This is a genomic window from Halalkalicoccus paucihalophilus (assembly GCF_001593955.1).
Lineage (GTDB): Archaea > Halobacteriota > Halobacteria > Halobacteriales > Halalkalicoccaceae > Halalkalicoccus > Halalkalicoccus paucihalophilus.
Genome location: NZ_LTAZ01000005.1, coordinates 269,768 through 488,790 on the forward strand (window position 1 = coordinate 269,768; position 219,023 = coordinate 488,790).

The window sequence follows — 219,023 nt, forward strand, 5'->3', positions numbered from 1 at the left end:
ACTCCAGCCGTGGTCGGCGACGATCGTTCCGATGCCGTGTCGGCCGAGCGACCGAACCGCGGCGGTGCTGCTCGGCGTGTCGATCCCCGGGACGATCACGCTCACGAGTCGATCACCCGGGCTAGCTTCTCGACCGCGTCGGTGACCTCGTCGAACACCCGCCGAAACGTCTCGGCGTCCTTCCGATGGGGGTCCTCGATCTCGTAGGCGTTCGGCTCGCCGTCGGCGCGTTCGAGGAGGGGTTTGAGGTAGTAGACTTTCCCGAGCGAGTCGCCAAAACGCGAGGCGAACGCGTGGTAGTTCCGGGCGTCCATGACGAAGACGAGGTCGTTTCGATCGACCTGCTCGCGTCCCACGGGCGTCGAACGGTGCGTCGAGAGGTCGATCCCGTACTCCGCTGCGGTCTCGACGGAGAGAGCGGGACTTTCACGCCCCGTCCTATCGAGCAACCCCGCCGACTCGGCTCGAACCCCGGTGCCGTCGATCCGTGCGCCGAGGGCGCGTTCCGCGAGCGGGCTCCGACAGACGTTGCCGGTGCAGACGAACAGCACGCGGCTGTTCGGGCCGATCGCCCGCCGGATCCGCGCGGGGTCGATCGGGCGGGTCTCGCGACCGGACCGGACCGCCAGCCGATGGCGTTCGATCCCCAGCCGAGTTCGGCCGTCCCGGAGGTACGAACTGAGCATACGATGAGTCCGATACGGTGCCTGCGATCCATAGTTATCCCCTCGTTGCGCTCCGGTCGACCGCACCATCTGGCGTTCTGAATACCCGATATGGCCCGCGATCACGCCGTAAGCCCGCGATAACGATACCTGTCGCCGAGAGAGGCATGAGTGCCCGCTGACGCGGCGCTCTCCAGCGGACGACGGCACGACCCATGACCTACGACGACTATCTCGCCGGTAAGAAAGTCATCCTGACGGTGGCAACGACCGGCGGCGTCCACGGCAAGGACGCCAACCTGAACCTCCCCGAACAGCCCGCGGAGATCGCCCGCGACGTCCGCGAGTGCGAGCGCCTCGGGGCGTCGATCGCACACGTCCACGGGCGCGACGAGTACGGCGAGAACTCCGCGGCGCACCTCCAAGCGGTAAACGACGCCATCCGCGACCACTGCGAGGACGTCATCATCCAGAACACGACCGGAGGCCAGAGCGCCTACGAGTCGCGCGTTCGGGGGATCAGGACCGATCCGCCCCCGGAGATGGCGAGCCTCGACATGGGGCCGTTCAACCGCGGGCAGCACATCATCACCGAACACACCCGCCACAACATCGAGTCGCTTGCGCGCGAGATGCGCGAGCGGGGGATCAAGCCCGAACTCGAGGCGTTCAACAACGGCCATCTGAACGAGACCCACCGGCTGATCGATCTCGGGTTGCTCGAGGAGCCCTACTACGTCAACCTGATCTTCGGGGGCGGTACGTTCTCGATGCCCAGCCCGCGAAACCTGCTGAACCTCGTGGACAACCTCCCCGAGAACGCGGAGTTCAACGTGCTCGCGACCGGACGCCACCAGCTCCCGCTGACGACGATGGCCGTCCTCCTCGGTGGTCACGTCCGGGTCGGCATGGAGGACAACCTCTACTTCGAGCGGGGCCGGCCCGCAGAGAACAACGCCCAGCTCGTCGAGCGCTCGGTCGAAGTCATTGAGCGCCTCGGCCGCGAGATCGCCACACCCGAGGAGGCCCGTTCGATCCTCGGGATGGACTGAGACGTATCCCCCACATAACAAACGTGCTCGGCCCGGTAGCGCGCCCATGGTCTGTCCGTACCTCGAATACCGAACCCACGACGAGTCCCACGAGTTCGACCACCCGCGGGCGTACTGCGGGGCCTCGGAGGCGTTCGTCTCGCCGATGCAAGCCGACGTCTGTAACGACCGCGATCGCTTCGATCACGCCAGCTACTGTAGCGTCTATCGGCGACTCGTCGCCGAGATCGAAAGCGGGGACGACTAACGGGCGTCCTGCTCGCAGAACGACAGCGACCAGTTTTCGGGTTCCAGCAGGCTCACTCCGTTGACTTTCCACTCGGAGAAGGCCTCGTCGCCGAGCTCGTGTGCGACCAGCAGGTTCGGACGTGCCAGCCACGACAGCGGCGGCCGGTCGTCGCGACGGAAGCCGGCGGCCGCGAGGATGCCCTCGGGGATCGCCCGGCCGCTGTAGGCGAGCAGGTCGGCATCGTCCGCATCCTCGACGATCCGCCCTACGAGCGCCGCGAACGCGTCCCGCCGGTCGTCGGTTCCGGCCATTGGGACGGCCTCCGCGAGCGTCGTGACGGTCGCGCCGTCGATCCGTCGGGTGCCGGTGACGATCCCGGCGACCGGCCCCTCGGCGTGGGCGACGTAGGTCCGATACTCCCACTGGGGGTTTCGGAACCGCCACGCGTAGAACTCCGGCGTTCGCTCGGCGTGGATCCCCGCCGGTGGCCCGGCCTCGTACAGCGCGGCGAGCGTTTCGGCGGGTGTCGTGGCGTGGCGCGTGACGGAGATCCCCGAGTCGGACGACAGCGAGAGGCGAGCGCGACCGTCGAGGTACGCCCGCGCCAGCGGCGTCGTCGCCGAGACGCCAACCGCGGCGGGGCCGTCGACTCGCCCGTCGGCGAGGGCGGCGGGGTTCTGGACCCGATAGGCGACCGGAAACCGCCCGATTACGCGCCCGCCCAGTGTCCGGTAGCCGGGCAGGGAGTTCTCGTTGGGGTGGTTGAACCCGAAGGCCGTATCGAGCGCGGCGTAGTACTCGACCGTCCGCTGGGTCATCCGGGTGAACAGCCCCCGGCGGCGGTGGTCCGGATGGACCATCGTGTCCCCGAAGCGGATCGCCTCGACGGTCCGGTCGCCGACACGCATTCGAAACGGTACACACGGACGCGCTCCGACCAGTTCGCCGTCGTGGGTGGCGACGACGATCGGGACGTATCCCGCCGCCGGGTTCTCCGTGTACTTCCACTCGAACCACTCCTCGCTGCCGTCGCCGAACGTCTCGTCGTAAAGCGAAATGAACGCCGCCTCGTCGAGCGGTTCGAAGAGTCGGAACGCGTAGCGATCAGCCTGCCCCCCCGTCTCGACTGATTGGGCCATACCACCGCCACACCCCGTCGGCAGATTGTTATCCGTCCCCTAGTTAGGTATTCGGTCCTTGCAGCCCCTCGCGAGGTAAATCGACGTCTCTGCGCTTGAGTTTCGGGTCCGTCCTGCCGGTAGGAACGGGGTTACAAAGTCACCCTCGTTCGATGTAAGTCGTATAATGGGAACGGTCGTCCTCTCGATCGACGCCGAGCTAGCCTGGGGGTTTCACGACCTCTCCGACCCGCCGCGCGAACGGATCGCGGCCGCAAGACCGGCGTGGTCGCGCCTGCTCTCGATCCTCGAGGAGTTCTCGGTTCCGGCGACGTGGGCGATTGTCGGCCACCTGTTTCTCGAGGAGTGTGACGGCCTGCATACCGGGCATCCCGGCTCGCCGGAGTGGTTCGTCCGCGACCCCGGCGGGACCGCGAGCGAACACGACGACTGGTTCGGGCCCGACCTCGTCCGGGCGGTGCGAGACTCGCCCGTTGGCCACGAGATCGCCTGCCACAGCTTTTCGCACGTCCAGTTCGGGGATCCCGAGACGACACGGGAACTCGCGGCCGCGGAAGTCGAAGCGAGCATCGAGGCGGCCGACGGGACTGGTATCGAGCTTCACTCGTTCGTCTTTCCCCGGAACAAGGTCGGCCACCGCGACGTGCTTGCCGCCTACGGCATCCGGAGCTATCGCGGCGTCCGTCCCCGACAGTGGTTCGATACGTCCCGCGCGCGTCGTACGGGCAAGTTCCTCGATGCGGCGCTCGTGCGCAGCCCGCCCCCGCTCGTCACACCGACCGTCGACGAGTACGGTCTCGTGAACCTCCCCGCCTCGCTCGACCTGTTCGGGTTCGAGGGGCTCGCACGGAGGGTCCTCACGTCGACCATCGGGGATCCGGTCGTCCGACAGGCGAAGGCGGGGATCGACCGTGCGGTCGAGGACGATGGCGTCTTTCACTGCTGGCTCCACCCAAACAACCTCCTGACCGAGCGCGACGTCGAGCGCCTGCGACGGGTCCTGTCGTACCTCGCGGCACGACGCGAATCGACGACGCTCACGGTCGAGACGATGCGAACGGTGAGCGAGCGTGTCGATTCCGTGGGAACGTGCCCGACGACGGGCTAGCGCAGCGCCGAGACTGTCTCACGAACGTCGAGCAGGCCACAGAGCGAGGACAGGGACAGCCAGACGAGACCGCCGAGTCCGACGATGGCGAACAGCCAGAAGACGTTCGTGATATACGGGGTGAAAAACAGGACGACCCCACACATTCCGGCGGTGACGAGACAGACGAGGCCGACGCTTCTCGCCAACCGATGGATCGACAGGCCGAGTTCGCGGTGGATGATGTAGACGTTGAACAGGACCATGATCGTGAAGCCGAAGACGGTCGAGATCGCCGCCCCGACCACGCCGATCCACGGGATCAACAGCAGGTTGAGCAGGAAGTTGAGGACGGCCGTCGAGCCCTTCGAGATCGCGCGCGCCCGCGCTCTGCCGAGGTAGTCCAGCCCGTCGTTGGTGATCTTGTCGATCGCCTGCAGGACGACGAAGCCGCTCAACACCTGCATGACCGGAACCGCGCCCAGATACTCCGCCCCGAAGACGAAGCGGATCGTCGGTTCAGCGACGATGACGAGGCCCGCGGCCGCGGGAATGTACAGGAGGACGACGTACTCGAAGGTGGTCTCGTAGATGCGCGCGGCCGACGCGGAATCGCCGCTCGCCTTGTGCTCGCCGTAGGTCGGCGCGACGGTGAAGCCGAGCGAACTCGCCGGCGCGATGACGAAATCGGCGATCTGTTTCGCGAGCGTGTAGTAGCCCACGGCGACCGGGGTGAGGAAGACGCCGATCAGGATCGTATCCGCCTGCTTATAGAGCACGTTCGCCCCGCCGGTGGCCGTCAGGGGAACGCTGTACTCGAGGATGCGCCGCGGGAGGTCGTGGCCGACCTCGCTTGCACGCTCGTAGCCGCCCACGAGCCGGAAGACGACCACGAACCCCGCCACACACGCGAGTCCGTACCCGACGATGTAGCCCAACAGCGCGCCGACGACCCCGCCGCCCAGTGCCAGAAACAGCAGGATGAAGGTGATGAGACTCACGTTGCCGACGATCCCGACGGCCGCGCTCAGCTCGATCCGGTTGAAACCCTGCAGGACGTGCGAGAGGTAGGACCGAAGCGTCTCGAAGGCGACGTAGCCCAGTCCGAACACCAGCAGGGACGCGAGCGCCGGTTCGCCGACAAGGCCGGCGATCTCCTCGTTGAACAGCGTGATCGTCCCGCCGACGAGCAGGATCGAGACGCCGAGGTACAGAAGCGAGGTGCGGACGATGTGGGGTACCTGCCCCGGGTCTTTCTCGCGGTACTCGGCGACGTAGCGGGCGGTCGATTTCGCGATCCCGAACTGGCTGAACAACAGGGCCACGCCGAACACCGAGACGGCGAGAAAGAGCAGGCCGTACTCGTCGGGGTCAAGGAACTCCCGGGCCAGCAGGACGATCACCAGCCCGTTCGCGACCACGCGGACGCCCTCGGAGACCAACTGGGCTTTCAATCCGCCGAGTATCTTCTTTGAGACTGACATGGTTGTGGGAGGGGTGCGAGGACCGTTCGGCCGGGCGATCGGGCGGTCGGGTGGGGCGGTTTCAGTCGGTCATCGCGATCTCGGCGGGCTGGTCTGCGGCCTCGCGCAGTTCCTCCATCAGCCGGATGGTCCACCGGGCCTCCGAGAGGGGGACCGGCATGTCGAGGTCGTGCTGGAGGGCATATGCGGTGCGGTCGATCTGGTACTTGTGGGGGTCGATTTTCGTTTTCGGCTCCCACTCGTCGCTGTAGCTGGCGTGAGCGACGAGTTTGGCGTTCTTCGCGAGCCCCGCCAGTTGGCCTCCGGCGTACTTCAGGTTCTGTTTGACCTTGCCGATCGACGAGTTCTTGTAGTCGCCCTCGACCCGGTGGACGACCTGCAGGATCATGTCGATGATGAGAGAAGCGTCCTCGCCGTGGACCTGTATCGTCCGGTTCTGTGCGCCCCCGGCGAGCATCGTCGCGCTGCAGAGTGCGCCCTCCGCGGTGGCGTACTGGACCTGCGCCGAGTCGTAGTCGAACCGCCCCCCGTAGTCGCCGTAGCAGCTCGTCTGCGCGCTGATGTCGTCCTCGCTGCGGGGGTAACCCCCGGCTCCGAGCGTGAGATACAGCGGGTGGGGAAGCCCCTCCTCGAACTCCCCTCCGGGGAGGTCGAACACCCAGGTTCCCCGGTTTGCCTCGTCCGGACGAGTGTGACCGGTGTAGACGAGGTCGATGCCGCGGATCGCGCCGATCTCGCCCGCCCGAATCCGGCGGCGCGCCTCGCGCATCGCGGGGTCGAAAAGGTGTTGGTGGACCGGGGAGACAGGGACGCCGTACTCCCTCGAAAGCGCCGCGAGTTCGTCGAGTTCGGCGACCGTCTCAGTCGTCGGTTTCTCGACTAACACCGGTACGCCGGCACGGATCGCCTTCTCCGCGAGTGGGAGGTGGGTCTGGACCGAGGTACAGATGTGGATCCAGTCGAGATCCGCCGAGTCAAGGAGGTCGTCCATGTCGAAATACGAGTCGGTCCCGTACTTCTCCGCGGCGGTCCTCGCCCGTTCCTTATCGATGTCACAGACCCCGACGAGGTTCGTCCGTGGGTTGCCTGCGAGCGCCGAGAGGTGGCTGTCCGAGACTTCGCCCGCACCGATCACCGCTGTGTCGACGGCCATAGTCGCTCGGACCATCGAACGTTTCGCGCATTGTTATGGGCGACTTACCCCGCACCGGGCGTCGTATCTCCGGTTTCGGTTCGACGGCGGGCTTCCTCATCGCGGAGCGAGTTCGGACGTCGAGCGGAGGGAGGTGAATCGGGAGGGCGGGATCACGACCAGCGACCCGTCGGCGCTCGCCGTGTTGTACGGGTTCAACACCACGCCGCGCTCGGGGTCGGCCGCGAGGTGGACGTATGCGCTCGAGCGGGGGAGAACACCACGAGGATTCCAGTAGTCTCCAAAATTCCGGCGACGGCGGTAGGCGGCGAGTTTGTGCCACTCCGTGAAATCCGACGCCGAGGAGGCGGCGACGACCCGCGCACGCCCCGAGGCGTCGTTTTCCGGGCTCCCCGGCGGGGCCGTCGAATCGCTCCCCGGTTCGACGCTCGTCGAGAGGACGATCCAGCGCTCGCCGTCGACGTCGAGGGCCACGCTGTAGAACACCGATCCATCCAGTGTGTGGACCGTTTCCGGCTCCGGATGTGATTTCCCTATTTCGACTCGATCGAGTCTCAGGACGTGGTTTTCGGGCGAATAGACGCTGTCCATCCCCCAGAGCACCGAGCCGGGAGCGAAGGTCAGTTCGACGGCCCGCCAGCACTGGCTGCCGCCCCCAACGACCTCAAAGGTCCCCTCGCGAAAGCGGCCGATCCGACAGGCCTCGTCGCGATCGCCGGTCGTGATCCAGAGGTCGCCGGTGTACGGGTCGGACTGAACCGAATGGAGGTGGCGCACGCCGGGAAACTCCCGTACTGTCTCCCACGTCCAGCCGTCGTCCCGCGAGCGGAGGAGCTTCGGGACCGTCCCGTGATCCAGCGGGTACTCCCCGAGGTAGACGTCGCCCGCGTGCCGACACACCCCCGACGGGAGGACGCCCTTCGGTCCCGAGGAATCGGGAAGCGTCCGGCGGACCGACCACGACTCCCCCCCATCGTGGGAGGCCAGCAGCCACCGCCCGGTCGTCGCGATCAGCGTTCGTTCGGAGAGCCGCCAGACGTTACCGGCAGAGAACGCGCCAACGGCTCGTTCGAGGAGCGGCTTCCACGGCTCACTACTTACGAGCCCGTGTCTGCGGCGCTCCGCCCCGGCCGCCGGGTTCGGGAGTCGACCGACTCGCTCGAATTTTCCACTCTCATCCCCATGCTCCCGGAGAAGCGTCCGGTTCGCGGTGGCGTCGATCCGACCCGCAGTGATCCCTTCGAGTTTGACGCGGGTCATAGCCCGCAGACGGGCGAACTCGCGGGATCCTCGCGTTTCAGGAGGTACGACGAGATCGCATACGCCATCCACGCCTGACACCACCGCATCAGGGTGATCCGTCGGGTGTAAAAGCGCTGTTTCCGGAAGTAGAACCGTCCGCCGCCTCCGTAGAGGTTCGCGAGCGCCCAGTCGACGATCCGCCCGGCGAACTCGAGGTCGTCGAGCGCGGTGAACACGAGGATCCCCTGTGAGACGGCGTGGATGTCTTTGGGGTATCTCCGCTTTTCGTCCCAGTTGGGCGAGCCGTCGTCGTTGAATAAGACCTCGCGGTAGAACGCACTCGCCCGGTCGAGGGAATCGGCGTACCGATCGGAGCCGGTTGCCGCCCCATAGCGGAGCAGACACTCGACGATGAACCCGTTGTGGTGGCCGTCCATCGAGAGGTGCGAACTCTCGGGTGGGTCGCGATACAGCCAGCCGCCGATCTCGGCCTGACAGCTCACGACGTAATCGAAGAGCCGTCGGGCCATCTCCACGAGCTCCTCGTCCCCGAAGTGATCGCCCAGATCGGTGAGCATCCGCGCGCCGAGCGCCACCGCGTTGAGCGTGTAGTAGTCGTCGCCGTGGGTCGGGACGTACTTCATGCGTGCGGTGCCGTCCTCGCGGGGGGTGTATTCGAGTTCGTTGCGGGCCCACTCGGGGGTCGTTCGCACCGCCTCGGGGTACCGATCGTCGAGATCCGCCGCCGAGAGCAGCGCCTGGACCGCGTAGCTCGTCGAGACGACGTCGGGGTCCTCGGGTCGACCGACCCGGTCGAGATGCTGGATGTAGTGGCGATGCCCGCCACAGAAGCCGCTGTAGCCCTCGATCCGGTTCTCGATCAGCCAGTCCAGCAGATCGATCGCCTCGGCCTCGTAGCGGTCCTCGTCGAACAGGCGTGCCGCGTTGCGGTTGGCCATCGCGAACAGCGCCGTCCCCTTGTAGTTGCGCCGCTGTTCGATCAGCAGGTATGGCCGAATATTCACGGGGGCGCGTTTCGCGCTCTCCTGGACCACGAGGTTGAGCCATTTGTTCTCGACGGGCAGTCCCCGAAGCAGCAGACTGCTCATCCCGTCACAGTAGTCCCAGCCCCGATAGTCCCGAACCCGAGCGTACCGGAGCGTCTCTTCGAGCACCCCCGTGCCGAGGCTGTCGGACCGACCGCGCGAACGCTCCAACGTTCCGTCCTGTAGCATGGCCGGGATATCGGGGACGAACGGGCTTGTTATGCCGTCCCTACCGCCGGTATGGCGCACCTTCACTGTGAAAGGGGGCTCTAATTACGGTGGTCCGACGCCACAGCACGATCGAACGGCATGAACTACGTCTTCTTCACCAACACGCCGGCACACGTCCACCTGTACAAACACGCCGTCGAACGCCTCGCCAGAGCGGGCCATCGGGTCCGAGTGCTGGCGCGGGACTACGGCTGTACCGTCGACCTGCTGGAGTACTACGACCTCCCCTACCGAGTCTACGGCTCCTGTGGGACGACGAAATACTCGCTGGCCCGAAACCTGCCGGGCCACTACGCGCGGATCCTCCCGTTCGTCCGGCGGTTCGACCCCGACCTGATCTTCGGGATGGGGGCGTATGCGGCCCACAGCGGGGCACTCTCGCGCACGCCGACGGTCCTCCTGCTCGATTCGGAGCCCACGTCGCTCGACCACTTCATCTCCCGGCCGTTCGCACGCGCGATCCTCACCCCGGACGCGTTTCGGAAGGAACTGGGGAAGAACCACTACCGCTTTGCGGGCTACAAGGAGTGTGCGTACCTCCACCCCGACGTGTTCAGGCCGAACCCCGCCATCAGGGAGGACCTCGGCGTCGGGCCGGACGAACCCTACGCCATCCTGCGGTTCAACGCCTTCGGATCGCACCACGACGTGAACCATTCCGGGTTCACCCCGCGGGAACGATACCGCCTCATCGATCGGCTCGCGAGGCACACGACGGTGTTCGTCTCCGACGAGGGCGGTCGGCTCGATTTGGAACGAACCGCGGGCAGGCCCTTCGACGCCCACCCGGCGCTGCTTCACGACGCGCTCGCGGAGGCGCGGTTGCTCGTCGCGGACTCCCAGACCATCGTCACCGAGGCCGGCCTGCTGGGCACGCCCGCGATCCGCTCGAACTCCTTCGTCGGCGAGAACGACATGGGCAACTTCATCGAACTCGAACGCGCCGGCCTGATCGAGAACGTCGCCGAGTTCGAGGGGGTCGTAGAGCGAGCCGAGGAACTGCTCGCCGACCCGGCCGTCCCCGAGCGGATGGCCAAACGCCGCCGGGAGTACCTCGAAACGAAGGTCAACCTCACGGACGTGATCGTCGAGGTCGCAGAAAACGAGGGGAACGTCGAGCGGGTGGGGGCGGTCTCGAAAACGGGAACGCCGTCGGGACGGACCCGGTACCTGCCGACGAACGACTGATCCCCGGTCACGCCGCTCGATCGAGCCCGTGGAGGCACGCGACCGCGAGAAACAGGACGATCCCCAGAAGCGTCAACGCGAGCACCGACGGGACGGGGACCAGCCCCACCGCGACGGCCCCGCCGACGGCGGCGTACGCGAGAAAGAGCCGCAGGTAGTACGCCCGCCACGGGACCTCCCGTTCGGGGGGCGTATCGAGATACGGCAGCAACTCCGTTGTGGCGGGGCCGGGTGCGATCCGCTGGGCCTTCTGGTCGTACTCGATCGCGCCGGCCTCGTCGAGCATCGGGAGGTGGGTCTGATACAGCGAGACGTACACCCGACGGCGCTGTTGGTTGGTCAGTCCCTCGATCGGGACGTCGTTTTCCGTCGCCGCGATGTGTTCGACGAGCTGCTCCATCGAACAGGGTCGATCGCGTCGGTGGAGGAACTGCAGCGTGGCGCGCCGACGCGGGTTATAAAGGATCTCGAAGGCCTCCTCTTCCGTCAGCCGGCTGGACGGATAGAGGAACCGGTACAGTGGTTCGAGCACCGACCGAATCCGACGGTATCCGTCGCCCCGCTCGTCGAGTCCCCCCTCCGAGGAGGTGGCTTTCCCAACCATGTCGACGTACGCAACACCCGAGAGACCCCTTGTTATGGGACGGATACGCGGGAGTACCGACGAGCTATTGCCCGCCGGAGCCGGGATCGGTCCCGACACACGCGCAAGCAGTGGATAACAACGGTCCGTCGACGGGAAGGGGACTCATGCGATGGGGGCGCTCGGCAGTGCGGACTCGACGACCGGGTCTCGGACCGAGCGTGACCCGCTCGCGTGGAGGATGAACCATGTACAAAGGAAAGAAGATCGGGGTGGTCGTCCCGGCCTACGAGGAGGAGGGGTTCGTCGGCGGCGTCATCGAGACGGTCCCGTCGTTCGTCGACCGCGTGTACGTAATCGACGACGGCTCGACCGACGGCACCTGGCGGGAGATCCGCGAGGCGGCCAGCCGGGAGAACGACGCGTCCATCCGAACGATGACCAGCGGCGGAACGGCCGTCTTCGAGCGGCCGGTCGTCGCGCTCCGAAACGGGGAGAACCGGGGCGTCGGCGGGAGCATTAAACACGGTTATTCCCGCGCGCTCCGGGACGATATCGACGTGATCGCGGTGATGAACGGCGACGGGCAGATGGACCCGGCGATCCTCGATCGGATCGTCGACCCGGTCGTCGAGGGGCGCACCGACTTCTCGAAGGGCAATCGCCTGCTCTTCCGGGAGTTCCGCGAGGGGATGTCGCGGTGGCGATTCTTCGGCAACTCGCTTTTGACCCTGCTGACGAAGGTCGCGAGCGGCTACTGGAAGACGATGGATCCTCAGAACGGCTATACGGCGATCTCCGCCGAGGCACTCGAGGCCATCGAGTACGAGCGCCTTTACGAGGACTACGGGTTCTGTAACGACCTGTTGATCGCGCTCAACGCCCACGATATGCGCGTCGCGGACGTCGCCATGCCGGCACGCTACGGCGAGGAACGCAGCACGATCGTCTACTCGCGGTTCGTCCCGCGGCTCTCGAAGCTCCTCCTCGGACGGTTCCTCTGGCGGCTCAGGGTCAAGTACCTCGTCTTCGACTTCCACCCGTTCGTCTTCCTGTACGGGTTAGGGACGCTTTCGAGCGCGCTCGGACTCGCGGCGATCGCACAGTCGGCCCGAACCGCCCGACGCGACGGGGCGTTCGACCGGCTGCTCGCGTCGCTGCTGTTGTTCGTCGCCGGCGCGGCGTTGCTCGTCGCCGCGATGGTTTTCGACATGAGCGAGAACGAACATCTCGAAGAACAGATCCACGAATAACGATCAGATACCAATGAAAGTACTCAACGTCATCGGCACGCGGCCACAGTACATCAAACTCTTTCCCGTCTGTCGGGAACTCGCCGGAAACGGCTACGAGAACGTCATCGTCGACACCGGCCAGCACTACGACGAGACGCTCTCGCAGGTGTTCCTCGAGGAACTCGACATTCCGGGCGTCGACTACGACCTCGACGTTCGCTCGGGCTCTCACGGCGAGCAGACCGGGCGCATGCTCGCCGAGATCGAGGACATCGTCGAGGCCGAGTCGCCTGAGGCCGTGATCGTCTACGGCGATACGAACTCGACGCTCGCGGCGGCGATCGCCACCGCGAAGCTCCCGCCCCGACTCACGCACGTCGAGTCGGGCACCCGGAGTTTCAACCGGTCGATGCCCGAGGAGCTCAATCGGGTGATGACCGACCACATCTCGGACGTGCTGTACGCTCCGACCGAGCGAGCTGTCGAGAACCTCGCGAACGAGGGGATCACCGACGGCGTCGTCCTGACCGGCGACGTGATGTACGACGCGATCCAGTGGGCACGCGAGTACGTCGCCGAAAGCGACGACGCGGGCGTTCTCGGCGATCTCCCGATCGAGCCCGGCGCGTTCGTCCTCGCGACGGTCCATCGGCCCCGCAACACCGACGACGGCGAGCGCCTCCGTCGAATCCTCACGGTCCTCGACGAGCACCCGCTCCCGGTCGTCTTCCCGGCCCATCCGCGGGTCAGAAAGCGGATCACGGAGCTGGGACTCGACGCCGAGTTGGGCGCGGACTTCCACCTCATCGAGCCCGTTGGCTATCTCGATTTCGTCCGCCTGCTCGACGGCGCACAGAGAGTGGCGACCGACTCGGGGGGCGCCCAGAAGGAGGCGTTCATGCTTGAGACGCCGTGTGTAACACTTCGCGAGGAGACCGAGTGGGACGAGACCGTCGAGTGTGGCTGGAACCGCCTCGTCGGTGCGGACCCCCACCTGATCCGCGAGGCCCTCTCGGAGAACGACGAGCGCCCACCTCGTCCCGATCCCTTCGGCGACGGCCGGGCCGCAAAACGCATCGTCGCCGCCCTCGACGATGACTGATTCGGGGGAGTTCGCGGTCTGTCTCACCCACGACGTGGATCGCCCGTACAAGACCTACCAGTGGCTCTCCGACGCGATCACGGAACGCGACACGCGCCACCTACACCGGGCGCTGTCGGGCGAGAACCCCTACTGGCGCTTCGAGGAGGTGATGGCCATCGAGGACCGGTTGGGCGTTCGTTCGGCGTTTTACTTCCTGAACGAGCCCTCGCTGTTCGGAAAGTCGATCCGGCAGTGGGCCGACCCGGCCCGGTGGATCGAGCACCTCGGGCGCTACGACGTCACGACTCCGGAGATTCGGGAGGTGATCCGGCGGCTCGACCGCGGCGGCTGGGAGGTCGGCCTCCACGGCTCGTACGACTCGGCGCGCGACGAGGGACGTCTGCGCCACGAGAAGAACGCGTTGGAGGGCGTGCTCGGTCACGAGGTCCGGGGGGTTCGCCAGCACCACCTCCGGCTCGATCCGCCCGAGACGTGGAAAATACATGCGGCGATGGGGCTGTCGTACGATACGAGCCTCGGGTCGAGCACCGAGTGTGGGTTTTCTCACGGGTATCGCCCTCTCCGGCCGTTCGACGACGAGTTTCTGGTCTTCCCGCTGACGATCATGGAGGTCGGCCTGCCAACAGACGCCGAGCGCGCGTGGCGCGAGTGCGAACGGCTCCTCGAGGAAGCCCGCGCGAACGACGCCGTGATGACCGTGCTGTGGCATCCACGATACTTCGACGACCGGGAGTTTCCCGGCTACCGGACACTGTACGAGCGCCTCGTCGAGCGCGCCGTGGAGATGGGCGCGTGGGTCGGCCCGCCCGGCAAGTGCTACGATCGGCTGGGTATCGAGTCGATCACGCCGTAGCCAGCGGCACTGTCACGACGACCGGTCGACGTTCCGGGCCCCGTCAATGCGGCTACAGCCGCTCCTCGCCGGTTCGGTTCACGTCTCCTGTGTCTTCGCCCGAGAAGCCGACCTCGTTGTGGGTACCGTCACAGAACGGCTTGGTGTCCGAGGCCCCGCACCGACAGAGCGCGGTTTCGGTACCGGAAACAGCCGCTCCATCCGCTCCTTCGATCTCGACGGTCCCGCCGACCAGACACGGCCCCGAGGGGATCGGCGTCAGATGGAGGGTGTCGTCCGGCGGTTCGTCGTCGGTCACTGACTCCCCGTCGTCGACGGTGGCGTCGTCCACGAAGCCGATATCGGCGTGGCTGTTGTCACAGAGCGGCTTGTTCCCGGAGGCCCCACAGCGACACAGTGCCACCCGCGTGTCGGAAAGCAGGGACTCGCCGTCGGGCGTTTCGATCTCGATCTCCCCGTGGAGGTAGAGCGGGCCGTCGGGGACAACGCTGATGCGGTTCTCCTCCGGAACGGGTTCCTCCAGATCACCGTCGGCCGACTCGAAGTGTAACGCACCCGTCGGACAGTCCATGATCACGTCCGTCACCGCCTCGGAATCGGCGTTATCGGGCTGGATCCACGGGCGCTCGTCGGGGTCGAACACCTCGGGCAGGCCCTCGACACACGCCTTGACGTGGATACAGCGGTTCACGTCGTAGGTCACGTCGACTTCCTCGCCGGTGTACCGGTGGATGTCTTCCTCCATCGGGTACGGGTTCCACGGGAAGCGACATATACTCTCGTGGGACTCGTCCCGGATCCCCGTCCCACCCCAGTCGTGTACGAACGCCGCGAGAACGGGGGTAAGGCCCGGATAACAATCCCCCGGTCGGCGGAGATACGGATAGGATGAACGTCGAACGTATCGACCTCTCCGAATGGGAGTCGATGCTCCCGAAGGAGGGAGTCGAGGTCTTTCACACGCCCGAAGCGCTGGCCGTACTCGACGAACACGCCGACGGCGAACTCCACCTGCTGGGGGCACGGAAGGGCGAGCAGCCGCTGGCGCTCGTGGCCGCCTTCGTCCGGCGGAACTCGCTCGGGACGGCGATCTTCTCGCCGCCGCCCGGTATGGGTGTCCCCCGCCTCGGTCCGATCCTCATGCCGACCAGCCCCAAGCGCCGCAAACGCGAGAAGCTCAACCGCGAGTTCACCGACGCGGTCGTCGAGCAGCTCGTGGGCGACGGTTCACGAACCCTCTTCCGCATGGAGTGTCCCGCGGGCTACGAGGATCCGCGACCGTACCTCTGGGCCGACTTCGAGGTGAGAAACGCCTTCACCTATGTCCTCGAGGTCGACGGCGACACCGACGCGCTGCTCTCGTCGTTCAGCAAGAGCCTCCGCCGGGAGGTCCGCGACGCCGGAGAGCTCCCGATCGAGGTCGGTATCGAGGGGACGACGGGCGCACGGGCGGTCTACGAGGACACCCGAGCGCGCTACGCCGAACAGGACGAGCCGTTTCCACTCGAATGGCCCTACGTCAGGGACCTCGTCGAGGCGCTCGGCGAGCGCGCGCGGGTCTACGTCGCCCGCGACCCCGACGGGGAGTTTTTGAGCGGGATCACCGTCCTGTACTCGAACGACCTCGCCTATTTCTGGCAGGGGGGTGCCCGCGCGACCTACGACGGCGTGAGCGTCAACAGTGCACTCCACTGGCGGATCGTCGAGGACCTCGCGACCGATCCCGACCTCGACGGGGTGAAGAAGTACGACCTGATGGGCGCGAACACCGAGCGGCTCTGCCGATACAAATCGAAGTTCTCCGCGGACCTCGTGCCCTACTACGTCGTCGAGTCGAACGGGGCGGCCATGACGCTCGCGAAGACGGCCTACTCGTTACTCCGGTGAGCGGCGCCACCACAGCGCCAGCCCGACGAGGACGAGCACGCCGGCCCCGACGGCGAGGTAGCCGTTCGAGGAACTCCCCTCCGAACCGGCTCCGCCGGGCGCGGGCTGCTCGCCCTCGACTTCGATCTGTTGGGTCTGGCCAGCGACCTCGACGGTGTGGGTGCCCGGCGAGTCGACGCGCTGGGTGAACGTCACCGTCGTCGACTCGCCGGATCCGAGCGTCACCTCCTGTGAGTCGGTCACCTCACCGAAGACCAGCAGTTCGACCGGCTGCGTCTCGGTGACGTCGGCGGTGTTCTCGACGGTCGCCGTGACCTCGACACGCTCTCCGGCGTCGATCCGTTCGCGATCCAGCGAGAGCTCGGTCGCCTCGATCGGCGACTCGGCGAGGACGACCGCGAACTCCCCGCCGCCGTCCGTGGTGCTCTCGAAGGAGTAGACCCGATCGGTCTCTCCGATCGGTTCGGTCGCGGTCCGCTCCCAACCGTCCCCGACGCGCTCGTAGACCGCGACGTTGCTGGCGGTGGCGTCGTGGCCCGAGAGCGCCGCCTTCTCGACGCTAAAGGAGAGCGCCAGATCGCTCACGCTCCCCTGTGAGGCGCCGTCGTCGACCGTCAGCGTCGAGAGCGTCGGTGCGGTCCCGTCGCCGTCCCCGTCGGCGATCTCGGGGCCGCCCTCGGCGGCGCTCATCGCGACCTCCACGTCCGACGGGCCAGTGATCGTGTTCCCTCCGCTCGCCGCGAGCGAGACGCGGTCGTACCGGACGCCGTTTCCGCCCTCAGCGGGCGGGCGCAGGCTGGTAGTCTCGCCGCCGGTGTCCTCGACGGTCGCGAGGATCCCTCCGTCGGTCAGGGCGTAGCTGACCGTCGGGTCCCCGCAGGTACCCGAGCGAATCACGAGCGGGTCCTCGGTGTTCCCCATCGCCACCCGGTCGGGCCGATCCATACTCCCCGAGAGGACGTCGATCCCGGTGACGGTACCCTCCGGTTGGAAGGTCGATTGCTGGGCGTTGAATGCGGGATCGATCGTCACCTCGAAGTCCCCGCCGAGGCCGGTGTAGGCCCCGCCGTCGGTTCTGTCGGGCCCCCAGAGCCAGGCGATCTCGCTCCAGACCTCGCCGTGGGTCCAGACGTCGTCGATGTTCTCGCTGTAGTTGTCGTCCTCGACGGTCCACTCGCCGTCCGCCGGCAGGCCGACGATCTCGAACTCGGCCGCGCCGCCGTCGGTACCACCGCCGAGTCGGTCGTGGACGATCACGAGGCTCAGCCCGTCGGGCCCCTCATAGAGGAACAGCGAACTCACGTCGTTTCGCTGGAGGTCGGTCGTACCGTGGGAGCTGTAGGCGTAGTCGGTCTCGTGGGTGTTGTGACTCCGGTAGTCGTACAGTTCGGCGGCCGTCGCCTCGCCCGACAGCGGGGTGATGGCCGTACACTGGGTCCCCTGCTCGACGACGTACGACCCCTGCTGGGCGGCGGCGGGCTGACTCGCGGGAACGAGACCCGCGACCGAGAGGCTCACCACGAGCGTCGCCACGAGCAAGAGCACACCGACCGGTTTCGACGGAGCAGTCATCGGAACGGCCTCCGATCGGGCTGCTCGCAGCGGTTCGTCGGGTCGGACCTCGGAGCTGGCTCGGGCGTCATCGGCGGGTGTTTCGCCGATCCGGGCATTGTTATCCGGCACCTACCGCCCGAGCGGGGGCGAAAAAGGACCGCCTACTCGACGGTGACGCTCTTGGCGAGGTTTCTGGGTTTATCGATCGGGCGACCCAGCAGCGCCGCCGCGTGGTACGAGATCAGTTGCAACTGGACGTTCGCGAGCAGACCCGCGACGGCCGGCTCGGATTCGGGGACGAAGAGGACGTCGTCGGCCTGCCGGAGGACCTCCTCGTTGGTGCCGTCGGTGATCGCGACGACGGTCGCGCCGCGGGTCTGGGCCTCCCGGACGTTCCCCAGCAGTTTCTCGTCGTCGCGGCCGGTGAAGACCGCGAAGACGACGCTCGCCGGGGTAACCAGCGCGAGGGGGCCGTGTTTGAGTTCGCCCGCCGCAAAGCCCTCGGCGTGCTCGTAGGAGATCTCCTTGAACTTCAGCGCCCCTTCGAGCGCGACGGGGTAGCCCACGCCGCGCCCGATGAAGAAGAAGGCGTCCCGGCCCCGGTAGCGCTCGGCGACGTCGCGGCTCCGGGAGGTGTCGAGGATCCGCTGGATACCCCAGGGAAGCGAGTCGAAGGCGACGGGGCCGCCGGGTGAGTCCTCGCCCGCGAGGCGGTCTGCGAACAACGAGAGTGCGACGACCTGCGAGGAGAACGTCTTCGTGGCGGCGACGCCGATTTCGGGGCCCGCGCGGATGTACAGCGCGTCGTCACAGACCCGCGATGCCGACGAGCCCACGACGTTCGTCACCGCGAGGGTGCGCGCGCCCGCCCGCTGGGCGGTCTCGATAGCCGCGAGGGTGTCGGCGGTCTCGCCGCTCTGGGTGACCGCGACCACCAGCATCCCCTCGCCGACCGGCCGCTCGTGGGTGGCGTACTCGCTCGCAAGGTGCGTCGAGGCGGGAATGCCGCGCTCGGCGAAGACGTAACTGCCGTACAGCGCAGCGTGATAGGAGGTACCACAGGCGACGAACTGGACCTCCTCGACCCCCTCCAAGGTTCCGGGATCGAGGTCGGTCAGTTCGCCTGAGCCGTGACACTCCAGGATCTGGCGGATCGCGGTGGGCTGTTCGTGGATCTCCTTTATCATGTAGTGGTCGTAGCCGCCCTTCTCGGCGGCTTCCGCGGTCCAGTCGACGGTTCGGACGGGCCGGTGGACGACCTCGTCGCCCTCGGTGATCGTATAACCGTCGGGCGTGGCCCGCACGGCGTGGCCGTCCTCCAGATAGACGACCCGGTCGGTGAACTCGAGGAAGGCGGGTACGTCGCTCGCGACGAACAGCGCGCCGTCGGCGATCCCGAGCACCATCGGGGAGCCGTTTCTGGCGGCGTAGATGGCCGTCTCACCCTCGTGGATCATCGCGATGGCGTAGCTCCCCGAGAGCTCGGCGAGCGCCGCGTGAAACGCCTCCGTGGTCGAACGGCCGGTCGAGAGGTGTTCCTCGATCAGATGGGGGACGACCTCGGTGTCGGTGTCGCTCCTGAACTCGTGGCCCGCCGCCTCCAGGCGCGAGCGCAGCGCGTCGTGGTTCTCGATGATGCCGTTGTGGACGACCGCGAGCGAACCCGTACAGTCTGTGTGTGGGTGGGCGTTGACGTCGGTCGGCGGGCCATGGGTGCTCCAGCGGGTGTGCCCGATCCCGACGTCGGTACTCGGCTCCAGCTGGGTGACGTGATCGACGAGTCGGTCGATCCCGCCCTCGCGTTTGAACACCTCGATCCCGTGGCCGTTCGACAGCGCGATCCCGGCCGAGTCGTAGCCCCGGTACTCGAGGTTCGAGAGCCCCTTCAGGAGGCTCGGGACGGCGTTTTCGGTGCCCACGCGGGCGATGATGCCACACATCAGCGCCCACCCCTCGATCCGGTCTGTCGGAGCGCGGTTCGCGGGCGGGAGGCGTCGATCGTGTGCGGGGAAGTAGCGTCTCTCATCGGTCGATACGAAGGCGGTTCCGGTCGCGGGACCATTGGTATCGCGTGATTATACGCCCGTAAGGGGTACCGAACGAATAGGTCCGCCGTACCCGACCCCGTGCCGGGAGAAAGGGGTGAATTACTTGGACACAGGGACGCTTGTGAGTGTGTATGATTCACGAGAGCGAGCTGTCACCACCCGCCGTGACAGCCCTCGACATCGCGACCCGGACCGGCGCATCGGCCTGGCTCGAAACCGACGGCTACCGGCGGGGCATCGAACTCGCGGCCACGCATCCCGACGTGGACCCCGTCTCGATCGTGTCGATGGTCACGCTACCCGAGACGGACGGGCGGGACGAACCGGACGGGATCACCCCGGCCGCGATGCTCGCGGAGATCCAGCGGGCCGCACGCAGGGGGTGGATGGACCTCCCGTACGAGTCGCCGGCGTTCCAGGGGCTCAACAAGCTGGTCGCGTGGGCGCTCTCGGCGGGTGGCGTCGACGCCGACTACACGCCTGTCTTCGAGGTCGGACACGGAACCGACTACGAGCGGCTGGATCGTGCCTTCGAGCGCCTCGGGTGTGACTACGAGGTGATCGAGGGGACCGCGTCGACCTGTCGCGTCCGACCCCGCGAGGCGGCGACGACGCTCGGCCGGGTACTCGTCACCCTCGGCGTGCCCGCCGGGGAACCGAACCCGCTGACGACGCTGCCGGCGTACCTCGCCGAGTGTCCCGAGTCCCTCCGCCGGGCGTTCGCGTACACGTACCTGAACAACCGCCGTTCGTCGGCCGATCCGCCGGCCCCCGAGCGAAACTCGCCGGCGTTTCGTCGCGCGCTGGCGGCGTTTCTGACCCGGACGATTGACGCGCCCGCGACGGTCGTCGACGGCCGGGTCGTTCTCTTCGAGGAGGCGGAGGGACGGCGCTCCTGATCGACCCTCATTCCAGATAGCCGAGCTGTGAGAGGCGGTCCTCGACCGCTTGTGAGTCCGTCCGGCGGCGATCACCCCCGATATCGGCGTAGCGCTCGGTCCCGACTGCCTCGACCATCGGCAGGACCCGCCCGTCCATCCGGTCGTCGCGCGGAACCCCGAGCGAGGCCAGAACGGTCGGCGCGACGTCGAACAGGTGCGCACCCGAGAGATCCGCGTCGGGGTCGATCCCCGCGCCCGCGGCGACGACGATCCCGTCGCGCTTGTGGTTCCAGGGTTCCTCGGGCTCGCCGAACGGCTCGCCGAGCAGGCGCGCGGAGACGAACTGCTCGTAATCGTGTGGAACGGTCACGACGTCGACAGCGTCCTCGATATACGGCCCCGAGAAGACCTCCTCGCGGGGGGCGACCATCTCGAAGACGGGGTCGCCCGATGGCGTTCGCACCGCCGAGAGCGCCTCGATCAGCTCCGTCCGAACCGACTCGTACTCCTCGGGGGCGACGACGCCGTCGGGTTCGCGCCCGTCGAGGTTGATCCGAATCCCGAGTTCGGTCCGCGAGCGCATGTACGCCCGCGAGGCGGGGAAGTCGACCTGCTCGGTCGCCGTCCGAATGAGGTCGGCGGGGACGACCCGCGCGACCGACTCGGCGAGCCCCACCCGGTCGAGCAGTCGGTGGGCCCGCTGGCTGGTCAGTCCGATGCGCGCGCCGGCCAGGACGGCCCGCGAGAGGGCGGCGTCGAGCACCCCCGTCCCCGAGGACTCCGTTCGCGCCCGCTCGTGGATCGTCCCCCAGGAGGGCATCCCGCCTTCGCGCCCCGACACCGCAGTAAGGTAGCCTTCACGGCGGAGGAACTCGTTGACGCGGAACTCGTAGTCGTCGTAGGGCCCCATCCCGTGATCGCTCACGAGCAAGACGGTCTCGGGGTCGGTGGCCCCGAGGACCGACCCGATCTCCCGGTCGACCGCGCGGTAGACCGCCTCGACGCCCGTGGGATCGCCCGCGAGCTCGTGAAAGACCGTGTCGGTCGACTGGAACTCGAGGAAGCCGAAGTCGGGGTCGAACCGGCCGGCGAGATACCGGAACGCCGCCCCGCGAGAGGCGATCAGATCCCGGTAGTTCGCGATCGCCGTCTCGGGATCGACGCCGCTTTCGTGGGGCGGATAGATCCGGTACTCCCCGATCTCCGCGCGGATCTCCTCGAGGACCCCCGCGGGGTGGCAGTCGGGGTCCTCCGGGGCGGTGTAGCCCGGAACCACCGCCCCGTCGATCTCGCCCGGCGGGTGGGTGACCGGCACGTTCAGGACGACGCTGCTCATCCCGCGCTCGGAGAGTACCTCCCAGATGGCGGGAAACCGGACGTGCGTGGCGTTGATCACGTCCCAGTCGTAGCCCTCGAACGCGAGGAAGTCGAAAACGCCGTGTTTGCCGGGGTTCACGCCGGTGTACAGCGAGGGCCACGCGCTTGGCGTCCACGGCGGGATCTGCGATTCGAGGGGGGCGCTCGTCCCCGCCTCTCGCAGGTCGGCGAGATGGGGGAGTGCGCCCGTCTCGATCAGCGGGTCGAGCACCCGTGAGCAGGCGGCGTCCAGTCCGATGAGAAGCGTCTTCATGCGTTGTCTCAACTCTCCTCGCACGCTCGGGCACCGACACCAATTGTTATGGCCGGTGTACGCGGGGTAGTTCGCCCATACTACGGATGAGCCGCCACCCAACGCCGTCGGTTCCGATGGTGGGAAAGAGTTAATTAACTAACTAGTGATGGAGGGATGTGGACGGCGCAGTGACGGCCCGGACAGAAGACCGAAGCGACGGTCCCGACCGTGACTGACGTCTCACGGCGACCACGACCCGGTACCGACCGGAGGTCGACGCCGAAAGGGATGGCCGAACCCACAGTGACCACACCGCCGACCGACACCACCATGACCGAAAACGACATCAGCCACCGATCGACAGCACCGACGACCGACACGGCGATACCGACCGGCTGTTCGGACCTCCTCGACGCGCTGGGGGATGCGTCCGCACGGGCGATACTCAGGGAAGGATCCGAGCGGCCCGTCACCATCGAGGACCTCCTCTCGGTCTGTGACGTCTCCCGGACGACGATCTATCGGCGGGTCAACGAACTCGTCGACCTCGGCCTGCTCGAGGAGTCGATCACGTTCACCGAGGACAACAAGCGCCAGCGGCGGTTCCGGACGGCGTGCAACCGGATCACGCTCTGTGTCGGCGAGAACGGGCTCGAAGCACGTCTCGATTCGGACGGGACGGTCACACCGTTCGAGGAACTCCTGCTCGACGACTCCACGCTCCGGATCTCTCTGAGCGGCACGGACGTCCGCTTCGGCATCGAGACGAACGGCGGAGCCGACGCGGTCGACGAGTGACGGGACGGCGAGTTCGACGGGACGGGTCGGCGAGCGCCTGATACGAATCGGGTTGGTCCCGCATCGACTCGTCGTGCTCGTCGGCCTCGAAACGGCTGCTGGTCGACTCCTCTCCGGAATCGACCCCCTCCTCCTCTCTCGGCCGTCTTTACTATATGGGAAGGTGGTAATCTATAGCAATATGATGAATCTATAGATCTCCTAGAAGCGGTTATGTCCTCGACCGGTGTAGAGCCGATCAAGGAGATGAGATACCGAGCAGCGAAACTCCTCGTCGTGGTCGGGATCGGGGCGACCGTACTGGCGGCCAGTACGGGATCGACCGGCCGATCCGAGAGGGGATACGACCTCCGGTACGTATCGACCGATCACGACCGTGGTGGCGCGCTCGTCACCGCGGGAGGGCCGTACTGATGTACTCCGCCTTCGAGATCCGCCGGGCGCTCGCGAACCCGGTCCGGATCGGCCTCGAATGCAATCGCCTGTACCACCGGCGGGGCTATCGACGGGCGTACAACCCCTCGGGCGTGGACGTCTTCGCCGAGGACTGGGACTCGCTGATCCTCCTCGATGCGTGTCGCTACGACCTCTTCGAACGCCACTCGAGGCTGCCCGGCGATCTCCAGTCGCGCACTTCGCGCGGGTCGGGCACCGCCGAGTTCCTCCGGGGGAACGTCGCCGGTCGGGACCTGCGGGATACGGTGTACGTCACCGCGAACCCGCAGCTGTATCGGTACCGCGAGGAGCTCAACGCCACCTTTCACGACGTGATCCACGTCTGGATGGCCGAGGGGTGGGACGAGGAGTACGGGACCGTCCTGCCCGAAACGACGACGCGATACGCACGGGAGGCCGCAGAGCGCTACCCCGAGAAGCGCTTGTTCGTCCACTACCTCCAGCCCCACTACCCCTTCGTCGGCTCCGAGACGACCTTCGATAAGGGCCACGTCGAGGACCCCGATGGGGGCGAAGACGTCTTCTGGCTCCGACTCACGGACGGGCGACTCGACGTCGACCGCGAGACCGTGTGGGACGCCTACGCCAAGAACCTCGACCTCGTCCTCCCGTACGTCGAGTCGCTCCTCGAGGAGTTCGAAGGACGGACGGTCGTCACCTCCGATCACGGCAACCTCTTCGACGAGCGCGTCTTCCCGCTGCCCATGCGGGTCTGGGGGCACCCGAAGGGGATCCACGTCGAGAACCTGGTGAAGGTGCCGTGGCTCGTCCACGAGACCGGGACCCGAAAGGAGGTCGCCGCGGCGGCCCCCGTCTCGGAGGGGCGCACCGTCGGCGAGGACGTGGTGGCGGACCGTCTCGAGGCCCTCGGCTACGTCTGATCGCGGTATTCACGAGCCCCGACGGCTCGGGTCGATCGGGAGATGCGGCGGGCGTACGGTCCCGTTTATGCCCGCTTCTCGCGCGGCGTGATGTCGATCTCTTCGAGCGCTTCGAGGGTCCCTTCCTCTTCTGCTCGTTCGATCTTCGAGATCTCCCTCGCGTAGTGGAGGAACGTGTCCACGGAGGCGATCACGACGCGGGCCTCGATCGTGAGGATCTCGATACCGACGAGCGAGACGCGGATCCAGATGTCGATGACGACGCCCTTGTCCAGGATCCGGTCGAGCACTTCCGCGAGGCTCGATGTGTGTGGTCTGGCTTGGCTCATGGGTTCTCCCCGTCCGGTAGGCTGCCGACCCACCTTACTGTTTGCCCATCTCTAGCAAGGACGTTGCCGTCGGCTCGCGACCGAAGCCGGCCCCGCGAGCAGCCGGAGTAGGAGATGCATACCATCGATAGGGGATCAATAACGAACCACGTCGGTCGCCTGCTGCCTGCCATGTACCGACCCGCCAGAGCGCCGAGCGAAACGAGCGACGGATGACGCGTACGGGGCGCTCATCGCGTTCGGATCGGCGCGTTCCCGCCGACGTACTGATCGTCGCGGCGTTTCTCGTCGTCGCGAACGGGATCATCGCGTTCGCGCCGTGGCAGCCCCTGCGCGTCGTGCCGGGACTGATACTCCTGTTGTTCGTTCCGGGATACGCCCTCTTGACGCTCCTCTTTCCGGCGCGTACCGACCCCGGCGACTCGGCGGCCGACGGGATCGACGGGGCGGAGCGGGCCGCCCTCTCGTTCGGGCTGAGCGTCGCGCTGGTGCCGCTGTTGTACCTGCTTGGCTACCTGTTCAGCCTGCTGAACCCCCCCTCGACGCTCATGTCGTTCGGCGTATTGAACGGTTTTATCGTCGTCACCATGCTTCTTGGACTCGTTCGCCGACAGGAGTTGGCCCCGTCCGACCGGTTCGACCTACCGGCCCGTCGGGCGGTCGTCCCCGACCTATCAGACCGGCGAACCGACCGGCGCGGCTTTCTGGCGGACCTCGCGCTGGGAGGGGCGATCCTGGCCGCGCTCGGAAGCTTCGTCTATGCGATCAGCGATCCCGGCGACGGCGAGCGTTTCACCGAGTTCCAACTGCTCTCGCGGACGCAGGGCGGCGAGTACGTCGCCGGCGACTACCGGACGGTCCTCACGGCCGGCGAACCCCAGTCACAGATCGTCGGGATCGAGAACCACGAACACGCCCGTACCACCTACACGGTCGTCGCCGAACTCCAGCGGGTCGATACCGAGGGCGACGCGGCACAACTGCTCGAACGCGGCGACCGCACCGAACGGACCGTCTCGGTCGCCCCCGGCGAGTCGGCCTACCTCGAACAGGGTGTGACCCCCGACATCGTCGACGAGAACCTCCGACTGGCGTACCTGCTCTATACGAGCGACTCGCCCATCGGCGACCCCTATCGCGAACTGCACCTCTGGGTCGACGTCTACGAGCCGGGAACCGAACCGACCGACGCGTAAGCGCTCGATAACTAACCCGATCCTCGCCGAGGGAGTGCGTATGTGGCCATGGGAACACGCCCTTTTCGCCTACCTGCTGTACTCGCTCGCCAGCCGGCTCTGGCTGCGCCGCGCACCCTCGGCGCTGCCCGTGCTGGTGTTGGTCGTCGCCTCGAGCGGCCCCGACCTGATCGATAAGCCACTGGCGTGGCAGTTCGGAGTCTTCTCGAGCGGGTACGCGATCGGCCACTCGGTCTTCTTCGCCGTCCCGCTGGTGGCCGTCGTCGGCCTGCTGGCGTGGAGCGCGGACTGGTCCGGCGTCGGCCTTGCCTTCGGGATCGGGTATCTCTCGCACCTCGTCGGAGACCTGCTCCCGATCTACGCCGAGGAGGGTGAGTTGGCGCTGTACCCGGTCATCTGGCCACTGGGTGAGCGTTCGAGTACCGACCACAGCCAGGGGTTTCTCGACCGCTTTTTCGAACTGTTCGTCCCGTACTCCCGGGAGTTCGGGACACAACTCCTCTCGATGGAGTTCTCCGCGTACACCGTCTTCCAACTCGGGATCGCCGCCCTGGCGGTTTCCCTCTGGCTGCTCGACGGCGCACCCGTCCTCCGGGAGGGGTACCTAAAACTCCGGGCCCGCCTCGCACCTGACCCCACACGAACCGCAGATTAGGTACACCGCGCGATGGCCTCGCGCAGGGTCATGACGGTGATACCGCGCTCGTCGACCCACGAGAGCGTCTCGCGGATGCGGTCCTCGGTGACCTCCCCTTTGAACGTGTGCGCGCCGAGGACGCCCAGCGCCCCGCGTTCGGCGATTTCGTTCAAATCTCGTTTGACCGATTCGCGGTCCGTGTACTCGATGAAGTAGTCCCGGCGTGTCGCGTAGGGATCGAAACCCTCGGGATCGTTCACCCGTTTGCCGTGGCGGGCGTTGGCCACCCCCGAGTAGTACTCGCTGGCGAACTTCCGCGAGTAGTCGTCGAAGTTGTCGTAGGGCGCCAGCAGCGTCTCGACCTCGAAACCCATCCCTTCGAGGGCGTGTTTCGAGTCGGCGAGCGAGGCGCGCATCTGTTCTTCCGTGTAGCGCACCACCGTCTCGCCGGCGAGACACCGGCGGTCGATGGGCTTGTCGACCTCGACGTATCGACCCATCCCGTCGCTTCCATAATCGGCGACCGCCCGGGTGAACGTGTGCTCGTCGGAGGTGAATTCGATGGTCTTGCCGCGGTGGTAGCCGTGGCGGATCTCCTCGGGGTAGATCCGCTCGGCACCCGGGGCGGCATCCTCAACGAGTTCGAACGTCCCGAGGGTGGTGTGCTCGCTGGTGTGGGAAGCGATCTCCCAGCCTGCATCCACTAGCTCCTCGAGGTGTCCGATATCCATACAGCCGCTCGATTGGTAGTCCTCGCGGCCGATCCATTCGCTGACGATCCCGACGGTCGCGGGCGCGTCGAACGCCCGATGAGCGGGCAACGCCTGGGTGTAGTCCTCCATCGGGCCGTCGTCGTAAACGAACACCACTGCTCCCCCTTCAGACAATCCGGGAGGTTCCGTGGATTCCTCGTCTGTCTCGTCTCGTTGCTCGGCCTCCTCGGGAGGCGATCCGTCGTCCGGTGGCGTCCACTCTCGTTCCTCGGCGAGACAACCGGCGAACGTGAGCGCACCCACGAGACCGCCGTACCGAAGCACTCGCCGTCGGCTGATAGGAGAATCGTTTGACACGTCGATAGAGAGCGTCTCAGAGACGGTCAGTATGGTCCGCTTGACACTACATTCCGTTCGATCGAAGGTTCTGGGCGCCAAGGAGGTCGGTGGAACTCCCGTGGATCGAACGTCTACACGAGGCTCGGAACCAGCGGTCCCGGCCGCACCCGGTCGCGGAGCCACACTCGCCGGCGTCCGTGATCGATTCTCGTGGAGTGTTCACGTATCGAACCCGGAAGACGTCCCGTCGGTTCGGGTCCCTTGATCAGCCCGTTCGACCGGCGTGCAGGCTGACAGGGTGATGTCCCACAGTATCCGTCGTTCTCGGGAGCGGCGAAACCAGCCGGATCGGCCACACGGATCGACCAGCTACCCGAACATATCACCCGATTCGAGTAGTCGATCGACCAGTAGCGGGTGGACGAATACGGATCGAAAGCGAACCGGTGATCGAGGCGTTCGCCGGTCTCCTGTCGAGGCTGTCCGGTCTCGACCGGCGATCGGAATCCGATCGAGGGATCCAGCGGCAATCGGTTTCCTCGATTCGGGTATCGCGACCGAAAAAAGGTGTAGCGGACGGTTTCGTGTGGGCTTCAGTCGTCGTTGTGTTTGTTGTCGTCGTCCTCGACCTCGCCGTTGTGGAGATCGTCGTCGGGACGCGAGATGTGGAAGTCGTCCTCGTTCTCCTCGAGCGGGACGACCGCCGCGATGTCCGTGGGGCGCTCGGGACCTGGCGGGGCGAACGAGCCGTCGTTCGGCGCGCCGACCTCGTCCGAATACGCCGGATCCTCGTCCTCTTCGTCGAAGAAGTCCCACTCCTCGTTCTCGTTGCTGTCGATGTGTTGCAGCGAGACCAACACGGCGGGCTCGGGCAGCCGATCCACGTCGTCCGGGACCGCATTGAGCTCCTTGACTTGGAAGATCGGGACCTTGACGTTCTGATGGAGGCCCTGCTCGAGGAACTCCGAGTAGCCGATGATCGTATCCGCGGCGTTCTGCGGCGTCCCGTCCTCCTCGTTGATGAAGCCCACGTCCGCGATCCCCTCCTCGGGGCGCGCGAGGTGGACCGAGACGAAGCCACCCTCCTCGGTGGTGATGTTCGCCTCGTCGACGATGACGTAGGTACCGTCCGTGACTTGGCTGCTAAAACGGCTGTACGCGAGGCCTTTGCCCTCGCCGAGCGGGCCCTCGGGGCGCTGATGCTCACTGGGCGTGTACTCGACGTCGTCGTCGTCCATTGCGCTCACACTGCCCGCGAACCCGAGGGCCGCGGCCGTCCCGCCGAGGGCCTGCAGTACGCGTCGCCGCGAGGAACCGGCGGTTCGTGGTTGTTCTGGGTGCGATGCGGAGTCGTCGGTCGTGATTTTCTCTGAGTCGTCTGACATCGTGTCCTCCGATACTGGTACCGCTTCCAGCACTCCTGTCCACTCGCGACAGCCCGATTGTAATTGGTCGCCTAGCAGGACACCCCCGTCGGAGGGTGCGTAGCGCGCGCTTACCGGGACGTACTCGGAACCGACCCCCGCCGACACGCCATCAGGTCGTCCCTACTGGCTGTCCGACGACCGTGACGGAATCACCTGTCTCGACGGACGAACGCCGCGTGTTCGGGAGCGTCGTGCCGGCCCGGTCGAGCCCGAGACGGACAGGCAAGGGGGTTGTCATGTCCCCTCCAGTCTTTTCAGTCGAATATCACATACGGTCGTTCAATCGGAAACTTCCGTCTCACGACGGCCGTGAGTCACACTCACCCACCACCTCGAACAGTGCAGAGATCGGGTATCCTGTCCCTTCGACCGTCGACGAGGGGTAAGACGGGGGTCGTCGTCATCGGCGGGTGCTGTGAGTCGGTGGGTGTTGCTGTAGGTCACGGGAGCCGTGGACGGATGGAAGAACAGAAAAGAAAGTCGATAGTTCACTCTCAATAACCACTACGAGAACGCCGTTCTCTTCTCGAACCGTCAGGTTATTCGTAGGACATGCAATTATGTTTTCGAGCGAGTTCCGCTCCCGTCGGTCGATTACGATAGAACAGGTTTCCTCTACTAGATGGTGTGGACCCGAATAATCCAGCCCCGGGGTTTATATCCGTCCACCGACCGATTTTGACTCGACCATGAGCGCAGATGTGAAGAGCGACCGACCGACGGACGCCGAGATTCCGTTCGTTGTGTCCATTCAAGATAGACTCCGGAGAACGGATCGAGCACTGGAGTCGTGGCTCGCAGCCCACGGTGTCACGTTCCTCAGATACGCACTCGCGATGGTGTTCTTCTGGTTCGGCATCGTCAAGCCCTTCGGTGTGAGCCCCGCCAACCCGGTCGTCGAGACGGGGATTTTCTTCCTCCCGTTCGATATCTTCTTCCCGGTTCTCGGCTGGTGGGAGGCCGCCGTCGGCGTCGGCCTCCTCTTCAAACGAACGATCAGGTTCGCCGTCTACCTGATGGTGTTCCAGATGCTCGGAACGATGATCCCGCTGTTCAGCGCCCCGTCAATGACGTTCTCGCAGTTCCCGTTCGTCCCAACGGCGATCGGGGCGTACATCATCAAAAACTGGGTGCTGTTGAGTAGCGGTCTCGTCGTGTTAGCCAAAGTCGATCTGGAGGACGACCAATGAGCCTGAAATCCGACGATACGCTGAACCGAACCACACGACAGAGCATGGCTGAGTTCGGCGCGGAGATCGAACGGACGTTCCTCGCGTTCGTCGAGGACCACAGCCTCACGATGCTGCGGTACGCGCTGGTGGCCGTCTACGTCTGGTTCGGCCTGCTGACGATGACGGGTACGAGCCCGACCGCGGGACTCGTCGCCGAGATGTTCCCGTTCGTGCCAACCGAGGTCTTCCGGCTGGTGCTGGGCGGCTGGGAGGTCACAGTCGGCCTCGCGCTGTTGTCCCGGCGGACGCTCCGGCTCGCAGTGATCCTGCTGGCGTCCCACGCGGCGGTCGTCATGCTGCCGCTTGCGGTGTTCCCGGCCCAGACGTTCTCGTACTTCCCGTACGGGCCGTCGTTCGAGGGCGTCTACATCATCAAGGATTGGGTGCTGTTGGGCGCCGTGATGACCGTCGGCGGGTTCGTCGGGAGGAACGACTGAGCGTGCCCGGCGAGTAGACGGGGTGGGCCGGTATCCCGATTACAGCCGGGAGGAAAGCGGTTCGCCCTGTTTTGCGGCGACCTCGGACGACGATCGGAGCGATTCGAGCGCCTCGACGCCGTCGTGGATCGTCGCGACCTCCTCGCCGTCGCGGTGGGGATAGACCGCTTCGAGGCTCCCGTCCCCGTCGTAGACGGCGAGACACAACAACGGCAGGACGACGACGCTACCCCGCCCGCGTTCCTCCTCGAGGAACGACTCGGCCTCGCGCCACTCGAAGGCGGGCGTGAGTGAGCAGTCGTTTCGACGCGCCCAGTCGGTGAACTCCTCGACGGTCTCTCGGACGTCCGGCCCGTCGGTTCCATCGACGGTCCCGACGGACCTCCCCCACGCGTCGACGTCGAGGTCGGTGAGCGGCCCGTGTTCGACGAGCGTTCGGAGCCGCCCGATGATCTCCTCTTGTGTCCCGTTGATCCCGTACGGGGCGAGCGTTCGGAGCCGTAACACTGCTCGGCACGAATCGTGGCTCTCCATGGCGTCTTCCACGATGAGAGCGACGTAGTTAACTATAACTCAATTGATCAGATATGTTGAAACGACGGTGGGTCGATCCCGACTAGTAGGCGAACCGACAGGCGGTACGTTTACGTGACAGCGGGTCAACTAGTCCGACGATGGACCCTCAGACAGATCGATCACGACCAGTCGCCCCGCTTCCCGCCGAGCTCGGTTCGTCCGGCGCGAAACTCGTCTATCTCTATCTGAAAGTCGAGAACGAGGCGACGATCGACGAACTACAGGCCTCTCTCGGGATGCGGAAGGTCACGCTGTATCCGCTCCTCCGGACGCTTACGCACACCGGCCTCGTCGAGAAGGTCGAAACCCGGTACGTCTGTCGACGCGAACACAACACCTGACTCCGATCCGAGGCCCCGCTTTCGGATCGATTATCCCCAGTTGCTCGGGTCGATTTATAACGAAAATCTATGGTATTATCGACTCGTCCCGGAATTCTTAAGCGATTTCGACACCTATTAGATAGTAGATGAAACGGACGTCTTCCCACGAGACCGACCAGGGACTCTCGACGGACCGAATCGAGTACTACATGCCTGCGACGCCACGACTATCGACTGAAGCGGGGCCCATTGAACGGTTCATTGGATCACTCTTCCGGAGACGGGGCGGGGTTCGACCCGCCCCGAGACGGGATCGATAGCCCCTGGAAAGCCGAGAAGCCGGTACGAGGACGATTCATCGACGACGTCCTGACCGGCGGCGGATCGACGGATCGGAAGGACACTTTTGCTGGCGACGACACGGTGATAAAGGAATCGAAACTCGAACTGGGTGAGACGGGACGCTCCCGTGTGAACGTGTGCCAGAACATTGCCATGTGTCGAGTTCTATCGTGACACATGAAATCGAATCGCCATTTCGAGAAGCGCGGTGCCGTCCATTGATGCGTGCACACAATCGATCGTTCGGTGAGCCGAAGACGCGGACATCCGATTCACGGTTCCGGGCCGGTTCCATCGGTGACACATTCTCTCGCGGCCGCGGTCACCGTGGCGATCGTCGTAATCGCTGTTCGATTCGACCGAACTGGCCCGCTCGCGAATCCTCCACGATACCGTGGTTGATACGCCTGTCGACCGTTACACCGTTCGTTCCCTACTAACAGCCGTATATCCGTAAACAATACTGGTGTAGCGAGCATGTATGTCAAACGTGCAGTAACGGCGTTCGACATCTCGAAACCGTCCCATTGAAACGATCCGTAACCGACCGCAGTGGCACAGGTAGAGCGAGGGACTCGCAGCAGGGTTCCGCACAATCGAACGAACCCGTCGTTTCCTACGACGACTTGACTCCCTCCATCCGGAGAGACGTGACCGGAACGTTCGAGGACCGGACGACACGCTCGGTGACGGTTCCCAACAATCCGCCGAACTTCCCCCGATAGCCGGCAGTCATGACGATCAGGTCGATGTCCGCTTCGTTGGCGTAGTTGATGATCTCCTCGTGTATCGCACCCTTCTCGATCGCGGTGACGCACTCGACGCCGGCGTCGGCGGCCCTCGCGCATAGTTCCGTGGTGACCTCCTCGCCGTACCGCCTGTACTCCTCCTTCATCTCCTCTTCGTCGCCGTAGATGTACGGCGTCCGAGGGGCACCCGGCAGGTCCATGACGTACAGCGCGTGAACCGTCGCGTCGATCATGGCCGCGAGTTCGATCGCGTGCTCGGCCGCCTTCTCCGATTTTCGCCCGCCGTCGGTCGGGATCAGGATGCGGTCATACATACGTTAACACACCAATAGGTGCTCTACCTCCGCGATCAGTAATAGTGTTTCGGAAGCCACGACCGGACGGGATCACACCCCCACACAGCGGCTCCAACCCACCGGATACGTGTGTTTCGGCCGCTTCGTCGTCTCCCTATCTCGTCTCGTGGACAACACTTATTATGACTAATGAGAATAAGTGGACAGGGGTCCGATCATGATAGTCGATAGCAATCACGGCGAGTTGGATCCAATCGACCGATCGTCCGCGGGAGTCGAATACGTGAACGTCGGAACGAACCGAGGATCGAAGCGGCCGACGGGGACGGAGCGAGCGGCGTGACGAACGAACGGGTGCGATCTCACCACGAGAAACAATGATACCACATACCAGTCTACGGAAACGGGTGCGAGAGTCCAGCGGGGGAACAGTCCATGCCTGACGAAGACGCGACAGAGCTTCGACAGGACGTCTTCTACGCCGACACCGACAGGGAACCGGGGGACGGGAACGTTACCAAGTGGGGGTTCGACGTTCAGCCCGTCGTGTTCGGTATCTCCGCCGGAGTGATCCTCCTGTTCGTCGTGTTGACCCTGTTGTTCCAGGAGCAGGCGGCGGCGGTGTTCACATGGACGCAGGCCGGTATCGCCGAATACCTCGGCTGGTTCTACATCCTCTGTGCGAACGTCTTCATCGTCGTCGTACTGTACTTCGGTCTCGGGAAGTACGGCAAGATCCGGATCGGCGGCCCGACCCAGGAGCCGGAGTTCAGCGACTTCTCGTGGCTGGCGATGCTCTTCAGCGCGGGCATGGGGATCGGCCTCATGTTCTGGAGCGTCGGCGAGCCGATCTGGCACTACAGCGCACCGCCTTTCGGCGAGGCCGAAACGGCCGCCGCCGCGGAGACGGCGATGGTCGTGACGTACTTCCACTGGGGGATCCACCCGTGGGCGATCTACGGGCTGGTCGCGCTCGGGCTGGCGTTTTACGCCTACAACCGGGGGCTACCGCTGACCTTCCGCTCGCTCTTTTGGCCGCTGCTGGGCGAGCGGATCTACGGCTGGCCCGGACACCTCGTCGACACCCTGGCGGTGTTCGCGACCCTGTTCGGCCTCGCGACGTCGTTGGGACTCGGTGCGGGCCAGGTCAACGCCGGCCTCAACGTCGTTTCGGGCGAGTTCCTCGGCACAGCTGTTCCCGTCGGGACGGGCGTTCAAGTGGTACTGATCGCGATCATCACCGCCTTCGCAACCGTGTCGGTCTGGGCGGGGCTGGACAAGGGGGTCCGTCGCCTGAGCCAACTGAACGTGTATCTCATGTTCACCCTACTCGGGGCGATCGTGATCATCGGTCCGACGCTCTTCATCTTCGATACGTTCGTCCAGAGCCTGGGGGCCTACGTCGCCAGGGTCCCCGGACTGGCGTTCTGGACCGCGGGCTACGAGGGTGGCAGCGACGGCTGGCAGGCCGCGTGGACCATCTTCTACTGGGGCTGGTGGATCGCGTGGTCGCCGTTCGTCGGGATGTTCATCGCCCGGATCTCGAAGGGGCGAACCGTCCGCGAGTTCGTTCTAGCCGTGTTGATCCTGCCGGCGATGTTCTCCTTCATCTGGATGTCGGCGTTCGGCGGCACGGCGCTGCACTTCGAACTGTTCACCGAGTCGTCCATCATCCAGGCGGTGCAGGCCGACGAAGCGGTCGCGATGTTCGAACTGTTCGCGCTCCTGCCGCTGGCGATCGTGCTGTCGGTGCTCGCCATCGTCCTCGTCGTCTCCTTTTTCGTGACCTCCTCGGATTCCGGTTCGCTGGTGCTCGGCAGCATCACCGCCGGCGGGAAGGACGACGCCACCCGGAACCTGCGGGTCTCCTGGGCGATCTTCGAGGGAATCGTCGCGGCCGTGTTACTGATCGGGGGCGGTCTGGGCGCGCTCCAGACCGCGGCGATCGCGACCGGCCTCCCGTTCGCCGTCATCCTGCTTTTCATCTGTTATACGCTTTGGGTGGGCCTCGCCCAAGAACACCGATACCTCCAATCCAGGGAGGTCAAGAACTGGCTCGACCGACTGGAGGAGGACGACGACGGGTTCGGGATCGGACTACAGCCCGCGGACAGCGACGACGACTGACCGCCTCTCGCCAGTCGGATCCGGCGCGGTGGCGGGCACGGATCACTCACCGGCTAATTCTGCCGTTCGGCCGCGAGAACGACGTTTTCGAGCAGCGACGCGATCGTGACCGGGCCGACGCCGCCCGGAACGGGGGTGATCGCGCCTGCCCTCTCCTTCGCGCTCTCGAACTCGACGTCGCCGACGACCTCGACCCCGTCGTCGATGACCCGCCGGTTCGCGCTCACGTCGACGACCGTGACACCCGACGAGAGCATCGAGCCGTCGACGAGTTCCGGCACGCCACAGGCGGTCACGACGACGTCCGCCCGCCGCGTCTTCGCCGCGAGGTCCTCGGTACGGGAGTGACAGACGGTCACCGTGGCGTTACCCCCTGTTGTGTTCCGAAGTAAGAGGTTCGCAAGCGGCTTGCCGATCACGGTCGATCGGCCGACGATCACGACGTCCGCCCCTTCGACTCGGATTTCGGAGGCCGCGAGCAGGCGCCGGACGGCGGCGGGCGTCGCCGGGACGAACCGCGGGTCGCCGAGGACGAGCCGACCGAGAGTCTCGGGGTGGAAACAGTCGATGTCCTTGTGTGGGTGGAGTCGTCGTCGGAGGTCGGCCGTCGCCACGTGAACCGGGAGCGGGGCCTGGACGAACACCGCGTCGACCTCGGAATCGGCCGACAGACGGTCGAGTGCCCGCCGGAGCCGTGCCGAGGGCTCGTCGGGATCGAGGCGGACGTCCCGGGTCTCGATCCCGATCTCGTTGCAGGCGGCGTGCTTCAGCTCCACGAACCGCTCGTCGTCCGGATCGTCGCTCATCAGCACGGTGGCGAGGGTCGGTACGACGCCGCGGTCGGCGAGGTCGTGGACCCGCTCGGTCACCCCCGCTCGGAGCTCCGCCGCGACCGGCTCGCCGCGCATCAGTTCCGTCGGCACGTCCGGAGTTCGGGTGCGACTGACTTGTAGCTTCCCTGTAGCGGCCTCGATACCCCCCGAGCCATTTTCCCATCACGCCGGGGACTGCCGGGAGCGTTGGAGCGCTCCGCTACAGCCGCTCGTCGAGAAGGCGCTCGCGCCAGTTTTCGGTGTCGGGCACCTGATTGAACGTGTAGATGTGAACGCCGCGGATGTCGTAGGCTGGGTCATTGACGTAGGGCGCGAGCCCCTCGATCAGCTCGTCGGGCGTGTAGACTCCGCGCGAGCCGATCAGCTGGCGGACGAACCCGACGACGCTCGTCGTCTTTCGGAGGAACTCGATCGAGTCGCCGACGCCGACCTTCTTCGAGATGCCGATGAGGCGCTGGTAGCTCAGCACGCCGGGGATGCCGACCTCGACCGGGAGTTCGATCCCTCGATCCCGGATCTCGCCGACCCATTCCACTACTGCCTCCGGGTCGTAACAGAGCTGCGTGACGATATACGTCGCATACGGCTCCTTTTGTGCCATCGCCCCGGTGAGCGTCTCCTCGGAGAGAAAGGCGTGGCCCTCGGGATACCCGGTGATGCCGATCTCCTCGAACGGGTGGTTCAGTTCGTCGAGCGCGACGAGCAGGTCGTGGGCCGACTCGAACTCGCCGACCGGCTCCTCGCGGTCTCCGCCCGGAACGAACAGGTCGGTGACGCCGGCGTCGGCGAGGAGGTCGACGACCTCCGCGAGGTGCTCGCGATCCCTGACGTAGCGTGCGGCGATGTGGGGGACGATCTCGTAGCCGGCGGCGGCACCCTTTTCCGTCCATTCGAGGGTCGCCTCGAGCCCGAGTGTCGGCGAGGTGGTGATCGCGATCGTCGCCCCGTCGGGCAGATGGTCCATCTGTTCGCCGAAGCTGTCGAACGGCATCAGCTCGTAGCGCGGCTCAGAGAGCAGTTTCGGCACGCCCTCGACGGCCCCGCTGGAATCCGGGATCAGCGACATGGTATCCGGTGGTTCCTATGGACCCATCGGTCCTGAACCCCTTGATCCGAACCCGTCTGCGGTCGGTCCGGATCGCTCTCGGAACGGCTCACTCCGCCGCGTCCTCCTTCGCGTGCAGTTTGGCCTGCTCGCGGGCACTCGGGTTCACGGAGGGCTTGAACGGCACCTCCGAAACCGTCGCGTAGACCGGCTCGCCGGGTTCCTCAGCATACTCGTCGGGCAGGTGGACCTCGAACTCGATGTCGGCGTCGGCGTCGTAGACGCTGTCGTCGAGCGGGACGCCGAGGTCCTCTAACTTCTCGGCCGGGACGTGCGCGAGCGCGAGGTTGGTCTCCAGTTCGGGGTTGTACCACGGCGAGGTGACGTAGCCACACTCCTCGCCCGTCTCGGGGTCCGAGACGATCCAGAAGTCCGGCGCGTAGTCCCTGATGGGTTCGCCGGCCATCTTCAACCCGACCATCTTGAGGGAAAAGGGGTACTCGCCGTCCTCGATCAGTCCTTTCTGGCGTTCGAGTTCCTCCTTGCCGATGTACTCGCCCTCTTTGTCGTCGGGGATCTGATAGCCGAGGTTGACCTGGAACGGCGAGGTCTCGTGGTCCATGTCCTGACCCCACGAGAGGATGCCCGCGGCGATGCGCCGGTGGTGGGCGGGCGCGACCTGCATCCCGCCGTGGTCTTTCACTGCTTCGTGGACGGGATCCCACACCGCCTCCGCGTTCTTGGAGGCCTCCCGGACGTAGATCTCGAAGCCCTTCTCGCCGGAGAAACCGGTCTGGCTCACCAGCACCGAACACCCGTTCACTTCGGCCTCCATCAGGCCGTAGTACGGGATCTCTGTTACTTCTTCGCCCACCACGTCGACCATCACGTCGACCGAGCGCGGCCCCTGGATCTGCATCGGCGCGACGTCGATCTCGTCGATCTCGACGTCGAAGTCCATCCCGACGTTCACGCCCTGAAGCCACTGCATCAGGGTCGAATCCGAGATCGAGAACCAGAACTCGTCCTCGCCGGGACGCAACAGGACGGGGTCGTTCAGGATGCCGCCGTCCTCGTTACAGAGGATGGCGTACTTCCCCTTCATCACTGCTATCTCGGTCGCATCGCGCGTGATGACGTAGTCAACGAGGTCCTCGGCCTCGGGGCCTTTCACCCGGATCTGGCGCTCGACGGCGACGTCCCACAGCGTCACCCGGTCGACCAGCGCCTCGTACTCCGTCATCATCCCGCCGTCCTCGGGTTCGACCATCCCCCGCGGGTGGTAGAGCCGGTTGTACACCGTCGCCCGCCAAGCGCCGTTCTCGTTGAACGACTTGTGGAAAAAGGGCGATTTCCGTACCCGCGTCGAGACCAGCATCTCGATGCCCGGATCGCCCGACTGGCGCAGGTTCCTCGGCAGCGTCCGATCCGACTGATCGACGCTCGGGTGGTTGGGGTGTGCCTGCTCCTCTCGCTGTGGCGGTTCGTTTTCCGACATGACAACAGATGACGTACCCCACGAACATAAAACAGAGGGGTCCGGACGGTCCGTCCGCGCACAAGGACGGCGTTCGACTCGAATCGGGATCCGAGACGGTCGTCAAACCTCGCGATCCGTGTGGATCAACCCGACCTAGAACAGCCCGGAGATGGTGCCGTCCGGGTCGATGTCCATGTCGGCGGCGGCTGGGTCGGCGGGCAAACCGGGAAGCGTCAGCACGTCGGCGGTCAGCACGACGAGGAAGCCCGCGCCGGCGGAGGGATAGATCTCCTTCACCTCGAGGGTCCAACCCTCGGGTGCGCCCTTCAGACTCGCGTCGTCGCTGAGCGAGTGAAACGTCTTGGACATGCAGATCGGAACGTCGTCGAAGCCGAGATCCGCGAGCCGTCGGATGTCGTCCTCCGCGTCGCCGTGGTACTCGACGCCGTCGGCGCCGTAGATCTCGGTCGCCACGGTCTCGATCTTCTCCTTGACGGGGGCGTCGAGGTCGTAGAGCGGCTCGAACGTCGAATCCGCTTCAGCGGCCTCGACGAGCTCCTCGGCGAGATCGATCCCGCCCTCGCCGCCGTCGCCGAAGACGGTGGATTCGGCCACGCGAACCCCGAGGTCGTCCTCGCAGTGCTCGAGGACGGCCTCGACCTCCCGGTCGGTGTCACCGGGAAAGCGGTTGAGGGCGACGACGACCGGCACGCCGAACTTCCGGAGGTTCCCGACGTGGGCATCGAGGTTCTCGAACCCCTTGCGGACGCTCTCGACGTCCTCCGCGTCGAGGTCTGCGAGGTCCGGCGGCCACATCTCTTGGCCGTGGTACTTGAGCGCGCGTACCGAGGCGACGAGCGTGACGGCGTCGGGCTCCATTTCTCCGAACCGACAGACGATGTTCATGAATTTCTCGGCGCCCAGATCCGATCCGAATCCGGCCTCGGTGATCAGGTACTCCGAGAGGTGTGCGGCGACCTCGTCGGCGATCAGCGAGTTCGTGCCGTGGGCGATGTTGGCGAAGGGGCCCCCGTGAACGAACGCGGGCGTCCCCTCGACGGTCTGGACGACGTTCGGCTTGAGCGCGTCCTTCAACAGGATGGTGACGGCACCCGTCGCGTCGATGTCGTCGGCGGTGATCGGCTCGCCGTCCTCGTCGTAGGCGACGATGATGCGGGCGACGCGCTCCTTGAGGTCTTTGACGCTGTCGGCGAGACAGAGGACGGCCATCAGTTCGGAGGCGGCCGTCAGGACGAACCCGTCCTCGCGCGGCACGCCGGTGACGTCGCCGCCCAACCCGATCACGGTCTCGCGCAGGACGCGGTCGTTCATGTCGATCGCGCGCGGCCAAGTGACCCAGTTTACCGCGACGTCGAGTTCGTTGCCCTGTTTGATGTGGTTGTCGAGCATCGTCGAGATCAGGTTGTGCGCCGAGGTGAGCGCGTGGAGGTCGCCGGTGAAGTGGAGGTTGATGTCCTCCATCGGGAGCACCTGCGAGTAGCCTCCACCCGCGGCACCGCCCTTCACGCCGAAGACCGGTCCGAGCGACGGCTCGCGGATCGCGATCAGCGCCTCCTTCCCGATCCGGTTGAACGCCTGTCCGAGCCCCACCGTCGTCACCGTCTTTCCCTCACCCAACGGCGTCGGCGTCATCCCGGTGACGAGGACGAATTTCCCGTCGGCCTCGCCCTCCGCGCGGAGCCGCTCGATCGCCTCGAGTTTCACCTTCGCCGTATGCTCGCCGAACAGTTCGAGGTCCTCACGATCGAGCCCGAAGGGCTCGACCACGTCGGCGACGTGTCGCTTCTCGGCGGACTGTGCGATCTCGTAGTCGGTCGGTATCGACGGGGCGCTCCCTTCTGAGTCGGTCATCTAGGCGGGACCGTTTCCGCGGTATCGTGATAAGTGTTGCCGTGATTGGATTTCACACGGTGACGCCGTGCTTGTCGAGGTGTCCTCAACCCGCAGGCCTCACGTCACGCGGAGGTGGTCGTCCCGGGGCTCGTACAGTTCGCCGCCCATCCGGAGTCCCTGGATCGCGTTTACCGTCTGGCCGATCGTGGCTCCCCGTCGGCTCGCGGCCGCGGTGACGATCCCGATCGGGACGCCCTCGGGGAACCGCCCTTCGAGCGTCCGGATTACCGTCCGGAGGTCGTCGTCCGTGACCGCCCCGAGGCCGTCGACGTCCGCACGCTCCCAGTCGACGTCGTGGCCGGTGATGGCGGCGTGACGGCGATAGAACGCCACCGCCTCGTTGGGCGTCTCGATCGCCTTTCGCAGTTCGCAGTCGGGACAGACGACGACCGAACCGCCCCGTTCCCGTCGCTCCGGACTGTCGGCGCTCACGGGCGAGTCACGCCTCGTAGGCCTCCTGGGCGAGCCGATGGAGTCGGTGGACGGTGTGTTCGTTCGGCCCGAGTTGGCCCTGAGCGAGCGCACCGGACGTCATCCCCTCGTACTGTCGCTCGACGAGTTCGAAGTCCTCCTCTTGGAGCTGGCGGCTCAGCTGAACGAACTCCTCTTCCTCCGCCGAGAGGTCGGGGCTCTCGAAGTAGTAGTCGGCGATCAGCTGGAAGCGGCCCTCGTCGATCGGGTCGATGATGTAGGTGCCGTAGCCGTCGGCGTTCCCGTACATCTGGACCGTGAAGTTCGGCCAGAAGTAGTAGAACCGGGCCTCGCCCTCGACCAGCGCGTCGTCGGCCTCGACGCCCTCGTCGTGGGTGTAATGGAGGACCCAGTAGTGGTCGTCGACGACGAGTTCCGACTCAGTCAGCGAGATCCCCTTGATCCAGTCCTGGTGGTTGGCCTGACAGTGATCGCACTCGGAGTAATTCCCGCTGAAGGTCTTCCAGTTGCACTCGACCTCCGAGACGTACCGGCGGGCGTGCTCGTACTCACCGAGCGGGAACGATTCGAGTTCGTCCTTCAACGTACCGGCCTGCTCTTCGAGCGCCATCGGATCGTCGTCGAAGTTGACGAACAATAGCGGGCCGATCGAATCGAGATGGACCTCCAGCAACCCGTTTTCCTCCGGATCGAGCCGTGGGACATCGTCGTCCTCGAGATCGGGGTTCATCCCCGCGGTCTCGAAGCTCTGGGGCGTACTCCGGAGGTTTCCGTCGAGTTCGTACGTCCAGAGGTGATAGGGACAGCGGATCCCGTTGGCGTTGCCCGGATCGGTCATCGGGGTGTCCTCGACCATCTTCGAGCCGCGATGGGCACAGACGTTGTAGAAGGCCCGCACCTCGCGGTCCTTGTCACGGGTGACGATGATCCGTCTGTCCCCGATCGTTCGGGTGAAGTAATCGCCGGGCTCCTCGATGGTGGTCGCGTGGCCCGCGTACACCCAGTATCGTGAGAACACCTTCTCCTTTTCCATCTCGTGGACCGCCGGGTCCGTGAAGTACTTTGCCGGTAGCGCGTTCATCTCGTCGGTTATGTCGGGACTGACCGTTGCAGTCTGCTCTGTCCCGTCGTTCCACCGCGTCATACGTTACCTCGTATTTCACCCAGTCATAAAAAAGTTGGCGCTCTTCAACCGCGCCACCGGGAGGACACCACGGAGCGGCGCAATCCATCTAGTTCGGAATATTCGAACTCATGGTGTATCGGAAGGTACAGGCCGGACGAGGGCACCCATCTATTACAGTAGTACGAACGTAATCAACGGAGGGCGAGTCGGATCGTTTCCTCGATGGGGCGCCCGTTTGCGCCTGGTTTTCCCTCTCGAACCGGCGAGTGGAAGCAGATCGGTTCCGAACGGTCGACGTGTTTGACGATGTTCGACCGGAGCGACTCGGTTCGATATACCCGAACTATTTTGTATCCAGTCCGTGCGAACAGTACTATGACAACGGATCGCACTCGGGATGGGGTGAAGACGACCGAGCGGTCGTTCGAACTCGTCGAACACATTCAGCGCCGAGACGGGGCGACGCTCGCCGAACTCGTCTCGGAGTTCGGCCTCGCGAAGAGCACCGTCTACAAACACCTCTCAACCCTCGAATCCCATGGCTACCTCGAAAAGGAGGGCGAGCAGTATCACGTCGGCCTGAAGTTCCACCACCACGGCGAGTACGCCCGCCTCCGCAAGCGAGGCTACCGGTTGGCCGGACGGACGGTCCGGGATCTGGCCGAGCGGACGGACGAGGAGGCGGATTTCGTCGTCGAGAACGACGGGCGGACGATCACGGTCTACGAGTCCTACCACCCCAAAAACAGCTATCGGGAGGACCTGTTCGCCACCACCAGTGACCTCTCGCACTCGGGGACGTACTACCACATGCACTGTACGGCCGCCGGGAAGGCCCTGCTCGCGGAACTCCCCGACGACCGGGTCGAGGTCGTCATCGAGCGCTGGGGACTGCCCGCGCACACGGAGAACACGATCACCGACCGAACGGCTTTGGAGGACGATCTCTCGCTCACCCGCGAGCGGGGGTACGCCGTCGCCGAGGAGGAGTACGTCGACGGGCTGTGTGCGGTCGGCGTCGCCGTCTCGAACCCGGATGGATCGCCATTGGGGGCGCTCGGAATGTCGGTCCCGACCTACCGCCGCGAGAGCGAGGGCCTCGAGACGGAGGCGGCGGCGGTCGTCATCGAGGCCGCGCGCGACCTCGAGACCGCGATCGAAGCGGACGGCGGAACCGGACCCCGATCGTGATGCGTGTGACCGTGACACTTAATGTGCTGGTCCGACGACCCCAGTACGAACGATATGAGCGCCGAGTCACTCCCACCGGAAGCGGAGACCGTCATCGTCGGGGCCGGTTGCGTCGGCTGTAGCGCCGCCTACCACCTCGCCGAGCAGGGCCGTGAGGACATCGTCGTCGTCGATCAGGGCCCGCTCTTCGAGACGGGTGGATCGACCTCCCACGCCCCGGGACTGGTCTTCCAGACGGCCGAGAACGAACTGATGAGCCGACTCGCCCAGTACACCGTCGACCTCTACGGCGAATTAGACGGTTTTGCGGACTGCGGCGGCATCGAGGTCGCCTACACCGAGGAGCGCTTGGAGTACCTGAAACGAAAGCGCGAGTACGGCCGCTCGTGGGGGATCGAGGGCGGCGAACTGCTCTCGCCCGCAGAGGTCGCCGAGCGGATCCCGCAGATCGATTCCTCAGTAATCTACGGCGGCTACCACGTCCCCAGTGACGGCAAGGCCCACGCGGTCGACGCCTCGGCGGCGATGGCCCACGCGGCCGAGGATCGAGGGGCCGCGGAGTTCTACGGCCATACCACCGTCACCGATATCGAGACCGAGAGTGGAGAATTCGAAGCGGTCGTCACCGACCGGGGGCGGATCGAAGCGGAGGAAGTGCTCGTGGCGACGAACATCTGGGGGCCGCTGTTCGGCGAGATGGTCGACGTCGACGTTCCCCTCGTCCCCTGCGCCCACCAGTACCTCGTGAGCGAACCCCTTGACGAACTCGCGGGCGCGAGCGAGGAACTCGAACAGCCGATCCTCCGCCACCAGGACTACTCGCTGTATTTCCGCCAGCACGGCGAATCCTACGGGATCGGCTCGTACGACCACGAACCCCTGCTCGTGGACCCCGAGGACATCCGCGCACCCGAGGAGGCCGAGGAGATGCCCTCGATCCGGGAGTTCACCGAGGAGCACTTCTACGAGCCGACTCACCCCGATATCGACAAGTCGGCTTACGACGCCGCCCGCGAACTCGTCCCCGCCTTCGAGGACTGCGGGTTCGAGCGCGCCTTCAACGGGATATTCTCCTTTACCCCGGACGGCATGCCAATCCTCGGCGAGACCGAGGGGATCGACGGGCTGTGGTGGGCACTCGCGGTCTGGGTCACCCAGTCGGGCGGCGTCGGCAGCGTCGTCGCCTCGTGGATGGACGAGGGCGTTCCCCGGCTCGGGAACGAAAAGATCGACGTCAGCGGGGCGCACCTCGAACGGTTCCAACCCCATTCGGGCAGCCGGGCCTTCTCGTACGCCCGCGGCGGCCAGCAGTACCAGGAAGTGTACCAACTGATCCACCCGAACGAACAGCCCGTCGAGCAACGCGGGCTCCGTCGCAGTCCGTTCTACGAGCGCCAGAAGGAGTTAGGTGCCGAGTTCTACGAATCGGGCGGCTGGGAGGTCCCCCAGTGGTACGAGGCAAACGAGTCGTTACTGGAGAAATACGACGTGCCCGAGCGCTCGGGTTGGCTGGCGGAGGGGTGGTCGCCGATCCAGGGGGCCGAGCATCAGGCGGTGCGGGAGAACGTCGGGATCTACGACCTCTCGCGGTACACCGGTATCGAGATCGAAGGAGAAGGGGCGCTGGAGTTCGTCCAGCGGCTGTTCGCGAACGACCTCGATAGTTCGATCGGACAGGTGCGCTACACCCCGATGCTCGATCACGACGGCGGGGTACTGGCGGACATGGCGGTCACTCGACTTGGGGAGAACCGATTCGTCGCGACCACCGGCGGCGGGGCCTCCGCGACCGAGCACACCCGCTGGATCCGCGAGCACGCGCCCGAAGAGGGAGTTGATATCGACGCCCACGTCTCCGATCAGTGCGGGCTGGGCGTCTGGGGACCGAAGGCGAGGGAAGTGCTCCAGCCGCTCACCGACGAGGACCTCTCGAACGATTCCTTCGGGTACTTCCGCGCAAAGGAGTTCTACCTCGACTCCATCCCGGTGCTCGCGCTGCGGGTCTCCTATGTCGGCGAACTCGGCTGGGAGCTGTATGCACCCACGGAATACGGCGGGCGGCTCTGGGACCTGATCTGGGAGCAGGGCGAAGATCACGGTATGGTCGCACTCGGCAACGGTGCCTTCCTCGGCTCCCTTCGATTGGAAAAGGGCTACCGGCTGTGGGGCACCGACCTCACGCCCGAGCACGACCCCTACGAGGCGGGGATCGGTTTCGCGGTCGATACCGACACCGAGTTCATTGGTCGAGAGGCACTGCTGGAGGCGAAGGAATCGGATCTCGACCGGGAGATCGTCCCGCTGACGCTCGACGCAGGCGAGGTGATCGACGGCGGCAAGCCGATCCTCGACGGCGAGGACGTCGTGGGCCACGTCAAAGCCGCCGACTACGGCTACAGCATCGACGCGGGCATCGCCTACGGCTACCTCCCCCCCGAATTCGCCGAGACCGGCGTCTCGCTCGAAATCGAGTTCGAGGGCGAACGCTACCCCGCCACGGTCGCCGAGGAGCCGCTGTTCGACCCCGACCGGGAGAAGATCATCCGCTGACCATGTCCGTGACCTTCACGGACATCGAGGCCGCCGGGGAACGCCTCGACGACGAGAGCGTGGTCAAGCGCACGCCGGTCGAGCGCAGCACCTCCCTGGGTGCGATGGTCGACGCCGAGGTCCACCTGAAGATGGAGCACCTCCAGTGGACGGGCTCGTTCAAGACCCGCGGTGCGTACAACAAGCTCTCACAGGCGGTCGCCGGAGGCGGGGTCGAACACGCGGTCGCCGCCAGCGCGGGCAACCACGCCCAGGGGGTCGCGCTCGCGGCCACCACGCTAGGGATTGACTCGACGATCGTGATGCCGAAAACGGCTCCGCAGACGAAGATCGACGCCACTCGGGGCTACGGCGCGACGGTCGAACTCCACGGTAAGGACTTCCGAGAAGCGATGGCCCACGCGAAAGAACTCGCGTCGGGTGGCGATTCGACGTTCGTTCACGCCTACGACGACCCCGACATCGTCGCTGGGCAGGGCACCCTCGGCGTCGAGATGGTCGGGGACTGTCCCGACGTCGACACCGTGATCGTTCCCATCGGCGGCGGCGGGCTGATCAGCGGCATCTCGCTGGCCGTCTCGGAACTCGCGCCCGACGTCCGGATTGTCGGCGTGCAGGCTGAAGCGGCCGCGACCGTCCCCGAGAGCCTCGATAAGGGGATCCCCCAGACGCTCGATTCGGTCGATACCATTGCCGACGGCATCGCCACCGGCGGCGTCTCGGAGCTCACCCTCGGAATCATCGAGGAGCACGTCGATGAGGTCCTCACCGTCTCGGACGACGAGATCGCACAGGCAATCTTGCTGTTGCTCGAGCGGGCCAAACAGCTCGTCGAGGGGGCAGGCGCGGCCGGGGTCGCCGCGCTGTTGAGCGACGACCTCGACGTGGCCGGGGAGACCGTCATGCCGCTGCTGTGTGGCGGAAACCTCGACATGCCCATGCTCCAGACCGTCCTCATTCACGCGATGACGGACCGCCAGCAGTTGTTGAACCTTCGGGTACGGATCGACGACCAGCCCGGTCGGATGGCCGAGATCTCTCGAGTGATCGCCGACCACGACGCGAACATCCGGAACGTACGCCACGAGCGGGCCGTCGAGGACCTCAACGTCGGCGACGCCTACCTCGTCTTCCGGCTCGTCACCAGCGGGTCGAGCCACTCGCGGGCCATCACGGCGGCGATCGAGGGCAGCGGGTACACCGTCGAGATCGTCAACGCGCGTTGATTTCCTCCACTCGATTCCCTCGGAACAAAGCGTTTATGTATCCACTTTGTCTATTTGTCAACAGATATCATGATACGAAGTATCAGTGAGGCGGGACGCGATCGGGGCGGTAGAGGGGGGCGACACGTCGGACCCGATAGGAGAGGGCGGTCCGAGACGCGGGAGGGGAACGGACGATGAGCGGCCGCTCGGCTTTCGGGCGGTTTCTCGACGAACTCGACGTACTCGTGTTCGTCGTGGGTGCGGGCGTCGCCGCTTTCGCCGTGGTCGCGTTCGCGCTGTTCGAGGGGGCGGCCACCGAGGCGATGACCGGCGTCAACACGTTCCTCTGGACGAATCTCGGGTGGGCGTACCTGCTCGTGATGTTCGTTCTGGTCGCGTTCGTTCTCTTTCTGGTCTTCGGTCCGTGGGGCAACATCAAACTCGGCGCCGACGACGAGGAACCGGAGTTCACGTTCCTCGCGTACTTCGCGATGCTGTACTCGGCGGGGATCGCCGCCGGTATCGTCTTCTGGGGACCCGCGGAGGCCATCTTCCACTACGACGCGGTTTCGCCGTTTTTCGGCGCGGAGTCGCAGTCGCCCGGGGCCGCAGTCGGCGCCGTTCAGTACACCTTCTTTCACTGGGGGCTCTCGGCGTGGACCGCCTACGTCGTGATGGGCCTGCCGATCGCTTACTACGCCTACCGCCACGACGCGCCGCTTCGCATCTCGACGGTGCTCGCGCCGTGGGTCGGCCTCGACAACCTCGACGGGGCAGTGGCGAAGGTCATCGACATCCTCGCCGTCTTCGCGACCATCGGCGGCGTCGCGACCACGCTCGGACTCGTCGGCAAGCAGTTCCTCGTCGGGGTGGAGTGGATGACCGGCGCCTCGGTCGGCGACCTCGGAACGATCCTCGTGATCACCGGGTTGACCGTCGCGTTCACCCTCTCGGTGGCGCTCGGCGTCGAGAAGGGGATCCGCCGGATCTCGTACTTCAACATGGTACTGTTCGCGGTCGTCACCGTCGCGACGTTCGTCCTCGGGCCAACGGGCTACATCATGGCGGTCGGCACCCAGGCGCTCGGCGGGTACATCAACCAGTTCATCACCATGAGCTTCTACACCGGCGCGGCCGCCAGCGGCGGTGCGGGCGTCGCTGAATGGGTCGGCAGTTGGACCATCTTCTACTGGGCGTGGTGGTTCTCGTGGACGCCCTTCGTCGGCCTGTTCATCGCTCGTATCTCCCGCGGTCGGACCGTCAGACAGGTCGCCGTCACCGGTGTGCTCGCCTCGACGGGCATCACGATTCCGTGGTTCGCCACGATGGGCGGGACCGCCATCTTCCTCCAGGAGAACGGCCGGGCGGACATCCTCACGGTCGTCAGCAACCTCGGCGAGGCCGCCTCGGGCTACCCGCTGTTCGAGGCGCTTCCCCTCGGCGGGGTGTTGACCGTGCTGTTTCTCGTCCTCGTGACGACGTTCCTCGTCACTTCCGCGGACTCCTCGACGCTGGCGCTGGGGATGCTCACCACCGGCGGCGCGGAACGTCCCTCGACGATCAACCGCGTCATCTGGGGCTTCCTCATCGGCGCGCTGGCCTCGCTGCTGATGGTCATCGGCGGGGTCGACGCGCTGCAGGCCGCGGCCATCATCACGGGCGGACCGTTCGCGGTCGTGACACTGCTGGCAGTGGCGTCGATGATCCTCACGTTCGGCAAGCAGCGCGCGCTGTTCCTCCGCGAGGAAGACGAGGTCGACGTCCCGGCGTCGACCGAGGTCATCGACGGGGTGCAGGACGACGACTGACCCCGACCTATTCGAGTTTTCCGCGCCGGACGGTGAGGACCGGGACGTTCGCGCTCCGGACGATCCGCTCTGTCACGCTACCGAGAATCACGTCCTGCACCCCGTCACGGCCGTGGGTCCCCATGACGATGCAGTCGATCCCGTTCTTATCCGCGTACCGAGAAATTGACGTGGTGCCCGTGCGAGAGGTGTCCGCCGTGGGCGGGATCCAGTGAGAGGATCCGATCGCCTGGATCCAGGGCCGCATAGTATACCGCCTGATTGGCTTGGGTGCCCGAGTGGGGCTGGACGTTGACGTGGTCGGCGCCCCAGAGTTCCTTCGCGCGCTCGATCGCGAGTTCCTCGACGGTATCTGCGTGCTCACAGCCGGCGTAGTAGCGCTTGCCGGGGTACCCCTCGGCGTACTTATTGGTGAGACAGCTCCCCTGTGCGGCGAGAACCGCTTCCGAGACGTGGTTCTCCGAGGCGATCATCCCGAGGGTCGATTCCTGTCTGTCGCGTTCGGCGTCGATCGCGTCGGCGACCGTTGGCGCTCGCTCTTCGAGCGGATCTGCTTTCGACATGCGGGCGTAGTTCGTCGAAGGGCCGCATGAATATTGAGATACGTTCACACTAAACACGATACTGGGCGAGAAATGCCGGTACCACACGTGTTATAATACTCTCCCGAATCGGTACGCGTATGCCCCGCACGATTAGCACGGGCGATGCGCCGGCGGCCGTCGGCGCGTACAGTCAGGCGACGACGAACGACGACCTCGTCTTCACGGCGGGCCAGTTGCCGCTGACGCCGGACGGGGAGTTGCTCGACGACCACTCGGTTGCCGAACAGACCGAGCAGTGCCTCGAGAACGTCGAGGCGATCCTCGCAAGCGAGGGGATCTCGCTCGACGACGTGCTGAAGGTGAGTATCTTCCTCGACGACATCGACGACTTCGAGGAGATGAACGAAACCTACGCCGAGTACTTCGACGAGGAGCCGCCGGCTAGAACCGCCCTCGAGGTCGGATGCATCCCCAAGGGGGCCGCCCTAGAGATCGAGGCCGTCGCCGCCAGCGGGTGATCCTCGGATGTCCCGCACGCGTTCGTACGACCGGAGGGAGAGATGACACACCACTACGACGACATCGTCATCGGCGTCGGCGGCATGGGAAGTGCGACTACCTACCAGCTCGCGAAACGGGGCCGGGACGTCCTCGGGATCGAACGCTACGACGTCCCGCACGCGATGGGGTCTTCACACGGCGTCTCGCGGATCATCCGGCTCGCGTACTACGAGGACCCCGTGTACGTCCCGCTGGTTCGCCGAGCGTACGATCTCTGGGACGAGATCCAGACCCAGTACGGAGAACAGTTGCTGTTCGAGACGGGGTCGATCGACGCCGCACCCGCCGACGACCCGCTCTTTCGGGGCTCACGGCGCTCGTGTGAGGAGTACGACATCGACCACGAGGTGCTGACGGGAGCGGAGGTCAACGAGCGCTATCCCGGCTACGACATCCCCGAGGATCACATGGCGGTCTGTCAGCCGAACGGCGGGTACGTCCTCTCCGAGCGGGCCATCGTCGCCCATACGGTGGAGGCCCAACGCGAGGGCGCACGCGTTCAGGCCCGCGAGCGTGTCACCGATTGGGAACCTGAGGGGGACGGGGTTCGCGTCACGACCGACCGCGGCGAGTACACCGCCGACAACCTCGTAATCACCTCGGGTGCGTGGGCCGCCCGCCACGTCGAGGCCCTCGACGGGATCGCAGTTCCCCAACGTCAGGTCCTCGCGTGGCTCCAGCCCCAGGAACCCGAGCGGTTCGCTCCCGAGAACTTCCCGGTCTGGAACCTCCAAGTCGAGGAGGGGCGCTTTTACGGTCTGCCGATCGTGAAGGTGCCGGGGTTCAAGTTCGGCCGGTACATGCACCGCCAGCAGGACGTCGACCCCGACGCGATGAATCGCGAACCCGAACCCGAGGACGAACGCCTGCTCCGGGAGTTCGCCGAAACCCACTTCCCGCGGGGCAGCGGTCCGACGATGGGGCTCGCGACCTGCATGTTCACGAACACCCCGGACGAACATTTCGTCATTGACACGCTTCCCGACCACCCGCAGGTCGCCGTCGCGGCCGGCTTCTCGGGCCACGGCTACAAGTTCGCGAGCGTTATCGGAGAGGTGCTTGCCGATCTGACGGTCGACGGTCGCACGGATCACCCGATCGAGCTGTTCGCCCTCGATCGGTTCGAGTAGGGTCGGACCGTATCGGGCCGACCATCGGCGGCGATCCCTCGATTGTCGACGGGTTATGGAGCGGTTAAAACCCGTTTTCGGTCGAGGGACGAACGGGGATCGCTCCGTGATCCGACGAACGATCCCACCGGTCGGGGCGGACTCCCCGTCGGACCGGATATCTCGTGTCTCGGTTCGGAAACGTCGAAATCGTCGCTTTGTGAGTGGGGTAAAGCAACGACTTATCGTTTTCAAACGGGCGCCTTGTATATATACTCGGCGGTGGCCGGCGGTGTGAACCGAGGCACACTGGGACGGGGAGGCGCTCACACCGGATCTTCATCGGGTCACTGTTCGTCGCTTCCCCATCGTCCGTGGACGGGGCCGGCCCAGGAGGCACGGACGTGTCGGTCCGGATTCTCCGGGCACATCGATCGGTGGCCATGTTCCGCTCGGGCGGTGAGAAACCGTTTACCGCAGCGATCGCATTCGTACATTGATTGGAACGCCGGTTTAACACAACCAGCAACTGAGTAATCGACTAGACAGGACATTGTTATGCGGACGAATAGGAATCCTCACTGATCGGTCAATTCGAGAAGCCGATCTATAACGAACCGATTAGTCGTATCAAGTGGTCGTTATCGATTCGACGAGGACCGTACGATACGGATCGAGCATCCCCGCTTGCACGCGGTAACGGCCCATGAACGGGTTAACCACTGCATGAGGCCCGGTTGGATCGCCGCCTCTGCTCGTTGCTCGACGACGTGCCGGCGGACGAGCGCGATCGCGCGCGATCACGATCCTTCGAGTCCGTAGCGTCCGTCGCTCACCCACGCGGATTTGTCCCACCCACACTCCGGACACGAGTCGCTCGTCCACTCGAACTCGGCACCACAGCGCTGACACAGCGCCGTGTCGGGTTCGGTTCCGTGGGCCAGTTTCGGTTCGTCCTCGGCCGATGTGCTGTCGTCGTCCGTCATCAACGATCGATTGGGACGGATCGGTAGTAAATGGTGGGGATCGGTATCAGTACTCGGTAGCGATCTCCTACACGTAACCGAACAGCGCCATCCCAAGCCCGACGGCCCATCCGAGGAGGCCGAGCGCGAGCAGGCCACGACCCCGAGCGTCGCTGCGGGCGGCTCCGGCAGCGATCAGACCGAGGGCGAAGGTCAACCCGATCCGGTGGAGCAACAGCTCTATCGGGACGGCCGCGACCTCGAGACCGGCGAAATCCATCACGAACGCCGTCCCGAGGCCGACGACGGCAAAGCCGAACGCGGGCAGGGGTTCGAGCGGTCGTCCCAGCAGGTGGACGACCCACTGGAGGCGCAAGAATCGGGTGGCCGCATCAAGTGGCTGTGCGAGGACGACCGCCACGATCGGGAGTCCGACGACCAGGACGGGATACAGCACGGCGACGAACGCCTTCGGCGGGATCCAGGGGATCGCCGTCTCGAAGAGGAGGCCCGCGCTTCTGACCCCGAGGTACAGCCCCCCGAGCGCCGCCGCGAGGACGAACCCCCGCGTGTTCGCGAGGGTCCAGCCGATCAGTCGACGGGTCTCGCGCCACATCGCCCGACGGGTCTCCCGGGTGAAGACCCCGATCAGACCGAGAACCGCCACGCCAGTGCCGGGAGGGACGCTCTCGAGTTCGACCATCGAGAGCCAGCCGTCGTTTCCGCCCTTGTCGACCCCGTGATACTCCCTGCGGACCTCCTCTACGTACGGCTGGCCGAGGAACTCCGCCTCCAGTTCGTTGCGCGACTCCTGGGTGTCGGTCACGGTGTGGCGGAGTCGAAACCAGTCCCAGTACTCTTGGTGAGCTTGGATCGCCGTCCAGTCGTCCGCCGGCGTCGTGTACGCCCGGATGTGGTGTCGGCTGCCGAGATAACTCCCCGCGTGGAGCTGGTAGCTCTCGTCGATCCACCGCCCGCCGCCACCGTGGGGCCCCGTATCGACGTAGGTGTAGCGCGTTGAGCCGTGGGCGTCGTCCCACTCGACCGTCCCGTTCTCGACGGCGACCTCGGTGTCGGTTTCGACGGCCTCCTCCTCGGGATCGGTCTCCTCCCATTCGAGTTCGGTCCGGTCGGTGAGCGCCTGCTGGACCTGCTCGTCGGTGCCGTGAACGATCAGGTTGATCGCCAGTGTCCGTCCGTCGGCGGAGCGCTCGCGACTGGTGTACGGCCAGAGGTAGCTCCCTTCCTCCTCGGGCTGGACGAGCCGATCCCGGTCGAGCGTGTTCCTATCGGCCGTGAGGTCGCCGAGTCCGCCGGCCACCAGATAGCTCGCGGCGAGAACGACGAGTCCGAGCAGGAGGAGTCGGCGACGATCCATCGACGATCGATTCGATGGCCCACGTCTTCCATAGCGCTTGTGGTTTCCTACGTTCCTCGACGCTTCCCTCCCGGACTCCACGCTCCTCGATCGGGAGCGGCGTAGAAGGGTTGACCAAGACTGGAGGGCCGTGGAGCGGTCAGCGACCGAACCCCACTGCCTGCCAGCATCCGTCGGTTCACCCGGGACGGTGGTGGGTATTCCGATAGCTTATTTCGGTTAACGAAATAAATGAAAAAGCAGGTCGACGACCGTTCCTGTCGATCGGCCCTGTCCGGCGGCGATACGGCTATGCGACGGGGGATCGTACGATCGCGCATGTCACTGGAATCGCGCATCGAGGCGGGCAGTCGGCGCGTCCTCCGCTCGCCGCTGTGGGTCGGCCTCCTCATCACCGCGTTTCTCGTCGTCCCGACGTTCCTCGTCCCGTCGGTGCCGCTGTGGGTCGCGCTCGTCTCCCTGCTCACGCTCACGCCGCTGGTCCTGCTCGGGACGTACGCGATCTATCACGCCTACTGGCGGCTGGCCGGTTCCACCGGCGGGACCGCCGAATCGAGGGTCAGCGACTCGACCGTCGAGTCGCCGATCGCGTGGCTCCGCCACCGGTACGCGACGGGCGAGATCGACGAGGCGACCTTCGAGCGAAAACTCGACCGGCTCCTCGAAACCGAGCCCGTCGAACGACGAGACTCCGCCGGCGAGGAGTTCGACCTCCTCAAGGAGTGATCGACACCGCTGCGCTGCCGGCTGAGGCGTGAGTTCGCCGAAACCGGGCCGAGAAATCACCCGAGGAACCGTTTCAGACGCGCGAACAGCCCCTTCGAGGGATCGCCGCCGAGTTGTTCATCGGCGGGCTGTTGGTCGCCGCCCGTCCCGGCCGCGGTGTCCTCTTCGTCCGAGACGTCGGTCTCGGCCTCGACGGCCGCGGTCGAGCCGCTCTCGGCCAGTTCGACGGCCTGCCCGATCAGTCCCTCGGCGTCGTTGACGCCGTCTTTCACCGTGCCGTTCACGACGGGTTTGTCCTCGAACCGATCCCGATTAACCGAGGTGTCGGCGGCGATGATCACCGCATCGGCGGCCTCGATCGCCTCGGCCGTGAGTTCGTCCTGGGTTCCCATCGCCCCCTGGACCTCGACGGAAACGTCGTGGCCGAGTTCCTCGGCGGTGGTTCGGAGGTTCTCGGCGGCCATCTGGCTGTGTGCGATACCCGTCGGACACGAGGTGATTGCGACGATCTTCATGAGTCGGACAATAGGTTCGTGACGTCGACCCTTGTAGTTGTGGTCAGTGCGTGTGTCGCGAGGTCGCGTGCGCGCTCGTCCTCGACCCCGCTGACGTTTCCTTTGACCGCGGGGATCGTGACCGCGCTCATGCTGAGTTCGTCGAGCCCCAGTCCGACCAGCAGTTCGGTCAGATCGGGGTCACCGGCCATCTCGCCGCACATCCCGATCCACGCGTCGTTGTCGTGTGCGGCCTCGACGCTCCGGGCGATCGCCCGCAACATGGGCGGGTGAAGCGGGTCGTGGAGGTCGGCAACCCGCTCGTTTTCGCGCGCGGCGGCCATGACGTACTGGGCGAGGTCGTTCGTCCCGATGCTGAGGAAGTCGACGCGGGAGGCGAGTTCATCCGCCATGAAGACCGCCCCCGGCGTCTCGATCATGACCCCGAGTTCCGGCATCGCGTACTCCAGTCCCTCCGATGCCAGCGAGTCGGCGACGGCCTCGACCCGTGAGAGGGCAGCCTCGAGTTCCTCGACGGTCGAGACAAGCGGGAACATCACGGCCAGATCGCCACCCTCTGCCGCGCCGGCCCGGAGCAGTGCCCGGAGTTGGGTCTCGAAGAGCCCTTCGTCCGAACTCAGCGAGCGGCGGATCCCCCGCTCGCCGAGGAAGGGGTTCTCCTCGTCGGGCAGGTCGAGATACGGGATCCGCTTGTCGCCGCCGATGTCAAGCGTGCGGACCACGACCCGCCCCTCCGGGAAGGCTTCGAGCGCCTCGACGTACCGCTCGTACTGTTCTGCCTCCGCGGGCGGTTCCTCACGGTCGAGAAAGAGGAACTCCGTCCGGTAGAGCCCGATCCCGTCAGCGCCCTGCGAGACGGCCCCCTCCAGATCGGCGGCTCGGCCGACGTTCGCGGCGACCTCGACCTCCCGGCCGTCGACCGTCGCGACCCGCCCGTCGAGCACCTCGTCGGCGGTGGCGGTACGGGCCGCGGCGACCCGCTCGTCGGTCGGGTCGGCGACGACGATACCCTCGTCGCCGTCGACGACGATTCGCTCGTCTTCCTCGATCGATTCGAGGTCCGATCCGACCCCGAGGACCGCCGGGATGGCGAGCGAACGCGCGAAGATGGCGGCGTGGGAGGTCCGACCTCCCGTACTGGTCGCGAAGCCGGCCACGCGCTCGGGGTCGAGCTGGGCGGTGTCGCTGGGCGTGAGCCGTTCGGCCAGCAGGATCGATCCCTCGGGGAGCTCGGCGAGATCGACCCGCTCGCCGCCGACGAGCAGGCGGACGAGCCGGTCGCGCACGTCCCGCAGGTCGTCGGCGCGCTCGGCCATCTGTCCGTCCATCCCCTCGAACTGCGTGATGGGGTCCGCGAAGGCCTCCCGAACGGCACTCGCTGCCGGAGTCCCCCCCTCGATGGCCTCAGTGACTCCCTCCTCGATCTGGGGATCGTCGAGGAACTGGCGGTGGGCGTCGAAGACCGCCGCCTCCTCCTCGCCGACGCGCTCTGCAGTGCGCTCTCGCTCGGCCTCGAGCTCCTCGCGGGCCCGCTCGCGGGCGGTCTCGAAGCGCTCGCGCTCGGCCTCGCGGTCCGATTCCGGAACCGGTTCCTCGGAGTCGTCCTCGCTCGTCGCGCCCGGCCGGTACCAGACGACGCTTCCGGCGCCGGTGCGGGGGGTCGCACCGATTCCCTCGATAACGCGCTCGCTCATGACTTGCCTTCGGGCGTCGAGAGCACCCTCTCGAGGGCGTCGAGCGCCTCCTCGGCGTCCTCGCCCTCGGCAACGATCCGGAGGTGCTCGCCCTGTTTGACCCCGAGGCTCGTCACCGCGATCATGCTGCCCGCGTCGATGAGGTCCTCGTCCCCGTCCTCGGCGCTCCCGATCTTCACCGTCGCGTCGTGGTCGTTGGCCGTCTCGACGAACTTCGCGGCGGGGCGGGCGTGCAGTCCTGCTTCGGGAACGATCTCGACGGTCCGCTCGTGGGGTTCGCTCATGCGACCACCCCCAGAGCGATGCTCTGGTGTACTCGCATTCGCTCACTTCGTTCGCTCACGGGCGATACCCGTTCGCGTTTTCGAGGCTCAAAGCGCCTCGCTTCGCTCATGCGACCGCCTCCTGAAGGACCGACTGGACGTCCGCGGGCGTTTCGGCGGCGTAGAGACCGTCACGGACCTCCTCGTGCATCAGCGCCCGCGAGAGCGCGCTCAGGATCTCGAGGTGGTCCTCGCCGCCGGAGGCGGGAACGAGGATCAGGAAGAGCAACTTCGCGGGTTCGTCGTCCATCGAACCGAAGTCGACGCCGGCCGACGAACGCGTAAAGGCCAGCGACGGCCGCTCGACGGCGTCGGTCTGGGCGTGGGGGATCCCGATCCCCATCCCGACGCCGGTCGTCGTCTGTTCCTCGCGGGCCAACAGCGCCTCGAGGGCCCGCTCGCGATCGATCACGCGTCCTGTCGTGACGATCAGATCGAGCAGGTGTTCGATGCAGGCGTCCTTTGTCGTGGGTGGTTCTTCGAGCGAGATCTGCTCCTCTGGGAGCAACTCGTCAATGTCCTCTTTGGTGATGGTCGAACTCATGGTCGTGTTAGTCGCTCGTCTGTGTTACCGTTTGTGTCTCGGTCGACCCGACGGTCTTCTCAAAGTCGTCCTTCAACAGCGTGGCGATCGTGGCGGTAACGATCGTTCCGAGGAGGATACAGCCCAGGAACAACAACACGCTACTGGAGAGGAAGACGACGAAGATCCCGCCGTGAGGGGCGGGCATCGTCACGCCCAGCGAGAGCGCGGCGGCCCCGGCGACGGCGCTGCCCGCGACCGCGCTCGGGATCACGCGAAGCGGATCGGCCGCGGCGTAGGGGATCGCCCCCTCGGTGATGAAGGCCAGTCCGAGCGGGACGGCGGCCTTCGCGTTCTCGTACATCTCGGCGGGGTACTTCTGCGGGGCGATGAAATTCGAGAGCGCCAGCCCCAGCGGCGGGGTCATGCCCGCGATCATCACCGCCGCCATCGGCCCGTAGATCTGATCGGCGACCAGCACCGTCCCGAAGACGTACGCGACCTTGTTGATCGGCCCGCCCATGTCGGTGGCCATCATCGCCCCGAGGATCGCACCGAGTAACAGCGCGTTCGCACCCTCCAGTCCCGAGAGGAACGCCGTCAGCGCGCTGTCGACGAGCGCGATCGGAACCCCGAGGCCGACGATGACGACCGGCGCGAGCACCAGCGTCGTCACGACGGGGATGATCAACACCGGCATCATCGGCTCGATGAAGCCGGGCACGTCCAGTCCCTTCAGCCAGCGCGCGACGAAGCCCGCGAGCAACCCGGCGACGATCGCGCCCAGAAAGCCCGCGACCGCACCCTGTGCATCGAAGCCGACGAGCTGGCCGGCGGCGGCGATGATCGGCTCCTGCTGGACGGCGTACGAGAGGACGAACCCCGGCGCGAGACCGGGCCGATCCGCCATCGCGTAGGCGATATACCCCCCCAGTACAGGGATCATGAGCGTCAGCCCGAGCGATCCGATCTGTGCGAAGAACCAGCCGATCGTCCCCGTCTGTTCGAACACCTGTTCGGTGTCCCCGAGTGCGAACCCGATCGCGAGGAAGATCCCGCCGATCGTCACGAACGGGATCATGAACGACACCCCCGTCATGAGGTGCTCCTTGACGGAGGTGAGGTGCGTTCGAGCGCCCTCCTCCAGCGTCGCGTTATCGATTCCCATATTCATCACCATCGTTCATCGTAGTGTTCAAAAGCGTTTTCGAATACGATTGTTTCTGAGTTTCAATATAGGATTTAACTGCGGACGCGCAGACAGTCGCGACGGAAGCGACACCGGGGGCGGTCAGTAGGTCGTGACGGATCGGTCGTCGATCTCCGAGGGGATCCCCTCGAACGACGGGACGCCGGTTCCCGAGACGCCGACCACCCGCGCGGCGACCGCGACGCCGGTACGGAGGGACGCCTCTTCGGAGCCGCCGCGGGCGCGCTCGGAGAGGAGGCCCGCCAAGAGCGCGTCCCCGGCACCGACGGTGTCGGCCACCTCGACGTCGCGCGCCGGGAGGTGGAGACTGCGTTCCTCGGTCACCAGGATCGCGCCGTCCGCACCGAGGGAGGCGACGACGCGGTCGAACCCCCGCTCCAGGAGGGTGCGGGCGGCTGAGACGCACTCCTCGACGGTCGTCGTCGCTTCGCCCGTCGCCGCCGCGAGTTCCGTTCGGTTGGGCTTACAGAGGGCGTACTCGGCGTCGAGGGCCGACAGGAGCGAACCGTCGACGTCCACGACGGTCTCCCACGGACCCGCCCGCGCGACGGCGTCGATCGCTTCCGCATCGAGGCCCAGCGGGAGGCTCCCCGCGACGACGACCGTCTCCGGGCGGTACGAGCGGATCGTTTCGACGACGGTCTCGACGGCGTCCTCGCCGACGGTCGGGCCGTTCTGGTTGATCTTGTACTCGGCCTCGGGTGTGAGGATCGTCGTGTTGAGTCGGGTCTCGCCGTCGATCTCGACGAAGTCGTTCGGGATCTCTCGTTCTCCGAGTTCGGTCGTCAGAAACTTGCCGAGGAACCCGCCGACGTAGCCCGTCGCGACCGTCTCGGTGTCGAGTCCGACGAGGTACTTCGAGACGTTGATCCCCTTCCCGCCGGGATCGAACGTCGCCGTGTCCGTTCGGGCCACGGCGGCGGGGGCGAGCGCCTCGTCGAGTTCGAGGGTGTGATCGACGGCCGGGTTGAGTGTGACTGTCAGAATCATGGCTGGTTTCGTCGGGAACGCTGCCCACCGGCGACTTCGGTTGGAGCGCTCCGTGGCAGCATCGATCGTATCTGTGCACGAGTATCAACTAAACGGTTGTTGATATGATTATTTCTTAGTTCTATTATAGAAATCATTCGAAAACAGTTATCACCTCTGCTCGTCGAGATACCGATATGCTGCCCGCAGCCCGTCAGCGCCGAATAGTGGACGTCGTCTCCGAGCGGGGGGAGTGCTCGGTCGAGGAGCTCGCAGAGGAGATGGGCTGTTCGAAGGCGACCATCCGTCGGGACCTCCGAACGCTGGCGGACAAACGGATGATCGAGCGCTCCCACGGCGGGGCCGTCCCCGCGAGTGCGATCGGCCGGGAGGCGACGTACGGGCAAAAGGAGGTACAGCACCTCGACGCCAAGGAGGCGATCGCGGAGGCCGCCGTTGAGGAGATACGGGAGAACCAGGTGGTCTTCTTCGATTCGGGATCGACGACGATGGAAGTCATCAAGCGGGCCCCGACCGACGAGCCGTTCGTCGCGGTCACGAACTCCCCGCTTCTGGCCCTCGAGATCGGAAAAGAGGACGTCGAGGTGAAGCTCACCGGTGGCTCGTTGCGACGCCCGACGCGCGCGCTCGTCGGGCCGAGCGCCGAGCGGTTCATGGACCGGACGACGTTCGACCTCCTGTTTCTGGGGACGAACGCCATCGACGTCTCGGGCGGACTGATGACGCCCAACGAGGACGAGGCGCGACTCAAGGAGCTGATGATCGAGAACTCACAGCGGACCGTACTGGTCGCGGACGGCTCGAAGCTCGACGAGCGGAGTTTCATCCGGTTCGCCCGACTCGAGGACGTCGACGCGTTCTACACCGACGTGAGGGTTCCAAACGACGCCCGCGAGGCGTTCGAGTCGGCGGGCGTCGAACTGACCGACGGGCTGGACGGGTACTAGGTCACGGTCGGGCCGCCGATACGGGCATCGCCGAGGTTCTCGCAGATGTGGCCCTGACTGCCCATGTTCGTCGTGGCGAGTCGGCCCCGCTTGTGGACCGTCTCGAACGCCTCGGGCGGGATCGTCTCGCCTTCCGGCGTGAGGAACAGCCGGTCGGTCGAATCGCAGACGAGACCGGTGGCCTTCTCGAGGTAGCGTTCGATCGGCGCGGCGTCGACGCAGACCCGGAGGGTATCGTCGACCCGGATCGTCGCCCGGTCGTCGCCCGTCTCGACGTCGCCACGAACCAGTTCGACGATCTGGTCAGGGGTCAGCCCGCCCTCGAGAAGGGCTGAGACGGCCCGGTATTGGCGGGCAACACGCGCCTTCTCGTCGAGTTCCCGGCGGACGGACTCGATGTCGCCGTCGGCGTCCTCGAAGGCGCTCCCGAACGGCTCGCGGGCGTTCACTCCCTCGTTGATCTCGCGTGCGTGCATGTGGTCCCGGAGCCTGACGGTCGCCGTCGAGATCGCGGGATGGGCGGCCAGGGCGTCGCGGGCGTCGACCATCATCATCCACGCGAACGCGGGTGAGCACCACGCCGTCGGCAGCGTGAACGCGACCTCGACCGACCCGCCGTCGATCTCGATCCCTTCGATGTACTCGAGTTCGACGACCGAGCGGTCGAGTTCGGGGTCGGTGACGCTCTCCAGACGCTTTCTAATCGACTCGGGGCTGATTCGGTGGGTTTCGCTCATGGATCAGTCGTCCGCCGGGGTGCTCTCGCCGTACTGCTCCGCGAGTCCGAACTCCTCGCTGACGCCGTCGTCACGGAGGATCTCCTTCTGGCGCTCGATGTCGATGTCGTAGAGCTCGGCGGCGTTCTCGCCCATGATCTTCTTCTTGACCTCGAGATCGAGTTCGACGCCGTACTCCTCGCGCTGTTCGGGCGTCATCTCGGCTTCCATCACCGCCTCGATGAGCCACTCGGGCTCCCAGAGGGCGTAGTCGCTCCCGAAGAGGATCCGGTCCTCCCCGAGCCAGTAGAGCAGTTCGCCCATGACCTCGCCGAACTTTCTGGGTCTGCTTTCGGCCAGCGGTGCGGCGACCGCGAGTCCCCCGTAGACGTTCGGTTCCTGTGCGGCGATCCAGCAGAAGTCGTCGAGGCGGGGCAGACCGACGTGTTCGACGACGAAGTTGAGTTCGGGGAAGGAGGTGGCCGCGTCGTCGATATCGGCCACGTCGAAGGCGTCGCGGTTCAGCGGTCTGATGGTCGGGCCCTTATGGGCGTGAACGTTCTTGATCCCCAGTTCGACACACTTCTCGAGATACTCGAAGCTTTCATCCGAATCGAGTCGCCACCCCTTCGAGTCGCCGCGCCACTCGGCGGTGTAGACCTTCACGCCCCGGACGTCGAACTTCTCGGCCTGACGTTCGAGTTCCATTAGACCGGCCTCGCCCTCACGCGGGTCGAACCGCCCGTTGACGATGAACCGGCTCGGGTGTTCGTCGGCCAGCTCCGCACACCGGTCGATCGTGTTGAACCCCTCCGTGTAGAACTCGTTGAGATACGTGGGTTGGAGGATCCCCATGTCGGCGTGTCCGTCGCCGAACATATCGTTGATCATCCGCTCTTCGTCGTACTTGCGGTACTCCTCCAAGCTCCACTGGCGTTCCTCGGGGGTGAAGCCGGTGTGGTAGTCGTAGAAACAGCGGATGAACTGCTCGCCGCCCTCGTGTTTGATGTTGTCCTTGCTCGCGTCCCACCAGTGAACGTGCCCGTCGATGACGAACACGTCCTCTCCCTCGTACTGATACATTTCGTGAGGAACTAGGGATCCATTATAATTATAATTTCGCACACCGGCGGTCCGTTCGGACTGCCTTGTACACAATCTTTTTAGCGGTATCACTCGAGTATCGAGCCGTATTATGGACGCCGCGAGACTCCACGAGTACACCGAGGAGATGGACGAGGCGCTCTCGATCGACGAAGTAGAGCGGCCCGAGCCGAGTCGGTCGGACCACGTCGTCGTCGAGGTCGAGGGGGCCGGGTGGTGCCAGACGGACAACCACATCATCGAGGGGATGTGGACCGACTACGTCGAACAAGACCTCCCGATGACGCTGGGCCACGAGAACGCGGGCGAGGTGGTCGAGATCGGCGAGGAGGTCTCGACCGTGGAGGTCGGCGACAAGGTGCTCTGTCATCCGCTGATAACCTGCGGGGAGTGTCGGGCCTGTAGGCTCGGCGAGGACATGCACTGTGAGAACGGCCAGTTCCCCGGCCTGAACACCGACGGCGGGTTCGCCGAGTACCTGTTGACCTCCGAGCGCGCGACGATCAAACTCGATTCCGTGGACCCGGTCGAGATCGCGCCACACGCAGACGCGGGTATCACGGCGTATCACGCGGTTAAGAAGGCGACCCCGCACCTCTTTCCGGGCAGCCACACGGTCGTGATCGGGATCGGCGGGCTCGGCCACATCGGCCTCCAAGCGGTGGACGCGATGAGCGCGACCACCACCATCGCCGTCGACCTCAAGGAGGAGGCGCTGTCGCTCGCGGATCGGCTGGGTGCGGACCACACGATCAACTCCGCGGAGGAGGACGTCGCCGAAGCCATCGAGGGGATCACCGACGGCGCAGGCGTAGAGCAGGTGCTCGACTTCGTCGGCGCAGACCAAACCACGGCCCTCGCGCCCGACATCGTCGCGCCGGGGGGCGACCACCACATCATCGGCTACGGCGGGCACATCCACGAGCCATCGCAGGCGCTGGTCAACGGCGAGTTCTCCTACGTCGGGAACATCGTCGGGAAGTACACCGAGCTCCAGGAACTCGTCGCATTGGTCGAACAGGGCGAGATGCACCTCGAGACGTCCGAGTACTCGCTGGAGGAGATCAACGACGTGGCCGAGGCGCTCGAACACAACGAGATCGAGGGGCGGGCCGTCATCGTACCCTGAACCGGTGTCGTCGAAACGGTGATACGAACCGCGGCCCACGATCCGGCGTGAGCCAGCGCGCCAGACGGACAGCGACCCGACGACGGTTCCTGCGGAGTGGCGCCGCGATCGGCGCGCTCTCGGTCGCGGGATGTGTCGGTCCGTCCGACGACGAGCCGGGGTCCGATACCGGCGACGGGAACGGAACCGCCGGCGACGAAAGTGATGGGGAGTCCGGCGGATACGAGATCGAGACGGTCGCCGAGGGGTTCGCGAACCCCTGGGCTCTTGAGTTTCTCCCCGATGACGGGATGCTCGTCACCGAACGCGAGGGACGACTGTCGATCGTCGACCGTGAGGACGGCACCGCCGAGACCGTCGGGGGCGTCCCCGACGTGTACGCCGCCGGGCAGGGCGGTCTGCTCGATGTGGCGCTTCACCCTACCTACCCCGACGAGCCGTGGGTCTACCTGACGTATTCGGGTGCCAACGACGCCGGCGAGTCGGCGACCCACCTCGGCCGGGGACGGCTCGACCTCGACGGCGGGCGGTTAGAGGGGTTCGAGGTGCTCCACGTCGCCGGACCGTTCGTTGACTCGGACGGGCACTTCGGCTCCCGACTGCTCGTCGAGGACGACGCGCTGTACATGACCGCCGGCGACCGCCAGCTCAGGGGGTTCGGCCCCGACCACGTCGCACAGGACACCACGAACGAACTCGGAAGCACGCTCAGGCTGGGACTCGACGGCTCGGTTCCCGTGAACAACCCGTTCGTCGACACGGAGGGCGCTGTCGATACGATCTACAGCTACGGCCACCGCAACCCACAGGCCATGACGACTCACCCGGAGACGGGCGCGATCTGGCAGGCCGAACACGGCGAGGAGGACGGCGACGAGATCAACGTGATCGAGGCCGGGGGCAACTACGGCTGGCCGGTCGCGACCTACGCCTGCGAGTACGGCACCGACGACCCGGTCGGCGAGCGCCCCGAAGAGCGCGAGGACACCGTCGCGCCGGTACACTACTGGGAATGCGGATCGGGGGGCTTCCCGCCCAGCGGCATGGCGTTTTACGACGGCGAGGCGTTCCCCGACTGGCAGGGCAACCTGTTCGTCGGCACCCTCGCGGGCGAGTACCTCGGGCGCTTTGCCGTCGACGGGCGGTCCGTCGCGGAGCGCGGTCTCCTTCTGGAGGGAGAGGGGTGGCGGGTCAGAGACGTCGCGGTCGCACCCGAGACGGGCCACATCTACGTGGCCGTCGACGCCGAGGACGCCCCGGTCGTCCGTCTGCGGCCCGCCTGATCGACTCGTCGAAGCCAACCGGAACAACACAACGGTCATTGTCCCACGCTCTGCAGACTGGGTATGAACGTCGACGGGGACCGGCTTCGCGAGGACATCGAGCGAACCGCCGAGTTCGGAGCCATCGAGAGCGACGAGGGCCGTGGTCGAACCGTCCGAGCCGCGAGCGATGAAAACGGCGAGGCTCGCGAGTACTTCGTCTCCCGGCTGGAGGATGCCGGACTAGAGGTCCGGGTCGACGCCGTGGGCAACGTCGTCGGCCGGTGGGTCCCCGAGGGAGCCGACCCCGACCTCCCTCCCGTCGCCGCGGGCAGCCACCTCGATTCGGTGCCCGAGGGCGGCATCTTCGACGGGCCGCTTGGAACCTACGCCGCTCTCGAAGCCGTCCGCACCATGCAGGAAGCGGGAGCCGAACCCGAGCGCCCGATCGCCGTCGTCTCCTTTACCGAGGAGGAAGGGGGCCGGTTCGCCTCGGGAATGCTCGGTTCGTCCGTGGCGACGGGCGAGCGAAGCGTCGAGGAGGCACTCGCACTGGAGGACGAGGAGGGGACGACGCTGGAGGAGGCCCTCGAAGCCATCGGATTCAGGGGGGAGGGTCGGGTCAACGCCGCGGGCTGGGAGGCGTGGCTCGAACTGCATATCGAACAGTCAGAACGACTCGAGACGGTCGGCGTTCCCGTCGGGATCGTCACCGACATCACGGGGATCACCCACTGCGACGTGACCATCGTCGGGGAGGCCAACCACGCGGGGGCCACACCAATGAAGGATCGGACCGACGCGCTCGCGGCCGCAAGCGAGTTCGTCCTCGACGTCGAGCGCGCGGCAAACGAGGTGGTCGCAAGCGAGAGCGACACCGCGGTCGGCACCGTGGGAAGCCTCTCCGTGGAGCCGAACGCGACGAACGTCGTTCCCGGCCGGATCGAGTGCGGCGTCGACATCCGGGACATCGAGTACGACTCGATGAACGAAATCGTCTCCCGTGCACGATTGAGCCTCGCGCGCCTCGAGCGCGAGCGTGGCGTCGGGACCTCGCTCGAACGGGAATTCGACGTCGAGCCGGTGGCGATGGCCGAGCGCTGTCGAACGGCCGCCCGCGAGGCCGGCGAAGCGGCCGGAATCAAGACGATGGCGATGCACTCTGGGGCGGCCCACGACACGATGCAGGTCGCACGGGTCACCGACGCCGGCCTGCTCTTTGCACCCTCACGTGGTGGCTACTCCCACACGCCCAAGGAGTGGACCGACTGGGCCGACTGTGCGAACGCGACGCGGGTGCTCGCGGGCGGGATGGCGCGGCTCGCGGGGACGACGCTTTCGGAGCGAGTCTAGCGTCGATCGAGCACCGCGGCGGGATCGAGCGGCCACCGGTCGCGGTCCCGGATCGCGACGTGGACCTGTACGATGACGCCCAGCAGCGGGAGTTCCAACAGCGGTCCGATGACCAGCGCCAGTGGGATGAGCGGCTCGTTCGGGAACGCGACGACCGCGATCGCGAGCGCCGTCGGGGAGTTGCGCGAGAGGACCGTGTTGTTGAAACAGACCATCTCCCGGTAGGAAAACGACAGCACGCTGCCGACGCCGAAGCCGACGCCGAGATTGATCGCGTAGAAGGCGATAACCGGGACCGCGAGCAGGGCGAGCAGTTCGGGGTTCTCGAGGATCACCCCGCCCTGCGAGGCGAACATCGCCCCGATGGCGAGGCTCAGAAAGACGATCTGGAGCGGGCTCAGCTTCGGGAGAAACCCGTGAGAGAACCACTGCTCCCCCTTCGTTCGGATCAGTCCCCATCGAGCGAGACCGCCGAAAACGAGCGGAACCACGAGCACGAGTACCACGCTTTCGAGCAGGACGCCCAGCGGGAGGTCCACCAGCGCCCCCGCGAAGACGTACAGATACACCGGGAGCAGGACCAACTGGAGGACGAGGTTATAGGGGAGAATGGAGGTCGCAAGCGGCACGTCTCCGTCGGCGATGTCGGTGAAGATCAGGTACCAGTCGGTACACGGCGTGACCAGCAGCATGACCAGCCCGACCCAGAGTGCGGGGTGGTTCCGGAGGAAGACCGCCCCGAGGCCGACGGCCAGAAGCGGGCTCCAGACGAAGTTGACCAGGAGGCTCGATCCCACGACACGGCGGTTCCCGAACGCCTCGCGGAGCCGGGAAAAGGAGATCCCGGCGAACGCGGCGAAGAGCATGACCATCAGAAAGGGGAGAATGAGTCGGTCCGCAACGGCGGGCACACCCGAGAGCTGTCCCAGCGCAAGCCCGCCGACGATGGCGAGGAGGACGAAGACCGTCTGGTACTTCTCGACGGGATCCATTCGACCGGGGCGTACTCCCCGAACGAGGGTAAGGCTGCGGTTCCCGGGGAGAACCGTCCGGACGGGCGCACGTCGGCGGAGCGCCGAGCGCAGCAGAGGGTCTTTTTGATCGCGACCTCTGTAGGGCGGGTATGACACACCTCGCAGACGACGTTCTTCGGTTCGTCCGGGCGACCGGACCACAGCCCGACGAGATACTGGAGGAGATGGACGCCTACGCCGAGGCGAACGGGTTTCCCCACGTCGGTCCCGAGGTTGGGGGCTTCCTTCGACTGGTCGCCCGAATCGTGGGCGCGGAATCGGTCTTCGAGTTCGGCTCGGGGTACGGCTATTCGGCCTACTGGTTCGCCGAGGCGTTACCTGAAAACGGCGAGATCGTGCTTACGGAGGTCGACGAAGGTGAGCTCGAAATGGCCCGCGAGTACCTCGAACGCGGCGGCTACGGCGGGCTGGCGAGCTACGAACTCGGCGACGCCCTCGAGACGATCGAGCGCTACAACGGCCCCTTCGACGTCGTGTTGATCGACCACCAGAAACATCGGTACGTCGAGGCGCTCGACGCCGTTCGAGAGAAACTCGCGCCCGGTGCGGTCGTGATCGCGGACAACGCGATGAGCGCCGAGGAGGTCGTGGTGTTCGAGGACCTGCTCGCTCACGTCGAGGGCCGGTCCGCCGAGATGAACGAGGGAACTCGCGGGATCGCCGACTACCTCGATTCCGTCCGGGCGGAGCCGGCCTTCGAGACGCAGGTGCTCCCGCTGGGCGAGGGGATTGCGGTCAGTCGCTTCGAGGGGGAGCCCGATAACACTGAAGCCCACACGTCCCGTCGGTAGTCGGTATGCCACTGAGCGAGGCGGACTGGGGGACTGCACGGCCCGAAACCGACCTCATCACGGTGATCGAGGGGACGCTCAGAGAGAGCGCACCCGAGGCGCTGCGCGTGGACGACTTCCTCCGGGACGCCGGCGACACCGACCCCACGGAGGAGGGGTTGCTGAAGGCGGTCACCGGTGCCGTGCGGTGGCAGTTCTCCCGCGAACGCTCGAAGGCGGTCGTCGAGGCCTCGCTCGAACGACTGGTCCACGAGGGGCGGGCCGAGAAACGCGCGTTCGAATCGGACGGCGAGATCACCATCTACTATCGGATCGCCCCTTCCGGCGACCTCCCGAGATAACCGCCGCCATCGGACCCGATCGCCGAACGCCGCAGCGCGCTCCGGAAAACAAACGATAAACTATTTTTCGGTTATCACAGTTCCACGAGGTATTTGACCCTCCGATCCGATGACGAACTATGGAACTGCTTACCGAGGATATCATTCCCGAGTACGCCCGCGAGGTCAAAGCGGAGGCCCGCGAGTTCGCCGACGAATACATCGCCCCCAACGCCGAGGAGTGCTTCCGGAAGGGCGAGTACCCGTGGGAGATCCTCGAAGCCGGCCAGGACGCTGGATTGGTCGCACAGGACATTCCCGAGGAACTGGGCGGACGCGGGCTCGACATCGTCGAGATGCTCGCGATCGCAGAGGAGTTCTACAAGGCCGACGCCGGCATCGCGCTGACCCTCCAACTCGCGAGTTTCGGTGCGGAGATGATCTACGAATACGGCAGCGAAGAGCAGAAAGAGGAGTACCTCAAACCCGTCGCCGCGGGCGATCAAATCACCGGTCTCGCCGTTTCGGAACCTGATACGGGAAGCGATCTCGCAGGGATGACGACGACCGCGGAAAAGGACGGCGACGAGTACGTCATCAACGGCGAGAAGTACTGGATCGGCAACGGCGTCGAGGCCGACTGGGTCACCGTCTTCGTCCGGACCAGCGAGGAGAACGACCGCTACTCGAACCACTCGATGATCATCGTCCCGACCGATGCTGATGGGTACGAGGCCGAACACATCCCTGAGAAGATGGGGATGCGCGCCTCGAAACAGGCTCACATCACTTTCAAGGACGTCCGTGTCCCCGAAGAGAACCTCGTGGGCTACGAGAACGGCGGCTTCCTGATGCTCGCGGAGTTCTTCAACCACGGTCGGATCGTCGTCGGCGGACACGGACTGGGGATGGCCGCCGCGGCCATCGAGGAGGCCTGGGAGTTCGTCCACGAGCGGGAGGCGTTCGGACGGAACGTAAACGAGTTTCAGGCCGTCCAACACGGGCTCGCGGACATGCGCCTGGAGTTCGAGGCCGCCCGCGCGCTCAACTACCGGGCGGCAAAGAAAGTCAGAGACGGCGAGAACGCGGGGTTGTGGGCGGCGATGGCCAAGACAAAATCCACCGAGACGGCGACGATGTGTGCAGAACAGGGGATGCAGTTCCACGGCGGCCGGTCGATCTTCACCGATCGCCGGATCGCTCGGGTGTATCGCGACGTGCGCATCCCGGTCATTTACGAGGGCGCAAACGAGGTTCAGCGCAACCTGATTTACCGGCAGAGCTAACAGTCGATATCGCGGAAGGCCGCGGCGAACTCCTCGTGGGTCTGCAGTCCCTCGGCCGTGCCGTCGACGGACTTCCGCAGGTCGGTCAGTCGTCGTTCGAGTTCCCGGAACTCCTCGTTTCCTTCGAGTTCCTCGCAGGACTTCTCGGTCTTGAGGACCGCCCGTTTCGAGGCGAGGCTGTAGTATTCGCGCATGATCTCGTCGTACTCGCTGCGGCGGTGTACCCCTTCGACGGTCGCCAGGAGTTCGTCGTTCGCGACGGGCTTTACCAGGTAATCGTCGAATCCCATCTCGATGATGTCGAAGTCGGGATCGACCGCCGTGACCATGATCACGCGACAGTTATAGCCCGCCTCGTGGATCGCGTCGAGGACGTCGTCGCCGGACATACCGGGCATTCGCCGATCGAGCAACACGACGGCGACCTCCTCATCCATCCTCGAGAGGGCCTCCTCGCCGTCGTGAGCGACCCGGACGGTCCACTCCTCGTCGAGCCAGATCGCGAACAGCTCCGCGAGCTGGGGCTCGTCGTCGACGACGAGCACGACCGGAGCGTCGTCCATGACATCGGTTGACATTTCTTAATTGTGGTATGAACGTCTGTAGATATAAATTCGGTGGATACTTCCGTTTTCTACCCCGGTCCGTTCGAGCCGCGTGATCGGGTTCGGACGAAACGCGCGATCACTCCGACGACGGGCTGTCGGGTTTCGACGCGAGTTCAGTCGATCAACGGGAGATCCCCTCGATCGACCGGGAGGTCCTCCCCGTTGAGCCCGTCTTCCCCACCGAGGAGGTCACTCCACTCGGGGAGATCGACATCCGGAACGCTACCGGGGTCGGGGAGGTCCAGGAGCGCCTCTATCGGTGGAATCCCGACCGTGATGGCGATCCCCAGGACGAACAGCACGATCCCCACCATCAAGAGGAACCGCTGTATCCTCGTGGTTCGGCCGTAACGAGCCATGCGATACACTTCTGCTAGCGGTGAATGGACAAAAACGTGTGTAAATAGCAGCGTTCTGTTAAGTTCAGTCGTCGGCGTCCGCACCGGTATCCTCGGCAGTGCGCGGTGAGTCGAACCGATCGAGGACGGCGAGCAATCCGGCCGAGAGCGCCGCGCCGGTCAGTGCGAACGCCGCGAGCACCGCGAAGAAGACCGAGAGCGAGAAGGTATCGAGCAGAAAGCCCCCGATCGCGATCGAGGCCGACCCGAGGCCGAACTCCCCGAGGTAGGTGTAGCCGTAGGAGAGCCCGCGGGTATCGGCGGGCGTGTGGACCGCGACGGCGTCCTGATAGAACGGCTGGATAGCGAAGAGGAAAAACCCGAGAAGACCACACAGCACGAGCAGCGGGGCGAGTCCCATCCTGGTCACGGGAATGAACGCCAGCGCGAGGACCGCGAGGACGGCGAACATTCCGAGCAAGCCGCGCCCGGGGGTCATGCGATCGGTCAGCTTCCCGCCGGCGTACTGGCCGACGATCCCGACGACGAGAAAGCCGACGTAGATGTACCGCGAGGGTTCGATCCCCTCGAGATCCGGGCCGACGACAACACCCTCCAGTGCGGGCAGTCCCTGGAGGATTTCGGGCAGGTAGGTGAGCATTCCCCGGTAGAACAGCCCCTCGAAGGTGACGATCACGAAGACGAGGGCGAAGGCGCTCGCAAACAGCGTCCGGGAGTTCGTGAGCAAGTCCGCGACCGAGAGGGCTTTGTCATTAGCTTCGGAGGCGTCCATCTCCTCGACCGCGCCCGTGGGGTCGAAATCCGCGGAGAGACCGTAGGCGACGGCGAGCAGGCCGGGGATCGCCAGCAGGGCGGCCACCAGTTGCCACGGGAAGACGATCAACAGGGTCGCGGCGACGAACGGGCCGAGCGCGATCCCGACGTTGCCGGCGATGCCGTGATAGGCGAAGACGGTGCCGCGTTCTTCGACGCCCGTGCTGATCAACGAGAGGCCCGCGGGGTGATAGACGCTCGCGGCGGCCCCCCAGCAGACGAGGCCGACAGCGATAGCGTAAATCCCGTTCGCGAGCGCGAGGACCAGAAACGAGAGACTCATACCGCCGAGACAGGCCAGAACCAACCGTTTAGGACCGTACTTGTCGGCAAGGACCCCGCCGGGAAGCGCCCCGATCCCGAAGGGGGCGTAGCCCAGCGCGACGATCACTCCCAACAGCGTCACCGAGACGTCGAACTCCGAGAGCCACACCACCAGAAAGATTGGGATCGAGGTCTCGAACCAGTGGACCAGCGAGTGGCCCGCCATCGTAAAGCCAGCGATCGATCTGTCGTTCGGATCCAGAGCCATTCGGTAGTTACAATCGGCCGGTCGAGCTATTTAGCCCCACGGATTCGAGCAATCCACCGAATCGAACCATTTACCCTCGTCGGTTGGTTCTCCCCGGTATGAACACCGCGGAGCGAAAACGCCTCGTCACCCGTCATACCGAGGAGGTCGTCACCGAGGAGGAACTCGACGACCTCCTCGAGGAACCGGATCCGAGCATCTACATCGGCTACGCGCCGACCGGCGAGATGCACATCGGCCACTTCACCACCATCAGGAAACTCGCGGACTTCCTCGAAGCGGACATCGACGTGACCGTCCTGATCGCCGATCTGCACGCCCACCTCGACGACGAGAAGAGCCCGTTCGACCTCCTGGAGGCGCGCTCTGCGTACTACGAGGCTGGAATCGAGGCGATGGTCGAGGCCGCCGGAGCGAACCCCGACGACATCGAGTTCGTCCGCGGCACCGACTTCGAACTCGAGGAGCCCTACACGCTCGAACTCTACCGTCTGCTCGCCGATACGACCATCTCGCGGGCCCAGCGTGCCGGAAGCGAGGTCGTCCGACAGAGCGACAATCCGAAACTGGGTGCGTTGGTGTACACGCTTATGCAGAGTCTGGACGTCGCGGCGCTGGACGCCGACATCGCCTACGGCGGGATCGACCAGCGCGGGATCTACATGCTCGCCCGGGAAATCCTCCCCGAACACGGCCACGACAAACCCCTCTGTCTGTTCGCACCGCTTCTCTCGGGCCTGTCGGGCGGGAAGATGAGTGCGAGCGAGGTCGGCTCGAAGGTGAACCTCACCGACGACCCCGAAACGGTAGGCGAGAAGATCGACGGGGCGTACTGTCCACAGGGGGAACTCGAGGAGAACGGCGTCCTCGAGTACCTCGATCACCTCGTCTTTCCGATCCTCGAAGAGGAGGGGGAACCGTTCGTCATCGAACGCCCCGAACAATACGGCGGAAACGTCGTCTACGAGGAATACGGCGATCTGGAGGCGGACTTCCTGGAAGGCGAACTCCACCCACAGGACCTGAAGGGGGCGACCGGCGAGGCGATCGCGGAGATCATCGCGCCGATCCGCGAGCGTTTCGAGACAGAACCCGAACTCTTGGCGAGTGCGTATCCCGACCGGTACGACTGACTCGACCGGCAATTTTTGCGCCTCGTCGCATCGCTTATTACGCGATGCGTCGTGGCCCCGTACGAGGTTGATTAATCATGATAGATACGCCAGTCACCGAACTCATGACGTCACCGATTCGGACGATCGATCCCGAGGCGACGGGGGTCGCTGCGGCCCGGGAACTCACCGAGCAGAAGATCGGGTCGCTGGTCGTCGGCGAAGGGCGGATCGAGGGGATCGTCACCGAGACCGACATCGTCGCCGGGGTCGCCGACGGAATCGACCTCTCGGAGACGCCCGTCTCGGCGCTGATGAGCGATCCCGTCGTGACGATCTCGCCCACCGACTCGGTTCGGGCCGCCGGCGAGCGCATGGGTCGGAACAACGTCAAGAAGCTCCCGATCGCACGAAACGGCGAGGCGGTCGGGATCGTCACGACCACCGATCTGGCGCGGTTCGTGCCGAAGAACGCGGTCAGGATGTCGCGCCAGCCCGAACCCGACATCGAGAAGGGGGAGTTCGAGTAGCGTCCGAATACCGTCTTCCAACCACGGCCACGGGCGATCCGATCGCCATCGCCTGACAGCATCAACTGGCCGTTCCATCCGGGAAGGGATATACCGGCGCGTCCTGTAGGAGCGGTCACCCATGGTTTCAGACCTGGTCGCACCCGTGAGAATCGTCTCTACGACCGTCCTTCAGAACGCCCCGCTGGCCGCCGAACTGTTTCTCCTCGGCCGGATCCTCTTCGGCAGCGTCCTCGCCTTCAACGGGCTGAATCACTTCCTCGATGTCGAAGCGATGACCGAGTACGCCGATTCGAAGGGGGTCCCGAAGCCGAGGGGTGCCGTCGTCCTCACGGGCGGAATGTTACTGGTCGGCGGTCTCGGGACCGTTCTGGGCGTGTTCCCGTTGTTCTCGCTCGGTGCGATCGCGACCTTCCTGCTCGTGGCGACGCCGATCATGCACGACTTCTGGGCGGTTCCGAACACGCGCACGGAACAGGAGATGATACATTTCATGAAGAACGTCACCATGCTCGGTGCCACACTCGTACTGCTCGCACTGAGCGCGACCGCATGGCCCTACGCGCTGTAAAATCGACGCCTGCCGGGATCGCTCAGAGCCACTCCTCGGCCCAGCACTCGATCTCGTCGAAGACGGGACAGAGCGATCGGCCCTTCTCCGTGAGGCTGTAGTAGGTCGCGACGGGGGCGTCCTCCTCCAATCGGCGCTTGACGAACTCCAGTTCCCGCAGATCGTCGAGCACCCGCGAGAGCGTCCGGGAGTTGGCGTCCGTCGAGCGCTTGAGTTCGTTGAAGCGTTTCTCGCCGTCCTGCAGGTCGTGAAGCACGACGAGTCGCCACTGTGAGCCGATCTGTCCGATCGAGTCGACGACCGCACAGGGCCCCTCCTCCGAGGTCTCGGTGACTGATGACATCAGTGTTACCTGGTGTTTCCTACGTCCGCGAAGCGATTTATAGGTTCGGTTCGTATAGCTGGTTACGAAACGTTACTAGTCTCGCCAGCGTGAAACCGACATACAAAACCATACGGAAACCGATACACACACCATGCCCGACGAACCCACATCCGTCAGCGCCGAGTTGCCCGACAGCCCCATCAGACTCTCGGGAACCGACCACATCACGCTCATCGGAAGCAACGAAGCCGATACCGTGGCGTTCTACCGCGATCTGCTCGGAATGCCGCTGGTGCTTCGCCAGCCGAACCTCGACCAGCCCGAAGTGACGCACCTGTTTTTCGACACCGGCGACGGGCGGATCCTCACCTTCTTCGTGAGCGACGACCGCGAGTCGGACCCGCGCCCGCAGCGAACGGGACTGGGAGCGGTCCATCACCTCGCCTTCAGCGTCGAGCCCGAGCGCTTCGTCGAGACAAAGGAGGCCTTCGACGAGGTCGACCACCACTACAACGAGTTCGACCGCGGGGCATTCCACTCGATCTACACCCGGGATCACAACGGGCTGGTCCTCGAGTTCGCGACTGACAAGTTCCACATCCCCGACGACCGCCGCGCGGAGGTGCTCGCGACCGCCCAGCGCGTTCGAGAGGAGGCGGGTGCGGACTACGTCAAGGACGAGCACATGGAAGCAGCACTCGAAGAACTCGGCCTCGAGGTCGACCCCTACGAGTTGCCCGACGCCCCGACCGGTGCTGGCTACGACCGATGACCGATCCAGTCGATTCCACCACATGACGGACACACCACCCACCACCGGACTGCACCACGTGACGAACATCTGCACCGACATGGAAGCGACGCGGGAGTTCTACGAGGAGGCGCTGGGCTGGCACACCGTAAAACGCACCCAGAACTACGACGATCCCGGGACGCTCCATTACTACTTCTCCTCGACCCCCGAGGGCGAGCCGGGAACGAACGTCACCTACTTCGAGTACCCGAACTCCCGTGGCCAGCCCGGTCCCGGTGCGAGCCATCACTTCGCGTTCGGCGTCGAGGACCGCGAGACGCTGGAGGAGTGGCGCGAACACCTCATGGACCACGGCGTGCGGGTTTCGACAGTGAAGGACCGCACCTACTTCCGGAGCATCTACTTCAGCGATCCGGATGGGCTGGTCTTCGAGTTCGCGACACAGGGGCCGGGCTTCGGCGTCGACGAAGACCGACCTGGAAGCGAAGAGATCGATCCCTTTGAGAACCGCTGATGGAGGTCGACATCTCGGAACTCGACTCCGCGTATCGCCTGCTGGCCGGCTCGGTGATCCCCCGCCCCATCGCGTGGGTCAGCACGCGCGGCGAAAGCGGCGAGAACCTCGCACCCTACAGCTTCTTCAACGTCGTCTCGGTCGATCCTCCCGTGGTGATGTTCGCGCCGGTCGGCACCGGCGAGGACCTGAAGGACACGCCACGGAACATACTGGATACCGAGCAGTTCGTCGTCAACGTGGTGACGATGGACCTCGTGGAGGCAATGAACGCAACCAGTGCTACTGTCGAGAAAAGCGAGTTCGAGCACGCCGACCTCGAACGCGCCGAAAGCGTCCGGGTCGACGCCCCGCGAGTGGCGGGGGCGAAGGTCGCCTTCGAGTGTGAACTGTACGACTTCGTCGAGATCGGTCGCTCGTCGATGGTACTAGGCGAGGTCGTCTACGCGCACGTCGCCGAGGACGCGACCACGGAGGGCAAGGTCGACGTGACGAAACTCGACGCCGTCGGGCGGCTCTCGGGGAGTTACTATGCGAGCACGCGCGACCGATTTTCGCTGGAGCGCCCTCCCTGACCGGGGATTAAGCCCTCGGCGTCCCTATAGGGGGTATGGCACTCTACGACGCCGTCTCGGACCTGCCCGTCGAGATCGAGGCCGTCTCGCTCTCACGGCGCGAACGCGACACCTCCAGTGGCTTCACGCGTGTGAGCACGGTCATTTCGCTGTCGGGTGAGAGCGAGGAGGGCAGGGGCGAGGACGTGACCTACGAAACCCAGGATCACGATGCCCTACTGAAGGCGGGTGCGCCCGACCTCTCGGGTACCTACACCCTCGACGAGTTCTCCGAGCGTGTCGGCGATCTGGACCTCTTCCCTTCGGGGCCGAGCCGACCCGATTTCGAGAACTACCGGCGGTGGGGCTTCGAGAGCGCCGCGCTGGACCTCGCGCTCCGGCAGGCCGACACCGATCTCGCGAGCGCGCTCGGCCGGGAGTACGAGCCCGTGAGCTTCATCGCCAGCACGCGGTTGGGCGAGCCCCCGAGCACCGACCGTGTCGAGCGCTTCCTCGAAAACAATCCGGAACTAGAGTTCAAGCTCGATCCAACGAGCGAGTGGGACGACGCGCTGGTCGAGCGCCTCGCGGAAACGGGGGCGGTGCGGGTGGTCGACCTAAAGGGCCAGTATGAGGGGACCGAGGTCGATCAGGCCCCCGATCCCGAGCTCTACGAACGAGTCGTCGAGGGCCTTCCCGAGGCCGTCATCGAGGACCCCGCGATCACCGAGGGGACCCGGTCCGTACTGACGGGCCACGAGGAGCGGGTCTCGTGGGACGCGACCATCCACGGGCTCGAAAGCCTCGAGGAACTCCCGTGGGAGCCCGAGTGGCTCAACGTCAAGCCCTCGCGCTTCGGCTCGGTCGAATCGCTGTTCGAGACGGTCGACCACTGCACCGAGCACGGGATCACGACCTACGGCGGTGGTCAGTTCGAACTCGACGTCGGACGGGGCCAGATCCAGGCGCTCGCCTCGCTGTTCTACCCCGACTCGGCGAACGACGTCGCACCCGGTGTGTACAACGATCCCGAGATCCCCGAGGGGCTCCCGACGAGCCCGCTTTCGCCGCCCGAAGAGAGTACGGGCTTTCGCTGGTAAGCGATCATTCCGCGAGGTCGGCGATCCGCGAGAGCGCGAGCCGACAGACTGGCGCGTAGCCCGCCGCGAGCACGGGCACCTCGAAGACCGCCAGACAGCTCCCGTTGTAGGGTTCGACCCGGTGGCCCGTCGCCGGGATTCCCGCGACCTCCCACGTCCAGCGGTACGCGTCACGGTAGGTAACCTCGAAGGGGATCCAGATCCCACCGACGAGTCGGACCCGCCCGGTCGTCCCCGACTCGATCCGTCGGTCCGCGCACTCGACGTCGGTGATCGAGGGGCCCCACTCGGGCCAGCGTCGCGTGTCCACGAGCAGGTTCCAGACGACTTCGGCGGGCGCGTCGACGGGTCGAACGACGTCGACGGTCCGCCCGGTGATCCCACGAAACCGGTTCACGAGGTGTGTTGGCGGGCGGGGTTCAAATACGATCGGTGGGCAGTGGATCGATTACTCGAACGCCGCGGCCGACTCCCCGTCCTCGAGGATCCGGTAGTCCGTCTCCCCACAGCAGCCCTCGTCGGAGCCAATGGGATGGAGCGATTCGTCGGGCCAGACTCGCACCGGAACCAGTTCTCCACAACCGTCACAGACCGCGACCGCCTTCTTCTTGTCTCCGTCCGTCATCGGTACGGCGATCCTACGACGCGCGATACTATGAGGATATCCATCCGAATCGCCAGGGTCGTGCGAATGCGAGCCATCCTGAAACCGGCCGCGACTGCCGCGTGACTAAGGGCTTTTAGACCGAATCGGCTAGTACGGAGGAGTTCTGTGAGTCGTGTCCCGAACCCGGTCAGACTGCTCGTCCTCTGGGTCGGGCTGGCGCTTTCGCGAGCCGGCCTGATCGACCGCCATCGCGCGCGTCGGATCACCGATCTGGCGTGGCCGCGCGTAGTCACGGGTATCGCCCGGATGTCGAAGAACGCCGTCGACGTGGCGATGGTCGGGATCGCCGCCGGCTCGGGCGCGATCGCCGGCGTCGGGTTCGCGGGCTCGTACTGGGGGCTCGCCTTCGCGGTCGGGGGCGGGATCGCCGGCGGGACGATCGCGCTGGTCTCCCAGTCGTTCGGGGCCGACGCCGACCGGGAACTCGGGCGGGCGGTCCGTTCGAGCGTCCTGTTGGTCGTCGTCCTCACGCTGCCGATCACCGCGGGGCTGTGGGCCTTTTCGACCGGGCTGCTCGACCTGATCAGCAACGACCCCGAGGCGATCGAACTCGGGGGTCGATACCTGCGGGTCGTCTCGGTGGGAGTGCCCTTCGCGGCGCTGAACCTGATCGGTAGTCGCGTGCTGGTCGGCGCGGACGACGCCTACACCGCGATGCTCGCGCGGGCGGGCGGCGCGGTCGTGAATGTCGGGATCAACGCCGTGTTGATCTTCGGCCTCGATATGGGCGTCGTCGGCGCGGCAATCGGCACCGTGCTCTCGAACGTCGTCGTCACCGCGACGTTCGCGACGGGGCTGGTGGCCGGCCGGGTCCCCGGGCTGGGGTCGTTTCCGGTCACCGTCTCCCCGACCGGCGTGTACGTCGACGTCGGGATGGCCCGCCAGCTCGTCTCGATCGGGCTCCCCGTGATGGGCCGGAACCTCGCCTGGCGGCTCGCGGACTTCCCGCTGCTGGCGATCGTCGACGTCTTCGGGCAGAACACCGCCGCGGCCTACGTCATCGCCCGGCGGATCTGGGGGGTCATGAACACGCCCGGCTGGGGCTTTGGCCTTGCGTCTTCGAGCCTCGTCGGTCAGGAACTGGGCGACGGAGACGAGCGCACGGCGGAAGCCTACGGTCACGAGATCGTCCGCTTCGCAGTGGCGGTCTACGCCGTCTCGGCACTGTTGGTCTTCCTGTTCGCAGAACCGATCGTGCTCGCGTTCGTCGACGACCCCACCACCGCCACGGTCCCGATCGCGGTCTCGCTGGTCTATGCCGCCTGCGCCGCGACCGTCCTGCAGGGCGTTTCGAAGGGGGCGGCCGGCCCGCTCGACGCCAGTGGCGACACCCGCTGGCCCTTCTACAGCCAGGCGATCGGGATGTTCGGCGTCTCGATCCCGCTTGCGTATCTCGGAGCGACCACGTCGCTCGGCCTGTGGGGGCTCTACCTCGCGTTCGTCGCCGAGACCGCCGTCCCCGCCGCCATCAACTACCACCGCTTTTCGACCGGGAAATGGAAGGTCATCAGTCGCTCCTACGGGCCACGAGGGGTCACGGGCGACGATTAGAGGACTGCGATCAACACGAGAAGCGCGAGGAGGACGGCAAGCGCGATCAGCCCGTAGCGCATCCGCGGGTCGTCGAGCAACCCGCCCTCGTCGCCGTGATACGGACTGAGAACCGTGTTGCCACACGAGCGACACTTGCTCGGGTTGCTCCGATGAACCGTCCCGCAGTTGTCGCATTTCCACTTCGTCATCGGGATCCCCTACGCTCCCGTCGTACATATGGCCGCCGACCGTCAGTGATATAAGAACATAGATATATTCTATACTATGATTTTGGTGTGGAAGAGAAGTAGCGGGTCCACCGATCGGGGCCAGTCGGAGGTCATCGGCGTGGTACTACTGCTCGCGGTAACGGTGATCGGGGTCACCATCATGGGCGCGACCGGCGCTGCGATGCTCGGCGACGCACAGAGCGACTCGCGTGTCGCACAGACACAGAACTCGATGGCCCAGTTGAGTTCGAAGGCGGGGCTCGTTGCGCTCGGCGAGTCCGAAAGCCAGTCGTTCAACCTCGGAACGGTCAATGACGGTACGGTCGAGGTCCGTGAGAACGTGGGTCACGTAACGGTGTACAAGGAAAACGAAACGGACTCGGAGGTGCTGTATAACGAGTCGTACGGCGCGGTCGTCGCGACCGTGGGGGACACGGAAATCGCGTATCAGGGCGGCGGCGTGTGGAAAAGGGACGGTGACAGGAGCGTGATGGCTTCGCCGCCGGAGTTCTACTACCGATCCAACACGCTGACGTTTCCGATCGTTCGCGTAACGGGGGAGGGACGGGCGAGCGGCGCCGTAACCGGTCAGTTCACTAACGTCAGCGAGAGTGGGTCGATCTACCCCAATGCATCGAACGAGTACACGAATCCCCTCGAAGAGGGGACGGTGATCGTCGAGATTCGAAGCGACTACTACGACGCGTGGGCCCGCTTCTTCGAGGATCGAACCACTGGTGACGTCGAAATGGACCACGAGAACCGAACGGCGAGGATCGAACTCACCGTACCGGCCGAGAAGGAAATCGAGAACGTGGTCGCGGTGTCCACGCCGAACGGGATCACAACCAATGGCGGCGACAAGCCGAACCCCTACCGTGAGGGAATCCAGTACCCCTCCGCGAGCCCGATGATCGAGAACCGGGTCACGGAGTGTACCGAATCCGGAACCGACTGTACGGAGGTGACGAACGAAACGACGATACGGGGCGATGCGAGCAAAGAGGAGACGCGGTATTACGCGACAGGCGAGGGGATTCCCGATGACCTGACGGTGCAGACGGACGGCGGGAACGTCACTCTGGTCGTAGACGGGGGCTTCGATCCGGAGAACGTCGAGATCGAGGGAGATGGGGACGTTTCCCTCGTCGTTGACGGCGTCTTCGAACCGGGTAGTCTCTCGATCAGGGGGGATGGAAACGTCTCAGTATACGTCACGGAAGGATTTTCACTCAGTGGAGACACTAACATCAACCCGACTGGCGAATCATCACAACTAATCGTCTACGTTCACTCGGATGGTTCAAATACGGATAGTAGTCAGCAAGGGAACCCGTCGTTTACTGGCGTGCTCTACGCGCCGAACACGGACGTAGAACTGAGCGGGAACACCGACTTCGGGGCGCGCTGATGGCACGGATTCTCCACATCAACGGCAACGCAGGCGAGTTCTTGTACGACGAGAGTCGTTCGGGATCGGGACGCCGATGATGGGTGGGGAGACCAGCCCCGTGGCGAACAGCGCGTAGCCTAGTAGGGTACCGACGATCCACAGCAACCCCCCGGAGAGGACGCCGTAAGCTAACGCCCGCGAGAGGTAGTGTTCGACGGTATCGCCCATCCGAGCCCGCTTGAGCGTCGTCTGAAACTCGGCGGCGAACTGACTGTCCTCACCGAACAACAGCCGATAGAGCGGGTAGAAGACGTCCCCGAGCCGATCGGTACCGTTTCCCTCTAGTACGAGGCTCACGGGATCTCCCCGCTACCGTCCACGGAGAGCGCGGCCTCGAGCGACCCCGACGAACCGCGATGGGCCGCGAAGAGCCGTTCGTCCGCGCGGTCGAGGATCTCACGTGATAGCTGGGCGGTCTCCTCGTCGGGACCCGGATGCGGGACGAGCGCCTCCTTTTCAGGTTCGACGTCGATCAACACGCTCTCCATCGAGCGAAGATCCTCCAAACTCCCGGCGAGTTCGTCGTTCGCGATCAGTCCAGCAGGTCGAACTCGTCGACGTCGCCGCCGTCGCCGTCGGAGAAGGAGGGGCGAGTCACCGAGGCGATCCAGTTTCGCTGCGGGAGTTCGACCTCGCGGGTGTCCTCGATCGAGACGATCTTCGCGTTCGAGGGGATAAAAAGCGAGACGGCGTTCAGGCTCGTGGTCTTTCCACTGGCGGTGCCACCCGCAAAGATCAGCGACTTGTGGTTCTCGATGCAGAGCTACAGGTAGGCCATCTCCTCGAGCGAGAAGGTGTGCCAGTTGATCAGGTCGATCGGCGTGAACGGGACGTCCTTGAATTGCCGGATGGTGTAGTTGGTGCCGTGATCCGAGACCTCCCGGCCGAGGGTGAGTTGGGCGCGCGAGCCGTCGGGCAGGGTGGCGTCGACCTGCGGGCGGCGTTTGTGATTCCCTTGCCCGAGCGCTGGGCGAGTTTGATGACGAAGTCGTCGAGGCGCTCGCGGCCGTGATGGACGTTCGAGATGATCTGCTCGTAGTCGGTGTGATAGACGAAGACGGGCGAGTCGTAGCCATCGCACGAGATGTCCTCGACGTTGATGTCGTGTTTGATCGGATCGATGCGTTCGTAGCCGATGAAATCGCGCTTGAGGTAGTACAGTAGTTTCGTGATCTGCGCTTCGGTCACCGTCTCGGGGTCCTCCGCGAGGATCGCCGGTTCGGGACGGACGGGGTCGACCAGTGGGGGGTCTACCGTCTCCCCGCGCCCGAGAAGCGATCGGACCCGACCGATCAGTCCCGCGGTTCGTCCCTCGGCCGAGCGACCGGCCGACTGACGCTCGACGAGCCCATACCGATCGAGCAGTCGGCGCGTCTCGCGCTCGATGACCGCCCGTCGCTCCCCCTCGTCGCCCTCGACCCGTACCTCATCATCGGTGTACTTGATCGCGATGCGGAGTTTGCCGGTGAGGAACTCCGTGAGGTCGCGCTCGATGGGGTTGCAGTACGGCTCGATGACGTAGTACTTCGTCTCGTTTTCCTTCCGGGAGCGAAAGAGGATCACGAACGAGTAGGGTTCGTTCACCCAGTAGCGTTCGACCTCCTCGAAGTGACGTTTCTTCCCCATCGGAACCGCCTTTTCGAGGTCGTAGCGCGTCGTGATCGTCGGCTTCCCCCGCGAAGAGAAGAAGGCGTCCTCGTCGAGGTCGGGATTCACGTCGACGGTTCGTTTCTCAACGAGAGTCGAAAGCGCGCTCGCGGCCGCCTCGCCCGAGCGAAGGGTCTCCTCCGTTCGCACGGGGAAAACCCCAGCAGTTCGGAGGGATCGAACGGGACCGGGTCCCCCGTGGAATCGAGCGGGACCGACCCGTCCGCCTCGTAGTAGTACTTCCGTTTGACGTGTTCCCACGTATAGCAGTCCTTGACGACGAGTCCGTCGGGGTCGAGGTAGGCGTTCAGTAGCCGTGCGTTCGTAGCGGCGATGGAAACCCCTTTCAGGGCATCCTCGGGACGATCCACGACGCTCGCGTCGGTGACCCTCGCCGGTGGGACGGGCCCCTGTACACTCCCGTCGGCATCGTCCGTCGACATTGAATGTAGTGATAACACATATATAAAAAGTATTTCGGTCAGATACAAAATAAAAGGGAAGCATACCGATAGCCACCTCCTCATGACGGACTGAGCCGTCCTTGATGATTGTTCCTCTCGAAAACGGTTATGTGACTGAGATACTTACTATGAACTGAGTAAAGATGAGTCGAACACAGCACATGAAGAACGCGAGCGCAGCGATGGACGGCTACAGCGGCAGACCAACGGCGGATCACCCGCTCCGGTTCCGGGAGCTCCTGAGCCAACTCGTCGGGGAGTGATCGGAGGGTCGGATAGTTCGTCGGACCGCACAATAACTCGATTTTTCAGGCGACTCGATTGGAGGGGCACTAGCGTCACGGAGGGCGTGACGGGACTGCCGTAAGTGAACACGAACGGCAGTCAGAAACGTTGCTCGCATTCGCTCACAACAGAATCAGCGGGCGTGACGGGATTCGAACCCGTGGTCTGAAGGTTAGGAACCTTCCGCCCTATCCGCTAGGCCACACGCCCTGTCGGTAGGTCGCGTGGGGAGGGAAAAACGGTTATCGGTTCTCGTCGGTCTCGGTTTCGAGTTCCGCTTCGGTGGAGGTCTCGGCGGTAGTGGTATCGGTAGCCGTCTCGCGCTCGTCGTCGGTACCGATCTCGGGTTCGGGTTCGTTCTCGGTCCGGGTCGCTCCCTCTCGCATCTCCTGGAGTTCTTGGTCGATCTCTTCGCGGCCTTTCTGGAACTCACCCATCGCCTGTCCGGTCGAACGGGCGAGTTTTGGGATCTTGTTCGCACCGAAGAGCAGGATCGCTATCAGGACGATCACTGCTAGTTCGATCCCGCCGGGGATCGGCCCGAACAGCGGGGCAAATTGTACTGTCATCCTAGTCGTTGATACCCACGTCTAAGTTATAGGCTTTTTGCTCGCTGCGCTCCGGATAAATGCTTATTTACGCCACCCCGGCCCAGGGTAGGTATGAGCGTCACCGTAACCCTCCCCGACGGAGCCGAACTGTCCGTCGAGGCCGGTTCGACGGTCGAGGACGTCGCCTACGAGATCGGGCCCGGTCTCGGTCGCGACACCGTCGCCGGCGTCGTCGACGGCGAGTTCGTCGCCAAGGAACACCCCATCGAGGAGGACGTCGAAATCGAGATCGTCACCGAAAGCAGCGATGAGTACCTCGATGCGCTGAGACATTCGGCGGCCCACGTCTTCGCACAGGCACTGCAGCGACTCCACCCCGAGGCGACGCTTACCATCGGCCCGTGGACCGACGACGGGTTTTACTACGACGTCACCGGCGTCGAACTCGACGAGGCCGATCTGGAGGAGATCAGCGCCGAAGCAGAGGAAATCATCGAGGCGGACCTTCCCATCGAGCGCGTCGAGATGAGTCGTGAAGAGGCCTTCGAGTACTACGAGGACAACCCGTTCAAACGGGAGATCCTGGAGGAGGAAGCGGCCGGCGAGGACCCCGTCAGTTTCTACGAACAGGCGGAGTTCCGCGACCTCTGTCGGGGCCCGCACGTCGCCTCGACCGGCGAGATCGGCGGGTTCACGCTGCTCGAGATCTCGGGGGCCTACTGGCGCGGGACCGAGGAAAACGAGATGTTGACTCGTGTGTACGGGACGGCGTTCCCTAACGAGTCCGAGCTAGAGGAATTCCTCGAGCGGCGCGAGCAGGCAAAAGAGCGCGACCACCGGAAGATCGGCCGCGAGATGGACCTCTTTTCGGTGCCCGACCACTCGCCGGGCTGTCCCCACTACCACCCCAACGGGATGACGATCCGTCGGGAGCTCGAGGAGTACATCCGCACGCAGAACGACGAGTTGGGTTACGAGGAGGTCCGGACGCCCGAACTCAACAAGGCCGAACTCTGGAAGCCGACGGGCCACTACGAGACGTTCACCGCCGAGGGCGAGATGTTCGCCTGGGAGCAGGACGACACCGAGTACGGCCTGAAGCCGATGAACTGCGCGAACCACGCGTACATCTACGACCAGCAGGTCCGGTCCTACCGTGATCTGCCCGTTCGGTTCTCGGAGTTCGGCAACGTCTATCGCAACGAGCAGTCGGGCGAGCTTTCGGGACTGCTCAGAGTTCGAGGCATGACCCAAGACGACGGTCACGCGTTCATCCGAAAAGACCAGATACAAGGCGAGATTGTCGACGTGCTGGAAGCGATCGACGAAATCCTCGGGCACTTCAACTTCGAGATGGAGTACGTACTGGAGACCCAAGGTGACAACGCGGTCGGGTCCGACCAGATCTGGCGTGAGGCGACCGACGCGCTCGGCGACGCGCTCGAATCGGAGGGGCTGACCTACGCTGTCGACGAGGGAGAGGCGGCCTTCTACGGCCCGAAGGTCGGTATCAACGCCGTCGACGCGCTCGGGCGGGAGTGGACCATCGGCACCGTCCAACTCGACTTCAACATCCCCGAGCGCCTCGATCTGACCTACACCGGCGAGGACAACGCCGAGCACCGCCCCGTGATGGTCCACCGCGCCCTGTTGGGAAGCTTCGAGCGGTTCATGGGCGTGATGATCGAGCACTTCGACGGGAACTTCCCGACGTGGCTCGCACCCGAACAGGTGCGGATCTTACCAATCAGCGACGACAACGTCGTCTACGCCGAGGAGATCCGGCGCGAACTCTCTGATTTCCGCGTCGGGATCGAGGACCGCTCGTGGACCATCGGCAAGAAGATCCAAGCCGCCCACGACGACCGCGTCCCCTACATGCTGATCGTCGGGGGCAACGAGGAGGAGGCCGGAACGGTCTCGGTGCGCGATCGCTTCGAGCGCGAGCGCGGGGACGTCTCGCCGAGCGAGCTCCGCGAGCACCTCGAAGGTGAGGTCGCCGAAAAACGGATCGAACCCGACTTCCTCGAGTGATCGACCTGCGGTCCGCGCTGCTCGGAACCATCATAGTTATTAGCGGGTGATGAGCCCATAGGGACATGGTTCGAGACCAGACCGACCGGGTAGATCGTCGAACGTTCCTGAGTACGGCCGGTGCGGCCGGACTCGTCGGCCTCGCCGGCTGTGGCGGTGGTGGAGGCGGAGGCGGCGGGGGAGGCGGCGACGGGCCGCAGTTCGTGACCATCGGCACCGGCGGTACCGGCGGGGTCTACTACCCGCTCGGTGGCGGGATGGCCGACATCCTCAACCAGAACCTCGACGTCGAGGCGTCGGCGGAATCGACGGGTGCGAGCGTCGAGAACTGCCGGCTCGTCGCGAGCGAGGAGATGACGATGGCGCTCGCGCTCGGCAACTCCGTGTTGCTCGCGGTCAACGGCGAGGGCGACTTCGACGAGGCCCTCCCGTTGTCGGCGGCGTTCGGGGCCTACCAGAACGCGACCCAGGTCGTCGTCCCCGCGGACTCGCCGGTCCAGACGCTCGCGGACATGGAAGGGCTGACCGTCAGCGTTGGCGCGCCCGGGAGCGGTACCGAGGTCATCGCCGAGGAACTGCTCGGCGTCTACGGGCTCACCTACGACGACATCGACGTACAGCGCCTCTCGTTTTCCGAGACCGCAAGCGCACTACAGGACGGCCAGATCGACGCCGGCTTCTGGAGCGTCGCCTACCCGGCCTCCTCGATTCAGGACCTGGCGAGCCAGCGAGCGATTCGGCTGATAGACTTCCCCGACGAGGAGATGAGCCAGATCACGAGCGAGTTCGACTACTACAACGCGGCGACCGTCCCCGCCGGCACCTATCAGGGCGTCGAGGAGGACGTGCAGGTCCCCGGCGTGACCAACACGATGATCGTCCGCGAGGACATGAACGAGGACTCGGTCTACGACATCGTCGAGGCGATCTACACCAACCTCGACCAGCTCGCGGAGGTCCACCCCGCGGCCGAGCAGTTCGAGTCGACGGCCCGCGAGGCACCGATCGACCTGCATCCGGGTGCGGCACAGTACTTCGACGACGCCGGGCTCTGAGATGCGCCGCCGTCGAGTGCTCTCCGCGCTGGTGGGTGGTGCCCTCGTCTCCCCGCTGGTCGCGACGGACGTGACGGTGTTGCGACTGGCGGACCCACGGACCGGCGAGACGCTCGGCGTCGAACGTGTCGAGGAGGGCGATCGATTCGCCATCCACTACGTCCACTCGTTCGACAAGACCCCGATTCGCGAGGTCTACGAGGTTCACGAGGAGGGAATCGTCCAGATACGCGAGGAGTTCGAGTACCACGCTATCGGGCTCGAGTACACCGAACGCAACCAGACGCGCGAGGACGGCTTTACGGTCCTGCACATGGACCGACGCCTCGACACCTTTACCGTCCGGGTGGCCAAGTACACCGATCAGACCCTGATCATCAACGGAGAGGAACGCCCGCTGTCGGCCTACACCGACGAGTGGGAGTCGATCCGATTCGCCGTCGAGCGGGTAAATTCCCTCCGATATCTCCACTACAGGCTACAGACGCTATGAGCACGACCACTGAAACGAAAGCGACCGACGGACTGACAGACGCCGAGGAGAAACGGGGCCGGAACCTCCGAGGCAAGACGCGGATACTGGCGCTCTCAGTGGCAGTACTTGCGGGGCTGTACCACATCGCCATCGCGGGCTTCGGCACACCCGGAGCGTTCATCAACCGCTCGATCCACCTGACGGCGGTGGTGATCCTCGCCCTCCTCTATTTCCCCGCGCGGGCCGCCGACACGGACCGCGTGCCGTGGTACGACTGGCTGCTCCTAGCCGTTGGCGTTCCGAGCACGCTCTACATCGCGTATGCGGTTCGCTTCGGGACGCTCGCCCAGCGTTCGGGCTCGCCCCTGCCGCGGGACCTCGTCTTCGGCGCGATCGCTATTCTCCTCGTTCTGGAGATCACCCGCCGGGCGACCGGACGGGCGCTACCAATCATCGGCTTTGCTTTCCTCGCGTACGCCTACTACGGCCGGCTGATGCCCGGCCCGCTCATCCACCGGGGCTACGACATCGACCGCATCATCGCCCACTCGTATCTCACCACGGAGGGGATCTTCGGCATCCCGCTAGGGGTGAGCGCGACGTTCGTCGTCGTCTTCATCATCCTCGGGGCCTTTCTGGAGGTGACCGGCGTCGGCGACTGGTTCATCGATCTGGCCTACGGGGCGACCGGCTGGACTACCGGCGGGCCCGCGAAGACATCGGTGCTCGCGAGCGGCTTCATGGCCAGCCTCAACGGGAGTGCGGTCGCTAACGCGGCGACGACCGGCGCGTTTACCATCCCGCTGATGAAACGCAGCGGCTTCGAGGACCGGTATGCCGCCGCCGTCGAGTCCGCTGCCTCCTCCGGCGGGCAGATCATGCCGCCGGTGATGGGTGCCGGCGCCTTCATCATGTCCGCGTGGACAGGAATCAGCTACGTCACCATCATCGCGGCGGCGGCCATCCCTGCACTACTGTACTTCCTCGGCGTCGGTGCCGCGGTCCACTTCCGCGCGAAACAACAGGGTCTCGAGGGCGTCGATCGGAGCGAACTACCCGATCCCTGGCACCTGCTGCGAACCGGCGCGCACTTCACGATCCCGCTGATCGCGCTCGTCTGGATGCTGGTCGCGGGCTACTCGGCGATGCTCGCGGCGTTCGTCGCCATCCTCCTGACGACCGTCGTCGCGATCCCGCTGTCTTCGGCCCGCGAGTTCGCGGGGGCGCTCCCGCGGGGCGACGTCGACACCCTCACCCGACTCTCCGGCGCTGCGGGCGTCGCCGCCGTCAACGCGCTGGATCGCGGGATGCGCATGACCATCGTCGTCGCGGCGGCGTGTGCGACCGCCGGCCTCGTCGTCGGGGTCGTCACGCTCACGGGGCTGGGACTGAAGTTCAGTTCGCTGATCACGACCGCCTCGGGCGGGATCGTCATCGTCGCGCTGGTGTTGACGATGATCACCTCGATCATCCTCGGGATGGGGCTGCCGACGACCGCCGCCTACGTCGTGCTGGCGGCGCTGGGCGCGCCCGCGCTCACCGCGCTGGGCGTCGAACTGCTCGCCGCCCACCTCTTCATCTTCTACTTCGGGATCATCAGCGCGATTACTCCGCCGATCATGCTCGCGGTGTTCACCACGAGCAGCATCGCCGAGTCCGATCCCTGGAAGACCGGCTTCACCGCGGTCAACCTCGCGGCAGCGGGCTTTCTCGTTCCCTACCTGTTCGTGCTGGGCCCGGAACTCCTGTTGATCGGCGAGACGACCGCTATCGTCACGGGCGTCGTCACCGCGGTCATCGGTGTCGTGGCCCTCTCGGCGGGCACGCAGGGCTACTTCTACGCGCCGACCCACCTGCTCGAACGGGTGGCGCTGGTCGCGGGCGCGGTGGCGCTCATCTATCCGGGGACGACGGCCGATCTCGTGGGACTGGCCGTCATCGCCGCCGTGTTCCTCCGCCAGTACGTCACGGTGCGCCGGGGCGCGACGCCCGCCACGAGCGCGAACTGAACACCCTCGTTCGATCCGTTTTCACACATCCGACCCAGCGAATCACGACCACCAGTCCGGAACCGCTAAACGACTGCCTTTCGACCACTCACACAACGAATGCGATTGGCACCGACACAGGCGGCGGTCCTCGAGGCGGCCAGTGCCACCGAGGATCGCACGATAGAACGGCTCGCCGAGGAACTCGGCGAAAAACCCGAGACCGTCACCGGGGCGGTCTTCGCCCTCGAAGAGGAGGGACTGCTCGACGTTTCGGAGGAGGAGATCGAGGGTGTCTCGCTCACCGAGGAGGGCGAGACGTACGTCGAGATGGGGCTACCCGAGCGCCGGCTCTACGAGACCGCCCTCGAACTCGACGCCGACGAGGAGCCCGTCTCGATGGGCGAGGTCATCGGACGCTCCGGTTTGGAGGGCTCGGAAGTCGACATCGCGCTGTCGAACTACGCCCGGAAGGGGTATGGTGAGATCGACTCGGGCGAACTCTCGGCGACCGCGGGTCGAGAGGAGGACGAGGAAGCCGACGCGCTGGCGCTGATCGCGGCCGAAGAGCCCGTAACCGACGAGTCGGTCCTCGACGACCTCACTCGACGTGATCTCGTCGCCCGGCGCGAGTCGACGGTTCGCTCGGTGACGGTGACAGAGGAGGGCGTCACCGCGCTGATGGAGGGGATCGAGGAGAGCGAGACCGTCGGCCAGATCACCCCCGAGCTGCTCACGACCGGCGAGTGGGAGGCGGTAGAATTCGCCGAGTACAACGTCGAGGCCGACGCCGCCGAGGTAGTGGGAGGAAAGAAACACGTCCTGCGCCAGACTGCCGACCGCGTGAAGGACGTTCTGGTGGGAATGGGTTTCGAGGAGATGGACGGCCCGCACGTCGATTCGGAGTTCTGGATCAACGACGCGCTGTTCATGCCCCAGGACCACCCCGCCCGAACCCACTGGGACCAGTTCGCGCTCGAAAAACCGGAAGAGATGGACAACCTGCCCGAGGACCTCCTCGACCGCGTGCGCTCGGCCCATTTGGAAGGGGTCGGCGAGGACGGCGAGGGCTATCACTCGCCGTGGACCGAGGAGGTCGCCCGCGGGATGGATCTGCGCGGCCACACCACCTCGCTGTCGATGCGATACCTCTCGGGCGAGGCGGTGGGTGACCTCGAACCGCCTCAGCGATATTTCTCGGTCGAGAAAGTGTACCGGAACGACACGCTGGATCCGACCCACCTGCTGGAGTTCTTCCAGATCGAGGGGTGGGTGATGGCTGAGGACCTCTCGGTACGCGACCTGAAGGGCACGTTCACCGAGTTCTACGAGCGCTTCGGCATCACCGACCTCCAGTTCAAACCCCACTACAACCCCTATACCGAACCGAGCTTCGAACTGTTCGGCCATCACCCCGAGACGGGCGAACTGATCGAGATCGGCAACTCGGGGATGTTTCGTCCCGAGGTGCTCGAACCGCTCGGCGTGGAGTGTGACGTGATGGCGTGGGGACTCGCGCTCGAACGCCTCGCGATGCTGATCACGGGCGCGGAGGACATCCGCGACCTGCACGGAACCCTCGCTGACATCGAGTTCCTCCGGAACGCGGAGGTGATCTACTGATGCCCGTCGTCGACATCGACCCCGACGAACTGCGGCAGCTGACCGGCACCGAGAGGGACGACGACCGGCTCAAGGATGACCTCTTCGGGCTGGGTCTGGAGTACGAGGGCGAGACGGAAGACGGCGACCTCCAGTTCGAGTTCGCGCCCGACCGGCTGGATCGCCTCTCGGTCGAGGGCGTCGCCCGCTCGCTCAGGTACCACTACGGCGAGGATCGAGGAACCTACGTCCCGCCGACGAACGACGCCGACTGGACGATCGAGGTCGAAGACAGCGTGCCCGACGAGCGCCCGTACGTCACCGGTGCGGTAGTTCGAGGAATCGACCTCGACGAGAAGGGACTCGACTCGCTGATCCAGCTCCAGGAGAAGCTCCACGCGACGATGGGCCGCAAGCGCGCGAAGGGTGCGATCGGGATCCACGATCTGACGATGCTGAAAGGCGAGTCGGTATCGGAGGAGGGCGGCCCGTCGATCCGGTATACGGGAGTCGACCCCGACGGACCGCGGTTCGTCCCCCTCGACTCGGACGCGGAGCTCACGCCCGCGGAGGTGCTCGAAGAACACCCGACGGGCCGGGAGTACGCGGATCTCGTGAGCGAGTACGAACGGTATCCGGCGATCTACGACGAACTCGGGCTGTTCTCGTTCCCGCCGGTGATCAACGGGCGGCGCACGGAGGTCTCGACCGATTCCCGCGAGCTGTTCGTCGAGCTCACGGGCACCGACCAGTGGACGATCGACAAGATGTGTGCGATCGTCTGCTACGCGCTGTCGGCCCGCGGCGCGACCATCGAGGAGGTCGAGGTCGAGTACCCCGACCGGACGCTCCTCAGACCGGATTTCGAGATCCGCGAAAAGCGCGTCTCACACGAGCGCATCGAGGGGATGCTCGGCATGGAGTTCGACCCCGAGACGGTCATCGACTGCTTCGAGCGTGCGGGACTATCTGCGACGCAGGTTCTCGGCGAGGAGACGGCCTACGACGTGGAGGTCCCGCCGTATCGCGTCGACGTCCTCCATCCGGTGGACCTGATCGACGACGTGGGCCGGGCCTACGGCTTCGATGGGCTGATCCCGAAGTATCCTGAGGTGAGCACCGTCGGCGCTCGCCACGAACGGACTCGACTGGAGGACGCCGCCCGGAACGTCCTCGTGGGACTCGGCTTCGAGGACACGCTGAACTTCCACCTGATCAACGAGGCGGAGAACTACGAGCGCCTCCGAGTAACGCCAGGTGAGGGGGTCCTCGGCGCGGGCGACCCCGCGACGATCCGCGAACCCTACAGCGAGGACTACACGATGGTGCGGACGTGGGCGCTACCCTCGTTGGTGATGGTTCTGGAGAACAACACGCACCGCTCGTATCCCCAGAACCTCGCGGAGGTCGGCTTCGCCGCCGAGTTGGACGACTCGACGGAAACCGGCGTCAGAGAGCGCCGGACGGTGGCGGGCGTGCTCGCTCGGACCGACGCCTCCTACGAGGACGCCAAGGGAGTCCTGCAGGCGCTCGCCCGGAACTTCGAAGTCGACCTCGAAACCCCGCCGACCGAGCATCCGACCTTCATCGACGGACGGGCCGCGTCGGTCGTGATCGACGGACAACCGGCGGGAGTCGTCGGCGAGATCCACCCCGAAGTGCTGGTCGAACACGACCTCGAACTCCCGGTCGCGGCCTTCGAGTTCCGGTTGGACACCTTGGAGTGAACGAGCGCGACGGCTGGCTACCACTTATCACGGTGGCGGGCGAACGCCCGCCATGGACCTGATCGGCCGAACCCTCCCACCCTCGCTCGTCTGTCACGACTGCGACGACGAAATCGATCCGCGCGGCGGTATCTACGTCGAGGTGACTGGCGACGAGGTACGACCGATCTGTCCCGAACACGCCGAGGGCGCATACGGCGTCGAAGTGGAGCGCCGTTCGCGACCCGAAAACGCCGAGAAGTGGGACGAGTGGTACGTCATCACCTCCGTACCCGACGCGGGCTGAGCGGTTTTACGTCTCCGACCCCTAGAGTCCGTGTGAACCACCTGGTCGACGGGGAGTGGCGCACCGACGCCTACGAAACCACGAACGAGGAGGGGGCCTTCGAGCGCCAGGAGACGACGTTTCGCGATTGGATCGGCGAGGAGTTCCCCGCCGAGGCGGGCCGATACCACCTCTACGTTTCGTACGCCTGTCCGTGGGCTCACCGAACCCTTCTCGCACGATCGCTAAAGGGCTTGGAGGACGCCATCTCGGTGTCGGTCGTCGACCCCTTCCGGGACGCCGATGGCTGGCAGTTCACCCCCGAGAAGGAGGGCTGTACCGAGGACCCCCTCTACGGGGCCGAGTACCTCCGCGAACTCTACGTCCGCGCGGACCCCGATGTGACCTGCCGTGTGACCGTGCCCGTGCTGTGGGACACGAAAGAGGAGACCATCGTCAACAACGAATCGAAGGAGATCCTGCGGATGTTCGATACCGAGTCCGAAGAACAGGCGACCCGCGACGTGGACCTCTTCCTGGAGGGCTATCGCGAGGAGGTAGAGGGGATCATCGACGCGATCTACGAGCCGATCAACAACGGTGTCTACCGGGCGGGCTTTGCGGGCTCACAGGAGGCCTACGACGAGGCGATAGAGGACCTCTTCAGCACGTTGGATCGCTGGGATTCGACTCTCGCCGACCGGCGCTACCTCGCCGGGGATCGCCTCACCGAGGCCGACATCTGCATGTTCACCACCCTGGTGCGCTTCGATCAGGTCTATCACACCCACTTCATGTGTAACGTGATGCAGATCCGGGACTACGAGCACCTCTGGCCCTACCTGCGCGATCTGTACCAGACCCCCGGCGTCGCCGAGACGGTGAACATGGACCACATCACGGAACACTACTACACCACCCACCCGGACGTCAACCCCTCACGGATCGTCGCCCGTGGGCCGGATCTCGACTTCGAGGAACCCCACGACCGCGACGAGTTGGCGGGCGAGCCGCCTGGCGCGCTGATTCGATAGCGGCGGGTTCATCGTCTCGGGGCGTGTTATCTACCGACATGGATTCGGAGGCAGAAACGACGGTCGTGATCGTCGGGGCCGGACCGGGAGGCTGTCTGTTGAGCTATCTGCTCGCTCGAAGCGGCATCGAGACGACCCTGGTCGAGCGCCACGCCGCGCTGGATCGGGAGTTCCGGGGCTACCTGTTCCAGCCGCTCGCGCTCGACGTCTTCGAGCAACTGGGACTCCTCGAAAGCGTTCTCGAACTGCCCCACGAACGGGTCTCGCGCCCGGAGGTGGTGGTCTACGGGCGACCCTACCCGACCATCGACTTCGAGGCGCTCGGGGGACGCCACGACTACGCGCTGTTGATGGAACAGCCGCCGCTGCTCGAACGGCTCATCGAGCGTGCCGCCGAGTTCCCGACCTTCGAGTACCACGATCGGCTGCCCGCACGTGACCTACTCACCGAGGGCGGGCGGGTCGTCGGCGTGCTCGCGACGGATCGCCGGACCGGCGACGCAGTGAGGCTCCGCTCGCGGGTCGTCGTCGGCGCCGACGGTCGCTACTCGACGATCAGAGACAGCGCCGGAATCGATCCCGGCAGACTCGAATCGAAACTCGACCTGCTGTGGTTCAAGCTGCCGGCAGCGGCCGTCGGCGAGGCCGCACAGGCCCGCTATGACGACGCCGGCCTGCTACTCTACTTCGGACTGGGCGGCGGCGTGGCACAGGCCGGCTGGTTCATCCCGCGAGGGAGCTATGCCGACCTTCGCGAGCGGGGGATCGAGGCGTTCCGCGAGCGGGTCGCGAGCGTCGATCCCGGCCTCGACGGGGTGCTCCCCGACGCGCTCGAAAGCTTCGAGGACTGCAGCCTGCTCCGGATCGAACCCGGACTGAGCGAGCGGTGGGTCGACGGCGGCCTCCTGCTGCTGGGCGATGCGGCCCACATCGCCTCGCCGGTCGGTGGGCAGGGGAACGTACTGGCCATCGCGGACGCCGTCGCCGCCCACGAGACGATCGCCCGTGCGCTCTCGCTCGATCCCGGCGACGGGCCGCTTCCCGCCTGTGCGCTCGCGCGCTACGAGACGCGGCGTCGCCCCCCTGTCAAACGGGTGATCGAGGCCCAGCGCCGGGCCGAACGGGCGTTGACGGCGCTCGTCCTCCACGGCGATCGGCTTCCGCGATCGATCCGTCGGCCCGCATTGCGGGCGTTGTTCTCGGTCGCCCCGCGTACTCCCGCCGCGAGACGAACGGCCGAACTGTTCGCGTTCGGCCCCAATCCCGTTCGCGTGGACGACTCGTGGTTCGAGCGGGAGGTCCCGACGCAGTTCTGACGGCTGGCCTCACTCCGACCACGACCGAGGGATCGCCCACGCGTAGAGCAGCGACGGCCGCGGTGTCGAACCGGACTCCGCCGAACTCGTCGAGACCCCGAGCGACGCCGCCTAAAGGGGGGTTTTTCTACCTCGCGGACGGACCGGGGTGTATGGCCGAGACGACCGGTAATCGCCACTACGATCCCGATGCCGAGCACGCCTTCCCGGACGAGCGGCTCAACGAGGTCCTCTCCTTTATCGAGACCGACGAGGAGATCCAGACCTACCTCGAAGCCCAGAACGTCAACCCCGTGACCCGGATGCGCTACAACGACCACGGCGAGAAACACATCGAGATCGTTCTGAACCGCGCGCTCTGTCTTTACGACCTGCTCAAGCGCGGCGGCGTCGAGTTCAACGGGGCACGCGATCAGGGGTTAGAGGAGGCCGACGAGGCGGTGATCCTCGCGCTGGCCGCGAAGCTCCACGACATCGGCCACGTCGTCCACCGCTCGGACCACACCTACTACTCGATCCCGCTGGCGGCGGATATCCTCAACCGGATCCTCCCGGAGTTCTACGGGATCGACGGGCAGGTCCGGATCAAGGGCGAGGTGCTCCACGCGATCCTCTGTCACCACACCGAGGAAGTCCCGCTGACCCGCGAGGCGGGCGTCATCCGGATCTGTGACGGCCTCGACATGGAGCGCGGGCGCTCTCGCAACCCCTACGAGCGCGGTGGCCGGGGGATCAACACCGTCTCGAGCCAGGCGATCCAGCGCGTCTCGCTCCACGAGGGCGAGGACATCCCGGTCCACGTCGAGATCGAGATGACCGACGCGGCGGGCGTCTATCAGGTCGACAGCCTGCTGAAGGCGAAACTCGACGACTCGGGGCTCGAAGATTTCGTCCGGATCGTCGCGATCAACACCCGCAGCGAGAACGAACTCGTCGAGCGGATCGAACTCTGATCGACGAGGACGGATGACACGGCTTAACCGAGTCCCCGCCGTCGAGACACCATGAGCGACGCCCTTCTTCTCGTCGGTGTGCTGGTCGCGGCGTTCGTCGGTTACAACGTCGGCGGGGCGACGACCGGTCCCGCGTTCGGCCCCGCGGTCGGATCGAACGCGATCTCGAAGGTCGGCGCGGCAGCACTGATGACCGTGTTCTTCTTCGTCGGCGGGTGGACCCTCGGCCGGGAGGTCGTCAACACGCTGGGCGGCGATATCGTCCCGAACTCGCTGTTCAGCCTCGAAGTGAGTATCACCGTTCTTTTCTTCATCGGCGGGGCGCTGTTCGTCGGGAACGTCTTCGGCGTTCCGGCCTCGACCTCGATGAGCGCCGTCGGGTCGATCGCGGGGCTGGGAATCGCGACCGGCGAGATCAACTGGGCGACGATGGGCGTAATCGTCACGTGGTGGCTCGTCGCACCCGTGATCGCCTTCTGGATCAGCGGGGTCATCGGCCGGTACTTCTACGCGTATCTCAACCGGCTGGTTTCCATTCCGCGAACCGACGAGTCGACGTTCGTCCTCGACCGCTCCGGGCCCGTGCCGCGAATCACGACCGGGGAGAGCGCAAACCGCCGGGAGGTCGTCGGAACGCTCGTCCTGATCGGGATCGGCTGTTACATGGCGTTCAGTTCGGGCGCGAGCAACGTCGCCAACGCGGTCGCCCCGCTCGTCGGAAGCGGCGAGCTGGCGATGAACCCCGCGATCATACTTGCGGCCGCGGCGACCGGACTGGGAGCGTTTACGATCGCCAGACGTACCCTCGAAACGCTCGGCAACGACATCACCGACCTCCCGCTGACCGCCGCGATCGTCGTCGCGGTCGTCAGCGCGACCATCATCTCCCTGCTCTCTGCGGCCGGCATCCCCGCGAGCTTCGTCGTCGTCGCCACGATGAGCATCATCGGCCTCGGCTGGGGGCGTGCGACTCGGACGACGACGATATCGGCGGGCGTTCGCGGGCGCGAGCGAACCAACGTCTCGGTCGGCGCGCTGGCCGCCGACCGCGAGGGCGAGCCCCTCCCGAAGATCGGTGACGAACGCCCCGAGGAGATCCCGAAAACCACGGACCTGTTCGACCCCGGGACGACCGCCCGCGTGATCCTCCTACAGAACGTCGTCCCCGCACTCGCAACCGTCGGGGCGTATCTCACCTTCCGGTTCGTGCCGGTTTTCGGCCTGTAGTCAGTCCCGCCAGCGCCTGACTCGCTCGCTGTCGTCGACTCGGATGGTGGTCTTGTCGGTCCTGCTGATCCAGTTTACGAACGATTGCAAGCGCTCGGCCTCGCGCAGGGCCTCGATCGTGTCGTACTCCTGTCTGAGTTCGTGGTGGGTAAACGTCGCGTGGACCTGCTTGTGACAGGGCTGGCAGAGCTGGACCGTCGGGCTCTCTTTTCTGTTCTTCGGGATCAGGTGGTGGGTCGTGGTCTCGATCTCGCGCCCACAGAGTTCACAGCCCATATCGGAGGGACGGACCGCGGAACCGAAAGCGTGTCCACTTTTCACCCGGCGGGTGTTGCTGTGTGGTATGCAGCTCCTCATCCCGATCGACGGCTCGGACAGCAGCTTCGACGCGCTCCGTTTCGGCATCGAGTTCGCCCGCGGGTTCGATTCCGATCTGGCCGTGGTCCACTTCGCCGCCGAGCGAACCGAGACGACCGACGAACTGTTCGAGCGCGCTCGCGCGGCACTCGCGGAAGGGGGTCTCGATACCGAGCCCGAACTCGTCGAAACCGACATCGTCCGCGAATCGGGGGCCGCCCGAAAGGTCGGCCAGCGGATCGTCGAACTCGCCGAAGGGGGGGACTACGATCACGTCGTGATGGGTCGGGCCACGAGCGGGCGGCTCGAACGGTTCGTCGTCGGCAGCGCCTCGGAGGCAGTAATCGAGGAGAGCGACCTGCCCGTGACGCTCATCCCGTAGGTTGCGTGCTCCGGGCGTACGCTTTTGGAACCGAGCGCCGAACTCCGTCCATGAGCGACACCGGTGGGCACCGACGGGCACTCCTGTTGTGGGGCGGGGTCTTCGGGTTCGGACTGGGCGCGGTGCTTGACGTGGTGGTCTTTCATCAGATCCTCCAGACCCATCACCTGCTTTCGAGCGTCTACGATCCGCGGACCTACGACGGCCTACGGACGAACGTCATGTTCGACGGGCTGTTCTCGCTTACGATGCTCCTGATCGCGGGACTGGGAGCGGTGATGCTCTGGCGGACGGTCAATCGTGCCCGAGAGCCCCTGTCCGGGCTCGTCGTCGTGGGGGCGAGCCTCGTCGGGGCCGGCGTGTTCAACGTCTTCGACGGGACCGTGGATCACTACCTGCTGGGGATCCACGACGTGGTCCACGGCACCGAAGCGTGGAATCCACCGTGGGTACTCGTCAGCCTGCTCATGCTCGGGGCCGGCCTGCTCGCACTGTGGGTCGCCGACCGGCGACGCGGTCCCCGGGGAACTACGGAGGAAGTCGCAGACTGAACTCCCCCCGGTCGAGAAACGCCGTCTCGTAGCCCTCGTGGCGCGCCAGTTGCGGCGGCGTCTCGATCGCTATCGTCACCCGCTCGCCCCCGTCGAGGTCGACGGGCGCGCCGTAGTGGTAGCCGAGCTCGGGATCGAACGACTCCGAGAGGGCGAGGGTGTCGCTCGACCCGGCGCGGTCGATCCGCGCCGACAGCGACGCGAACGCCAGTGGGAACCCGTTGTACGGCGTCCGCATCGAGGCGATCAGGTAGTTCCCGTCGAGCGCCACGACGACTCGACAGTCGCCGACGGTCCCGGTCTTTAGATGGGTAGAAAACGCCTCGACGGACGGTGCGGTCGGAACCGCCGAGTGACCCTCGACGTGACTACCGCCTTCGGCATGCTCACCTCGGCCGTGGCCCATCGGTTCGACGGCCCCGGGTTCGCCCCGTCGGTCCTCGTCGAGGACGGTCCGGTCGAGCGCCTCGATCGCCGCCGGGTCGTACTCGAACTCCACCTCGTGGACGCCGGGATCGAACCGGGTCGTCCGGTCGCGGTGGCGGATCCCCGCCGAGAGGACCTGGACGGTCGCCGGGTAAGTCCCGGGACCGGGCAGGGTGACGTTGTCGCCGTAGTGTGGCCCCATCCGCTGGGAGAGCATTGGCCAGAGCGTCCGGTCAGTCGACTCGCCCTCGTAGGGGATCGAGACGCGCACCTCCGCTGGGAGGTATCGCCCCGAGGCCGGCTCGCGGACGGCGGCCATCAGGTGGACCGAATGGGCCTCGCGCATCGCGACCTGGTTTGTCTCGGTGCCGGTTACCGTCCAGAACCCGTGCGGCCGGCTCGCGAAGAGTGTGAGGTCGTACCCGTCGGCGTTCACGCTCGCCCACGTCGCCATCCCGTGGATCTCCGGGGGGACGTAGACCGCCTCGGGACGGTCGACGACGAGGTCGCGCCAGGCCGACTCGGAGCCGAGGGTGTCGAGACAGCCCGCAAGCGACGCTCCGCCGAGGAGTGCCACTCCGGAGCGAAGGGCGTCACGACGCTGCATGATACCGATTCAGCCGAAGTTGAGCGAGTTGAGATCGAAGCGGTCCTTCGCCCGGTCCAACAGCGCATCGATCCGGTCCTGGAACTCCTCGACCGATCGCTCGACGTAGTAGACCTTTTCTTTGGGAATCCGCCGGACGACGTCGTTGCCCTCGTCGTCCTCACCGGCTTTGACCTGCCAGTGGTCCTGGAAGTAAACGATGTACTCGTTTTCGACCGTGATCTGTTCGACCTCGCCCTCCGGCGTCTCGAAGACGATCGTTGCGGTGCCGAGTTCCGGGTCGGGAACGTCCATCTCGTCCATACCCGATGGAGGCCGGGCAGTCGGAAAACTCTGGGGCATGATACTCCCACACCGGAACGGCGGACGCACCGCTGGCTGTACGGGCGCGTCGTCCTCGAAAGGGGAGTCAGTCGATGTGGCCTTCGCGTCGGAGCTGGTCCGCGTCCTGGCCCTTGTAGCGCCACTCGATGTCGGCCTTCTCGTCCTGCCAGTCCCACGGTTCGATCAGGACGACGTCGCCCTCGTTGATCCAGGTTCGAAAGCGCATTCGGCCGGGGATCCGGCCCATGCGCTCTTTGCCGTCGTTACACTGGAGTCTGACGCGCCCGCCACCGAGCATGTCGGTGACGACGGCGAACATCTCGTCGTCGTTGGGCATTCGGAGGTTCCGACGCCCGCTTTCTTCGCTCACAGTCGGCATACGTGTGGGAGACGGTTAAATCGTGTGTTCCGGTGCGTCTCGGCGTGGCACGGACCAGCGGTTCGGTGACTCGGCTCGACGGGCTCCGGTCCGCCCGCGAACGCCGCGTCCCATTATATCACACGGGAGAACTATACACTAGAACAGAGAGATGACAACATTCAAGCCGAAAGCCTGTCTGAGAGAACTATGGTTGGGATATGGGGAGCGACAGGTACTGAGCCACTGCAAAGCGAGCAGACCGAACGGCTGACGACGGATCTCCGGTGGAGCGATCGGGAGTCGACGGACGAGTACACAGCGGGGGACGTGACGGTGGGGATCGCCACGCACCCCTCGAGACCACCACCGGTAGGGGAGGAAGGCGATACGACGGTCTGGCTGTGGGGGTCGGTCTGGGGGTTCGACGGCCCCGACGGGTATACGGTTCCCGACGAGCCGCCCGCGGCCTACTGTGCGTCGCTGTACGAGGAGTACGGTCCCGGGTTCGTCGCCGGCCTCAACGGCACCTTCGCCGGCGTCGTCCACGACCGATCCGAGGAGCGGGTCTCGCTGTTCACCGACCGACTCGGGAGTCGGGCGATCCACTACTATCGACCCACCGATGGAGGCCTCGTCTTCTCGACGAACGTCCAGTCCCTACCGCTTCACCCGGCCGTCGAGACGGGTTTCGACGTCGAGTACCTCGCGGAGTACTTCTCCCTCCAGCGGGCGTTCGGGGTCAAAACGCCGCTTCGGGCGTCGAACGCCTCCAGCCCGGACCCGTCACGACCGTCTCGCTCGACGAAACGACGGTCGAAACCGAGCGGTACTGGACGCCCGACTACGACCCGGTAGACGAACCCCGTGGGTACTTCGTCCGGCAGCTCGCTGAGACGCTCACGCAGGCGGTCGAGGAGCGAACCGACCCCGACACGGAGTACGGACTGCTGCTCAGCGGGGGGAGCGACTCGCGACTCACGCTGGCGGCGTTGCGGGCGGCCGATCGGGACGTCCACTGTTATCACCTCGCCGACTGGGTCAACCCGGAGGCTCGGATCGCCCGCCGGGTCGCCACGGCGGCGGGCGTTCCGATCACGCTGCTCCGGCGCGGCCGGGAGTACCAGGCCAATACCCTGCGAAAGACGCCGCGAGCCGGGAACTTCGTCGGCTACTTCAACCAGATGCACGCCGCCGGGTTCGAGGAGACCCTCCGCGAGGAGGTCGAGTACCTCTTTACCGGCCACTACGGCGACATGCTGTTCAAGGGCAACCACATCCCGACGCCGACGATCGAACTCGGCGGGCTCGGATCGTTCCCCGTCCCGGTCGAGGAGGAGGTCGAAAGCGTCGAGGAGTACGTCGCCGGTCGCGTCTCGGCGGCACCGGCCTACATCCGCGACGCGCTCTCGCGGGACATGGACGACGTGTACGCCGCGAACGTCTCCCGCGAGGGCGAGGGAATCGTCGATCACGGCGTCGCCTACGGCTCCCTGCGGGAAGCGACGATCTGTAGTCGGTGTCCGCTGACCAACGGGACCTCGCAGTTCTTCTACTACGGCACCCTCCAGATGATGCCGTCGGGGACGCTCTTTTTAGACAACCGCCTCATCGATCTGTTCCTCTCAACGCCCGCATCGTCCCTCCTCCGGGGTAACCTCATCGGAAAAACCATCGAATACCTCGATCCCGACCTCGCGAAGATCCCCCACGGGAGCACGAACGTCCCGCTGTCGTCCCCCGCCGCGCTCCAACCGATCGGGCGGATCGCGACGGCGTTCAAACGCCGCCACCTCTCGAAGCCGCTCGAGGAACCCCACTGGACGGCCGGCCCGTGGACGGACCACGCCGAACTTATCCGGTCACAGGGGTTCGTCCGCGAGACGATCGACGAACACGAGGAGCTCATCCGGTCGCTGCCGTTCCTGAGTTGGGAGGGCGTCAACGAGTGTTACCGGAACCACCTCGACGGCGCGGACAACCTCGCGGCGCTGTACACGCTCGTGACCTTCCTGCGGATGCCGCTCACACGGCGGCTCGCACACGCGGAGCGGTCGGTCGCCACGACACCGCACTCCGGTATCGAGAGCGTCCCTCGATCGTAGATCCGGTTCGGGAGGATCGTGAAACGTGACCCACGAGCCCACTGATTACTCGTGTTCAGGCCGCTCATCGGTTCAAATCGACGTGGGGCGCAGTTCGCCACGCTACAGAAACGCGGGTCCGATGGCTCCTCGTTTGTCGTGTCGGAAAATGCGCCGGCCGGGATTTGAACCCGGGCCATGAGCTTGGAAGGCTCAGGTCCTGCCACTAGACCACCGGCGCGAACTCGCTTCGCTCGTTCGCGCCGAGGATCGCAGTTCCTTCGGAACTGCTCACCACCGGCGCGTCGTCCACACCGTATCCGGCGCGAACGGACGAACGCAGCGTACCTCCCACTACCTGCGCCCCGGTTAAGGGCCTTACTGTTCTCTTCGCACCGTCGCATAGCAGTTCCCGCTGGAGACTTCGAAGGCCTCGAGCGCGAGTGCGCTGTCCGCGACTTCCGCGCGGAACTCCTCGGGGGCGTAGATGTGGTAAAACCGGGGGAGCGTCTCGCCGCCCGGTAGCGTCCACTCGATGGTGGTGTCGAAGCCCTCCTCGGAGTCGAACCGATCGTGGGCCGTGCTCCACGCGCTGACCAGCGCCCGGCCGTCCGGCCCGAGTACGCGCGCGAGTTCGTCGAGACTTCGTACCCGCGTCTCTCGGTCGCGCAGGTGGTGGATCGTCGCGACGTAGACCGCTATATCGACCCGCCCAGGGCGGATCGGCAGGGTCGCGGCGTCTCCCTGAACGAGATCGACGGCGAACCGCCGCGAGTTCGCCCGATCGCGGGCCTCTCGGAGGAGGCCGCGGCTCACGTCCACCCCGAGGACGCGGTCGGTGCAGGCGGCGAGCAGTTGTGCGTGTCGCCCGTTCGCACAGCCGATATCGAGTCCCAGCGATCCCTCCCGACCCTCGAGAAACGTTTCGACCTCGGGCCAGGGGTGCTCGCGGGTGCTCGCGAAGTGGGCTGCGATCCGGTCGTAGGTCTCGCGGACGGTCCGCGACTCGTCCATACCGTGGGTCGACAACGGGCGGGTAAACCCCCTCCGGTCGACGTGCCGAGGACGAAAACCGGTTGGACGGGACCGGGCTACAAACTGCCATCTCCCGGTGCGACGGGCGTTACGTTGATGGCCTCGCGGTTCATACGATTCTACGAACTGATGAGGCGCGATTACTTTACGCTCGATGTCCGCGGGATCGACTGGGTCGAGGAGGGTGGCTCGCCGGCGACACCGACGGTCGTCATCGATTTCGAGGGCCCAGCCGACGAGCTCGAGGCGCGCCTGACCGGGGCCGACGGCGAGCTCCTCGCGGCGGGACAGACCGACGTCGCACTCCGGCTGCAGGGGGACGTCAACGACGAGGAGACGATCGGCGTGGTGAGCGTTACCAACCGAGTGACCGGCGACTTCGTCCTCGAACTCAACGAGGAGGCGGGCGACGTCCTGCGGTTCATCCGTGCGGCACGGACCTACGGGAAGCGTTCCGATTCCGACGAGCGCTACCGGGTGATCATCCGAATCGACGGCGAGGAGCTCACCACCTACGGGAAATCGACGTTTCTCGTCTACGACCGGGAGGGGAGCCTGCTTCGCCAACACAGCCTGATTCCCAGCGGCGTCGAACTCTGATGGGAGGGACCTATATGCTCGGCAGCGAAATCGCCCCTATATGATTCGTTTTGGAACCGCGGGTATCCGCGGCTCGGTCAGCGACCGCGTGACCCCGGCGACCTGTCTCGCCGTCGGACAGGCGGTCGGCGAGGCGGACACGACGGTCGTCCTCGGGAGGGACGGGCGCGAAACCGGCCCGGCGCTCGCCGACGCGATGGCCGCCGGACTCGAAAGCGCCGGCGCGGACGTGATCCGACTCGTCGTCGTCCCCACGCCGACGGTCGCCTTCGCCTCGCAGGGCCGTCGTGGGGTGATGCTCACCGCCTCGCACAACCCGCCCGCGGACAACGGGATCAAACTCTTCCGTAACGGGGTCGAGTACGACCGCGACGCCGAGATGGGGATCGAGACCGCCCTCGACGCCGGGACGGGCACAGCAAAGTGGGACGAGTGGGGCGAGTCAACGACTCGAAACGTCCTCGATCGCTACCGGCGCGCGGTCGTCGAGTACGCACGTGGGTTCGCCGGAAGCGCCGAGAGCCTCCGGGTCGCCGTCGACTGCGGGAACGGGATGGCGAGCCTCGCGACCCCGCAGGTCCTTTCGAGCCTCGACGCCTCGGTCACGACGCTCAACGCCAACGTCGACGGTCACTTCCCGGGGCGGGGGAGCAAACCGACCCCCGAGACGCTGTCGGACCTCCGGGCGTTCGTCGCCGACGGCCCCCACGAGATGGGGATCGGTCACGACGGCGACGCCGACCGGATCGTGGTCCTCGACGGGGACGGCGAGGTCGTCCACGAGGACACCATCCTGGCGATCCTCGCCGAACGCTACACACGAGAGAGCGACGCGCCCGATCCCGTCGTCGTGACGACGCCGAACGCCTCCGCCCGGATCGACGAGCGCGTCGAGGCCGCAGGCGGACGAATCGAGCGCGTCCGGCTTGGCGCGCTTCACGAGGGGATCGCCCGCGTCCGAAACGAGGGCGGGACGGTCGTCTTCGCGGCCGAGCCGTGGAAACACATCCATCCCGACTTCGGCGGGTGGATCGACGGCGTCGCGAGCGCGGCGGTCCTCGTTCGGTTGATCGCAGCGGCCGGGGGGCTCGATCCGTTGCGCGAACCCGTCACTGAACGCCCCTACCGGAAGGTGGCCGTCGAGTGTCCCGACGAACGCAAGGAACCCGCGATGGACCGGCTCGAAACCACACTGCCCAAGGCCTTTCCCGAGGCCACGGTCGATACGGCCTACGGGGTCCGGCTTGAGTGGCCCGACGGCTCGTGGATCCTCGTCCGGCCGAGCGGGACGGAACCCTACGTCAGGCTGTACGCCGAGAGCGACGGGGTCGAGGCGTTGATCGGCGAGGCCACTGCGGTCATCGAGTCGGCCGTCGACGAGTAGGCCTTTATCACCCAGCCGTTCGTACTCGAACCATGAAAACGGAGGACCTCATTCAAGCGGCACGCGAGGCCCACGCCGAGGCGCACGTCCCGTACTCGGAGTACCGGGTCGGGGCGGCCCTCGAAACCGTCGACGGCACCGTCTTCACCGGCTGTAACATCGAGAACGCGAACTACTCCAACAGCCTCCACGCCGAGGAGGTCGCCATCGCTCAAGCCATCGCGACGGGCCACCGCGAGTTCTCCCGGATCGCCGTGAGCTCCGACCGACGCGACGGCGTCACGCCCTGCGGGATGTGCAGACAGACCCTCGCGGAGTTCTGTGACGAGGCGTTCCCAGTCGTCTGCGACCGGGACGAGGAGTACGACGAGTATCCGCTCGGGGAACTGCTCCCGAACACGATCACCCAGGAGCACCTGGAGTAGCGGGCCGAGGTCCCGCACCCCCCGGCCCGGGTCGTCCGCACGGATCGCGGGATCCCCGGGAGCGAATGGCGCGGTTATTTGCGCGGTGGGCGGAAATCCCGATCCATGCCAGCCGACGACAGCGAGGACCCCAACGCCGAGAGACAGTACCACATCGAGGTCGGTCCCGAGGACGTCGCGTCCTCGGTGTTGCTCCCCGGCAACCCCGAGCGCGTCGGGAAGATAACTGGGTTCTGGGACGAGTCCGAAGAAAAGGGCCACCACCGCGAGTACCGGACCCTGACGGGACGATACGACGAGGTGCCGATTTCAGTGACCTCGACGGGTATCGGAGGGCCTTCCGCAGCGATCGCCGTCGAGGAACTCGCCCGGGTCGGTGCCGATACCTTCATCCGGGTGGGGTCGTGTGGCGCGATCCAGGAGGGGATGGCCGTCGGCGATCTGGTGATCACCACGGGCGCGGTCCGACAGGAGGGCACGAGCGACGAGTACGTCCGCGAGGATTATCCCGCGAGCGCCGACTACGAAGTGGTCTGTGCGCTGGTCGCGGCCGCCGAACGGCTGGGCTACGACTACCACACCGGAATCACGATGAGCGCCGACTCGTTTTACGCCGGGCAGGGCCGCCCCGGATTCGAGGGGTTCGAGGCCGCCGGTTCCGACGATCTCGTCGAGGACCTCAGGGAGGCGAACGTCAAAAACATCGAGATGGAGGCGGGCGCGATTCTGACCATTGCGAACGTCTACGGGCTTCGCGCGGGCGCGATCTGTTCGGTCTACGCCAACCGGATCACCGGCGAGTTCCGCACGGAGGGCGAACACCGCGCGAGCGAGACGGCCTCGCTCGCGGTGAAGCTACTGGCGCGGATGGACGAGGTGAAGGCGGAGGCGGGCGCCGAGCGGTGGCACGCGGGCTTGAGTCTGGACTGAGAGACACGATGTCGTGCGTGTGGACGCGGCGAACGGCATGAGCCGTGCTTTTTGTCGCCAGAAACCTCCGGTTTCTGGCTGCTAACCAGAACGCTTCGTGTTCTGGTGATGTCGCTGGAAATCATAGATTCCCAGCTGCTAACCGGATTCCAACGGGATCCGGTGATGTGGTCAGAGCTTCGCTCTGACTGCCTGCCGGACTGAGTCCGGCAATGTGGCTGGAAGCCACTGGCTTCCAGCTACCAATCGGACAGCTTGCTGTCCGATGATGAAGGAGATTTTTGCGCCCAGCGCGGGACCAGCGGTCCCGCGGGCCGTGCGAACGGGCGCAAAGCGCCCGTGAGCAGAGAGTAGTCGGATAGCGACCTCGGGGAGTAAAACGGTCCGTCTCTAGAGGTACTTCCAGGCACGCTTCGCGCGCTTCGCGGAGGAGACGTCGGCGATCCAGCGGGCGGCGACGGCTTTTTTCAGGGTTTCGGCACCGACCCAGCCGAAGGTGTTGATTGGGATCGGTTTGATCCCGTGGGCGACGGCCTCGTCCCCGACGGAAATGAGTGTCCCCTTGTCCTCGTAGGTCCACGTTTTGAGGGGACGACCCTCGCTCGCGCGGGCGATGTTCTCGCCGACGAGTTCGGCGGCCTGCCAGGCGGCCTGTGCGGTCGGCGGCGCGGGGGTCTCGCCCTGGTCGATGATCGCCGAATCGCCGATTGCGAAGACGCGCTCGTCGTCGGTCTGGAAGGTCGACTCGGCGACGATCCGGTTGTGCTCCTTCTCGACGTTCGCACCTTCGAGACACTCCCGGCCCGTAATGCCGCCGGTCCAGACGAAGACGTCGTACGCGAGGGGCTCGCCCTCGTCGAACTGGATGGTCTCGGCGTCGGCTTCGGTGATGGGGTCGTCGGTGAGGATCTCGACGTCCTTACCGAGCAGGCGCTTTTTGACCGCGCCCTGGAGTTCGGGGTCCTGACCGGGCATGATCTCCGGCAGCGCCTCGATCAGCGAGATCTCGATGGGCGCGTTGTGCTTATCGCGGAACTCGGCAACCTCGCCGGCGGCCTGAATTCCCGAGAGGCCCGCCCCACCGATGGCGATCTGTGCGGGCTCCTCGCGGGTGGCGTCGCGGGCGGCGGTTTTTACGGCATCGTGGATCTCGAGGGCGTCCTCTAAACTCTTGAGGGTGAGCGAGTGCTCGTCGAGTCCGGGGATGCCGTAGTACGCAGTATCGGAACCGAGCGCGACCAACACGTAGTCGTAGTCGACCTCGGTGCCGTCCGCAAGCGAGACGACGCGCTCATCGGTGTCGAGATCGGTGACCTCGCCCTCGATAAAGCGCGTGGCGGGCGATTTGATCTCCTCGACCGGGATGGTGATGTGGTCTTTCACCGACGGATCGCGGATCACGCGGTGGGACTCGTGGAGGACGAGGTGGTGGTCGGTATCGGAGATCCACGTGACCTGTGCGTCGCTCAGCTCGTTTTCGAGTTCGGAGACGGCACCCGCACCGGCGTAGCCCGCCCCGAGTACGACGACTTGCTCTGTCATATCTGCCCCTCTGCGAGCCACTGATACAAAGGTGTTGAAAGCCGAAGCGTACTGAGAGACGTTGACAGGCTAGTGGCTGGCGTCGTCCGCGGGCGCTCGCATATCGTCGATCTGCAGGATCAGGATGTTGTTCGTGTCGTCTTTCCCGTCGACGGTGCCTTCGATGAGTAGGCGCGAGAGCGGCGTCGGACCGACGGTCACGGAGTCGCCCTCGTGGAAGTCCCGCACCGAGCCCTGAATGTGGATCTCCGCCCGGCAGAGTTCGGGGTGATGGACGCTCGAGAGGTCGATCTCGTCGACGTTGACGCCCTCGACGGGCTCGCCCTCGTGTTCGAGCGGTACCGCGGCGGGCTCGTCCATCTGCTGGACGTCGAGCGCCTCGTAGGCGGTCGCGGTCGGCTTGTAGCCGCCCTTCGGACCGGGGACACCCTCGACCAGTTGGAGCGCCTTCAGGCTCTGCATCTGGTTTCTGATCGTGCCGGGGTTGCGATCTACCTCCTCGGCGATGTCCTCACCCTTGACCGCGTCCTCGCCCCCTCGGTGGAGGTTGATCAACGCGGTGAGGATCGTTTTCTGACTCGGCGTGAGTTCGATCGATGACATACCGCCTCTTCGGTATAGATTCGCTTAAATGCGACGAATACGCTGGCACACCTGTTCGAATCGCAACCGGTCGGTCGTATCACTCCATAATTGCTCCGATATAGTTAGACGAAATCCGCAGGTTTAATCGAGAGATACTCGACTGCGTAGGTATGACCGAACGGATCAGAGTCATCGGCGCACCGCTGGACTACGGCGCGGACCGCCGCGGCGTGGACATGGGGCCGTCGGCGATCCGCTATGCGGGACTCGCCGCCGAACTCGCTTCGAGCGGTCGGACCTCGATCGACCGGGGTGACCTCAGCGTGCCGCGCGCTGAGGAACGCGATCCGGACGCCGAGACGCCCCCGAACGGATCGGCGAAGTTCGTAAAGGAGGTCCGGGACGTCTGTGAACGGCTTTCCGACGAGGTCGCCGACACCCTCGCGTCAGGGGAGTTCCCGCTCGTACTCGGCGGCGATCACTCGATCGCGATCGGGTCAATGCAGGGGTCCAGCCGGGACGCCGAGGTCGGCGTGCTCTGGTTCGACGCCCACGGTGATTTCAACACGCCCGAGACTTCCCCGAGCGGCAACGTCCACGGGATGCCGATGGCCGCCGCGCTCGGCCACGGTTCCTTTGCCGACACCGACTGGGCCAACGCGTCGATCGACCCCGAGAACGTCGCACTCGTCGGACTGCGCGCCCTCGACGAGAAAGAACGCCTCGCGATCCGCGAGAGCCCCGTGACCGCCTACTCCATGTCCGATATCGATGAGCGGGGGATCACGGCCGTCACCGAGGAGGCTGTCGAGGTCGCGAGTACCGGAACTGAAGGAGTACACACCAGCCTCGATCTGGACTGGCTCGACCCCAAGGAAGCGCCCGGCGTCGGCACGCCCGTCCGCGGCGGCGTCACCTACCGGGAGGCCCACGCCGCCCTCGAAATCGTCGCTAACAGCGGGGCGTTGCGCTCGCTCGAGGTCGTCGAGGTGAACCCGATCCTCGACTCGGAAAACGAGACGGCGAGCCTCGCCGTCGAACTCGCCGCGAGCGCGCTCGGGAAGCGCATCCTGTAAACGGACCTTTTTACGGCTCGGGAGTCGCGCGAAGCGCGACCCGCTCGCCGCAAAAATCTCCTCCAAAAACACCGTCACGCCGGAGCGGTGACGAGCCTTCGTTCGCTTCACTTCACGAAGAAACCGAGCGCGCTCTGCGCGCTCGGCCCGACCAACGGTTCGAGGGCTTCGAAAAACCGGCCTACGAGGCTATCGAATAGCGCGCAGCCTCGCGGGCACAGTCCCCATCGCGAACACGTATACCCCGAGGCCGAGTAACGCCACGGGAACCACAGTGAGCGCTGCGGCGAGGGTACCGGTGAGCATAGAACCGACCGCGAGAAACACGACGAAAGGTGTTACGAACAGTACCGCCGCGACGCCCAGTCCGCGGGCAACCGGCGACGGACCGCCGTCTCGCTTTGTATGCACCGCTACCCAGCAGCCGACCAAGAGACAGAACACCGTCAGTCCGATGACAAACATATCGTTTGAACGATATTGGCGCAAATATCGCTACTGGCCGCAATCGGCTTGAAACCAGCGTTTCGTTTCGAAACACTTAGGCCCCGGTCTAAGTCACGATAACGTATGACAGAGTGGATCGGTGAGACGTTCACTAGCGACGCAGGATGGAACCTGTTGGAAGCGCTCGTGGACCTCGAAGACCGGATGGCGGGCACCGAGGGCGAACGCCGCGGCGCGGAACTGACGCGCGACGCACTGGCCGAGGCCGGCGCGCGAAACGCCCGCTTGGAGGAGTTCCCGATTCAGGGATGGGTTCGGGGCGACAGCGAGATCCACGCGGAGGGAACCACACAAAACTGCATCGCGCTGCCTCGAAGTCCCGCAGAGAGCGCACGCGGCGAACTGGTCGATCTCGGTTACGGTCTGCCCGAGGACTTCGAGGAGGCGGACATCGAGGACAAAGTAGTGATGGTCCGAAGCGACGTCCCCGAGTACTTCGACCGCTACATCCACCGCCGCGAGAAGTACTACTACGCCGTCGCGGGCGGGGCGGCGGCGTTCGTCTACCGCAACCACGTCGAGGGCTGTCTCCCGCCGACGGGAAGCGTCGGCACGCCCGAGGAGCCTATCGGCGATATCCCCGCGGTCGGCGTGAGCAGCGAGGTCGGCGCGCGTCTGGCCCGACGGTTCGACGGCCGGGAACTCTCGATCGCAGTCGAGGCCGAGATCGACGACGCGACGAGCCGAAACGTCCACGCCGAGATGGGGCCCGATACCGACGAGGTGGTGCTGGTGACGGGCCACGTCGACGCTCACGACATCGCCGAGGGCGCAAGCGACAACGGCGCGGGCACGGCGATGGTGATCGAGATCGCCGAGGCGCTTGCCGCGCGCGAAACCGAACTCGACACCCGCGTGGAGTTCGTCGTCTACGGTGCCGAGGAGGTGGGGCTGGTGGGCTCGGATCACCACGCCGCGAACGCCGACCACGAGTCGATCAGAACGATCGTCAACAGCGACGGCGTCGCCCGCGGGCGCACGCTGGAGTTCTACACCCACGGCTTTCCCGAACTCGAAGCGGCCGCAGAGCGCGTCGCAGACCGGTTCGACCACCCCGTGAAGACGGTTCCCCGAATGGGACCGCACAGCGACCACTGGCCGTTCGTCCAGTGGGGCGTCCCGGGCTATCACGTCATGAGCGACACCGGCGAACAGGGTCGCGGCTGGGGACACACCTTCGCCGATACCCTCGAGAAGGTCGACATCCGTGACTTGCGCGAACAAGCGATCGTACTGACCGAACTCGTCTGTGAGCTAGCGGGCGAGGAGACGACCGTCGAGCATCGAGCGCCCGAGGAGATCGCGGCGGCGCTCGAAGACGAGGAGCAGGCGGCGGGCATGAAGGTCATCGGCGACTGGCCCTACGACGAGTGATCCCGCAGGCTTTTGGCCCCCGGAGCGTAGCCCGTAGTATGTGCGAGCGATCCCGGGTGGGTCGGCGGTGACGATCCGTGTCGTCGGGACCGCCGGATCGGTACTCGAGACGATCGAGACGGCGGGCCACACCGTCGAGACGACGGTCCCGGCGGCGGTCGAAGATGGAAATCCCTCAATCGTCGTTACCGTCGGCGAGGCCGCCCTGCTCGCGGTCGCGCGCGAACGACCCGACGCGCCGATCCTCCCGGTCGACACCGCGATCGGCCCGCCTGCCGACGACCGGGGAGCGATCCTCGCCGCCATCGACGGCGGAACCGAGCGAACGCGGTCGTTGATCGACGTCTCGATCGACGGGGAACGGGTCGCGACCGCGCTGCTGGACGTGATGCTCGTGACGAGCGAACCGGCCCGGATCTCCGAGTACGCCATCGACCGCGAGGACGGGCGCGTCGCGGCGTTTCGCGCGGACGGCGTCGTCGTCGCAACGCCCGCCGGAAGCCGGGGGTACGCCGCGGCCGCGGGCGGGCCGACGCTCTCGGCGGGCACGGACACGCTCTGTGCCGTTCCGATCGCCCCGTTTCATACCCAGTCCGGCCAGTGGGTGCTCGATACGGGTCCGCTGGCGCTCTCGGTGCTGCGCGACGAGGGGGACGTCTCGTTGCTGGTCGACGATTCGGAGTACGGCGGCGTCGGCCCGGATCAGCGGATCCGTCTGACGGTAGAGCGATCCGTGCGGACGCTTCATCCCTGAGGAGGCGAGAATTGGAAACACTCTAATGGACGACCGACCGTTATCCGGGTATGCAACCCCTGCAGTTCGGGGCGATCGGCGGGACGCTCGAGGCTGTGATCCCGTTCGTCGTCTTCGCCCTCGCGATCGTCAACGTGATCACCCGGATCCTCTCGCACCGTTCGCACGTCTCGCAGGCCGACGAGTACGGCGCAGACGGCATCGAGCGCTCCTCGCTTCACACCGTCTCGACGCTCGCGCTCGTGTTGGCGACGTTCGCCTACGTCATGGTTGACCTCCACTTCGGGGTCGCGCTCGCGGCGTTCGCGCTGACGGCGTTCATCGCTGACTTCTTCGAGTTCGAGGCACGGCTGGTCGAGGCCCGAACCGACCGACCGCTCGAAGCGCCCAAGGCTGCCATCGGCGCGTCGCTGTTCATCGTCGTCTACGCGGGCTACATCGTCCTCGTCGAACTGTTCGGGGCGTTCTGGAGCCCCGTCATCTGACCGTCCGACTCCCGCTTTTCGACGCCGGCGAGATCCGGGTCGGTGACGAACTGACCGTCTTCCGCTAGGGTCGGGCGTGACGTATCCGCAAAGACACGCCGTTATCGAGATCCCGACGTCGTCGCTTGGATTCGAATCAACGGAAAAACGCATGGGCGCTGCAGGATTTGAACCCGCGGCAACTTGGTCCGAAGCCAAGCACTCTGTCCAGACTGAGCTAAGCGCCCTCTACGCATCCGTTCGCGGGTCCACGGTTTAAGCCCCGCGATTTCCCTTTCGACTCCGGCGCATCCCGATCCGTCAGTAGCGACCTCGGGTTCCAACGGTCGTCCCACTCGGACGCGCTCGAAACGAGACCGATGAAGGGCGTCCGCGTGGCCCGTCTCTCGTCGCTCGCGCACGACACTAGTCGATCGTAATGCAAGCGTCGGCCGTCACCGGGAGCCCCTCGATCGTGTACGGGCCGTCCTCGTCCCCCGCAGTGGTCGCAAAGTCGAACGTCCGGGTCTCGTTCGTGTCGCGATACAGCGTCGCCCACACCCGCTGGGTCTCCGCGAGCGGTTCGTCGAGGGGGACCCCGATCCGTCCGTGGGTGCCCGCTTCGAGAAGCGGCGAGACGCCACGGAGGCTCCCGGACGGGTCGTCCGCCGTGAGTTGGCTGTCGTGGATCGCCACGAACCCGCCCTCGGGGAGCGTCGCCCCGTCGACGACGATACACGTTCCGTCGGATGACTGATCGGTGAGGGTCACGCTCGCCCGGCCAGTGGGCGTAGGATTCCCGCTCACGGTGACCGTCAGCCGGTAGGTCTCCTTCGCGACGAAGTCCCGCGCGGTGGTGTCGCCGTCGGGCGTGACGAGGAGGGCGTACGTCCCCGAGACGGGCGCGACCACCGGTTCGAAGACGTCGGTTACGACCTCGCCGGTCGGCCCATGGAGTTCGCGTTCGGTGCCCAACAGCCCGTCGGTGGTGTCGACGAACTCGTAGTCGATGACGATCTCCTCGCCCTCTTCGGCGTCGAACGCGTACCAGTCGCGGTCGTAGCCGGCGATGATTCCGTCGATCGTCTCATCGGGTTCGAGTTGGGTCGCGGTCTCCCGGCGTTCGTTCGGGTCGAACCGATCGAGGGCGACCGTCTCGACCGCGAGAGTGTAGGCGCTGAAGCCGCGTATCTCTCCGTTGAGGGTGTCGGATCCGACCTCGCTCACTCGGACGTAGTGTGTCCCCGTTTCCTCGGCGACGTCCGCGCCGACGACCGACGGATCAGTCGACGGCGGGAGACCGACCGTCGCGAGGAACTCGTAGTCGGTCCGATACGCGCCACGGTTCGGGTTGTCGGTCGGGAGCGCGCCGATCTCGGTGCCATCGGGATCGAACACCGCCATCCGGAGGTCACGGTTGAGTGCCAGATCGCGGGCGGTGAGTTCGAGTTCGATCCCCTCTCCGGCCGTAACCTCGAAGGCGAACCAGTCCTTCTCGCTGCCGACGACCACGCCATCGACGGACTCGTCGGGAGCGATCTCGACCGCGCTCTCGCGGGTGTCGTTCGGTTCGTTCGGATCCTCGTCTGCGACGTCGATCGTCACCGAATACGGTATCGATCCGGCCAGAGACGCGACCCGGACGGCGTACGTGCCCGTCTCCGAAACGGTCGTACCGATGGCCGTTCGGATCGGTTGGTCAGTACTCACCATCGTCGAGTCCAGCACGGTGCCGTCGGGATCGTACACGCCGATCTCGGCGCGTTGATCGGTCCAGTCGGCGAATGTCGAATCGAAGACGACGCCCAGCGTCTCTCCGCCCGCGAGTTCGATCGAGTACCGGAGTTCCTCCCCGTCGGCGAGGGTCCCCTCGACTGTGGACCCGGGATCGATGGGCTCCGCCGTCGAACCCTCAGGCGCGTGCTCCGATGCTCGCGCGCCGCCGATAGTGCCGTATGCCCAGCCGAGCGTGCCGGCTCCCAGTACGAACAACCCCCCGAGTACGCCGCGTCGTTGCATGATGTATCTTCCTAGTCGTAGAGGACCGCAGAGGAGATCACAATTCCGATCGTTCTATAACAAATAGTGTTCATTTATTGAAAATAACTCGGTAGAGACGAGATGCGATGAGCGGACGCGTGGTCATCGCTCGGTGAACTCGACGCCGGTGATCTCGAAGCGCGCGCCGCCTTCGGTTCCCTCGGTGATGGTGATCTCCCAGCCGTGTGCGTCGACCACTCGCTCGACGATGCTCAGTCCGAAGCCGGTTCCCGCCGAGGTCGAGTAGCCGGTGTCGAACGCCGCCTCGCGCTCGTTCTCGGGAATGCCGGGACCGGTGTCCTCCACGTAGAAGCTGTCTGCCGACCCGCCGACGGTGACCGTGACGTCCTCGCCGCCGTGTTCGATGGCGTTTCGAAACAGGTTCTCGAGGAGTTGCCGCAGCCGGTCGTCGTCGGCCTCGACGGTTCCCATGCCCTCGTCCGCGACGACCATCTCGATTCCGGCCCTGTCGTCGGCCACGATCCTCCACGCGGCCTCGATCGCCCCGCGGAGGTCCACCGGTTCGGTCGGACCGATGTCCCGTCCGTCCCGGGCGAGGCGTAACACGTCCCCGATGATGCGTTCGATCCGGTCGTGGGCGTTCTCGATCCGGTCGAGATGCTCGTTGTCACACTCGGTGCGGGCGAGTTCCAGCCGAGCAGTCGCGACGTTCAACGGGTTGCGCAGGTCGTGAGAGACCACGCTGGCGAACTCGTCGAGGCGCTCGTTCTGTCGTCGGAGTCGCCGTTCGTGCTCCTTGCGCGTGGTGATGTCCCGGGAGACCACCATGAACCGGTCCTCACCGTCGATGGGGAGGCGAACGACGTGGACCTCGACTGGGAGCGACGAGCCGTCGCCGCGCAGGAACTCCGTCTCGAGTTTGACCCGCTCGCCCGCGTCCATTCCGGCCCAGATCTCGCGGAGTTCCTCGGGGTCGATGCGCCGGTCGATCTCCCAGACCTTCCTCCCGACGAGTTCGTCCTCGGGCTGGCCGAACACCTCACAGAACCGCCGGCTGACGTCGAGGACCGTCCCCTCTGCGTCGTGGATGTTGATCATATCGGGGGAGTTCTCGAAGAGCACGTCGAGCGGGGTCGTCGCCCGTTCGAGCCCCCGCCGGCGACCGTGGCGTCAATATCGGGTTCGGGCGTGTGTCACCGCCTCGTCGATGCTGCTTGCCAGTCGTTCGTACCCTTTCCCGTCGCTTTCTTTCGGGAGGTAGTCGCTCACGCCGGCGGCGATCGCGTCGCTCGCGATCGCCTCCGATCCGGTCGCAGTGTGAAGAACGAACGGGAGGTCGGGATGCTCCGCGCGGACCGATTCGAGGAACTCGATCCCGTCCGCATCGGGCAGGCCGTACTCGGAGACGACACAGTCGAACTCCCCGGTAGCGAGTCGGGCCAGACCCCGAGTACCGTCGGCCGCCGTCTCGGTGGTGAATCGCTCGTCCTCGCGTTCGAGGAGGGTCGCGGCCCGATCCGTTCGAGTCGGGGCGACGAACAGGATCCGGATCGGCTCGTTCATGTCGGTTCGACGAACGCTACGGAGCGATCGACACTCATATTATTATACTAAATAGGTATGAATCAATATAACTCCTGTCGTTACCGTCCCGGTCACGGGGACACCGTTCGAGGACCGTCGGGAACACACGCTGTCAGAACGGGGCCACGTGCCCAGAATCGATGCGGGGAGGCGTCGTCGCCCTGTCGCTTCTTATAGATACGCCAGTCCGCCCGCGAGCATCAACACGACCCCGATCCCCATTCCGCTGTAGTTCACCACCCCTGTCGGGGTCGTGAGCTCGCTGTAGACGATGAGTGGGATCGCAAGCAGGACGAGTCCCCGGATCGCCCACCGCCGTCTGCTCGATCCCGTCGGTTCGGTGCCGGACTCGAACGTCCGTCTGCTCGCCGCGAGATTGCCCGCGAGTTGCGTACAGTCGTGATCGGCCGCAACGCGTCGCTCGACCAGCGTCCGCCACGCCCGTTCGTCGGCGTCCGCGCCGCGTCCGACGGAACCGTCGGTCATCACCGGCGACTTCTTCGCCAGCGCGCTTAACCCTTCGTCAGACACGTCTCATACGATTGATCAGCTCTCCCGACCGATCAGCTCGCGTTCGTATCGCTACCCTTGAACTATCCGGCACGAGGTATATAGTGGTGTCGCGCCTATATTCGACCATGGTACTCGGATCGATTGTCGCGTTCGTCGTTGCACTGCTCGTCGGCGGGTTGGCGATCTACCTCAGCGCCAACGTCGTCATGGACGTCCAGGACTACAGCCACGCCGTCGTTACGGCGTTTATCGGTGCAATCGCATGGGGACTGACAGCCTGGATTCCTCTGTTCGGCCCGATCCTCGCGCTGATCGTCTGGGTCGGCGTGATCAACTGGCGATATCCCGGCGGCTGGGTCGACGCCGCGATCATCGGCGTCGTCGCGTGGCTGGCCGCGCTCGTGTTGCTGTTCGTCCTCAACCTCGTCCTCGGTCCGATCCTCGGCTTCAGCGTCGGTGCCTTCGGCGTTCCGGGCGCCTAATCGACCCCGAGTTCTTCGTTTACGAGGTCGACCGCATTTCTCACCGCCCCGATCGAGGAGAGGTATCCGGCCCCGACGCTCGCCTTGAGCGCGAGCGCCGCCTTCCCCCGCAGTACGGTCGGGCCGACTTGTGCGACCGCGCCGTCGCCGACGCTGACGAGCCATCCCGGCGAGTCGAACGAGAAGCGCTCGGGGCGGGGGGCGAATCCGTCTCGATCGTCCTTGACCATCGCCACGAGGCTCCTCGCGACGACGCGAGCCTCGCGGATCGCCGCCTGTGCGCTCGCGGGAACCGCCTCGCCGTCGTCGTCGACGACGCGGGCGGCGTCGCCGACCACGAAGGTTCGGGAGTCGAGCCGGAGGTCGCTGCGGACGGCGGGGCGTTCCTCGTTCAAACTAGCGGACCCGCGGATGCCGCCGGTCCAGACGAACGTGTCGTACTCGATCGACTCGCCGTCGACGGTTTCGACCGCCTCAGCGGTGGCGCACTCGACGGGCGTCCCCGTTCGCACGTCGATCCCTCTAGTTTCGAGTTCCTCCGTGACCGCCGCCCGGAAGTTCGCCGGGAAGTTCGGGGCGACCGAGTCGAACTGTTCGAGGATCGTTATCGAGGGAGCCGAATCGAGCGCGGCGAGTTCGCCCGCGACCTGCACCCCCGAGAGGCCAGCCCCGCCGACGACGACCCGTGAGTCGTCCGCGACGCGCTCGCGGATCGCCTCGGCGTGTTCGAGGCGTTTGAGGGGTATCGCGTGGTCCTCGACGCCGGGCAGGTCGTAGTAGTTCGTTTCGGCACCCAGACAGACCGCCGCGTAGTCGTAGGCGATCTCGCGGTCCGCACAGCGGATCACGCGCTCGTCGCGGTCAACCGCCTCGATCTCCGCCCGGAGGACCTCCACCCGGTCGAACAGCGATTCGAGCGGGAGGGTGATCACGTCGGCGAGGTCGGGCCGACGGATCACCCGATGGAGTTCGTGTTGGATCAGGTGGTAGGGATCCCGATCCACGAGGACGATCTCGATGGTCGAAAGTGCCTTCTCCAGTCGCTTCGCCAGCGTCACACCGGCGTAGCCCGCCCCGCAGACGACGATTCGCATACCGGCGATAGGACCGGGGGCCTAAAAGAGGTGGTCGTCGACCGTTCGGGCGGGCCCGCCGACCTCCCAGACGCGGGTCTCGATGCCCACCTTCGCGACCTCGTTCTCGACGCGCTCGACGTGCTCGGCGGTGGTATTGACGTAGACGCTCGCGCCCGTGTCCGTTGAGTAGTAGACCGGGACGCCCTCATCGCGGAGCTCCCGTACGCGGTTGAACACCTCGATCGTCTCGGGCTGCCAGTAGACCCAGCCGGCGGGACCGGTCATCGTCGTCGCCGCGAGCGACAGCGAGTCGTGTTCCGCGAGTTCGAACGTTCGGTCGAAATCCCCCTCGTGCAGCGCGTCACGGAGCTCGGCGATCTGGCCGTGCATGTGGGCCATCCGCGCCTGGAACATGTGGCTGTCGGCGGCTTCTTCATGAGCTTGCTCGGTCTCCTTATACGAGGGGACGAGCCCGGCAACGATCCGCAACTCGTCTTCGAGGTCGGTCTCGATCCGCTCGGATCGGCAGTCCTCGTCGTTGAGCCCCGTGTGTAGGTGGCTGAACGCGCCCGTGACCGCGCGTGCGGCAGACGAGGAACCCCGCCGGGCGACCGTCGAGATATCGGGCCGCGAGAGGTCGAGGTCGGCCGCCTCACACAGTGCCATCGCCGCCGCCGCAAAGCCCGACGACGAGGAGCCGAAACCGACGTTCGACCGAAAGGAGTTCTCGCTTTCGAGGCGGACTCCGTGATCGATCCCGGCGAGCTCGCGGACGTGGTCGGCGACCATCGCGACCCGCTCGTGGCCGCGCCCCGACAGTTCCTCGCCGTCGACGACGTAGACGTCCTCCGCTCGCTCCTCGAAACGGGCGGTCGTCTTCGTGTGGCTCGGCGCGGTACAGACGCTGATGGAGTCGTGATACGGCAGTCTGAGTTCCGGATCGCGCATCCCGTGGTACTTCGCGAGCCCCTGGATGGGATGGGCAACCGCCGTCGCTTTCTTCATACCACGACCGGCGGGTGTCGCTCGCATAAATACTGCGTTGTGGCGATGGACACGCCCGCCGCGAACGGCGCCGAGCGTCCGGACTGCTCCATCGGTTCCGCAACGACGGCGGTGGCGATCGTCGTTTCATCGAGTGGGACTGACCAGTAGGGTATTGCCTTCGTAACCCCTCCCATTCTCTAGAACCGTATTGCCGATGACAGGACCGCTGACACGCCTCCGAGGGTTCGACCCTCGCTCGCGGGCCGTCCCCGCGATGGCGACCGTTGCCGAGTACCTCCTCCCGCGCCCGTACGAACGGTGGGCGGTGTTAGCCGGCGACGAGTTGACCGAACCCGCACCGCCGGTCCCGGCCGCGAAACGACGCTGGCTCTATCGCCACGGCTTTCGTGCCCGTGCCGCCCACCTCTACGACTTCGAAACCTACGGACCCGAGGAGTACCTCTCTGACGCCCAGCGTTACGTCGGTGCCTACTACCTCAACGGCGCGTGGCGCGACGCCATCGACAACAAACTGCTTTGTCACCTCCTGCTTGCCGAGTTCGATGAACACCGCCCCAGCGTCTACGGCCTGCTCAGAGGGAGCCGGCTCCACCCGATCGACGAGGAGACGGTTCCGACGCCCGACGGCGGTCCTGGCGGTCGGCTGCTGGGTCGAACCGCCGGTCCCGCCTCGTCGATTCCCGACGGGGCAGACTGGGTCCTCGAACGTCTCGACCGCGAGCGGCTGGTCTGTAAGCGGTTCAGGGGCGGGTCCGGAAAGCAGGTGCTGATCCTCGCATCCGAGGGCGGAGGATACACGATCAACGGCGAGCCCTGCACTGAAGACGAACTCCGTGGGCGACTCGACGGGCTGGACGAGTACCTCGTGACCGAGTACGTCAGGCAAGCGAGCTACGCAGCAGCGGTCTATCCGGGGTCGGTAAACACCATGCGCGTGCTGACGATGTACGACGAGGAGGCGGGCGAGGCGTTCGTCCCGATCGCGACCCACCGCTTTGGTACCCGGCGCTCGGGCGCGCTCGACAACTTCTCGCAGGGCGGGCTGTCGGTGGGCGTCGACCGCGAGACCGGCCGTTTGAGTCGCGGGATCCAGTACCTCCCGCCAGAGCGCCCCGAGGAGTTCGAGCGCCATCCCGATACGGGCGAGGCGATCACCGGCCGCACGGTTCCGGGGTGGGCCGCGATCAAAGCGGACCTCCTCGCCATCGCGGATCGCCTCTCGTACATCCCCTACATCGGGTGGGACGTCGTCGTTACCGCCGAGGGCGATTTCTCGATCATCGAGGCCAACAACAACACCTCCGCGCTGATCCAGGTTCACGAGCCCCTGCTTCGCGAGAAGCGAACGCGCCGGTTCTACGAGCGCCACGGCGTCCTCTGATCCGAATCGAACCGCTCAACACCCCCCGACGGCGAGTCCCAGTATGGGAACCCGACTGGAGTCGCCCGCCGAACAGGCCGCAGAGGTCATCGATCGCCTGTTCAAGGAGTACCCCGATACGACGATCTCGCTCGATTTCTCGAACCGACTCGAACTCCTGATCGCGGTGATCCTCTCGGCCCAATGTACCGACGAGCGGGTCAACAAGGAGACCGAGCACCTCTTCGCGAAGTACGACGGCCCCGAGGACTACGCGAACGCGGATCAGGAAGAACTCGCGGCGGACCTCGATTCGATCACCTACTACAACAACAAGGCGGGCTACATCCGCGAGGCCTGTGCGATCATCGCGGCGGAGCACGACGGCGAGGTGCCCGACACGATGAGCGAACTCACGGACCTCCCCGGTGTGGGCCGTAAAACCGCGAACGTCGTGCTCCAGCACGGCCACCAACTCATCGAGGGGGTCGTCGTCGACACGCACGTCCAGCGGCTCACGCGCAGACTGGGGATCACCGAGGAACGCTCGCCCGAGAGGATCGAACGCGAACTGATGGAACTCGTCCCCAGAGAACACTGGCAGGAGTTTACCCATCTGTGTATCAGCCACGGGCGGGCGACCTGTACGGCCCGAAACCCCGACTGCGGGGAGTGTGCCCTCGAGGACGTCTGTCCGTCCTCGAAACTCGACAGCGAGATGGATCTGGCCAGCGGCGAGGCGTGGTAAGCCGGCGAATGCGGGGCCAACGGTTTTTATCGTGGATCGAGAACTCGTGGGTGTCATGACCGAATCCGACGAACACGGCCGGGACGTCACGCTCGACAAGGAGAAAGACGAGGAGAGTGGGGCGGACGTCGACGAGGAACTCGAAGACAAGGACGAGGAGGAACTCCAGCGCCAGCAGGAGGAGGAAGCCGAAGAGAAACTCGACGCCGAGGACGAACAGCGCGAGGCCGCCGCCGAGGAGACGGCAAACCCCGACGCCCACCGCGACGAACGGCCGTACAACAGCTAGAGGAGGTACCGCAGGACGTACTGGGCCATTCCCAGCAGGTAGGCGATCAGCCAGCAGGCTATGTAGCCGATGACGCCGATCCGCAGGCGGAACCGCCACGCACCCATGTGTTCGTGGAGGTCGTTGATGTCGACTTCCTGGTCGGGGTCGCCATACAGGTTGTGCTGGCGTTTCGCCTGGAAGATGCGGACGATCCCGGTGAGCGCAAAGAGCAGAAAGGCGTACGCCTGCACGCCGAAAATCGCATGCATCGCCTGGAACCCGGAGAGTCGCTCGAAGAGCCGGGGTGCCATCCAGCCCAGTACCGGGCCGGTCGTGAGAACGAGTCCGGTGACGATGTACTTGAGATGGCGGATCAACACCGCCCACGTCACGGGATCGTTCTCGATGATGATCCACGCCCCATAGAGGTAGAACGGAAAACTCACCGTGACCAGCAGGACTGCCAGCGTCGCCCAGACGACGGCGTCGGTCATCGTCCATCCTTCGGCTGGGCGGGCGTTAAACGGCCCGGATTCGCTCCTCCGAATCCCGGAACACGTATGCCCGCCCCGACCCAACGTTCGGACAATGGCTGACGGTCGTCCGTCCGAGCGCGAGGACCTCGATCGGGACGCAGACGGGCCCACGGCCCTCGACGAAGGGGTCGATTTCGAGGAGTTCGGTCCCGAGGACATGGATCGAATGAGCGCCGACGACTGGGACGCGGCGTTCGACGCCGACTCGTGGATCACCGGCGAGGAACTGATCGACCGCGTCGAGGACGACCTCAAATCCCGCATCGCGAACCGCGACGTCTTCGCGGTGCTCGAGCGCTTCGAAGACCCCCCGCGGATCCTCGCCTACTCCGACGAGGGCTACGCGATCGTCTACCCCGACGGGAGCGTCGAGGGCGAGGGGACGGTCGTGCGCGACGTCAAGCCGACGGTCGCACTCTGTTCGATGGACGACTACGAGGTTCCCGAACCGCCAGCCGAGTGGTCGTTGCCGGACCCCGAGGAGGTGCCCGAGGGAAGCGGTGATCTGGGCAATCAGATGTTACAGGTGATCGCCTTCGGCCTCCTCATTGCGGGGATCGGCGCGTTTGCCGGGCTGTTCGTCGGTGACGTGGGCGGGTCGGCGGTGGTCCTCGTGGTCGTCGCGCTGATCTTCGTCGTCGCGAGCGTCTTCCTCTTTCTCGTGGTCGCGAACGCCCGGCTCTCGGATCGGTTCCGCGCGGCCGAGTACAAGAACCGCCTCCGGGCGGCCGGCGTGACCTCCGGCGAACGCCCGGCGTTCGTTCCGGTCGAAGACGGCGAAATCGAACCGTTGTCCGAGGGCGAAGAAGCGGGGAGATAAGCCGTTCTCGGGGGCTCTCGTCGGGGGTCGATTTCAGCGTCATCGGTGGGTTTAAGCGAACACGGTCCTGAATCCCGCTTGTATGAAGAGGCGGGAGTTTATCACGGCGGCGGGTGTCGGGAGCGCCGCGACGGCGGCAGGTGTGACCGGTACCGTCGGTACCGCGGCCGCCCAGGAAGAGGGACCACAAGAGGTGCCCGTATGGCCCGAATTCGTCACGGAAGCAAACGAGTACTCGAGCGGCGAAACCGAGGACCTTCGGGGCCAGGGCGAAGCCACCGTCCAGGTCGGAGCCGGGGACGGGCTCGCGTTCTCCCCGCCCGCGATCTGGGTCGACGCGGGGACCACCGTGATCTGGGAGTGGACCGGTGAGGGTGGTGGCCACAACGTCGCTAGCGAGGAGGGCGAGGAGTATTCGAGCGAGATCACCGAGGAGGCCGGATTCACGTTCGAACACACCTTCGAGACGGACGGCCAGATCAACACTTACAAGTGCGAGCCCCACTCCGGACAGGGGATGCACGGCGGGGTCGCCGTCGGCGGGGTCGAAACCGAGGAGGTCCAGACGGGCGTTATCACTGACCCGGAAGAACTGGGCATCAAAGTCCAGGAGCACTACGTCGGGATCGGCGCGATCCTGATGATCTGTGTCTCGCTGGTGTTCACCTTCTTCGTGTTGAAATACGGCGAATCACCGCACGCGAAGGGAGGGAATTGAGATGTCGTCTTCAGGAAGCTCCTACGGCGATATCCACCGCTACGAGCCCGCACGCGAGAGCACGGTCGCGGCGATCGCGATCGTGCTGTTGACCCTCCTCGAAGTCGTCCTCGTCGGTCTGTTCACCTACGGGTTAGTGATGGCGTGGGGGACGACACAGCTCGGCAACATCTACCTCGGCCTGCTGCTCGCGTTGGTCTTCATCGATCTGGCGTTCGTCCTCGTCCTCTACAGGCGGGAATTCCTCCCCGACGTGATGATCGTCAAGAAACGACGGCGGAAATGGGAGGACCTCTACGTTCGCGAGGAACAGGCCGAAGGCGAGGAATTCGCCGACGGCGCACTGGAGCACTTCAAACGCGCGGTCTACCCATACTACAAAAAGAACTAACAATGTCATCAAACGAAGACAAATATCCGATCGAATCCGACAGGCGACGGTTCGTCAAAGGCGTCGTCGGTGCGGGGGCGATCGCCGGCCTCGGTTCGACGGGCGCGGTGGCGGTCAACACCGCGACCGCCCCGGCAGGATCGGGCGGTGGAATCACCCCGTTCATGGGGATCGAGCAGGTCGGCGGCCCCGCTCCGCGCGGGATGCCGATCATCCCCGTCGAGATCGCCGAGGACGGAACCATCAGCGGCCGATGGCCGGAACTGGTCGAAGAACAGGTCCAAGGACAGACGATCCAACTCGCCCAAGAGGAAATCGGAGGAATCACTTACTCCTCGCAATGGTTCCAGTACTGCGGGAAACAGACCTCTCCGGCGTTGCTCCCGGCGGCGGATCTGGACAACCGGTTCCTCTCGTCGGGACAGTCCCAGTACGAGTGGCAGTCGGAACTCGAAGAGGGGGCACCGCTCAACATCTCGGATTTCGAGGACTACGAGGAGTGGAGCAACGACATTGGCGACGCGGGCGTCGGCAAGCCGGCCGCCGCGACCTGGCGCTCGGAGGGACTCGAGTCCGGGGAGACCCTCGGGGTAGTCGTCATGCGGAGCCCACTGATCGAGGAGGCGGCTCAGGACGACGAGTTCCTCCAGGCGGCTACTCAGGACGGGGTATTCGCGTATCTCAACGTCTGTACGCACTTCTGCTGTGTGCCGGGCTACAAGGTCTCGGAGACCGCAGAGCGAGTCTCCGACGGGAACACCATCTACTGTCAGTGTCACGCATCGGTCTACGATCCATTTACCATCCTTGAACAGTCGTTCCTCTCGTTCCCCCAGCCCGACGACGTCCAACTCCCCGAAGGCGTGGGCGGTGGAGGGAGCGGTGGCAGTAGCAGTGGTGGAAACGAAAGCGGCGGCGGTGGAAACGAAACTGCCGGCGGTAACGAGAGCGCCGGCGGCGGTGGCGAAAACGAGAGTGCAGGTAGCGGCGGCGGTAACGAGAGCGCCACCGGAAACGAAACCGACGGGGGCGGTCAATGAGCCTCGAACGGAAGGACGAGTACGACCACCGGGGCTGGATGGAGGAGCGCGACCTCTCGCTCATCGAACAGGGCTATCTGATGACCCTGATGTGGCTCGATAAGCGTTTTCGCATCGTCGACTACCTCGAACTGCTGGAGACGATGTACTACCGGGTCAACCTCCAGATGCCGAAGAGCCACACCGAACAGTACAACCTCGACAACAAGTTCTGGTACTGGTACCCGCTGTACTCGCTGGGTGCGTTCTCGACGCTTGCGTACATCGTCGCCGCCGTAACAGGCGCGTTACTCGGCTTCTATTACGCGCCGTCGACCGCCACCGCCACCGGCGCGGAAACGACCGTCGCCTACGATACGGTCGTGACGATCATGATGGACATGAACTTCGGGTTCTTCCTCCGAAGCCTCCATCGGTGGTCCGCACAGATCATGACCGCGGCGGTGTTCCTTCACATGCTTCGGGTCTACTTTACGGGCGCGTACAAGGAACCCAGAGAGGTCAACTGGCTGATCGGGATCGTGCTGATCAGCCTGACGATGGCCTTCGGCTATACGGGCTATCTCCTGCCGTGGACCCAGCTGTCGTACTGGGCCGGCCAGATCGGCGTCGAGATGGCGCTGTCGGTCCCCTTCATCGGCGAGTGGATCGCCCAGTTGGTCTTCGGCGGGTTCAGCCTCGGCGCACCGACGCTCCAGCGGATGTACATCCTCCACGTGTTCATCCTGCCGTTCGTGGTAACGTCGCTGATCGCGCTGCACATCGGTATCGTCTGGATGCAGGGAATCGCGGAGCCACACTGATCGACCAATGAGCAACGAAAACGACCCCCAAACCGACGGCGGCGAAGAACCGCGCGCGGACGGTGGTGGCGGCGTGCCCGCCGTCCCGCCGGACGACGAGACGCCCACGTGGCGCGAGCGAAAGGAGCGCACGCAGGGACTCTCCAGATTGACCTACGAGTACTTCGAGCGCTCCCGGCGCGAGGATCAGGACCTCCGTCAGGAGTCGACCTACGTCGAGCGCGACGTGCTCGCGTTCCCGACGTGGCCACACGAGACCATTCGGAACCTCGCGCTGGCCTCGTTTTTCACGGGGATGATGTTCCTCATCGCCGCGGCAGCGCCGCCACACATGCCGGCGCCGGCGGATCCGAGTTCGACACCGCCCGTGATCCTCCCCGACTGGTATCTCTACTGGTCGTACGGGCTGCTCCATCTCGCCCCGGTCAACCCCGAACTCGCGATCCTCGGCGGGCAGAAACTGGTCAGCGACCGTGTCTACGGCGTGATGGCGAACGTCGTCGTCGTCAGCATCATCGCTATCGTACCCTTCTTGAACAAGGGTAGTGCCCGCAGACCGGTCGAGGAGCCGTTCTGGGCGGCGCTAGGCGTCGGCGGGGTCATCTTCGCGATCACCATCGCGGCCCTGCCACTGGAGAGCCAGATCACGTTCATTCCCGGCGAACTCGTATTCAACTTGACCTTCTTCCTGCCGGTGATCGGCGCGATCCTCACGTATGCCGTCCTGAAGACGATGCGCGAGGGATACATGTACTCGCTCAACCGGCGGTACTACCGGCTTCGACCGCCGAGGTAATACGCTCGCCCGTCCAACGTCTTTTCATGTCGGAATCGTCCCCCGAGAGCCCCGACGACGGGAGCGTCGTCGTCCCGATGCGCGTCTACAAGACCGTTACCGTCTTCTCGACGCTCTTTGCGGTCGTCGGCGTCGTCGTCGGGTTCGTCCTGCTCGACATCGCGACCGACCGCGCACAGGCTGACCTCGCGGAGGTCGAACCGCTCGTCGCGCTGGCCGGTGTGGCGCTGATCGTCGTTTCGGCGGCGACGTACGCCTTTTCGACCCGGTTTCAGGCCGCGGGAATGAGAAACGCTAAAGACGGCGAGGACGAACGGTCGAACCATGAGTGATGAGTTCATCAAGGGCTTCGGTATCCTGACGACCGCCGGCCTGTTCTGGTTCATCGTCTCGGCGTGGTTCAACACGGAGAGTTTCGGGGGCACACAGTTGATCGCCCCGAACCCGGACGACGTCGGCCTGTATGCCGACGTCCTGATCGGAATCAAGGACGTGGCGTTCTGGTTCGCGATCCTCGGTGCACTGACCTTCTGGTTCGTCATCCCCGCCGTCCGTGAGGGGCGACGCGCCTACGAGGATCGCCAACGGAACGCCGAGTAAACGCTTTTCCTGTCGAGACCCCGACGACCGATCTCAGGCCTGCTTTAGCTTGCTTCGGAACCGCTCTCGCACCTTCTCTACCTTCGGTCGGGCGTGCATCCGGCAGTAGGCGTCGTTCGGGTTCTTCTCGAAGTAGTCCTGATGATACTCCTCGGCCTCGAAGAACCGCTCTAGGGGTTCGAGTTCGGTCTCCACGTCGTCGTTGGACTCCTCGTCGAGCGCCTCGATGTACGCCGCCGCCCGCTCGCGCTGTGTCTCGTCGTGATACAGGACGATCGAGCGATACTGCGTCCCTACGTCGGGGCCCTGTCGGTCGAGCTGGGTCGGATCGTGGGTCGCAAAGAAGACCTCGAGTAGCTCGTCGTAGGAGATGGCGTCGGGTTCGTATTCGACCTGCACGACCTCCGCGTGGCCCGTCTCACCCGAGCAGACCGCCTCGTAGGTCGGGTCCTCGACGTGGCCGCCGGCGTAGCCCGAGGTGACGGATACGATTCCGTCGAGTTCCTTCATCGCGGCTTCCGTACACCAGAAACAGCCGCCGCCGAACGTCGCGATCTCGGTCGACATGACCCCGAGTAGGGGTTCGACGCGTATGTATGTGGCGTGCAGTCCCGTATCACTACGCTTGCACCGCGTACGGCACGATAGCGGCCACGAAAAGGAGCTATTCGCCGTCGGTGACGACCGCTTTCGACTGGTCGTGCTGGTGACATGATATGAACGGGAGCGAGACCGTGATCATGCAGCGAGTCCCGTTCGCACAGCGCCGACTGCAGACGTACTCGCCGGCGTCGTTGGTCGGCGGTTGGTCGGTTTCGGCGGTCAGTTGTGGTCGCAGTTCGCCGTCCGGTTCGGACTGTCGTCGTGATTGGCCCATTGTGTTACGAGTTAAGAGCGGTATAGCGGGAGTTTGAGACGGGAGCCGTGAAACGACCGGTGCCGTCCAGCCGATACGATCGTGTACTCGAACGGACCCCTCGGATATATCTAACAATTCGGCTTGCACCTGCGTGGTGGCGCCGCCAATGAACGAAATATCTATGTGTGAGATCCCCAAACGGGGTGGTGTGTCCGGTTATTATATCCTCACCGGAGAGACGGTGGTCGAAGGGCCGTTCGAAACCCACCGGGAGGCCAGCAGACGGAAGGCGGACCTCTCGACGAGCGACGTGGGCGTCACCTATCGCATCGAGCGACGCTAGCTCGTCGAGGTCGGGGCCGAGAGGCGGACGAGCACGTCGTCCTCCTCGCGGGGAAACCGGCCGTACGCACGGCCGTCCCGGTTGGAGGTGATCGCGTAGAGCCCATCGGGCCCCTCCGTGACGTGTCTGATCCTGCCGATCTCGCCCTCCAGTGCGGCGGTGATCGTCGCCGTGTAGGCGTCGTCGAGCCACTCCTCGTCGTAGGCCGTTCCTTCGGGAGGCAAGTCGGCGGAGTCGGTCAGCGAGAGCGTTAGCAACTGTTGGGAGCGAAGCCCGGCGATCAGAAGCCTGTCCTGCCAGCTTTCGACCTCGTCGCCGGTGTAGTGGACCATTCCCGAGGGGGCCCACGTTACGTCGGGCCCGGTGTTGACGAGCGGGCGGGCGAACTCCGTTCCGGGGTACTCCTCGCCGTCGCGGGCGGCGGGCCAGCCGTAGTTCTCGCCCCCGACGAGTCTGTTGACCTCGTCGCGTGCGCTCGGGCCGTGTTCGGCGATCACGGGCGTGCCATCGGCGAGCCACGCGATCCCCTGTGGGTTGCGATGTCCGTAGGTGTAGACCCGCGGATCCGGGAGATTGGTTCCGGCGGCGGCGTCACCCTCGGGGGTGAGCCTGAGGACCGACCCCGCGAGCGAGCGCGGATCCTGTGCGCTGTCCGGGTCGTCGGCGTCGCCGGTCAGTACCCAGAGATCGCCCTCGGGGCCGAAGTCGATCCGCCCGCCGTTGTGGATCTCCGCGGCGGGGATTCCCTCCAGAATCGGTTCTGGTTCATCGAGCGTTTCGAGGTCGTAGCGGACGACGCGGTTCTCCGACTCCCGCGTGTAGTAGGCGTAGAGGAACCCCTCGTCGGGACCGAGTGTGATCCCGAGCATCCCGCCCTCGCCGTCCTCAGTCGCGTCGGGTTCAAGGAGGGTTTCTCGCTCCCCGTCGACGATCCGGCTGATCCGACCGGGGCGCTCCGAGAGGTAGATCGCCCCGTCGTCGAACGCGAGGTCCCACGGGGTATCGAGACCGGTGAGGACCGTCTCCGTCTCGACGGTCGTGGGGTCGGCTTCGGTCTCGCCGTCGCCGGAGAGACAGCCCGCGAGGCTCGCCGCACCGAGCGCCGTGAGTACGCGCCGGCGTGTGGGGGACATACCCGAACTACCGGCGGCACGGCCAAAAGCCCGCCGCCGAAGACGGGTCCTTTATTTTCCCCCCTCGTCCAACCCGAGTATGGCAGGGAGGGAGACGGGACGCGGACTGGTCGAACTCGTTCGACCAGTGAACGCCCTCGCCGCGGGCGTGTTGACCCTGATCGGGGCGTTCGTCGCGGGTGGCCTGTTCGATAGTCCCCTTCCGGCGGGAGCGGCCGCGGGCGCGACCGTCTTCGCCACCGGGGCCGGCAACGCGATCAACGACTACTTCGACCGCGAGATAGATCGAATAAACCAGCCCGGACGCCCGATTCCTCGGGGTTCGGTCTCCCCACGTGGCGCGCTCGGCTTCAGCCTCGCGCTCTTTTCGGGAGCCGTCGTCCTCGCGCTGACCCTCCCGGCGCTCGCACTCGCTATCGCCGTCGTCAACCTCCTGTTGCTCGTCGCTTACACCCAGCTGTTCAAGGGGCTTCCCGGGGTGGGCAACGCCGTCGTCGCCGCGCTGGGTGGGAGCACCTTTCTCTTCGGGGGTACGGCGGTCGGGAACATCACCGCACCCGGCGTGCTGTTCGTGCTCGCGGCGCTCGCGACGTTCACACGGGAGGTGATCAAGGACGTCGAGGACCTGGCGGGGGACCGCGAGGAGGGGCTGAACACGCTGCCGATCGCTATCGGGGAGCGACCCGCCCTCTGGGTGGGCGTCGCGTGTCTCCTCGTCGCCGTGCTCGCGAGCCCGCTTCCCTTCCTGTTGGGTGCGCTCGGGGTGGTCTACCTGCTCGCCGTCCTGCCGGCCAACGCCGTGATGCTCTGGGCGGCGGCGACGAGCTTTCGGGACCCGACGGCAGGTCAGGAACGGCTGAAGTACGGGATGTTCCTCGCGGCCGCGGCGTTCGTCCTCGGGCGGGTCGCGCTGGTCCCGTCGGCCTGAGTCGCGTGGCGGTATCGGCCGCGGTCAGAAACGTTATTCGGTGGGCTGTCGTCTGTTAGGGTATGCCCGTCGAGAGCGATGCCGAGTTGCGCGAGTTGCTCGGCCTTCGCACCGTCGCGGTCGTCGGCTGTTCGTCCACCCCGGGCAAGGACGCCCACGAGATCCCGAAATACCTCACCGAACACGACTACGAGGTGATTCCGGTTAATCCCAACGCCGAGGAGGTCTTCGGCGAGCACGCCTACGACTCGCTCTCGGAAGTCGAAGAGGAGATCGACACCGTCGACGTCTTTCGCCCGAGCGACGAGGTCGCGGGGCTCGTCGAGGAGGTCACGGAGCGCGAGGACGTGAAAGTGCTCTGGCTCCAACTGGGCATCTCCGATCCCGAAGCGGAGGCCCGCGCCGAGGAGGCTGGGATCCACGTCGTCGTGGATCGCTGTATGAAGGTCGAACACAAGCGCCTCCACGCGCCGTAGCCCGTCCACACCGAATCGGACAGCAAACGCGGCCGACACGTAATTATTCAGCCAGATCTATCGAGAATCGGACCGATTGAATAAGTATCACGAACGCGTACTAGAGCTATGGACGAACGAATCCTCGTTCCGGTCGACGAATCCGATCAATCGCGAGCCGCGCTCGGGTACGCGATCGATGCGTTTCCCGACTCGTCGATAGCCGTCGTCCACGCCATCGATCCGCGTGATTTCCGAACGTACGGCGGGGTCGAAGGGTGGATCGACATGGAGCAACTCGCCGAACAGCAGCGAGCACACGCCGAACGGTTGGTCGAGGACGCACGAGAGCAGGCCGCAGAACGTGACATCACCGTCGAAACGAATGTCGTGACCGGCAAACCGGCGCGGGTAATCGTCGACTACGCCGAGGACAACGACATCGACCACGTGATCATGGGGAGTCACGGCCGATCCGGGGTCAGCCGCGTGCTGCTGGGGAGCGTCGCCGAACGGGTCGTGCGCCGCTCGCCCGTACCGGTCACGATCGTCCGGTGAGCCCTGGCATCCGACGGGTGCCTACCCGTCCCACTCCTCGAAGCTCCGATAGATCCCCTTCGAGAGGTAGCGCTCGCTCGAATCCGGGAACACGGTAACGACGCTGTCGTGGGGCACATCGAGCTCGCCGGACGCGATCCGCTCTGCGGTCCGCAGGGCGGCGACGCTCGCGGCGCCGGCACTCGAGGCGACCAAGTGCCCTTCCTCGCGGGCCAGTCGCTTGAGTTCGGCGTGAGAATCGCGGTCGCTCACCTGAAGCACCTCGTCGACCAGTTCGGGCTCGAACAGTTCGTTCGTGGCCGGGTCGTGGGTTCCGATCCCTTCCGTCTTGTACTCCCCCTCCTCGCCGTCTTCCCCCTTGGTGGTCGCGTAGAGCGAACCCTCGGGTTCGACCGCACCGATGTAGGTCTCGGGGTGCCGCTCGCGGGCATACCTCGCGAGCCCCATCAGCGTCCCTGCCGTGCCACAGCCGGCGACGACCGCCCCCACCTCGCCGTCGAGGGCCCCGTAGACCTCGGGGGCAGTCGTCTCGTAATGGGCCTCCGTGTTCAGCGGGTTCGCGAACTGTTGGGGCACGACGGCGTTGTCCAATTCGTCGGCGAGTTCGTGGGCCCGTTCGATCGCGCCGCCCATGCCCTCGCTGGTGGGCGTGTTGATCACCTCCGCACCGAGCGCGGCCATCAGCTGCTGTTTCTCGACGGAAAAGCGCTCGGGGACGACGAAGACCGCCTCCAGATCGAGTTGTCCCGCAGCGACCGCGATCCCGATCCCCGTATTTCCGGCGGTGGGTTCTATCACCGTTCCGCCCGGCGAGAGGGCGCCGCGTTCGAGCATCCGTTCGAGCATATACCTCCCGATGCGGTCCTTGACGCTCGCGCCGGGGTTGAACGACTCGAGTTTCGCGTAGACGGGAACCGGATCGGGGGCCGCGTGCACGGAGACCAGCGGCGTCCGGCCGACGGTCTCCAGCACGCTATCGACGGGAGGGGCGGTCATCGACTGGCAATCCTTGCCGGAGCTACTTAACTGGTCTCGGTTCCGGCGGCGTCGTCACCGGTAGTCCCGGCGTGTTCGTCGGGCTCTCCGGGGGCGTCCCCGCTTTCGGCGGCCTCGTTGGGGATCGGGTCGGGTTCTTCGGACCCCTCGGCGTCCTCGATCGAGGCCTCGGTGATCACCTTCTCGACGTCGATCCCCCGTTCTTCGGCGAGGGCCTCGAGGATCGCGCGGTTCTGTTCGTGTTTGACTTCGAGGTCGGAGACGGTGTCGTGGGTGGTGTCGACCTTGACCCGGAGGTCTTCGAGCTGTTTTTTGACCTCGTTGAGCTGAGCGTAGAGCTGTTCGGCTTTGTCGGCCATCATCTGGATCTTCTTCGTCGTGCTTCCGAGTCCCATGTCCACACGTTTTTTCCGGTCGTATGTGGGTGTTACGTTCGCCCGCGAACGCCGACTTTAGGTTCCGGTCGTCCCAAGATCGGCTATGAACCTCACGCGACGCGCCCCCCAGTTGGGGATCGCCGCCTGTCTCGCCGTTCTCGTCGTCATTATCGCGCCCTACGTCCTCCTCCCCCAGAGCGCGGGAACTGGCCTCGCGCTCTACTATGACGCCGGATTCTTCGGTCCGCAGCTCGTCGGCGTCTTCGCCGCGGTCGGAATCGTCGTCCTCGGGGCCGGTCTCGGCGAGCGCTCGGACCCGGTGACGGTCGCGGGCGCAGCGCTGGTGATCGGCCTGTTCATGACCCTGATGTCAGTCGAGTGGGTCGTCGCCGTCTCGCCCGAGGACATCACCGGGATCACGACCCAGGACTGGCTCGCCTATCACCGCTGGCTCGTGCTGGCCTGTTCGGCGCTGTCGGCGGTCGCCGCCGGCCTCTACGCGCGGGCGCTGGGCGTGCTGTAGCTCGCTGTCCCGGCGAGACGAAACCCTCTTATGGCCGACGCGGGTAGAAGGAACTGGACTAGGTCGGGCAGTTAGGCCCTGCTCGTCACCCGCACTACGGTCTTCAGCGGGGACCGAACCCCGGGCGCGTCCGGTCCGACCGGCGCGGGCCCCGGGAGCCAACTGAGAAACCTCGTCCGTCGGGGACAGCGGTCCGCGGCGAGCGTCCGCAGGGACGTGTCGTCGCGGTTGGTCGATGGAAATCCGTCAGGCACGGAAGTGAGCAGCGGGCCATCGGATACCTGTCGCTCGACGGATCGCGGGGTGGAGGAGGCAACCGGGACTCCCCGCGCCGGAACGCCGGGCAACCCCGGGTGTCCACCCATTCATACGCGCGCTTTTTACTTCGCGAGCCGACGGCTCCGTGGTCCGATTCGCCCTCGAACGCCTCGGTAAACGGGGACGCGTTTTTTTGTGACCCGGCGTCCAAGCGCGAGACGGTGGTTCACGAATGGCCGAGTTCACGCTGACGAGTCCGGAGTTCCGGGACGATGACCCGATCCCCCGGAAGTACGGCTACGAGGAACGCAACGTCAACCCGCCCCTGCGCGTCGAAAACGTCCCCGAGGAAGCCGAGTCGCTGGCCCTGATCGTGGACGACCCGGACGCCGAAGAACCGGCGGGCAAGGTCTGGGACCACTGGCTGGTCTGGAACGTCGACCCCGGTATCGGGAGGATTCCGGAAGCGTGGGAGCCCGACGCCCTCGAAGGACGAAACGACTTCGGAGAGGCCGGGTACGGCGGTCCCAATCCGCCGGACGGGGAACACACCTACGAGTTCACGATCTACGCGCTCGACGCCGAGCTGGAACTACCGTCGTCGGCGACGAAAGAGGACCTCATCGAGACGATGGCGGGACACGTCCTCGCCCAATCACAACTCACCGGAACGTACGCTCCCTGAGAACACCGACCGCTCCGTTCTGTCGGAGGGACCCATCGACGGCCGGGGATCGCTCGACCAATAGGAACGGCTGGCGAGTGCAACCGATAGTCGTATCAAGTTCCCGTGAGCGTTCACCGATATGCCCTCCCCGCAGCGTCAGCCCTCCCTCAGAGAGCGGCTCCGCCAGTCGCTCATCACCGGCACCGCGATCACGATCCCCTTCATCCTCACCGTCATCGTCCTCGGTTTCGTCCTGAGTTTCGTCGCTCAGACGCTCAACCCCGTCGTCTGGCTCGCAGGCTACCTCGACGTGGAGGTCGCCGCGCCGGTCGTGCAGGTAACGACGGTCCTTACGCTGCTCGTACTCATCGTCGCGGTGGGGATCGTCGCCGAACACACCGACGGGACGCGGATCGCTGGCGGCTTTCACGCCGCCATGGAGTCGATCCCCGGCGTGAGTTCGATCTACAACAGCTTCCGACGGATGAGCGACATCCTCCTCGAGAGCGACGTCGAGAGCTTTCAGGACGTGAAACTCGTCGAGTTTCCCCGCGACGGCAGCTACGCGCTCGCCTATCTGACCGGCCGGCCGCCGGCGGAACTGGTCGCGGCGGCGGGCCACGAGGAGATGCTCACGCTGTTCGTCCCGTTCGCTCCCAACCCGGTGATGGGCGGCTTTCTGATCTACGTCCCGGAGAACCGGGTGATCGACATCGAGATGACCGTCGAAGAGAGCGTTCAGGCGATCATCACTAGCGGCGTCGCTCATAGCCAAGAGGACACGAGGGATCGCGCGAAATAAAAGCCGAGGCGTCGACCGCCCGCGGGCTACGTCCCGACCGAGCTATCGACCATCTGCTCGTCCGGCGGGCGGCGGTCGGTCGCCAATTCGACCGGGTGTCCGAAGCGGACGTGGTGTTCGACGGCCAGTGAGCCGAGATCGTCGGTGAGCGAGCCGTTCGAATCGACGTCCCACTCGCATTCGGTACAGACGTAGCGCATCGTACACCCACGCTGTGATGGACCGCCGACTCGCATCAGTCCGACTACTTGCAAACGCCGGGTCTCACTCGGCTGGCTCGCCGCTCGGGCGGATCGAATCGAGGCTCTCGACCGACAGTCCACCTTCGAGCGTGCGATACGGGTAGGGAATGTCGATCCCCTCGCGATCGAAGCGTTCTTTCACCCGCTGGATATACTCGCCGCGGATCCGCACGAAGTCGGCGCGGGCGGGATCCGCGATCCAGAAGCGCGACTGGAGGCCCACATCGGAGTCGTTGAGTTCCGTGAGTCTGACCGTCGGCGCGGGGTCGTCGAGGATCCCGTCGTGGTTGTTGGCCTCCTCGACGATGATGTCGGTCGCCATCCCGATGTCGTCGTCGTAGCCGATACCGAAGACGAATTTCTGGCGGAGTTTGTCCTTCGCGACGGGGTTTTTCACCGCGTTGTCGGTGAGATCCGAGTTCGGAACCGTGACCAGTTCGTTGTCGAACGTGCGCACGCGGGTTACCCGCAGGCTGATGTCCTCGACGATCCCCGAGTAGTCGCCCTCCTGCCACTCGATCCAGTCGCCGATCTTGAACGGTTTCTCGGTGAAGATGAACACGCCCGCGACGAAGTTCGAGATGACCGACTGCATGGCGATACCGATCGCGAGTGCCGCGGCGGCGGCGATCGTCGCGAGCGACGTGAGGAAGTTACCAAAGCCCCCGAAACCGAACGCGACCGCGACCGCCACGAAGAGCACGCCGAACCACGCGACCTTCATCAGCGGCCGTTGGGCGTGCGGTTCGAGGTTGCGCCTGTCGAAGGCACGCTCGATCAGCGGTAACACCACGGCACGGCCGACGAATACGAGCGCGACGAAGGCAACGAGAAAGCGGATCGCCCCGTCGATTGCCGCTGCGGGTCCCTGAGCGAGCCCGAGGTCGACGAGGATCCCTTCCAGCACCATCAGTGATACACCGCCGTGTTGCCCCGCGTCTCGACGAGCGTCGCGTCGACCGCGTCGGCCAGTTCCGCAGCGACCTCTTCGGTGGTCGTCCCGCCGCGGGCCGCCCGGTGGAACTTCGCCTTCACCAGCTCACGGTCTTTGAGCTGGTCGGCGAGTTCCTCGGCGACGGCGTCGATACCGCCCTTTCCGACCCAGACCGTCACGTCGAGGTCGTGGGCCTCCTTCCTGAGTGCCTGTCGATCCGCTCGGTCGCTCATAGCCCTGCTAGAGGGCCGGTACACTTTGAACGTTCGATTCACGGTCGGACGGGAGTCGACCCCGATCGCTACGGACGATAGGGATAGCGGTGGTGAGCACCACACTCGCAGGTGAGGACGACGTGGCCGTCCTGCAGGCGGACGCGGGCGTTGCGGCCGGGCCTGAGATAGCGATCACACCGGTCGCACGTGAAACGCTCGAACGAGCGGGGCAGTCGCAAGCGGTTTCGCTCGGCGATCCGCCGGGCGAGCGCGACGTACTCGCGGGCGCGTTCGTCCTCGTTCGCCGTCGCGGCCTCCTTTGCGAGCGCCTCCAGCCGGTCGATGCGCTCGCGGGCGATGGACATCTACCTCGAAAAGGACGACACGTCGGTTTAGCTCTTTTGCGATCCGTTCAGTCCTCTAAGGCGTCGGCGATGCGCTCGAGGTGGCGGTTGACGTCCCGGACCTCATCGCGGAGCTGACGGACCTCGCGGACGAGCTGTTCGTCCCCGCCCTCGCCGCCCGTACCGGGACCGCCGGCCGGTCCGCCGCCCATCGCACCGCCGGGACCGCCGCCGCCCATCATACCGCCCATCATCTGGGCGAAGGGGTTGCCGCCCATCCCACCGGGGCCGCCACCGCCGCCCATCATCTCCTCGAGTCGCTCCTCACGCGAACCCTCGCCCTCGCCGTCGGGGCCGCCCTCGGCCTCGCGCTGCTCGCGGATCTCCTCGACGCGCTCGCGGAACGATTTTTCCTCCTCTCCCTCGCCGGTCTCGCCACTCTCGTCGTTGTCCTCGACCATACCCTCGGATTCTGCGGCCGAACCGAAAAGGGTTGGGTTGTCGCTCGCCGGCTTCGCCCCCAGGATCCAGCGGCAGGACCGTGCCGATTGTCAACGTATTTGGATCTGGAGCGTGAGGAACCGCTGAGATGCCAGATACGACTGTCGGATTCGTCGGACTCGGGATCATGGGACTGCCGATGGCGGAGAACCTCCTCGACGCCGGATACGAGGTCGTCGGACACAATCGCTCGAACGAACCAGTAGAAGAACTCGTTGCGGCCGGCGGGAAGGACGGGGGCTCGCCCACCGGCGTCGCAGAAGAAAGCGACGTCGTCTTGCTGTGTCTCCCGGACTCGCCGGACGTCGAGCGAGTCGTGCTGGGGGACGAAAACGAGGACGCGCCCCTGATCGATGGACTGAGCGAGGGGATGACCGTGATCGACCACTCGACGATCTCGCCGGTCGTTGCTGAAGAGATCGCCGCCGAACTCACAGAACGGGGTATCGAACTGCTCGACGCGCCGATCTCCGGCGGCGAGGGGGGCGCGATCGAGGGCACGCTCTCGATCATGGTCGGAGGCAGCGAGGAGGTCCTCGATGAGCAGCGCGACCTACTGGACGTAATGGGCGAGACGGTGACTCACTGTGGGCCCAGCGGCGCGGGCCAGACGACGAAAGCGGCGAACCAGATCGTCGTCGCCGCCCAGATGGTCGGCGTCAGCGAGGCGCTGGTGTTCGCGAGCCAGGCGGGCGCCGATCTGGAGAGCGTCGTCGAGGCCATCAGCGGCGGGGCGGCGGGCTGCTGGACGCTCGACAACCGTGCGCCGGACATGATTCAAGGAGAGTTCGACCCCGGGTTCTTCGCCGAGTACCAGTACAAGGACCTGCGAATCGCCACCGACGCGGGCGAGGCCTTCGGCGCGCCGATGCCTCAGACCGAGCTCGCCCACGAGCTCTACAAGTCGATGGTCGCAAACGACATGGGCCAAGACGACAACTCGGGCGTGATGCAAGTCATCGAGATGCTGGCGGGCGAGGAGGCGCGCACCGAGGAGTAGATCAGGCGAACGCGCCGAGACTCGACTGGAGCGCCCGGTCGCTCGGGCCCTCGCGGACCTCGTAACCTACCAGATCGCGCATGTCGACCGCGTAGGTCGTCCCGCCGCGTTCGAGTACGAGGATCCTCCCTTTCGTTCCGACGACAGTGCCGCTCGCGATGGTCTCTCTTACGGGGTGCTCGGTGAGCGGGAGGTCGTACTCGAAGGCGAACGTCTCGATGGGGTCGTACCCTTCCAAGAGAGCCTCCCATGCCACGAGGTCGACCGTGTCGGCGAGCCCGCGAATCTTCGTCGGCACCCGGACTCGGTCCCCGATCTCGCGGGCGATGCCGCTCTCGATCTCGCGGGCGATCCGGCCGTTCGACACCGTGTGGAGGTGTGCGGCGCGGTCTGCACCCTGCTCTCGGAGCCGGGTGTCGAGTCGCCACGCACGGGTGACGCCGACTTTAAACCGGGCAGGGGCGAAGGCCGCGAGATAGACGGCGTGAGCCTCGAAACAGTCCATCTCGTCCTTGAGGCAGGTCCCGGTACAGCGTGCACAGACCCACGTATACGAGTGATCGTCGCAGTAGGGAGCCGCGGGGTTCGAACAGCCGATGTGGGTTCCCTTCGAGAGCGTCCCGGCACAGCGCCGGTCGCCGAGCGTGTATTCGAGGCGCTCGCCGGGATCGAGCGGTTGGCGCGTGAGACCGTCCCCGTCCGTGAGCGTCAGTGCCGGCCCGTCGTCGCTCGCTCCCGTCTCGTAGCCCACGATCTGCACGCCTTCGAGTAGCCGCGCGCGACGGATATGGCTATCGCCGACCGGGCGAAAACTTATTCTCCCGTCCCTCGTGACCATTCCACACGATGGCCCCGTCCTCGGACGAACGGTACGAGCCGCCGGAATCGTTCGTCGAACAGGCGAACGTCTCCGATCCGGGAATCTACGACGAGTTCGAGGAGAACTGGCCCGATTGCTGGGAACGGACCGCCGACCTGCTCGATTGGGACGAGCAGTACGACCAAGTGCTCGACGAGAGCGACGCCCCCTTCTACGAGTGGTTTCCCGGCGGGAGGCTCAACGCCTCGTACAACTGCATCGACCGGCACATCGAGGCCGGACAGAAAAGCCACGCCGCGCTCAAGTGGGAGGGGAAACGCCGCGAGACGCGGACCTACACCTACCAGGACCTCTACGGCGAAGTGAACGAACTCGCCGCGGCGCTTCGCGATCTGGGCGTCGAGGAGGACGACGTCGTGACGATCTATCTGCCGATGATTCCGGAACTGCCGATCGCGATGCTGGCGTGTGCACGCATCGGCGCACCCCACTCGGTGGTGTTCGCGGGTTTCTCCGCGGACGCGCTCGCGACCCGGATGAAATCCGCCGATTCGGAGTACCTCGTCACCTGTGACGGGTACTACCGGCGGGGAAACGCCTTCAACCAGAAGAGCAAGGCCGACAACGCGCTCATGGGACTCGACCGGCAGGTCACCACCGTCGTGGTCGACCGCCTCGGGCGGGACCTCGATCACAGCCTCGACGACGACCAGTACGACTACGAAGAACTCCTGCTCACCCACGCCGGAACGACGGTGTCCCCGGTGGCTCGCGACGCTGAGGACATGCTGTTCCTGATGTATACTTCCGGGACCACCGGTCAGCCCAAGGGCGTCATCCACTCGACCGGCGGCTATCTCGCCTACGCCGCGTGGACCTCGCGGGCCGTCCTCGACCTCAAGCCCGAGGACACCTACTGGTGTTCGGCCGACATCGGCTGGATCACCGGCCATTCGTACACCGTCTACGGCCCCCTCGCGCTCGGCACGACGACGCTGCTCTACGAGGGAACCCCCGACTATCCCGACCGCTCGCGGCTCTGGGAGATCGTCGAACGGAACGCGGTCGACGTCTTCTACACCGCGCCGACGGCCATTCGAGCGTTCATGAAGTGGGGCCAAGAATACCCCGCCGACTATGACCTCTCCTCGCTACGTCTTCTGGGGACGGTCGGCGAACCCATCAACCCCCGGGCGTGGAAGTGGTACTACAAACACATCGGCGGCGAGGACTGCCCGATCGTGGATACGTGGTGGCAGACCGAGACCGGCGGTATGATGGTGTCGACCCTGCCGGGAATCGGGACGATGAAACCCGGGTCGGCGGGGCCACCTCTCCCGGGGATCGGTGCCCGCGTCGTGAGCGAGGACGGAGCACCGATCGACCCCGGCGAACGGGGGTATCTCGTGGCCGACCGACCCTGGCCGGGGATGTTCCGGACCCTGTACGGAAACGACGGACGCTACCGCGAGGAGTACTGGGAGCCGTTCTCCGAGGGCGATGACTGGGTCTACTTCTCGGGCGACGGTGCGACGATCGATTACGAGGGGTATATCACCGTGCTCGGCCGGGTCGACGACGTGATCAACGTCTCGGGTCACCGGCTGGGGACGATGGAGATCGAAAGCGCCATCGTCGGTGTTCCGGGCGTCGCGGAAGCCGCCGTCGTTGGCGGACAACACGAAACCAACGGCACCGCGATTTACGCCTACGTCAGCACCGATCACAGCCGCGACCCCGACGAAACCCTCCGAGAACGGATCGTCGAGAGCGTCGAGGACGCGATCGGACCGTTCGCCCGGCCCGAAGCGGTGGTCTTCACGCCCGAGTTGCCGAAGACCCGGTCGGGCAAGATCATGCGCCGCCTGCTCGAGAACATCGCGAACCGCGAGCCGCTTGGCGACACGTCGACGCTTCGCAACCCCGAGGTCGTCGGGGAGATCGAAGCCGCCGGCCGCGACGATTAGTTCGTATTCTCAGAAGGATGCGAAACGAGAGACACGCCCGGTTTCGGGGATCATCGAACCGATAGCACTAACATGGTTTCATACTATACGAGAAGTACGAAATATGTCCGAGGCAAGTGTGCAGGAGCGTCGTCGGGAGGACGAATGGCTCTCGCGGTCGGACTACGAACGGCTGTTGGAGGCGGCGGATACCTATCGGGAGCGGCTTCTGATCCGTCTCGGGGGCGAGGTCGGGCTCAGGGCGGTCGAGACGACCGGGATCCGTCCGGAAGGAATCTCACACGTGCGAACCGATCCCGATCGGTTTCTCCTCTCGGTTCCCGAAAGCGGTGGGGGGACTCGCGAGGCATACCTCCCGGCAGGCGTCGAGCGAGAGCTCTCACGATATACCAACAGCAACGGGATCGGCGAACGAGAGCGGATCATCGATGTGACGCCCCGGCGCGTCCAGATGCTCGTTCGGGAGGTCGCCGATCGGGCCGCCGACCGGACGGGCGAGTCGAGGTTCGTCGACGTGAGCGCCCACGATCTACGGCGATACTTCGCCCGGACCCTGCTGTGTGAGCGTGACGTTTCGCCACGGGTGGTCCAATCGATCGGGGGCTGGCGGAGCCTCGAGGCGCTCGATCCCTACCTCGACGCGCCGAACACCGACGAGATCCTCGATTCGCTCGAAGCCGATCGAACCGACACGACGGCGCTCGATTCGGCGTTGCTCGACGCGTCGACACGCGAGCAACTCGAAGCGGAGGTCTGTGCGGTGCTCGCCGATCGCTACGGGTTCGCGTGGATCGATGCGCCGGAACTCGACGGCGAGAGCGCACCGAGCGCCGTCTCCGGGATCGATCCGACGACGATCCCGTCGATCCGTGCCGGTCTCGACGGCGGAGCGGCGGGGCGGACGGGGACCCAACGCGGGATCGTCGAGATCGGGATCCAGTACGGTGAAACCCGCTATGGAACCCTCTACGTCGGCGCTCACGGCACGATACACGAACGCGAGCGCCTCGCGCTGCTCGGCCGGCGGGTCGGTCACGCGATCACGGCCATCCGCCGACAGAAGCTGCTGCTGGCGGATACGATCCTCCAACTCGAGTTTCACAGTACCGACACGCGGTCGGCGCTGGTCGCCGCGTCCGAACGCTTCGGCTGTCGGTTCGACCTCGAGTCGATCGTCTCGGCCTCGGAGTCGGCGCTGGTCTACTACCTGACGCTCTCGGGGGCGAGCGCACCCGCCGTCATCGAGTACGTCTCCGAGCGCCGGGGGATCGAGGAGGGACGGCTCGTCGAGGGGCGTGACTCGGGCGCGCTGGTGGAGTTCGTCGTCTCGGGGGACTGTCCCCTGCTCTCGCTCACCGACGACGGCGCGACCGTCGAGGAGGCGACGATCAAGAACGGCGAGGCCCGGGTCCTCGCCGAGTGTGCGTACGACACCGACCTCCGGGCGCTCGTCGAGCGCCTAACGGAGGCGTTCCCCGACACCCGGCTGGTCGGCAAACAGGCCACGGAACGCGGCGCGAGCACCGTCGACGGCTTCAAGCAAGGGGCGACCGAGCGGTTGACCGACCGCCAGCGGGCGGCGTTGCGGGCGGCGTACTTCGGGGGGTATTTCGACTGGCCACGGGGCAGCACGGCCGAGGAGGTCGCCGACGCCATGGGTGTCTCCTCACCGACGCTGCACAACCACCTGCGCAAGGGCCAGCGCGAACTCCTCGAACTGCTCTTCGAGGACGAGGAGTGACCGTTATTATCCCTATCTGTCATCGAAACACGGCCCGTTTTGCACACCTAGATCCCATGTTTACTATGCCGGTTCCGTATTGACTGCCCGTACCATGGAGGGTGACAACGAGGACGAAGACGTTCAACTCGAGGCACGGCTCGAAGAGCAGGACACGTTCGAGCCGCCGGAGTCGTTCGTCGAACAGGCGAACGTCTCCGATCCGGGAATCTACGACGAGTTCGAGGAGAACTGGCCCGACTGCTGGGAACGGGCCGCCAACCTCCTCGACTGGGACGAGCAGTACGACCAAGTGCTCGACGAGAGCGACGCCCCCTTCTACGAGTGGTTCGTCGACGGCAAACTCAACGCCTCGTACAACTGCATCGACCGGCACATCGAGGAGGGACGCGGCGACGAGGTCGCCATCGAGTGGGTCGGCGAACCCGTAGACGAGACGTGGACCTACACCTACCAGGACCTCTACGAGGAGGTCAACGAACTCGCCGCGGCGTTCCGCGAGATGGGCGTCGGCGAGGACGACGTCGTGACGATGTACCTCCCGATGATTCCGGAACTGCCGATCGCGATGCTGGCGTGTGCACGCATCGGCGCACCCCACTCGGTGGTGTTCGCGGGTTTCTCCGCGGACGCGCTCGCGACCCGGATGAAATCCGCCGATTCGGAGTACCTCGTCACCTGCGACGGGTACTACCGGCGGGGCGACCCCCTCGACCATCTCGACAAGGCAAACGAGGGACTCGCGGACGTAGATCACGACACCACGACGGTCGTCGTCGACCGCCTGGGCGAGGAGGGCTTCGGCCACGACCTGAACGACGACCAGCGCGAGTACGCCGACCTCGTCGCAGACCAGGAGGGCGCGGAGGTCGAGCCCGTGGTACGGGACGCGGAGGACATGCTGTTCCTGATGTACACCTCCGGGACCACCGGCCAGCCCAAGGGCGTCAAACACACGACCGGCGGCTACCTCTCGTATGCCGCCTGGACGACGCAAGCGGTGCTCGACGTCGAGCCCGAGGACACCTACTGGTGTTCGGCGGACATCGGCTGGATCACCGGCCATTCGTACATCGTCTACGGTCCCCTCGCGCTCGGAACCACGAGCCTGATGTACGAGGGGACACCGGACTACCCCGAGAAGGACCGGATGTGGGAGATCGTCGAGGACTACGACGTCAACCAGCTGTATACCGCACCCACGGCCATTCGAGCGTTCATGAAGTGGGGCAAGGAGTATCCCGCCGACCACGACCTTTCGAGCCTTCGCTTGCTGGGGACGGTCGGCGAACCCATCAACCCCCGGGCGTGGAAGTGGTACTACAAACACATCGGCGGCGAGGACTGCCCGATCGTGGATACGTGGTGGCAGACCGAGACCGGCGGTATGTTGATCACCACCCTACCGGGGATCGGGACGATGAAACCCGGCTCCGCCGGTCCGCCGCTTCCGGGGATCGACGCCCGAATCGTCGACACCAACGGCGAGCGGATCCAGGCGGGACAGGCGGGCTATCTCACCGTCGACAAGCCGTGGCCCGGCATGCTCCGGACGCTCTATAAGAACGACGACCGGTTCATCGACGAGTACTGGCGCGAGTACTCGGATCCGGACAGCGACAAATGGGTCTACTTCCCCGAGGACGGCGCGAAGATCGACGACGACGACTACATCACGGTGCTGGGGCGGGTCGATGACGTGATCAACGTCTCGGGTCACCGGCTGGGAACGATGGAGATCGAAAGCGCCATCGTCGGCGTTTCGGGCGTCGCGGAAGCCGCCGTCGTCGGCGGCGACCACGAGATGAAGGGCGAGGCGGTCTACGCCTACGTCATCACCGAGGACGGCTACGAGGGCGACGAGGACCTGCGCGAGCAGATCGTCGCGGGCGTCGAGGACGCGATCGGGCCGATCGCCCGGCCCGAACAGGTGGTCTTCACCGACGAACTGCCGAAGACTCGTTCGGGCAAGATCATGCGCCGCCTGCTCGAGGACATCGCAAACGAGGAGGAACTCGGCGACACGTCGACGCTTCGTAACCCCGGCGTGGTCAGCGAGATCCAGCAGAAAGTAAAGGGCGACTGAACGATTCCGCGGCGTTTTCTTGGCCCGATCCGCTCAGCCAGGAATTCGCGCGCGTATGAATGACACAATTAACAGTTCACAACACAGATGACGAACGAATCACAACTATCCGACGAATCGACCCCCACGAGGACCGACGGAGGGCTGTCCGACGTGGAGAGAGAACGACGGACCGACTACCTCGACGTGGAGATCAACCTACTGAACCCCGCGACCCCGTTCATGCGGGATCACCTGCGGATCATCTGGACGGGATTCATCATCTGGTCGATCACCACGTTCGGGCCGATCACGCTGACCCGGATCGCGCCCGACCTGATGACACAGCCGATACCGGGAATCGGCTTTCCGCTGCACTACTTCCTGATCGCGATCGTCGGGCCGTCGGCGGCGCTGATCCTCTCGGTGTGGTACGCACGCAAGCGCGACCAGCTCGACGAGAAGTACGGCATCGAACAGACCGTCGCCCGACAGGAACAGTCCGAGGAGACCGCGACCGAGGAGCCGACGGCCGCTGATGGAGGTGTCGCGGAATGAACTGGCTTCCGTTGGTGGCGGAGCTCCTGTTGCTCCCGCTCCAGTCCGACGAGGCGCTGCTCCCCGAGGGACTCGACATCTCGTTCAAGCTCCTTCCGGCGATCATCGTCCTCGGGATGATGGTGCTGTTCCTCGTGGTCGGGTTCCTCTTTACGGTCGCCGACACCGAGGACATGTGGGTCGCCGGCCGGTCGATCGGGAACCTCGAAAACGGGATGGCGATCGGTGCCAACTGGATGAGTGCGGCGAGCTATCTCGGGATGGCGGCGCTGATCGCGCTGTCGGGCGTCTACGGGCTGGCGTACGTCGTCGGCTGGACGACGGGCTACTTCATCCTGCTGATCTTCCTGGCCGCACAGATGCGCCGGTTCGGGAAGTACACCGCGCCCGACTTCGTCGGGGATCGGTTCAACTCGGACGCCGCGCGTGCGCTGGCGGCGATCACGACGTTCCTCATCGGGTTCGTCTACTCGCTCGGCCAGGCCCGCGGGATGGGGCTGGTCGGCATGTACGTCCTCGGCGACATCAACAACTTCGTGCCGCTCCCGGGGATCAGCGCGTATCAGGCCGCGATGATCCTCTTCATGGTCATCACCATCGGCTATCTGGCGCTCTCGGGGATGCTCGGTGCGACCAAGAACATGGTCCTGCAGTACGTCATCCTCATCGGCGCGTTCCTGATCGGCCTGTTCGTGACTGGCTGGACGACGGGCTTCTCGACCGTACTGCCACAGATCGAGTACGGACTGCTGATCAGCGACCTCGGATCGGAGTTCTCGGCGCCGTTCGCGGGCGGGAGCTACTACCTGTGGATCGCGACGTGTTTCAGCCTCGTCTTCGGGACCTGTGGCCTTCCCCACGTGCTGGTTCGGTTCTACACCGTCCAGAACGAGCGGGTCGCCCGCTGGTCGTGCACCTGGGGGCTCTTCTTCATCTGTCTGCTCTACCTGAGCGCGCCCGCGTTCGCGGCGTTCGGGACGGCGCTGTACGGCGATCAGATCGGCGCGGTCTACGGCGACCCCGGCATGAGTAGTGCCGCTGCCGACGTGATCGTCGTGCTGGCGACACAGCTCGCGGGACTGCCGACGTGGTTCGTCGGCTTCGTCGCAGCGGGCGGCGTCGCCGCGGCGGTCGCGACGGTCGCCGGGCTGTTCATCGCCGCCTCGTCGGCGATCTCCCACGACATCTATGCGACCATCATCAACGAGGACGCGACCCAGCGCCAGCAGGTGCTCGTCGGTCGCCTGAGCATCATCGCCATCGGCCTGCTCACGATCATCTTCGCGATGGACCCCCAGCAGCCGATCGCGGCGCTGGTCTCGTTTGCGTTCTCGCTGGCCGCCATCGTGCTGTTCCCGATGTTCTTCGTCGGTCTCTGGTGGGAGAACGCCAACCGTCAGGGCGCGCTCGTCGGCATGGTCGCCGGGTTGGTCCTCTGGTTCATCCCCATGTTCAACGAGGGCAACTTCGGCCTCGTCAACGGCGGCGCGGGCTGGGGCATCGAGTTCGTCTCGACGTGGATGCCCGCGGCCGGCTCCGCGCTGATCTTCACGCCGACGGTGATCGTCCTCATGGTCGTCGTCTCGCTGGTCACTGACGAGCCCCCGATGCGGACCAAACAGATGGTCCGCCAGTGTCACAGCCCCGATCCGATGCCAAAGGACATGACCGCGGCGGACGTCGTCGCCGAGAAGAACGGTAACCGGCCCGAAACGCCGGCAGATGACTGATCCATGTACGAACGCATACTCGTTCCGACGGACGGAAGCAACGTCGCGGAAGTAGCGGTCGACCACGCGGTGGACATCGCCGAGAAGTACGGCGCGGAGGTCCACGCCTTGTTCGTCGCCGACGTCGACGCGGTCGCCTACGGCCTCGGCACCGAACAGGTCGACCGGATCCAACAGGGGAATTTCAGCGGGATGACCGACCTCCGCGAGGACGCCGAAGAGGCGACCGGCTACGTGAAAGAGCAGGCGGAAGCCCGCGGGCTGACCGTCGTCGAGCGTCACGCGGGCGGTCGACCCCACGACATGATCGCCGACTACGCCGAGGACCACGACATCGACCTCGTCGTCATGGGGAGCCACGGGCGCTCGGGAGTCCGCCGTGCGCTGCTCGGGAGCGTCACCGAGCGGACGCTTCGCTCGACGCACGTTCCCGTGCTCGTGGTCGATTACGTAGCGGGCGACGACTAACCCGTCCGAACCCCGTCGACAGGCGTTTCGGGAGGTATTTCGGAGCCAGCGTACTACCGACAACTCGATGGACCTGACAGACCGCCTCCGCGAACACGTTCGCGAGAACAGAACCGGGATGCTCCACGATCTGATGTTTGCCGTCGTCTGGGTTGGGGTCGTCTCGTTTCTGTTCGAGTTCGTCTTCACGAGCGCACCCGGCTGGGCGTTCTACATGTTCATGCTCGCGGGGATCCCGGCGTACTTCGGTTTCTTTCTCTCGCTGGAAGTTGCGAGAACGGGATAACGGACCTTGCGTCAGTCAGTCGATTCCTCGCGGGCGGCGACGTACCGTCGTCTGAGGCGGAAACACACGATGCTCGCGCCGCCGAAGATGATCGGGAACGCCAGATCGGTCGGCGATCCCGACAGCGCTGGCAGGACGCTCATCCCGGCCATCAGCGCGAACACGAGCGCCAGAAGACCGGTGATCGGGACGGCAAACCCGTCCGGAAACGCGCCGCCCTCTCGACCCCGTTCGCTGCTCATACGATCCCTTCGGGTGGGCGCCGATTAAAGCCCCCGTCTCCGAACCGAAACCCCCTACCCGACGCCGCGCCGAGCGGAGTCATGAACGACGGACCCGAACTCGCCGTCTTACGCCTCGGCCACCGACCGGGACGCGACGAACGCATGACGACCCACGTCGGCCTCACGGCCCGCGCGCTCGGGGCCGACCGGGTGATCCTCCCCGACAACGCCGGCCAGTCGAAGGAGACAGTCAAGGACATCACCGCTCGTTTCGGTGGCCCCTTTGCGGTCGAACTCTCTGATTCACAGAAGGCGCTCGTCCGGGAGTGGGACGGGCGCGTGGTGCATCTGACGATGTACGGCGAGCGGATCCAGGACGTCGAAAGCGAGATCCGCGAGGCCCACCGTGAAGACCCGTTTCTCGTGGTCGTCGGCGGAGAGAAGGTCCCCTTCGGGATCTACGAACACGCCGACTGGAACGTCGGCGTCACCAACCAGCCCCACTCGGAAGTGGCAGGCTTGGCCGTGTTTCTCGACAGGTTGTTCGAGGGCCGGGAGCTAGAGCGCGAGTGGGAGGACGCCGACCAGCGGGTGATCCCACGGGAGACAGGCAAAGAAGTCGAGCCTACCGACTCGGAGTGAAAAGCGAAAAGGGGCGAACGATTCGACTGACGATCGAACGGAGCAGTCCGGGCTGTTCGACCAGTTCGTAGCGCTCACACTCCTCGTTGATGGCCTCTGCGTTTTCGAGGAACAACAGTGCCTCGCGAACCTCCGCTTCGGAGAGGCCGGTGCGGGTAACGAGCTCCGAGGCCGACAGCGAGGCCGGCGAGTTGTCGAGTGCCTGCTGGACCTTCCGGGCGCGATACGTCATACGGCCGGCCTCGCTTGCGCTCATTTCATCGAATTCGCTCGGGTCCGGTTCGGTGGGTTCGATTCCGTGGACGGCCTTGTGAAACGTATCAAGGGCGAGCCACGCGAGGAGAAAGGTCATCGCACCCATGAAATACGATGATTCGGTGACCGTAAGCCACAGCCCGACGAGCGCTCCGAGCGCGAAGACGGTTGCACTCACCACGAGACTGGGGCCACCGGAGACGGCGTCAAGTGTGTTGATGACGGCAGTTAGACCGAACGCGATACCGGCGGCGACGAGAATCGACCGCGAAACGTCGGTAAATACGACGAGTGCCCCTAGGACGGCGACGGTCGCGAGAGTGTCCTTCAGGTTCACCTCCTCATGGAGTGCAGTGAGGAATTCGCTCATAGGCCGTTGTTCTTCGACAACTGACATAGTGGTTTCGGCCCTCAGGATGGCTCAAAAGACTTAACCGGGGAACGGCGCAAGGGAGGGTAATGGCTTTTGAGGATCTACTCGAGGACCCCGTCATACAGAAGTATTTACACGAGCTGGTGGGGCCGAAGGGAATGCCGGTCGCCGCGGCGCCGCCGGACGGGGAGGTCACCGACGAGGAACTCGCCGAGACGCTCGATCTGGAACTCAACGACGTCCGTCGGGCGCTGTTCATCCTCTACGAGAACGACCTGGCGAGCTATCGTCGGCTTCGCGACGAGGACTCGGGCTGGCTCACCTACCTGTGGACGTTCGAGTACGAGAACATCCCCGAGAACCTCGCCGAGGAGATGGAACGCCTGCTCGACGCCCTGGAGAACCGCGAGGAGTACGAACGGAACCACGAGTTCTACCTCTGTGAGGTGTGTTCGATCCGTTTCGAGTTCGGCGAGGCGATGGACTTCGGCTTCGAGTGTCCCGAGTGTGGCTCACCGCTGGAATCGATGGACAACGACCGGCTCGTCGTCGCGATGGAACGCCGAATCGACGAGCTTCGAACCGAACTCAACATCGACATCGAGGCCTGATGGTCGTCCTTGCAACCAAGGTGACGGTCCACGGTCAGGCCCGCGAGCAGGCGCTCGACGGGCTTCGATCGCTCGTCGCGAATACGGTCGGCGACCTCGATGTCGAGTACGACGTTGGGGTGCGTCACGACGACTTTCCCACGGTGAGTATCGAGGGTCAGGACGCCGTGATCGCCCGAAACGCGCTCCGCGAGGAGTTCGGCGAGATCACCGACGAGTTCCGCGAGGGAGAGACCTACGTCGGGACCCTGCAGTCGTGGGACGACGAGGGGTTCGTACTGGACGCCGGCCGAGAGGTTCGGATCCCGACCGACGAGTTGGGGCTCGGACAAGGTCGGCCCGCCCAACTCGTCGAGCGCTTCGGACTAGTCCAGCACCTTCCGATGAGATTCGTCTACGGCGGCGAGCGTGACTCGCGGCTGGCCGACGAAGAGCGCGACCGCCTCTACGAGTGGACCCGCGGGACCGGCCGGGTGAACGTCAACAACGCCACCCGCGGGGAGGTCCGAGCGACGGTCAACCGCGCGGGCCACGCGAAGGACATCGTCACCGTCGAGCGGCTGGGCCTGCTCGAACAGAGCGTCGTCTGCCGGGAGGGGACCGACCCGCCCGGACTGCTGGCGGCGATCGGTCCGCATCTCACCTCGGAACTACGCTGTGTCATCACGACATGAACCGTCGCCTGCTCGCGCTCGTCTCGCTCGTCTCGCTCGTGGCGCTAGCAGGCTGTGCGGGGTTCGGGTCGACCACGAGCGAGGAGGGACTCAACGAGGACGCGAACTACGACTGGGACACCGACGCCGACGCCACCATCGAGATCACCGGTGGTGAGTACGAGGCGGTCTACACGGTCGAGAACCGCTCGACCGTGAGACTCTACGAATCGACCCGTTACGGCGACGACAACCCGATCGCCGTGCGGGCGGTGCAGTTCCGGTACCCGAACGGCACGGTCGTGGGAATGGACGAGATCGAGGTCGAGGAGACCCGATCGGAAGTCACCGTCCACCTGCCGGCCGAGGACGGCCAACTCGCCTTTACCTCCGACACCCAGTCGCGGAACTTCGCGACCGACACCTTCGTCGACGGCTCCTACGAGGTGATCCTCCCGCCGGGCTATCGGGTCGACAACTTCGTGCTCGCGAACGTTCGTCCGGGCGGCTACGAGACCGAGATCGTCGACGATCAGGTCCACATCCGCTGGGACGAGATGAACGCGAGCGCCATCTCGGTGCGCTACTACCTCGAGCGCGACGTCTATCTCTTCGGCGGGCTGATTCTGATCGCCTCGATCGGGGCGACGATCGCCGGAGCGTACGTTTATCGGCAGATACAGGACCTCAAGCGCACACGTGAGGAGGCGGGACTCGCCGTCGACATCGAGGACGATGACCGGAAACCGCCGCCGGGAATGCGGTGAGTTTTAGCCCGGCACCCCCAACGAGCGGTATGCACGTCGCGCTCGTCACCGTCGGCGACGAGATCCTCGCGGGCGATACGGTCAACACGAACGCCGCGTGGCTCGGAAAGCGCCTCGCCGATCGCGGCGTCGATGTCGAGCGCGTGACCGTCGTCCCCGACCGCGTCGAGGAGATCGCCTGCGTCGTCTCGGAGTACCGAACCGAGTACGACGCCGTGATCGTCACCGGCGGTCTGGGTCCGACCCACGACGACCTGACCCTCGCGGGGGTCGCCGCGGCGCTGGATCGCGAGATCGAACGCAACGAGGAGGCCCTCTCGTGGCTGACGGCGGAGGGCGGCTACACCCGGGAGGACCTCACGAGCGGGACCGCCAACCTCCCGCGGGGCGCGCGCCCGTTACACAACGAGGTCGGCGTCGCCCCCGGCGCGGTCGTCGAGGGGATCTACGTTCTGCCGGGAGTGCCGAGCGAGATGAAGGCGATGTTCGAGTCGGTCGAAGAGGAGTTCGCGGGCGAACCCCGGTACACCGACTTCGTCTACACCACCGAACCCGAAAGCGCACTCGTCCCTCGACTCGCGGAGGTGCGGAAACGATTCGACGTCTCGGTGGGAAGCTATCCCGGCGACGGGGTACGGCTAAAACTCACCGGAACGGACGAGGAAACGGTCGAGGCGGCGGCCGAGTGGCTCCGCGAACACGTCGAACTGGACGAGTAAAGCGATACCCGGCGGTCGGAGCACTGTCAGAGGCACCCGTCCTGCGGCGATCCGCCGGATATCAGCGGCCGCAGTAGATCCGCAAGACCGTGTGATTATCGATATTTGGGCTACCGGTAGAGGTACACCAGCCACGCGAGCGTCAATACGACGCTGATGAGAAGCACCGAGCCCCCGAGGATCTCGATCGGATACGTGCCGTGCTGGTTCAGCAAAGCCGGGTTCATACTCCACCGTGTGTGGTGCTGTTTTATAAGTATTGACGACTCGCTCGGCCGACCGCGAGGCCTTTTGCGGTTCGGCGGGAACTGACGGTATGCGACGTATCGGTTTCGTCCTCAACCCCATCGCGGGCATGGGTGGACGGGTCGGTCTGAAGGGAACGGACGGGAAACTCAAGGAGGCCCGTGAGCGGGGTGCCGAACCGCGAGCACCCGAGAGGGCTGTCACTGCCCTCGAAGCGCTGCGAGAGCGCCTGTCCGACGCCGAGATCCTGACCTGCGGCGATCCGATGGGCGCGTCCGAGGTTCGGGAGGCCGGCTTCTCGCCGGAAGTCGTCTACGAACCCGAGGGGGAGACGACCGCTGAGGACACCCGCGAGGCGGTCCGGCGGTTCGTAGAGCGGGGCGTGGACCTGATCCTGTTCGTCGGCGGTGATGGAACCGCAACGGACGTCGCCGAGACGGTGGCCGAAGCGAGTAGCGAGACGCCGATTTTGGGTGTGCCGGCGGGCGTGAAGGTCTACTCCTCGGTGTTCGGCGTCACGCCACAAGATGCGGGGCGGATCGCCGCCGCCTTTGACGTGACCGAATCCCGAGAGGTCAGCGACATCGATGAGGGGGCCTACCGTGCGGGCGAGGTCCGGACAAGCCTCAGAGCGGTAGTGAACGTACCGGTCGCGGAGGAACTGCAGTCCTCGAAACAGCTCGGCGGCGGCACCGTCGAGGGACTCACGGCAGGATTCGTCGCGGGGGTCGAGCCCGGCACCACGTACGTCTTCGCGCCGGGCAGCACGGTCGGCGCGATCGAAGACGCGCTGGGAATCGAGGGGAGCCCGCTCGGAGTCGACGTCTGGCGAGCCGTTCCCGAATCCGAGCGAGAGCCGAGAGCGGACCCGGACGGCGAGCGTGCCGAGCGCGGCGAGGTACTCGTTCGGGACGGCAGCGAGGCCGAGATCCTCGCGGCACTCGGCGACCGAAACGTCATCGTCGTCTCGCCGATCGGCGGGCAGGGGTTCGTCTTCGGGCGGGGCAACCAGCAACTCTCGCCCGCCGTAATCGACCGGTGTGAGATCGAGGTCGTGGCCTCCCGCTCGAAGCTCGACGACATCGGCGTCCTTCGGGTGGACACCGGCGATCCCGACCTCGACGAGGAACTCAGGGGCTGGACGCGGGTTCGCGTCGGGCGGGTCGAACGCCGAATGCTACAGATCGTCTGACCCGGGCCATCTATAATGAGACATATAATGAAGAAGTAGTGAATATTAATACCTCTCAGGGAATACCGCCCTCATGGATACACGCAAGGTCCAGCGGCTGGGCCCCTCCACGCTGGCAATGACCTTACCCGCTGACTGGGCAAAGGAACACGGCGTCGAGAAGGGCGACGAGGTGACATTACGCCGGGGGAGCAAGGGTGCGCTGACGGTGATGCCCGAGTCCGCCGATCGCGAGGAGAGCGAGGCAATCATCCACGCGGACGAACTCGACGCCCGATCGGTCGAACGGGCGATCATCGCCCAGTACGTGTTGGGCCGGCGGATCATCCACGTCGATCAGGAGGAGGGCGCGCTCTCCTCGGATCACATCAACGCGATCTACCAAGCCGAAACCCAACTGATGGGACTGGGCGTCATCGAGGAGACCCCCGAGAGCATCGCGATCCGGTGTTCGGTCGATCCCGAGGACTTCACGCTCGACAACCTGCTACAGCGCCTCGAGAACACCGGGAGTACGATGCGCGGCGAAGCGGTCAAGGCACTGGCAATGGGCAACCCCGACCTGGCCCAGCGCGCGCTCAACCGCGAGCGCCAGGCCAACAAGATCTTCGTCCTCCTGCTCAGGCTGATATTCACCGCCTACCAGAACCCGACGCTCGCGCGGGCGGTCGGGCTGGACGACGGCTTCGCGCTGATCGGCTATCGTTCGATCGCGAAGAACCTCGAACTCACCGCCGACAACGCCGAGGACATCGCCGAGATCGTCCTCGAATCCGAGGACCACTCGCTTGCCGTCGACAGCGCGACGATGCGCCGGATCCGCGAATTCACCGATCAGGTCGACGAGATCACCGCACTCGCCGTCGCGGCCGCCGTCGAGCGCGATTACGACCTGACCATCGAGGTCCGAAAGCTGTTCAAGGAAATTTCGGACCGCGAGGAGGAGATCCTGAACGATCTCCCCGAGATGGACAATGAGGACCTCCTGCAGGTCCGGGAAGTGCTCGTGAGCCTCCAGCAGACCGCCCAGTTCGCCATGCGCAACGCCGAGATCGCAGCGAACCTCGCGCTCAACGAGGAGTCAGAGCACGTGACCATCCACTGAAAACGAAAGCCCTCGGCCCGACTTGGCAGTCGGACCTCGCCCTTTTCATTTCCGACCAGGTACCGCCGAATCGCGGTGCGCGATTGCGCAGCGCTTCCGGGTGAACCAGCCCTTCCCCATCCCGCTCATGCGGTCGCCGGAAAGGCGACCGCCCTCGCGCCGGCCACCGCGCCGGTCGTCCTCAGACGCCCGGCATGGACTTTGAGTACCCCTGGAGGTTCACCGGCCGGCGCTCGGCGGTGATGGCCCCGAACGGCATGGTCGCGACGAGCCATCCACTCGCCGCGCGGACGGGAGTGAAGGTCCTCGAGGAGGGTGGAACCGCGGCAGACGCCGCGGTCGCGACCGCAGCCGTGTTGAACGTCGTCGAGCCACACATGACCGGGATCGGCGGCGACGCCTTCGCGTTGACCCAGTTCGACGGCGAGTACCGCGCACTAAACGCGAGCGGCCGGGCACCCGCCGAGGCCGATCTCGGGGAGTATCGCGAGCGAACCGACGCCGAGGACGACGGCGAGCCGGTCATGCCCGCCGACGGCGGCCTCCCCGTGACGGTACCGGGCGCGCTCGACGGCTGGGCGACGCTCCTCGATGCGTACGGCACGCTGGATCTCGCCGAAGTCCTCCGACCCGCGATCGACTACGCCGAGGGCGGTGTGCCGGTCTCCGAGTACGTCGCGCGCCAGTGGACGAACGCGACGGCCCGAGTCGCCCAGTTCGATTCGAGCGCCGAAACATTCCTCCCCGACGGCCGAGCACCCGAACCTGGCGAGCGCTTTTCGAACCCGGAATTCGCCGAGTCGCTCGAAACGATCGGCCGCGAGGGTCCCGAGGTGCTCTACGGCGGTGAACTCGGGAAAGAGTCGTCGAAGTAGTGCAGGAACACGGCGGGACCCTCTCGCTTTCCGATTTGGAGACCCACGAGAGCACCTGGGAGGAGCCGATCAGCACGGAGTTCGGAGGTGTCGAAGTACTCGAACACCCGCCGAACGGACAGGGAATCATCGCACTCGAAGCGCTCAACATCGCCGAGGAGCTCGGAATCGAGGGCGAACCGGGAGACGAAGACCGCCTGCACCGACTCATCGAGGCGACCAAGCTCGCCTTCGCCGACGGCTACACCCACGTGAGCGATCCCGAGCACGTCGAGGTGCCCACGAAAACGATGCTTTCGAAGGTGTACGCGAAAGAGCGCGCGAGCGAGATCGGCCCCGAGGCCGCCACGCACGGCGCGGGTGCCGGAGAGCACGCGAACACGGTCTACCTCTCGGTCGTCGACCCGCAGGGCAACGCGGTTTCCTTTATTAATAGCATCTACATGAGCTTCGGCAGCGGGCTCACGGCCGGTGGATTCGCGCTACAGAACCGCGGGCATTCCTTTAGCCTCGATCCCGAACACGCTAACCGGCTGGCGCCGGGAAAGCGCCCGTTCCACACGATCATCCCGGCCATGCTCCGCGAGGACGGCGAGTTTCGCGCCTCGTGGGGCGTCATGGGCGGGTCGATGCAGCCACAGGGCCACCTGCAGGTCGCCACCAACATGGTCGACGGGCTGAACCCACAGGCCGCCCTCGACGCGCCGCGATTCCGCTGGCTCGATGGAAAGCGTATGGCACTCGAAACCTCGCGACTCCCCGACGAAGCGGTCGGGAGTCTGCGCGAGCGCGGGCACGAGATCATCGAAGAATCGGAGTTCTTCGCCGAAGGGGGTCACTGGGGTGGCGGTCAGATCGTCTATCGAGACGAGGATGGGGTCCTGATCGGCGGGTCGGACCCCCGTAAGGGCAGGCCATCGGCTTCTAACGAAAGCCCTCACTCCGGCCTGACGGCCTTCGCTCACGGGACGCGAAGCGACCTCGCGCTGTTCGCCCTCCACCTATCCAAGAAACGACTGCTTCGCGGTCGTTTCGGGGACCGTCAGACCGTATTGTGAACGGTTCGGATCCGAACCACCCGATCAGGACGCCAGCCTTTCCCCGCCCCCCTCGGGTGACTGCCGGAAGCCAGCCACGCTCGTGGTGGCCACCGCACCGCCTATCGGTGGATCAATCCTTGCAACTAACCCGAACCCGTTTCGACCTCGCCGGCCTGCACGCCCCAGAGAGTCGCGTAGGTTCCACCGGCGTCGAGCAATCCCTCGTGGGTGCCCCGCTCGGTGATCCGCCCGTCCTCGATCACGAGGATCGTATCCGCGTCCTTGACCGTCGAAAGCCGGTGGGCGATGGCGAACGTCGTGCGCTCTTTCGTCAGGCGGTCGAGACTCTCCTGGATCAGGCGCTCGGTCTCGGTATCGACATCGCTGGTCGCCTCATCGAGTATCAGGATCTCGGGGTCCTGCAGGACCGTCCGGGCGATCGAGAGGCGCTGTTGTTGACCCCCGGAGAGTTTGACGCCCCGTTCCCCGATCCGGGTGTCGTATCCCTCGGGTAGATCGCGGATGAACTCGTGGGCCTCGGCGGCGCGGGCGGCTTCCTCGATTCGCTCGTCGCCCGCATCGAAATCCCCGTAGCGGATGTTCTCGGAAACGGTGCCGTCGAAGAGATAGGCGTCCTGTCCGACGTAGCCGATCGCTCCCCGCAGACTCGACAGCGTCAACTCCCGAACGTCGTGGCCGTCGACGCGAACCTCGCCCCGGTCGACTTCGTACAGGCGCAACAAGAGCTTCAGCAGGGTCGATTTTCCGGCCCCAGTCGGTCCGACGAGCGCAACGGTATCACCGGGTTCGGCGACGAAGTCGATGTCGTGGAGCACGCGCTCGCCCGAGATCTCCTGTTGTGCGGCTTTCAGCGCGTTTTCGGGATAGGCGAAGTCGACGTGGTCGTACTCGACGCGTCCCTCCGGATCCGTCAACTCGACCGCCCCGGGGGCGTCGCTGATCCGGACGGGGATGTCCATCAGCCCGAAGACGCGCTCGCTGGAGGCTTTCGCGTTCTCGTACTGGTCGATGATGTTCGAGACCTCCGCGAGCGGCGTGACGAAACGCTGGGTCATCAACAGGAACGTGACGAACGTACCGACCGTGAGTTCGCCCGTAAAGGGCCCCGGTGCGTCCGAAAAGAGCCAGACCCCGCCGACGACGTAGGTCGCAGCGAAGGAAACCCCGGCCAGCAGTTCCATACCCGGCCGGTAGACGTAGTTGAGCTTGATGACCTGCATCGTCTGCTCGAAGTACTCGTAGGAGGCACGTCGAACGCGCTCGGTTTCGTAGTCCTCGGTCGTGGCCGTCTTGACGAGTTGGATCCCTCCCAGGCTGTTTTCCAGCCGGGTGTTCAGATCGCCGACGCTGGCGCGCTGGGCGACGTAGATCGGCTCGACGACCCGCATGAACCACAGCGTAAACAGCACCATCGCCGGCACCGCGATCAGGGTGACGACGGCGAGTTGGGCGTTGAGATAGAAGAGGAGGGCGGCGATCCCAAGCACCATCACGCCCAGCCGTGCGGAGTTCTGCAGGGCGTCGTCGAGAAAGACCTCCAGATTCGAGGCGTCGTTGTTGAGCACGCTCATCACCTCGCCGGTCTGCTTGTCGTCGAAAAACGGCATGTCGAGCCGTTGCATCCGCTCGAAGCTGTCGGTACGGACCGCATGCATCACCCGGTGGGCGAAGACGTTGGCGGCGATCCCGTAGATCCATGTAAACACCGCCGTCGTCAGGAAGGCGCCGAAGATCAGCGCCGCCGAAAGCTGAAACTGGCTCGACTGCGTGGTCGGAAGCCACGCGTCGGGGACCACGGGAAGCGTAAAGGGGTCGGACGCGACGAAGACCGCGTCGATAGCGACCCCCAGCACCAGCGGGGGCAGCAGGCTCGCGACCCGGGCGACGACGTTCGCGGCCATCCCGAGCCCGAACCACGCGATTTCGGGACGTCCGTAGCTTCGAAACAGCCGAACCAGTGGCCTGTCGACCCGGTCGCGATAGACGTCGAAAACGCTCTCGTTTGCCTCGTTCGCCCCCATCTGCCGACACCGACGGAGTCGGACTGTATGTATCCGCCGAAACCCTACGCTACCGCCCGGTTCTCGACGGCCGGCAGTCGCACGCCGGTGGCTATTGCCGTGGGATGTACAACCGGCGTTCACCATGACCGACTGTCCCGTCTGTGACGGCGAGATCGAACAGGAGACTCCCGGTTCGGAGGAGGGCTACGGCGGCGAGAGCTACGCGCCCGCCCAGACGGAGTACGAGGGCGAGGTCTACTACTTCTGCTGTTCGGATCACAAGGCGTCGTTCGAGGCCGATCCAGAGGAGTACGCAGAAAACTGAGCGCTACAGCCCGATCTCCCGACCGATCACGAGGTGCTGAATTTCACTGGTGCCCTCGCCGATCTCCATCAGTTTGGCGTCCCGATAGAAGCGTTGTGGCGCGAAGTCCTCGGTGTAGCCGTATCCTCCGAGGACCTGCACGGCGTCCTCTGCGACCTCCCGACACGCCTCGCTCGCGTCGAGTTTCGCGAGCGCGCTCTTTCTGGTGACCTCCTCGCCCCGGTCGTAGGTGGTCGCGGCGTCGTGAGTCAGTAGGCGGGCACGCTCGGTCTTTCGGTGCATCGCGACGACGGTGTTCCGCACCGCGTCGAACTCGCAGATCGGCTGGCCGAACTGCTCGCGTTCGGTGCTGTACTGGCGGGCTGCTTCGTACGCGCCCTGTGCCAGTCCAACGGAGAGGGCCGCAATGGAGATCCGCCCGCCATCGAGGGTCTTCTTGGTCTGGTCCCAGCCGTCTCCTTCCTCGCCGAGCAGGCGGTCCTCGGGAACGCGCACGTCGTCAAGCGCGATCTCGCAGGTCGGCGAGGCGTTGAGTCCCATCTTGTCCCAGATCGTCGTCACCTCGAAACCGTCGTCCTCGCGGGGGTCGACAATGAAGGTAGAAATGCCGTCGTAGCCCGCCTCGGGGTCGGTGACGGCCTTCACTAGTATGGAGCCGGCTTCGCTCGCGTTCGTGATGAACTGCTTGGTACCGTTGAGGACGTACTCCTCGCCCTCTTTTTCGGCGCGGGTGTCCATGTCGCTTGCGTCCGAGCCGCTTCCGGGTTCCGTAAGCGCCCAGCCGCCGACGTACTCGCCCTCCGCGAGCGGGCGGAGCCACTCCTCTTTTTGCTCCGCAGTACCGAAGAGTTCGATCGGTTTCGAGGCGAGGCTGACGTGGGCGGCATACGAGAGGCCGATGCTTCCCGAAACTCGACCGAGCTCCTCGGTGACAAGCGCGTACATGAGCTGATCGCCGCCGAGCCCGCCGTACTCCTCGCTGATGGGCACGCCCATGATGTCGAGGTCCGCGAGCTGATCGAAGATCTCCTCGGGATAGCGGTGCTCGCTTTCGATCTCTTGGGCGATCGGCTCGATCTCCTCCTCGCAGAAGTCCCGAACCGTATCGCGGATCATGCGGTGTTCGTCGGGGAGCCTGAAATCCATGTCCCACCTTGCGCGAGCGCCGGCATAAAAACAGCGAACGACCGTGATAGACCGCTCGCGAAGCGCCTATACGACTCGGGGTCCTCCATCCGACGAATGGAGTTCCGTCGGCTAATCCGTGGGCGAGTCGACGAGCCACAGCTCGAGCGGATCGGCCGCGAGATCGCCGACCGCTACGACCGCGAGAGCGTTCACATTACGGTGCTGGAGGCCGACAACTGGCTTTCTACCCCCTGCGTCGTCGACGAGGAGTGGTTCGTGAAGGTCATCAGCCCACAGAACGCGCTGGTACAGGCGCTCTTTACGGGTGCGCGCAATCTCGGCGTCTTCTCGCGGGGCGAGGAGGGCTTTTTCGAGCGATTCGAGGATCCATTAGCGATGAGCCAGCACGAACTGGAGGCCACCCGACGGGTCCGTGAGATCGGGCTGAACGCCCCCGAGCCGATCGAGGCGTTCGGCGTCGACGAGTTCGGCGTCCTCATGCTCGAGTACCTCCCGGAGTTCCGAACCCTCGACGAACTCCCACCCGCGGAGGTCGAGACGCTGGCTCTCGAGCTGTTCTCGGCGCTCGCGCTCATGCACGACCACAGCCTCGCCCACGGCGACCTCCGCGGGGAGAACGTCCTCGTCCACGGCGGGGAACTCTACTTCATCGACGCGACCAACGTCCGGAGGGACGGCCTTTCGACCGCGCGGGCGTACGACATCGCCTGCGCGCTCGCGACGCTCGAACCCGCCCTCGGAGCGAGACGCACCGTCGAGATCGCCGCAGACCGCTACGACGCCGCGGTACTGTTAGCCGCACGGGACTTCCTTGATCTCGTCCGCCTGCGCCCGGACCACGAGTTCGAGGCCGCAGGACTGAAGGGCGAGATCGAACGCCGAGCGGATTGACGGGCAGCTTTTTATCCTCGTCTCGCAAATCTCCCGAACGATTATGAGCCAACAGACGATGGACGTTTCACAGCACTACATCGCCGGAGAGTGGACCGACGGCGATGGCGAGGAGACGTTCGAGAGCGAGAACCCCGCGACCGGCGAGAGCCTCGGAACGTTCCGACAGGGGACCGAGGCGGACATCGACCGGGCGCTCGCAGCGGCCGACGGGGCCTTCGAGGAGTGGCGCGACCTCTCGTATATCGACCGCGCGGAGTACCTCTGGGACATCTACCACGAACTGAAAGAGCGCCACGACGAGTTGGGCCGGGTTGTCACCGAGGAGTGTGGCAAGGAGATCTCGGAAGGCAAGGCCGACGTCGCAGAGGCGTGGCACATGGTCGAGTGGGCCGCCGGCAACGCCCGCCACCCCCACGGGGACGTGGTTCCAAGCGAGATCCCCGCGAAGGACGCCTACATGCGCCGCAAGCCCCGCGGCGTCGTCGGCTGTATCACGCCGTGGAACTTCCCGGTGGCGATCCCCTTCTGGCACATGGCGGTCACGCTCGTCGAGGGCAACACGGTGGTCTGGAAACCCGCCGAACAGACCCCCCGCTGTGGCCAGATCATCGCCGAGATGTTCGAGGATGCGGGCATTCCCGACGGCGTCTTCAACATGGTCCAGGGCTTCGGCGACGCCGGCAACGCCATCGTCGAGGACGAGCGGGTCTCGACGGTGCTCTTTACCGGGAGCGCGGAAGTCGGCCACGAGATCGCGGGCAAGGTCGGCGCCGAACCCGGTAAACTGGCCGCCTGCGAGATGGGCGGAAAGAACGGCATCATCGTCACCGAGCAGGCCGACATGGACACGGCGGTCCACTCCGCGATCATGTCGAGCTTCAAGACCACCGGCCAGCGTTGCGTCTCCTCCGAGCGTCTGATCGTCCACTCTGACCTGTATGACGAGTTCAAGGAGCGCTACGTCGAACTCGCGAAGAACGTGAAGATCGGCGACCCGATGGAGGAGGACACCTTCATGGGGCCGGTGGTCGACGAGAGCCAGGTCGAGAAGTTCCACAAGTACAACGATCTCGCACGGAAGGAGGGCGGGCGCGTGCTAGTCGACCGCGCTGAGCCCGATCCCGCGGAGCTGCCCGAGGGCTCGGAGGGCGGCCACTGGGTCGGGCCCTTCGTCTACGAGGTCGACTACGATCCCGAGCTGCGCTGTCTACAGGAGGAAGTGTTCGGCCCCCACGTCGCACTCGTAGAGTACAGCGGCGACGTCGAGAGGGCCATCGAGATCCACAACGACACGCCCTACGGGCTCGCGGGCGCGATCATAAGCGAGGACTACCGCCAGATCAACGCCTTCCGCGACTACGGCGAGGTCGGACTCGGCTACGCGAACCTGCCCTGTATCGGCGCGGAGGTCCACCTGCCCTTCGGCGGCGTCAAGAAAAGCGGTAACGGGTATCCGAGCGCCCGCGAAGTGATCGAAGCGGTCACCGAGCGCACCGCCTTTACCCTGAACAACTCACGGGATATCGAGATGGCTCAAGGGCTCTCGGCGGACATCAAGACGGGCGACGACTGAAAGGACAGAAAACGGGGCCGGGCCAGACCCCGTTCGATAGGCACTGCGCTGGCTTTCACCAGCGACCCGTTCTACCACGCCACCGAGTATCAGTATACAGGTACTAACGGCGGTTAGGCAGGTACTACGGACGAAATGGAACGAGGCGGGAGTCGGACCGTCCGGGAGCGGTCCGGTGGAGCGCGACGCGGGTTGTGTTTGCCGTCAAGCGAGAAAAGCGCTTTCGGGCAGTTCCCTCTCGGGGGTCGAACCTAATAAGCGTGTCCCGATGGATCCGTCGTCTATCAGGACGGATCGACAGCTAGCTGACGACTGTGAAAGAGTCACGAACGGCGTCGGTCGCGCAGCGCCGGAAACTCCGCGCGGACCCGCTCGACCCTGTCGGGATCGATCTCGCTCGTGATAAGCGTCGGTTCGTCGCCAGAACTGGCGAGCGTCGTGCCCCACGGGTCGAACACCGTCGAACGACCCAGCAACTTCGCGCCCTCGTATTCGGCGCTCCCGTTTATCGTCGCGACGTAGCACTGGTTCTCGATGGCGCGGGCCCGCGAGAGGGTCGTCCAGTGTTCGACGCGCGGATAGGGCCACGCGCTCGGTACGAGCAGGAGGTTCACGCTCTGCTCGACGAGTTCGCGATAGAGTTCGGGGAATCGAAGGTCATAACAGGTCGTGATCCCGACGGTAAAGCCCTCGACCTCACAGATCCCCGAGCGAGGCTCCTCGCCCGGCACCAGCAGATCGGCCTCCGCGGACTCGTAGCCGAAGAGGTGGTGTTTGCGGTAGACGGCCCGACGCTCGCCCGCCCGGTCGAACAGAACGGCGGTGTTCGAAAGGCCCTCACCGGCCGGTGTTTCGACCTCGGTCGTCTCCGCGAGGTCCTCGACGATCGTCCCGGCGAGCACGTTGATCCCGTGTTCGACAGCGGCTTCCGAGAGCCGCGAGAGCGTTGGGCCCGAGAGACCCTCAGCGGCGGATTCGTAATCATCGAACGCGAAGTACCCGACATTGAAAATTTCGGGGAGACAGAGGAGGTCAGCGTCGCGGCGGGCGGCCTCGGTGATCGCCTCGACCGCTCGCTCGACGTTCCCCTCGACGTCGCCATGGTCGATGTCGAGTTGCGCGAGTGCGAGTTTCATCGGCGGTCGTTCCGGTCGTTTTCGGCGAGGTACTCGCGAATGGCGGTTTCGAGGTTCTCCAGTTCCGTATCGAGGTTGTGTTTGAAAAAGCGTTCGACGCCGGGAAGCTTGCCGTCGACCACGAACTCGTTGGTGAGCCGGCATCCCTCCTCTACCTCTTCGAGGCGGTGGGTGCCGGTGACGCGCATGACCTTCGAGCGGCCGACGAACTCGACGTAGTTGGGCGGGTCGCGCTCGGTGTCTTCGGTCTCGACGCGGGCGGCCCGGCGGATCACGGGGATGGGAATATCGATGTACCACGTCGCCTTTCGGCCCGATTCGTCCTCGAGTTCGTACTCCGAGACGACGCTGATCGCCCGTGCTCGCTGCTCGGGATCGGCGATGAACTCCCAGACCTCCTCGCACGGTGCCGGCAGGGTGAATCGGCGTTCGACCCGGACAGTCATACTACGAATCGAGGACCCTGCAACCAAAAAGACGCCGGATCAACTCAGCGTGACCCTCCAAGTCGTCGAGCGCGACCGGCCCCACTTCTCGATTTCGACCTCGTCGGTCTTCTCGTCGAGGTAGGGAAGTCGCGCGCCGACCTGTTTCGAGGAGAGACCGAGCGCCTTCGCGATGTGTTTCGACCGGAAGTAGCTCTCGCCGGTCGAAACGCTGTCACGGAGATAGGCGAGAATACGTTGGTCCTCGTCCGTGATGTCGCTCATTGGATGGTGATAGGGCGTAGACGGACTTTAAGATTTCCCGCCTATGCGTAGCTGTGAATGGCCACGATCAGGATCACTCCCACGATCATTGCTGCCGCAAACCCCCACGCCGCGGTGAGGCCGCCCGGTGCGGCGACCATACCGAGTGCACCGCCGGCCGCAAGCAGTCCAAAGAGCAACCCCAGACCGAGTCCCTTGTCCGACGTGGCCTGTTTCGTGCGTGCCATGGGGTATCTACGCGGAGGGTGTGTGTAGTGCGTTGTGGTTCGTTTCCGGCGGGTGATCTCGCCCCGAAGCGGCGACGTTCAGGGGAACGTCCCGCCTTCCTCGAACGCGCGCACGACCCGGTCTATGGCGACGACGTAGGCCGCGGTCCGGAAGTTCGGCACGTCGTGTTCCTCGTAGGCATCAGTGAGGTCCTCGAAGGCGGTGACGATCACCTCCTCCAGTTCGTCGTTGACCCTCTGTTCGTCCCAGTAGAAGCGCTGGCGGTTCTGGACCCACTCAAAGTAGCTCACCGTAACGCCCCCGGCGTTCGCGAGGATGTCCGGAAAGACGTCGACCTCGCGTTCGGTGAGGACGTCGTCGGCATCGGGCGTCAGCGGCCCGTTTGCAGCCTCGACGATCACATCGGCCTCGACCTCGCGGGCGAGTTCCTCGTCGATGGCGTTCTCGAGGGCCGCGGGCACGAGCAGGTCCACGTCGAGGGTCAACAGCTCCTCGCCGGAGAACTCCTCGGCGGCACCCTCGTAGCCGGCCACGCTACCGGTCTCGTCCTTGTGGTTGCGCACCGCCTGCGTGTCGAGCCCCGACTCGCTGTGGATCGCTCCCGAGGAGTCCGAAACGGCGGTGATCGTCGCGCCCTGCTCTTCGAGGAGGTTCGCGGCGATCCAACCGGCGTTGCCATAGCCCTGGACCGCGACGGTCGCCTCGCTCACGTCGCGCCCGAGATACGAGAACGCCTCGCGGGCGGTGAGCATGGTCGAACGGCCCGTCGCCTCGACCCGACCCGCGCTTCCGCCGCTCTCGATGGCCTTGCCGGTAACGACGCCGGGTGCGGTCGTGTTCTCCAAGGTCTCGTAGGTGTCCTTGAGCCAGTTCATCTCGCGCTGACCGGTGTTGACGTCCGGTGCGGGGATGTCCCGGTCCTCGCCGATGAGGGGGCGCAGTTCGGTCGCAAACGCACGGGTGATCCGTTCGAGTTCGGCCTCGGAGTACTCCCTCGGGTCGATGACGATCCCGCCCTTCCCGCCGCCGTAGGGGATCCCGACGATCGCGGACTTATACACCATCCACCCCGAGAGCGCCTTCACCTCGTCACGCGAGACGTTCGGGTGATACCGGATCCCTCCCTTGTAGGGCCCCCGGTCGCCGTTGAACTGCGAGCGAAAGGCGCGAAACCGCCCCAGGGATCCGTCGTCGAGTTCGACCGAGAGGTTCGTCTCGAGGACGCGCTGGGGGTGTTTCAGCCGATCGATTACGTCCTCACTGACGTCGAGGTACGCGGCCGCGTCGTCGACCTGTTCCTGTAGACTTTCGAATGGGTTCGCTTCCTCGGCCATTGTCCGGTTTCACACGTAGCACGGTGTTAAGCGTGCCGAAATATATACCATAGAAGCAATACAATGGCCCTAAATCACGTCGAGCGGTCGGCGACGCGAGCGCGCTCGCGGATCCGTTCTGCCCGTGCGATCAGCGGCGCGTCGATCATCTCGTCGTCGACGCGGAAGACGCCCCGTCCGTCCTCGTCGGCCCGGTCCCGTGCATCGAGGACGCGCTCGGCCCACTCGACCTCCTCGGAATCGGGCGTGAACGCCCCGTTGATCGGCCCCACCTGGCCGGGATGGATCGCCATCTTGCCGTCGTAGCCGAGGCCGATCGCGAATCGGGTCTCCTCGACGAGGCCCTCGCGGTCCTCGATGTCGGTGTAGACGGTGTCGATCGCCTCGCAGTGGGCGGCGCTCGCGGCGATCACGACGCGCTCGCGGGCGTAGAGCACCTCCGTTCCCTCGGGAGTGCGGGTCGCGCCGACGTCCGCCGCGAGGTCCTCCGCACCGAAGACGAGCGCGTCGACGGCCTCGTGGGCGGCGATCTCGGGGGCGGCAAGCACGCCCGCCGCGTTCTCGATCAGCGCGAGTACCGAAAGCGCGTCGCCGAACTCGTCGACTCGCGCCACGAGCGCTTCGACTGACGCCTCGCCGGTGACCTTCGGCAACATGAGGCTGTCGGGTCGTGCGCGATCGAGGATCGCGAGGTCCTCGCCGAACTCGGGGTTGACCCGGACGCAGACCTCACTCTCGGGGTCGAACTCGGGATCCCCGAGGAGATCGGCGACCGCCTCGCGTGCCGCCGGCTTGCGGTCGGGGGCGACGGCGTCCTCCAGATCGAAGACGATCACGTCCGCGCCCGCCGCGGGCGCTTTGCGGAGCATCTCGGGACGATCGCCGGGGGTGAACATGACGCTACGGCGAGTCATGGGGAGGCGTTCGGACGCGATCCATATCGGTGTACCCATCGCTGGGACAAGAGAACAGGTTTATCTCGCCGTTGCCCGAACGGTCCCACCGTGAACGGCTCGACGAGCGGGGTGGCGCTCCTCCTGAGCGGGGGACTGGCCGTCGGGGGGATCGAGAGTGCGCAAGCGATCGTCGAGACGGCGACGGGATGGCCCGGCGTCGGGATCGTCTTCGCGTACTCGTTTCTCATCGCCTTTGCCCTCCCGGGGCCGAGCGAGATCGTGCTGGTCGCGCCGCTGGACATCGCCCCCTCGCGCGCTGTGACGCTCGGCGTCATCGTACTGACGAGTGCGGTCGGCAAAGCGATCGGGAGTCTGGTCGCGTTCCACATCGGGCAGGAAGCGAAACAGTCCGGCCCGCTCATTCGGTGGCTCGAACGCTCCCGGTTCGACGTCGTCTCGTGGTCCCAGAAGCGAGCAGTCGAGATCGCCCAGAGATACGGCTACGCGGGACTCGCACTCGCACTCTGTGTTCCCTTCTTTCCGGACACCATCTCCCTGTACGCCTTCGCCGTCCTCGAGGAGAACTACTGGAAGTTCGCCGTGGCGACGTTCGCCGGGAGTCTCGGGCGTCTCCTCGTGACGCTCGGCGTCTTCGGCGGGGCGATCAGCCTCGTCTGAGCCGTGAACCGGTCGTCCCGACGCGTGAAACGAGGAGACGAGGACTGATTGCCTCGCCGGACGAACACCCCCATATGCAGGAACGACTCGACGACATCGACAAGCGCATCCTCTACTACCTCCGGGTGGACGCGCGAAACACGAGCGCACCCATGATCGCAGAGGAGGTCGACGTCTCGGCGGCGACGATCCGCAACCGCATCGACCAGCTCGAAGACCGGGGGATCATCCAGGGCTATCACGCCGAGATCGACTACGAGATCGCCGAGGGAAGGCTGATGAACATCTTCCTCTGTAACGCCTCGACGGACGCCGACGACGTCGTCGCCCGCGTCCTGCAGGTTCCGGGCGTGGTTCACGTCCGCTCGACGATGACCGGCCGCGAGAACCTCCACGTACAGGCGATCGGGACCGATACGGGGGACTTGACTCGGATCAAGCGCGAACTCGCGGATCTCGGTCTCGAGATCGAGGACGAAGGGCTGGTCAACGGCGAGTACTACCGCCCCTACGACCAGTACGGGCCGGCCGCGACCCACGAGCGAAGCCCACTGACGGATTTCATGACCCTCTCGGGCGGCGCGGAGGTGGTCGAGATCCCCATCAAGGACGGCGCGCCTGTCGCCGGGCGAACCATCGAGGAGAGCGTCGAGGAGGGAATCCTCGACGAGGACGTGCTGGTGATCGCCGTCGAGCGCGATGACGAGGTCATCACGCCGCGGGGCGAGACCGACCTCCGGGTCGGGGACGTCCTGACGGTCTTCTCGCGGCGGGGCGTCCAGGACCACTTGCTGGAGGCGGTCACCGGTATCACGGTGACGCGCTGAGGTGATTTCGCTATCGAAAATATCTATCTCTTCAATTTGCGATAGTTGATAGTGACTGTAGTGGACTTTTGAATGCGGATTTACTTCTACGATCGTGGTAGAGAAAACACGCACCCTCGATTTCAAGATCGCGTTCGCGCTGGGGCTGGGGACTATGATCGCCGCCGGTATCTTCTCGCTGTCGGGGCGGGCGGTCTACGAGATCGGCTCCAGTGCCGTCATCGCGTTCGTCATCGCCGCTCTCATCGCCAGTATCACCGCTGCCAGTTACTCCGAATTCGCCTCGATCTACTCCGAGAACGGCGGCGGGTATCTCTTTTCGTCACGTACCTTCGAAAACGAGTACCTCCTGTTCGGGATCGGCGCCTCGCTGTTTATGGGCTACTGTGCGACGACCGCCTTCTATCTCGGGACGATGGACCACTGGGTCGAGCAGTTCGTCTTCGCACCAGCCCTCGGACTACTAGGATTGGGGGAAATCCACCTCCCCGGCGGAGTGTGGGGGATCCTGACCGCGCTCGCCCTCGGCGGGCTGAACGCGCAGGGAACCGAAGAGAGCGGTACCTTCCAGTTGATGGTCACCGGTGCGAAAGTGGTGGTTCTCTTCGCCTTCATCGGCGGCGCGGTCGCCTACGCCGGCCCCACGCAGGCGACAACCACGTTTGCGACGGGGTTCGAGTTCGGCGATCCCGCCGGCATCGTCTCGATCGCCGCGCTGGCCTTTATCACCTTCTTCGGCTTTTCGGCGATCGCCGCAAGCGCCGGCGAGATCATCGAACCCCGAAAGACGGTCCCGACGGCGATCGCCGCCTCGATCGTTACAGTCACGATTCTCTACACGTTCGTCATCGTCGCGATGGTCAACGCCCCGGTCGATGACTCGGTGCTGCGGGCCGGCGAAACGGCGATGGGGACCGTCGCCGCTTCCTTTATGGGTCCGGCCGGGCAGGCGCTCATCGTCGCGGGCGCGATCTTCTCGATGGTCTCGGCCTCGAACGCGTCGATCCTCGCCGCCGCGAGCATCGGGGACCTGATGGGCCGACAGGGTCAGGGCCCGCGGTCGTTCTCGCGCATTCATCAGGAGTACAACACGCCCTTCTGGAGCATCGTCGCCGTCACCGGGGTGATCGTCCTGCTGATCACGGTGTTCGTCGGGCTGTTCCCCGCCGAGGGCGGGCTCTCGGGTGCGGTCCCGTTCGCGCTCGGACTCGAGGGGCTGACCGGCTTTGCGAACATGAACCTGCTCGCGCCGCTGGCGGTCGTCAACGTCTCGCTGATCGTCAGCCGGCGGCGCTTTCCCGACATCGACCGGCCCTTCTCGGTTCCGGCGGTGCCGTGGTTGCCGATCGTCGGCGTCCTCGCGAACCTCGCGCTGATCACGAACCTCCCGCCGGTCGGCATCGTCGTCGCCGTGCTCGTCGAGGCGGTCTTCGTCGTCGCCTACATCGTCTGGGGCGGGGCACCCGACCGCGAGGAGTTGATCGAGAAGACCGTCGCCGCCCGGCGGGTCACCGCAAACGGTGGTCGGGGAGTCGAAACATCTGGAGTACCGGCAGCCGACGGTGAGACGGTCCCCTCGATCGAGGACGACACCGAACCGTTGGTCACCGACGCCAAATCCGTCGCCGAGGACCGCTATCAGGTGCTCGTCCCGATCGAACGCCCCGACCGGGCGGCACACTACGCCCGTCTGGCGGCCGATATCGGCCGACTGTACGGTGACGACCCGGTCGTACGCCTGCTCAACGTCACGGAGATCCCCGATCAGACGGGGAGCGACGCCGTCATCGACACCGCGATCAAGCGTGCCGACCGCATCGAGGAGGAACTCGGCACCGTTCGCGAGGACCTCGAGGCGACGGTTCTCGTCGAGGGCCACATCAGCCGGAACGTCGTCTTCGACATCCTCACGACCGCCCGCGAGGAGTCCGCCGACCGGATCGTCATGGGTTATCCCGAGGGGCGGCCCGACATCACCGAAGCGGTCGAGTACAAGGCGCCCTGTGACGTTCTCTTCGTCAGCGGGATGGACGAGGCGCTCGACTTCTCGACGATCACCATCGGGGTCGGGGGCGGTCCCCACCACGACCGCCTGCTCGACGTGGCGAGCCAACTCGCCCATCGCGGGACGACCGTTCACGTCGTCAACGTCGAACCGACCGGGACGAGCGGCACCGCGGAGGACGTCGAGCGGACGCTCGAGCGCTTCGACGAACAGGACCGGATCGAGGTCCACACGATCGAGGCCGAGGACGTCGTCGAGGCGCTTCTCGACGTCGCGACCGACGTCGGCGGTCCGCTGCTGGTCGGGGCCTCGCGCAACCGCGTGTTCCGGCGCTCCATATTCGGGAGCAACGCCGACCGGGTGGTTCGACGCTCCTCGCTCGACGTTCCGGTACTGGTCTACGCCAGCGAGACCGGCCTCCGCGGTCGAGTGCAGCCGGCGCTGTTCTTGCCCTATCGGTATCTCCTGAAACTCAGGTCGTAACTCGCGATCCGGGTCGATCGGGCGAGCCGGTCCCGGAGAACCCCACAGCGTTTTTCCCCGCGCGCGTCGATCCGGAGATATGTCCGGTCTGTACTACGAGGAGTTCGAGGTGGGCGAGACGATCGAACACGAGAAACGTCGGACGATAAGCGAGGCCGACAATCAACGCTTCTGTGACATGACGATGAACCAACAGCCCCTTCACCTCGACGGCGAGTTCGCTTCCGAGACGGAGTTCGGCGAACGCCTCGTCAACGGCCTCTACACGATGAGCCTCGCCGTCGGACTGACGATCCCCGAGACCACCGACGGTACCATCGTGGCGAACCTCTCGTACGACGACGTCTCACACCCCGCACCGGTGTTTCACGGCGATACGATCCGCGCTCGGTCGACGGTCACCGAGAAACGCGAGACCTCCGACGGCGGGCGCGGCGTCGTCACGATGCACGTCGAAGTCCTGAACCAGGACGACGAGGTGGTCTGTGCGTTCGATCGGACGGTCCTCTCGTTGAAGGCTAGCTCACAGTGACGATCAACGCGGCGTTGACCAGCGAGGCGATCGTCCACGGGATCGCGAGCCCCAGCGGAACGATCGCGGTATAGCCGACGGGGAGCACGGCCCGTCCGGCAAGTCCGACCCCGAGCGCGAGGAGTTTGAGCGCGCCGAGCGCAGCGTACCCGAACCGCTCGAGCGCGACGCGGGCGACCGGGTTTCCCTCGATCAGTCCTCGTTCGATCCCGTAGTAGGTGAGGGCGGTATCGGCGACCATCGCGAGGACGACGATTCCCCAGAGGGCCGCCTCGTGTCGGGAGAGCGCCTCCCAGACGCCCGCCTCGTGTGTCACCATCCCCCGGACGTTCGGAGGCCGACGCTATCGTTATTACCCCTCTAGAAACCGATAAGAGAGATGCTAAAGCACCGTCCCGTGCTTCTTATCGGGGAGGTCCTTCTCGAGGCCCTCGTAGAAGGCAAAGCGGTTGACGAGTTCCTCGCGCAGGTCGCTCGGCGGGACGATCTCGTCGATCACGACCTCGCTCGCCATCCGGTGGACGTCGATGTCTTCCCGATACTCCTCGCGCAGCTCGGCCTCGCGTGCGGCCCGTTCCTCGGCATCGTTGATATCGTCGAGTTTGTTGCGGTAGACGGCGTTGACCGCCGCCTCGGGACCCATGATTCCGATCTCTCCCGACGGGAGCGCGATCGTGCTCTCGGGGTCGTAGGCGGGCCCGCTCATCGCGTAGATCCCCGCACCGTAGGCTTTTCGTACGACGACGCACTGTTTCGGGACCGTCGCCGAGGAGGTCGCGTAGATCATCTTCTTTCCCTTCTCGAGGATGGCGTCCTTCTCGACGCCGGAGCCGGCCATGAAGCCGGGGGTGTCACAGAGATAGAGCAGGGGGACCTCGTAGGCGTCTGATTTCCAGATGAACTCGGCGGCCTTCTCGGCGGCGTCGGGGAAGATCGCCCCCGCGCGGTGGTTCGGCTGGTTGGCGATAATTCCCACAGGACGGCCGTCGATCCGCGCGTAGGCGGTGATGATCTCGCTTCCGTAGTCGGGTTTGAGTTCGAAATAGCTGTCCCGGTCGACCACCCGCTCGATCACGTCGGCCATATCGTAGCCCCGGTTGGGCTCGCTCGGAACCACCGAGTCGATCCCCTCGGGCGAGCGTTTCGGGGGTTTGGGCTCCCCTTGTGGAGGTTTCTCGCCCGCCTTGTCGGGCAGGTAGGTGATCAACTGCGAGACGAGTTTTCGGGCGTGTTCCTCGTCGCGGGCCACGAGGTCCGCGGAGCCGGAGTGTTCGGCGTGAATCCGCGGGCCGCCCAACTCCTGCATATCGATCTCCTCGCCGGTGACCATCCGCACCATTCTGGGGGAAGCGATCGCCATCGCGCTCATCCCCTCGACCATGACGGTGAAATCCGCGAAGACGGGGGTGTACGCGGCCCCGGCGATACACGGCCCATAAAGCACACAGATCTGGGGTGCTCTCCCCGAAAGCATCGAGTGGTTGTAGTAGTACTTCCCGATCCCCTCGCGGTTCGCGAAAAAGCCCCGTTGCTGGTCGATTCTTCCTCCAGAAGAGTCCATCAGATAGAGCACCGGTTTGCCGCTCTTGAGCGCGCGCTGTTGCATCCGGAGGAACTTCTCGACGCCTTTGCCGGCCATGCTGCCGGCCTTGACGGTGAAGTCGTTGGCCATGAAGTGGACCTCTCGGTCCTCGAACTCCGCGGCCCCGGTGAGCAGGCCGTCGGCGGGCAGGCGGTCCTCGGAATCGAACTCGGCGAACTTCCCGTCCTCGAACAGGGGTCCGTCGGGGAACCACAGGTCGAGGCGGTCCCGGACGAACAGTTTGCCCTGCTCGGGGAGGCGCTCTTTGTACTTCTCGGGACCGCCACGTTCGATCTCCTCGATCTCCTCACGAAGGAGTTGCTCGCGCTCGGTCGGTCCGAGATCGTCCTCGTACTCGACGCTCGCCTCCTGTACGACGGTCGGTTCCTCGTCGTCACCGACGTAGACCTCGACCTCGCTCTCGACGTGTTCTGCGAGCGCGGCGGCGATCGCGGAGGCCTCCTCCTCGCTCGCACCCGCGCTGATCCGGACGTCCATACCCCGTTTGTGCGGGGCGATTTGAAACCGTTTTCCATTGAGGATTCGGACACCGACTCGGTCGTGCCGGGGATCGCCACCAGTTTTTAGTGAACGCCTGTAATTACATCTAATTACGATGGTCGACGAGCACGCAGCGGAAACCGACGGGCGAGTCTCGCGGTACGACCTGCTCCTCGGGCTGATCCCCGGCGTGTACGCCCTCGGTATCGCCGCACAGACGCTGGTCTCGATCTCGTTGCCGGTGGTACTCGTTCTCGCCTCGGTCGTCGCGGCGACCGGCGTGTTCGACGCGCTCGTCGTCCACCCGCCGGCGTAGGGTTCGTCACCGGTTCGCAGACAGCAGGTGCAAGCCCAACGTTTGGGCGGTATCGCCGTTCACGGTCGAGCACACGATGAGCACTGCGAGACACGACGTTCGCGAACGGATCGAAGCAGTAGAGAACGCGTCAGCCGATCGGACGGCCCTCGTCACGGTCGCGGTCCCGCCGGAGGAGGACTTGGAGGCGGTTCGAAACCGGATCGAACGCGACCACGCCCAGTCCGAGTACGGCGATTCGGGGCCGACCAACAGCGACGTCGAGGAGAGCCTCGAGGAGCTCCGGGGGATCCTGCGCGAGTACGAGACGGTCCCCGAGAACGGGCTGGTCGCCTACGTCGGCGTCGTCGACGAGGAGCTCGTCGAATACGTCTTCGACGACCTGCCAGTCCCGATCGAGGAGTTCGTCTACGAACAGGCCAACGAGTTCGACACCGACCCCCTCGAGAGCATGACCGAGCCGTCTGCGACCTACGGGCTGCTGGTCGTCGAGCGCGGCGAAGCGGCCCTCGGGCGCCTCGAGGGCGAGGAGGTCGTCCCGATCGACACGATGGAAAACGAGGTCGCGGAGGAGACGCCCTCCCTGGATAATGCGCCCGAGGAGGCAGACGGCGGGGATCTCGAGGGGCGACAGACCGAGTGGAAGGAGGGATTCTTCGACGACGTGGCCGACGCCGCAGAACGCGCGTTTCTCGGCGAGAACCCCGTCGACGAACTCCTCGTCGGCGGGACCGAGATCACGGTCGAGGAGTTCACCGGCGACGACCGGCTCGATCACCGGCTTCGTGATCGGCTCGCCGGCACCTACACCGTCGAGTACGCCCCCGAGCAGGGGCTCAGACAGCTCGCCGAGCGAGCAGAAGACCAGCTCACCGACGCCGAGGACCTCCCCGCCCGCGAGGCGCTCGAGGAGTTCTTCGACGCGGTGGATGACGGCGAAGAGGTCGTCTACGGGCGCGAAAACGTGGACGAAGCGCTGACCTACGACGCCGTCGAGACGCTGCTGCTCTCTGAGTCGGTCCCCGCCGAGGAGGCGAGCGAACTGGCCGAGCGCGCGGAGGAGATCGAGGCCGATCACGTGCTCGTCCCGACGGAAATCGAGCGCGGCGAGCAGTTCGAGGAGGCGTTCGACGGCTACGGCGCGCTGTTGCGCTTCGAGATCGAGTAGTCCGCAGCTATAGTTCGGGGAACTCCTCCTGATAGCCCGTCCCGTCGAGTCGGTCCTCCCGAAGCGGCCAGACAGCCAGGAGCGTCGCGCGCTCGCCCTCGAGCGCTCGCGAGGTGTGGGGAACTTCGGGCGGGATCGTCAACGCGTCGTAGGGTTCGAGCGAGACGCGCTCGCCGTCGACGAGGAAGTCGAGTCGACCCTCGACGAGCATGTTCATCTGTTCGTAGGGATGCGTGTGGGGCTCCCCGTCGGGCTTTTCGGGACCGATCCGGGAGAGACCGATCATCTGGTCGATCCCGCGAAAGACGACCTGCTCGAAGCCCGGTTCCTCGCGATACGGTGCGACCTCCCGCAGGTTGTGGACGGCCGGTATCGCGGACGAATCGTAGTCGAGTGGCATGCGGGTACATTCCGCGTGTGCAGGATAAACGTACCCGTTCGTCTCCGGCGAGAATCAGGCCAGCGACTCTTCGAGCCGGTCGATCAGCTCCGTCGAGCCGACGTAGACGGGCACCCGCTCGTGGAGGTCCTCGGGGTCGACCTCGAGGATCGAGCGCTCGCCGTCCGAAGAGCGCCCGCCGGCGGTCTCGACGATATATCCCACTGGATTGCCCTCGAACTGGAGGCGGAGTTTGCCCTCGGGGGCCGACTCCAGAGCGGGGTACGCGAAGATCCCGCCGTAGGTCAGCACTTGATTGACGTCGCCGATCATCGACCCGCCGTAGCGGAGTCGCAGACTCTCGTCGCTCTCGACCTCCTCGACGAACGCCGCAAAGTCGTCTGTCCAGTCCGGTACTCGACCGCCGAAGCCGTAGACGGCGGGTTCGTCGGGTAGCGTGAGGTCCTCCCGAACCGCCTCCCGTTCGCCGTCGGTCACGACGTACTCGGTGACCTCGCCGTCGGCGGCGGTCGCCATCGTGGTGATCGGGCCGTAGAGCACGTACGTCGCCCCGACCAGTTCGTGCCCGGCGGCGGGCAGCGGCGCGTCGTAGATCCCGACGATGGTCCCCATCGTGTTGTTGGGCTTGAGGTTCGAGGATCCGTCAAGCGGATCGACCGCGATCGAGAGGCCCTCACCCGTATCGACGCTCTCTTTCGTTTCCTCGCTCGCGTACTGGCCGACGCCCTCTATCGCGCCCAGTCGCTCCTCTAAGAGGTCGTCGGCGTAGTCGTCGGCCGCGAGTCGGAGCTCGCCGCTGGGGTTCTTGCCGGCGGTCTCGGCTCGCCGGCCGGGTAGGGCGGAGCGGATCTCGGGGGCAGTGCGTGCGACCGTCTCGAAGACCTCTTCGACGGTGTCGGAGTGGTCCGACATCAGTCGTCGGCGGCGGCCGTCTCGGTCGATGCGAGCGCCTCGTCGGCGCTCGCGCCCTCGAAGATGACTTCTTCGAGGGCGTCGAGCAGCGCCGTGGGGTTCTCGCGCTGGAAGACGTTCCGTCCGACCGCGAGCCCCGAGGCGCCGGCGCTGATCGCGCTCTCGACGGTCTCGAGGAACTCCCTGTCGCTGGCTTTCGACCCGCCGGACATCACGACCTTGCTCTTTCCGGCCATCGCACAGGCGTGTTCCATCGCCTCGGGCGATCCGGGATACTTCACCTTCGTGATGTCCGCACCGAGTTCCAGTCCCAGACGGGTCGCATAGGAGATTACGTCGGGCTTGGTGTCGTTTTTGAGTCCCTGGCCGCGCGGGTAGGACCACATGACAACCGCCATGTCCTCCTCGCGGGCCGCCTCTTGGACCTCGCGGAACTCCTCTGCCATCTCGACTTCGTGGTTCGAGCCCCCATACAGGGTGAAGCCGACGGCATCCGCACCCAGATCGGCGGCGTACTCGGGCGAGCAGTTGACCGCAGAATCGTGCTCGCCCATCCAGAGGTTCGACGTGCCGTTGGTCTTGAGCAGGAGGTTCACGTCGTCCTCATAAGAGGGGTAGTACGCCTCCGCAATCCCCTTCTGGACGGCGACCGCGGTCACCGCGTCGTGGGTGGCGACCTCGAAGACCCGCTCGGGATCCATCGTCTCGGGGACGGGTTCGAAGTCCACGGGTCCGTGTTCGAGGCCGTGGTCGTAGGCGAGAATCAGTACCTTCCCATCGCGGACGATCGGAGAGTCGGAAAGCGGGAGCATTCGTGTGAGAATCCGGCGACCTACTATAAGAAACTACTGCCCGTCGTCCGTCAGCGATACGGAGGATAGGGATCCGCTACCGAACGATTCCGGCGGATATGGGGCGGAAGACTAACTCCGAAGATAGTAAACCCCGTCCGGCACGCTTAGGACCTCCCCGGGTGAAGCGATCCCATGACCATCGAATCTGTCGAGCGGATCGGCGTGATCGGTGCAGGGACCATGGGCAACGGCATCGCACAGGTCTGTGCACTCAACGGCTACGAGGTCGTCATGCGCGACATCGAAGACGAGTTCGTCGAGAACGGTATCGAGGCGATCGACGACAGTCTGGGACGGTTCGTCTCGAAGGGCCGGATCGACGAGAGCGAGGTGGAGGCGACCAAGGGACGGATCACCGGGACGACGGACCTCGACGACCTCGCCGACTGTGAACTCGTGATCGAGGCCGCCGTCGAGAAGATGGAGGTCAAGCAGGAGATCTTCGCCGACCTCGAAACCGTTACCGACGAGGACGTGATCCTCGCGACCAATACGAGCACCCTCTCGATCACGACCATCGCGAGCGCGACCGACCGCGAGGAACGGGTGGTCGGGCTTCACTTCATGAACCCCGTCCCGATCATGGAGGGAGTCGAGGTCGTCGTCGGCGAGAAGACGGGCGCCGAAACCATCGATCTCGTCCACGCGCTGGCGACGGATCTCGGGAAGACCACCTGGGAGTCCGACGACAAGCCCGGGTTCGTCACCAACCGGATCCTAATGCCGTGGATCAACGAGGGCATCCGAGCATACGACGAGGGCGTCGCCTCGAAGGAGGACATCGATACGGGGATGGAACTCGGAACGAACGTACCGATGGGACCGCTGACGCTCGCGGACCACATCGGACTCGACATCTGTCTCGACGCCAGCGAGACGCTGTCCGAGGAACTCGGCGACCGGTACAAACCCGCCTACTTGCTCAAACGGAAGGTCGACGCGGGCGATCTCGGCAAGAAGAGCGGGGCGGGATTTTACGAGTACGACTGACCGTTCGGGTTCAGGCTAGATGGAACGGCCGCTCTGCGATCGTCGTCCGGAGGTCGCCGACGGCGTTCGCGTCGGTCTCGCCGAGCATTCGGGTGACGATTGCGCTGACCTCCTCGTGCGAGACCTTCACGCCCACCTCCGAGAGGGCGTCCTCGGGCCTGGCCGAGAGTTCGCGCAGGGTGCCGACCGCGAGCAGATAGGGGATCGCCCACGCGGCCAGCCGGTTGCCGTCGACCTCGGGGAGGGTCTCGAGGTAGCGCTGGGCGTCGTCGAGGAACGTCCGGGCGTGGTTCGCGGTCCGTCTGACGACCGCCTTCGATCCGTCCGCGTGTTCCTCGGCGAGTACGCCCTCCTGTGGGATGTTCTCCGCGTCGAGCCACGCCGCAGGCAGGTAGACGTTGTCCTCCTCGCGGTAGTCGTCGTAGACGTCCTTCGAGATGTTCACCAGTTGGAGCAGGAGGCCGAACGATTCGGCGGTGTCGTAGAGGGTTCGCTCGACCGACCGGTCGATCCGTCCAGCGTCGTCGGTCCCGTCCGTGGGTGGGCCCGTGTTTCGACAGATGAGGTTGGTGATGAGGACCCCCACGGTGCCCGCGGCGTAGTAACAGTACTCCTCGAGTTCCTCGCGCGTCTCGATCCTGAGTCCGCCGCGATCGGCGTAGCGCTCGACGAACACCGCCATCCCCGAGACGAGTTCGAGGACGGGCGGCCGGATCGCCTCCGTCACGGAGTCGTGCTGGCGCTCGAAGGTTCGCACGACACGGGGGGTTCGGGCGACCACCGTCCAGTCGGCGGTACGCTCGCCGTCGTCGGGGAGCCACTCGGCGACGGCCTCGGTGAACGCCTCGACTCCCGTGGGGTCGTCGGGATCGAGGACGGCGTGATAGGTCCGAAGCAGCGTCGCCTGCGTCTCCGGTGGAATGTGACTGGCGTCCTCGACGGTATCGGCGATGCGACAGAGCAGATAGCCCACGCAGATGTACGACGACATGGGCTCCTCTAGGACATCGATCGTCAGCGCGAACGTCCGTGAGACGCCCTCGACCGCCTCGTGACACCACTCGAGGTCGGCGGCGGCCTCGGACAACGAACTCGGGGAGGATCCAGACATGGGCGTTGGCGGTCCTATGGGACGGAGACAAAAAAACCCACAGGACCCGGCGTGAGCCGTCCGAGCGGTGGAACCGTCCTTCGACGGAGGACAGGACCATCCCCGAACCGGCTGCTCGCTCTCGGCCCGAAGCGCCTCGGATGCTCGCAACCACGTCCCGACTGGCATGACCGTGGAGCCCCTCGAGTGCGATCCGAGGGGAGGCCGCGATGGAACGACGCGAGATCCCGGTCGAACCCGAAACCTAAAGCATCGACCGGGAGGATTTGGTGTATGGACTTCAGTCTCTCCGCCGAACAGAAACAGATCCGCGAGATGGTCGCGGAGTTCGTCGACGAGGAAATCAAACCGCGCGCGAGCGAGATCGACGAGACCGACGAGTTCCCCCGCGATCTGGTCCGCGAGATGGGCGAGTTGGGGCTGATGGGGATGCCGTTTCCCGAGGAGTACGGTGGGGCCGGACTCGACTATCACTCCTATGCGATCGGCCTCGCGGAGATCGCCCGAGGGTCGGGCGGGCTCGGAACGGTTGTCGCCGCCCACGTCTCGCTCGCGGGCAACATGCTCTACGAGTTCGGGAACGAAGACCAGAAAGGGACGTACCTGACGCCGCTCGCCGAGGGACGGGAGGTGGGCGCGTTCGCGCTCTCGGAGGCCGGCGCGGGCAGCGACGTGCCCGCGATGGAAACGCGCGCAGAGAAGGACGGCGACGAGTACGTGATCGACGGCGGGAAACTCTGGATCTCCAATGGGTCGGTCGCCGACACCGTCACCCTCTTCGCGAAGACCGATCCCGACGCGGGCAACAAGGGGATCTCCTCCTTTATCGTCCGACCCGAGGAGGACGACGGGTTCCACGTGGAGGGCACGGAGCACAAACTCGGCGACAAGGGCTGTCCGACCGCCGAACTCCGATTCGACGGGATGCGGATCCCCGAATCCCGGCGGCTGGGCGAGGAGGGCGAGGGGTTCGTACAGGCGCTGAAAACCTTGAACGGAGGGCGTATCACCATCGCCGCCCGTGGGTTCGGGCTGGCACAGGCCGCACTCGACGACGCCCGCGAGTACGCGAACGAGCGCGAGCAGTTCGGCCAAAAAATCGGAGAATTTCAGACGATCAAACACAAGCTCGCGGACATGGACACCAAACTCAGCGCCGCGCGCCTGCTCATGCATCAGGCAGCAGATAAGAAAATGCGCGGCGAGGAGTTCATCAAGGAGGCCGCACAGGCGAAGCTCTATTCGAGCGAGATAAGTAGGGAAGTCGCGAACGAGGCGGTCCAGATCCACGGCGGGTACGGCTACACCACGGATTTCGACGTCGAGCGCTACTACCGGGACGCCAAACTCAACGAGATCTACGAGGGCACGAGCGAAATCCTCCGGAACACGATCGGCGAGAAGGTCCTAGACTGATTCGACAGTTTGATTCCGTTCGACGAATCCCGTTTCACGCCGTTCCGACCCCCCGTCGGATTCGACCGCGTAGTCGACGAATTCGACCGGTAGTCCCGCGCCGAGGAAGAACTCGGGTCGATCCTGGACGTGGAAATGGAGGTGAGGCTCCGTCGAGTTGCCCGAGTTCCCACACCGGCCAACCGACTGGCCGCGTTCGACGCGCTCGCCCTCGCGTACCGCGACACTCCCCTTCTTCAGGTGGGCGAGGACGCTGTACTCCTCGTCGGTGTGGCGGATCGTCACGTAGTTGCCCCGGAGGTCGCGCTGGAACGGGTCGACCCATCCCCCGAGATACGGGCTGTCGCGATGGCCGTCCGAGGCCGCGATCACCTCGCCGTCGGCGGGCGCGAGGATCGGTTCGTCGAAACAGTAGTACTCCTCCAGTCGGGTGCCCATGCCGGCGTGGCTCGTCCCGTCCTCGATGACGACGAAATCGTAGGCATACCGTTGGGTAAGGACCCCCCACGAGTGGGACGTCTCCTCCGTGGGACCGCCGTTGATCGCGGTCCACCGACCCGAAAACGGCAGCGAGAAACGGGTTTCCGATTCGTAGTTTTCAGGAGAGGGGAGTCCATCACGGTGGCGGGCGTAGATCGCGAGGTGACCGGTCAGCTGGTTGATCGAGGCGACGAGGACGAACGGATTGAGTAGTGTCAGGAGGGTGCTCGCCCAGAAGTGGAGTTTCGTCCCTCGATCGAACGTGAGCGACGAGTCTTCCGTGTCGTGAGACAGGCCTCGGACGACCGGCCAGAACCAAAACAGGAAAAACAGCGCGAACAACCGGAGGACGGAGAGCGGTTCGTAGAGGTAGCCGGGGACGGAGAGTGTTCCCAGATAGCCGAGAGTAGAAAGATCGAACCCACGCAGACGACGATACATCGGTTGACCTGTCGCAGCCCACCCGATAGTGCTTTCGGCCGATACTCGGTCGGCACTCGTCGGCGTCTCGACCCCTCTGATTTCGATCCCGAACCCCGATCAGGAACTGTGAGCCGACGCACAACAGGTAGGATTCGAACAGCGAGCCGACTACGGGTGAGTCCGAGTCGGATCAGCGGTTCTTCGGTTCGGGATCGACAGCTTCGCCTTCCCGACCCGCGAACGGGAGGTATGGCCGAAACGGACGGGACGACCGCGGAGTACCACGAAACGGACACCGAGCGCGTCCTTCAGTTCGACCGCGAGGGACGAGTCGTCGAGATCGCGCAGAACCGCGAGGGCTATGCCATGCTGATGGTTCGGGAGGGTGGCGACGAACTCGAACGCTACTACGGTTTCGACATGGCGCTGGATCACGCCGCCGAACTGCTCAGAGACGACCCCGGAGCCCTCCCGGTTCCCGAGGCTGCCGCGGACATGGGAATGTGATCTGTCCGCATTCGGCAGCCCTTTATCCGCCTATCGTCTACGGGGGACCATGACAGGTGTTCGAATCGCTGGCACGGGACATACCCATTTCGGGCAGTTCCCCGAACGCACGGGGAGGGACCTCTTTGCGGAAGCCAGCGCCGGAGCTATCGAGGGTGCGGGCGTCGAGCGCGAGGACATCGAGGCGCTGTTCTACGGGAACTTCATGGGCGAACTCGCCGAGGACCAGGGCCATCAAGGGCCACTGATGGCCGAGATGGCGGGAGTTCGTGCGCCAGCGACGCGATTCGAGAGCGCATGTGCATCGAGCGGCGTTGCGGTGCGCGAGGCCGTAAAGAACATCAGAAACGGCGAGGCGGACGCCATCCTCGTCGGCGGGGCAGAACGCATGACCAACCTCGGGACCGCGGGCGCGACCAAGGCGCTCTCGATCGCCGCCGACGAACTGTTCGAGATCCGCGCGGGGATGAACTTCCCCGGGGCGTACGCGCTGATGGCACAGGCCTATTTCAGCGAATACGGCGGCGACCGGGAGGATCTGGCCCACATCGCGGTGAAGAACCACGAGAACGCCCTCGAAAACGAGTCCGCCCAGTACCAGCGCGCGATCACCGTCGAGGATGTCCTCGAAGCCCCGCCCGTCGCCGAACCGCTCGGGCTCTACGACGCCTGTCCGATCACCGACGGCGCGAGCGCGATGGTGCTCGTGAGCGACGACTTCGCGGAACGCGAGGGGATCGACGCGCCCGTTTCGATTACGGGCACCGGACAGGGAAGCGACCGGATGGCGCTGGCGGACCGCGAGTATCTCGCACGGACGCCTGCCGCCACCGCGGCCGCCGAAGAAGCGTATGCCGACGCGGGGATCGGCTCCGACGATATCGAGGTCGCGGAGGTACACGACTGCTTTACCATCGCCGAGGTGCTCGCGATCGAGTCGCTCGGCTTCTTCGAGCCCGGCGAGGGGATCGGGGCGGCCCGCGCGGGCGAGACGACGCGCGACGGATCGATTCCGATCAACCTCTCGGGGGGACTGAAGGCGAAAGGTCACCCGGTGGGTGCGACCGGGACGAGCCAGATCGTCGAACTCGCGAGCGTCCTTTCGGGCGAGCACGTCAACAGCGACGCGGTTCCGGACGCGCGGATCGGCCTCACGCACAACGCCGGCGGCACCGTCGCCAGTACGACGGTGCATATCCTGGAGGTCCGATCATGAGCGAGCAACACGACGAGGGCTACGACGAGTGGATCGACGCGATCGACCGGGGCGAGGGCTACGCACTGGAGTGTTCGAACGGACACGGCTCGCTCCCGCCACGCCGACTCTGTCCGGAGTGTGGTGACGCCGACCTCGAAAAGCGAGCGCTTCCCGACAGCGGGACGCTCGACACCTATACGACGATCCACGTCGCGACCCCCGCGTTCACGGAGGACGCCCCCTACACCGTCGCGATCGCGGACTTCGGCCTCGCGCGGCTGACCGGCCAACTACGTGGCGTCGAGGATCCCGAAGTCGGGATGCGACTCGCAGTCGGGGTCGAAGAACGGAAAACAGAGGACGAACCGCTACTCGTCTTCCGGCCCGCGTAGTTCCTCCCTGACCACGCCGGCGAACTCGCGGGGATGTTCGACATGGGGCAGCAGGCGGGCGCGGTCGATCACGACCAGCCGGGTGTCGGCGGTCTCGGCGAGCGTTCGGCCCTGCCTGAGCGGCGTGATGTCGGCCTCCCGGCCCCAGACGAGCGTCGTCAGGACGTCGAGTTCCGCTAGCTCCTTGCCGAGATCGACCGGGCGGTCGAGGAACCCACTGATAAAGGAGGCGGGCGCATAGCGCGCACCGGGCTGGTGGGCGCTCTCCCACTCGTATTCGAGGGTCTCGTCGGTGAACTTCTCCATGTCGTAGTAGCCGTGATCCGCGCTGAAATACCGGATCGAAGGCCTGCTTGCGATCAGGTTATACAAACCAGTACCGATGACGGGCGCCCGGAGCAGCGAGCGCAGGCGCGGGCGCTTTGTCGGCATCGTTTGTGCGGTCGGACAGACGAGGACGAGCCGCGAGAACCCGGCCGAGTCGGCGGCCTCGACCGCGTAGGCCCCCGACAGCGAGGACGCCACACACGTCGCATCCTCGACCGTATCGCGCGCGAAGTCGGCGAGGAAATCGACGTAGAGCGCGCCCGAATAGAGCAGCGGCGGCCGGTCGGAGTTACCGAAGCCCGGTAGGTCCGGGGCGATCACGTGGAACTCATCTGCGAGGTCCTCGAACACCTCGGCGAACTCGTGGCTGGAGGCGGCGGCGTTGATCCCGTGAACGAGAAGCAGGTCCGGATTCGACAGATCGCCGGCCTCGGTGTACGAGACGTCCATGCCACGCCAGCGATAGGTGTGTTGGCGACCGGGAAGGGCAGGTGAGAGCGATCCGGTACGGCCGGTCAGCACGCGGTTACCGGCGGCAGCGAGGCCGACGGCGGCCGCGGTACCACTAACCAAGCGTCGAAGCTTCATACCGGATCCATCGCACGGAGGGGTCTTAACCCTGATCGACTCGATCAGTTCCGGACCGATGGTTCCGCCTCCTCGCGTGTGAGACACTCCTCCAGCGGCGCAACGATCTCGTCGGCGACCGTGTAGGGGTCGGTCTCGCGGGCGACGATCCGGTCGACCAGTTCCTCGATCCCGCCGCGGCGCTCGATCTCTCCCTCCAGCAGCCGGCCGGCGTCCTCACGAAGCAGGGTGCGCACCTCTTCTGCATACCGAGTTCGGGCCTTCTCCTCCAAAGCCCCGGAGGACTCGAGGAACTCGCGGTGCGAGGCAAACGCCTCAAGGAGGTCGTCGAGCCCCTCGCCGCTCGTGGCGACGGTCTCGACGATCGCGGGGTCCCACTCGCCCCGGTCGTGGCCTTCGAGCATCTCCGAGAGCTGTTTGACCGTCCGATCGGCGCCGGGCATGTCGGCCTTGTTGACGACGAACACGTCGCCGATCTCCAGGATACCTGCCTTGAGCATCTGGATATCGTCGCCGCTTTCGGGTTGGACGAGCACGGCGACCGTATCCGCCGTGCGCACGATGTCGACCTCGTTCTGACCCGCGCCGACGGTCTCGACAATGATTCGGTCGATCCCGAAGGCGTCGAAGGCGGTGATCGCGTCGCCGGTCGCCGTCGATAATCCCCCTAATTGTCCGCGTGCGCTCATCGAGCGCACGAAGGTGTCCATATCACCGGTGGTCGAGGCCATGCGGATCCGGTCGCCCAACACCGCGCCGCCCGTATAGGGCGAGGAGGGGTCGACAGCGATCACGCCGACTGTCAGACCGTCCTCGCGGTAGGATTTGGCGAGTTTATCGACGAGGGTGGACTTTCCCGCGCCCGGACTGCCAGTGATCCCGATGACTTCCGCGTCACCGGTGTGTTCGTGGAGGGCGGCGACCAAGTCGCGGTAGCCCGGCGATCGGTTCTCGATCCGCGTGATCGTGCGGGCCAGCGCGCGGTACTGCCCGTCGAGGAGGTCCTCGACGAGGGCGTCTTCTCCCCGGCTCATCGCTCGGGGGCGTTCTCGCGGACGAACTCGATGGTCTCCTCCATCGGCGTGCCCGGCCCGAAGATCGCGTCGACGCCCGCCTCTTCGAGTCCGGCTTTGTCCTTGTCGGGGATCACGCCACCGAGGATGATCAGCGTGTCCTCGAACGCGCCGTACTCCTCGAGTCCGGCGACGATCTTCGGGACCAGCGTGTTGTGGGCACCCGAGAGGATCGAGATCCCGAGTACGTCGACGTCCTCTTGGACCGCTGCCTGAACGATCTCGTCGGGCGCGTTGTGCAGCCCCGAGTAGATGACCTCGAAACCGGCGTCACGGAACGCCCGCGAGATGACGTGAGCCCCCCGGTCATGCCCATCGAGACCGACCTTCGCGACCAGACACCGGATCGCCCGCTGGTCCTCCTCGACGCTCATTTCGACCGCCTCCGACAGGTGTTCATGGCCCTACTTTCCCGTCGAGGGGTTTCACTGTAACGGACGTCCATGAGGGAGATGGACGGATCGTCGAGTAACTGGATTCAGTTTCGTTTCGTCCGATAGATTACCTCGTTCGGTTTCTGGGAAACGTGATACGGGACCGGTGTATAGTGCCGTTAGTGGCTGTCTCAGTCCGAATCGGCGAATCGCGCCGGATCGAATTCTCCGCGAGCGAACTGACCGGTGCGGTCGGGGATTCGATTACGGTACTGCCGATCGTCGTCGCGCTGGCACTGCTGACCGAGATCTCGCTTCCGCACGTCCTGATCGCCTTCGGCGTCTTTCAGGTCGTCTGGGGTGTGTGGTATGGACTGCCGGTCTCGGTCGAACCGATGAAGGCGCTCGCGGCGCTCGCGGTCGCCGGTGCCCTCTCGTATGCTGAACTCGCACTCGCCGGCCTCGTTCTCGGAGTCGTGTTGCTCGGAATCGGCTATACGGGTGCACTCTCAGTCGTCAAGCGCTGGATCGGCGAGCCGGTAATCAGGGGAATCCAGTTCGCCGTCGGCCTGATCCTGCTCGAAACCGCCCTCTCGCTCGCGGCCGAGGACTTCATGCTCGCTGGTGTCGGACTGGCGATCGCACTCGGCGTCGTCACACTCGGGTACAAGAACGCGAGCGCGCTCGTCGTGCTCGGAGCCGGCGCAGCGATCGCGGTCTGGACGAGCGGCGTTCCGGCAGTTCAGTCACCCGGTCTCCCACCGGTCCCGGCCTTGGAGAGTGCCCTGACGTGGGGCGTAGCCGACGGGATCGTCGCCCAGTTCGCCATGACGATCGGCAACGCGGCGCTCGCGACCTCGCTTCTGTTCTCGGACCTGTTCGACCGGGAGGTCTCTGCGGACGAACTCTCGGGGAGCATGGGCGTGACGAACCTGCTTGCCGTCCCGCTCGGCGGGATCCCGATGTGTCACGGCTGTGACGGCGTCGCGGGCAAGTACGAATTCGGGGCACGCACCGGCGGGGCGAACGTGCTCCTCGGGATCGGCTATCTCACGCTCGCACTGGTCGCGACGGGGACGCTCGTCGCCGCCTTCCCGCTCGCGATGCTCGGGGTGTTGCTCGCGCTCGTCGCGCTGTCGCTCGGCAGTAGTGTGAAAGAATCGTCGGACCTCCCCCTCTCGATGGGGATCGGGTTGCTCGCGCTGGTCTGGAACATCGGGGCGGCGTTCGCGCTGGGGATCTGCGCGCACCTTTTGTTCGAGCGCTATCGCCGCGGGGCGTGAGTCAGGGGTCGGTCGGAACGACGGTGGTTGACTGGATCCATGCCCGGTCGTTCTCGGAGTCCTGGATCACCGCAATCGTCCGCGATTCCTGGCGGTACTCGCTGTATCGGTATCTGTCCCCCTCCCACGGGCGTTCGGTCTGTTCGTCGGCCACAGTGGCCCCTCGGCAGCGAGGTGTGATAAGCCTTAACAAATTAATCCGTCTCGGGCAGCGCGTAAGCTCCCGTGAGGAAGAACGCCAGTGCGAGTCCCGAGAGGATCGCGAGGTCGGTCGTCCAAGGCCCGCCCGCCACCGTCACCTCGCGGACGCCCCGCGAGAAGTACGTGAGCGGAAGTAGGTCGATCACGGGCCCCATCCACCCCGGCAGGAGGTCCGGCGGAACGAACGTCTCGGCGAGAAAGAGCATCGGGAGGGCGATGGTGTTGGCGGCGGCGATCACGCCGTCCTGTGAGTCCGCGACCCGCCCCAGAATCGCGCCGATCCCACAGAACACCGCCGAGCCGATCAGGACGAACGGGACCAGTAGCGGCGAAAGCGTGAACGTGGCGTCGGTGAGCGCCCACAGCACCGCGATGAGGATCGCGCTCGCGATCCCGACGAGCACGGCGTTGACCAGCGTGTGCGCGAGCAGCCATTCCGTCCTGCGTAGCGGCGTCGTCGCGAGTTTCTCGAAGCGATTGCCCTCGCGGTGGCGGGCAACGGTGCTCCCGACCCGCGAGATGGGGGTAAACAGCACGACGACCGCGAGGTAGCCCGCCAGATAGTACTCGGACGGCTCGGTGAAGAGGCCGCCCCCCGTGGGATCGGTGGTGACGAGCGCGCCGAAGATGACGATCAGGATCACGGGGAAGAAGAAGGTGAAAAAGACCGCCGTCCGTCGGCGGATAAAGGAGTGCCACGCCGCTTCGAACTCCGCGCGGGTTCGAGAGAGCGAACTCATCGGGCACCTCCGGCCAGTACGGGTTCCTCGGCGCCCCGCTCCCCGGCGAGTTCGAGATAGACGTCTTCGAGGGAAGGCTGGGTCCACGACAGCGACTCGTACTCGATTCCCGCCCGTTCGAGCGCGGCGACCGCCTCACCGATCTTTTCGGGACGTATCCCGTGGATCGTCAGCGTTCGGCTGGTGGCAGAGACTCGATACCCACTGTCAGCGAACGCGTCGGTTCCGGCGTCGGTCTCGACGACGAGTCGGCTCTCGCCGCCGTGGTCGGCGACGAGCGCCTCGGGCGAGCCGACCTCGACGAGACGGCCGTCGGCGAGCAGTCCCACCCTGTCGGCGAGCGCCTCGGCCTCGGCCATGTCGTGGGTGGTGAGAAATACCGTAGTGCCGCCGTCGGCGAGGTCGGCGATCAGGTCCCGGAGGTCCCGGCGACCCGCGGGGTCGATTCCGGTGGTGGGTTCGTCGAGAAAGAGCAGGTCGGGGTCGTTTACGAGTGCGGACCCGACACAGATGCGACGCTGTTGGCCCCCCGAGAGCGTCTCGTACCAGCCCTCGGCGTCGGCGGCCATCCCGATCTCCGACAGGACGTCCTCGACCGGTCGGGAGTGGTCGTATAAGCCCGCGTAGTACTCGAGGAGTTCGCGACCGGTGAGGCGTTCGGGCGGCGAGAACGCTTGGGGAAGGAGGGCGATCCGGTTCTCGTCGACCGCGTCGGGCGGGGAGCCGAACACCGAAACCGTCCCGGAATCGGGTGTCGTGGTGCCGGTCAGCGCGCGCACGAGCGTCGTCTTGCCCGCGCCGTTCGGCCCGATGAGCGCGAACACCTCGCCGCGCACGACGGCGAGCGAGACGCCGTCGAGGGCGGTAGTGTCGCCGTAGCTCCGAGAGAGATCCTCGGCGACGAGCGCGTTGTCCATGTCGGGAGAAGTGGCGAGGCCGCCCTAAGGGGTTCGATCCGCTACTGGCGCTGGTAGCGGTTCCGGATCAGGATCGCCGCGGCGTTCATGGAGAGCATTACCGCAAGTAGGGTGACGACGCCCGCGGCGAGCACGCCGTACTGGAACTCGTCGCTCGGCTGGCCCGCCCACGCAAAGATCTGTCGGGGCATGGCGCTAAAGCGGTCGAACGGACCGCTCGGAGCGCTGAAGATCGTCGCGGCCGCACCGATCATCAACAGGGGTGCGGTCTCGCCGATCGCCCGACCCAGCGCGAGGATCGTTCCGGTCATGATGCCGGGCAATGATGCGGGCAAGACGACGTTTCGGACCGTCTGCCAGCGGGTCGCGCCCATTGCGTAGGACGCCCGTCGCTGGGAGTCGGGAACGCCCGCGACCGCCTCCTGTGCGGAGATGATGACAATCGGCAGAATCAACAGCCCGACGGTAAAGCCGCCGACGATAACGCTCCCGCTTGGCATTCTAAGGGTGCGAATGAACAGTGCGAGACCGAGCAGTCCATAGACCACGGACGGAACACCCGCGAGGTTACCGATGTTGATTTCAATCAGGTCGATCAGACGGTTGTCCGGAGCGTATTCCTCCAAGTAGATTGCAGCTCCGACGCCGACGGGGAACGCCGACAGCGCAATGACGATCACCATCATGATCGATCCGATCAGCGCCGGATAGATCCCGGCCTCTTCGGGGAACCGCGAGTGGGCACTTGTCAGGAACCCCCAGTCGAGCCACGGGGCGGTACCCGGTTGGGTGATCGCGAAGGCGTCGAGGGTAACATAGACCAGCAACACCAGCACCATCAGGATGCCAAAGAGGGTCGATCCGAGACAGATCCCCTCAAAGGCCCGACCACGCCAGTCGATCTGCGACCCGGCCCCCTTCGTCCACTCGCGTTGCGTTTCGCTTTCGCCCATTAGTTGTTCCACCTCATTAGTACTCCTCTTGGTATCTTGCAGCTACCCAGTTGGCAACGAGGTTCATCACGAACGTGAGAACGAACAGTGTCAGTCCGATCGCAAAGAGGCTGCTATAGGCGGCCGTTCCGCCCGAAACGTCGCTCGTCCCGAGTTGGACCATCGCCGCCGTCATGGTCTGACCCGAGCTAAAGAGGATCTCGGGAAAGCTCGAGAGGTCGAGCATCCGCGGACGCTGACCCATGGCGACCGTCACGATCATCGTCTCGCCGATCGCTCGCGACAGCGCAAGGATGAACGAGGAGAAGATCCCCGAGATCGCCGCGGGAACGACGATCCCCGTCGAGACTTCGAACTTCGTTGCGCCGAGCCCGTAGCCCGCGTTACGCAACTCGTCAGGCACCGCGCTCATGGCGTCCTCCGAGAGCGATGAGACCATCGGGATGATCATCACGCCGACCATGATCGAGGCGGAAAGCACGTTGAACGTCGAAACCGGCAGGCCGAGCATACCGATCGCGGGCGTGATGTACACCAGAGCGAAGTAGCCGTAGACGACCGTCGGAATCCCCGCGAGCACTTCGAGAGCGGGCTTGATGACCGACCGCACCCGCGGACTCGCGTACTCGGAGAGGTAAATCGCCGCCCCGACGCCCGTCGGGAGGGCAATGAACGCAGACAGCACCGTCACGAGCAGCGTCCCGCTGACCAGCGGCAGAACGCCGAACGAAAGCGGTTCGATCGCGGGCGTCCACTCGTCGCCGAGGAAGAACGCCGCCGGCGAAATCTGCGTGAAGAACCCGATCGCGTCGACCGTGAGCGTAAAGACGATCGCCCCGGTCACGAACACCGACAGCGCTGCACAGAGGAACAACACGCCCTCGATGGTGCGTTCCTTGGGGGACCGGGTGATTCCGCCGGCCAGATCGAGCGAATCCGTCTCGCCGCTCATTGGTAGATTCCCACACCCATTCGGTGGTTAGTCCCCCCCGGAGGCGTTCCCTTCGGAGGTGTTTTCCCCGGAAGCGTTCTCCTCGGAGGATCCCCCACCGGTGGCCTCCTCGAGTTTCGTGAGGTTCTCCTCGACGAGGTCCTCATTGGCGGGAACGTAGCCGATCTCGCTGACCAGTTCGCTCGAGGAGTTCTCGATGTAGTAGCGCATGAAGTCCGCGACCGCCTCGTTCTGGAGTGATTCCTCGGCGGCGTAGACGAACAGCGGGCGGGCCATCGGATACGAGCCGTCCGAGGCGTTTTCGAGGCTCGGCGCTATACAGCCGTCACCATTGTCGATCGCGAGGGCCTTGACCGCGTCCTCGTTCTCCAAGTAGTAGGAGTAGCCGAAATACCCCATCGCGTACTGTGAGCCCTCGATTCCCTGAATGATGATGTTGTCGTCCTCGGTCCCTTCGTAATCCGAGCGATGCGCGCCCGCCTCGCCGATGACGTTCTCGGTGACCCAATCGAAGGTACCCGAGGTGGAAGCCGGTCCGTAGAGTTCGAAGGGCTCGTCGGGCCAGTTGGAACGAACATCGGACCAGTTCTCGGCCCCCTCGGGGCCCCAAATTTGGGCGACCTCCTCGAAGGTCAGACAGTCGACCCAATCGGCCTCGGGGTTGACCGCGAACGTCAGCGCGTCGCTTGCGATCTGGAACTCGATCGGGTTGACGTCGTTTTCCTCCGCGGCCTGCTGTTCCTCCTCGGAGATCGGTCGCGAAGCGCCGTTGATATCCGAGTTGCCGGGGATGAAGTGGTTCTCGAAGCCGCCCCCGCTGCCCGTCGAGTCCACCGAGATACTTACGTCGTTTTCCTGCTCGTACTCCTCCGCCATTGCGACTGTCACAGGGTAAACCGTGCTGCTGCCGGTGATGACGATGTCACCCGAACCGCTGCCGCCGCCACCGTTGCCGGATCCCTCGTTCGGATTCTCGTCACTCATACATCCTGCGATAGTGATCGCGAGTGCGGCCCCACCGGCCGCGAGAACGTTCCGTCGCGATACCGCTCCGGTTCGTCCGTCGATTGGATCGTCTGCCATCACTTGGAATATTCGATGTGCACGGCAAATACTATGCTATGAGTACTATATATTTGCATATAGCTATATATCCAGATACGAATCTCAACCAAGAGGCAAGTGAACGACTATTTCTCGACTCCCTCCCGCCCTTGTACGAGTCTGGTCGTCTATCCTATATCATGGTTCGGTATCGAAAAGTGATCTTCGATCGGTGTAGGAGCGAGATACGGTATTTTCTATCGAACTATATAATACATGAGGCCACTGGAGAGGACGGAACGAAACGTCGAGCAGCCATAGCCCGACAGTTTGGCCGGGACGGTGAGTGTTTAGGTGATCGAGCCTGCAGGGGGCGTATGGAGTATCACAGCCTCGGCTCGACCGGGACGAAGGTCTCGGAACTCTGTTTCGGGACGTGGCGATTCGGCAAGGAGAGCGACGGCACCGTCGAGACCAGTCGGGACGAAGCCCACGAACTGCTCGATGCGGCCCGGGAGCACGGCATCAACTTCATCGACACCGCGAACGTCTACGGCACGCCCAACGGAACGAGTGAGGAGTATATCGGCGAGTGGCTCGAGGACCACGACCGCGAGGAGTTCGTGCTCGCCTCGAAGGTCTACTTCCCCTTCGACGGCTGGGGGGAACCGGGCCCGAACGACTCCGGGCTGGGGCGAAAACACATCCGCGCACAGATCGAGGGCACGCTCGACAGGTTGGGAACGGACTACCTCGATCTCTACTACATCCACCGTTTCGACGAGGAGACGCCGATCGAGGAGACCCTCGATACGCTCGATACGCTCGTCGAGAAGGGGAAGGTCAACCACCTCGGTGCGAGCACGATGGCCGCCTGGCAGCTGACGAAGGCGCTGTGGAAATCGGACGTGGAGGGGTTCGAGCGCTTCGAGGTCACCCAGCCGCTGTTTCACGCCGCCTATCGCGACGACGTCGCGGACTACCTCGACGTCTGTGCCGATCAGGATCTGGCTGTCTGTCCGTACTCGCCCCTCGCGGGCGGGTTCCTCACCGGCAAGTACGAAAAGGAGGGAGACGAAATCGTCGGCCCCGAAGGAGCGCGGGCGGACCTCGACGACCGCTTCGAGGACTACTACGTCTCCGAGCGCGGCTGGCAGGTTCTCGAGGAGATCCGTGCAGTGGCCGACGAGGTCGAGGCCACTCCCGCACAGGTCTCGCTTCGCTGGCTGATGGACCAGGAGGCCTTCTCGTGTACGCCGATCGTCGGTGCGCGCACCACCGACCAACTGGCCGAGAACGTCGGCGCGGTCGAGATCGATCTCTCACGCGAACAGCGCGAGCGGATCGACGACGCGCGCTACGAGGAGGGCGACCGGCGCTTCGGTCACTGAGTTACCGACCCTGACGTTCGCTGCGTTTTCGCCGCCACCGTTGTTCTCGATCCTCGCCGTCGTGTTCTCCGTCCCCGCCGTTTCGCTCGCGTTTGAACGGCCGCCAGTAGAGCAGGCAGACGGTCCCCAGATAGATCGCGGTACCGGCGACGTACGACTGGAGGCTCGTGGCGACTGCGGTCCCGGCGCTGCCGAACGCGCCGACGAAGATCGGGGCGATCAGCGGCCAGACACACGAGAAACACGAAAAGAGCCCGATGACGCCGCCGAGCGCGGAGCCCGCGGCGTCGATGAGGGTGGCGTAGACGAGATACGAGAGCGCGAGGTAGCCAACGACGAGAAACGGGACGAACGTCATACGGACGAACGGGCCGTTGTACGAGACGACAGGTCCGATTCCCGGGGAGAGCATCGAGACGTCGACCCCGGTGGGAAGCTGTGGCATGCCCGTCCAGAGGAGTCCCCCCAACACGAACAACGAGAGGAGGTACCCCCCGGCGACGGCGCCCGCGAGATACCGGTGGCGCGCCGTTCGGGGATCGGGGTTCGTCCTGACGATGGCCCACAGCCCGACGTTGATCCAGATGAAGGGGTAGACGACCGCGAAGACGCTGTCGACGCGGACGTCCGCGACGAGGTGATACAACAACAGGACGACGAGTTCGGTGTTGACGAGCAGGCCGCCGTAGACCAGCGTCGTGGTTCGCGGCCGGAAGCGGGCGGGAAGCGGGTCGAACAGGTCGAGCGTTTCGGCGCCGCTCATAGGACGAGTGCGTCGACGATGATCGCAAAGAGCAGGGCTCCGAGGTAGGCGTTCGAGGCGTGGAACGACCGCATCGCCGCCCCGCGGGTCTGCTCGCGGTGGAGCGTCATCACCTCACGCAGGAAGATCGCCCCGAAGAGGACGCTCGTCGCGGCGAAGAGCCACCCGAGCGTGTCGACCGCGGCGAGCATGGCCGCCCCGATCAGGGTCGCCCCGAGATAGAAGACGATGTGTTTTCGCGTGATGCGCTCGCCTCGCACCACGGGCATCATCGGGAACCCCCCACGGGCGTAGTCGTCCTTGTACGCGAGCGCGAGGTTGTAGAAGTGCGCCGGTGTCCAACAGAATATGACGCCGGCGAGAACCAGGGCGGGCAGGCCGATCTCGCCGGTGGCGGCGGCCCAACCGATCAGCGCGGGCAGGGCACCCGCCGCCCCGCCGATGACGGTGTTCTGGACGGTATTTGGCTTGAGGACGAGCGTGTAGATCACGCTGTAAAAGACGATCGCGGTCAGGCCCAACAGCGCGGCGAGCGCGTTGACGAAGACGTAGAAAGTGCCGAGCGAGGCGATCCCGAGAAGCGTGCCGAACGCGAGTGCCTCGGGGACCGAGACGATCTCGGTCGCGAGCGGGCGATCCGCGGTGCGTTTCATCCGTTGATCGACGTCGCGTTCGAGCACGTGGTTGAAGGTGCCGCTCGCACCGATGGCGAGCACGCCGCCCAGCAGGGTGGCGACGATGGTGGTGATCGAGAGGTCGGGACCGGCGGCGAGGGTCATCGCCGCCGCCGCGACGAGACAGAGCAGCCACATCAGCCGTGGCTTCATCAGGCTGTAGTAGGCCCCGAAGGTGGCGCGCGGTCCGGTCGTCGGCTGCGGGGTTCCGGACTCCGAGTCCGATTCGATAGCGGGCGATTTCGTGAGCGGTTCGTCGCGCTCGCGGGTCGGGAACTGCCGTTCGAGCGACCACGCGAGTCCCAACAGGAGGCCGCCGAAGATCGCCGTTCCGACGAACAGGTGAACCGCCGAGATCATCGGCGGCGTGCCGGTCGTGGCGACGACCGCGCCGATCGCCACCTGAACGGGGTACAGCACGGCCGGGACGGCGAGCGCCGCGCGGATCCGCGTCGAACCTGTCCGCCAGCCGACGACGGTGCTCGCGATGACGCCGATCCCGACGAGGGCCGCGAGGATACGGTGCGTCCAGGCGATGGTCACGTCGGCACCCGCAAAGGGGTAGCCGCCGTTGCAGGCCGGCCACGTCGAACACGCCGCGGCTGCGTCGGTGAGCGCGGTCGTCGCGCCCGCGATGACAAGCAGATACGCACCCATCGAGGTCGCAGCGAGCACGGCGAGGGAGCGCGACCGATCACTGAGCGGTTCCGGAGACACGTCTATTTCGATCTTGGTGTGGGCGTACTTAGCCTCCGCGGTGTAGGTGTCCCCGCCGGGAAAACGCACACATTTATGCCCGTTCTCGCAAAGTAACGCGATATGAAACGGAGCCGGAGTGCCCTCGCAGGACTCCTCTGTATGGGACTGTTTTTGCTCGTCGCAGAGCCCGTCGCGGCACAAAACTCGATCAACGATCAGCTCATCGGTAACCTGAACGACGCGCTTCTGTACGCCGCGCTCCCGATCACCGTTCTGGTGCAGGCGATCCTGATCTACGCGGTGTTCAAGTTCCGAAACAACGACGACCCCAAACCGACCCAGGAGAACCGCCGTCTCGAGATCACGTGGACGGTCGCGACCGCGATCGTGTTGCTGTTCGTCGGCGTGGCGTCCTATCAGGTGATGGCCAATCCGTTCATCACCGCCCAGAACAACGACGTGCCCGACGAAGCCGACGTCGAGATCGAGGTCGTCGCGTTCAACTACGGCTGGAACTTCAACTACCAGGACGCGGGCATCCAGACGACCGGTGAGGCGACGATCCCGACCGACACCCAGGTGTACTTCAATATCACGGCCGACGCGGAGCAGAACTCGTACATACACGGATTTCACGTCCCCGACCTCGGGTTGAAACAGGACGCCAACCCCGGCCAACACAACATGGTGAAGACCGAGGTCTACGAGGAGGGTGAGTACCAAGGCTACTGTTCGAAGTACTGCGGCGTGGGCCACTCGAACATGTACTTCACCATCAACGCGGTGAGCGAGGACGAGTACCAGCAGTGGGTCCAGGAACAGCAGGCCAGCGCTGAGGGCGACGGCGGCGAAGGGGGCAACCAGAGTGCGGAGGGCGAAGGAGGCAACCAGAGTGCGGAGGGCGAAGGAGGCAACCAGACGGCCGCCGAGGGTGGCCAGGGTAACCAGAGCGCCGAGGGCGGCGCGAACGGCACCGAAACCAACGCGAGCGCCGAAGGCGGTCAAGCGGGCGGCGAGGGTGATGCAGGCGGGGACGGCACCCAAGAAGGCGCCGGCGGCGGTGCCTGATCGGTTCCGATCGGTTCGTTTTTACTCCGGCGGTTGGTGATCGGTTCGACCGACTCGATAGACGGGGAGCAGTCGTGCCGCCGTTCGCATGGCTCCGCGGCGACGGCCCCGGGAGTACGGAAGCCACGAACGGGAGTCGAGATGGTCCCGTCATCACCAGTCGTCGCTCGAAGCGTCCCCACTCAAGCGACAAGTCGAGCGATCCTTGGAGGACAACCGCCGGGACGCGGGCCCGTTACGGGGATCGCTGAGAGAGCTACGACACGAGCAGTGAGCGCGTACGACGGATAGAACGGAGGAAGTCCTCCCCGAAAACGAGAGGTCTCGAACCCGCGGGGAGATTACACAGAACCTCAGGACGGTCGCGGACGGGCTCGACGGCGTCGGCACCCCTCGCTCAGTGCGGGCGAGGAGTCGGTCGATCTCGCGGTCCCGGAATCCGACGTTCGGGGTGAGAGCCGAACACGGGACGGGAATCGACGGAACGGAACCCAGCGTGGAGTTCGAACTTGAATGGGACGAGGGCCGAGGGGAGAGGACGGACAGTAGTGGAGAACTGACGACCGAGTAACTGCTGTCAGTCCATCGGTGGGCGGCGGTCGTGGCCGTCACGGACTCGACGTACACCCGAGCGGTCGCTTGTCTCGGGGCGGAAGTGTCCAAGTGCCGTGTCCCGCCTTCGAGGCGGGATTCTGTCGTGAACGGCTCGAAAATCAGAGGGAAACGGTCCGGCTTCAGACGACCGCACCGAGGTACAGCACGACGACGAGGAAGATCCAGACGACGTCGACGAAGTGCCAGTACATCGAAACCGTCGAGACGGAGGTGTGGCGTTCGGCGGAGTACTGCCCGTAGAGCGCGCGCACGAAGAGGATCGCGATGAGTACCGCGCCCATCGTGACGTGCAGTCCGTGGAGACCGGTCAGCCCGTAGAAGGCGCTCGCGTACAGCGCCTCCTGAGCCGCCGCCAGCGTGAACCCTTCGTGAACGATGAACTCGTAGTACTCGTAGCTCTGGCCGGCGAGGAAGATCATACCGAGCAGGAGCGTCGCTCCGAGCCCGAGGATGAAGTTACGCCGGTTGTCCTTCAGGAGCTGGGTATGTGCCCAGTGGATCGTTCCACTGGAGATGATCAGGATCAACGTGTTGACGAGGACGATCTCGCTGATGATGGGGATCTCGATCGACCCCAGCGTCACGGTGCCGGCGACGAGCGGCCCGGAGATCACCGCGAAGTCGGCTGGTGGCCATCCGTGAATCCGGATCGAGAAGTAGTAGACGAACAGCGCCCCGAAGGTCGCGATTTCGGTACACAGAAAGAGGATCATCCCCCATCGGAGGCCGCTATTGCCGTGTCCATCACCCGCCCAGAACGCCTTGACGAAGGCGTGATAGGTCCAGCCGTACAACCCGACGAGAAAGACGACGACGCTCGCGAGGAGGACGCCGCCGCCGACGATCGGCTGCAGCGGGAGGTCGCCCATCGCGAGGATGAACAGTGCGGCCCCGATGTAGATCCCGGAGGCGCCCATCGCGGCAATGAACGGCCACCAGCTGGCCTCGCCAAAGCCCTTCGGCCAGTCTTCGACGGCCGGGAGGTGATGGCCGTGATCGTCGCCAGAGTCTTCGGAAACGGTCATGACTCTGGGTTCTGCGTCGATTACCAAAAAGCCTCCCAACCGCGTCGGCGGTCCGGAAGCTACAACCGCTCGCGGGGGGTACTGCGGATATGTCCGTTCCGGCCTTCGAACGGTCTGACGGGGAGGCACACCCCTGTCCGCAGTGTGGCCGACCGTTCGCACGCGCGGAGTACGTGACGCTTCACCTCGGTCTCGAACACCCCGAGACGCTCTCGGAGTCCGACCGCGAGCGGTTCGTCGAGGTCTACCGGGGCGAGACCGACGAGATCAAGCGCTTTCGACTGAAGGCGCTCGCGACCCTGATCGGGATGTACTTCGCGTTTCTCTACCTCTATCTCGTCCTCGCCTAGTTCGATGGGTTTTCGGTGAACTGTCCCCTACGGCGTGTATGGAAGAGCAATCGGGGTTGAGCGACCGACACCGGAAGGCCAGCCCGTGGCCGCTGTTCATCGCGGTGGGGCTCGCCCTCGCGGAGCTGGGAGTCTTCCTCGATCTCGTCTCGATCGCGATCGGGGGACTGTTGTTGTTCGTCGGCTGCCTCGGGGGGATCGTGAGCGAAGCGGGGTACGCGAGGACGCCGTGGCCCTTCATCGGCGGGCTGGGGTTGGTGCTCGCAGTCGTGGGAATCGCGCTGACGGCGCTCTACCCACTGGGTGGCGGTGGCGCGCTCGATTTGGGCTTTCGCGCGGTCTCGATCGCGGTCGCGGGCCTGCTCTGTATGGGCGGGTCGCTCCTCGGGCGCGTGGTGCTCGAGCGGCAGTCGACGGTGTAGCCGACGAACCACTAGGTATTTGATCGCCCCGTTGCTACATCGGGTATGAGCCGACTGCTCGACGATCGCGTCTTCAACAAGGAGACGCTGCTCGATTCGACGGTGAACCTCGTGCCGTTTTTCATCCTGCTGTTCTTCCTCGTGCTGTTCGTGGTCGCAACCCCCGAGGGCTGGCAGGACGGATCGTACTACAGCATCTACATGATAACCATGATCATCAGCATGATCTGGGGGCTGTTGCACCTGACCTACGCGACCGCAAAGCGCGTCTAACGCCGCCCGGCCGCCGACCGATTTTCGCGCACGGGCGGAACCTCACCTTTCATTACGCTCCGTTACTGAGAGTCGAGCATGCAGATAGACGGGCAGATAGCCTTGACCGTCCTGATGGGGCTCCTCCTGCTGATCGTCGCAGGCTGGATCGCCCGCATCGAGGACTGGCGCTCATACACGCCGCTCGCCAGTGGGGGTGGGCGTGCGGTCGACGATACCGCATACGAAACACAGGAGAAACCCGGCGGGCTCGTCCGCTGGCTCACCACGGTCGATCACAAGGACATCGGCATCCTCTACGGGATCTTCGGGACGTTCGCGCTCATGTGGGGTGGGGCGACGGTCGCGCTCATGCGGACCGAGCTGTTCACCCCCGAGCAGGTCCTCATGGAACCGACGACCTACAACGCGCTGATGACGAGCCACGGGATCACGATGCTGTTCCTGTTCGGGACGCCGATGATCGCGGCGTTCGGGAACTACGTCATTCCACTTTTAATCGGCGCGGACGACATGGCGTTTCCCCGGATCAACGCCATCGCGTTCTGGCTGCTTCCGGTCGCCGGAACGCTGATCTGGAGCCCGTTCGTCCTGATGTCACTCGGTATCGAACCCGCCCAGACGGGCTGGACGATGTACCCGCCGCTATCGGTCAATCAGAGCGCGCTCGGGATCGACTTCATGTTGCTCGGACTGCACCTCTCGGGGATCAGCGCCACGCTGGGTGCGATCAACTTCATCGCGACCATATTCACCGAGCGCGCGCCCGATGTCGGCTGGGAGCGACTCGACATCTTCTCGTGGACGATGCTCACCCAGTCGGGGCTGATCCTGTTTGCCTTCCCGCTGCTCGGAAGCGTCCTCCTCATGCTGTTGCTCGACCGTAATCTGGGGACGACGTTCTTCACGACGGATGGCGGGGGGTACATCCTCTATCAGCACCTCTTTTGGTTCTTCGGCCACCCCGAGGTGTACATCCTCGTATTGCCGCCGATGGGGCTGGTCAGTCTGATCCTGCCCCGGTTTGCCGGCCGGAAACTGTTCGGGTTCAAGTTCGTCGTCTACTCCACGCTGGCGATCGGCGTGCTCTCCTTTGGGGTGTGGGCCCACCACATGTTCACCACCGGTATCGACCCGCGGATCCGTTCGGCGTTCATGGCCGTCTCGCTCGCGATCGCGATCCCGAGCGCGGTGAAGGTCTTCAACTGGACCACCACGCTGTGGTCCGGCCGTCTCAGATTGACGGTGCCGATGCTGTTCTGTATCGGCTTCGTCTCGAACTTCATCATCGGCGGTGTCACCGGCGTGTTCCTCGCGTCGATCCCCGTCGATGCGGTGTTACACGCCACCTACTACGTGGTCGGGCACTTCCACTACATCGTGATGGGCGCGATCGGCTTTGCGCTCTTCGCGGGCGTTTACTACTGGTTCCCGCTCGTCACGGGCCGGATGTACCAGCGTTCGCTCGGACTGATTCACTTCTGGCTCTCGTTTATCGGGACGAACGTGACGTTCTTCGCGATGATCCTGCTGGGTTACGGCGGCATGCCCCGGCGCTACGCCGAGTACCTGCCTCAGTACGCGACCCTCCATCAGGTCACGACCATCGGCGCGTTCCTCATCTTCATCGGCGGCGTCGTCTTCCTCTGGAACATCGGCCAGTCGTGGCTCGAAGGTCCCCGCGTCGAGGACGGCGACCCGTGGAACCTGAAAGAGGACGGTCTGGTCACACAGGAGTGGACGTGGTTCGAGCAGAAACTCGAAACGCGGCTGGCCGACGGTGGCGAGCCTTCGGACGACGAGACGGCGATGGCCGACGGCGGCGAACGCGAGTGAATTCGAGCGGCGATTCGGATCGGCATGGTCGCTGACGGGAACGGAACCGCGACTGCGACTACGTCGTTGCTATCCCGTTATAACGATGAAGAACGCAGTGGTCGCCATCAAAACGGCGATACCGCCGAGAACGAGCGCCAGTAGCTCCTTTTCGGTGAGCTCCCTATCGAGCATAGTTCTAGTCGGATCGGCGGAGGGAAAGCCTCATCGTTTCGCCCGCCGAACCCTCGCCGTGAGCGAATCTGCTACCGCCGGATCACGGGTGTCCGGTCGACGGGTCGTCATCACGATCTACGTCAGTCTCGTCGCGTTCGCCGGTGTCATGGGATACATCCTCGGAAGTATCATCGAGGACCTTCAATCGATCATGCTCCTAGGCGTGATCGCGATCCCACCGACGCCGCTCGGCTTTGCGGTCTACGGTTCGGTGACGATCGCGCTTCTGCTCGGCGTGTTCCTGCTCGCGATACGCTACGTCGCCCGCGTGGAGTGAAGTCGCGGGCCGTAGAAACGGGGCCGAACGCGTCTCGATTATCCCTCGCCCACCATTCGGTCCTCCTCGTTCCACTCCTTCTGGCGGAGTTCGAACTTCTGGATCTTGCCGGTAGCAGTAGTAGGGAGTTCCTCGACGAACTCGATCTCGTGGACGACCTTGTAGCCAGCCAGGTGCTCGCGGGTGAATTCGGTGATCTCCTCGGCGCTCGTCCCGGGCTCATCGGGATCGCCGTTCGCGGGGACGAGAAAGGCCTTCGGCGTCTCGCCCCACTTTTCACTCGGTGCGGGAATCACCGCGGCGTCGGCCACGGCGGGGTGCTCGAAGAGGGTGTCCTCGAGTTCGATGCTCGAGATGTTCTCGCCGCCCGAGATGATGATGTCCTTTTTTCGGTCTTGGATCGAGATCATGCCGTGCTCGTCGATCACGGCCAGATCTCCGGTGTGGTAGTACCCCTCGATTCGATCGGAAAAGGCCTCTTCGGTCTCCTCGGGCTTCTCCCAGTAGCCGTCCATCACCTGATTGCCCCGGACGACGATCTCGCCGATCGTCCCGTTGTCCCGTGGGACGTCCTCGCCGTCCTCGTCGACGACGCGGATCTCGGTGCCCAGATAGCCGATCCCCTGGCGCTTCTTGATCGAGAAGCGTTCGGCACCCTCAGGTAAGAGCCGTCTGGCATCGGAGGTCGTGATCAGCGGGCCGGTCTCGGTCGCGCCGTAGACGTGTTTCAGGTACCAGCCGAAGTCGTCCTCGATGGCGCGAATGGTCGCTTCCGGCGGTGCCGCGCCCGCGGTGGCCGCTCGGACGGGGTTCGAACCAGTGGTGTCCTCGCCCGTTTCCTCGTAGCGCTCGATCAGCATATTGAGAACGGTCGGGGCGGCACAGAGATACGAGACGCCTTCGTCTCGAACGGTCTTGAGGATCCACTCGGCGTCGATTCCACGGGTGCAGACGTGCTTTGCGCCCATCCCCGTGATCGCGTAGATGTGGCCCCAGCCGTTGACGTGGAACATCGGCAGGGTCCAGAGATAGACATCGTCGTCACGGATCTCCTGATGGATGCTGATGAGATAGGCGTGAAGCGTCTCCGCCCGATGGGTCCGACAGACACCCTTCGGGTCACCCGTGGTTCCCGAGGTGTAGTTGATGGTGATGACCTCGTCCTCGGTCATCTCGGGGCGGTCGTAGTCGCCGTCCGAGGAGTCGAGGAGTTCCTCGAAGTCCTCCCAGTCGCCCTCGGTGGCGCTCGCGTCGTTCGAGATGTAGAGTTCGGTGGGTACTGACTTGCGGACGGGGTCGATCTTCTCGGCGTGTTCGTGGTCCGCGATGATCGCTTTCACGCCCGCGTCGTTCAGAATGTACTCGAAGTCGTCGGGGACCAGCCGGTAGTTGAGCGGCGTGTGGATCGCGCCCAACTGCATGATCGCGTAGGCGGCTTCGAGGTGGTAGTGGGTGTTCGGATCCAGCACCGCCACCCGATCACCCTTTTCGATCCCCCGTTCTTCGAGCGCCGCCGAGAGCAGATCCACGCGCTCGCCCAGTTCCCCATAGGTAAATCGCTCGCCCGTGGTGGCCACGACGGCCTCCTGATCGCCGTAGTGGGTGCGTGCCCGGTCGAGAAAGTCGGTCGTCAGCAGTGGCTTGTGCATGCCTCTCCGGACGTTTATCACAAATCGTGATATACGTTTTCGTCCGGAGCGAACCGATTCCGACAGTGGCAGTGGGACCCAAACGATTTCGGTCGGCCACACTAAAAATGGGTATGACAGCCGAAAAGGGATTAATACCGTCGGTCGGTGAGTTCATCGAGTACTGCCGGACCCAGTCAAGGCTCCTCCGGGGATCCGTCGAGACGATGGGATCTGAGGCCGACGAACTACTCGAGGGAATCACCGAGAGAACGGCGGAAGTCCGCACGCGTCTCGACGGGGCCAAGAGTGCGACACCACAGTCGGCCGCCGGTCCGAACGACGACTCGATCGATGTCGCGGCGGTCGAAGAGATGGAGGAGGAAATCGAGCGGGAACAGGCAGTTCTCGAGGCCAAACAGGCCCGAATAGATGCGTTTCGGGACCTCGCAGGTGGCTACGACGACCTCGCGGAAGAACTGCGTTCCGACGTAGACGACGGACGGGAAGCGATGGAACGAATCGTCGAGTTCGAGGCCCAGCGGGGCGCGCCGGCTTACTTCGAGGAGAGAACGGTCCTCGAAGCCGCGACGTCGAACGGTTTCGAGGACGACAGAGCGTAACCATCAAAAGAAAAGCGGACGAAACCGGCCGTCAGGCCCTATCGTGCCAACCCGACGGTCTCCTGATACCGACCGTGTTCGGTCTCGAAGACGTCCATGATCTCACCCATCGTCGCGTAGGCTTTGACGGCGTCGACGATGTGGGGCATGACGTTCTCACCGTCCTGAATCGCTCGCTGGAGCGAATCGAGGTGCGCCTCGACGGCCTCGTCGTCGCGCTCCGATTTGACCGCCTTTAATCGTTCCGTCTGGTGGTCGTAGGCGGCTTGCTCGTCGACGTGCAGCACGTCGGGGCTGGTGTCCTCCTCAAGGGTGTATCTGTTAACGCCGACGACGACCTCCTCGCCCGCTTCGACGCGCTCTTGGTACTCGTAGGAGGCATCCTGGATCTCGCGGTGGAAGTACCCCTCGGAAATCCCTCGGAGGACACCATCACGTACCGATCCGTCGCCCATCTCGCGGATCTCCTCCAGATACTCCATCGTCCGGCGTTCGGTCTCGTCGGTGAGCGCCTCGACGGCGAAACTCCCGCCGAGGGGGTCGACGATGTCGGCCGCACCGGACTCCTCGGCGATGATTTGCTGGGTCCTGAGCGCGACCCGGACTGCCTCCTCCGAGGGGAGCGCAAGCGCCTCGTCGAAGGAGTTGGTGTGGAGCGACTGGGTCCCGCCGAAGACGCCCGCAAGCGCCTGAATCGTCACGCGGACGACGTTGTTCAGGGGTTGTTGGGCCGTCAGGCTCTGGCCGGCCGTCTGCGTGTGGAACTTCATCTGTTTCGAACGGGGGTCTTGCGCGCCGTACCACTCGTCCATGACGGTGGCGTAGATCCGCCGGCCCGCGCGGTATTTCGCGACCTCCTCGAAGATCGAGTTGTGCGAGTTGAAGAAAAAGGACAGTTGAGGGGCGAAGTCGTCGATATCGAGTCCGCGCTCGAGACAGTCTTCGACGTAGGCAAAGCCGTCCGCGAGGGTGAACGCGAGCTCCTGGACCGCCGTCGAACCCGCCTCGCGGATGTGGTAGCCCGAGATCGAGACGGGTTTGAAGTTCGGGGTCTCCTCGACCGCGAACTCGATGGTGTCGGTCACGATTCTGAGGGACGGCTCCGGGGGGACGACCCACTCCTTCTGGGCGATGAACTCCTTCAGCATGTCGTTCTGTAGCGTTCCTCTCACCTCCTCTCGGGGGACTCCCTGTTGGTCCGCGAGAGCGACGTACATCGCGTAGATCACGGCGGCGCTGGGATTGATCGTAAACGAGGTCGAGACCTCCCCGATGTCGATCCCGTCGAACAGGACCTCCATGTCCCGCAGGGTGTCGACGGCGACGCCCTCCTTGCCGACTTCGCCCTCCGAGAGGGGATCGTCCGAGTCCTTGCCCATTAGGCTGGGCATATCGAAGGCGACCGATAATCCTGTTTGGCCCTCGTCGGTCAGGTAGTGAAAACGTTCGTTGGTCTCCTCCGCGGTGCCAAAGCCTGCAAACTGGCGCATCGTCCACGTCCGACCGCGATACATGGTCGGATACACCCCCCGAGTGTACGGCTCCTTGCCCGGAAACCCGAGGTCCTCGCCGTAGTTCAGATCGGAGATATCTGTAGGCGTGTAGAGCCGGTCGACCTCGAGGTTCGAGACGGTCGCAAACCTCTCCTTTCGCTCGCCATGACGGTCGAGTACTGGTTCGAGAGTGCCGTCCTCCCAGCGTCGCTTCTGTTCGCGGATGTCCGAAAGCTCCTCGTCGTTGTACATACCGCGTGTTTTTGCCGGGACGTCCATTAAGAATTCCGGGCGACGCAATCGGAGTTATTACCATCGAGTAAATTACTAGAAATATATATATATATATATATATATATATATAATTATACAGTACATATCAAATTTGATGTAATAACTAATGGTCCGCTATCCCGACTGGTGCTGTCAACACTGTGGTGAACCGCTCGTACCGTGCCCTGTCTGAACTGCATTCAGCTCGATCGGATGGAGAAAGAAGAGGACGACTCGCGGGGCTCGTCGACCGAAGGCGAGCGCGTCGTCGCCACCACGAAGTAGCTCAGTACGACCGCTCCATCCCGAGGACGTTCTCCCCGAGGAAGTTGAGTGCGAGCTGTTGGGTGATCGGCACGAGCCGCGTGAGTCGTGCCTCCCGGAAGTACCGTTCGACGTCGTACTCGCGGGCGATTCCGAACCCACCGTGGGTCTGGACGGCCGCGTCGGCCGCCTCGAAGGCCGCCTCGCTCGCGAGGTACTTCGCGACGTTTGCGCGCGCGCCGAGGTCCACCCCGGATTCGGAAGCCGCGGCGTCGGCGCCGTTGTAGACCACGGCCTTTGCGGCCTGCACCCGGGCATAGGCCGCTGCCAGCGGGTGTTGGATCGCCTGATTCGTCCCGATCGACCGGCCGAATACCTCGCGCTGATTCGCGTAAGCGACGCCCGCGTCGAGTGCCGCCTCGCCCAGCCCCACACACTCGGCGGCGATCACGAGCCGCTCCTCGTTGAGCCCGTCGAGCATCTGGTAGAACCCGCGGCCCTCCTCGCCGATGAGGCGGTCCTCGGGGACGCGAAGTCCCTCGAACCAGCATTCATACGAGTGGACGGCGTTGCTCGCGGTCTTCTCGATCGGCTCGATCTCGAGTGCTCCGTTCGAGAGCGCCTCGTCGATGTCGACGAGGAACATCGAGATCCCCCGCGTGCGCTTTTCGACGTCCTCTCTCGGCGTGGTCCGGGCCATTAACACGAGGTAGTCGCTCGCGTCCACCCGCGAGGTCCAGATCTTCTGGCCGTCGATCACGTACTCCTCTCCCTCCTTTCGCGCGCGGGTCTCGATGGCCGTCGAGTCGGAACCCGCGTTCGGTTCGGTAAGACCGAACGCCTGTATCGAAACCTCGCCGCTTGCGACCTTCGGCAGGAGGTCGTTCTTCAGGTCCTCGCTCCCGTACTCGACGAGCGAGACGGAGTTGTAGATCCCGCCGTGGACCGACTGGGCGGCACTGAACCCCCCGCCGCTCGCGGCGATCTCCTCCATCATCACGACCGTCTCCGGCGTGCCCATCCCCGCCCCGCCGTACTCCTCTGGGATCAACGCGCCGAACCAGCCGTGCTCGGCGAGCGCGTCGGCGAACTCGTATGGATACTCGCCGTTTCTATCGCGCTCGCGCCAGTAGGCCTCGTTGAAGTCCGCACAGATCTCGCGGATCGAGTCCCGAACGAGGCGCTGTTGGTCCGACAGCTCTACCGTGTCACGCTGGATCATAGCTCGAATAGCCGCTACATAACTATACGCCTACGGGATGGCGTCGATCGTGCCGATTTTCGACGCCGGGCGTTCAGAGCGCCTCGGAGACGTCGAGCAACGTGGCTATCGAGCCCGCTTCGGCGAACCCGCCGAGGTCGTCGTAGAGCCGTTCGGCACGCTCGCGTTCGAGCGTCCGGGTCGCACAGTCGAGGAACTTCGCCCGCCGGCGGGACTCCGAGAGCGGATCCTCGTGCGTGCCCGGCGGGTTCTCCTGTCGGCGTTCGACCGATCCCGCGGAGCTCTCGATGCGGACGGTCGCAGTGTGATCGTCGTATGCGAGGTCTGGTTCGACCCGGAACGTGACGCGCTCGCGAAGGCGCTGGACGGCCGGATCCGACAGCGCCGGCTCCTCGAAGGTCGCCAGATCCACCCGATCGCGCGCGAGCGCGCTCGCAACGGCGTACTCCATCGAGAACTTCGCCTCCAGTCCCGTCTCCGGATCCGAATGGGCGAGCGCGTCGGCCGCCCCCCGTGAGGCTTCGACGGTGATCGCCTCGACTTCCGTCGGGCTGATCCCGTGTTGGGCCGCGAGCGACTGGGTCGCGGCGATCGCCGTATGAGTGAAGTAGCAACACGGGTAGGCCTTGGTGTGGATACCACGCTCGTCGATGTACCACCCTTCGGACGGTTCGACTTCGTGTGGCCGGCCATACAGGTCGAGAAAGCCCCCCTCGCCACCGATCGCCTCGGCGTCGGCAGTTACCCCGTCGCTCGCGAGCAGTGCGGCGGTGAGCCCCGAACGGGCGGCGAAACCGGCATGCATCGGCTTGGTCATCGAGCCGAAGTTGCGTTTCAGCCCCGCGGGCGTCGAGGCGGCGATACAGAGTGCGTTTCTCGTCTCCTCGGGAGCGAGATCGAGAAGCCACGCCGCGACCGCGGCCGCGCCGAACGCCCCGAAGGTGGCCGTCGCGTGCCACCCCGTTTCGTAGTGGTCGGGACTGATCGGCGCGGCCACCGTGCTCATAACCTCGAACCCTGCGACGTAGGCGGCGATGGCCTCCCGGCCGCTCGCGTCCGTCTCGCCCACGAGCGCGAGGATCGGCGGGACGAGCACCACGCTCGGGTGGCCGTCGATCGCCCACGAGAGGTCGTCGTAATCGAGCGCGTGGCCCGCCGCCCCCAGCGCGAGGGCGTGTTCCGGGTCCGCTCGTCCGGCGAGCGCCACCAATCCGCCGTCGGGGAGCCACCGTGAGACGGATCTGCCTACCTCGGTCGAGAAACTCGCGAGTGTCACGCCGACCGTGTCGACGAACGCCCGCTCGACGGCTTTCGTCGTCGGTTCGCCGATGGCTTCCGAATCGAGATCCGTGACGATCGCCGTCAGACGCGATTCGACTGCGGGGGGTGTCGTAGCCATACCGGTCTCTCGGGCGGTTCGGTCATAAAACGGGGTTACTGGAGGCGTTTCGTCGTCTCGACGAGCGGGTGGCGCGCGTAATCGACCACCGTGATGTCCGAGATCGACGAGAGTCCCTCCTTGCAGGCGGTCCGTTCCATCCCGAGTTCGATCTCCTCGTCGATGACGATCACGTAGGCGTCCATCTCCTCGATGTCGAGTGTATCGGCGGCCATAGCGCGATGGTGTCCATCGGCCAGCAGGAGACGGCCGTCGACGTCGATCACGACGAGCGGTTCTGCGAGTCCGTGTTCGAGTTCGTATCGCCGCCCTTCGAGTTCGTCGGCATACACCTTTCCCTGTGTGGGAACGAGGTTCGAAAGCGAGATCGTTCGGCGTTCCTCGCCGACGGAGATGTCGTGGATGCTTTCGAGGGTGCGGATCAGTTTCCCGACCTTCTCGGGGGTGGCGCGTTCGATCTGACTGCGGATCACGTCGGCGTTCGAGATGATTCCTACCAAGTTGCCCGCGTCGTCGACGACCGGGAGTTTCTGGATCCCCGACCGGAGGATGACCCGGGCGGCGTCGGTGACCTTCATCTGAGGATGGGCGACGACGAGATCCGTACTCATCACCTTGAACAGCGGTTCCTCGTCGTCCGCCAACAGCAGATCGCGTGCACTGATGAACCCCTCGACGCGCCGGCCATCACAAACGGGAAAGCCGCTGTGTTCGTCGCTTTCGGCGATGCGGGCGGCCACCTCGCCGACGGTCGTATCCGGCGAAACCGTCGCCACGTCGCGGGTCATATACTCGTTGACACGTGGTTTTCCGTCCGTGACGCCTGCGTTCATAACTGCCAGACGGTAGCGGGTCGCAAAAACCTCACGCTACCCGTTAGTTCGCCTCCGGCTGCCAGTCGTTCGAACCGATCGGAGGCCGTGGCTCCGGCTCGTCGCGGACCGAAATCGCCTCGAAAAAGCGCTCGTCGATCACCTCACGGATGATCTCGGTCAACAGTTCCTCGTCGTCCTCGATCTCCTCGCCGAGAAAGCCGAGCGGGATCTGCGCGCCGGCCATCCCCGCGTGACCGCCCGCGCTCCCGATCTGGTCGAACGCGTCGCGCAACATCCCGCCGATGTCGAGGTCCGTTCCGCGCGCTCTGGCGGAGATATAAATAGTTCCGTCGACGAAGCCGTAGATGAGCGTCGCGACGACTCCCTCCATGTTCAGGAGGTGATCAGCCGCCTGTGCGAGGGCGTCGCGATCACGAAGGGTGCCGATACAGGTCGTACAGATACCGTCTCGAACGCGGCTGTTGCTGATCGCACGCGCGAGGGTATCGAAGGTCTCCGGACTGATCGTGGGCCGTTCGATCTGCTCGAGGACGTCGATATCGACGTGGGGCTGCAGCGTCGTTGCCGCCTCGAAATCCAGCCGAGAGACGCCCCGCGAGAAATCGTTGGTATCGGTACGGATCCCGAAGAGGAGTGCAGTCGCCAGTTCCTCGTCCATCTCGACCTCCAGTGCGTCGAAGTATTCGACGAGCATCGTGCTCGTCGAGCCGATGTCGTATCTGACGTCGAGATGGTGGGCTTCGACCGGTCCCGGCGAGGGATGATGGTCGATCACGACGTCTATCGGGGTGTCCTCGGGAAGCTGATCGTTGACGCCGGGCAAGGAGTGATCGACCAGCGCGATCGCATCGAGTGGCTCGGTTTCGGCCGGGTCGTCGAGTTCGATGAGGTCGCTATCGAGCCCAAGGACGTTGACCAGCGCACGGTTCTCCTGGTGGGTGATGTCCCCGAAGTAGTACGCGTTGGCCTCGATACCGACGGATCGTGCGAGCGTCGCGAGGGCGATCCCGCTCGCGATCGCGTCGGGATCGGGGTTGTCGTGAAGCATCACCCCGAGTTCGCCCTCGACCCGCACGAGGAGCGATCGCAGGTGACGCGCACGCTCCGGGGCCTCGGCGACGATGGACTCGGCGGTGTACTCGTGGAAGGCGGTCGTCGGATCGAGGACCGTCTCGACCAGCCCTGCGAGCGTCTCCCTGTCGGCCTCGGTCGGCTCGTCACCGGTGTAGGCGACGATAGGAACCGAGTCGAAGACCTCGTGTGCCGCCCGTGCGATGGCGATGTTCCGTTGGGGCGAGTCCGTCCCGATGAAGACGCTCGTGACGGGTCCTCCGATTCCCGCGAGGACCGCGCGATCGGCCGGATCGGCGGCCGTCATCGTCACGTCGCGCTGCGGGAACTCGCGCTGTTCGGGATCCAGCGTGACGACGTGGACCGTCCCACCCTGCTCCCGGGCGCGTTCGACCAGTGCGTGGCCGACGGTCCCGGCACCGCACCCGAGGAGCAGTCGAGAGACCATAACAGTACGCCGTAGCCCATCGACGCGCTAAAACCTACCGTCTCGGTGAATAGAAATCCCTCGAACGGGCCGAAGTGGTCGGCTACGATACACCCGCTCGTGGGCAGCCGAAACGAGCCGATTACGCGAGCAGGGTGCTCGCGGCTGCCTGTGCGAGGTCGACGACCGGAAACGCCGGCAACAGCGCGATCGTCATGATCGCCGCGGCGACGATCGCCACGTACAGCCCGACGGGCTGGCGCGAGACGTCGAATTCCCGAACCGGGTCCTCGATCAGGATCGCCTTGACCAGCCGTGAGTAGTAAAACAGCGACAGCGCGCTCGCGAGCGCGCCGACCGCCGCGAGCCACCAGTAGCCCGCACCGATCGCCGCCGTGAACAGGGCGTACTTCGAGAGGAATCCGCCGCCGATCGGGAGTCCGGCGAGGCTGAAGAGGAAGACCGTCATCGCCGCGCAGGCGATCGGGGCTCGGTGCCACAGGCCGTTGTAGTCCTCGAAGGTCCGCCCGACGCCGCGGTACTCGGCGAGCGCGACGAAGAGGAACGCGCCGGTGTTCATGAAGCCGTAGACCAGCAGGTGCATCATCGCCGCGCCCATCACCGCGACGTCGTTACCGCCGCCCAGCGCCGCCAGCCCGATCAGCACGTAGCCGGCGTGGCCGACCGAGGAGTACGCGAGCATGCGTTTGACGTTCTCCTGCATCGCGGCGGCGAAGTTGCCCACGATCATCGTCACGACCGCGAGCACCTGGAAGATCAGTACCCAGTCGATCCCCAGTCCGACGACCGTCTCGAGGGGGAACCCCTCGATGAACACGCGAAAGGCAATGACGAAGCCGGCGGCCTTCGACGCCGAGGAGAGGAAGGCACTGACGGGCGCGGGCGCGCCTTCGTAGGCCTCCGGCGCCCAGAAGTGAAACGGCACGGAGGCGGTCTTGTAGGCGACTCCGCCGACCAGCATCAGCACGCCGATCCCGAGGATTCCGATATTGTCGGTCTCTGCGACGCCCGCGGCGACCGCGTCGAGCTGGAGCGATCCGGTGACCGCGTAGACGAGGCTGATCCCGTAGACGAGGATCGCCGACGAGAGCGCGCCGATCAGGAAGTACTTCAGTCCCGCTTCGATGCTGCCGCGGTTGTGCTTCAGGGACGCGACCAGCGCGAAGGAAGAGAGGCTCGAGAGTTCGATGGCGACGAACGCGACGACGAGGCTGTTCGCGTTGGCCATCAGCGCCATTCCTGTGGTCGCGAGCACGATCAACGAGTAGAACTCGCCCTTGTGCGGGTGGTCGTGGAGATAGTCGTAACTGCCGAGGACGACGAGCGCGGCCACGCTCGCGACGACGAACGTGAAAAAGAGGCTCATACCGTCGACAACCACCTGATCGGCGAGCAGGCTCAGCCCCTCAGGTCGGCCGACTCCTGTAAAGAAGTACCAGACCGAAACGGCGAGCGCACCGAGGATACCCGCGAGCGAGAGGCCCGCGAGCAATGCGTTGTTCGTCTCGCCCGGCTTGATGCTGTCCGCGAGGAACAGCACGAACGACGTCACCGCCAGTACGACGACCGGTGCGAGCGCGATCCACGTGGAGGCGTCGGTCACCATCAGAGACCACCTCCGAGTTCGACGAGCGGATCAACCGCGTCCTGTATCATGGTGAAAAAGATGTCGGGATCAACGCCCAGCAGGATGATCAGTGCGATCAGCACGAACAGCGGCACGACGTCGTGCAGCGGTGCGCGCGTGATCTCGTAGTCGGTTTCGAGGCGATACGCCCCGAACAGCGTGCGCTGCATCGCAAACAGCAGGTAGCCCGCGACGATCACGATACCGAACATCGCGATCGCCGTAAACAGCGGTGCGCCCGGGAGGACCGTCGACTGGAACGCCCCGAGGAAGATCAGGAACTCCCCGGCGAAGCCGGCCATCAGCGGCAGACCCATGTAGCCGAAGGCCGCCGCGACGAAGATCCCGGCGGTGATCGGCATTCTATCGGCGATCCCCGAAATGTCCCCGACCATCCGGGTGTGGGTGGCGTTGTAGATCACGCCGACGACCATGAACATCAGCCCCGAGATCAGCCCGTGGGCGACCATCTGGAAGGTCGCGCCGCCGATCCCGTAGACGGTAAACGCGACCAACCCGAGGATGACGTAGCCCATCGAGGAGATCGAGGAGTACGCGACGATCCGCTTGAGGTCCTGTTGGGCCAGCGCGAGCATCGCACCGTAGATGACACTGAAGACGCCAAGCACCGCGATCGGCACGGCGAGCGTCGCCGCGACGTCGTACAGCATCGTGAAGTTGAACCGAAGCAGGGCGTAGGTCCCCATCTTCAGGAGGACGCCCGCAAGCAGCACCGAAACGGGCGTGGGGGCCTCGACGTGGGCGTCCGGAAGCCACGTGTGGACCGGGAAGATCGGCACCTTGACCGCGAATCCGAAGAAGATCGCGATGAAAGAGACCAGCGCCAGCATGTCGGGACCGAGACCCGCGAATCCGGAGAGCTGACCGTCGTGAAGCGCCTGCGTGATCGCGGGCATGTCGAAGGAGTTCACCGAGTCGCCGAGCCCGAACACCAGCGCGATGAAGCCGATGAACATCACCAGCGAGGCGACGTTCGTGTAGACGAAGAACTTGATCGCGGCGTACTTCCTCCTCGGCCCGCCCCAGACGCCGATCAACAGGTACATCGGGATCAGAACGGCCTCCCAGAAGACGAACCAGACGAAGAAATCGAGCGTCGAGAAGACGCCGATGAGGCTCGCCTCCATGAAGAGGATCAGCCCGTAGAACTGCGAGATACGCTCCTGAATCGGCGTCCACGCGCTCATGATCGCGAGCGGAACGAGGACGGTCGTGAGCACCAACAGCGGGAAGCTCACGCCGTCGAGGCCGACGTGCCAGTTGATCGCGTAGGGATCGAGGGCGATCCACTGGGCTTGGGTTTCGAACGCGACGGTGCTCCCTTCGAGCAGGGCGTTCCCGCTCGCGTCGAAGCGCGTCCACAGGAAGAGACTGCCCACGAACGGGAGCAGGCTCAGTGCGAAGGCGACCTGTGGGGCGTAGGCTTCCGGCGTGAGGAAGACGACGAGCGCCGCGACGAACGTTACCGCGATGAGTGTCTCGATCAACATTCAGAACCAACCTCCGTAGATGCCAAAGGCCACGAGCAGGACGACAAGCGCCGTCGTGATCAACGCGGCGTAGTTGGTGACGACGCCGCTCTGGAGCCTACGGACCCGACCGCTGCCGAGCAGGCTCACGCTGCTGATGCCGTTGACGACGCCGTCGACGACGCCCTGATCGAACGTGTCCGCGCCACGGGCGACGCGCTGTGTCAGGCCTTCGGCGAGCCAGACCTGGTACTCGTCCTGGTAGTAGTTCGCGACCAGCACGTCCTTCGCGCCGCCGAGCTTGTCGGTGTGAGCCACCGGATGGGGACCACGGTAGAGCGCGACCGCGGTGCCGGCCCCCGCGAGCGCGAGGACCAGTGCGATCGCACCGGGAATCAGCGGCGTCAACTCGGCGTGGTGGATGTGTGCGAACTCCTCTGCGGTGGCCGTATACGTCGAGTAGGCGAGTTGCTCGGGACCGCTGTCGAGCCAGTGTGAGAGGTACGTGATGTCCGCACCCGTGAGTTCGGCGACCGGCACCATGTTGACGAACCCGGCGACCGTCGCGAGGATCCCGAGTACCGCGAGCGGGATCTTCGTGTTCCAACCCAGCGGAACCGGGTGTTCGGCGTGGTCGCTTCTGGGTTCGCCGTGGAAGGTGAGGATCACCATTCGGAACGTATAGAAGCCGGTGAAGAACACCGCGAGCAGCCCCATCGCGTAGGCCGCGAGCAACACCGGGTTCTCGAGGCCGGCGATCAGCGCCTCGTAGAGGATCTCGTCCTTGCTCCAGAAGCCCGAGAAGGGCAGGATGCCCGCGAGCGCGAGCGAGCCCGCGAGGAACGAGTAGTACGTCACGGGCATCTCGTCCTTGAGCCCGCCCATGTTCCACATGTTCTGTTCGTGGTGCATCGCGATGATGACCGCACCCGCCCCCAAGAAGAGCAGCGCCTTGAAGAAGGCGTGGGTCATCAGGTGGAAGGTCGCCGCGACGTAGCCCGCGACGCCCAGCCCGAGCATCATATAACCGTACTGGGAGATCGTCGAGTAGGCGAGCACCTGCTTGATGTCGTCCTTGACGACGCCCATCGACGCCGCAAACAGCGCCGTGAAGCCACCAATAAAGGCGATGATGGCCATCGCGGTCGGGCTGAGTGCGTAGAAGCCGTACATTCGGGCGACCAGATAGACGCCGGCCGCAACCATCGTCGCCGCGTGGATCAGCGCCGAGACGGGCGTCGGGCCCTCCATCGCGTCGGGCAGCCAGGTGTGAAGCGGGAACTGGGCGGATTTACCGATCACGCCGCCAAGCACCAGCAGCCCGAGGATCGTGACCCATGTCCCCGCGGGGAAGCCGAAGAGCGTCTCCCCGCCGACGATGGCCTCCTCGGCCAGTTGGGGGAATGCCCCCTCGCCGGCGAACTGCGCGGTGCCGAACGTCGCGAGGATCCCGACGACGCCGATCAGGAAGAAGTAATCACCGAAGCGGGTGACCAGAAACGCCTTTTTGGCAGCGCTCGGCGGGGCGTCCTCGCGGAACCAGAAGCCGATCAGCAGGAACGAACAGAGACCGACGAGCTCGAAGAACATGAAGGCCATCAGCAGGTTGTCCGCGAAGACGAACGAAAGCATGCTGAAGGTAAACAGCCCGAGCCCGGCGTAATAGCGGGGCAGGCCGGTCTCGCCCTCGTCGTTCATGTAGCCGAGGCTGAACATGTGGACGAGGAATGCGATCAACGAGACGATAACGAGCATCATCGTCGAGAGGGGGTCCAAAAGCAGGCCGAACGAGAGCGAGAGCGTTCCCTCGCCGACGCCGGCGACCCACGTATAGAGCGTCTCGTCGTAGAACCCGCCGCTCGCGACCCGGAGCATCGCCCAGATCGAGAGCAGTAACGAACCGCCCGTGGCAGCCATACCGACGAGGCCGCCCTTTTTGGGGAGGTACTCGCCCGCGACGAGCGCGATAACGAACGACGCGAGCGGGAGCAGTGCGATCAACGGTGCGTATTCGAATGCCATCTCGTTACCACCTCATCGTCGTCGCCTCGGTCACGTCGATGCCACGGAAGTTGCGATAGAGGACGAGGATGATCCCGATCCCGATCGCGACCTCCGCGGCGGCAAGCGCCATCACGAACAGCGCGAAGGTCTGTCCGGTCAGGTTGCCCCACTGCAGCGAGAAGGCGACGAAGTTGATGTTCGCTGCGTTGAGCATGAGTTCGACGCTAATGAGGAACATTAGCGCGTTGCGGCGCGTCAGCACGCCGAACAGGCCGATACAGAACACGCCCGCCGAGAGGACGAGGTACCACTCGACCGGCACGAGTAGCTGTGTGGGCGCGAGCATCTACTCCTCACCTCCCTCGAAGCCGCCGCGTTCGGGGACGAGCGTCCCGTCCCCCTCCCTCTCATCGCGCTTTGCGAGCATCACCGCGCCGTCGAGGGCGGCGTCGAGCACGATCGCGATCGCGAAGAAGGCGACGATGAATCCCTCGGCGGGTACGTCACCGGCGCCAATGTTGAACATCGCATAGCCGATGCTGGCGGTGATGTTCGCCCCGTCGGGAAAGCCCTGCGGGGCGGAAAACGACGAGGTCACGAAGACGAACGCGAGAACACAGAAGAGCGCGACCGCTGCCAGTCCGGGAGCCAAGTGACTGCCGAGCCTGAGTTCGGGCTTAGTCGGCATTGCTGGCCTCCGTGTCAGTCGGTCCCATCCCCTGTGCGCCGGGGTCGGCCTCTGCGGTCTCGTCGTGGGTCAGCATCACGGCGAACGTGATCAGGATGAGCACCCCGCCGACGTAGACGAGGACCTGCACCGCCGCGAGGAACTCGGCCTGCAGCGTCACGTAGTGGATCGCGACGCTGAGGAGTGCCACCCCGAGCAGGAGCGCGGCATGCCACACGTCCCTGACGAGGACGACGCCGAGACTGCTCGCGAGTGTCACCCCCGCAAACAGCACAAACGCCGCTGTCTCTAGTACCATTAGTTCAACACTCAGTCGCACGCCCTTTGAAGATTTCGAGATTGACGTGACGCGTACGGATTTTCGCGTCGATGCCGGTCGCTGATTGCCGCTCTGACGGGGCAAAAATCAGTCGAGCTACTGGTAGTCGACTTCGCCCTCGCCCTCGCCGATCCACGCGCCGCGATCGGGCTCGCGGGATTCGAGCGGGTCGATGTCCTTGTACCACGGAACGTTTCCGAGCTGTTCTTTGTTGTACACGAGGTCGTCCTTCGTATCGCCCGTGAACTCGAAGTTCTGGGTCAGCAGGATGGCGTCGACGGGGCAGACCTCCTCACACAGCCGGCAGTAGATACACTGCCCGATGTGGAGGTTGTACTGCTCGCCGTTTCGCTGGTCGTCCATCACGATCTGGATCGTGTCGTTCGGACAGACGTTCTCGCACTGGCGACACCAGATACAGCGCTCCTGGCTGAACTTGTGGACGCCCCGGAACCGCGGGGAGACTTCGGGTGCGGTTTCGGGATACTCGACAGTGAACGTGTTGCCGTCGAGCGCGTGTTTCATTGTCGTTGCCATCGATTTCATTAGTCCGATCATGCGATAAACACCCCCACGATGATGGCCGTGAGAACCAGGTTTGCGAAGGAGAGCACGAGCATCCCCTTCCAACCGATCTCGATCAGTTGGTCGATCCGCACCCGCGGAAGCGCAGAGCGCGCCCACTGAGTGAACAGGAAGATCGCCCAGATCTTGATGATGAACCAGACAATGCCCGGCAGAACGGGGCCTGCGGGACCGCCCAGAAAGAGCGTCGTGACGATCGCACCACCGAGGAAGATGTGGAGGAACTCCCCGAGATAGATCAATACGAAGTACACCGAGGAGTACTCGGTCTGATACCCCGCAACGATCTCCGTGGGAGCCTCGGGTACGTCGAAGGGGTTTCGCCCCACTTCGGCCAGGTTCGCGGCCATGAACAACACGAACGCGAAGGGGTTGACGAAGGCGTACCACGACGGAATCGAGACGCCGGCGACCGAGAACAGTGGTTCTGCCTGCACGGCGACGATCTCGCTCATCTGGAGCGTGCCCGCGAAGATGACCACCGAC

The 219,023-nt window shown here is 65.2% G+C and carries 236 protein-coding genes, 3 tRNA genes, 1 other RNA gene and 4 pseudogenes (2 of these 244 running past the window's edge); 124 read left to right on the forward strand and 120 right to left on the reverse strand.

The window, feature by feature from the left end; translation table 11 throughout:
• Together HAPAU_RS10850 and HAPAU_RS10855 are read right to left on the reverse strand one after the other, a co-directional pair.
• Window positions 1-105, reverse strand: partial view of a carboxylate--amine ligase gene (locus tag HAPAU_RS10850; protein WP_066382508.1) — the start only. The gene continues 1,062 nt to the left of window position 1, outside the view; only the first 105 of its 1,167 coding nucleotides appear in the window; it begins with the start codon at window positions 103-105; its stop codon lies beyond the left edge, outside the window.
• The gene (locus HAPAU_RS10855) at window positions 102-686 is read right to left on the reverse strand and encodes an arsenate reductase/protein-tyrosine-phosphatase family protein (RefSeq protein WP_066382509.1); all 585 of its coding nucleotides are present in this window, start codon (window positions 684-686) and stop codon (window positions 102-104) included. Before HAPAU_RS10855 ends, HAPAU_RS10850 begins: the two co-directional genes overlap by 4 nt.
• A gap of 194 nt (window positions 687-880) precedes the next feature.
• On the opposite strand from HAPAU_RS10855, the gene HAPAU_RS10860 reads away from it, so the two are divergent.
• On the forward strand, window positions 881-1,717 hold the full coding sequence (locus HAPAU_RS10860; protein WP_066382511.1) for a BKACE family enzyme: 837 nt from the start codon (window positions 881-883) through the stop codon (window positions 1,715-1,717).
• A 46-nt stretch (window positions 1,718-1,763) separates the two neighbouring features.
• A complete protein-coding gene (locus HAPAU_RS10865) occupies window positions 1,764-1,964 on the forward strand; it encodes a hypothetical protein (protein WP_066382513.1) in 201 nt (66 codons plus the stop codon).
• Here HAPAU_RS10865 and HAPAU_RS10870 read toward each other — a convergent pair.
• Window positions 1,961-3,085, reverse strand: a complete 1,125-nt coding sequence (locus tag HAPAU_RS10870) for a GNAT family N-acetyltransferase (protein ID WP_066382515.1) — start codon at window positions 3,083-3,085, stop codon at window positions 1,961-1,963. The genes HAPAU_RS10865 and HAPAU_RS10870 overlap by 4 nt on opposite strands.
• A 166-nt stretch (window positions 3,086-3,251) precedes the next feature.
• On the opposite strand from HAPAU_RS10870, the gene HAPAU_RS10875 reads away from it, so the two are divergent.
• Window positions 3,252-4,193: a polysaccharide deacetylase family protein gene (locus HAPAU_RS10875; RefSeq protein WP_066382517.1), complete on the forward strand. Its 942-nt coding sequence runs from the start codon at window positions 3,252-3,254 to the stop codon at window positions 4,191-4,193.
• On the opposite strand, the gene HAPAU_RS10880 is transcribed toward HAPAU_RS10875, so the two are convergent.
• The 4 genes from HAPAU_RS10880 to HAPAU_RS10895 form a co-directional block, all read right to left on the reverse strand.
• Window positions 4,190-5,656 (reverse strand): flippase, encoded by a 1,467-nt coding sequence (locus HAPAU_RS10880; protein ID WP_066382519.1) that lies wholly within the window; start codon window positions 5,654-5,656, stop codon window positions 4,190-4,192. The genes HAPAU_RS10875 and HAPAU_RS10880 overlap by 4 nt on opposite strands.
• 61 nt (window positions 5,657-5,717) lie before the next feature.
• A complete protein-coding gene (locus HAPAU_RS10885) occupies window positions 5,718-6,809 on the reverse strand; it encodes a Gfo/Idh/MocA family protein (protein WP_066382521.1) in 1,092 nt (363 codons plus the stop codon).
• A 96-nt stretch (window positions 6,810-6,905) separates the two neighbouring features.
• On the reverse strand, window positions 6,906-8,069 hold the full coding sequence (locus tag HAPAU_RS10890) for a glycosyl hydrolase (protein WP_066382523.1): 1,164 nt from the start codon (window positions 8,067-8,069) through the stop codon (window positions 6,906-6,908).
• Window positions 8,066-9,286: an antibiotic ABC transporter permease gene (locus HAPAU_RS10895; protein WP_066382525.1), complete on the reverse strand. Its 1,221-nt coding sequence runs from the start codon at window positions 9,284-9,286 to the stop codon at window positions 8,066-8,068. The genes HAPAU_RS10890 and HAPAU_RS10895 overlap by 4 nt, the downstream gene beginning before the upstream one ends.
• Before the next feature lie 120 nt (window positions 9,287-9,406).
• On the opposite strand from HAPAU_RS10895, the gene HAPAU_RS10900 reads away from it, so the two are divergent.
• Window positions 9,407-10,516, forward strand: coding sequence for a hypothetical protein (locus HAPAU_RS10900; RefSeq protein ID WP_066382527.1), 1,110 nt, complete (start codon window positions 9,407-9,409; stop codon window positions 10,514-10,516).
• Between the two features lie 7 nt (window positions 10,517-10,523).
• Here HAPAU_RS10900 and HAPAU_RS10905 read toward each other — a convergent pair whose 3' ends face one another.
• Entirely contained in the window at window positions 10,524-11,120 is a 597-nt protein-coding gene (locus HAPAU_RS10905; RefSeq protein ID WP_066382528.1) for a DUF7344 domain-containing protein, read from the reverse strand.
• A 227-nt stretch (window positions 11,121-11,347) separates the two neighbouring features.
• Between HAPAU_RS10905 and HAPAU_RS10910 the strand changes: the two genes are divergently transcribed.
• From HAPAU_RS10910 to HAPAU_RS10920, 3 genes are read left to right on the forward strand one after another with little or no spacing between them, the layout of a single operon-like run.
• Window positions 11,348-12,352: a glycosyltransferase family 2 protein gene (locus HAPAU_RS10910; protein ID WP_066382529.1), complete on the forward strand. Its 1,005-nt coding sequence runs from the start codon at window positions 11,348-11,350 to the stop codon at window positions 12,350-12,352.
• Window positions 12,353-12,365: 13 nt separating this feature from the next.
• Window positions 12,366-13,436: a non-hydrolyzing UDP-N-acetylglucosamine 2-epimerase gene (gene wecB / locus HAPAU_RS10915; protein WP_066382530.1), complete on the forward strand. Its 1,071-nt coding sequence runs from the start codon at window positions 12,366-12,368 to the stop codon at window positions 13,434-13,436.
• Window positions 13,429-14,292 (forward strand): polysaccharide deacetylase family protein, encoded by an 864-nt coding sequence (locus HAPAU_RS10920; protein WP_066382531.1) that lies wholly within the window; start codon window positions 13,429-13,431, stop codon window positions 14,290-14,292. Before wecB ends, HAPAU_RS10920 begins: the two co-directional genes overlap by 8 nt.
• A 52-nt stretch (window positions 14,293-14,344) precedes the next feature.
• Here HAPAU_RS10920 and HAPAU_RS10925 read toward each other — a convergent pair whose 3' ends face one another.
• A complete protein-coding gene (locus HAPAU_RS10925; protein WP_066382532.1) occupies window positions 14,345-15,037 on the reverse strand; it encodes a CDGSH iron-sulfur domain-containing protein in 693 nt (230 codons plus the stop codon).
• Window positions 15,038-15,180: 143 nt separating this feature from the next.
• On the opposite strand from HAPAU_RS10925, the gene HAPAU_RS10930 reads away from it, so the two are divergent.
• A complete protein-coding gene (locus HAPAU_RS10930; protein ID WP_066382537.1) occupies window positions 15,181-16,179 on the forward strand; it encodes a GNAT family N-acetyltransferase in 999 nt (332 codons plus the stop codon).
• On the opposite strand, the gene HAPAU_RS10935 is transcribed toward HAPAU_RS10930, so the two are convergent.
• Together HAPAU_RS10935 and glmS are read right to left on the reverse strand one after the other, a co-directional pair.
• A complete protein-coding gene (locus HAPAU_RS10935) occupies window positions 16,168-17,862 on the reverse strand; it encodes a hypothetical protein (protein WP_245634079.1) in 1,695 nt (564 codons plus the stop codon). The two genes, HAPAU_RS10930 and HAPAU_RS10935, sit on opposite strands and share 12 nt — an antisense overlap.
• Window positions 17,863-17,894: 32 nt before the next feature.
• Complete coding sequence (gene glmS, locus HAPAU_RS10940; protein ID WP_066382538.1) at window positions 17,895-19,673, reverse strand: glutamine--fructose-6-phosphate transaminase (isomerizing); 1,779 nt, start codon at window positions 19,671-19,673, stop codon at window positions 17,895-17,897.
• A 239-nt stretch (window positions 19,674-19,912) separates the two neighbouring features.
• On the opposite strand from glmS, the gene HAPAU_RS10945 reads away from it, so the two are divergent.
• Window positions 19,913-20,680 (forward strand): hypothetical protein, encoded by a 768-nt coding sequence (locus tag HAPAU_RS10945; RefSeq protein WP_245634080.1) that lies wholly within the window; start codon window positions 19,913-19,915, stop codon window positions 20,678-20,680.
• 7 nt (window positions 20,681-20,687) lie between these two features.
• Here HAPAU_RS10945 and HAPAU_RS10950 read toward each other — a convergent pair whose 3' ends face one another.
• Complete coding sequence (locus HAPAU_RS10950; protein ID WP_066382539.1) at window positions 20,688-22,292, reverse strand: alkaline phosphatase family protein; 1,605 nt, start codon at window positions 22,290-22,292, stop codon at window positions 20,688-20,690.
• A 270-nt stretch (window positions 22,293-22,562) separates the two neighbouring features.
• Here HAPAU_RS10950 and HAPAU_RS10955 point away from each other — a divergent pair, with 270 nt between their 5' ends.
• From HAPAU_RS10955 to HAPAU_RS10965, 3 genes are all read left to right on the forward strand, one after another.
• On the forward strand, window positions 22,563-23,072 hold the full coding sequence (locus HAPAU_RS10955; RefSeq protein WP_245634081.1) for an ArsR/SmtB family transcription factor: 510 nt from the start codon (window positions 22,563-22,565) through the stop codon (window positions 23,070-23,072).
• Window positions 23,073-23,318: 246 nt separating this feature from the next.
• Window positions 23,319-23,486, forward strand: coding sequence for a hypothetical protein (locus tag HAPAU_RS10960; protein ID WP_157078454.1), 168 nt, complete (start codon window positions 23,319-23,321; stop codon window positions 23,484-23,486).
• The gene (locus HAPAU_RS10965) at window positions 23,486-24,409 is read left to right on the forward strand and encodes a hypothetical protein (RefSeq protein WP_066382542.1); all 924 of its coding nucleotides are present in this window, start codon (window positions 23,486-23,488) and stop codon (window positions 24,407-24,409) included. The genes HAPAU_RS10960 and HAPAU_RS10965 overlap by 1 nt, the downstream gene beginning before the upstream one ends.
• Before the next feature lie 65 nt (window positions 24,410-24,474).
• On the opposite strand, the gene gvpA is transcribed toward HAPAU_RS10965, so the two are convergent.
• Window positions 24,475-24,738 (reverse strand): gas vesicle protein GvpA, encoded by a 264-nt coding sequence (gene gvpA / locus HAPAU_RS10970; protein WP_066382543.1) that lies wholly within the window; start codon window positions 24,736-24,738, stop codon window positions 24,475-24,477.
• A 212-nt stretch (window positions 24,739-24,950) separates the two neighbouring features.
• On the opposite strand from gvpA, the gene HAPAU_RS10975 reads away from it, so the two are divergent.
• Both HAPAU_RS10975 and HAPAU_RS10980 read left to right on the forward strand, forming a co-directional pair.
• Window positions 24,951-25,934 carry a DUF1616 domain-containing protein gene (locus HAPAU_RS10975; protein WP_066382544.1) on the forward strand — a complete coding sequence of 328 codons (984 nt, stop codon included), beginning with the start codon at window positions 24,951-24,953 and terminating at the stop codon, window positions 25,932-25,934.
• A 40-nt stretch (window positions 25,935-25,974) separates the two neighbouring features.
• On the forward strand, window positions 25,975-26,589 hold the full coding sequence (locus tag HAPAU_RS10980; RefSeq protein ID WP_066382545.1) for a metal-dependent hydrolase: 615 nt from the start codon (window positions 25,975-25,977) through the stop codon (window positions 26,587-26,589).
• Here the strand turns inward: HAPAU_RS10980 and HAPAU_RS10985 are convergent.
• The 3 genes from HAPAU_RS10985 to HAPAU_RS22795 all read right to left on the reverse strand — a co-directional run bounded on the left by HAPAU_RS10985 (window position 26,586) and on the right by HAPAU_RS22795 (window position 29,288).
• Complete coding sequence (locus HAPAU_RS10985) at window positions 26,586-27,608, reverse strand: polysaccharide deacetylase family protein (protein ID WP_245634082.1); 1,023 nt, start codon at window positions 27,606-27,608, stop codon at window positions 26,586-26,588. The genes HAPAU_RS10980 and HAPAU_RS10985 overlap by 4 nt on opposite strands.
• A gap of 608 nt (window positions 27,609-28,216) precedes the next feature.
• On the reverse strand, window positions 28,217-29,008 hold the full coding sequence (locus HAPAU_RS10995) for a DUF7282 domain-containing protein (RefSeq protein ID WP_245634083.1): 792 nt from the start codon (window positions 29,006-29,008) through the stop codon (window positions 28,217-28,219).
• 151 nt (window positions 29,009-29,159) lie between these two features.
• A complete protein-coding gene (locus tag HAPAU_RS22795) occupies window positions 29,160-29,288 on the reverse strand; it encodes a hypothetical protein (RefSeq protein ID WP_281177883.1) in 129 nt (42 codons plus the stop codon).
• Between the two features lie 451 nt (window positions 29,289-29,739).
• Between HAPAU_RS22795 and HAPAU_RS11000 the strand changes: the two genes are divergently transcribed.
• Both HAPAU_RS11000 and HAPAU_RS11005 read left to right on the forward strand, forming a co-directional pair.
• Window positions 29,740-30,240, forward strand: a complete 501-nt coding sequence (locus HAPAU_RS11000) for a hypothetical protein (RefSeq protein ID WP_066382549.1) — start codon at window positions 29,740-29,742, stop codon at window positions 30,238-30,240.
• Complete coding sequence (locus tag HAPAU_RS11005) at window positions 30,237-30,719, forward strand: hypothetical protein (protein ID WP_066382552.1); 483 nt, start codon at window positions 30,237-30,239, stop codon at window positions 30,717-30,719. The genes HAPAU_RS11000 and HAPAU_RS11005 overlap by 4 nt, the downstream gene beginning before the upstream one ends.
• Before the next feature lie 39 nt (window positions 30,720-30,758).
• Here the strand turns inward: HAPAU_RS11005 and HAPAU_RS11010 are convergent, their stop codons facing one another.
• On the reverse strand, window positions 30,759-31,253 hold the full coding sequence (locus HAPAU_RS11010) for an HTH domain-containing protein (RefSeq protein ID WP_066382554.1): 495 nt from the start codon (window positions 31,251-31,253) through the stop codon (window positions 30,759-30,761).
• A gap of 140 nt (window positions 31,254-31,393) precedes the next feature.
• Between HAPAU_RS11010 and HAPAU_RS11015 the strand changes: the two genes are divergently transcribed.
• Entirely contained in the window at window positions 31,394-31,636 is a 243-nt protein-coding gene (locus HAPAU_RS11015) for a helix-turn-helix domain-containing protein (RefSeq protein WP_066382556.1), read from the forward strand.
• Window positions 31,637-32,576: 940 nt separating this feature from the next.
• On the opposite strand, the gene HAPAU_RS11025 is transcribed toward HAPAU_RS11015, so the two are convergent.
• Window positions 32,577-33,023, reverse strand: coding sequence for a universal stress protein (locus tag HAPAU_RS11025; protein WP_066382560.1), 447 nt, complete (start codon window positions 33,021-33,023; stop codon window positions 32,577-32,579).
• A 417-nt stretch (window positions 33,024-33,440) separates the two neighbouring features.
• On the opposite strand from HAPAU_RS11025, the gene HAPAU_RS11030 reads away from it, so the two are divergent.
• The gene (locus HAPAU_RS11030) at window positions 33,441-35,132 is read left to right on the forward strand and encodes a BCCT family transporter (RefSeq protein WP_245634084.1); all 1,692 of its coding nucleotides are present in this window, start codon (window positions 33,441-33,443) and stop codon (window positions 35,130-35,132) included.
• Between the two features lie 53 nt (window positions 35,133-35,185).
• Here HAPAU_RS11030 and HAPAU_RS11035 read toward each other — a convergent pair whose 3' ends face one another.
• The 6 genes from HAPAU_RS11035 to HAPAU_RS11060 all read right to left on the reverse strand — a co-directional run bounded on the left by HAPAU_RS11035 (window position 35,186) and on the right by HAPAU_RS11060 (window position 41,980).
• Window positions 35,186-36,040, reverse strand: coding sequence for a bifunctional 5,10-methylenetetrahydrofolate dehydrogenase/5,10-methenyltetrahydrofolate cyclohydrolase (locus HAPAU_RS11035; RefSeq protein ID WP_066383238.1), 855 nt, complete (start codon window positions 36,038-36,040; stop codon window positions 35,186-35,188).
• A 124-nt stretch (window positions 36,041-36,164) separates the two neighbouring features.
• Entirely contained in the window at window positions 36,165-37,031 is an 867-nt protein-coding gene (locus tag HAPAU_RS11040; protein ID WP_066382562.1) for a methylenetetrahydrofolate reductase, read from the reverse strand.
• 88 nt (window positions 37,032-37,119) lie between these two features.
• A complete protein-coding gene (locus tag HAPAU_RS11045; protein ID WP_066382566.1) occupies window positions 37,120-38,508 on the reverse strand; it encodes a glycine cleavage system protein T in 1,389 nt (462 codons plus the stop codon).
• Between the two features lie 135 nt (window positions 38,509-38,643).
• Window positions 38,644-40,362, reverse strand: coding sequence for a formate--tetrahydrofolate ligase (locus HAPAU_RS11050; protein ID WP_066382568.1), 1,719 nt, complete (start codon window positions 40,360-40,362; stop codon window positions 38,644-38,646).
• 99 nt (window positions 40,363-40,461) lie between these two features.
• Complete coding sequence (locus tag HAPAU_RS11055) at window positions 40,462-40,836, reverse strand: hypothetical protein (protein WP_066382570.1); 375 nt, start codon at window positions 40,834-40,836, stop codon at window positions 40,462-40,464.
• Window positions 40,837-40,843: 7 nt separating this feature from the next.
• Window positions 40,844-41,980, reverse strand: coding sequence for an aromatic ring-hydroxylating oxygenase subunit alpha (locus HAPAU_RS11060; RefSeq protein ID WP_066382572.1), 1,137 nt, complete (start codon window positions 41,978-41,980; stop codon window positions 40,844-40,846).
• A gap of 357 nt (window positions 41,981-42,337) precedes the next feature.
• Here HAPAU_RS11060 and HAPAU_RS11065 point away from each other — a divergent pair, with 357 nt between their 5' ends.
• From HAPAU_RS11065 to HAPAU_RS11080, 4 genes are all read left to right on the forward strand, one after another.
• Window positions 42,338-43,153 carry an IclR family transcriptional regulator gene (locus tag HAPAU_RS11065; protein WP_066382574.1) on the forward strand — a complete coding sequence of 272 codons (816 nt, stop codon included), beginning with the start codon at window positions 42,338-42,340 and terminating at the stop codon, window positions 43,151-43,153.
• Between the two features lie 54 nt (window positions 43,154-43,207).
• Window positions 43,208-45,703, forward strand: coding sequence for a GcvT family protein (locus tag HAPAU_RS11070; RefSeq protein ID WP_066382576.1), 2,496 nt, complete (start codon window positions 43,208-43,210; stop codon window positions 45,701-45,703).
• Between the two features lie 2 nt (window positions 45,704-45,705).
• A complete protein-coding gene (ilvA, locus tag HAPAU_RS11075; protein WP_084383701.1) occupies window positions 45,706-46,929 on the forward strand; it encodes a threonine ammonia-lyase in 1,224 nt (407 codons plus the stop codon).
• A gap of 176 nt (window positions 46,930-47,105) precedes the next feature.
• Window positions 47,106-48,719 (forward strand): BCCT family transporter, encoded by a 1,614-nt coding sequence (locus tag HAPAU_RS11080; protein ID WP_066382578.1) that lies wholly within the window; start codon window positions 47,106-47,108, stop codon window positions 48,717-48,719.
• 7 nt (window positions 48,720-48,726) lie between these two features.
• Here HAPAU_RS11080 and HAPAU_RS22270 read toward each other — a convergent pair whose 3' ends face one another.
• Both HAPAU_RS22270 and HAPAU_RS11085 read right to left on the reverse strand, forming a co-directional pair.
• Window positions 48,727-48,843, reverse strand: coding sequence for a universal stress protein (locus HAPAU_RS22270; RefSeq protein WP_368085885.1), 117 nt, complete (start codon window positions 48,841-48,843; stop codon window positions 48,727-48,729).
• Window positions 48,844-48,877: 34 nt separating this feature from the next.
• Window positions 48,878-49,282, reverse strand: a pseudogene (locus HAPAU_RS11085) (serine hydroxymethyltransferase); the annotation flags it as partial.
• A 119-nt stretch (window positions 49,283-49,401) separates the two neighbouring features.
• On the opposite strand from HAPAU_RS11085, the gene HAPAU_RS11090 reads away from it, so the two are divergent.
• A complete protein-coding gene (locus HAPAU_RS11090) occupies window positions 49,402-49,782 on the forward strand; it encodes a Rid family detoxifying hydrolase (RefSeq protein WP_066382582.1) in 381 nt (126 codons plus the stop codon).
• A 42-nt stretch (window positions 49,783-49,824) separates the two neighbouring features.
• Window positions 49,825-50,955: an N-methyl-L-tryptophan oxidase gene (gene solA, locus HAPAU_RS11095; protein ID WP_066382584.1), complete on the forward strand. Its 1,131-nt coding sequence runs from the start codon at window positions 49,825-49,827 to the stop codon at window positions 50,953-50,955.
• A 779-nt stretch (window positions 50,956-51,734) separates the two neighbouring features.
• Here the strand turns inward: solA and HAPAU_RS11100 are convergent.
• Both HAPAU_RS11100 and HAPAU_RS11105 read right to left on the reverse strand, forming a co-directional pair.
• Entirely contained in the window at window positions 51,735-51,920 is a 186-nt protein-coding gene (locus tag HAPAU_RS11100) for a hypothetical protein (RefSeq protein ID WP_066382586.1), read from the reverse strand.
• Between the two features lie 67 nt (window positions 51,921-51,987).
• The gene (locus tag HAPAU_RS11105) at window positions 51,988-53,277 is read right to left on the reverse strand and encodes a hypothetical protein (protein ID WP_066382588.1); all 1,290 of its coding nucleotides are present in this window, start codon (window positions 53,275-53,277) and stop codon (window positions 51,988-51,990) included.
• A gap of 318 nt (window positions 53,278-53,595) precedes the next feature.
• Here HAPAU_RS11105 and HAPAU_RS11110 point away from each other — a divergent pair, with 318 nt between their 5' ends.
• On the forward strand, window positions 53,596-54,003 hold the full coding sequence (locus tag HAPAU_RS11110; RefSeq protein ID WP_157078455.1) for an SHOCT domain-containing protein: 408 nt from the start codon (window positions 53,596-53,598) through the stop codon (window positions 54,001-54,003).
• Window positions 54,004-54,059: 56 nt separating this feature from the next.
• On the opposite strand, the gene HAPAU_RS11115 is transcribed toward HAPAU_RS11110, so the two are convergent.
• The 6 genes from HAPAU_RS11115 to pfkB all read right to left on the reverse strand — a co-directional run bounded on the left by HAPAU_RS11115 (window position 54,060) and on the right by pfkB (window position 59,258).
• Entirely contained in the window at window positions 54,060-54,518 is a 459-nt protein-coding gene (locus tag HAPAU_RS11115) for a PTS fructose transporter subunit IIB (protein ID WP_066382592.1), read from the reverse strand.
• Complete coding sequence (gene ptsP, locus HAPAU_RS11120; protein WP_066382594.1) at window positions 54,515-56,212, reverse strand: phosphoenolpyruvate--protein phosphotransferase; 1,698 nt, start codon at window positions 56,210-56,212, stop codon at window positions 54,515-54,517. The genes HAPAU_RS11115 and ptsP overlap by 4 nt, the downstream gene beginning before the upstream one ends.
• Window positions 56,209-56,496, reverse strand: coding sequence for a phosphocarrier protein HPr (ptsH1, locus tag HAPAU_RS11125; protein WP_066382596.1), 288 nt, complete (start codon window positions 56,494-56,496; stop codon window positions 56,209-56,211). The genes ptsP and ptsH1 overlap by 4 nt, the downstream gene beginning before the upstream one ends.
• A 106-nt stretch (window positions 56,497-56,602) precedes the next feature.
• The gene (locus tag HAPAU_RS11130) at window positions 56,603-57,079 is read right to left on the reverse strand and encodes a PTS sugar transporter subunit IIA (protein WP_066382598.1); all 477 of its coding nucleotides are present in this window, start codon (window positions 57,077-57,079) and stop codon (window positions 56,603-56,605) included.
• 7 nt (window positions 57,080-57,086) lie between these two features.
• On the reverse strand, window positions 57,087-58,226 hold the full coding sequence (locus tag HAPAU_RS11135; RefSeq protein WP_066382600.1) for a PTS fructose transporter subunit IIC: 1,140 nt from the start codon (window positions 58,224-58,226) through the stop codon (window positions 57,087-57,089).
• A gap of 123 nt (window positions 58,227-58,349) precedes the next feature.
• The gene (pfkB, locus tag HAPAU_RS11140; protein WP_066382602.1) at window positions 58,350-59,258 is read right to left on the reverse strand and encodes a 1-phosphofructokinase; all 909 of its coding nucleotides are present in this window, start codon (window positions 59,256-59,258) and stop codon (window positions 58,350-58,352) included.
• A 176-nt stretch (window positions 59,259-59,434) separates the two neighbouring features.
• On the opposite strand from pfkB, the gene glpR reads away from it, so the two are divergent.
• Complete coding sequence (gene glpR / locus HAPAU_RS11145; RefSeq protein ID WP_066382604.1) at window positions 59,435-60,205, forward strand: HTH-type transcriptional regulator GlpR; 771 nt, start codon at window positions 59,435-59,437, stop codon at window positions 60,203-60,205.
• Here the strand turns inward: glpR and HAPAU_RS11150 are convergent.
• Entirely contained in the window at window positions 60,202-60,942 is a 741-nt protein-coding gene (locus HAPAU_RS11150) for an iron-sulfur cluster assembly protein (protein WP_066382606.1), read from the reverse strand. The genes glpR and HAPAU_RS11150 overlap by 4 nt on opposite strands.
• 3 nt (window positions 60,943-60,945) lie before the next feature.
• Complete coding sequence (locus tag HAPAU_RS11155) at window positions 60,946-62,004, reverse strand: amidohydrolase family protein (protein ID WP_066382608.1); 1,059 nt, start codon at window positions 62,002-62,004, stop codon at window positions 60,946-60,948.
• A gap of 112 nt (window positions 62,005-62,116) precedes the next feature.
• Between HAPAU_RS11155 and HAPAU_RS11160 the strand changes: the two genes are divergently transcribed.
• From HAPAU_RS11160 to HAPAU_RS11170, 3 genes are all read left to right on the forward strand, one after another.
• Complete coding sequence (locus HAPAU_RS11160) at window positions 62,117-63,154, forward strand: NAD(P)-dependent alcohol dehydrogenase (RefSeq protein ID WP_066382611.1); 1,038 nt, start codon at window positions 62,117-62,119, stop codon at window positions 63,152-63,154.
• Between the two features lie 47 nt (window positions 63,155-63,201).
• Window positions 63,202-64,437, forward strand: coding sequence for a PQQ-dependent sugar dehydrogenase (locus tag HAPAU_RS11165; protein WP_066382613.1), 1,236 nt, complete (start codon window positions 63,202-63,204; stop codon window positions 64,435-64,437).
• A gap of 63 nt (window positions 64,438-64,500) precedes the next feature.
• Window positions 64,501-65,769, forward strand: a complete 1,269-nt coding sequence (locus HAPAU_RS11170) for a Zn-dependent hydrolase (RefSeq protein ID WP_066382615.1) — start codon at window positions 64,501-64,503, stop codon at window positions 65,767-65,769.
• Here HAPAU_RS11170 and HAPAU_RS11175 read toward each other — a convergent pair.
• A complete protein-coding gene (locus HAPAU_RS11175) occupies window positions 65,766-66,761 on the reverse strand; it encodes an arsenic resistance protein (protein WP_066382617.1) in 996 nt (331 codons plus the stop codon). The genes HAPAU_RS11170 and HAPAU_RS11175 overlap by 4 nt on opposite strands.
• Before the next feature lie 131 nt (window positions 66,762-66,892).
• Here HAPAU_RS11175 and HAPAU_RS11180 point away from each other — a divergent pair, with 131 nt between their 5' ends.
• From HAPAU_RS11180 to HAPAU_RS11190, 3 genes are all read left to right on the forward strand, one after another.
• Window positions 66,893-67,594 carry an O-methyltransferase gene (locus HAPAU_RS11180; RefSeq protein ID WP_066382619.1) on the forward strand — a complete coding sequence of 234 codons (702 nt, stop codon included), beginning with the start codon at window positions 66,893-66,895 and terminating at the stop codon, window positions 67,592-67,594.
• A gap of 5 nt (window positions 67,595-67,599) precedes the next feature.
• The gene (locus HAPAU_RS11185) at window positions 67,600-67,935 is read left to right on the forward strand and encodes a hypothetical protein (RefSeq protein ID WP_066382621.1); all 336 of its coding nucleotides are present in this window, start codon (window positions 67,600-67,602) and stop codon (window positions 67,933-67,935) included.
• A 119-nt stretch (window positions 67,936-68,054) separates the two neighbouring features.
• Entirely contained in the window at window positions 68,055-69,200 is a 1,146-nt protein-coding gene (locus HAPAU_RS11190; protein ID WP_066382622.1) for an acyl-CoA dehydrogenase family protein, read from the forward strand.
• Here the strand turns inward: HAPAU_RS11190 and HAPAU_RS11195 are convergent.
• The 3 genes from HAPAU_RS11195 to HAPAU_RS11205 form a co-directional block, all read right to left on the reverse strand.
• Window positions 69,197-69,763, reverse strand: coding sequence for a HalX domain-containing protein (locus HAPAU_RS11195; RefSeq protein ID WP_066382623.1), 567 nt, complete (start codon window positions 69,761-69,763; stop codon window positions 69,197-69,199). The two genes, HAPAU_RS11190 and HAPAU_RS11195, sit on opposite strands and share 4 nt — an antisense overlap.
• A 158-nt stretch (window positions 69,764-69,921) precedes the next feature.
• Window positions 69,922-70,167: a hypothetical protein gene (locus HAPAU_RS11200; protein ID WP_157078456.1), complete on the reverse strand. Its 246-nt coding sequence runs from the start codon at window positions 70,165-70,167 to the stop codon at window positions 69,922-69,924.
• Between the two features lie 64 nt (window positions 70,168-70,231).
• The gene (locus HAPAU_RS11205) at window positions 70,232-71,512 is read right to left on the reverse strand and encodes an MFS transporter (protein WP_066382630.1); all 1,281 of its coding nucleotides are present in this window, start codon (window positions 71,510-71,512) and stop codon (window positions 70,232-70,234) included.
• 98 nt (window positions 71,513-71,610) lie between these two features.
• Here HAPAU_RS11205 and HAPAU_RS11210 point away from each other — a divergent pair, with 98 nt between their 5' ends.
• The 3 genes from HAPAU_RS11210 (at window position 71,611) to HAPAU_RS11220 (ending at window position 73,725) form a co-directional block, all read left to right on the forward strand.
• Window positions 71,611-72,645, forward strand: coding sequence for a tyrosine--tRNA ligase (locus HAPAU_RS11210; protein ID WP_066382632.1), 1,035 nt, complete (start codon window positions 71,611-71,613; stop codon window positions 72,643-72,645).
• A 77-nt stretch (window positions 72,646-72,722) separates the two neighbouring features.
• Window positions 72,723-73,154, forward strand: coding sequence for a CBS domain-containing protein (locus tag HAPAU_RS11215; protein WP_066382634.1), 432 nt, complete (start codon window positions 72,723-72,725; stop codon window positions 73,152-73,154).
• A gap of 121 nt (window positions 73,155-73,275) precedes the next feature.
• Window positions 73,276-73,725, forward strand: a complete 450-nt coding sequence (locus HAPAU_RS11220) for a DoxX family protein (protein ID WP_066382636.1) — start codon at window positions 73,276-73,278, stop codon at window positions 73,723-73,725.
• Between the two features lie 22 nt (window positions 73,726-73,747).
• On the opposite strand, the gene HAPAU_RS11225 is transcribed toward HAPAU_RS11220, so the two are convergent.
• A complete protein-coding gene (locus tag HAPAU_RS11225) occupies window positions 73,748-74,068 on the reverse strand; it encodes a winged helix-turn-helix transcriptional regulator (protein WP_066382638.1) in 321 nt (106 codons plus the stop codon).
• 133 nt (window positions 74,069-74,201) lie between these two features.
• On the opposite strand from HAPAU_RS11225, the gene HAPAU_RS11230 reads away from it, so the two are divergent.
• Genes HAPAU_RS11230 through HAPAU_RS11245 form a run of 4 tightly spaced genes read left to right on the forward strand, consistent with a single transcriptional unit; the run spans window position 74,202 to window position 76,972 of the window.
• Complete coding sequence (locus HAPAU_RS11230) at window positions 74,202-74,822, forward strand: VOC family protein (RefSeq protein ID WP_066382640.1); 621 nt, start codon at window positions 74,202-74,204, stop codon at window positions 74,820-74,822.
• A gap of 22 nt (window positions 74,823-74,844) precedes the next feature.
• Window positions 74,845-75,318: a VOC family protein gene (locus HAPAU_RS11235; RefSeq protein WP_066382642.1), complete on the forward strand. Its 474-nt coding sequence runs from the start codon at window positions 74,845-74,847 to the stop codon at window positions 75,316-75,318.
• Window positions 75,318-75,893: a flavin reductase family protein gene (locus tag HAPAU_RS11240; RefSeq protein ID WP_066382644.1), complete on the forward strand. Its 576-nt coding sequence runs from the start codon at window positions 75,318-75,320 to the stop codon at window positions 75,891-75,893. Before HAPAU_RS11235 ends, HAPAU_RS11240 begins: the two co-directional genes overlap by 1 nt.
• Before the next feature lie 35 nt (window positions 75,894-75,928).
• Window positions 75,929-76,972, forward strand: coding sequence for an enolase (locus HAPAU_RS11245; protein WP_066382646.1), 1,044 nt, complete (start codon window positions 75,929-75,931; stop codon window positions 76,970-76,972).
• 4 nt (window positions 76,973-76,976) lie between these two features.
• On the opposite strand, the gene HAPAU_RS11250 is transcribed toward HAPAU_RS11245, so the two are convergent.
• Entirely contained in the window at window positions 76,977-77,369 is a 393-nt protein-coding gene (locus HAPAU_RS11250; RefSeq protein WP_066382647.1) for an SRPBCC family protein, read from the reverse strand.
• A 51-nt stretch (window positions 77,370-77,420) separates the two neighbouring features.
• Entirely contained in the window at window positions 77,421-77,597 is a 177-nt protein-coding gene (locus HAPAU_RS21665; protein ID WP_169802645.1) for a hypothetical protein, read from the reverse strand.
• Between the two features lie 147 nt (window positions 77,598-77,744).
• On the opposite strand from HAPAU_RS21665, the gene HAPAU_RS11255 reads away from it, so the two are divergent.
• On the forward strand, window positions 77,745-79,190 hold the full coding sequence (locus HAPAU_RS11255; RefSeq protein ID WP_066382648.1) for an MATE family efflux transporter: 1,446 nt from the start codon (window positions 77,745-77,747) through the stop codon (window positions 79,188-79,190).
• On the opposite strand, the gene HAPAU_RS11260 is transcribed toward HAPAU_RS11255, so the two are convergent.
• Window positions 79,187-79,381, reverse strand: a complete 195-nt coding sequence (locus tag HAPAU_RS11260) for a hypothetical protein (RefSeq protein WP_066382649.1) — start codon at window positions 79,379-79,381, stop codon at window positions 79,187-79,189. The two genes, HAPAU_RS11255 and HAPAU_RS11260, sit on opposite strands and share 4 nt — an antisense overlap.
• A gap of 76 nt (window positions 79,382-79,457) precedes the next feature.
• On the opposite strand from HAPAU_RS11260, the gene HAPAU_RS11265 reads away from it, so the two are divergent.
• Window positions 79,458-80,813, forward strand: a complete 1,356-nt coding sequence (locus HAPAU_RS11265; RefSeq protein ID WP_066382650.1) for a DUF7289 family protein — start codon at window positions 79,458-79,460, stop codon at window positions 80,811-80,813.
• A gap of 18 nt (window positions 80,814-80,831) precedes the next feature.
• On the opposite strand, the gene HAPAU_RS11270 is transcribed toward HAPAU_RS11265, so the two are convergent.
• The 5 genes and pseudogenes from HAPAU_RS11270 to HAPAU_RS11285 form a co-directional block, all read right to left on the reverse strand.
• Complete coding sequence (locus tag HAPAU_RS11270; protein ID WP_066382652.1) at window positions 80,832-81,152, reverse strand: hypothetical protein; 321 nt, start codon at window positions 81,150-81,152, stop codon at window positions 80,832-80,834.
• A complete protein-coding gene (locus HAPAU_RS23225) occupies window positions 81,149-81,361 on the reverse strand; it encodes a hypothetical protein (protein WP_169802646.1) in 213 nt (70 codons plus the stop codon). Before HAPAU_RS23225 ends, HAPAU_RS11270 begins: the two co-directional genes overlap by 4 nt.
• A 29-nt stretch (window positions 81,362-81,390) precedes the next feature.
• Window positions 81,391-82,945, reverse strand: a pseudogene (locus tag HAPAU_RS11275) (type II/IV secretion system ATPase subunit); the annotation flags it as partial.
• A gap of 443 nt (window positions 82,946-83,388) precedes the next feature.
• Window positions 83,389-83,461, reverse strand: a tRNA-Arg gene (locus HAPAU_RS11280).
• A gap of 32 nt (window positions 83,462-83,493) precedes the next feature.
• On the reverse strand, window positions 83,494-83,820 hold the full coding sequence (locus tag HAPAU_RS11285) for a twin-arginine translocase TatA/TatE family subunit (RefSeq protein ID WP_066382656.1): 327 nt from the start codon (window positions 83,818-83,820) through the stop codon (window positions 83,494-83,496).
• A 93-nt stretch (window positions 83,821-83,913) separates the two neighbouring features.
• On the opposite strand from HAPAU_RS11285, the gene thrS reads away from it, so the two are divergent.
• The 11 genes from thrS to HAPAU_RS11340 all read left to right on the forward strand — a co-directional run bounded on the left by thrS (window position 83,914) and on the right by HAPAU_RS11340 (window position 97,478).
• A complete protein-coding gene (thrS, locus tag HAPAU_RS11290; RefSeq protein ID WP_066382657.1) occupies window positions 83,914-85,836 on the forward strand; it encodes a threonine--tRNA ligase in 1,923 nt (640 codons plus the stop codon).
• Between the two features lie 65 nt (window positions 85,837-85,901).
• Window positions 85,902-86,891: a TAXI family TRAP transporter solute-binding subunit gene (locus HAPAU_RS11295; RefSeq protein WP_066382658.1), complete on the forward strand. Its 990-nt coding sequence runs from the start codon at window positions 85,902-85,904 to the stop codon at window positions 86,889-86,891.
• Between the two features lies 1 nt (window position 86,892).
• On the forward strand, window positions 86,893-87,384 hold the full coding sequence (locus HAPAU_RS11300; RefSeq protein WP_066382659.1) for a DUF1850 domain-containing protein: 492 nt from the start codon (window positions 86,893-86,895) through the stop codon (window positions 87,382-87,384).
• Window positions 87,381-89,375 (forward strand): TRAP transporter permease, encoded by a 1,995-nt coding sequence (locus HAPAU_RS11305; protein ID WP_066382660.1) that lies wholly within the window; start codon window positions 87,381-87,383, stop codon window positions 89,373-89,375. Before HAPAU_RS11300 ends, HAPAU_RS11305 begins: the two co-directional genes overlap by 4 nt.
• Window positions 89,376-89,474: 99 nt before the next feature.
• The gene (pheS, locus tag HAPAU_RS11310; protein ID WP_066382666.1) at window positions 89,475-90,977 is read left to right on the forward strand and encodes a phenylalanine--tRNA ligase subunit alpha; all 1,503 of its coding nucleotides are present in this window, start codon (window positions 89,475-89,477) and stop codon (window positions 90,975-90,977) included.
• A complete protein-coding gene (pheT, locus tag HAPAU_RS11315; RefSeq protein ID WP_066382667.1) occupies window positions 90,977-92,683 on the forward strand; it encodes a phenylalanine--tRNA ligase subunit beta in 1,707 nt (568 codons plus the stop codon). Before pheS ends, pheT begins: the two co-directional genes overlap by 1 nt.
• Before the next feature lie 52 nt (window positions 92,684-92,735).
• Window positions 92,736-92,969, forward strand: coding sequence for a hypothetical protein (locus HAPAU_RS11320; protein WP_066382669.1), 234 nt, complete (start codon window positions 92,736-92,738; stop codon window positions 92,967-92,969).
• Window positions 92,970-93,001: 32 nt separating this feature from the next.
• A complete protein-coding gene (locus HAPAU_RS11325; RefSeq protein WP_066382671.1) occupies window positions 93,002-93,982 on the forward strand; it encodes a glutathione S-transferase family protein in 981 nt (326 codons plus the stop codon).
• Between the two features lie 38 nt (window positions 93,983-94,020).
• Window positions 94,021-95,298 (forward strand): FAD-dependent oxidoreductase, encoded by a 1,278-nt coding sequence (locus HAPAU_RS11330; RefSeq protein WP_066382677.1) that lies wholly within the window; start codon window positions 94,021-94,023, stop codon window positions 95,296-95,298.
• A 152-nt stretch (window positions 95,299-95,450) separates the two neighbouring features.
• Window positions 95,451-96,251: an HD domain-containing protein gene (locus HAPAU_RS11335; protein WP_066382679.1), complete on the forward strand. Its 801-nt coding sequence runs from the start codon at window positions 95,451-95,453 to the stop codon at window positions 96,249-96,251.
• A 51-nt stretch (window positions 96,252-96,302) separates the two neighbouring features.
• Complete coding sequence (locus HAPAU_RS11340) at window positions 96,303-97,478, forward strand: inorganic phosphate transporter (RefSeq protein WP_066382680.1); 1,176 nt, start codon at window positions 96,303-96,305, stop codon at window positions 97,476-97,478.
• Here the strand turns inward: HAPAU_RS11340 and HAPAU_RS11345 are convergent, their stop codons facing one another.
• The gene (locus HAPAU_RS11345; protein WP_066382681.1) at window positions 97,479-97,754 is read right to left on the reverse strand and encodes a hypothetical protein; all 276 of its coding nucleotides are present in this window, start codon (window positions 97,752-97,754) and stop codon (window positions 97,479-97,481) included.
• 67 nt (window positions 97,755-97,821) lie between these two features.
• On the opposite strand from HAPAU_RS11345, the gene HAPAU_RS11350 reads away from it, so the two are divergent.
• Together HAPAU_RS11350 and HAPAU_RS11355 are read left to right on the forward strand one after the other, a co-directional pair.
• Window positions 97,822-98,217, forward strand: coding sequence for a universal stress protein (locus HAPAU_RS11350; RefSeq protein ID WP_066382682.1), 396 nt, complete (start codon window positions 97,822-97,824; stop codon window positions 98,215-98,217).
• Window positions 98,218-98,267: 50 nt separating this feature from the next.
• Complete coding sequence (locus HAPAU_RS11355; RefSeq protein ID WP_066382683.1) at window positions 98,268-98,768, forward strand: DUF2243 domain-containing protein; 501 nt, start codon at window positions 98,268-98,270, stop codon at window positions 98,766-98,768.
• Here the strand turns inward: HAPAU_RS11355 and HAPAU_RS11360 are convergent.
• From HAPAU_RS11360 to eif1A, 3 genes are all read right to left on the reverse strand, one after another.
• Window positions 98,746-99,801: an iron transporter gene (locus HAPAU_RS11360; RefSeq protein ID WP_066382685.1), complete on the reverse strand. Its 1,056-nt coding sequence runs from the start codon at window positions 99,799-99,801 to the stop codon at window positions 98,746-98,748. The two genes, HAPAU_RS11355 and HAPAU_RS11360, sit on opposite strands and share 23 nt — an antisense overlap.
• Before the next feature lie 9 nt (window positions 99,802-99,810).
• Window positions 99,811-100,104 (reverse strand): hypothetical protein, encoded by a 294-nt coding sequence (locus HAPAU_RS11365; protein ID WP_066382687.1) that lies wholly within the window; start codon window positions 100,102-100,104, stop codon window positions 99,811-99,813.
• 106 nt (window positions 100,105-100,210) lie between these two features.
• Window positions 100,211-100,495, reverse strand: a complete 285-nt coding sequence (gene eif1A / locus HAPAU_RS11370) for a translation initiation factor eIF-1A (protein ID WP_066383241.1) — start codon at window positions 100,493-100,495, stop codon at window positions 100,211-100,213.
• A gap of 198 nt (window positions 100,496-100,693) precedes the next feature.
• Here eif1A and HAPAU_RS22275 point away from each other — a divergent pair, with 198 nt between their 5' ends.
• Entirely contained in the window at window positions 100,694-101,341 is a 648-nt protein-coding gene (locus HAPAU_RS22275; protein WP_245634088.1) for a hypothetical protein, read from the forward strand.
• 89 nt (window positions 101,342-101,430) lie between these two features.
• Window positions 101,431-102,588 carry an asparagine synthase-related protein gene (locus tag HAPAU_RS22280; protein ID WP_245634099.1) on the forward strand — a complete coding sequence of 386 codons (1,158 nt, stop codon included), beginning with the start codon at window positions 101,431-101,433 and terminating at the stop codon, window positions 102,586-102,588.
• A gap of 149 nt (window positions 102,589-102,737) precedes the next feature.
• On the opposite strand, the gene HAPAU_RS11380 is transcribed toward HAPAU_RS22280, so the two are convergent.
• A tRNA-Gly gene (locus tag HAPAU_RS11380) sits at window positions 102,738-102,808 on the reverse strand.
• Between the two features lie 137 nt (window positions 102,809-102,945).
• Complete coding sequence (locus HAPAU_RS11385) at window positions 102,946-103,581, reverse strand: class I SAM-dependent methyltransferase (RefSeq protein WP_066382689.1); 636 nt, start codon at window positions 103,579-103,581, stop codon at window positions 102,946-102,948.
• 150 nt (window positions 103,582-103,731) lie between these two features.
• Here HAPAU_RS11385 and HAPAU_RS11390 point away from each other — a divergent pair, with 150 nt between their 5' ends.
• The 4 genes from HAPAU_RS11390 (at window position 103,732) to HAPAU_RS11405 (ending at window position 106,941) form a co-directional block, all read left to right on the forward strand.
• Entirely contained in the window at window positions 103,732-104,202 is a 471-nt protein-coding gene (locus HAPAU_RS11390; RefSeq protein ID WP_066383244.1) for a DUF5793 family protein, read from the forward strand.
• Between the two features lie 40 nt (window positions 104,203-104,242).
• Complete coding sequence (locus HAPAU_RS11395) at window positions 104,243-105,586, forward strand: phosphomannomutase (protein ID WP_066382695.1); 1,344 nt, start codon at window positions 104,243-104,245, stop codon at window positions 105,584-105,586.
• Window positions 105,587-105,618: 32 nt separating this feature from the next.
• Window positions 105,619-106,011, forward strand: coding sequence for a cytidine deaminase (cdd, locus tag HAPAU_RS11400; protein WP_066382697.1), 393 nt, complete (start codon window positions 105,619-105,621; stop codon window positions 106,009-106,011).
• Between the two features lie 105 nt (window positions 106,012-106,116).
• A complete protein-coding gene (locus HAPAU_RS11405; RefSeq protein WP_066382699.1) occupies window positions 106,117-106,941 on the forward strand; it encodes a nucleoside phosphorylase in 825 nt (274 codons plus the stop codon).
• Between the two features lie 390 nt (window positions 106,942-107,331).
• Here HAPAU_RS11405 and HAPAU_RS11410 read toward each other — a convergent pair whose 3' ends face one another.
• Window positions 107,332-108,483, reverse strand: a complete 1,152-nt coding sequence (locus HAPAU_RS11410) for an NAD(P)/FAD-dependent oxidoreductase (RefSeq protein WP_066382701.1) — start codon at window positions 108,481-108,483, stop codon at window positions 107,332-107,334.
• Between the two features lie 69 nt (window positions 108,484-108,552).
• Entirely contained in the window at window positions 108,553-109,086 is a 534-nt protein-coding gene (locus tag HAPAU_RS11415) for an Rrf2 family transcriptional regulator (RefSeq protein ID WP_066382704.1), read from the reverse strand.
• A 152-nt stretch (window positions 109,087-109,238) separates the two neighbouring features.
• Here HAPAU_RS11415 and rocF point away from each other — a divergent pair, with 152 nt between their 5' ends.
• A complete protein-coding gene (gene rocF / locus HAPAU_RS11420; RefSeq protein ID WP_066382705.1) occupies window positions 109,239-110,144 on the forward strand; it encodes an arginase in 906 nt (301 codons plus the stop codon).
• A 189-nt stretch (window positions 110,145-110,333) separates the two neighbouring features.
• On the opposite strand, the gene HAPAU_RS11425 is transcribed toward rocF, so the two are convergent.
• Entirely contained in the window at window positions 110,334-110,609 is a 276-nt protein-coding gene (locus HAPAU_RS11425) for a hypothetical protein (RefSeq protein ID WP_066382706.1), read from the reverse strand.
• Between the two features lie 105 nt (window positions 110,610-110,714).
• Between HAPAU_RS11425 and HAPAU_RS11430 the strand changes: the two genes are divergently transcribed.
• From HAPAU_RS11430 to HAPAU_RS11440, 3 genes are read left to right on the forward strand one after another with little or no spacing between them, the layout of a single operon-like run.
• A complete protein-coding gene (locus tag HAPAU_RS11430) occupies window positions 110,715-112,025 on the forward strand; it encodes a M28 family peptidase (protein WP_066382709.1) in 1,311 nt (436 codons plus the stop codon).
• Between the two features lie 40 nt (window positions 112,026-112,065).
• Window positions 112,066-112,779: an NAD(+)/NADH kinase gene (locus tag HAPAU_RS11435; RefSeq protein WP_066382710.1), complete on the forward strand. Its 714-nt coding sequence runs from the start codon at window positions 112,066-112,068 to the stop codon at window positions 112,777-112,779.
• A 50-nt stretch (window positions 112,780-112,829) separates the two neighbouring features.
• A complete protein-coding gene (locus HAPAU_RS11440) occupies window positions 112,830-113,264 on the forward strand; it encodes a DUF7313 family protein (RefSeq protein ID WP_066382711.1) in 435 nt (144 codons plus the stop codon).
• Between the two features lie 152 nt (window positions 113,265-113,416).
• Here HAPAU_RS11440 and HAPAU_RS11445 read toward each other — a convergent pair.
• From HAPAU_RS11445 to HAPAU_RS11465, 5 genes are all read right to left on the reverse strand, one after another.
• Window positions 113,417-113,491: transfer RNA gene (locus HAPAU_RS11445), tRNA-Arg, on the reverse strand.
• Between the two features lie 178 nt (window positions 113,492-113,669).
• Window positions 113,670-115,262, reverse strand: a complete 1,593-nt coding sequence (locus tag HAPAU_RS11450; RefSeq protein ID WP_066382712.1) for a DUF7282 domain-containing protein — start codon at window positions 115,260-115,262, stop codon at window positions 113,670-113,672.
• Between the two features lie 123 nt (window positions 115,263-115,385).
• Window positions 115,386-116,366: a PAS domain-containing sensor histidine kinase gene (locus tag HAPAU_RS11455; RefSeq protein WP_281177886.1), complete on the reverse strand. Its 981-nt coding sequence runs from the start codon at window positions 116,364-116,366 to the stop codon at window positions 115,386-115,388.
• A gap of 48 nt (window positions 116,367-116,414) precedes the next feature.
• Window positions 116,415-116,807 carry a response regulator gene (locus HAPAU_RS22285; RefSeq protein ID WP_066382713.1) on the reverse strand — a complete coding sequence of 131 codons (393 nt, stop codon included), beginning with the start codon at window positions 116,805-116,807 and terminating at the stop codon, window positions 116,415-116,417.
• 192 nt (window positions 116,808-116,999) lie between these two features.
• Window positions 117,000-117,314: a hypothetical protein gene (locus HAPAU_RS11465; protein WP_066382715.1), complete on the reverse strand. Its 315-nt coding sequence runs from the start codon at window positions 117,312-117,314 to the stop codon at window positions 117,000-117,002.
• Window positions 117,315-117,466: 152 nt separating this feature from the next.
• Here HAPAU_RS11465 and HAPAU_RS11470 point away from each other — a divergent pair, with 152 nt between their 5' ends.
• Window positions 117,467-117,823 (forward strand): hypothetical protein, encoded by a 357-nt coding sequence (locus HAPAU_RS11470; protein ID WP_066382717.1) that lies wholly within the window; start codon window positions 117,467-117,469, stop codon window positions 117,821-117,823.
• On the opposite strand, the gene HAPAU_RS11475 is transcribed toward HAPAU_RS11470, so the two are convergent.
• Window positions 117,820-118,917 carry an NAD(P)/FAD-dependent oxidoreductase gene (locus HAPAU_RS11475; RefSeq protein ID WP_066382719.1) on the reverse strand — a complete coding sequence of 366 codons (1,098 nt, stop codon included), beginning with the start codon at window positions 118,915-118,917 and terminating at the stop codon, window positions 117,820-117,822. The genes HAPAU_RS11470 and HAPAU_RS11475 overlap by 4 nt on opposite strands.
• 21 nt (window positions 118,918-118,938) lie before the next feature.
• A complete protein-coding gene (gene mvaD, locus HAPAU_RS11480) occupies window positions 118,939-119,904 on the reverse strand; it encodes a phosphomevalonate decarboxylase MvaD (RefSeq protein ID WP_066382721.1) in 966 nt (321 codons plus the stop codon).
• A 196-nt stretch (window positions 119,905-120,100) separates the two neighbouring features.
• Between mvaD and HAPAU_RS11485 the strand changes: the two genes are divergently transcribed.
• From HAPAU_RS11485 to HAPAU_RS11495, 3 genes are read left to right on the forward strand one after another with little or no spacing between them, the layout of a single operon-like run.
• The gene (locus tag HAPAU_RS11485) at window positions 120,101-121,288 is read left to right on the forward strand and encodes a sugar-transfer associated ATP-grasp domain-containing protein (RefSeq protein ID WP_066382722.1); all 1,188 of its coding nucleotides are present in this window, start codon (window positions 120,101-120,103) and stop codon (window positions 121,286-121,288) included.
• A gap of 43 nt (window positions 121,289-121,331) precedes the next feature.
• The gene (nth, locus tag HAPAU_RS11490) at window positions 121,332-122,015 is read left to right on the forward strand and encodes an endonuclease III (RefSeq protein WP_066382725.1); all 684 of its coding nucleotides are present in this window, start codon (window positions 121,332-121,334) and stop codon (window positions 122,013-122,015) included.
• Window positions 122,016-122,070: 55 nt separating this feature from the next.
• Complete coding sequence (locus HAPAU_RS11495; RefSeq protein ID WP_066383246.1) at window positions 122,071-122,304, forward strand: hypothetical protein; 234 nt, start codon at window positions 122,071-122,073, stop codon at window positions 122,302-122,304.
• Here the strand turns inward: HAPAU_RS11495 and HAPAU_RS11500 are convergent.
• The gene (locus tag HAPAU_RS11500) at window positions 122,301-122,780 is read right to left on the reverse strand and encodes a DUF7321 family protein (RefSeq protein ID WP_066382729.1); all 480 of its coding nucleotides are present in this window, start codon (window positions 122,778-122,780) and stop codon (window positions 122,301-122,303) included. The genes HAPAU_RS11495 and HAPAU_RS11500 overlap by 4 nt on opposite strands.
• 94 nt (window positions 122,781-122,874) lie before the next feature.
• Between HAPAU_RS11500 and HAPAU_RS11505 the strand changes: the two genes are divergently transcribed.
• The 8 genes from HAPAU_RS11505 to HAPAU_RS11540 all read left to right on the forward strand — a co-directional run bounded on the left by HAPAU_RS11505 (window position 122,875) and on the right by HAPAU_RS11540 (window position 127,990).
• Entirely contained in the window at window positions 122,875-123,642 is a 768-nt protein-coding gene (locus HAPAU_RS11505; RefSeq protein WP_066382730.1) for a DUF7319 domain-containing protein, read from the forward strand.
• Between the two features lie 82 nt (window positions 123,643-123,724).
• The gene (locus tag HAPAU_RS11510) at window positions 123,725-124,360 is read left to right on the forward strand and encodes a halocyanin domain-containing protein (RefSeq protein ID WP_066382731.1); all 636 of its coding nucleotides are present in this window, start codon (window positions 123,725-123,727) and stop codon (window positions 124,358-124,360) included.
• Between the two features lies 1 nt (window position 124,361).
• The gene (locus HAPAU_RS11515) at window positions 124,362-124,751 is read left to right on the forward strand and encodes a DUF7318 family protein (RefSeq protein WP_066382732.1); all 390 of its coding nucleotides are present in this window, start codon (window positions 124,362-124,364) and stop codon (window positions 124,749-124,751) included.
• 2 nt (window positions 124,752-124,753) lie between these two features.
• Window positions 124,754-125,791: a QcrA and Rieske domain-containing protein gene (locus tag HAPAU_RS11520; protein WP_066382734.1), complete on the forward strand. Its 1,038-nt coding sequence runs from the start codon at window positions 124,754-124,756 to the stop codon at window positions 125,789-125,791.
• A complete protein-coding gene (locus HAPAU_RS11525) occupies window positions 125,788-126,594 on the forward strand; it encodes a cytochrome b (RefSeq protein WP_066382736.1) in 807 nt (268 codons plus the stop codon). Before HAPAU_RS11520 ends, HAPAU_RS11525 begins: the two co-directional genes overlap by 4 nt.
• A gap of 7 nt (window positions 126,595-126,601) precedes the next feature.
• On the forward strand, window positions 126,602-127,390 hold the full coding sequence (locus HAPAU_RS11530; protein WP_066382738.1) for a cytochrome B: 789 nt from the start codon (window positions 126,602-126,604) through the stop codon (window positions 127,388-127,390).
• A 26-nt stretch (window positions 127,391-127,416) separates the two neighbouring features.
• The gene (locus HAPAU_RS11535) at window positions 127,417-127,722 is read left to right on the forward strand and encodes a DUF7315 family membrane protein (protein WP_066382739.1); all 306 of its coding nucleotides are present in this window, start codon (window positions 127,417-127,419) and stop codon (window positions 127,720-127,722) included.
• Entirely contained in the window at window positions 127,715-127,990 is a 276-nt protein-coding gene (locus tag HAPAU_RS11540) for a DUF7314 family protein (RefSeq protein WP_066382740.1), read from the forward strand. Before HAPAU_RS11535 ends, HAPAU_RS11540 begins: the two co-directional genes overlap by 8 nt.
• A 33-nt stretch (window positions 127,991-128,023) precedes the next feature.
• On the opposite strand, the gene msrA is transcribed toward HAPAU_RS11540, so the two are convergent.
• Together msrA and HAPAU_RS11550 are read right to left on the reverse strand one after the other, a co-directional pair.
• Complete coding sequence (gene msrA, locus HAPAU_RS11545; protein WP_066382742.1) at window positions 128,024-128,557, reverse strand: peptide-methionine (S)-S-oxide reductase MsrA; 534 nt, start codon at window positions 128,555-128,557, stop codon at window positions 128,024-128,026.
• Window positions 128,558-128,654: 97 nt separating this feature from the next.
• Window positions 128,655-128,867, reverse strand: coding sequence for a hypothetical protein (locus HAPAU_RS11550; RefSeq protein WP_066382743.1), 213 nt, complete (start codon window positions 128,865-128,867; stop codon window positions 128,655-128,657).
• 190 nt (window positions 128,868-129,057) lie between these two features.
• Between HAPAU_RS11550 and HAPAU_RS22800 the strand changes: the two genes are divergently transcribed.
• Window positions 129,058-129,192, forward strand: a complete 135-nt coding sequence (locus HAPAU_RS22800; protein WP_281177887.1) for a hypothetical protein — start codon at window positions 129,058-129,060, stop codon at window positions 129,190-129,192.
• On the opposite strand, the gene HAPAU_RS11555 is transcribed toward HAPAU_RS22800, so the two are convergent.
• Window positions 129,189-130,325 (reverse strand): PQQ-dependent sugar dehydrogenase, encoded by a 1,137-nt coding sequence (locus tag HAPAU_RS11555; RefSeq protein ID WP_066382744.1) that lies wholly within the window; start codon window positions 130,323-130,325, stop codon window positions 129,189-129,191. The genes HAPAU_RS22800 and HAPAU_RS11555 overlap by 4 nt on opposite strands.
• 79 nt (window positions 130,326-130,404) lie before the next feature.
• Between HAPAU_RS11555 and HAPAU_RS11560 the strand changes: the two genes are divergently transcribed.
• The 3 genes from HAPAU_RS11560 (at window position 130,405) to HAPAU_RS11570 (ending at window position 132,266) form a co-directional block, all read left to right on the forward strand.
• Window positions 130,405-131,253, forward strand: coding sequence for a geranylgeranylglycerol-phosphate geranylgeranyltransferase (locus HAPAU_RS11560; protein ID WP_066382745.1), 849 nt, complete (start codon window positions 130,405-130,407; stop codon window positions 131,251-131,253).
• A 62-nt stretch (window positions 131,254-131,315) separates the two neighbouring features.
• Entirely contained in the window at window positions 131,316-131,729 is a 414-nt protein-coding gene (locus tag HAPAU_RS11565) for a CoA-binding protein (RefSeq protein ID WP_066382746.1), read from the forward strand.
• 108 nt (window positions 131,730-131,837) lie between these two features.
• Window positions 131,838-132,266 (forward strand): universal stress protein, encoded by a 429-nt coding sequence (locus HAPAU_RS11570; RefSeq protein WP_066382747.1) that lies wholly within the window; start codon window positions 131,838-131,840, stop codon window positions 132,264-132,266.
• Window positions 132,267-132,287: 21 nt separating this feature from the next.
• Here HAPAU_RS11570 and HAPAU_RS11575 read toward each other — a convergent pair whose 3' ends face one another.
• Both HAPAU_RS11575 and HAPAU_RS11580 read right to left on the reverse strand, forming a co-directional pair.
• Entirely contained in the window at window positions 132,288-133,262 is a 975-nt protein-coding gene (locus HAPAU_RS11575; RefSeq protein WP_066382749.1) for a PLP-dependent cysteine synthase family protein, read from the reverse strand.
• 26 nt (window positions 133,263-133,288) lie between these two features.
• Entirely contained in the window at window positions 133,289-133,657 is a 369-nt protein-coding gene (locus tag HAPAU_RS11580) for a DUF5798 family protein (protein ID WP_157078457.1), read from the reverse strand.
• An 85-nt stretch (window positions 133,658-133,742) separates the two neighbouring features.
• Between HAPAU_RS11580 and HAPAU_RS11585 the strand changes: the two genes are divergently transcribed.
• From HAPAU_RS11585 to HAPAU_RS11600, 4 genes are all read left to right on the forward strand, one after another.
• The gene (locus HAPAU_RS11585; RefSeq protein WP_066382752.1) at window positions 133,743-134,162 is read left to right on the forward strand and encodes a DUF7548 family protein; all 420 of its coding nucleotides are present in this window, start codon (window positions 133,743-133,745) and stop codon (window positions 134,160-134,162) included.
• Between the two features lie 51 nt (window positions 134,163-134,213).
• Window positions 134,214-134,525: signal recognition particle sRNA (gene ffs, locus HAPAU_RS11590), an RNA gene on the forward strand.
• A gap of 127 nt (window positions 134,526-134,652) precedes the next feature.
• On the forward strand, window positions 134,653-135,105 hold the full coding sequence (locus HAPAU_RS11595) for a YbhB/YbcL family Raf kinase inhibitor-like protein (RefSeq protein WP_066382754.1): 453 nt from the start codon (window positions 134,653-134,655) through the stop codon (window positions 135,103-135,105).
• A 121-nt stretch (window positions 135,106-135,226) separates the two neighbouring features.
• Window positions 135,227-135,889, forward strand: coding sequence for a DUF502 domain-containing protein (locus tag HAPAU_RS11600; RefSeq protein ID WP_066382756.1), 663 nt, complete (start codon window positions 135,227-135,229; stop codon window positions 135,887-135,889).
• 26 nt (window positions 135,890-135,915) lie between these two features.
• Here the strand turns inward: HAPAU_RS11600 and HAPAU_RS21675 are convergent, their stop codons facing one another.
• The 5 genes from HAPAU_RS21675 to HAPAU_RS11620 form a co-directional block, all read right to left on the reverse strand.
• Complete coding sequence (locus HAPAU_RS21675) at window positions 135,916-136,089, reverse strand: hypothetical protein (RefSeq protein WP_169802647.1); 174 nt, start codon at window positions 136,087-136,089, stop codon at window positions 135,916-135,918.
• A 64-nt stretch (window positions 136,090-136,153) separates the two neighbouring features.
• The gene (locus tag HAPAU_RS11605) at window positions 136,154-137,041 is read right to left on the reverse strand and encodes a mechanosensitive ion channel family protein (protein ID WP_066382758.1); all 888 of its coding nucleotides are present in this window, start codon (window positions 137,039-137,041) and stop codon (window positions 136,154-136,156) included.
• Complete coding sequence (locus HAPAU_RS11610; protein WP_066382761.1) at window positions 137,041-137,298, reverse strand: YhbY family RNA-binding protein; 258 nt, start codon at window positions 137,296-137,298, stop codon at window positions 137,041-137,043. Before HAPAU_RS11610 ends, HAPAU_RS11605 begins: the two co-directional genes overlap by 1 nt.
• A 68-nt stretch (window positions 137,299-137,366) precedes the next feature.
• Window positions 137,367-137,645, reverse strand: a complete 279-nt coding sequence (locus HAPAU_RS11615; RefSeq protein WP_066382763.1) for a ribonuclease P protein component 4 — start codon at window positions 137,643-137,645, stop codon at window positions 137,367-137,369.
• 47 nt (window positions 137,646-137,692) lie between these two features.
• Entirely contained in the window at window positions 137,693-138,085 is a 393-nt protein-coding gene (locus HAPAU_RS11620) for a hypothetical protein (RefSeq protein ID WP_066382768.1), read from the reverse strand.
• A 128-nt stretch (window positions 138,086-138,213) separates the two neighbouring features.
• Between HAPAU_RS11620 and HAPAU_RS11625 the strand changes: the two genes are divergently transcribed.
• Window positions 138,214-139,125: an NAD(P)-dependent oxidoreductase gene (locus HAPAU_RS11625; protein WP_066382770.1), complete on the forward strand. Its 912-nt coding sequence runs from the start codon at window positions 138,214-138,216 to the stop codon at window positions 139,123-139,125.
• 1 nt (window position 139,126) lies between these two features.
• On the opposite strand, the gene HAPAU_RS11630 is transcribed toward HAPAU_RS11625, so the two are convergent.
• The gene (locus HAPAU_RS11630; RefSeq protein ID WP_066382772.1) at window positions 139,127-139,885 is read right to left on the reverse strand and encodes a DUF2797 domain-containing protein; all 759 of its coding nucleotides are present in this window, start codon (window positions 139,883-139,885) and stop codon (window positions 139,127-139,129) included.
• A gap of 86 nt (window positions 139,886-139,971) precedes the next feature.
• Here HAPAU_RS11630 and acs (HAPAU_RS11635) point away from each other — a divergent pair, with 86 nt between their 5' ends.
• The 7 genes from acs (HAPAU_RS11635) to HAPAU_RS11665 all read left to right on the forward strand — a co-directional run bounded on the left by acs (HAPAU_RS11635) (window position 139,972) and on the right by HAPAU_RS11665 (window position 148,760).
• Window positions 139,972-141,912, forward strand: a complete 1,941-nt coding sequence (acs, locus tag HAPAU_RS11635; protein ID WP_066382774.1) for an acetate--CoA ligase — start codon at window positions 139,972-139,974, stop codon at window positions 141,910-141,912.
• Window positions 141,913-142,015: 103 nt separating this feature from the next.
• Window positions 142,016-143,653, forward strand: a complete 1,638-nt coding sequence (locus tag HAPAU_RS11640; protein ID WP_066382776.1) for a bacterio-opsin activator domain-containing protein — start codon at window positions 142,016-142,018, stop codon at window positions 143,651-143,653.
• Window positions 143,654-143,747: 94 nt separating this feature from the next.
• Window positions 143,748-145,739, forward strand: a complete 1,992-nt coding sequence (acs, locus tag HAPAU_RS11645) for an acetate--CoA ligase (RefSeq protein ID WP_066382777.1) — start codon at window positions 143,748-143,750, stop codon at window positions 145,737-145,739.
• A gap of 87 nt (window positions 145,740-145,826) precedes the next feature.
• Entirely contained in the window at window positions 145,827-146,276 is a 450-nt protein-coding gene (locus HAPAU_RS11650) for a DUF4212 domain-containing protein (protein WP_066382778.1), read from the forward strand.
• Complete coding sequence (locus HAPAU_RS11655) at window positions 146,273-148,006, forward strand: sodium:solute symporter family transporter (RefSeq protein WP_066382779.1); 1,734 nt, start codon at window positions 146,273-146,275, stop codon at window positions 148,004-148,006. The genes HAPAU_RS11650 and HAPAU_RS11655 overlap by 4 nt, the downstream gene beginning before the upstream one ends.
• A 3-nt stretch (window positions 148,007-148,009) precedes the next feature.
• Window positions 148,010-148,474, forward strand: a complete 465-nt coding sequence (locus HAPAU_RS11660) for a universal stress protein (protein WP_066382783.1) — start codon at window positions 148,010-148,012, stop codon at window positions 148,472-148,474.
• 67 nt (window positions 148,475-148,541) lie between these two features.
• On the forward strand, window positions 148,542-148,760 hold the full coding sequence (locus tag HAPAU_RS11665) for a hypothetical protein (protein WP_066382785.1): 219 nt from the start codon (window positions 148,542-148,544) through the stop codon (window positions 148,758-148,760).
• Window positions 148,761-148,771: 11 nt separating this feature from the next.
• Here HAPAU_RS11665 and HAPAU_RS11670 read toward each other — a convergent pair whose 3' ends face one another.
• A complete protein-coding gene (locus HAPAU_RS11670) occupies window positions 148,772-149,002 on the reverse strand; it encodes a hypothetical protein (RefSeq protein ID WP_066382792.1) in 231 nt (76 codons plus the stop codon).
• A gap of 81 nt (window positions 149,003-149,083) precedes the next feature.
• On the opposite strand from HAPAU_RS11670, the gene HAPAU_RS11675 reads away from it, so the two are divergent.
• Complete coding sequence (locus HAPAU_RS11675; RefSeq protein ID WP_066382794.1) at window positions 149,084-149,626, forward strand: tRNA (cytidine(56)-2'-O)-methyltransferase; 543 nt, start codon at window positions 149,084-149,086, stop codon at window positions 149,624-149,626.
• Here HAPAU_RS11675 and HAPAU_RS11680 read toward each other — a convergent pair.
• Entirely contained in the window at window positions 149,610-150,251 is a 642-nt protein-coding gene (locus HAPAU_RS11680) for a hypothetical protein (RefSeq protein WP_066382799.1), read from the reverse strand. The genes HAPAU_RS11675 and HAPAU_RS11680 overlap by 17 nt on opposite strands.
• Window positions 150,252-150,340: 89 nt before the next feature.
• On the opposite strand from HAPAU_RS11680, the gene HAPAU_RS11685 reads away from it, so the two are divergent.
• The 7 genes and pseudogenes from HAPAU_RS11685 to ggt all read left to right on the forward strand — a co-directional run bounded on the left by HAPAU_RS11685 (window position 150,341) and on the right by ggt (window position 157,480).
• On the forward strand, window positions 150,341-150,865 hold the full coding sequence (locus tag HAPAU_RS11685; RefSeq protein ID WP_066382800.1) for a transcription factor: 525 nt from the start codon (window positions 150,341-150,343) through the stop codon (window positions 150,863-150,865).
• Window positions 150,865-151,539: a DUF2110 family protein gene (locus tag HAPAU_RS11690; protein ID WP_066382801.1), complete on the forward strand. Its 675-nt coding sequence runs from the start codon at window positions 150,865-150,867 to the stop codon at window positions 151,537-151,539. The genes HAPAU_RS11685 and HAPAU_RS11690 overlap by 1 nt, the downstream gene beginning before the upstream one ends.
• The gene (locus tag HAPAU_RS11695) at window positions 151,536-152,285 is read left to right on the forward strand and encodes a DUF5803 family protein (protein WP_066382803.1); all 750 of its coding nucleotides are present in this window, start codon (window positions 151,536-151,538) and stop codon (window positions 152,283-152,285) included. Before HAPAU_RS11690 ends, HAPAU_RS11695 begins: the two co-directional genes overlap by 4 nt.
• 29 nt (window positions 152,286-152,314) lie before the next feature.
• Window positions 152,315-153,004 (forward strand): competence/damage-inducible protein A, encoded by a 690-nt coding sequence (locus HAPAU_RS11700; RefSeq protein WP_066382805.1) that lies wholly within the window; start codon window positions 152,315-152,317, stop codon window positions 153,002-153,004.
• Between the two features lie 316 nt (window positions 153,005-153,320).
• Window positions 153,321-154,442, forward strand: a complete 1,122-nt coding sequence (locus HAPAU_RS11705) for an ATP-NAD kinase family protein (RefSeq protein ID WP_066382807.1) — start codon at window positions 153,321-153,323, stop codon at window positions 154,440-154,442.
• A 73-nt stretch (window positions 154,443-154,515) separates the two neighbouring features.
• Entirely contained in the window at window positions 154,516-155,547 is a 1,032-nt protein-coding gene (locus HAPAU_RS11710; RefSeq protein ID WP_066382809.1) for a phosphate signaling complex PhoU family protein, read from the forward strand.
• A 257-nt stretch (window positions 155,548-155,804) separates the two neighbouring features.
• Window positions 155,805-157,480, forward strand: a pseudogene (ggt, locus tag HAPAU_RS11715) (gamma-glutamyltransferase).
• A gap of 125 nt (window positions 157,481-157,605) precedes the next feature.
• On the opposite strand, the gene HAPAU_RS11720 reads toward ggt, so the two are convergent.
• On the reverse strand, window positions 157,606-159,504 hold the full coding sequence (locus tag HAPAU_RS11720; RefSeq protein WP_066382811.1) for an ABC transporter ATP-binding protein: 1,899 nt from the start codon (window positions 159,502-159,504) through the stop codon (window positions 157,606-157,608).
• Window positions 159,505-159,628: 124 nt separating this feature from the next.
• Here HAPAU_RS11720 and HAPAU_RS11725 point away from each other — a divergent pair, with 124 nt between their 5' ends.
• The gene (locus tag HAPAU_RS11725; RefSeq protein ID WP_066382813.1) at window positions 159,629-159,811 is read left to right on the forward strand and encodes a YHS domain-containing protein; all 183 of its coding nucleotides are present in this window, start codon (window positions 159,629-159,631) and stop codon (window positions 159,809-159,811) included.
• A 3-nt stretch (window positions 159,812-159,814) separates the two neighbouring features.
• Here HAPAU_RS11725 and HAPAU_RS11730 read toward each other — a convergent pair whose 3' ends face one another.
• Complete coding sequence (locus tag HAPAU_RS11730; RefSeq protein ID WP_066382815.1) at window positions 159,815-160,957, reverse strand: acyl-CoA dehydrogenase family protein; 1,143 nt, start codon at window positions 160,955-160,957, stop codon at window positions 159,815-159,817.
• Between the two features lie 96 nt (window positions 160,958-161,053).
• Between HAPAU_RS11730 and HAPAU_RS11735 the strand changes: the two genes are divergently transcribed.
• Together HAPAU_RS11735 and HAPAU_RS11740 are read left to right on the forward strand one after the other, a co-directional pair.
• Window positions 161,054-161,851 (forward strand): RIO1 family regulatory kinase/ATPase domain-containing protein, encoded by a 798-nt coding sequence (locus HAPAU_RS11735; protein WP_066382821.1) that lies wholly within the window; start codon window positions 161,054-161,056, stop codon window positions 161,849-161,851.
• Between the two features lie 43 nt (window positions 161,852-161,894).
• Window positions 161,895-163,427: an aldehyde dehydrogenase family protein gene (locus tag HAPAU_RS11740; protein ID WP_066382824.1), complete on the forward strand. Its 1,533-nt coding sequence runs from the start codon at window positions 161,895-161,897 to the stop codon at window positions 163,425-163,427.
• A gap of 323 nt (window positions 163,428-163,750) precedes the next feature.
• Here the strand turns inward: HAPAU_RS11740 and HAPAU_RS11745 are convergent, their stop codons facing one another.
• The 6 genes from HAPAU_RS11745 to HAPAU_RS11770 all read right to left on the reverse strand — a co-directional run bounded on the left by HAPAU_RS11745 (window position 163,751) and on the right by HAPAU_RS11770 (window position 167,749).
• Window positions 163,751-164,563, reverse strand: coding sequence for a carbon-nitrogen family hydrolase (locus HAPAU_RS11745; protein WP_066382826.1), 813 nt, complete (start codon window positions 164,561-164,563; stop codon window positions 163,751-163,753).
• Window positions 164,560-165,009 carry a CoxG family protein gene (locus tag HAPAU_RS11750; protein WP_066382827.1) on the reverse strand — a complete coding sequence of 150 codons (450 nt, stop codon included), beginning with the start codon at window positions 165,007-165,009 and terminating at the stop codon, window positions 164,560-164,562. The genes HAPAU_RS11745 and HAPAU_RS11750 overlap by 4 nt, the downstream gene beginning before the upstream one ends.
• A 39-nt stretch (window positions 165,010-165,048) precedes the next feature.
• Window positions 165,049-165,273: a DUF7123 family protein gene (locus tag HAPAU_RS11755; protein ID WP_066382829.1), complete on the reverse strand. Its 225-nt coding sequence runs from the start codon at window positions 165,271-165,273 to the stop codon at window positions 165,049-165,051.
• A gap of 41 nt (window positions 165,274-165,314) precedes the next feature.
• Window positions 165,315-165,500: a DUF7525 family protein gene (locus HAPAU_RS11760; RefSeq protein WP_066382830.1), complete on the reverse strand. Its 186-nt coding sequence runs from the start codon at window positions 165,498-165,500 to the stop codon at window positions 165,315-165,317.
• 78 nt (window positions 165,501-165,578) lie between these two features.
• On the reverse strand, window positions 165,579-166,835 hold the full coding sequence (locus tag HAPAU_RS11765; protein ID WP_066382831.1) for a Glu/Leu/Phe/Val family dehydrogenase: 1,257 nt from the start codon (window positions 166,833-166,835) through the stop codon (window positions 165,579-165,581).
• 74 nt (window positions 166,836-166,909) lie between these two features.
• Window positions 166,910-167,749, reverse strand: coding sequence for an HpcH/HpaI aldolase/citrate lyase family protein (locus HAPAU_RS11770; RefSeq protein WP_066382832.1), 840 nt, complete (start codon window positions 167,747-167,749; stop codon window positions 166,910-166,912).
• Window positions 167,750-167,839: 90 nt separating this feature from the next.
• On the opposite strand from HAPAU_RS11770, the gene HAPAU_RS11775 reads away from it, so the two are divergent.
• From HAPAU_RS11775 to HAPAU_RS11790, 4 genes are all read left to right on the forward strand, one after another.
• Entirely contained in the window at window positions 167,840-168,409 is a 570-nt protein-coding gene (locus tag HAPAU_RS11775) for a YqaA family protein (protein ID WP_066382833.1), read from the forward strand.
• Between the two features lie 74 nt (window positions 168,410-168,483).
• The gene (locus tag HAPAU_RS11780; RefSeq protein ID WP_066382834.1) at window positions 168,484-169,236 is read left to right on the forward strand and encodes an Lrp/AsnC family transcriptional regulator; all 753 of its coding nucleotides are present in this window, start codon (window positions 168,484-168,486) and stop codon (window positions 169,234-169,236) included.
• Between the two features lie 94 nt (window positions 169,237-169,330).
• A complete protein-coding gene (locus HAPAU_RS11785; RefSeq protein WP_066382835.1) occupies window positions 169,331-171,724 on the forward strand; it encodes an amino acid permease in 2,394 nt (797 codons plus the stop codon).
• A gap of 79 nt (window positions 171,725-171,803) precedes the next feature.
• On the forward strand, window positions 171,804-172,256 hold the full coding sequence (locus HAPAU_RS11790; RefSeq protein ID WP_066382836.1) for a MaoC family dehydratase: 453 nt from the start codon (window positions 171,804-171,806) through the stop codon (window positions 172,254-172,256).
• Here the strand turns inward: HAPAU_RS11790 and HAPAU_RS11795 are convergent.
• Together HAPAU_RS11795 and HAPAU_RS11800 are read right to left on the reverse strand one after the other, a co-directional pair.
• The gene (locus HAPAU_RS11795; RefSeq protein ID WP_066382837.1) at window positions 172,243-172,575 is read right to left on the reverse strand and encodes a DUF5658 family protein; all 333 of its coding nucleotides are present in this window, start codon (window positions 172,573-172,575) and stop codon (window positions 172,243-172,245) included. The genes HAPAU_RS11790 and HAPAU_RS11795 overlap by 14 nt on opposite strands.
• Window positions 172,576-172,638: 63 nt before the next feature.
• Entirely contained in the window at window positions 172,639-174,336 is a 1,698-nt protein-coding gene (locus HAPAU_RS11800) for an acyl-CoA carboxylase subunit beta (RefSeq protein ID WP_066382838.1), read from the reverse strand.
• A 118-nt stretch (window positions 174,337-174,454) separates the two neighbouring features.
• Between HAPAU_RS11800 and HAPAU_RS11805 the strand changes: the two genes are divergently transcribed.
• Window positions 174,455-174,655: a hypothetical protein gene (locus HAPAU_RS11805; RefSeq protein WP_066382839.1), complete on the forward strand. Its 201-nt coding sequence runs from the start codon at window positions 174,455-174,457 to the stop codon at window positions 174,653-174,655.
• A 76-nt stretch (window positions 174,656-174,731) separates the two neighbouring features.
• A complete protein-coding gene (locus HAPAU_RS11810; RefSeq protein WP_066382841.1) occupies window positions 174,732-175,823 on the forward strand; it encodes a baeRF10 domain-containing protein in 1,092 nt (363 codons plus the stop codon).
• A 7-nt stretch (window positions 175,824-175,830) separates the two neighbouring features.
• Here HAPAU_RS11810 and HAPAU_RS11815 read toward each other — a convergent pair whose 3' ends face one another.
• The 3 genes from HAPAU_RS11815 to HAPAU_RS11825 are packed head-to-tail and all read right to left on the reverse strand — an operon-like array spanning window position 175,831 to window position 177,947.
• Window positions 175,831-176,223, reverse strand: coding sequence for a cupin domain-containing protein (locus tag HAPAU_RS11815; protein ID WP_066382842.1), 393 nt, complete (start codon window positions 176,221-176,223; stop codon window positions 175,831-175,833).
• A 54-nt stretch (window positions 176,224-176,277) separates the two neighbouring features.
• Complete coding sequence (locus tag HAPAU_RS11820; RefSeq protein ID WP_066382844.1) at window positions 176,278-177,135, reverse strand: class 1 fructose-bisphosphatase; 858 nt, start codon at window positions 177,133-177,135, stop codon at window positions 176,278-176,280.
• Window positions 177,135-177,947, reverse strand: a complete 813-nt coding sequence (locus tag HAPAU_RS11825; protein ID WP_066382849.1) for a class I fructose-bisphosphate aldolase — start codon at window positions 177,945-177,947, stop codon at window positions 177,135-177,137. Before HAPAU_RS11825 ends, HAPAU_RS11820 begins: the two co-directional genes overlap by 1 nt.
• Before the next feature lie 174 nt (window positions 177,948-178,121).
• Between HAPAU_RS11825 and HAPAU_RS11830 the strand changes: the two genes are divergently transcribed.
• Window positions 178,122-178,979: a 3-hydroxyacyl-CoA dehydrogenase family protein gene (locus HAPAU_RS11830; RefSeq protein WP_066382851.1), complete on the forward strand. Its 858-nt coding sequence runs from the start codon at window positions 178,122-178,124 to the stop codon at window positions 178,977-178,979.
• Between the two features lie 10 nt (window positions 178,980-178,989).
• On the opposite strand, the gene HAPAU_RS11835 is transcribed toward HAPAU_RS11830, so the two are convergent.
• Window positions 178,990-180,090, reverse strand: a complete 1,101-nt coding sequence (locus tag HAPAU_RS11835) for a phytoene/squalene synthase family protein (protein ID WP_066382853.1) — start codon at window positions 180,088-180,090, stop codon at window positions 178,990-178,992.
• 273 nt (window positions 180,091-180,363) lie between these two features.
• On the opposite strand from HAPAU_RS11835, the gene HAPAU_RS11840 reads away from it, so the two are divergent.
• Window positions 180,364-181,506 (forward strand): acyl-CoA dehydrogenase, encoded by a 1,143-nt coding sequence (locus HAPAU_RS11840; RefSeq protein WP_066382854.1) that lies wholly within the window; start codon window positions 180,364-180,366, stop codon window positions 181,504-181,506.
• Here HAPAU_RS11840 and HAPAU_RS11845 read toward each other — a convergent pair.
• The gene (locus HAPAU_RS11845) at window positions 181,498-182,427 is read right to left on the reverse strand and encodes a M23 family metallopeptidase (RefSeq protein WP_066382856.1); all 930 of its coding nucleotides are present in this window, start codon (window positions 182,425-182,427) and stop codon (window positions 181,498-181,500) included. The two genes, HAPAU_RS11840 and HAPAU_RS11845, sit on opposite strands and share 9 nt — an antisense overlap.
• Window positions 182,428-182,658: 231 nt before the next feature.
• Here HAPAU_RS11845 and HAPAU_RS11850 point away from each other — a divergent pair, with 231 nt between their 5' ends.
• The 3 genes from HAPAU_RS11850 to HAPAU_RS11860 are packed head-to-tail and all read left to right on the forward strand — an operon-like array spanning window position 182,659 to window position 184,506.
• Entirely contained in the window at window positions 182,659-182,916 is a 258-nt protein-coding gene (locus HAPAU_RS11850) for a DUF7111 family protein (RefSeq protein WP_066382861.1), read from the forward strand.
• Between the two features lie 49 nt (window positions 182,917-182,965).
• On the forward strand, window positions 182,966-184,132 hold the full coding sequence (locus tag HAPAU_RS11855; protein WP_066382862.1) for a thiolase domain-containing protein: 1,167 nt from the start codon (window positions 182,966-182,968) through the stop codon (window positions 184,130-184,132).
• Window positions 184,129-184,506, forward strand: coding sequence for a Zn-ribbon domain-containing OB-fold protein (locus HAPAU_RS11860; RefSeq protein WP_066382864.1), 378 nt, complete (start codon window positions 184,129-184,131; stop codon window positions 184,504-184,506). Before HAPAU_RS11855 ends, HAPAU_RS11860 begins: the two co-directional genes overlap by 4 nt.
• On the opposite strand, the gene HAPAU_RS11865 is transcribed toward HAPAU_RS11860, so the two are convergent.
• From HAPAU_RS11865 to HAPAU_RS11875, 3 genes are read right to left on the reverse strand one after another with little or no spacing between them, the layout of a single operon-like run.
• Window positions 184,483-185,421 (reverse strand): alpha/beta fold hydrolase, encoded by a 939-nt coding sequence (locus HAPAU_RS11865; RefSeq protein ID WP_066382866.1) that lies wholly within the window; start codon window positions 185,419-185,421, stop codon window positions 184,483-184,485. The two genes, HAPAU_RS11860 and HAPAU_RS11865, sit on opposite strands and share 24 nt — an antisense overlap.
• 44 nt (window positions 185,422-185,465) lie before the next feature.
• A complete protein-coding gene (meaB, locus tag HAPAU_RS11870; RefSeq protein WP_066382867.1) occupies window positions 185,466-186,455 on the reverse strand; it encodes a methylmalonyl Co-A mutase-associated GTPase MeaB in 990 nt (329 codons plus the stop codon).
• Complete coding sequence (locus tag HAPAU_RS11875; RefSeq protein ID WP_066382868.1) at window positions 186,452-186,868, reverse strand: cobalamin B12-binding domain-containing protein; 417 nt, start codon at window positions 186,866-186,868, stop codon at window positions 186,452-186,454. The genes meaB and HAPAU_RS11875 overlap by 4 nt, the downstream gene beginning before the upstream one ends.
• 182 nt (window positions 186,869-187,050) lie before the next feature.
• Here HAPAU_RS11875 and HAPAU_RS11880 point away from each other — a divergent pair, with 182 nt between their 5' ends.
• The gene (locus tag HAPAU_RS11880; RefSeq protein ID WP_066382869.1) at window positions 187,051-188,151 is read left to right on the forward strand and encodes a putative sulfate/molybdate transporter; all 1,101 of its coding nucleotides are present in this window, start codon (window positions 187,051-187,053) and stop codon (window positions 188,149-188,151) included.
• A gap of 1 nt (window position 188,152) precedes the next feature.
• Here the strand turns inward: HAPAU_RS11880 and HAPAU_RS21680 are convergent, their stop codons facing one another.
• The 6 genes from HAPAU_RS21680 to HAPAU_RS11905 are packed head-to-tail and all read right to left on the reverse strand — an operon-like array spanning window position 188,153 to window position 192,997.
• A complete protein-coding gene (locus HAPAU_RS21680) occupies window positions 188,153-188,305 on the reverse strand; it encodes a hypothetical protein (protein WP_169802648.1) in 153 nt (50 codons plus the stop codon).
• 40 nt (window positions 188,306-188,345) lie between these two features.
• Window positions 188,346-189,092: an ABC transporter permease gene (locus HAPAU_RS11885; RefSeq protein WP_066382871.1), complete on the reverse strand. Its 747-nt coding sequence runs from the start codon at window positions 189,090-189,092 to the stop codon at window positions 188,346-188,348.
• Complete coding sequence (locus HAPAU_RS11890; RefSeq protein WP_066382872.1) at window positions 189,089-190,009, reverse strand: ABC transporter ATP-binding protein; 921 nt, start codon at window positions 190,007-190,009, stop codon at window positions 189,089-189,091. Before HAPAU_RS11890 ends, HAPAU_RS11885 begins: the two co-directional genes overlap by 4 nt.
• A gap of 41 nt (window positions 190,010-190,050) precedes the next feature.
• Window positions 190,051-190,962 (reverse strand): phosphate ABC transporter permease PstA, encoded by a 912-nt coding sequence (pstA, locus tag HAPAU_RS11895; RefSeq protein ID WP_066382875.1) that lies wholly within the window; start codon window positions 190,960-190,962, stop codon window positions 190,051-190,053.
• Between the two features lie 16 nt (window positions 190,963-190,978).
• Window positions 190,979-191,914 (reverse strand): phosphate ABC transporter permease subunit PstC, encoded by a 936-nt coding sequence (gene pstC, locus HAPAU_RS11900; RefSeq protein ID WP_066382877.1) that lies wholly within the window; start codon window positions 191,912-191,914, stop codon window positions 190,979-190,981.
• A gap of 27 nt (window positions 191,915-191,941) precedes the next feature.
• Window positions 191,942-192,997, reverse strand: a complete 1,056-nt coding sequence (locus tag HAPAU_RS11905) for a PstS family phosphate ABC transporter substrate-binding protein (protein WP_066382879.1) — start codon at window positions 192,995-192,997, stop codon at window positions 191,942-191,944.
• Between the two features lie 338 nt (window positions 192,998-193,335).
• Between HAPAU_RS11905 and HAPAU_RS11910 the strand changes: the two genes are divergently transcribed.
• Window positions 193,336-194,349 carry an aldo/keto reductase gene (locus HAPAU_RS11910; RefSeq protein WP_066382881.1) on the forward strand — a complete coding sequence of 338 codons (1,014 nt, stop codon included), beginning with the start codon at window positions 193,336-193,338 and terminating at the stop codon, window positions 194,347-194,349.
• A gap of 1 nt (window position 194,350) precedes the next feature.
• Here the strand turns inward: HAPAU_RS11910 and HAPAU_RS11915 are convergent, their stop codons facing one another.
• Together HAPAU_RS11915 and HAPAU_RS11920 are read right to left on the reverse strand one after the other, a co-directional pair.
• The gene (locus HAPAU_RS11915; RefSeq protein ID WP_066382887.1) at window positions 194,351-195,112 is read right to left on the reverse strand and encodes a DUF7546 family protein; all 762 of its coding nucleotides are present in this window, start codon (window positions 195,110-195,112) and stop codon (window positions 194,351-194,353) included.
• Window positions 195,109-196,443 carry a heme o synthase gene (locus HAPAU_RS11920; RefSeq protein ID WP_066383252.1) on the reverse strand — a complete coding sequence of 445 codons (1,335 nt, stop codon included), beginning with the start codon at window positions 196,441-196,443 and terminating at the stop codon, window positions 195,109-195,111. Before HAPAU_RS11920 ends, HAPAU_RS11915 begins: the two co-directional genes overlap by 4 nt.
• A gap of 162 nt (window positions 196,444-196,605) precedes the next feature.
• Here HAPAU_RS11920 and coxB point away from each other — a divergent pair, with 162 nt between their 5' ends.
• Both coxB and HAPAU_RS22290 read left to right on the forward strand, forming a co-directional pair.
• Complete coding sequence (gene coxB, locus HAPAU_RS11925; RefSeq protein WP_084383703.1) at window positions 196,606-197,553, forward strand: cytochrome c oxidase subunit II; 948 nt, start codon at window positions 196,606-196,608, stop codon at window positions 197,551-197,553.
• Window positions 197,554-197,857: 304 nt separating this feature from the next.
• Window positions 197,858-198,124: pseudogene (locus HAPAU_RS22290) on the forward strand (amphi-Trp domain-containing protein); the annotation flags it as partial.
• 163 nt (window positions 198,125-198,287) lie between these two features.
• Here the strand turns inward: HAPAU_RS22290 and HAPAU_RS11930 are convergent.
• Window positions 198,288-199,193: a cytochrome c oxidase subunit 3 gene (locus HAPAU_RS11930; RefSeq protein ID WP_066382888.1), complete on the reverse strand. Its 906-nt coding sequence runs from the start codon at window positions 199,191-199,193 to the stop codon at window positions 198,288-198,290.
• Between the two features lie 89 nt (window positions 199,194-199,282).
• Between HAPAU_RS11930 and HAPAU_RS11935 the strand changes: the two genes are divergently transcribed.
• The 5 genes from HAPAU_RS11935 to HAPAU_RS11955 all read left to right on the forward strand — a co-directional run bounded on the left by HAPAU_RS11935 (window position 199,283) and on the right by HAPAU_RS11955 (window position 202,567).
• The gene (locus HAPAU_RS11935; protein WP_066382889.1) at window positions 199,283-199,543 is read left to right on the forward strand and encodes a DUF7410 domain-containing protein; all 261 of its coding nucleotides are present in this window, start codon (window positions 199,283-199,285) and stop codon (window positions 199,541-199,543) included.
• 38 nt (window positions 199,544-199,581) lie between these two features.
• Window positions 199,582-199,965: a DUF7541 family protein gene (locus HAPAU_RS11940; protein WP_066382894.1), complete on the forward strand. Its 384-nt coding sequence runs from the start codon at window positions 199,582-199,584 to the stop codon at window positions 199,963-199,965.
• A gap of 45 nt (window positions 199,966-200,010) precedes the next feature.
• Window positions 200,011-200,238 (forward strand): DUF6684 family protein, encoded by a 228-nt coding sequence (locus HAPAU_RS11945; protein WP_066382897.1) that lies wholly within the window; start codon window positions 200,011-200,013, stop codon window positions 200,236-200,238.
• Window positions 200,239-200,316: 78 nt separating this feature from the next.
• The gene (locus HAPAU_RS11950) at window positions 200,317-202,074 is read left to right on the forward strand and encodes a cbb3-type cytochrome c oxidase subunit I (protein WP_211263568.1); all 1,758 of its coding nucleotides are present in this window, start codon (window positions 200,317-200,319) and stop codon (window positions 202,072-202,074) included.
• Between the two features lie 232 nt (window positions 202,075-202,306).
• Window positions 202,307-202,567, forward strand: a complete 261-nt coding sequence (locus HAPAU_RS11955; protein WP_066382901.1) for a DUF7520 family protein — start codon at window positions 202,307-202,309, stop codon at window positions 202,565-202,567.
• Window positions 202,568-202,605: 38 nt separating this feature from the next.
• Here the strand turns inward: HAPAU_RS11955 and HAPAU_RS11960 are convergent, their stop codons facing one another.
• A complete protein-coding gene (locus tag HAPAU_RS11960; protein WP_066382903.1) occupies window positions 202,606-204,216 on the reverse strand; it encodes a long-chain-fatty-acid--CoA ligase in 1,611 nt (536 codons plus the stop codon).
• Window positions 204,217-204,329: 113 nt separating this feature from the next.
• Between HAPAU_RS11960 and HAPAU_RS11965 the strand changes: the two genes are divergently transcribed.
• A complete protein-coding gene (locus HAPAU_RS11965) occupies window positions 204,330-204,818 on the forward strand; it encodes a hypothetical protein (RefSeq protein ID WP_066382904.1) in 489 nt (162 codons plus the stop codon).
• A gap of 38 nt (window positions 204,819-204,856) precedes the next feature.
• Here HAPAU_RS11965 and HAPAU_RS11970 read toward each other — a convergent pair whose 3' ends face one another.
• The 13 genes from HAPAU_RS11970 to HAPAU_RS12030 all read right to left on the reverse strand — a co-directional run.
• Window positions 204,857-206,563 carry an acyl-CoA mutase large subunit family protein gene (locus HAPAU_RS11970; RefSeq protein WP_066383255.1) on the reverse strand — a complete coding sequence of 569 codons (1,707 nt, stop codon included), beginning with the start codon at window positions 206,561-206,563 and terminating at the stop codon, window positions 204,857-204,859.
• A 307-nt stretch (window positions 206,564-206,870) separates the two neighbouring features.
• Complete coding sequence (locus tag HAPAU_RS11975; protein WP_066382905.1) at window positions 206,871-208,070, reverse strand: acyl-CoA dehydrogenase family protein; 1,200 nt, start codon at window positions 208,068-208,070, stop codon at window positions 206,871-206,873.
• 73 nt (window positions 208,071-208,143) lie between these two features.
• Window positions 208,144-209,469 (reverse strand): MmgE/PrpD family protein, encoded by a 1,326-nt coding sequence (locus HAPAU_RS11980; protein WP_066382907.1) that lies wholly within the window; start codon window positions 209,467-209,469, stop codon window positions 208,144-208,146.
• A 35-nt stretch (window positions 209,470-209,504) separates the two neighbouring features.
• A complete protein-coding gene (locus HAPAU_RS11985; protein ID WP_066382914.1) occupies window positions 209,505-210,302 on the reverse strand; it encodes a CBS pair associated ParBc domain-containing protein in 798 nt (265 codons plus the stop codon).
• 43 nt (window positions 210,303-210,345) lie between these two features.
• Window positions 210,346-211,824: a DHH family phosphoesterase gene (locus HAPAU_RS11990; RefSeq protein WP_084383705.1), complete on the reverse strand. Its 1,479-nt coding sequence runs from the start codon at window positions 211,822-211,824 to the stop codon at window positions 210,346-210,348.
• Window positions 211,825-211,945: 121 nt separating this feature from the next.
• Window positions 211,946-213,430 (reverse strand): NADH-quinone oxidoreductase subunit N, encoded by a 1,485-nt coding sequence (locus tag HAPAU_RS11995; RefSeq protein ID WP_066382915.1) that lies wholly within the window; start codon window positions 213,428-213,430, stop codon window positions 211,946-211,948.
• The gene (locus tag HAPAU_RS12000) at window positions 213,430-214,962 is read right to left on the reverse strand and encodes a complex I subunit 4 family protein (protein ID WP_066382916.1); all 1,533 of its coding nucleotides are present in this window, start codon (window positions 214,960-214,962) and stop codon (window positions 213,430-213,432) included. The genes HAPAU_RS11995 and HAPAU_RS12000 overlap by 1 nt, the downstream gene beginning before the upstream one ends.
• Window positions 214,963-216,963, reverse strand: coding sequence for an NADH-quinone oxidoreductase subunit L (gene nuoL, locus HAPAU_RS12005; protein ID WP_066382917.1), 2,001 nt, complete (start codon window positions 216,961-216,963; stop codon window positions 214,963-214,965).
• A gap of 4 nt (window positions 216,964-216,967) precedes the next feature.
• Window positions 216,968-217,291, reverse strand: a complete 324-nt coding sequence (gene nuoK, locus HAPAU_RS12010; RefSeq protein ID WP_066382918.1) for an NADH-quinone oxidoreductase subunit NuoK — start codon at window positions 217,289-217,291, stop codon at window positions 216,968-216,970.
• Entirely contained in the window at window positions 217,292-217,633 is a 342-nt protein-coding gene (locus tag HAPAU_RS12015) for an NADH dehydrogenase (protein ID WP_066382920.1), read from the reverse strand.
• Window positions 217,623-217,931, reverse strand: a complete 309-nt coding sequence (locus HAPAU_RS12020; protein WP_066382925.1) for an NADH-quinone oxidoreductase subunit J — start codon at window positions 217,929-217,931, stop codon at window positions 217,623-217,625. The genes HAPAU_RS12015 and HAPAU_RS12020 overlap by 11 nt, the downstream gene beginning before the upstream one ends.
• Window positions 217,932-218,048: 117 nt before the next feature.
• Window positions 218,049-218,510 (reverse strand): NuoI/complex I 23 kDa subunit family protein, encoded by a 462-nt coding sequence (locus tag HAPAU_RS12025; RefSeq protein ID WP_066382926.1) that lies wholly within the window; start codon window positions 218,508-218,510, stop codon window positions 218,049-218,051.
• Window positions 218,507-219,023: the 3' portion of a complex I subunit 1/NuoH family protein gene (locus tag HAPAU_RS12030; RefSeq protein WP_066382927.1), read on the reverse strand. Its footprint extends 551 nt past the window's final position; only the last 517 of its 1,068 coding nucleotides appear in the window; its start codon lies off the right edge, out of view; its stop codon occupies window positions 218,507-218,509. The genes HAPAU_RS12025 and HAPAU_RS12030 overlap by 4 nt, the downstream gene beginning before the upstream one ends.

Coding starts and splice junctions, on each gene's coding strand:
- HAPAU_RS11475 (WP_066382719.1), bottom strand. CDS start 118,917: ATGCGAATCGTCGTCTGCGGGGCGGGCTACGCCGGTGTGACGCTGGCG.
- HAPAU_RS11580 (WP_157078457.1), bottom strand. CDS start 133,657: ATGGGACTCGGAAGCACGACGAAGAAGATCCAGATGATGGCCGACAAA.
- HAPAU_RS11510 (WP_066382731.1), top strand. CDS start 123,725: ATGAAGAGGCGGGAGTTTATCACGGCGGCGGGTGTCGGGAGCGCCGCG.
- HAPAU_RS10965 (WP_066382542.1), top strand. CDS start 23,486: ATGTACTCCGCCTTCGAGATCCGCCGGGCGCTCGCGAACCCGGTCCGG.
- HAPAU_RS10870 (WP_066382515.1), bottom strand. CDS start 3,085: ATGGCCCAATCAGTCGAGACGGGGGGGCAGGCTGATCGCTACGCGTTC.
- ptsP (WP_066382594.1), bottom strand. CDS start 56,212: ATGAGCGAGCGCGTTATCGAGGGAATCGGTGCGACCCCCCGCACCGGC.
- nuoK (WP_066382918.1), bottom strand. CDS start 217,291: ATGCTCGCGCCCACACAGCTACTCGTGCCGGTCGAGTGGTACCTCGTC.
- HAPAU_RS11100 (WP_066382586.1), bottom strand. CDS start 51,920: ATGACGGACGACGACAGCACATCGGCCGAGGACGAACCGAAACTGGCC.
- HAPAU_RS11465 (WP_066382715.1), bottom strand. CDS start 117,314: ATGACCGACGGTTCCGTCGGACGCGGCGCGGACGCCGACGAACGGGCG.
- rocF (WP_066382705.1), top strand. CDS start 109,239: ATGACCGAACGGATCAGAGTCATCGGCGCACCGCTGGACTACGGCGCG.
- HAPAU_RS11765 (WP_066382831.1), bottom strand. CDS start 166,835: ATGGCCGAGGAAGCGAACCCATTCGAAAGTCTACAGGAACAGGTCGAC.
- HAPAU_RS11575 (WP_066382749.1), bottom strand. CDS start 133,262: ATGACCGCCCCTCCCGTCGATAGCGTGCTGGAGACCGTCGGCCGGACG.
- HAPAU_RS11855 (WP_066382862.1), top strand. CDS start 182,966: ATGACAGGTGTTCGAATCGCTGGCACGGGACATACCCATTTCGGGCAG.
- HAPAU_RS11745 (WP_066382826.1), bottom strand. CDS start 164,563: ATGAAACTCGCACTCGCGCAACTCGACATCGACCATGGCGACGTCGAG.
- HAPAU_RS11010 (WP_066382554.1), bottom strand. CDS start 31,253: ATGGAGAGCCACGATTCGTGCCGAGCAGTGTTACGGCTCCGAACGCTC.
- HAPAU_RS10885 (WP_066382521.1), bottom strand. CDS start 6,809: ATGGCCGTCGACACAGCGGTGATCGGTGCGGGCGAAGTCTCGGACAGC.
- HAPAU_RS11555 (WP_066382744.1), bottom strand. CDS start 130,325: ATGTCCCCCACACGCCGGCGCGTACTCACGGCGCTCGGTGCGGCGAGC.
- HAPAU_RS11385 (WP_066382689.1), bottom strand. CDS start 103,581: ATGGACGAGTCGCGGACCGTCCGCGAGACCTACGACCGGATCGCAGCC.
- HAPAU_RS11285 (WP_066382656.1), bottom strand. CDS start 83,820: ATGACAGTACAATTTGCCCCGCTGTTCGGGCCGATCCCCGGCGGGATC.
- HAPAU_RS11130 (WP_066382598.1), bottom strand. CDS start 57,079: ATGAGTTCGACCATCACCAAAGAGGACATTGACGAGTTGCTCCCAGAG.
- HAPAU_RS11030 (WP_245634084.1), top strand. CDS start 33,441: ATGCCTGACGAAGACGCGACAGAGCTTCGACAGGACGTCTTCTACGCC.
- HAPAU_RS10925 (WP_066382532.1), bottom strand. CDS start 15,037: ATGGAGGAAGACATCCACCGGTACACCGGCGAGGAAGTCGACGTGACC.
- HAPAU_RS11525 (WP_066382736.1), top strand. CDS start 125,788: ATGAGCCTCGAACGGAAGGACGAGTACGACCACCGGGGCTGGATGGAG.
- HAPAU_RS11040 (WP_066382562.1), bottom strand. CDS start 37,031: ATGTCGCTGATCCCGGATTCCAGCGGGGCCGTCGAGGGCGTGCCGAAA.
- HAPAU_RS22285 (WP_066382713.1), bottom strand. CDS start 116,807: ATGAACGAGCCGATCCGGATCCTGTTCGTCGCCCCGACTCGAACGGAT.
- HAPAU_RS11115 (WP_066382592.1), bottom strand. CDS start 54,518: ATGAAGATCGTCGCAATCACCTCGTGTCCGACGGGTATCGCACACAGC.
- glmS (WP_066382538.1), bottom strand. CDS start 19,673: ATGTGTGGCATCATCGCCCGCGTGGGCACCGAAAACGCCGTCCCGAGC.
- wecB (WP_066382530.1), top strand. CDS start 12,366: ATGAAAGTACTCAACGTCATCGGCACGCGGCCACAGTACATCAAACTC.
- HAPAU_RS22270 (WP_368085885.1), bottom strand. CDS start 48,843: ATGGGGACCCACGGCCGTGACGGGGTGCAGGACGTGATTCTCGGTAGC.
- HAPAU_RS11600 (WP_066382756.1), top strand. CDS start 135,227: ATGCCCTCCCCGCAGCGTCAGCCCTCCCTCAGAGAGCGGCTCCGCCAG.
- HAPAU_RS11945 (WP_066382897.1), top strand. CDS start 200,011: ATGAGCCGACTGCTCGACGATCGCGTCTTCAACAAGGAGACGCTGCTC.
- HAPAU_RS11970 (WP_066383255.1), bottom strand. CDS start 206,563: ATGTACAACGACGAGGAGCTTTCGGACATCCGCGAACAGAAGCGACGC.
- HAPAU_RS11320 (WP_066382669.1), top strand. CDS start 92,736: ATGGACCTGATCGGCCGAACCCTCCCACCCTCGCTCGTCTGTCACGAC.
- HAPAU_RS10900 (WP_066382527.1), top strand. CDS start 9,407: ATGAACTACGTCTTCTTCACCAACACGCCGGCACACGTCCACCTGTAC.
- nuoL (WP_066382917.1), bottom strand. CDS start 216,963: ATGGCATTCGAATACGCACCGTTGATCGCACTGCTCCCGCTCGCGTCG.
- HAPAU_RS11180 (WP_066382619.1), top strand. CDS start 66,893: ATGACACACCTCGCAGACGACGTTCTTCGGTTCGTCCGGGCGACCGGA.
- HAPAU_RS11185 (WP_066382621.1), top strand. CDS start 67,600: ATGCCACTGAGCGAGGCGGACTGGGGGACTGCACGGCCCGAAACCGAC.
- HAPAU_RS10860 (WP_066382511.1), top strand. CDS start 881: ATGACCTACGACGACTATCTCGCCGGTAAGAAAGTCATCCTGACGGTG.
- pfkB (WP_066382602.1), bottom strand. CDS start 59,258: ATGATTCTGACAGTCACACTCAACCCGGCCGTCGATCACACCCTCGAA.
- HAPAU_RS11500 (WP_066382729.1), bottom strand. CDS start 122,780: ATGACCGACGCCGTCGTCTGGGCGACGCTGGCAGTCCTGCTGGTCACG.
- HAPAU_RS10905 (WP_066382528.1), bottom strand. CDS start 11,120: ATGGTTGGGAAAGCCACCTCCTCGGAGGGGGGACTCGACGAGCGGGGC.
- HAPAU_RS11865 (WP_066382866.1), bottom strand. CDS start 185,421: ATGAAGCTTCGACGCTTGGTTAGTGGTACCGCGGCCGCCGTCGGCCTC.
- HAPAU_RS11605 (WP_066382758.1), bottom strand. CDS start 137,041: ATGGTGCTGGAAGGGATCCTCGTCGACCTCGGGCTCGCTCAGGGACCC.
- HAPAU_RS11725 (WP_066382813.1), top strand. CDS start 159,629: ATGACCGACTGTCCCGTCTGTGACGGCGAGATCGAACAGGAGACTCCC.
- HAPAU_RS11965 (WP_066382904.1), top strand. CDS start 204,330: ATGACAGCCGAAAAGGGATTAATACCGTCGGTCGGTGAGTTCATCGAG.
- HAPAU_RS11090 (WP_066382582.1), top strand. CDS start 49,402: ATGCCCCGCACGATTAGCACGGGCGATGCGCCGGCGGCCGTCGGCGCG.
- HAPAU_RS11825 (WP_066382849.1), bottom strand. CDS start 177,947: ATGCTCCCGCTTTCCGACTCTCCGATCGTCCGCGATGGGAAGGTACTG.
- gvpA (WP_066382543.1), bottom strand. CDS start 24,738: ATGAGCCAAGCCAGACCACACACATCGAGCCTCGCGGAAGTGCTCGAC.
- HAPAU_RS11225 (WP_066382638.1), bottom strand. CDS start 74,068: ATGTCATCAGTCACCGAGACCTCGGAGGAGGGGCCCTGTGCGGTCGTC.
- HAPAU_RS11450 (WP_066382712.1), bottom strand. CDS start 115,262: ATGCAACGACGCGGCGTACTCGGGGGGTTGTTCGTACTGGGAGCCGGC.
- HAPAU_RS11795 (WP_066382837.1), bottom strand. CDS start 172,575: ATGGTGACACACGAGGCGGGCGTCTGGGAGGCGCTCTCCCGACACGAG.
- HAPAU_RS11585 (WP_066382752.1), top strand. CDS start 133,743: ATGAACCTCACGCGACGCGCCCCCCAGTTGGGGATCGCCGCCTGTCTC.
- HAPAU_RS11135 (WP_066382600.1), bottom strand. CDS start 58,226: ATGGGAATCGATAACGCGACGCTGGAGGAGGGCGCTCGAACGCACCTC.
- ptsH1 (WP_066382596.1), bottom strand. CDS start 56,496: ATGAGCGAACCCCACGAGCGGACCGTCGAGATCGTTCCCGAAGCAGGA.
- HAPAU_RS11360 (WP_066382685.1), bottom strand. CDS start 99,801: ATGCAGCGTCGTGACGCCCTTCGCTCCGGAGTGGCACTCCTCGGCGGA.
- HAPAU_RS11070 (WP_066382576.1), top strand. CDS start 43,208: ATGAGCGCCGAGTCACTCCCACCGGAAGCGGAGACCGTCATCGTCGGG.
- HAPAU_RS11860 (WP_066382864.1), top strand. CDS start 184,129: ATGAGCGAGCAACACGACGAGGGCTACGACGAGTGGATCGACGCGATC.
- HAPAU_RS11195 (WP_066382623.1), bottom strand. CDS start 69,763: ATGGACGACGCTCCGGTCGTGCTCGTCGTCGACGACGAGCCCCAGCTC.
- HAPAU_RS11985 (WP_066382914.1), bottom strand. CDS start 210,302: ATGAACGCAGGCGTCACGGACGGAAAACCACGTGTCAACGAGTATATG.
- acs (WP_066382774.1), top strand. CDS start 139,972: ATGGCCCCGTCCTCGGACGAACGGTACGAGCCGCCGGAATCGTTCGTC.
- HAPAU_RS11515 (WP_066382732.1), top strand. CDS start 124,362: ATGTCGTCTTCAGGAAGCTCCTACGGCGATATCCACCGCTACGAGCCC.
- HAPAU_RS11960 (WP_066382903.1), bottom strand. CDS start 204,216: ATGCACAAGCCACTGCTGACGACCGACTTTCTCGACCGGGCACGCACC.
- HAPAU_RS10975 (WP_066382544.1), top strand. CDS start 24,951: ATGACGCGTACGGGGCGCTCATCGCGTTCGGATCGGCGCGTTCCCGCC.
- HAPAU_RS11835 (WP_066382853.1), bottom strand. CDS start 180,090: ATGTCTGGATCCTCCCCGAGTTCGTTGTCCGAGGCCGCCGCCGACCTC.
- HAPAU_RS11260 (WP_066382649.1), bottom strand. CDS start 79,381: ATGACGAAGTGGAAATGCGACAACTGCGGGACGGTTCATCGGAGCAAC.
- HAPAU_RS11680 (WP_066382799.1), bottom strand. CDS start 150,251: ATGAGCGAATTCCTCACTGCACTCCATGAGGAGGTGAACCTGAAGGAC.
- HAPAU_RS10880 (WP_066382519.1), bottom strand. CDS start 5,656: ATGTCAGTCTCAAAGAAGATACTCGGCGGATTGAAAGCCCAGTTGGTC.
- HAPAU_RS11910 (WP_066382881.1), top strand. CDS start 193,336: ATGGAGTATCACAGCCTCGGCTCGACCGGGACGAAGGTCTCGGAACTC.
- mvaD (WP_066382721.1), bottom strand. CDS start 119,904: ATGAAGAAAGCGACGGCGGTTGCCCATCCCATCCAGGGGCTCGCGAAG.
- HAPAU_RS11690 (WP_066382801.1), top strand. CDS start 150,865: ATGGTCGTCCTTGCAACCAAGGTGACGGTCCACGGTCAGGCCCGCGAG.
- HAPAU_RS10930 (WP_066382537.1), top strand. CDS start 15,181: ATGAACGTCGAACGTATCGACCTCTCCGAATGGGAGTCGATGCTCCCG.
- HAPAU_RS11035 (WP_066383238.1), bottom strand. CDS start 36,040: ATGCGCGGCGAGCCGGTCGCGGCGGAGCTCCGAGCGGGGGTGACCGAG.
- HAPAU_RS11045 (WP_066382566.1), bottom strand. CDS start 38,508: ATGTCGGAAAACGAACCGCCACAGCGAGAGGAGCAGGCACACCCCAAC.
- HAPAU_RS11080 (WP_066382578.1), top strand. CDS start 47,106: ATGAGCGGCCGCTCGGCTTTCGGGCGGTTTCTCGACGAACTCGACGTA.
- HAPAU_RS11730 (WP_066382815.1), bottom strand. CDS start 160,957: ATGGATTTCAGGCTCCCCGACGAACACCGCATGATCCGCGATACGGTT.
- HAPAU_RS11205 (WP_066382630.1), bottom strand. CDS start 71,512: ATGGCTCTGGATCCGAACGACAGATCGATCGCTGGCTTTACGATGGCG.
- HAPAU_RS10980 (WP_066382545.1), top strand. CDS start 25,975: ATGTGGCCATGGGAACACGCCCTTTTCGCCTACCTGCTGTACTCGCTC.
- HAPAU_RS11615 (WP_066382763.1), bottom strand. CDS start 137,645: ATGTCCATCGCCCGCGAGCGCATCGACCGGCTGGAGGCGCTCGCAAAG.
- HAPAU_RS11000 (WP_066382549.1), top strand. CDS start 29,740: ATGAGCGCAGATGTGAAGAGCGACCGACCGACGGACGCCGAGATTCCG.
- HAPAU_RS11025 (WP_066382560.1), bottom strand. CDS start 33,023: ATGTATGACCGCATCCTGATCCCGACCGACGGCGGGCGAAAATCGGAG.
- HAPAU_RS11840 (WP_066382854.1), top strand. CDS start 180,364: ATGGACTTCAGTCTCTCCGCCGAACAGAAACAGATCCGCGAGATGGTC.
- HAPAU_RS11710 (WP_066382809.1), top strand. CDS start 154,516: ATGGATACACGCAAGGTCCAGCGGCTGGGCCCCTCCACGCTGGCAATG.
- HAPAU_RS11640 (WP_066382776.1), top strand. CDS start 142,016: ATGTCCGAGGCAAGTGTGCAGGAGCGTCGTCGGGAGGACGAATGGCTC.
- HAPAU_RS11150 (WP_066382606.1), bottom strand. CDS start 60,942: ATGAGCGAAACCCACCGAATCAGCCCCGAGTCGATTAGAAAGCGTCTG.
- HAPAU_RS11520 (WP_066382734.1), top strand. CDS start 124,754: ATGTCATCAAACGAAGACAAATATCCGATCGAATCCGACAGGCGACGG.
- HAPAU_RS11740 (WP_066382824.1), top strand. CDS start 161,895: ATGAGCCAACAGACGATGGACGTTTCACAGCACTACATCGCCGGAGAG.
- HAPAU_RS11155 (WP_066382608.1), bottom strand. CDS start 62,004: ATGTATCAGTACGAGGGAGAGGACGTGTTCGTCATCGACGGGCACGTT.
- HAPAU_RS11670 (WP_066382792.1), bottom strand. CDS start 149,002: ATGAGCAGCGAACGGGGTCGAGAGGGCGGCGCGTTTCCGGACGGGTTT.
- HAPAU_RS11830 (WP_066382851.1), top strand. CDS start 178,122: ATGACCATCGAATCTGTCGAGCGGATCGGCGTGATCGGTGCAGGGACC.
- HAPAU_RS11110 (WP_157078455.1), top strand. CDS start 53,596: ATGTCACTGGAATCGCGCATCGAGGCGGGCAGTCGGCGCGTCCTCCGC.
- HAPAU_RS11210 (WP_066382632.1), top strand. CDS start 71,611: ATGAACACCGCGGAGCGAAAACGCCTCGTCACCCGTCATACCGAGGAG.
- HAPAU_RS11425 (WP_066382706.1), bottom strand. CDS start 110,609: ATGTTTGTCATCGGACTGACGGTGTTCTGTCTCTTGGTCGGCTGCTGG.
- HAPAU_RS11405 (WP_066382699.1), top strand. CDS start 106,117: ATGCCAGCCGACGACAGCGAGGACCCCAACGCCGAGAGACAGTACCAC.
- HAPAU_RS11650 (WP_066382778.1), top strand. CDS start 145,827: ATGACGAACGAATCACAACTATCCGACGAATCGACCCCCACGAGGACC.
- HAPAU_RS11105 (WP_066382588.1), bottom strand. CDS start 53,277: ATGGATCGTCGCCGACTCCTCCTGCTCGGACTCGTCGTTCTCGCCGCG.
- HAPAU_RS11675 (WP_066382794.1), top strand. CDS start 149,084: ATGAACGACGGACCCGAACTCGCCGTCTTACGCCTCGGCCACCGACCG.
- HAPAU_RS10955 (WP_245634081.1), top strand. CDS start 22,563: ATGGCCGAACCCACAGTGACCACACCGCCGACCGACACCACCATGACC.
- HAPAU_RS11610 (WP_066382761.1), bottom strand. CDS start 137,298: ATGAGCGACCGAGCGGATCGACAGGCACTCAGGAAGGAGGCCCACGAC.
- HAPAU_RS11015 (WP_066382556.1), top strand. CDS start 31,394: ATGGACCCTCAGACAGATCGATCACGACCAGTCGCCCCGCTTCCCGCC.
- HAPAU_RS11550 (WP_066382743.1), bottom strand. CDS start 128,867: ATGGGCCAATCACGACGACAGTCCGAACCGGACGGCGAACTGCGACCA.
- HAPAU_RS11920 (WP_066383252.1), bottom strand. CDS start 196,443: ATGGGTGCGTATCTGCTTGTCATCGCGGGCGCGACGACCGCGCTCACC.
- meaB (WP_066382867.1), bottom strand. CDS start 186,455: ATGAGCCGGGGAGAAGACGCCCTCGTCGAGGACCTCCTCGACGGGCAG.
- HAPAU_RS11975 (WP_066382905.1), bottom strand. CDS start 208,070: ATGATCCAGCGTGACACGGTAGAGCTGTCGGACCAACAGCGCCTCGTT.
- HAPAU_RS12000 (WP_066382916.1), bottom strand. CDS start 214,962: ATGTTGATCGAGACACTCATCGCGGTAACGTTCGTCGCGGCGCTCGTC.
- HAPAU_RS11330 (WP_066382677.1), top strand. CDS start 94,021: ATGGATTCGGAGGCAGAAACGACGGTCGTGATCGTCGGGGCCGGACCG.
- HAPAU_RS10950 (WP_066382539.1), bottom strand. CDS start 22,292: ATGAAGACGCTTCTCATCGGACTGGACGCCGCCTGCTCACGGGTGCTC.
- HAPAU_RS11720 (WP_066382811.1), bottom strand. CDS start 159,504: ATGGGGGCGAACGAGGCAAACGAGAGCGTTTTCGACGTCTATCGCGAC.
- HAPAU_RS21675 (WP_169802647.1), bottom strand. CDS start 136,089: ATGCGCTACGTCTGTACCGAATGCGAGTGGGACGTCGATTCGAACGGC.
- HAPAU_RS11200 (WP_157078456.1), bottom strand. CDS start 70,167: ATGGCTCGTTACGGCCGAACCACGAGGATACAGCGGTTCCTCTTGATG.
- HAPAU_RS11220 (WP_066382636.1), top strand. CDS start 73,276: ATGGTTTCAGACCTGGTCGCACCCGTGAGAATCGTCTCTACGACCGTC.
- cdd (WP_066382697.1), top strand. CDS start 105,619: ATGAAAACGGAGGACCTCATTCAAGCGGCACGCGAGGCCCACGCCGAG.
- HAPAU_RS11995 (WP_066382915.1), bottom strand. CDS start 213,430: ATGGTGACCGACGCCTCCACGTGGATCGCGCTCGCACCGGTCGTCGTA.
- HAPAU_RS11335 (WP_066382679.1), top strand. CDS start 95,451: ATGGCCGAGACGACCGGTAATCGCCACTACGATCCCGATGCCGAGCAC.
- HAPAU_RS11390 (WP_066383244.1), top strand. CDS start 103,732: ATGAGGCGCGATTACTTTACGCTCGATGTCCGCGGGATCGACTGGGTC.
- HAPAU_RS11595 (WP_066382754.1), top strand. CDS start 134,653: ATGGCCGAGTTCACGCTGACGAGTCCGGAGTTCCGGGACGATGACCCG.
- HAPAU_RS11705 (WP_066382807.1), top strand. CDS start 153,321: ATGCGACGTATCGGTTTCGTCCTCAACCCCATCGCGGGCATGGGTGGA.
- HAPAU_RS12025 (WP_066382926.1), bottom strand. CDS start 218,510: ATGATCGGACTAATGAAATCGATGGCAACGACAATGAAACACGCGCTC.
- HAPAU_RS11980 (WP_066382907.1), bottom strand. CDS start 209,469: ATGGCTACGACACCCCCCGCAGTCGAATCGCGTCTGACGGCGATCGTC.
- HAPAU_RS11230 (WP_066382640.1), top strand. CDS start 74,202: ATGCCCGACGAACCCACATCCGTCAGCGCCGAGTTGCCCGACAGCCCC.
- thrS (WP_066382657.1), top strand. CDS start 83,914: ATGAGCGTCACCGTAACCCTCCCCGACGGAGCCGAACTGTCCGTCGAG.
- HAPAU_RS11565 (WP_066382746.1), top strand. CDS start 131,316: ATGCCCGTCGAGAGCGATGCCGAGTTGCGCGAGTTGCTCGGCCTTCGC.
- HAPAU_RS11440 (WP_066382711.1), top strand. CDS start 112,830: ATGCAACCCCTGCAGTTCGGGGCGATCGGCGGGACGCTCGAGGCTGTG.
- HAPAU_RS11665 (WP_066382785.1), top strand. CDS start 148,542: ATGGACCTGACAGACCGCCTCCGCGAACACGTTCGCGAGAACAGAACC.
- HAPAU_RS11750 (WP_066382827.1), bottom strand. CDS start 165,009: ATGACTGTCCGGGTCGAACGCCGATTCACCCTGCCGGCACCGTGCGAG.
- HAPAU_RS11790 (WP_066382836.1), top strand. CDS start 171,804: ATGTCCGGTCTGTACTACGAGGAGTTCGAGGTGGGCGAGACGATCGAA.
- HAPAU_RS11620 (WP_066382768.1), bottom strand. CDS start 138,085: ATGGTCGAGGACAACGACGAGAGTGGCGAGACCGGCGAGGGAGAGGAG.
- HAPAU_RS11905 (WP_066382879.1), bottom strand. CDS start 192,997: ATGGCAGACGATCCAATCGACGGACGAACCGGAGCGGTATCGCGACGG.
- HAPAU_RS11355 (WP_066382683.1), top strand. CDS start 98,268: ATGAGCGACACCGGTGGGCACCGACGGGCACTCCTGTTGTGGGGCGGG.
- pheT (WP_066382667.1), top strand. CDS start 90,977: ATGCCCGTCGTCGACATCGACCCCGACGAACTGCGGCAGCTGACCGGC.
- acs (WP_066382777.1), top strand. CDS start 143,748: ATGGAGGGTGACAACGAGGACGAAGACGTTCAACTCGAGGCACGGCTC.
- HAPAU_RS11625 (WP_066382770.1), top strand. CDS start 138,214: ATGCCAGATACGACTGTCGGATTCGTCGGACTCGGGATCATGGGACTG.
- HAPAU_RS11365 (WP_066382687.1), bottom strand. CDS start 100,104: ATGGACGAGATGGACGTTCCCGACCCGGAACTCGGCACCGCAACGATC.
- HAPAU_RS11240 (WP_066382644.1), top strand. CDS start 75,318: ATGGAGGTCGACATCTCGGAACTCGACTCCGCGTATCGCCTGCTGGCC.
- HAPAU_RS11265 (WP_066382650.1), top strand. CDS start 79,458: ATGATTTTGGTGTGGAAGAGAAGTAGCGGGTCCACCGATCGGGGCCAG.
- HAPAU_RS11050 (WP_066382568.1), bottom strand. CDS start 40,362: ATGACCGACTCAGAAGGGAGCGCCCCGTCGATACCGACCGACTACGAG.
- HAPAU_RS12015 (WP_066382920.1), bottom strand. CDS start 217,633: ATGCCGACTAAGCCCGAACTCAGGCTCGGCAGTCACTTGGCTCCCGGA.
- HAPAU_RS11950 (WP_211263568.1), top strand. CDS start 200,317: ATGCAGATAGACGGGCAGATAGCCTTGACCGTCCTGATGGGGCTCCTC.
- HAPAU_RS10960 (WP_157078454.1), top strand. CDS start 23,319: ATGAGATACCGAGCAGCGAAACTCCTCGTCGTGGTCGGGATCGGGGCG.
- HAPAU_RS11770 (WP_066382832.1), bottom strand. CDS start 167,749: ATGACTCGCCGTAGCGTCATGTTCACCCCCGGCGATCGTCCCGAGATG.
- HAPAU_RS11300 (WP_066382659.1), top strand. CDS start 86,893: ATGCGCCGCCGTCGAGTGCTCTCCGCGCTGGTGGGTGGTGCCCTCGTC.
- HAPAU_RS11505 (WP_066382730.1), top strand. CDS start 122,875: ATGGCTGACGGTCGTCCGTCCGAGCGCGAGGACCTCGATCGGGACGCA.
- HAPAU_RS10945 (WP_245634080.1), top strand. CDS start 19,913: ATGATTCACGAGAGCGAGCTGTCACCACCCGCCGTGACAGCCCTCGAC.
- HAPAU_RS10895 (WP_066382525.1), bottom strand. CDS start 9,286: ATGCTACAGGACGGAACGTTGGAGCGTTCGCGCGGTCGGTCCGACAGC.
- HAPAU_RS11485 (WP_066382722.1), top strand. CDS start 120,101: ATGACAGGACCGCTGACACGCCTCCGAGGGTTCGACCCTCGCTCGCGG.
- HAPAU_RS11005 (WP_066382552.1), top strand. CDS start 30,237: ATGAGCCTGAAATCCGACGATACGCTGAACCGAACCACACGACAGAGC.
- HAPAU_RS11915 (WP_066382887.1), bottom strand. CDS start 195,112: ATGAGCGGCGCCGAAACGCTCGACCTGTTCGACCCGCTTCCCGCCCGC.
- pstA (WP_066382875.1), bottom strand. CDS start 190,962: ATGGGCGAAAGCGAAACGCAACGCGAGTGGACGAAGGGGGCCGGGTCG.
- HAPAU_RS11735 (WP_066382821.1), top strand. CDS start 161,054: ATGGAGTTCCGTCGGCTAATCCGTGGGCGAGTCGACGAGCCACAGCTC.
- HAPAU_RS11685 (WP_066382800.1), top strand. CDS start 150,341: ATGGCTTTTGAGGATCTACTCGAGGACCCCGTCATACAGAAGTATTTA.
- HAPAU_RS11060 (WP_066382572.1), bottom strand. CDS start 41,980: ATGACGCGGTGGAACGACGGGACAGAGCAGACTGCAACGGTCAGTCCC.
- coxB (WP_084383703.1), top strand. CDS start 196,606: ATGAAACGGAGCCGGAGTGCCCTCGCAGGACTCCTCTGTATGGGACTG.
- HAPAU_RS11495 (WP_066383246.1), top strand. CDS start 122,071: ATGACCGAATCCGACGAACACGGCCGGGACGTCACGCTCGACAAGGAG.
- HAPAU_RS11470 (WP_066382717.1), top strand. CDS start 117,467: ATGGTACTCGGATCGATTGTCGCGTTCGTCGTTGCACTGCTCGTCGGC.
- HAPAU_RS11875 (WP_066382868.1), bottom strand. CDS start 186,868: ATGAGCGTCGAGGAGGACCAGCGGGCGATCCGGTGTCTGGTCGCGAAG.
- HAPAU_RS11935 (WP_066382889.1), top strand. CDS start 199,283: ATGTCCGTTCCGGCCTTCGAACGGTCTGACGGGGAGGCACACCCCTGT.
- HAPAU_RS11930 (WP_066382888.1), bottom strand. CDS start 199,193: ATGACCGTTTCCGAAGACTCTGGCGACGATCACGGCCATCACCTCCCG.
- HAPAU_RS11160 (WP_066382611.1), top strand. CDS start 62,117: ATGGACGCCGCGAGACTCCACGAGTACACCGAGGAGATGGACGAGGCG.
- HAPAU_RS11820 (WP_066382844.1), bottom strand. CDS start 177,135: ATGTCGGACCACTCCGACACCGTCGAAGAGGTCTTCGAGACGGTCGCA.
- HAPAU_RS11695 (WP_066382803.1), top strand. CDS start 151,536: ATGAACCGTCGCCTGCTCGCGCTCGTCTCGCTCGTCTCGCTCGTGGCG.
- HAPAU_RS11780 (WP_066382834.1), top strand. CDS start 168,484: ATGCAGGAACGACTCGACGACATCGACAAGCGCATCCTCTACTACCTC.
- nth (WP_066382725.1), top strand. CDS start 121,332: ATGGGAACCCGACTGGAGTCGCCCGCCGAACAGGCCGCAGAGGTCATC.
- HAPAU_RS10920 (WP_066382531.1), top strand. CDS start 13,429: ATGACTGATTCGGGGGAGTTCGCGGTCTGTCTCACCCACGACGTGGAT.
- HAPAU_RS11175 (WP_066382617.1), bottom strand. CDS start 66,761: ATGGATCCCGTCGAGAAGTACCAGACGGTCTTCGTCCTCCTCGCCATC.
- HAPAU_RS11395 (WP_066382695.1), top strand. CDS start 104,243: ATGATTCGTTTTGGAACCGCGGGTATCCGCGGCTCGGTCAGCGACCGC.
- glpR (WP_066382604.1), top strand. CDS start 59,435: ATGCTGCCCGCAGCCCGTCAGCGCCGAATAGTGGACGTCGTCTCCGAG.
- HAPAU_RS11655 (WP_066382779.1), top strand. CDS start 146,273: ATGAACTGGCTTCCGTTGGTGGCGGAGCTCCTGTTGCTCCCGCTCCAG.
- HAPAU_RS11700 (WP_066382805.1), top strand. CDS start 152,315: ATGCACGTCGCGCTCGTCACCGTCGGCGACGAGATCCTCGCGGGCGAT.
- HAPAU_RS11170 (WP_066382615.1), top strand. CDS start 64,501: ATGAACGTCGACGGGGACCGGCTTCGCGAGGACATCGAGCGAACCGCC.
- HAPAU_RS11065 (WP_066382574.1), top strand. CDS start 42,338: ATGACAACGGATCGCACTCGGGATGGGGTGAAGACGACCGAGCGGTCG.
- HAPAU_RS11800 (WP_066382838.1), bottom strand. CDS start 174,336: ATGGACGTCCGGATCAGCGCGGGTGCGAGCGAGGAGGAGGCCTCCGCG.
- HAPAU_RS11295 (WP_066382658.1), top strand. CDS start 85,902: ATGGTTCGAGACCAGACCGACCGGGTAGATCGTCGAACGTTCCTGAGT.
- HAPAU_RS11190 (WP_066382622.1), top strand. CDS start 68,055: ATGGAACTGCTTACCGAGGATATCATTCCCGAGTACGCCCGCGAGGTC.
- HAPAU_RS11215 (WP_066382634.1), top strand. CDS start 72,723: ATGATAGATACGCCAGTCACCGAACTCATGACGTCACCGATTCGGACG.
- HAPAU_RS11660 (WP_066382783.1), top strand. CDS start 148,010: ATGTACGAACGCATACTCGTTCCGACGGACGGAAGCAACGTCGCGGAA.
- HAPAU_RS10865 (WP_066382513.1), top strand. CDS start 1,764: ATGGTCTGTCCGTACCTCGAATACCGAACCCACGACGAGTCCCACGAG.
- HAPAU_RS11245 (WP_066382646.1), top strand. CDS start 75,929: ATGGCACTCTACGACGCCGTCTCGGACCTGCCCGTCGAGATCGAGGCC.
- HAPAU_RS11345 (WP_066382681.1), bottom strand. CDS start 97,754: ATGGGCTGTGAACTCTGTGGGCGCGAGATCGAGACCACGACCCACCAC.
- HAPAU_RS22275 (WP_245634088.1), top strand. CDS start 100,694: ATGGTTGGGATATGGGGAGCGACAGGTACTGAGCCACTGCAAAGCGAG.
- HAPAU_RS11990 (WP_084383705.1), bottom strand. CDS start 211,824: ATGGTCTCTCGACTGCTCCTCGGGTGCGGTGCCGGGACCGTCGGCCAC.
- msrA (WP_066382742.1), bottom strand. CDS start 128,557: ATGTCGACCGAGATCGCGACGTTCGGCGGCGGCTGTTTCTGGTGTACG.
- HAPAU_RS11535 (WP_066382739.1), top strand. CDS start 127,417: ATGTCGGAATCGTCCCCCGAGAGCCCCGACGACGGGAGCGTCGTCGTC.
- HAPAU_RS11235 (WP_066382642.1), top strand. CDS start 74,845: ATGACGGACACACCACCCACCACCGGACTGCACCACGTGACGAACATC.
- HAPAU_RS11430 (WP_066382709.1), top strand. CDS start 110,715: ATGACAGAGTGGATCGGTGAGACGTTCACTAGCGACGCAGGATGGAAC.
- HAPAU_RS11755 (WP_066382829.1), bottom strand. CDS start 165,273: ATGAGCGACATCACGGACGAGGACCAACGTATTCTCGCCTATCTCCGT.
- HAPAU_RS11570 (WP_066382747.1), top strand. CDS start 131,838: ATGGACGAACGAATCCTCGTTCCGGTCGACGAATCCGATCAATCGCGA.
- HAPAU_RS11530 (WP_066382738.1), top strand. CDS start 126,602: ATGAGCAACGAAAACGACCCCCAAACCGACGGCGGCGAAGAACCGCGC.
- HAPAU_RS11540 (WP_066382740.1), top strand. CDS start 127,715: ATGAGTGATGAGTTCATCAAGGGCTTCGGTATCCTGACGACCGCCGGC.
- HAPAU_RS10890 (WP_066382523.1), bottom strand. CDS start 8,069: ATGACCCGCGTCAAACTCGAAGGGATCACTGCGGGTCGGATCGACGCC.
- HAPAU_RS11890 (WP_066382872.1), bottom strand. CDS start 190,009: ATGGACAACGCGCTCGTCGCCGAGGATCTCTCTCGGAGCTACGGCGAC.
- HAPAU_RS11340 (WP_066382680.1), top strand. CDS start 96,303: ATGAGCGACGCCCTTCTTCTCGTCGGTGTGCTGGTCGCGGCGTTCGTC.
- HAPAU_RS10875 (WP_066382517.1), top strand. CDS start 3,252: ATGGGAACGGTCGTCCTCTCGATCGACGCCGAGCTAGCCTGGGGGTTT.
- HAPAU_RS11850 (WP_066382861.1), top strand. CDS start 182,659: ATGGCCGAAACGGACGGGACGACCGCGGAGTACCACGAAACGGACACC.
- HAPAU_RS11350 (WP_066382682.1), top strand. CDS start 97,822: ATGCAGCTCCTCATCCCGATCGACGGCTCGGACAGCAGCTTCGACGCG.
- HAPAU_RS10910 (WP_066382529.1), top strand. CDS start 11,348: ATGTACAAAGGAAAGAAGATCGGGGTGGTCGTCCCGGCCTACGAGGAG.
- pheS (WP_066382666.1), top strand. CDS start 89,475: ATGCGATTGGCACCGACACAGGCGGCGGTCCTCGAGGCGGCCAGTGCC.
- HAPAU_RS21665 (WP_169802645.1), bottom strand. CDS start 77,597: ATGACGGACGGAGACAAGAAGAAGGCGGTCGCGGTCTGTGACGGTTGT.
- HAPAU_RS11940 (WP_066382894.1), top strand. CDS start 199,582: ATGGAAGAGCAATCGGGGTTGAGCGACCGACACCGGAAGGCCAGCCCG.
- HAPAU_RS11810 (WP_066382841.1), top strand. CDS start 174,732: ATGAGCACTGCGAGACACGACGTTCGCGAACGGATCGAAGCAGTAGAG.
- pstC (WP_066382877.1), bottom strand. CDS start 191,914: ATGAGCGGCGAGACGGATTCGCTCGATCTGGCCGGCGGAATCACCCGG.
- HAPAU_RS11305 (WP_066382660.1), top strand. CDS start 87,381: ATGAGCACGACCACTGAAACGAAAGCGACCGACGGACTGACAGACGCC.
- HAPAU_RS11760 (WP_066382830.1), bottom strand. CDS start 165,500: ATGGCACGCACGAAACAGGCCACGTCGGACAAGGGACTCGGTCTGGGG.
- HAPAU_RS10995 (WP_245634083.1), bottom strand. CDS start 29,008: ATGTCAGACGACTCAGAGAAAATCACGACCGACGACTCCGCATCGCAC.
- HAPAU_RS11845 (WP_066382856.1), bottom strand. CDS start 182,427: ATGTATCGTCGTCTGCGTGGGTTCGATCTTTCTACTCTCGGCTATCTG.
- HAPAU_RS11410 (WP_066382701.1), bottom strand. CDS start 108,483: ATGACAGAGCAAGTCGTCGTACTCGGGGCGGGCTACGCCGGTGCGGGT.
- HAPAU_RS11885 (WP_066382871.1), bottom strand. CDS start 189,092: ATGAGTTCGCTCTCTCGAACCCGCGCGGAGTTCGAAGCGGCGTGGCAC.
- ilvA (WP_084383701.1), top strand. CDS start 45,706: ATGTCCGTGACCTTCACGGACATCGAGGCCGCCGGGGAACGCCTCGAC.
- HAPAU_RS22795 (WP_281177883.1), bottom strand. CDS start 29,288: ATGACAACCCCCTTGCCTGTCCGTCTCGGGCTCGACCGGGCCGGCACG.
- HAPAU_RS11805 (WP_066382839.1), top strand. CDS start 174,455: ATGGTCGACGAGCACGCAGCGGAAACCGACGGGCGAGTCTCGCGGTAC.
- HAPAU_RS11815 (WP_066382842.1), bottom strand. CDS start 176,223: ATGCCACTCGACTACGATTCGTCCGCGATACCGGCCGTCCACAACCTG.
- HAPAU_RS11560 (WP_066382745.1), top strand. CDS start 130,405: ATGGCAGGGAGGGAGACGGGACGCGGACTGGTCGAACTCGTTCGACCA.
- HAPAU_RS11415 (WP_066382704.1), bottom strand. CDS start 109,086: ATGTCATCGATCGAACTCACGCCGAGTCAGAAAACGATCCTCACCGCG.
- solA (WP_066382584.1), top strand. CDS start 49,825: ATGACACACCACTACGACGACATCGTCATCGGCGTCGGCGGCATGGGA.
- HAPAU_RS10855 (WP_066382509.1), bottom strand. CDS start 686: ATGCTCAGTTCGTACCTCCGGGACGGCCGAACTCGGCTGGGGATCGAA.
- HAPAU_RS12020 (WP_066382925.1), bottom strand. CDS start 217,931: ATGGTACTAGAGACAGCGGCGTTTGTGCTGTTTGCGGGGGTGACACTC.